Source organism: Paenibacillus sp. UASWS1643, from assembly GCF_008693195.1.
Taxonomy (GTDB): domain Bacteria; phylum Bacillota; class Bacilli; order Paenibacillales; family Paenibacillaceae; genus Paenibacillus; species Paenibacillus amylolyticus_B.
The window spans coordinates 115,343-346,028 of record NZ_VXKZ01000115.1 but is presented as its reverse complement, the minus strand read 5'-3'; the positions used below and the strand labels follow the sequence as shown (position 1 = coordinate 346,028).

Sequence of the window (230,686 nt, the reverse complement as noted above, 5' to 3'; positions counted from 1 at the left end):
GAATTCTGATGAGGCTTCCAACAAAGTATATAAGACCAATGAAGAATTTGTTCATATGTTTTATCCTGATTGTAAATCAGTAAAAGATGTTATGGAGGAAACGTTTGGGAAGGATCATATCTTACATGCCAAAGGCTGCAATATTTTCAAGGCAATAGATGGAGGTATCGAATCCGTAAAAGCAGCGGTAGAACAGGCGGACGTTGTAATTGCAGTATTAGGCGGGAAAGAAAGCATGATCGACCCTGAAGCCACTTGTGGTGAAAACAAAGATAACATCAACATCGGTCTTGAAAAGCCTCAACTGGAGATGATGGAGGAAGTTTTCAAACTGAATAAACCTGTTATTTCAGTTATCGTTGACGGCCGACCTTTAGCTACACCATTTGTAAGTGAACACAGCAAAGCTGTCTTGTATTCATGGCTTCCAGCACAGTCTGGCGCGAACGCGATTGTGAATATTCTTACAGGAAAGAAGAATCCTAGCGGAAAGTTACCTGTAACCATCGTGAAAGAGAGCGGTCAAATTCCTATGTATAACAGCCGATTGCCACTCTATGCTGATATTGATGAATTTGCTGAATACATTAGAACCATCCAAAATGAACCGTTATATCCGTTTGGACATGGACTAAGCTATTCACATTATAAATATTCAGACTTAGTGCATGACGTTACGGTTCAAACGGACGGAGAATTGAATCTAGAATTTAAGCTCAACAATACGGGACAAGTTGCCGGTGATGAAGTAGTACAGGTATATATCCGGGATCGAGTGAGTAGTGTCGCAAGACCTGTGAAGCAACTAGTCGGATTTGCACGAGTGACCTTGGATGTGAACGAAATAAAGAATATTGCTTTCAAAGTAGACATGAAACAACTGGCTTTTCATGACTTAAATATGGATCAAGTTGTTGAACCGGGGAAAATGGAGGTATTCATAGGTGCTTCATCCCAAGATATTCGATTAAAAGGTGCCTTTGAGATCATGGGGGAAAAACTTCTTGTTGAACGGAAGGTATTCTCATCCAAGGTAATGATCATATAATAATACCGGTCATCGTATAGAAGCAGGATACGATCCGTTAAATGAGATTCGTTAGAGACGATCAGGGAATAACCTGATCGTCTTTTTGACGATTAGAATCGTTAACTAAACTTGAGTTTTTCTTTTTACTTAACACGCAAGCACCGTTTGTTTATTTGTAAAAATTATTACATATTATGTATTTTATTGTTAGATATCTTTTGGACTTGGCAATTAGTCATTATGTTTTTAGACGTAGTCGGCAAAGTGCAACTCTGAAGTCGGCAAAGCGGTAGTGGAAAAGTTATTAAACTAATAAAATTAATCTAATGCAACTTATCATTTAATTAATGGAAAGAGCACTTAACTAACACAATCGGCTTTATGTCAGAACTAATTTAAAAAAGGTAGATGGTTATAATGAACGTTGGTACATGGATTTTTTATTTGAATCACCAGAATCAAAATTTAAAATACAATTTTTAATTGAGAAAAGACAAGACTACACATTATCTGTAGTTATGGAGCCGATTTCTCTTCCTGTGGAGACCACCACACTTAATGTAGATGGAAACGTTATGAGTGCTAAAGGTTTTTCTCCTCTTGTGCCCAGTGAACCCATTGAATTCGAACTAACATTTGAGAAGGAAGAATTCCACGGCCGAATTAATTTTCCGTATCAGGAGACCATTTTAGTTCGTGGTGCCAGGGGGGCAGGTCCTTCACTCATGGATGATCTAATTGCTGAGCTGGACCATACAAAAAGCAAAACGTACATCAACGGGATGATGAAGAAATTTTCCAATGCGTAGAAACCTTGCTTAGTACGATGTCCATAACAGAAAAAATTGGTCAGATGAGCCAATGTTTAGCCTCAATTATTCCCTTGGTTCAGATGTTGAATCAGAACCAACAGAAAAATTAATAGCTGAAGGTCGCGTAGGATCAGTTCTAGGAGCATTAGGCTGTAACAGAGTATTTGAACTTCAAAAAATAGCAGTACGCAATCTCCTCATGGAATTTCATTATTTTTTAATTTTGATGTAATGCACGGATTTCAAACTATCTTCCCTGCTACGAACGCCTGGTCATGCAGTTGGAATATTGCTGCGATTAAAGATGCCTGTGAAATTGCTGCGAAAGAAGCTAGTGATGTTGGTATAAATTACAATCATGGACCGAATTCCCTGTGCATTTGTTTATATTGGATCAAGTTCTCGCGATGTAAAACAAAAACAAACAACCTTCCAACTGCTGTCATCTGAGTATTAAACATTAGTACTTATTCATAGAGGGGTGCACGGAAGAAGTGTCTGAGGCTGTTATATACGTACACCCTGGAGTGAATCTTGCCTAGTTCAGGAGTAAGAACATTTAAATAAATTGACAACCCGAGGGGCTGAGAATATTGGAACGCGAGCTATCGAATAAACAGTTAATCGGTGAGGCCACTGGACAATTCTCTTTAAGTATTGTTACAAGTTTAATGTCTTTATTAATGTTCTTCTATACGGATATTGTTGGTGTTTCAGCAGGGCTGGTAGGAACAATTCTCTTATTGACCAAAATTATTGACTCGGGAGCCGATATCGGTATGGGATATATCGTTGACCGAACTCGTTCTAAACATGGACAAGCCCGGCCTTGGTTATTACGTATGATCATTCCCATGTTTTTACTCACTCTATTGATGTTCACCGTGCCTGATATTAGTTATGCTGGGAAAATGGTTTATATTGTAGTTAGTAACTTACTATTTTATATTTTTCTGATCACCCCAACAAGCATTCCATATGCAAGTCTAATGGCGTTGACGACAAGAAACACACAGGATCGTTCATTAATGGGATTGTATAGATCTTCGTTCAGTTTTATTGCTGGTGGAATAGTTACAGTAGGTTTTATTCCATTAGTCAACATGTTAGGTGGTGGACAACAAGAGTGGATATTGTTGGCTGGTAGCTTAGCTTTGATCGCAGCGATTGGTTTAATCATTGCATTTAGATCAACAAAAGAAAAATATAATACTGAAGAGTTAAAAGAAGTGGGCGAACTTAAAAAAACATTACCTCTTAGAACGGGAATTAAGCTATTATTTTCAAACCGCTATTGGTTAGTAGCATTTCTGGTAGGATTCCTCTTAAATGTTACGTTCGCAATGTCTAGTGCATCCGGATTGTACTATGCGAAGTACATTTGGGGGAATGTGAATTTAGTAGGGATATTAGGAGGGATAACACTTCTTTTAACAATAATAGTATTTATTATATCCATGCCACTTATTAAAAGATGGGGACAGCGAAATACAGCAATCGTTGGTTTGTGTGTAGGAGTTATGGGTGGTTTAATCCGTATTATTGATCCGTACAGTATCTTGGTTGGTATCATTGGATCTGCATTACAAGCATTTGCTACGATTCCTCTTTTAGTAGTTATGCTACCACTTATCACGAATACGATTGAATATGGGGAATGGAAACACGGTCAGCGAATTGTTGGGCTAACAAACAGTGTGAATTCAGTAGGCAACAAGTTAGGTGCTGCTTTGGGAACTGCAGTAATTGGATGGCTTCTGGCATTTGGACATTTTCAAGAAGGAGCTTCTTTACAAACTGAATCAGCTAATTTTATGATTATAGTTATGAGTATATATTTACCGATGGTAGTACATGCTCTAATGGCAATATTACTGTGTTTTTATTCTTTGGAGAAGCAGTATACCCGTATTCTGGATGATTTATCTAAAAGGGATAACTTATTATAATAGTCTATCTATCAGTTCAAACAAATTATTATTCAGAACTCAAAGAGTGAACAGCAGATTGCCGAAAGAAACTCCTAGATACGTACAGTTTTCCATTTGAAGCAGCAATACATGAATCAAACTTGATGGGTGTCATGAGTAGTTACGGCATCTTAAATGACCAGGCAGTATCTACGTCAAAATGGTTACTGACAGATATCCTAATAAATAAATTGGGTTTCAATGGATTGGTTGTTGCGGATTATGGTAGCGTTAGCCATGCCAATCATGATATCGGGTAGCACAAGACCCGAAGGAGACAGCTATCTTGGCACAGCATTCTATCACTGAATAAGAATATAAAGATAGCTTTAATTGGACCTTCTTCAGACAATATAATTAATTTCTTTGGCGGTTATTCTTCCGTTGGCTCGGCCAGTACAAAATGTAGTGATTTTGATAAATCTGAAGATGACAATTTTGTTAAGATGGCTTATGCAGGTGCCATAACCGAACATAAAGAATCATTTAAAGCTTTAAGCATTGAGCGAACAAAAAGTCATTATCATGAATTTAGTCAAACAGAACCTGAGTTCACACACCTCATCCAGTAAAGTGTATGAAAATACAGAGGAATTTGTTGAACTATTCTATTCCCAGGGTAAATCGGTGAGAGCGGTTTTGGAGGGTCAATTCGGAAAAGATTAAGTTGCACATCCTTTGTATACAGTAACTTAGAATTGAATAGCTAAGTTATGCCAAATGAAAAATTAAGAGTAAGTTTCAAAATAAAAAATGAAGGATCATGTTTCGGAGATGAAGTTGTACAAATCTATATTAGAGACTGTGTAAGTAGTGTCGTAAGACCCGTTAAGCAACTTGTAGGATTTGCTAGGGTTAGCTTGGAGGCTCAGGCGTCAAAAGAAGTTACTATTGAGATAGACATGAGACAACTTGCATTCCATGATCTGAACATGGATCAGGTAGTGGAACCAGCGAGAATGAAATTGTTTGTAGGTGCATCCTCAGAAGGTATCCGATTAAAGGATAGCTTCACTATTGAAGGCGAAAAACTGATTGTAGAGCGTAAAGTGTTTTCAGCTTTAACATCAATAAGTTAAAGGAACGTCTGTAGTGGTAGACTAGCAAAGAATCCAATCGTCATTTAATAATCGCCGATTTACAGATGAATCAAACTGTGAATTGGCGATTTTATTAGCAACTGTTAGCACGAAAAAATGGATACTTGATGCATGAATAGATAACACACAGATATATAGGTCGTCAAATGAATACCAAGAAGTCGTTTTTAGAGCAGTTTACAGTTTTAATTCGTATTATTGTATATGTACTCACTCGAAATTAAGTTAATAGTCCAAGATTCTTTTAAAGGTACTCCATTTTCCAAATAGAATACTGGAAGGATGTGAGTATGAACAGTCGTAATTTTAGATATTTCAACTAATTTGGAGGCTGATAAACTTATGATTAAGAATTCCTTTAATTCTGATTGGACAGTAGGACCGAGAACGACATACTTTTCAGAGCTTATCAGTAATCAATCCGCTTCGAAGTATGTAACTCTTCCACATGATGCAATGTTGGAGAATGTACGATCAGAAAATGGGAGTAGCAATATTGCTTGTTATCCAGACGGGGAATATGAATATAAAAAAAGTTTCTTTGTTCCTGCCGAATATCAGCACAAGCGGGTAACAATCGAATTTGAAGGCGTGTATAACCAGGCTATGGTATACATAAATGGCGATTTTGCCTGCCAGCGTCCGTTCGGATATAGTCAATTTTATGTGAAGGCAGACCGATTTCTTAAGTATGGAGCAGACAATGAAATAAAGGTTGTCGCCATGACAAATAAAGATTCTAGGTGGTACTCGGGCGCAGGTATATATCGAAATACCAAACTGATTGTCGGAAATTTAGTTCATATAGCGCTAGATAGTTTGAATATTGATACTCCATATATCCATAATGATCGTGCAGTTATATGTGTTGAGGCAACGATTGAAAATGAAAGTTTAAGTACGGTGACAGCGAAAGTGTTAACTGAGATCTTTGACAATAACGGAAATCTTGTAGCTTCTGACTTATCACCAGTTACAACCTTTGCTGGTGAATCGGGTAAACTTCGACAGCGCATGCTTGTGAGGGAACCAAAACTATGGAATGTGAATGAACCTAATTTATATACTTGTAAATTAACAGTTACAATTGATGAGGATTTAATAGATGAAGACACATCTACCTTTGGAATTCGTTCTCTTACACTGGATTCTGAACAAGGATTGTGTATTAACGGAGAACAAGTAAAACTTCGTGGTGCTTGTATTCATCACGATAATGGTGTAATAGGAGCCGCAACCATAGATAGAGCTGAAGAACGACGCGTTGAAATTTTGAAAAATGCGGGATTTAATGCACTGCGAAGTGCTCATCACCCGATGAGTAAAGCTCTACTGGACGCATGTGATCGACTAGGCATACTTGTAATGGACGAAAGCTTTGATATGTGGACTACAACTAAATCCGAGCATGATTATGCGCTGCATTTCCCTGTTTGGTGGGAGAAGGACATTGAAGCGATGGTAAACAAGGATTATAACCATCCATGTGTCATTATGTATTCAATTGGAAATGAGATTCCTGAAACAGGTAGCCCGTTCGGTTCTATGTGGGGACGCAAGTTGTCAGAAAAAATACGTTCTTTGGATTCTACACGTTTCGTAACCAATTCAATAAATTTTATGCTTGCAGTAATGAGTGATCTCGCCGCGCACAAAGATGAGGATCAGCATGACAGCGCTGAATCTTCGGGCATTAATACGATGATGAATGACTTAGGAGATGTTATGGCGAAAATCGTGACCAGTGATGCATGTACCATGAAAACTGCTGAGTCTTTCGCCAACGTAGATATTGCTGGCTACAATTATGGAGAAGCAAGATACCTGATGGATAAAAAGTTATTTCCCAACAGAATTATAGTTGGGAGTGAGACTTTTGCAGGGAAAATTGATCAATACTGGAAAATGGTGAAGGAGAACTCTCATCTAATAGGTGACTTTACTTGGACTGGATGGGATTACTTAGGGGAAGCAGGAGTAGGAAGAGTACACTATGATTGGGATGGTCCACTTATGGAAATCCAAAGCAAGTATCCCTGGGTTACTGCCTGGGTCGGTGATATTGATATTACTGGGGAAAGAAGACCGATATCATACTATCGTGAAATCGTGTTTGGTCTACGCAAACAGCCTTATATTGCGGTCCAGCGTCCGGAGCATTATTCCCGAAATGCAACATTATCAAGTTGGGGATGGAGTGATTCTATTTCCAGTTGGTCGTGGAATGGATACGAAGGGCAACCAATTAAAGTGGAGTTGTATTCTGATGCAGAAGTTGTCGAGTTACTGATTAATGGTAAGTCGGTAGGCAAGGCCTCAATAGGTGAATCGAATCGATTCAAAGCCGAGTTTGATACGATTTATGAGCCTGGAGAAGCCACGGTTGTAGCGTATAACGGGGGGCAAGAAACCGGAAGAATGACGCTTCATTCTGCCAGCGGTGCTGTTGTATTGAATTCCGAAGTCGACCGTGCGGAGATTACAGCGGCCGATAATGATCTCGCTTTTATAAAGATAAGTTTGATTGACGAACTTGGAAATTTATATAATACAGCTGACCGTAAAGTTTCAGTTAAGGTAGAGGGTCCTGGTGTGCTTCAGGGTTTAGGAAGTGCCAAGCCTGATACTGAGGAACCATTCTTTAACAATGAGCACACTACCTTTGATGGCAAAGCTTTAGCTGTTGTGCGTCCAACTGGTAAAGGTACTATCACCGTGAAGGTTAATGCAGACGGCTGTGACACTCAAATTGTAACTATCCTTTCGAGTTAATTTAAAAAAGAATCTTGTGAGGGAAATGAGATGATAGGATTTGGAAACGTTCTGAGTGAAATGAGAGAGCTGTTATTGGTAATTCCGAAGAAGTAGTATAGGCATGCTGGCCGATCCCTATTTTCTTGGATCGGCCATAGTGTGTTATAGATGAAATTATGTATAAATTATCTTGCTTTACAAAAATCATAAAAAGGAATGATATTCTTGTCTAAAGAAAAAAATAGAATTAAAGAGTACGTATCCAAAATGACAATTGAAGAGAAAGCAGCACTCACCTCTGGCTTAGACACTTGGTATACGAAAGGTGTTCAGCGTCTCGGTATACCCAAACTTCACTTAGCCGATGGACCTCATGGATTAAGAATTGAACCTAAAAAGAGTGATGATCATAACATATTCAACTCAAAACCTACGGTTTGTTTTCCTTCAGGCTGCCTTCTCGCTTCCAGTTTTGATACTGAAGTCACTCGTTTGGTAGGTGAAGCACTAGGTGAAGAATGCCTGGCTGAAGATGTGGATATCATACTTGGGCCTTCGCTAAATACCAAAAGATCTCCATTGTGTGGTAGGAATTTTGAATATATGTCTGAAGATCCATTACTGGCAGGAGAACTGGGTGCAGCCTATGTTAACGGGGTGCAAAGTAAGGGAGTGGGAACGAGTGTAAAACACTTTTTTGCCAACTCACAAGAACATCGCCGAGTTACATCATCATCGAATGCTGATGAACGAACTTTAAGAGAGTTATATTTAACTAACTTTGAAATCGTAATCAAAAAGTCTCAGCCTTGGACAGTTATGACTGCATATAACAAAGTTAATGGAACCTTTGCGACAGAAAATAGCAAGTATGTAGAAAATGTATTGTATAAAGAGTGGGGATTTGAAGGTTTTGTAGTCTCAGATTGGGGTGCTGTTCATGATCGAATTGAAGCGGCAAAAGGAGGAACTGCACTTACGATGCCGTCTGATTCCACTAATGATAATAAACTAGTTGAGGCAGTCAAGTCTGGTGAACTTGAGGAACAACAGCTTGATAAACTTTGCGGGCGGATTTTAGAGATTACGTATCGTGCACAAAAAGGAAAAGTAACCAAAAAACACAACTATGAAGTTGCGTTTAAATGTGCACAAGATGCAGCCGAACAGTCGATTATCCTTTTGAAAAATGAAGGTATATTACCTCTTTCGCCAAAAAGTAAGGTTGCATTTGTTGGTAAATATGCCGAGGTTCCTCGTTATTAAGGAGGAGGTTCCTCACACATCAAATCATACAAAATCATTTCGGCACTCGACGCTGTTAAAGAAATTACACAAGTAACTTATGCGCAAGGATATGAAGATAATGAAGAACGCACTAACGAGGCGCTCCATACAGAGGCAATCGAAGCCGCAAAAGCCGCAGATGTTGCAATCGTATTTGCTGGCCTCCCAGAGTCATTTGAATCAGAGGGTTATGACCGTAATCATATGAGAATGCCGAGAAGTCAGAACGCACTAATCGAGGCCGTTGCAGCAGTCAATCCCAATACCGTTGTTGTTTTACAGAACGGTTCTCCTGTAGAAATGCCTTGGGCTGATCAGGTTAAGGGAATCATGGAAACTTATCTTGGTGGAGATGCTATAGGTGCAGCTACTGTGAATATCCTATATGGCAAAGTGAATCCTTCGGGGAGACTGGCAGAAAGCTTTCCCAAAAAGGTGGAAGATAATCCGTCCTACCTGTTCTATATTGGAGAGAATGACAATGTAGAGTACCGAGAAGGCGTGTTTGTTGGTTATCGTTATTATGAAACTAAGAAGTGTGATGTACTTTTCCCGTTTGGCCACGGTCTTTCTTATACCCATTTTGATTATTCTAATCTTAGGCTCAGTCATACTACGTTGAATTCTGAAACAGAAACAATGTCTGTTGAAGTTGATGTAACTAACACGGGTGAAGTTGAAGGAAGAGAAGTTGTGCAGCTTTATGTAGCACCACACAAGGGAGTTATTTTACGCCCGATAAAAGAACTTAAAGGGTTTACTAAAGTTAACTTGAAACCTAATGAAACAAAAACCGTAACATTTGCTTTGGATAAGCGTTCGTTTGCTTACTGGAATCTTGAACTCAACGACTGGCATGTTGAAGACGGAAATTACGATATCGTAATAGGCAAAAATGTTCATGATGATGTACTCAAGCAAACTTTAAGCGTTCGTGGAATTACAATTTTCGTTGGCAAATTAACTGAATTGTCTACGATTGGAGATGTAATATTGAATCCAAAGGGTGCTGCTTACTGGGAAAAAATACAACCTCGTGTGATTGAAGGGGCGAAGCAGAAGGGATTTACAAGTGAAACAGATGTCGAAAACGAAAGCGACCATAGAACAGAAGTTATGTTCTCTTTACCAATAAACACTCTATGTTTTATTATACCTGACTATACTATTGATGAGTTAAATACCGCATTGGAAGAGATTAATAAGGATGATTGGCGAATTTATTAAGATGAACTTCCGTTCTGGCGGAAGGCTTATATCTTCCGTAAGCCCCTATCAAGGGGCTTTCGTCAGTTAGTTACAGAAGAGGAGACTATTATTGCTCTAAGCGATTCAAGAAACTGACATTTTAAAATTATGATCTGCTCTGTTGATTCAATTCCATTCTGAAAAACTCTCAATCCCCTCTGTATCAACATGTTTATGATGAAATTCCCCGAACACATTCAGCATGGTAATAAGTGTATTCACCTTGTTTCCATTGTTCGGAAAGAGGCATCGTGACATCACCTCGCCTAACAAAGGGAATTTTTTTATGGATACATCCAGGAAAAAACCTTCATCTGTACTCCTTAAAATTTCAATCAGAAGCTATGTTCTTTAAAGCTTCAGCTTGTGTTCAAATTCCTCTTAGTTAACTTGTGAATCTTTCTTATAAAGATTTTAGCATATGATCTGAAGAAAATCCTAAATTTAGAATAAGTTGCAACTGATTGTCAACTTCTTTAACGGATATAGAAAAATCTTGCGCAACCCATTCCATAACAACTCCCAGATAAGCGCTTCTTTGAAAAGCATAATAAAGATTAGAATTTATATGTTTCGAAGGATCTAACATAATTAATTCCTCGATCATCGTTTGAACATGTTTTGAATATTGATAATAGAACCGCATAGGTACATTTGGAGAAAAAATAAAGCGATAATAATAATCATGTAGTTGAACATGCATTAATAATTTTTCATACGAAGGCAATAAGCCCGTTCGTTCTATTTTTTTTTGATATGGGAACAAATCCTTTTCGACTTTCGTGATCAAATGCTCAGTGTAATCATTAAACAAATCATTTTTATCAACATAGTGGATATAGAAGGTGCTCCTGTTTACTTTTGCCAATTTACATATCTCCGAAACAGTCGATTGCTCAAATAAGGAATTTTTCAATAAAATTTCAATTGATAGGTATAAATTTTTCTTTGTTTTTAATATTCTTTTATCCATATAAATAACTCCTATTTATAAAATACGAAATAACAGACAACTACACACGATTTGTCGATTAGTTTTTGCATTACTTTATTATAATCGATGAGACAGTTGTCTATTAATTTTATCATAATATTGAGGGAGATGTTCAAATGAATAAAGTAGTGATTATTACTGGAGCGGCAACGGGTTTGGGGCGCTCGACAGCTTTAAAGTTAGCGGAGCAAGGATATAAATTATCTCTTGTTGATTTTAATGAGAATGATGGTAATCAAACTACGAACATGGTTAAAGAAAAAGGTGCTGAAGCAATTTTTGTGAAAGCAGATGTTTCTAATGAAAACGACGTCCAAAGTTATGTTACCAAAACTGTAGAAGCTTTTGGCAGAATTGATTTCTTTATTAATAATGCAGGCATTATGATTCCTTTCCGTTTAATTCATGAGTACTCTTCTGACGAGTATGATCGTTTGATGAATATCAACGTAAAAGGTGCATTCTTGGGAATTAAATATGTAATACCAGTAATGATTAAGAATGGAGGAGGAACAATCATAAATACAGTTTCCTCCAATTCATTTAAGCCAACGGCTTTCAACGGTATTTATGCTGCTTCAAAACATGCAATGGCAGGAATCACTAAATCAATTGGCCAAGACTATCAAAGTAAGTCAATCTTCGCTGTAGGCGTTGCTCCTAATAATATGCAAACTAATATTTCAGCAAACGCAGCTGTTACAATCAATGAAGATATCATTAAAGGAATCTCTGAAACAACAGGTCCAAATGTCTCAGCAACTCCCGAAGAAGTAGCGGAAGCAGTCATTTTTGCCATGACGAATGGGAAATTATTATCTGGTTCAATTGTAAATTGCGCTGGCGGTCAAATTTATAATTAAAGGTATTGAGAAGGAAAAGCAAACTGGTATATATGAAGTAGTTGTTGATTCCACGTAAATTTAACTTTAGGATGATTGTGGGCCGGTAAGTGGTACAAGCCACGATCGTGGCTTTATGGACAGGACTACATCGGTCAAGGCAGAAAACGACCTTTCTGTTCAGTTATAAATATGAACGAAGACATAACTCATTCACTAATAAACAGGAGTGAATGAGTTATGTCATTTGCATATCAAGTAACAGAGTTAGTAATCGTGTCGTTCCAAGTTAGGTTAGGAATTAGCGTATAAGTGGCAGCAGCATTCGGAACCGTAAAACTCCCGGACTCTGTAAGAGTTGCAATAGTGACACCGTCTTTTTTTGTAACCGACTACCGATACTTTAAGTGGGGTAGTGCGGGTTTGCGTAAAACTAACTCGACTGTCCAGTCAATCTTAACTTGATGTTGCCCGGGGCTTGGTGGACTTACTTCAAGCGTGAGAACATCGACTGCACCAGCACCGACCAGATTACCGTGTCGCTGTTTCGGTAGAAGTAGCAAAAAAGAGGATGGGCGAGAAGAGGCCTACATTTGATGGGCAACAACATCCTCCCATAGTTTTCACCGCCTTTCAATTGCTGACGGGATTGCTTAGTAGCAGTAGCTGATACACAATCAAAGATACGCCAAAGAGTGCTATTACTTCATTAATTTTCGAGTACCAACTAAATTTTCTTTGCCTTTTTACGCCGGACCAGGAAATGGCCTCTGCTAATGGATGTTCAGACTGCTTTTCACTTGATCCTATTAACGAAAGGAATTTTTCTAATTAATTCCTTCTTCAACTATTATATCTGTTAATTCAGGCTTACCATTAGTAACTTTACCTGTTTTGTCAACAACGACTGTATTGATATGGTGTGTTTGTTCAAGATGTTCTCCATAAATGAGTTTACTAATAAATGGCAGACTTATTTAGTGGTTTTGTTGTTTAAGATATCAGTGATTGTATAATTGTTTAAAATAGCTTTGAATTGCTCTTCAGCTTTAGTGACGATAAGTGAGATGAACATTTCTGTGCCTGTTTGGGGAACGGACCAGTAAGGTACTTCAGGTTCTTCACCCATTGCGGTATAGATGTCTTTAACGGTGATTTTATCGGGCGAGATTTGTAGAGAGTAGCCGCCATAACGTCCTCCTGTTGCTTGTACAATGCGAGTTTTGGTCAATTGAGCTAAAATTTTGCGCACAGAGGTTGCGTCCTCTCCTAGCGTTTCAGCAATCTGATTGCTTTTCACGATTGAATCCGATTGGGCTAGTATAACAATGGCTCGAACGGCTACATGAAACCATTTTGGTCCCAAATCTCCTGATTGAACTAATAGCTGCATAAATTCCTCCTTGAATATTATCAAAATATTATGTTGACAATTATACCATAAAATTGCTATCCTTTAATTGTGATTAATTAATCACAATTAAAGGATAGCAATTTAACAAAGGGGTGTTTGTTGAATGGCGAAAAGTAGTAAACATTTAGTGGATCCGGAATTAGTCTCGTTGTTGGATCTAACGTCCGAAGTGGAGTTAAATGAACAGTCTCTACCAGCGATTCGGGACGGATATATGGCGCAAATAGTTGGTAATGCAGGAGAAGTTAGGTATACAGAAAGATTTGTCGAAAACCCAAAAGACAAAAATGAAGTACGAATGCTTGTGTATGAGCCGGCAGACCGTTCCGAAAAAAAACCATTGTATTTTGACATTCACGGTGGCGGCATGGTGATGGGTACACCAGTTATGCAGGATCGAGCAAATGTAGAACTAATAAATGAACTAAATTGTGTCATTGTATCCGTAGATTATCGATTAGCACCCGAAACACCACACCCAGGGCCTATAGAGGATTGCTATATGGCATTAAAATGGGCATATGATCATGCAGATGAGCTTAATATTGATACAACTCGCATTATAGTGGGCGGCGCTAGTGCTGGTGGAGGTTTAGCGGCCTCACTAGCTATTTTAGCGCGTGATCGCGGGGAAGTCCCTATAATTTTTTCTGATTTAATACTCCCTATGTTAGACGATCGCACGTGCCTTAGTGAAGTGAATGAATATGCAGGTGAATTTGGCTGGACACGTCAAAACAACCGCTTTGGCTGGACGTCCCTACTCGGGCATGGGCCGGGTAAAGATGGCGTGTCTCCATATGCTGTACCAGCAAGAGTTGAGGATATGACTGGCTTACCGCCAACATTAATTGCAATTGGGGCACTGGATCTTTTTGTGGATGAATCGATTGATTATGCAACTAAATTGATTCGAGCAGGTATTCCAACAGAGTTACATGTATATCCAGGCCTATATCATGGTGGCGAAAAACCAGATGCACACGTTATTATGCAATTGAAGCAAGACCGTATTAGGGCTTTGAAAAGGGCGTTTTACGGCTGATAAATAGGGCTCGCTTATAGTTGATTTAATCAACTATAAGCGAGTTTTTTGAAGGTTGAATTCTGGGGATTCTTATGCCCCTGATGTGCCAGAGAAACAGACAGGCTTTCTAAAGGTAAAATGGCAGGTAAAGAGGTCGTTCAGCTTTATCTACGTGATGTGGAATCAACGGTCCCACGTCCACTTCAGGAACTGAAGGGATATGTGAAAGTTTCACTTCAGCTGGGGGAAGAGACGACCGAACATTATGAACTAGACAAAAGAGCATTTGCTTACTACGATGTTAAGCTGTAAGACTGGTACGTTGAGACAGGGGAATTCGACATTCAGGTCGTAGAATCATCTAGAAAGATTGAGTTTGTTGTAACTGTTGAGGTAGAATCGAGCTTATTCTTATAAAACGAATAACCAGACATTCTACTTTTGGGGAGTTGACGCAACATCCGTCGGAGCTGAAATTTTGGGAGCGCTGGGACAGTATGACTGGAATGAGGCTGGACTCGGCGAGGGAATGCAGGAAATGACTTTGGGTACCACACTGCATAATGCTGCACTAATGAGCAACGGCCAGTTCATATAAGAAACACCACAGAATATTCTTGCCGCCGTAAACAGTTGAACAACGAAGAATCTGAGTATGCCCGACGTTGGTGTCATTAAGCCCATTTATTTTATATTTGATCAAATTAAAGGGAAGGTCTAAAAATGACGGTTCCTTCATTTAGATTCTATGGTCGGCTCTACCAGCACTGATGTCTATCATATTAGTATCTACAGTGCCTGCCGAGGCATCGACTACTATAAAAACCATATATGCTTTAGCTACCGTAGCCTTTTGCGTCAGCCATTGTGTATACAGGCATTGCGATCACTTATGGAAGTTTGATGGCAATCCGAACCAGAAGTGTAGAGGAACGTGATAAAATGGGCCTTGCCCGTACCATCATTGGATATATTATAGGCATGATTATTTCTATCGCATTAATTCGGTGACTAATGTGCTTGGTGGTGATCAAGCCGCATGGATTATGGTTGCGTTGTGCTGGGGATCGTTTCCTTCATGGCATTGGTTCTGACATTCCTAGCTTCCAAAAAAACAATGTCAGTGTGAGTGTAGTTGAAAGTGACAACGTCCCTTTTTGGGAAAGTATCAAGCTCTTATTCATAAACAAATACTGGGTTATCATACTGTTTGCTCAATTATTGATCAACATGATGTATACGCTTTACGGCTCAACAGGAATCTATTACACAAAGTATATTCTTGGGATTGAAGATTTGATAGGAATCATGGGGGCAGTTGGATTGGTTCCCGTATTTTTAGGTTTCGTGATGGTAGGACCTATGATCAAAAAATTTGGACTTGCAAGAACAGCGCGGATTGGTATGATTTTCGGTATTGTTGCATCACTTATTCGTTGCTTTAAGCCATATAACTTTATCTTTATTACTCGGCGGCATCACAACACTGGCAACAATCCCAATGATGGTTGTTGGAGTGGTGTTAGTGAACAACACAGTGGAATACGGTGAATGGAAAGACTGGTAACGGTTAGTCGGGATGGTCAACAGCTCAAACATTTGTGTTATTCCTGATTAGGATGTTATGTAATCAGTTGCATGATGGGAATCATGTCACGTGAACGAGCTATAAAAAGTTGCAAAATAGAGGTTTTTGTGTTTCAGGAACAAAGTTCTTGCCTGAGCCTAGGATAAGAACAGATCCTACAAAGAATAACTATTTATAATAACATATACCCGTTTCATTAAGCTAACGGGCAGGATAGTTGCAATCATAGAGGAGACACGGGAGTTTCGTCGAATCAGTAACAGACCAATTCTGTGGCCATGGAGTGATTCGATGTATACTATCCGTGAACTGAAAACTAATGATCTATCTAGTATTTGTTCCTTTCCTCAAAACGAAGAGGAACTGATATTTTCATTCCCGAAAGTGGTGTTTCCTTTAACACCAGATCAAATTATTGAAACAATAACAAGCAGATTAAAGCCAACTGTCGTATTACATAATAATAATGTTATAGCCTTTGCATGTCTTTATGACGTTCAAGAAAATACATGCTCTCTTGGTAATGTAATTGTGTCATCGGAATATCGAGGGAAAGGAGTTGCTGTATTTCTTCTTCAAACTATATCTACAATCGCAAAAGAAGAATATAAAGTAGAAACGTTACAACTAGTTTGTCAGAACATTAATACACGTGGTTTGATTTTTTATAAAAAACAAGGTTTTAATCCAGTTGATCTATTCTGGAATCAGAGACAGTCAGGTGAATATGTAGTAGGAATTCGTATGCAAAAGTCACTTATCAGCATATGATTACTCAATAAATATGAATTCTAAGGTTTATTATTCAGTATTAGTCGTCTTCTGTAACATTATGCTTTAAGCTAACGGGAAACGTTAGCTCAATAAAACTAAGAAGGCATCAAAGGGATCAACTGCTGTTTACTAACAGGCTGACAATAGGGATCGTTGCAGAAATGCTAACGCTCCCTTTTTGTATGCTTTTACGAACGCTTTTAAAAAACAGACTAATTACTTCTGACAGGAAATAAGATAAAGGTCTTTCAAACGAAAGAATGAAAACTCCCAATCCATTTTAAGTAGAATACCTGGATTTTACAGGTTATTCCTTTTCGGTTGACAAGGAAGATAAATGGTGGTAAATTAGTTTCACAAGCTAATAGTTTCACAAGCTAATAGTTTCACGGTAAAATCATTTATGGAAAGGAGTTTTAATTTTGGATCGAAAACAGATGGAGCAATATATTGATGTGTATAGCCAATTTGTCCAATCCATAAACACGAGCATCGAGGCCATTCAGAAAAACATCTTTAAGGACAGTTTGGTTACCCCCGACCAATTTAATATTTTGAATGAAATCAATGTGAGGGGAATCTGCACGTCAAGTATGCTGGCTAAAGAAACTAACGTGAAAAAAAGTACGATTACAGCTACCATCAATCGCTTGGTTGAAAAAGGGGTGGTCAACCGGATTCCTGATGAACAAGATCGGCGTATCATCATCCTTCAGTTAACTGAAAAAGGGCAGCAAATTTTAATCGAGGGAAGAGCGAGGATATTTGATGCCTTAATGCCCTTAAGAAACAGCCTTACAATGGAAGAGTTTGAAAATCTAAACACGAGTTTATCTTCGATCGCTGCGCAATTAAAACAATTACAAAAAGGACTGAACCAAGATGAAGAATAAAGTAAGAGTTTATGCCGTATTAGCTGGGCTGGTTATTATCCTATTGACATGGAGCCAATCATTTTTCATCAACTACGTAATCCCGTTAGGGGTAGCCGCAATTGCCGTATCCTTAGTCAACGGATGGGTTATCAAGAAACATTCAGAAAAAAAAGTACAGCGTATGTTGATCGGGCTCACTACCTTGTTCCTCGTTGTAGAAATTTTGTGGATGCTCATTGACCACATTGTATTGTTTGTTATTGCACAAAGCACATTTGCGCTTATCGGATTAACGTTACTGGGGTTAGGCCTTGGCATCCAAGCGAACAAGAAGCGGAACTTTCCATCAGTAATCGCCGGAATCGGCAAGTGGGTTTTCCTATTAGGATTGCTCCTGATAACTTCCTCATTACTATTATTTACCGTTACGCCTAAACCAGTTACTTTATATTTGCAAAGTACTACTGGAGCAAAAAACACTTATCAAGCAGAGCCGTCTACAACCACAATTGTTGATGATAAATATCAATTAATAAGCAATATTCAATACGGAGAAAAGTATCCACGAAGTTTTTTATATATCATTACGCCATCTGGTCAATTTGACGAAAAACGTCCAACTTATTTTTATGTTCATGGTGGCGGTTTTATATTTGGAGACGCCATGGGAGGCGATCCTAACGCAGGTTCGGCTCAAAATTTAGCGTTGTACCAGTATGAAAAAATGATTGATCAAGGCTATAACGTCGTAACAATAAATTACGCCTATGCTCCTCAATATGTACACCCGACACCTATCAAGCAATTATCAGAAGCAGTGGAATTCATGCAAAAAAATGGAGCACAATACGGCATCAATATGCAGGATGTTGTCTTTGCAGGGGGGAGTGCAGGCGGGCATATCGCGGCAGAATTCACAACCATCCAAGCCAATCGGGGTTATGCAGAAGAAATTGGTATTGATCCGATTATCGAATTGGAGAATATTAAAGCTGTAGTGCTAGAATCAGCGCCGTTTGACGCAACTCGTGGTCATAAAACGGTAAAAGAGGATGTTGTCATTGACTATACCTTTGGTCAAAGTTTGGGTGCCTATTTCGATCTGCCAGTAGTCAGTGCTGATAAAGAAAAATTGGAACAGCTAAATTTAATTCCAAAAGCTACGAATAATTTCCCTCCAACTTTTATTAGTGACGGGAACACGGGTACATTTGCCGACCAGGCTGAAGACTATTACAACCGACTAAAAGAACTCGGCGTTAAAACCGATCTCTACATTCCTGATATTAAGGAAGGTGCAGAAGGTCATGGTTTTATGGTACAAAATATTGAGAGTAAAGCAGCAAAGACTTATCTGGATAGAAAATTCGATTTCTTAGAAAGCCTGGATTGAATTTGATCACCTTAAATACATTGAAATCAATTTCTTTTTAAAACTACTATCATAGAGGACGGAATGCTTATAAATCGCTCCGTCCTTTTCCAATTTAGTTTCTTTTCACTTCCCTAAATCGCTACAGCTAACTTAAAGACACCCTAACCATCCTGTTGAGACAGGATGGTTAGGGTGTCTAAATTCATATTCATTTACCTTTAGGGACACATTTCTCACTACTCAGCTTTTAACTGTATAACAAAAAGAAAGCGAACGGATTTTCCCTTCACTTTTACTTTCAGAGAAGGTGATGCTTTACTTACTTTGTTCAATGGGAACTACATTCTCAACTACAGCTTTTTCAGAACCTGATATCGTATTAGATTTTGTTCCCGTCTCGATTGTTAACCTCAGTATAACAAGGGCTACCAAAGTAATACCTCCAAAAGCATAAGCAACGTAACGCTTTAGCTTTGCATTACTTGGGAAGAACAAGAACACGGCAACAGCAATCATTGGAAACAAACTCCCTTCGTCAAAGTATTTATATTAATACAATTGTATACCTTTATGACGGTAGAGAACTATATTAGACTGACTATACCTCATTATCCTAACGGGCAGGTTAGTTCAATAACGATATGTTATAATATGGATAATTAAACCGCTTAAATTAAAAAAATCAGGAGTGATACTAGAATATGATAAGAGTAGATGTCGCATATGCATTGATTTATAACGAAGATACGGAAGAAATCCTGATGGTAAATAACAAAGGGGGCAGTTGGTCCCTTCCTGGTGGTGCAGTTGAAAAAGGAGAAACATTAGAACAGGCAGTAATTCGAGAGACTAAGGAAGAAACAGGACTAACCATTGAAGTTGAAAACATTGTAGCAATAAATGAGGCTTTTTTTAAGGAGAAGGGGCATCACGCTTTATTTATAACTTTTAAAGTGAGAATCATAGAAGGGGAAATTTCAATGCAAGATGAAGATGAAATTTCGGAAGTGAAATGGGTAGGTACACAAAGAGCTAATGAATTAATGCCTTATTTTACTACTGGTGTAGAAGAGTTACTTAAGTACTCATCAATTTATACTTTCCAAGGTTAAGTTAATCCTTTCCTCATTACCAACACATCAATAAGGAGTTGTTGGAATGTTAATAAACTGGTTTCTTATATCAATTTGCGGATTTATTATCTTCAGGTTATTTAATCTATACACAAAATCCTACTGGAGGAATGATTTGATAATAGCTGTAGCTCAAGGATTAGTTATTTCTTTAATCATGATTCTAATAGCAAATTAGTCATTAAACTAACGGGAAACGATAGCGTAACACAACTAAGAAAGCAGCTGATCAATGTGATCGGCTGCTTTTGTTCAACTAACGGGCAGGTTAGTTTAAAAATGGATGATTTCTCCAAATGACGTTAGAATGGTTATATGCCAATATTAGAGGGGGAAATCCATGCTTGATATTAAGCAAATTAAAGAGCTTATTCTCCATAGATATCCCAGAAGACTTGTTCCCGCATACTTTTTCCTTCAAAAGCCAAAAACCTTGATCAGTTGGACCCAGACTTTATATGTTGTGTTGTAAGAGTGGCTATACTATATTAATAAATATATAATGATATTTAAATCTTATCATTGTTATTATCGATAAATCTATTTACACATTCATATTAGACTGCGAGTGGTTTTGAATCGTAATAGCAACGTTGTAAAACTAACTTAATAACTGGTGGAGTTGGACGAATGAAAACAATTGCTGATATAGCTAAATTAGCAGGGGTGGCAAAAAGTACGGTTTCACGATATCTTAACGGAGGTTCTATTAGCGAATCAACTAACAGAAAAATTGAGCGGATAATAAATGAAACAGGATACGTACCTAATACGTTTGCCCAAAGCTTAAAAGCCAAGAAACCTAATATTATTGGAACGATAGTTCCTCGTTTGGACTCTTTCGCTTCTTCCCAGATCTTAATGGGGATTGACGAAAAATTGAGAGAATTGAATTATCAAATGTTGATTTCTAATACGAGTCAAGATTCAGAACGCGAGATGGAGAGCATTTATAGTTACTATAACCAAAAGGTGGCCGGAATCATATTGCTTGCAACGCAAATTTCGGATGCTCATTTGGCTGCTTTCAAAGAAATTAAACTTCCTGTGATCATTGTGGGTCAGCAACATGACGATGTTTACAGCTTGATTCACAACGATGAGGCTGCGGCTTATGACTTAGGAAAATACGTTTTGGAAAAAGGCCATCGAAAAATTGCTTACCTGGGCGTTAATGAGAAAGATATCGCTGTTGGAGTGAAGAGGAAAACAGGTTTTAAACGAGCGATAAAGGAAAAGGAGGATTGTGAAATTCGGTATTATGAAACAAGTTTTATTATCGAAGATGCTGTTAAAATTGCCGATGACATTATCGAGACTTTTGCGCCTTCTATTATAGTATGTGCTACTGACAACATTGCATTAGGGGCTTTAAAGGCTGCGCACTTAAAAGGGGTCAATGTTCCGTCAGATTTATCTATTACAGGGTTTGGGGGTTATGAAGTAACAGAAGTCATCTATCCGAGTCTTACTACCGTTAAGTTTAATTATAAAGATGCAGGGCGAATAGCAGCCGATAGCCTGACACAGTTGCTTACAGGTGGGGAAATCTCTTCGCTGATCTTATCCGAGTACAGTATCATTGAAAGGGAAAGCGTTGACAACAAATTTAGATGAGCATATAATACTCCCATGGAACCGGTTTCTTACAATAGGGATGGGGGAGCGGTTCTGAATGCAGTTGCATAAAGGCCGTTTCTTTTTTTATGAAATGGAACCGGTTCTGATGGAGGGGTGGTAAATGAGAAAGAGAAGAAAAGGAGAAAGAGAAGAAAAGGAGTCATAAAAAAGGTGAAACCTCCTTCAATATGTTCAGGCAAAATCCGAGTAAGTGGGGAACAGTTGCTGCATTAGATAGCCGTTAGCGAGCGATAGCTATATAACTCCTACAGCATGATTACACAAACGAAAGAGGGTTAAACTACATGGCATTGATTACAATGAATTATTTCTCGCTGGTCTTTCTAGACATGTAAAATTTAATGTGATTCTTCCTTTTGATGTTAACCTTTCCGGAGCACCGGAGCCTTATAAAACTTTATATTTTTTGCCAGGTTATAGTGCGAGTTCTACGGATATTTGTCATTCGATCACTCTTATGGGACAGTCGATGTATAAAGGGCTTGCGATCGTAATTCCGGATGGGGAAAATTCTTTTTATGTCGATCAGCCCCAAAGGAACGCTTATTACCCGAAATACATTGTCGAAGAATTAATGGAAGTAACCCGAAAATTGTTTCCCTTGTCCCTCAAAAGAGAGGATACCTTTATAGGAGGCCTTTCCATGGGGGGCTACGGAAGTCTGATGCTGGGGATGAAATATGGGGAAAAATTCAGTAGGATTATGGCCATGTCTCCGGCCGTCGATGTATACAAGTTGAGCGAAACGAATCTTTTCGAGAAGGATTTTCTTGATCATTTGTTTGAGAACGAAGAAAATTACATGAAGAATTACGATCCGACAATTTTGTTCGTTCAGGCTAAAAAATCTAATAGGGATATACCAGATTTATTCTTGTGCAGCGGAAGACAGGATGTCCTAGTGTATGAACAAGATGTACGTATTAGGGAGTACTTACACGAAGATAAAATCTCGCTCACTTACAAGGAAGACGATGGAGGTCACGATCCGATTTTCTGGAATAAGATGATCGGACATGGCGTCGATTTCTTACTCAAAGAGCAATAGGGAAGAAGATCGCTGTGCTTCTCTACGGTGTTTACCTAACTGAGTAAGGACGTTAAATATATCAAGAGTGAATATTGACATTAAAAATAGAGGATAATATAATAATTCCATGGAACCGGTTCTTTTTTTTCTCGAGAATCTTGATACTTTTTTTTGAAAGTTACGGAACCGGTTCCTATAGTGTGAGGGGAGATAGAGAAATGAGTCACAAAAAGCTTGCCGAAGACATTCTCCAATACGTTGGGGGAAAAGAAAATGTTTCAAACCTTACTCATTGTGCGACTCGGTTGAGGTTTAATTTGAAAGACAACAAAAAAGCCAATCAAGATGAATTGGAAAAGTTGGATATCTTAAAAGCCGTAGAAGCGGGGGGACAGTATCAGGTTATCGTTGGGCCTCACGTAGCAAGCGTATATAACGAAGTCGTAAAAATTGCCGACTTTGGAACGAATGCGGATACCGCTAACGAAAACCAGGAAAAGCCAAGCATGAAATCGCGCATATTCGATACGATATCCGGCAGCTTTACGCCTTTGATTCCGGTATTGTGCGGTTCGGGTCTGTTGAAAGCGCTTATAGCCATACTTACCGCAGTAGGCTGGCTTGCAACCGACAGCGGTACGTATGCGATCTTGTCGGCAGCTTCCAATGCAATCTTTTACTTCCTGCCGATTTTGCTCGGCATTACGGTAGGTTTAAAGCTTAAGGTTAACCCTTATATTGCTGCTACCATAGGCGCAGCTTTAATGGAACCCAACTTTACGGCGTTATTGCAAAGCGGAGGAAACAGTTCATTTGCCGGGATTCCCGTCATACCGATGAATTACTCGTCAACGGTGCTTCCTGTTTTTGCGGCTATTTGCATCTATTCGGTGTTAGAGAAATTCCTCAAAAAAATCATTCATGAGCAGCTGCACCTGATTTTTGTTCCGATGTTGGCTTTATTGGTGATGGTGCCTTTAACCGTAATCATTTTCGGACCATTCGGCGTATATGTCGGCGATCTGATTGCGAGCGGTACCATGCTCATTATGGATAAGAGTGCTATTTTGGCAGGGCTTGTACTCGGGGCCATCTGGGTGTTTGTCGTCATCTTGGGTCTGCATTGGGCATTCATTCCGATCTTTATCTCGAACATCACGGTCAACGGCAGCGACCAACTCTTGGGCATGCTGATCGTAACCATTTGGGTTGCTGGAGGACTCGCCCTAGGTGTCTTCTTGAAAACGAAGGATAAGAAGCTGAAAGCAATCGCATTGTCCTCGTTAATTCCCAATATCTTGTCGGGGATTTCGGAACCGGTTATTTACGGAATTATGATCCCGTATAGACGGGCTTTCATTATCGCCGCAGTCATGGGCGGAATTTCATCTGCTATTGGCGGAGCAATCGGAATCGGAGCCACTCAAGTGGCAGGCGGGGTCTTTACGATTCCTACATTCCTCCCCGTATGGTCTTATGTCATCTTAGTTTTAGGTTCCATTATTGTTACTGCGCTGGTTGTCCTCATGTTTGGATATGAAAGCAAAAAGGTAGGAAACACAGGGGACGACGTTTCTTCTGAAAAAGAAGCAAGTACGGAAATTCAACCAGTGACAAGCAGTACTGCGGTAAGTGAAGAGATCACCAGCCCATTGATCGGAACCGTCAAGCCGCTCAGCCAAGTCAACGATCCCGCCTTTTCATCGGGAGCTATGGGGCCTGGGATAGCCGTTGAACCTGCGGTGGGCACGGTATACTCTCCTGTAAACGGAATCGTTTCGCACGTCACAAAGACGTCCCATGCCATCATGATTACCTCGGAAAACGGAGCCGAACTTTTGATCCATGTCGGAATAGACACGGTCAAATTGAAAGGGCAATACTTCTCGGCACATGTTAAGCCGGGGGATGAAGTGAAGCGCCATGATGCACTTGTAAGTTTTGAGATCGAGAATATCAAAGCAGCGGGTTTTGAGGTCATTACTCCAGTCATTATTACCAATTCGGATTCATACAAAGAGATCCAAGAAAGCCGCAAAGAAAATGTCCAGACTCATGACGTCTTATTGAAGCTTTCGGTTTAGTATGCGGCTGTCAATTTCTACGAGGTTGGAGGTGAAGTTTTGAAAACCGAAAAAATTCAGTTGTTTGACGATAATGAGCACTCGAATTTATATACCTACATCTTGGACCCTCAAACTTCTTACATGGTGTATAAAAAAAGACCGGCGATCATTATATGCCCCGGCGGCGGATACTTGATGACGGCTACCAAAGAAGGGGAAGCGGTAGCCGCAAGATTTTTGTCAAAAGGATATCATACTTTTGTCCTTCGCTATAGCACGTATTTTAAAGAGCGAATGACGGATCTGAATGAGGTCCCTCCCATTAATGAACAGTCGCATTACCCCGGGCCGCTGATCGAGCTGATGGAATCGATCCGTCTCATCAAAGAACATGCGGAAGAATGGCACATTGATGCAGAGAACATTTTTGTACTGGGTTTTTCTGCAGGAGGCCATTTGGCGGCGTCCTTGGCGGTGAAGTGGGATGATAAAGACTTGTTGGATCGATTCCCCAAAGATGTATTCCCGTCCGTGTTCAAGCCAAAAGGAATTGTGCTGGGTTATCCGGCCTTGGATCTTGAAAGCGCAAGAGCAAACTTTCAGAACCATAAGAATCCGATGATACGGAGGCAAGGAGACTTTCTCTATGATGCCGTTTTCGGACATGACGCACCTTCGAAAGAGCAGCTCGATACCGTAAAGATCATCAATTATATTCGTGAAGATATGCCTTCCGTTTTTCTATGGCATACCTATGACGATGAAATCACAAGCCCAGAAGATTCGGTGGCATTGATTCACGAATTAATTCGGCACAGAATTAACTGCGAATTTCATTTGTTTGCAAAAGGAAAGCATGGCTTAGGACTCGGCGATGAAGTCTATGCGAACAGTAAAGATGATATCAATGAAGAAGTTTCAGCATGGGTAAACCTTGCAGACCAATGGTTGAAGCTGCAATGCAGGCAATGAAAGCATGAACAGGCACGTTAATGGAGCAATACACTATGATCTCCGATGGAATTGGTACCATCGGAGACCTTTATTTTATGCATGATTGAAGAAAGTTTAAGTGGAGTGATTCGCTAATTAAAGGAGCATTGAACATGGAATGGCAGATAGAAAATAAATATCGTCGATTAGAGGATGTAAGCCAGGAAGAAATGGATGCACTAGTATCCAAGGTCAATAGCTGCTCCTGGCGGCAAACCTATCATATACAACCGATTTCAGGTCTTCTGAATGATCCGAACGGTTTTTCTTTTTATAACGGAGAATATCATCTGTTTTATCAATGGCATCCACTCGGTCCTTTTCACGGACTCAAATACTGGTTTCATACGAAATCCAAAGATCTCGTCCACTGGGAAAATGTAGGGATCGGACTACGTCCGGATTCATATTTTGACAGCCACGGTGCGTACTCAGGCAGCTCCATTAAACATAACGGTCAATTATATTTGTTTTATACGGGTAACAGCCGCGATGAGCATTTGGTTCGGCATCCCTATCAATGTATAGCCATTATGAACGAGTATGGAGAAATTAAAAAGCTGGAACATCCGGTTATCGATAAAGTACCTGAAGGATATACGGAACATTACCGCGACCCCAAAGTATGGAAAGAAGGCGAAAGATTCTATGCGGTCATCGGTGCACAACGTACGGACGAAACGGGATGTTCCGTTCTATACAGTTCGCCCGATCTGCTCAACTGGAACTTCGAAGGCGAGATAAAAACGGGGTTACGTGAATTCGGATATATGTGGGAATGCCCGGACTATATTGAAATCGGCGAGCAGGGCCTATTCATATTTTCACCTCAAGGCATTGAACCCGAAGGAGAAGACCGTTATCGGAACATTTATCAATCCGGTTATGTACTGGGCGAGAAATTGAACTTGGACAATAAAGAATTAATGCACGGGGAGTTTGTCGAACTGGATAGGGGATTTGACTTTTATGCACCTCAAACGATGAAGGACGCCAAAGGAAGACGTCTTCTGGTAGGCTGGATGGGTCTACCCGACATCGATTATCCTTCGGATCAAAGTGGATGGTCGCACTGCTTGACGGTTCCCAGAGAACTGTCGATTGTCCATAACAAATTAGTGCAGAGACCTGTTCCGGAACTGCAGCTGCTCCGAAAGACGGAGAGCCAAGCAGCGGATACCGTCGTTGATGAAACAAAAGCTTTTGAAGGTTTTTCCGGTACGGTGTATGAATTGATCTGCGACTTCGAAAACGTCGATGCTTCGGAGTTCGGAATCGAATTTCGGGCGGGGGAAATGGAAAAAACCGTGATTAAATACGATACGATTCAACGAAAAGTCATATTGGATCGCAGTCGATCAGGGGAAAAGGTAGCGGAGGATTACGGGACAGAAAGAAAATGCGAGATGGATAGCGAGAACATCCAATTTCATTTATTCGTGGATTCTTCCTCAGTTGAAATTTTTGTGAATGACGGAGAGGAAGTCTTCACGTCCCGCATTTTCCCGGACATCAGCAGTAGGGAGATACGCTTTTTTGCAAAAGGCGGGCACGCTGGATTTAAGGCAGTAAAGTGGGACTACTAGAGAAGAGAATAACCAGAGAGCGAGTGTGAGTGGATGAAGAGCTTACTTGCCATTGGCGAAGTACTGATTGATTTTATTCCTTTGCAAAAAGGCATGGCATTGAAAGACGTTACTTCTTTTGAGCGTGTTCCCGGCGGTGCTCCAGCAAACGTGGCAGCCACTGTAGCGAAATTTGGCGGGAAAGGTTCACTGATTACCAAGGTGGGTGAAGATCCGTTTGGTGACTTTCTTCTGGAGCAGCTTGCGAATTCCGGCGTGCAAACAGATAAGATTGCAAGAACTAAAGCAGCCAATACGGGACTGGCGTTTGTATCGCTGAAGGAAGATGGAGAAAGGGATTTTTCGTTCTACCGTAATCCTTCCGCAGATTTACTGCTGAAAGATACCGAAATAGATGAAGAATGGTTCGGTCAAGGAGATATCTTGCATTTCTGTTCGGTAGACTTGGTACAGAGTCCAATGAAACAAGCGCATATCAAGGCTATTCGGACAGCCAAGGCTCATGGAGGAATCATCAGCTTTGACCCCAACGTTCGGCTGCCTCTCTGGGAGAGTCCGGAAGCATGCAGAAATACTATTCTGGATTTCATTCCCAAGTCCCAGATCGTAAAGATTTCCGATGAAGAGCTTGAGTTTATTACCGGAATAAGCGAGGAGAGAAAAGCCATAGAATCGCTCTTTGTCGGGGATGTCAAAGTTGTTGTTTTTACAAAAGGAGCTCAAGGGGCAGAGCTACACGTACAAAATAAAAAATTCACGTCAGTGGGATACTCTGTTCAAGTGGAAGATACAACAGGTGCAGGAGATGCGTTTATCGGAGGGTTCCTATACCAGCTGCTAAACAAGAACGCACGACGAGACAATTTGGAGGATATCGTAAACGAACACTACAATGAAATCCTTGCATTCGCCAATGCAAGCGGAGCATTAACCGCGACTGGAAAAGGGGCGATCTCTTCTATTCCGACCAAAGAACAAATCGATAAGCTCATAGAAAGCCGCCGAGGCGGAGAATCTTAACATGTAAGAGGGTGCTCTGTATGGACATTTATGATTATCGGGCGAAAAAGGATAGATTATTTGCTGAATATATACAATTAGAGAAAAGAAACGGAAAATCAGAAAAAACCTCTGTCCGAACATCGGTTGGTTATATCGATGCCTACATTTACCGACCTGCCAATCACCAAAACAAAGAACTGCCGATGTTCATTAATTTGCACGGTGGAGGATTTGTACTTGGGTATTGCGAACAGGACGGAAAGTACTGTCAACTGCTCGCAGATATTGCGAATTGTGCCGTAGTCAATGTGGATTATTGTTTGGCACCTGAGAATAAATTTCCTGCTGCCATCGAATCGACTTATGAGGTTATCCAACATTTAAAAGATAATGCAGCAAGATACGGGCTAAATCCAGAAAAAATAATTATAGGTGGCCATAGTGCAGGAGGGAACATTAGCGCAGCCTTGGTTTTGCTGTCGATTAAGAAGCGGGTGAATCTGTTCTCGGGGCTGATTCTGAATTATGCATTATTGGATTTATCAAAAAGAGAAAAGAAAATAATTGATCCCACTAAAGCCATGTCAAGCGATCGATTTAAACAATACATGGAATGGTATATCGCGGATGAGAAGGATAGGGTCAATGAATTGGCTTCCCCATTGCTTGCAAAAGACGTATCTGCATTTCCGCCGACATTGATCCTATCCGCTTACTTTGATTCTTTTCGAGAAGAGGAAGAAGAGTTCGCCGATAATTTGAGACGCTCTAACATTCCTGTTGATTATTATTGTTTCGAAGACTGCAGCCACGGATTTACTCATGATATTTTTACGGAATATAACGCCAAAATGGCAAATAGAGCCTGGGATACTATGGGGATGTTTTTAAGCCATAGATTCAATGAACAAGACTCTGAATAAAGGAGACTGGACATGAAACTAATCGTAAACGCCGATGATTTTGCTTTAACGATGGGGGTTACTCAAGGGATCATCAAGGGGATGAAAGAAGGCTTGATTACTGATACGTCCGTATTGGTTAACGCCAAATCCTTTGACGAGTCCATTCAGTTGGCAAAGGAAAATGGAATTACTTCCATGGGTGTACACTTAACGCTAACTTTTTCAAAACCGCTGTTACCCAGATCCGAAGTGAAAAGTATTGTAGATGATCATGGCGATTTTTTTAGAAAGCCGCATTTAATTCCTAAAACATATAACAAAAACGAAGTCTACTGTGAGCTCAAAGCCCAAATCGAAAAGTTTCTCTCGACTGGTATGGAACTGAACCATTTAGACACCCATCATGGCTTTAGTGCCTTGGATGCAACAATGATTGAAGTTGTTACAGGTCTTGCAAAAGAATATAACGTACCTTTGCGAAGGGATGATCTTTTATCAGATGATCGTGAATTAAAAGAGCTGTTTTTGTCTTCGGTTGCCGGGACGGATTTGACGACCCATTTATACGTGTTGTCCGGCGACAAGAAGGAACAGCGGATCGTTTCCATACTTGCAGCTCATAAGGACACACCAGATACGGTCGAAATTGCTTGTCATCCGGGCTTGGTAGACGAAGACCTGCTGCGTATCTCCTCCTTGACTTATGAACGGGAAGAAGACCTCAAAGCCTTTGTGAGTGAACAAGTTATGGCTTACGTGAAGGATCACCATATCGAGCTGATCCGTTACGGCGAACTGAAATAAATTTGAATTCCGGAAAGGAGAGGCAGTATGAAGGTAGCTTTTTGCAAAGAAAGAATCAACCCGTCACTCCCTTGTCATATGGAAGGATACGCCGATCGAATATCCAAGGAACAACATGACGATCTTGAACTTCATTCTCTATTGATCGAGAGTAACAAAATGATTCTATTTCATGTTCTTGACGTGATTCTTATCGAAAAAAAATTGAGTGACCGAATAAAAGCAACCCTGTCCGGCAGATTCTCGATTCCGGAAGACCAGATTATTATAGAGGCTACTCATACACATTCCGGACCGAAGGTCTCGTCTATTATTTATCCTGAGATTGCACCGTCAGAAGAATACCTACAATCCATAATCAGTGCGGTCGTAGAAAATACGGAGTACTGTCTAAAAAATATAACAGAAGCAAAAGCCTTTTACGGGACGTGTGAAGTAAACGAATTTTACGGGAATCGAAACGGTGTTTCCTTGCCCTTTAACAATAAGGCATATACGTTGCAATTTAGGGACCTGTGCGATAATCCCTTGGTGAGTTTTATTAATCTATCCTGTCATCCAACGGTTCTTTCTCCCGAGGAGCATCGGATTTCGAGTGACTTTATCGGTGTTTTAAGAGATGAATATAAAAGACAGACCGGAATTCCGGCAATCGTGGTTAATGGCGAATGCGGAGATGTGAGTACCCGGTTCACCAGGCAGGGACAAGATTTCAACGAAGTAGAACGAGTGGGTAAAGGGATTGCCGCATCTTTAGTGAAAACAAAAGACTTCACGGAAATTTTATTCAAAAACCTGTCGGCATCGAGTTACACCCTAGAAGTCGATTACGAGCAGTACGAAGGGTTTCCAATAGAGAAGGATGCGCTTATCCGTTTAAATGCAGACAAACCTACAGCCTACGTATACGAGACGGATGGCTTCCGGTTTGTAACTATTCCAGGGGAACTTGTGTACAACTTGGGGCTATTACTTCGGTCCAAAGACAACAAGCCCATGTTCATCAACGCATATGTCAACGAATTTAATGGGTATGCGGTTGATCGCGAACAATACGGAAAATTTTACGAGACCAGTATGTCTAATTATCCTGTTGGAAAGGCAGATGAAATGGTAGAAGGAATACGATCGTTATACCGTTGAGTAGGTAGAATATCAATGCAGCAGCTTGTGCTCAAGGTGTACTGCTGTGTGGCAAAGTCGCGTATACGTGAATAGCTGAGTTGGGACACGGATCTTCTCGAGTCCCTTCTTGCTTGGTTAATGTTAGTTCAACAGATGATTTGAAAAGCAAAGCAGAGCAACACTTTAAAGAACAAGAGATTCAAAAGTCGTTTCTTGATTCTCTAATTTCAACAGTATGTGATAAGACAGAGATAATCACTGGAAATAGTGAGCTGAATAATAATTCCTTTATTGAAATGAATGAGGTTTTTAAAGAGATAGCAGCAGCGGTACTTGCTCAAAGTAATTCAACACAAGATATATATGGATCTGTAAAATGGATATTAGCATGGAAGAGATGAACATTGTAATAAAAAAATTAAAAAAGGAATCGAATAACACAAGAGATCTCTCTGAATTGGGACAAAAACAGATATTAGAACTAACATCTACAATTGAAGAATTCAGGATTGATATTCAGGAAATGATAAAGGATATTGCTGGGTTAATTGATGAATTAAAACAGACCCATAAATTTAGTGATACTATTAAAGAGATTGCCAACACAACCAACTTGTTAGCTTTAAATGCAAGTATTGAAGCAGCACGTGCTGGCGAAGCTGGAAGGGGGTTTTCTGTTGTTGCAGTTGAAATACGAAAATTAGCAGAGTTGTCCACTTTATCTACTGAAAAGATCTCGGAACAATTGAGTTTATTTTCTGAAAAGTCAGAGAAAACAAGAACAAAAATGGAGCTGATTGCACATAGAATGTCAGAAAGCTATAAAATGACTGAGCAGACTTCTAATATATTTGAAGAAATCAATATAGCGATCATTAACTTAAATAATCTTACTCTAAGCAATGATAGAATAGGATCCAAAATCACACATGATATCAAAACAATAAAAATTTCAACACATGAACTAGTATCCATTAGTGAAGAGACAGGTGCTTCAATTGAATAAATTACGGCAACACTTGAAAATTGAGTGAATTATAATGATGGAATTTTACTTAGTTTAAAACATATTGAAAAGATCTTAATAGATAGAGATATTGACACTAAAATTGGATGATTTAATACAACATTAAGGTGTATCATCTATTCAGACTGTAAAATAATTGTTGTCTTCTTGAAACCCTATATATTCTTATAGGGTTTCTTTTTTTACCTTGAGGAGATTATTGTCGCTTAATGATGACCGAGTTCGCAAACAAAGCTGAAAAAGTACGGTTCAACGAAAAGCATGGCAAGCTTCAAGAAGGAATATGAGATACTAAAGAGCATTAATCACCCCCATATCACGGGGGATATGAAATCAATGAAGCATATTACATTATTGAAAATACTAAATTTTTTTTGGGAGAATACGTTCTAAATAATGAACTCTCAGATTCAGGCCTGGCATGCTTGCATGATCATGAGGATCAGATCATTCATCGGGATTTAAAACCGTCATATGCCCAGATTGGATATTTCTGGAACTACGTTTACCACAAGCACACTCCCCGTTATGTATTGGAATGTTATGCCAATATGAAGGGTTTTTTGCTCCGAATTCTACGTATCAGGATCGAGGATATGCGGAGTTTGGTAAAGACCGTACCAGAGTCAGGAACTCCTCAGGTAGCGTGTATGGCCTTTTAAATCCCGAAACTGCAATTACGAAATCATCCAATGCTTTTATGATTGACATGATCGGGGAACCGTTATGGAACAAGTATAATGTTGAAGGAATTAAAGTATGGGACAGGTATATGAAAGAATTTGGTTTGGGCGTTGATACTGGAATTGACTTACCAAAAGAATTTAGAGGGAGAATTGAATATAACCAGGAAAACCAATCTGCACTCACAGGCTTAGCATTTGCTTCATTTGGACAACAAGGAAAATATACAACGATGCAGCTTGCACAATATACCGTGATGTTAGCTAATAAAGGAGCACGTCTAGAACCACACCTGGTCAAAGAAATACGTGACCCGGAATGCAATATAGTTAAAAAAGTTAAACCGAAAATACTGAATACAGCAAAGTATGATGACAGATACTGGCGTACCATTCAACGTGGAATGTCTACGAGTGTAGATGCCGCGTTCAGTGGATTTCCTTATGATTTCGCAAGAAAGACAGGCACCTCTCAACAAACCATTTATATCAATGGTCAGTCAATTAATGTGAGAACGGGGTGTTCATCGCCTTTGCACCTCGTGAGAATCCAAAACTTGCAGTAGCCGTGGTTGTACCTGAAGGAGGATACGGATCAAGTAGCGCAGCTCCTATTGTTCGTGAAATTTTTGATGCCTACGAAAAGGAATATGGACTGGATACCAATCTTCAGTAATAAGACCCTCTGGGTCAAAGTGAAGGCTGAACAAAGATCAACTGTTTCGTGTACGGAGAATCAAAGGTAAAGCAAGAGGGGGGGCTATTAATAGATGTGGAAAGCCGTGTACAATGGATTTGCAGAAATTGTTGACTAAAACTTCAGCAAAATGCATCAGAACAACCAAGACATAGTGAAGTATAGTTGTTGATTGTTACTTAGAAAGCAATGTAAAATTCCATTATTATGGCAGAGCGTCATTTGCACATGAATATATATTGTGTTATCCTTCGGGTAAAGAATTGTGATCACTCTCCATAGCAGTGTTCAGGAAGAGGTTACGATTGAAGAGTTTGCTACTTTAGATGAAGAAGATTAAAAACTGCTTACCACATTAAATCATCTCTTTGGGGGATTAAAATGAGTAAAACTAATGAAGAGTTTATTAAACAAATGCGAGTTGATGACCTCTCGAAAGTGAAACTCATGGCTCCTTCGGTTGATGGTGGTCCTGATCGCGAAGTAACCGTTGTTTACCAGCGAAAGGCAAACTATGGCTTGCCGTCATTCCTCAAAGTTAAATAAAACGATTTTAATAAAAAGCCAGCGTTTAAATGTTGGCTTTTATCTTCATATGTGAAGATAAACTGAATTTTCTTAGAATAGAAGCGGATACCATGAGCAACCGGAATAAAGAGAAGCTCTGATCATCATTCAAGCAACCAATGATATGGCGAACTGGATGCATCCTCAAAATCAAAAATAATAAAATACACTGTTCGCTCACGCAGAATTGGATCGACAGCGGCAGCGTTAAGATATCATACTATCAATGGTCTTAAATAGACTTTGAAACTTTAATGTTTGTGAGAAGAAAGTTTGCCGTTCATTTGAAATGATGCGAATAAAAACTCCGGGCACGGTATAATGAATAAAAATGAGACCGTTTCTCGTTTAAATGATAAGCTCCCCATATTGTAGACAGGTGAAATAATAAAATCCTGTTACTATATGGGGAGCATTTTTATGCAACAAAAGAAGTTTACGGCACTTGAAAAATTGAATATTTTGCAAGAAATCGAAGGTGGCGAACTTGGTTTAAAAGCTGTGGCTCAAAAATACGGATTATCCAAAACATCTGTAGTCGGCCTCAGTCCCAATGAATTCAGGACCAAGGCCGCTTAACCATCTTTTATTTTTTGTATTGTCTACTTGACGGGGTGCAGTTCAAAATAAGAGGGGCGGATTTTTAATTGTGACCAATCAGAAGATCAGCTAACAATTAAAGTTTTAAAGAGAATTCTTCTACTAATGCCCTAAATTCTTTTAAATGTTCTTCCCCTAAAATTTTACTCGGAGTGTGTTTTGAATAGTCAATATGATTTAGAAATTGCATACTATTATACTTTCCTACTTCTTCAGCTTTAAGAGTGGTTGTAAGTATAACTTGCACATTTAGCTTCGAAAAAATATCTAAGACTAGTAACTCTTTTTCTGTTGATAAATCTTCAGCACGGAAAGAATCTACAATAACAGGAAGATTGTATTTTAATACTTTAGCAAAAGAATATAGTTTTACGAGATGATATATTGTAGCCTCACTACCTGAAAATATTTGATTGCTTTTCGTGAAAATAGATTCAAATTCAAGGTTTCCAGAGGGATCAATATTAGAATAAGTATCATTCATAAGTCCTGTAATATTCATTATCAAATCCTGCTGTTTTTGTACAAGATTTTTTGATACATTAGCATTCTGAAGTAAGTCAGCTTCAATTTTTTTTATTTCTCCATCTATGATATTTATACGAACTTCTGCATCATCTGCTGAAAACATTTCATTTTTAAACGCGACTAACAATTCTAGGCTAACCTCATCCTGCTCAAGTATTTTATTCATTTCTTCTTGACGTTTATTTATTTCAAATGTGAAATTTTCTATGTCCTCGCTATATGCTTTAATTTTTTCCGAAATCGATTCAAGAATTTGCTGGCGTATTTCAAGTGTAGAAACATCAAAACTATAGGTGTCTTTATCAGCACTCTTAAAATTAATATGTGTTGAATTACAGTCCATACACTTTAGCTCTCCAGATTGTATGGTTCTGTTTAGGGATTGTAACTCTTTTATAGTCATCTCACATTTACTTTTTCTTGATAAAGCTGCATTTCTCAATTTCCTTAGTTCTAATATTTGATCTTTGATTTTCTCAACCTTTTCTATCTTTGACCTAAAATTCAACTTGTCATTAACGCTACTTAAGTAACTTGCAACTGGATTATTTGACTTCAAAATCTTGTGTTGATTTAATAAGTTTTTTCTTTCGACTTTTAAGTTTTTTATTTTTTCCTTTGCTTGATCATCATCTTCTAAAATTCTAGTACTAGTACTTATATTGGTAAATGAATATAACATATTAAAAAAATCTGTTTTATTATAGTAGTTTTTATTGGCGATATTAGAGGTATCCTTTTTGTCTTGTCCTACAAAATTTAATTGATAAAACAATTCGGGATCGACGATTCTTTCTAATCCATTTTTTATAATTGTAGGGAGCATAAAGACATTTTTTGTCCAGTACCTTTTTAATTCAGAAATACTATCGAACATCATTATTTTTTGGTTATTCCTTAAAATAAATGAGTTAGACTTTCTACAAAGAGAGTATTGTTTATCTTCTACAGAGAAGACAACTATATGATAGTAATTCATATAATTAAAGGTTGAAGGGAAAGCAGGGGTATTTCCTAAACAAAACAAAAGACTTTGAATTAATATAGTTTTACCGCGATTATTATCATCACTTGAAATAATATTCAAGTAATTAGATAAATTGTTTTCAACATATGCTTCTTCAGAATTTCCTACCGCTACCTTTTGAATTATCATTACTGCACGCCATCCTTTACTATAGATATAAAATATTTTAGCGAAATAGCATCAAAATCACTTTGGTCAACCCATAGTGGATTTAGTTTTTTAAAAATCAAATTTATATCATCAAGAGGATTCGAAACAATTAATGAATAAATATTTTCAAATAAGGTCCAAAATTCTCCTGCTCGGTTTTTGTTAAAAAGAGCCCTTGATAAAGCCAGTTGGCAATCCTCTAAAATAATCTTCCATTTTTCTGGTGGAGCTTTATGTAGAGTTGTTGAGAATGAAAGTGGCACACCTTTATCAAACGGGTTTCTGTTAATTATTCTTCCTAAAACTAATATTTTTATTTCATTACTCGTCATATGATGATAGTAATCAAGGGCTTCAGAGCTTGTCTCAATAGTTATATTTTCAACAACACCTATATTTTTTTTACTTGACTGGTTATCTCTAATTTCATTAAAAATTGCCACAAGAGTTTGTTCGTCAGGAATTATTCCCGAATGAATTTTAAGTATCGATTTAACGTATTCACTCGGTTCTTTATCATCAACAATGAACTGAACCTTGTCTAAAAATCCTTCAATTTCTTCATCCGTTATAGACTCATAATCAATATATGTCTTATCTTTAGATTCTTCCCATAAACCCTCTTTTAGTTTTTTTACAGCTTCAGGTTTCACATTGCTAATATCAAAAATATTAAGGGCTTTATCAATTCGGACTGTATTTGATACACCCCCGAGAAAAAGAAGGTAGTAACCAAATTCTATTTCGCTCCGATAATTTTTAAATAATGTGACTAGTTCTTTACCAATCGCTTTTGGAGAAGAGTTTTTTGCTCCTTTGGATTGCATATCCCATAGCTTATTTCCCATTCTATCCATACCGGTTAAATCATTAAAAAAATCTACAACAAAAAAATAAATATCATTACTATCAGTTCTAAAATTCATTAGATAAAGTAAAGCTTTTGTTTCATATTCAGCACCTGAAGGCCGTAGTCTTTCCGAAGACGTCACTTTATACGCCATAAGACAGTTAACTCCTTTCTGACTAAATTGTAGAGACTGGGTACCCTGTAACTTTATCATGATTCTCTAATTATATAGTAACAATATAATTCTTAATTGCATAATAATAGTTTAATACAAGTGAAGTTATAACAAAATTTAGAAGTTTTGAATGAACTTTTAACGTTCAAGCAAGTTTAATGTCAGGACTCATTTAGCTTGATAAAATAATGCTAGGTGAAAGGCAACAACAATTGCTTAGTTGAATTGAATTCTACAAGTTAAAATGAATAATTTAGTACGCTTGAAAACCTTGGATTGGATTTTCTGCTCAATATTGGGGGGATCATAGCGGAATTACCGTTGGCATATTAAACCATATGAAATGAGAGGAAGTACGAGAAACATAGATACTGATAGACACATTTATCCATATATTGTGACCAACTTAAGATACTGACTACTCTTTACTTTGAATAAAATATAAAAAAACAGTCAATACCACTCACTAATCTACTGAGGCAAAGGAGAATAGATTAGTGAGCATAGAAAAAATCATTCATTTTGTTCAATTATCAAACTATGAGCAAATGCATATTTCAGGTGCAAAAGTACAATTGCTGAGACAAGCCATTGGTGAATATCAATCATCCCTTGGACTTCAGAGACTTGAGTGGACAGAACAAAATGTTGTTGGCAAATTTATTGCAACTAAGGAGTACGATCTGAAAAATCAGCAATTGTTCGACTTATTTGATAACCATGGTGTTCTATCTAAGGTAGTCCGAATTAAATTAAACAAACTAAATGAGTCAGAGAAATTATTACTTCAAGAATTCTGTACAGCTAGCAACCAATACTTAAGATTTTCTCCGATCAGAGCTGATAGTGCCCACAGAGAAGAGGAACTCTGTGCGTATAGAAAGAACATCACAAACAACAACATATACTGGCTTTTAGATCAATGGAAGTATCATAAAAGAATTTACTCTAGCTTCGTTGAACAGTGGGAATCCTTACGTAATCTCGCATTTAAGGAGATGTTACGAATGGACCAGCACAAAGTAACCTTACCTATAGGGAGGCTAAGTTTAGTAATTCCAAATCCATACATTGATGCTGATGCTGCATATAGGCTAGGAGGGAAGAATCTGATACAACGGATTGGAAAGATTGATATGGAGCAAGTAAAATTATATGCAGCTAGAGGATTCTTTTCATTATCACAAGTGTATGAGCTTCTAAATGTACAGAACATCCAAACGAAATATTTGCTTTTAACATTGACGAGTGAGCGTAATATGATGGAGGGGCTAGTACAGCAGAACAATCGATACTCCTGGATAAACTTAAAAAGTGAAGCATCGTGGGAAGTATAGTTAAAACAAAAAAGCTGATGCCTCTGACATCGGCTTTTTTTGTTTTAACTATCGAAAAATTCAGATAAGAGCAGGTTAACCTTTTTTAAATCGGAAGATTTCATAGGCCAAAGCTTCTCATTGATTTCGTTTAGCAATTTCTCTTTATCATTTTTGCCGGTCTTAACATACTTGCTGTAAAAAAAGAGTTCTTGAACATTGACTTGAAGAGCATCCGCAATTTTCTGAAGATTTAACAAGGTAATATTTTTCTCAGCACGTTCAACGCCCCCGATATAGGAGAAGTGAAAACCAGCCATTTCGCCTAATTCTTCCTGTGAATATCCTTGTTTTTTTCGTAATTCGCGGACACGTTGTCCTACTAATCTTAAAACAGGTTCGTTCATTGCCACACCTCTAATTCAGTCTAAACAATGGGAAACCTTCGATACATTAATGTATATAGATTATTTGATTAAAATGATAAGTTTATATATCAATTTATCTGGACATAAATGATAAAGGAGGTGGAGAGGATGATAAGTCACTTAAGAGCAGATATTGGAATTGCTACCGTAACAGCTCAAGGAATTATATTTAATGGCAGATTATACACGAACAGTGCAGTGATTAAGAAGAAATGGTTTGTGCTAGCGAGAGAGGAAGGAGAGTGGAAGATACCCGTAGTGTACTTACACAACTATTATGAAGCCATAATTATTATATCTATAAAACACCAGGAGGTAAGTCTGGCCACATGTGTTAATGTTAGAGATTTGAATTTGAAAGAAGTAGAACACTATCATAAGAAAATAAATCAGTTAAAGGAACTGAAGAAAAACACAACTGAACAGATCAACTAGGAGCTATTATTTGAAAAACCAAAAGAGCCTCATCTGGCTTAGATAAGGCCACTAATGATGGTCATTTGATCATACTAGACAAAATTAAATACTTCTCCACTGCTTCAATATTTCGTTGAGCCAATTGCTGCTTTGTGTTTCTCACACTATTTTTTTCAGCATACTGTAGACCAAAAGAATGGGTAAGCTGCCTAGTGGTCACTTCAGTGGCACCGAATTTTGAAGCATACTTTTTAACAAAAACTTGAATAGTCCTTTTAGAAATTCGTTTCCCGTGTACTTCACCATTGCTCTTAGCTAAAAAGAATGCTTCTTCCTCATTTTGAGGATTATAAAATTTCGTTCTCGTATTCATGTATTCAATAAGGTATTGTTTAGCTTTTTCTCCAAACATAACTTTATGTCTCATTCTGACTTTGGCTTGTTGTCTCGTGATTAGGATATAGTTATCGATCAGATTTAAATCATTTATGTCCATATTAACTAAATCACTTACAATTAAGCCGGATTCCAAAAGTAATGTAATAATACTCACATCTCTGGCTCGATTTTGAATATAGAACCACTGAGCTTGGGGATTATTCTGCTCAGAAACTCCTTCCTGAACGAATTGAACAAATTGATAGATTTCATTAAATCTTAAAACTTTGTTTTGCATTTGACGAGCGACTTCCATTGGACCTTTGGGCCTCTCCATTGTAAATGTAGCAAACCAATTACGACGTAAAACTGGAACCCCCTTGATCTCAAACTTGAGATGTATGAAGCTAAATAATGAACGTAATGCGTTAAACTTACGCACCATAGAGCTATATTGCAAATTTCTTGACTCATATAGATGGTCAACAAATTGTTCCACATGCTCACGTTTAATATCATTAAACAACTCCAATTCCAGCTCACTTTCAGACGCAACGTATGGCCAAAGCTTTGGTCTAATCCAACTAAAGAATATACGAAAATCCCTTGAGTATTCTAATAAACTTGAAGGCGAGACGTTCTCATCTAGCTTCTGCTCAATAAAGTTAGTAACTACCTGAGGCAGCTCATTTGCTATGTCTGATAGTTTTTCTAAATCACGATATTCTTGTACCTTCATTACCTGAAACACATCCTTTATTCTTTTTCAGGCTGTGTTCCCATTTCACTCTTTATTTATACATTTATGATTTATTTCTTCCTTCATACGATAGATTATTAAATAAAGATTCCAGAGGAATTTCTAGAATATGAAGTAGCAAATATAAGTTATATGCACTAATCATATGCCTACCTCGCTCAATGTTGGCTAGGGAAGAGCGGGCAAGGGGGTAACTCTGACAAATCTCTTCTTGTGTTTGCTTTTTCGACTTCCGAAGGTCTCGTAGACATTCTCCTAGCCATTTATAGAACTCTTCTTCTGACATTAGAACCCCTCCATCTATAATTCTATTGCTTCTTAGTATGTTCATAGATAGAGACTAGTTATACATAGAAAGTATAAAAAATCGTTTTTTTGTTCATAACTTAAACAAATTATGAAAGGGATGCTCTTTGTGGAGAAAAATCAAAACATCAAGTATACTTCTCTCAAGATTTCACGAAGTAAGAAGTATGGAAATAATTACTGGACTTCGCGAGGAAAGAAAGTAGGAAAACGCAATATTGAATTATACAGCGATTTGGAGTTTGATCACTGGCTTATGGTGGAGACAGATCCCGAGGTTATCACGTATTGTGAGCAACCTTTGAAAATATCATATGTTTTAAAGGGGCAATTACGTACAAGTATATTCGATATGTGGACTTTGAATCAGGATGGTAAGGAAACCTTTGTGGAAGTCAAGTATGAGAAGGAACTCACATCAAATCACCCTAAATACGATCGAACCAAACGTCAGATTGAGGCACAACAAGAATGGTGCAGATTAAATCACAAAGCCTATGAAGTTCGTACTGAGAAAACCATTAGAAGGGGACGGCATTCAATAGAGAATAGGAAATCCATTGTCACAGCAATTCTAAATAGTGAAAAGCCCGCTTGTATCTCAGATGTATTGGCTTGTATAACGGTGTGTAACAAGAAGATTCAAGAAATCATCAAAGAGATATCTTGTTTTCCAACAGAAGATGTAAATTTGGCACTCAAGTGGTTATATTACACGGGCAATCTTTCAGTAGACATTGAAAACCAAATTTGGGGAAGCCAAATGGAGGTATGTAAAAATGAGTAGAGCACGTATCTATGAAAAAAGTGGATTAGAGCAGGAACAAATTAATCCTGTACATTGGCCCAGTGTAGATGAAAGTTCAATTAAGGAGCCGATGCGTACGAATTACATTCAGCGTAAAAAAGCTGTTTATATGTACTTTAGTAGAGATAGATTAGAAAAAATCCAAGAAGTGACTGGAGTTTCTCCTCGAAACTTGAGAAGGTTAGTTCAACGATGCATGCAGTATGATCGAGATGGTGTCGTTTTAGGGTTTCGAGGATTGATTCCACAGAAAAACGTGAAACTATATCAACTTGACGTATTTAATAAAAAACAGAATAACGATCGAAAAACAGGTGAATTTAATCGATTTCTTGACATTCATCCTGATATTAGGGAACTAATCGAAGACTTATATCTGGGAAGAAAGAATCGATCCTTGGAACCAGTAATGAAAGTAAAACACGTCCACAAACGATTTATAGAGGAATGTCGGTTAAAAGGAGTAACTTATTCAGATTATCCCCTTAATACAGAATGGATGGGATATAAAGCAGTACAACGTTACCTTAAGCAATTAGCTCTACAGAATTTCAGGAAATCCGTCGCTCGGCATGGCAATGATGCAATGCAAAAAGCAAGACATGTGGGAGAGGAAACACAAAACCACATTTCAAAGTTATTCCCATTCCAAGAAGTTCAGTTTGATGCTCATCGTATTGATGGTTTTTTTGCAGTAGATTTGACTACACCGGATGGAGATCTGGTAACTAAGCTCTTGGAGCGTTTTTGGATTCTAACAATTATTGACGTGGCCACTCGTAACATCTTGGGATACTCCATAAGTTTAAGTAAAGAATATAGCGCCAGTGATGTCATGCACTGCGTTCGTAATTCAGTTATGCCACATAAGCAGCTAGAGCTGACAATCCTTGGTTTATCGTATCATTCCGTTGGTGGATTCCCATCAGAAAAGTTTCCTGAACTAACCTGGGCAGTTTGGGATGTGATCTGTTTAGATAATGCTAAATCACATTATGCCAACATGGTAAAAGATCGACTGGACAACTTAATTGGTTGTTTTATGAATTTAGGGCCTGTAGCACTCCCAATGAGAAGGGGGATCATTGAAAGATTCTTCAAAACACTGGAGGAAAACGGATTTCATCGTCTACCAAATACTACTGGTAGCGGGCCGAATGATCCACGAAGAAACAATCCTGAGGAAAAGGCTCTTCGCCTAAACATTACCTATGATCATTTAAAGCAACTAATTGATGTACTGATTTCCAACTATAATGGTACTCCTCATGGTGGAATTTATCACCAAACACCTCTCGAACTTTTGGAAAAAAGAATGACGACAACTGGATTAATGCCAAGACGTCTTGAAGAAGCCAAACGATCGGAGTTGCTTTTTATGCAGACTACTCAAAAACGAACTGTAAGAGGCTCTTTAAAATCCGGTAAGAAGCCGTACATTCAATTTGAGGGCGTTGAGTATCGAAGTGAAAGGCTTGCTAACTCAGCTTACTTGTTAAACACAGAACTTGTGCTGCATGTTAATGTGGACGACCTTCGCACGTTAAAGGCTTTTCTTCCAGATGGAAGCGAATTTGGTTATTTAACAGCAGCTGGCCGATGGTCACTTACAGCTCATTCTCTACAAACTAGAAAAGCTATTAACTCTCTAGTTCAGAGAAAACTACTCCACTACACAACTTGGGATGATCCTATTTTCATATACACTGATTATCTCATGCGCACAAAAAAATCTAGAAATATGACAAATAAAATAACTCAAGTCCATGAAGTTAGCAAGTATGAGCCTTCAAATTTACCATTAGAACAAACTCAATTGTTAGAAGAATCTCATCGACACAGTAAGTTATTAGATAACGCACGAGAAGAGCAACTCAAAAGAGAGAAAATAAATGAAATGGATGTATACGATCAACTATTAAAACAATTCAAAACAAAATCCTTGTAATGGAGGAGTTATATTCATATGAATAAACCTATGGTACGCATTGGAACACATCCGATTGAAGTTGGCCACTATTTGCTGCCAACTAAAGAAGTTCTTCGATTAATGGAAAGTCTAAAAAAAATTGTTATGAATCGCTTACCTGGGATGATTGTCTATGGACGACCCAGAATAGGAAAAACATATGCTATAAAATACGCAATTGAAAATTTCCCGACATACATGGAAGCTCCATTACCGATTTTGATTGCTAATAGCAATTCCTATAAGGTTCCTAGCGAAGAAAAGTTTTTTGTTGACATGTTGCAAGACTTTAAATTTCCTTTTATAAAAAGGAGAAATCCATCTGATTTGCGGAACCAAATTGTCAATTTGTTAATGGAAAAAGCTGAAAAGTCCCGCTTAAGAAGAATTATACTAATCATGGACGAAGCGCACCGGCTAACAGAGTATCATTATAACTGGTTAATGGATATCTACAATCAGTTGGATCGTGAGAAGATAAGTATGTCTGTTATATCTGTTGGGCAGGATGAACTTTTGGGAAGAAGAACATTCTTTCTCGAACAAAAAAAGTCACAGATTATTGGTCGTTTTATGACTCATGAACATCGTTTTTTTGGTCTTACTTCAGTGGAGGAAATGAAGCGTGTTCTTCGATGTTATGATGCGCCAGACATATCTTGCTATCCTGAAAATAGTGGATGGAGCTACACTCGTTACTTTTTTCCCGAGGGATTTCAAAAGGGCTATCGACTTGAAATGGATGCTGATACAATTTATCAACATTTCATGTCACTTCGAAGGGAACATGGAGTATCCTCGGATTTAGAAATTCCAATGGAGTATTTTGCTTTTGCAATTGAAAATGCGTTAAAGATATTTGGAGCTCATGGCGAACAGTCAGAATGGATTACATCACAACAATGGTTGGATGCAATTAAGCTTTCTGGTTACATTGAATCTGAGATCTATATGGCTTTAGCACATAGAGGAGCTAACTGAAATGAGTGTCATTTGGAGAAAAGAATGGCTTTTTGAATTTGAGTCACCCTGGTCTGTATTTGAGAAATTAACTCTAGTTAACTTAGCTGATCGAAACGAATTACTTCGTTATTTTGGAAATGACAAAATACAAAACGTAAAGCATAACGTTGGGGATAAAAAGAGAGAGCTTATGGAATTAAGAAGTTTCAATGAAGAATTGCTTCATCAAACTTTTAAAATCAACCTAAAAGAACACAACAATCATATTATTCAATCGCTGATTAAGCCTTTTCATGGTTTATATCGTTCCTGGGAGCATTGGTTCTACAAAGATCTTCATTGGTGTGAATACTGTTTGAGCGGGGGATATCATTCTTGGTTTCACCAATTCAAACTATTTGATGAATGTGTGTTTCATGAGTGTAGATTGATTAACTCGTGCCCTAAATGTAGAGCAAAAATACCATTCTTATTAACTAATAAACAATTGGATCATGCATTTATGTGTAAATGTGGACATTTTCTCGCTTACTTGCATTCTTCCAGTTGGAATGAATGGAGAGGACCGGAACATTTAGACCAAACTATACTCCGATGGCTTCAAAACTCGGATGATAATAAAATTCAGTTCAAATGGATCATTCATGCACAGCACTGCAACTTAAAATCGTTAATTAAAGCTTCTCCAGAGGAAACTCTTGAATATGACGATTCTGATCCTATTCAGCAGAATCAATATTTTTCCAGCCCATTCCAAAATGAATTATTGCGTGTTTGTTCCGCTGCATACCAGAGAGTAGAAGAAGAACTACTAACAACTGTATTGGAGGAACATAGACATTGTATTTCTCAACTAATGGAACTCAAAAAAGCAGATGAATTAGCTGAATTCCCCACTATATGTCCATATGCATATGCTTATGTATTTTGGAAAAAATCTCTGTTGAACAAAGAATATTTTTACTGTGACACTATGTGTAGAACAGTAGATAATGATTCTTTCTATAGAGGACCATTCATCATAAGAGATCACTTAGAATACTTTGCAGACCAAATCGTTAGTCATCAAATGAGAAGTGAGGGGGGGATTAATCAAAACGCATTATTCTGGGTATTAAAAAAGATAGTAGCTCAATTTAGTGCAAACTTTTTTATTGATTGGTTGAGAGTCGCAGGAGAAAGAAGTGTAGAAGCAAGTGTACCTCAATGGAACGAAATTGAACAAATAAGAGATAACAGTTTCCCAAACATAGCAATAAAATATATTAAATGTGGAAATTCTTCATCAAGCTCAATTGAGTTTTATCATCTAGATGAAATTCAATCGGGATCTAAATGGAAATGTCCGCATCAGGATAGGCATAACAAAGACGCGATTCAATCCATGAAATCTTTTACACCTCAGAAAATCGCAATACTCGTTATGAGTAACCCTAATGAAGAGAACTTAAAGCTACAAAAGTCAGTTGATAAATATGTGAAAAGATTAAGTTTTTAAAACCCGTTAATTTTCAAATGATGAAAATTAACGGGTTTTTTTCTTTGAAGTAAAGCGCTAATCGCTAATAAAATGAAGGAAAGAACAACGTCAATCGTCAATGGGTACAAGTTCTTGTCCTTTAACGGTACAAGTTCTTGTCCTCAGACAAGAATGACATCATAAAGTTGCCTACCAAGTACCTTGAGCCAGCTCCTGACATATGTACAAAATACGAGTTTTGTGAAACAGTACTAATGATTTAAAAGCTGCACAGTGATTTTAACCGTTTTAACCCTGTACAGCCAATTCTTATAAGCATTCGTTTAATCCCAGACTACTTCTGTTCCTGCAATAAAATCATGAATTGCTCGTCGATCTTCACGCATACCGACCATAAAAGCACTCACAATAACTCCGATACCCAAAGTTAATACGTACACAAGTCCAGCCACAACAACTCGCATCAGCATCGTACCAATTTTTGGCGGTTCGTGTGTATCGTATTGGCGTATTCGAATTCCACATATACGTTTTCCTATGGTTCGACCATACCAGTAAACTGGTAATAAAATTGAGTATAACGCACTAAGTAGTTTGGCAATCGGCTCATCCGCATCAAAGTTACCCGTAAGCACACCTGCAATAATCACTAACGGAATTGAAATAATAAGACTATCCAATATACTTGCTCCTAATCTAATCCAAAAACCTGCTTTATACAAAATGCTTTCCTCCAAACTACAATTTTAAACTAAACGGCTAAATTACTTCACGAACTCCCTTCATAAAATATTTAACTTTATGTACACAACTCAGATAGTATAACAGAAAATTTTACCTATTTACGAGATAACTTCTATTTCTTTTCACTTGCACCCTTTGTGAATTTTATAACAAACTATCGAATTATCTTAAGTGTTGTTCATGTTTACATACATACTCTACTTGATCCCTTTTTATTTATATGGCTTCTGCCTCAATCATCAACACCATAATAATTATGTAAACCAAGAAAGCTACTCAACATTTGTTAAGTAGCTTTCTGTTCGTTCTGCATCAGCCCTCTTCGCCAAATCTTATTCTCCACAAGGGCATAAACTAAACCGGCGATGGCAAATATCCATATCGATGTCATTCGGTTCAGATGGTATCCATTCACGAAATATGGATTGTACAAGAGATCAAAAACCCACAGCCCGCCCCATCCAAACCCAATCATATAGATGAAAGTTCTCATCATAGGAAAGCATACATATTTCCGCAGCAGCCATGAGATCGGGATAAGAATAACAACATAAAGAGCGACTAAATAGTGACCGAATCCCAGGATAAACGACAAAATATATATCAAGCCCCCTAGATTACGCAAGCCGTAATACTCTGTCGTTGTAATATGGTACCCTTCAATCCTCTCAAGAACGATGAGTGCTGTAAAGAAGATCCCGATAAATATCAGTCCTAATACCATGTAACGTTGAATCGCGTTCACCAACATCAGATCACCCCAATGTCTAAACGCAGCCAGAACCGTTCAAGTTACATGATTTCGAACAAATTACACAATTACACATAGGCGTTATTAGGTTCTGTTAAATGTTAAAGTTAATCCATCGTAAATTGCTCTAATCCAACGACTACTTCTGACCTTCCAGAATCATCGTACCCAGGCGGTCCATAAGCTCCATTCTCCCCATCGCTGTGTACGAATAATTGTAATTATCGACATTAGAGATTTTATAGATCTTTTCATTCTTCACTGCATTCATGTTATTCCACACCTTGCTGTCTACCATCTTATTCTCGCTATTCTCCATCAATAGCAGACGATCCGGATTAACGGTAGCCAGAGCCTCCAGTGCGATCTGTTTACCGCCCCAGCCCTCTGGTTCAGGGATCCCCTCTGTGCGCTTCAGGCCCCATTCACCGTATAACATCTCAGCTGCCCCTTTATTGGAATAGATGACCAGGTTGTTTGGATATGTCTCAATTACGGCAAAGGATTCACCATGTACAGCCGCCTCCAGCTTTTGTTTCCACTCTGCAGATTTCGCATCATACTTGGCCAGATATTCGTCTTTCTTGCTTTCTTCTCCAAACGTATCTGCCAAGAATGTCAGGCGTTCTCTCCAATCATAGTAGGAGTATGGCAATGCAATTGTAGGTGCAATTTTAGATAAAGTTTCATATTGATCCGTGTTAAAATCCTTTCCCAGAATAATCAGGTCCGGATTGGCACCCGCTATAGCTTCAATACTTAACGGGAAACCATACCAGCCCAGATTATTAACAGTATCTGCACTCAGCTGATCCTTAATGGTTGGTGTGATTTCCTCCGGGTTACCGTAATCCGCGCTCATCGTGGCCACAGGTGTTTTCCCAATGATCAACAGTTCTTCTGTAGAGCCGGATAGATCAACAATGCGCTCTGGATTCAAAGGGATCGTAATCTCTTCTCCATTTGGGTTGGTAATCAATTTGCTCGTTGCTTGTGCAGTTCCCTCTGAGGAGCTGGCCACTTCACTGGTGGTCTGGGTCGTTCCACAGGCCGCCAAGGTGAGCATACAACATAGTGCAATCCATACAGGAATTCGTTTTAACATCGTTGTCATTCTCCTTTTATGTCAGTTCATTAGCTACATTAGGCTTATTTGCTTCAGTTACTTTGTCTATCTCATCGAACTCATTATCCGTTCAATTTTACCTGCCAGCCTACTGCATCCTGTTGTAATTGCCACAACCGAGCGTAGATGCCTGAGTGATCTAACAAATGCGCATGAGTTCCTTGCTCTACGAGCTGACCTTGGTCCAGTACAAGGATCTGATCGGCATTCTGAATGGTCTTTAAACGGTGTGCAATCAAAATAACCGTCTTGTCCGCGACTAACTCATTAATCGCTTGCTGCACGGCGGCTTCGTTCTCCGGATCAAGTGAAGCTGTGGCTTCGTCGAGCAATACGATCGATGCATTTTTCAACAAGGCACGTGCAATGGAAATCCGTTGCTTCTCCCCACCAGATAACGTCGATCCACCCTCGCCAACCAGCGTATCGTACCCTTGAGGCAGACCGGAGATAAATTCATGACAACAAGCTCTGCGTGCTGCTTCCTCAATCTCGAATTGCGAAGCGTCTTTCTTTCCTACACGAATGTTGTTGCCAATTGTATCCTGGAACAGATATACGTCTTGGAAGACCACAGAGATATCCTGCAATAGCTTCTCCGGGTCCATCTGATCAACGGGTCTGCCACCAATGCGAATCGTTCCTTGCTGTACATCCCAGAAGCGGGCAATGAGACGTGTGACGGTACTTTTACCACTACCGGATGGCCCAACCAGGGCAGTAATGGTATGCGGCTCAATCGTAAACGACAAGTCTTTCAACACCGGCTGCTGGTCATCATATCCAAAGGTCACCTGGTCAAATGAAATCGCCTGATTGGGCTGTACATTTCCCGTTCCTGCCATCGGGGCTTCCTGCTGCACATCCATAATGCGTCTAGCACTAAACGCAGAATACCGCATCTCCCCATAACTCATCAGTACAACCGTTAACGGTTCGAATACCTTCGTACCTACCAGCAAAAATAACAGAAATACCGGTAAGGACAACTCACCACCTGCAAGCAAATAACTGCCCACCAGAATCATCCATGTCATTCCTGATCTTGCGAGCAACATCGCGCCCATGATCATCGGTCCCATGATACCTTCCAACCGAATGGAAGCGGATTTCAATTCATCAAAAGAACGACGCAGCCGTTCAAAACGTTTGCCCCCCATATTGTGAGCCTTAATCTCACGAATACCGCTCAGGTATTCCTGCAGCCGGCTGGCGGCTTCGTTTTTGGCTCGAACATGGTTCTCACTCAGTCGTGCCTGAATCGAATCCGTAAGCCATAACAGAGCCACACCTAAGGGAACCGCAATAAACATAGCTACGGCCATTCTCCACTCCACCAACAGAAGTCCACCAAAAGCAAGGACAGGAAGCACAATTGCACTGATTAGCTGCGACAGATTGTGAGAGATCGTATGCTCGACCTGACCATAATCACTCAAGATCAGATTTGTCAGATCCCCGGGATCACGTTTTCCGAAAAATCCTAGCGACAGATGGCGAATATGTTCGGCCAACTTCAACCTTCCTGAGGCCGCGAGGCTGTATGCTGCCCGATAGGTCTTATCATAGAGTGAGGCGTAAGCCGCATACTCCACCAGAATCCAGACAAACAAGATGCAGCATACAATCCACATTCGGTTGATATCCAGTCCTTTGTCCGGATCAGCGAAAGACTTATAGATCGTATTGAATATGTCCACAAGCAGCGCTGCAGGAACAATCTTGGCAATCCCGTCCAGAATCGCTGCAATAACCGAAGGAAACAGACTACGCGGGTTACCGCCAGATATATTGTATAAATAATTCTTCATCGTCCTGCACCTCCAAGCTTCCAGGAAGCCGCACTGATATGGGCTTGCCACATGTGCTCATATACTCCGCCTAATGCACGCAATTGATCATGTGTCCCACGCTCGGCAATCGTTCCCTTGCGGATCACGAGTATTTGCTCGGCTGCACGAATCGTTGTTAGACGATGAGCAATAATCAGCACCGTTTTGCCTTGAACCAATTGGGTTAGACCTTGCTGGATCTTGTACTCATTCTCTGCATCCGCGTAGGCCGTCGCTTCATCCAGGACCAGAATGGGAGCATTTTTAAGCAGTGCCCGTGCAATCGCAATTCGCTGTGCTTCGCCGCCGGACAGGTACGTGCCGCCTTCTCCGATTTTGGTGTCATATCCAGCATCCAGTTTCTCGATAAACTCATGACAGCAAGCAGTTTGAGCCGCAGCTATAACGTCCTGTCGTGAAGCTGATGTATTGCCCATCCGAATATTTTCTTCGATCGTATCGTAGAACAGATGAACATCCTGAAATACAAAGGACACGGTATCCATCAGCTTCTCCGTACCCATCTCCTGAATCGGAATCCCACCAATCGTAATCTCACCTTCCTGCACATCCCAGAAACGAAGCAATAGATTCGCAATGGTTGACTTCCCCCCACCAGAAGGTCCGACAAGTGCGGTCATCTCTCCTGCTTTGGCTACAAAATCAATCTGTTCAAGTACGGGTTTATATGCTTCGCTCTCCTTGCGTTCATAAGCAAAAGATACCTGCCGAAAGGCAACCTCATATGTATCCGGAACTTTGGGAAACACAGGTTCTTGTACAACCGGCTCAGCAAATACCGATTCAATCCGTTTCTGTCCTTCCACAATCTCTCGCATCCCACTACCCAGATACATTAACTTCAATAACGGTGCAGATAGACTCGGTGTAATGATCAGAAACAGTATAAACGTGATCGCAAACGACTGATTCCCCGCATTTCCACTCGACAGCAGAATACCCACTGGAACAATGAAGGTAAATAACGAGATCATGATTACAAAAAATAGCCCGTAGGATGTTTTACATAAATCTGTAATTTTCAACGAAATTTCCCGATAACGCGTTACCGCCTGTTTAAACGTCAGAAACGAATCAGCTGTAATGCCAAATACTTTCACCGCAGGCATACCTCTCACATACTCGACACCTGTTGCATTCATCTCTTCAATAGCAAACTGAAAATCACGATAAGCCTGACGGCCTTTTTCGCTGCGGAAGAGACGACTTTGGAGCCAGAACCCGATTCCAATCGGAACCAAAAGCGTCAGCGCCATGCGATAATCAAGCCAGAACAAGTAACCCAGAAGCATTAACGGAATAACGATCGCACTCACCAGATCCGGCAACTGATGGGCGATAAATTTCTCGATTTTCTCCACACTGACTTCGATGATCTTCTTCAGCTCACCGGTTGCCGTCCGGGTATGATAGCCCATGGGTACTTTGGCAACATGTTCCGCAAGTCTTACTCTGAGCTGGTACAAAATGTTGAACGCAGCGATGTGTGAGCACATCCCTCCGATATAGAGCGCAACAAGCCCTGCAATCAGGGCTATGAATGCGACGATCCCCCAATAGATCAACAGATCTTTGTCCATGGCAGATGGTTGGCCGGCATGCGTAAGCAGTTCCTCGACGATCTTATACACTCCGACAAAAGGAACAATCTGCAACAGACTCGACAGGGTCGAGAAGATACTTGCTGTAATCAGCAGACCTTTGCGCTCCTTCGTTATTTGCATTAGTCCGGACACTTCAGATCTGTTGTTCATCTTATCCCTCCTGATATTAATAATCATTCTCAATATAGTGCAGTGCTTTATACGCACATTAATATCTCATAGAACCCTGAATGATCACTACCTCTTCACGGAGCAATAATACCTCTTCACGGAGCAATAATACCTCTTCACGGATTATTGTTATCTCACAGCTTCTTATAAGCCCTATTGGACATATGACCTCGTCGCTTAACTTGAGAATGAATGGTGAAGTATTTACATTCTCGCCAAGCAAAAGAAGTGTTGTTGGAGAAAGTTTTCGTTTTTTTCTTGTATAGACAAATATGACTTCTTCGATCTGTAACTCCCGTAATATTTTCCATTTAGTATGGATAAATATGTGAAGGAGTTACTTACATCATTAAACTGTCGCCTATACTGATGTAAGGAAGCCTATGCTTGGACAAAATGAAAGAGAATAGTCTTCACCAACGATTACAACTCTTTGGAAAATCGCAATGGGCTTAAAAGTCCCTTTATCTTTATTATTGGAAGAGTTACCCTACCCGTAACGTTGAAATATTCTATATCGAATTTGATCCTGGATGTCACTATCCATCTGAAAGGCACCTTGATGGTGTGGAAGAATATGTTTTTGTGGTAAGGTATGTTAGAAATGGTAGTCAACAAAAAAATGTACTAAAAGAAAGTCAAGCACTCCGCTTTCGTGCTAATGTTTTTCATTCCTATAATAATCTCTATCAAGAACCATGTATCATTTACAACAGATTTTTTTAAACAATATGGTATGGATTCTCAAATTATCGAATTTGAAGTATCTAGTGCAACCGTGGATTTGGCTGCATCTGCATGAGGTTGTAAGCCAGAGAGAATCGCAAAAACACTTTCTTTTATAGTGAATAGACAAGCTGTTATAGTAGTTGCTGCCGGGGATGCAAAAGTGGATAACAAAAAATTCAAAGAATAGCAATAGTGCTATTGAACTTACAATAAAACAATTAGAAAAATACTCTAGTTATTCAGAGTGGATTGATGTATGTAAAGGATGGAATGATTGATTTATAGTAGTTCTATATGGGGTAGCGCCAACATTTTGACTGTTTTATACGCTAAGTATTAGCGGACATTTGCTTAAAGCAGGAAAAATCCGTGTCTTCGTGCCTCAACGTCCTTAGCGTATATTTTCGTTAAAATGTTGGCTGTACCCTCAATCAACCATGAAAAGCTTTCCAGAACGAACCTTCTGTATTAATGATATCCTTGATCTGGACAAAAGGAATCGTAAACGTTGGAAATCCTGCTGCATAGGGAGCGATGTCATATGGATTGAAGTAGAGATGCAGAGCATCCGCTGTGACAAAAAACGGCTGATCCGCACTAATCCCCGTATAGGTGTCCGGAAACACATACGAGTATTGAGGATCATTTTTGATCTGATCCCCCACAATCTGGCTTAACACTTTTACGTAGTCACTATTTGGTTTAAATAAATCCTTCAGCTCATACAACTGACCATTCGTCAGATTAATGATCGCATAGATCATCGTAGGCATACCATGCGCTGCACCCGCCGGGTAGTTATAACCTGTGAGTTGCAGTTGCAGCAATTGCTGCTGATAAAACGTAATATCAAAATCACCTGTATACGTATAATCCAGTTGCTGATCCGCAGGGATCGGTTTAACCTGGGAGAGTTGCTTCAACTTGGCATTCAGCGCAAGCTGCTCCGCTTGGTTCGTTAATCCCTCCACCTGCGGATAATATACGAGGTAGTCCCTGTTTGGTTTGTACTTCTCTTCGCGTACACGGTACGGCGGATGAAGCGGAACGATTGTATTTTGCTGCCAGATGATCTGTCCAGCTCGGTTCACATAAGATAAGCGCTGGTCTACATTTGCCTTAATCAGATCTGGTGCCACAACCTCCAGCGTACCCGAACCTTCTACATGCGGATACCCAGCAGCAGGTCTTCCACTCAGATCCAGCAGATAGGTCTGTCTTCCATCCGATGCGGAAGCAAGGCCGTTTTTTGTAATTGCCTACTTCGCGATATACGAACTCCGTAAGCCTTCTACCGTTAGTATCAGCAATCGCGTATACAGAGCCAATATAAGGCTCCTCTGGATTAATTGCTTGCCCCAACGCATAACGATGTTCGCCTAATTCACGGATGTCATTATACGCGGGTTGAATGATAAACGATCCTTGCGTATTTATAACACCGTAGATCGATTTGTAGTCCTCTGCTGTATTAACAATCGCTTGCCCGCCGCTAAAAGGAAATGCCGATGAAAACTTGGGCTGAATGCGAATATTACCCCGTTCGTCGATGTACCCATATTTGCCCGAGGTTTCTTTTTGAAAAGCAAGCAGTCCATCCCCCAGTGGTCCCACATAGGCATATGGATACGTTGCGAGCCGATGTCCATTGCGATTAATGAGTGCATATTCATTGTCCTTAATCTGCACAACTGCTTTGCCATCTTGAAAATCATTCGCCGAAGCGAACTGTGCAGGTATCACCTCATTGCCCGACGCATCCAAATAACCATACCGACTCACCGAACCATCTGCCTGACCAGGGTTTGAATCGTAAAATAAAGCTCGACCGTCGTTCATATTCGAGATATACGGGTACGCCCGTTTGGTCAGGACTGTACCTTGTTCATTAATCATCTTAAATCCTTGAGAATCAATGGTTATCGCCCGTTCTTCGTAAAAGGAATTGATGGAATCGTATACAGGTTGAACGACATACTGCCCCTGAAGGTTAATCACACCGGCTCGACCATCCTTCACAACCACAGCCAACCCATTGGGCTGAAACTCTTGCGCGTCATTCAATACCGGCTCAAGCCGAATGTGGCCTTGTGCATCCATATACCCCCAACGCGTCCCAGTCGTAGTTCGAACGGAGATTGGATATAACCACGTCGTTACCCGGGCATGGCTTATAGGGACCATCGCCTGCTTAATTTTCTTTTCGAGCTCTTGTAGCACTTCTCTGGAAGGATAAGCTTCCGGGAAACTGAGTGCCTTCTGAACGGAAGCGAGTGCTGCCGGATACTGGCCGGCATGGTACTGAGCATCCGCAAGGTAATACCAGTAAAAGATATAATCAGGATATTGCTGGGTTAGTTGCTCGTAATATTGCACCACTTTTGGATAATAGGTTGCATATACATCCGGTGCAGGAACCCATTTCCCATTCTGCCATCGGATAATCTCCACACGATAGGCTTCACCTGTGTCATGTATCCAGAGTGCAATCTCCACTTTCCCATCTCGACCATGTGGACCAGGCATATCTATAATCTCTGCATAGCTATAGTATAGATCGTCAGGCGCCAGATCTTTGAGCCCTGATTCCGTCCACTCATATACGGCAAGCTTAGACCAAATAGAACCAATCCGCCAACCGATAATGAGATTGTTCCTTGCCGTTGAAGTTACAGGGGCTGCAGTCATTAAAGTCACCCCATACCCCAATCCCTTAATTAGTGCCATCTTGATCCAATGTCCTTGAACAAATTTCAGAATGAGCAAATACAGCTCACCATTCAACTGATAGACTGCAGCAATCTCCGGCATACCGTCACCGGTAAGATCTGCCGCATAAATCGCTGGATGTTGAACAGGTTTATCAATAGTGACGACCGTTGCACCAGCCGGAATATGTTGATTCACAATTTGCGTTAACAGCGGTTCGCTCATGGACATATCAGTTTCCTCCCTTATGACCGCATTCGCCTAATGGTATGCTTCATAAATCGGGATATGACATGTAATTCATTTTATATAAGTTGAACTAAAGAATACTCACACTTACCACTCTGATGACAGAACAACCTTCTAATTGCACTTATCCCCCGATTCTTTGATTCACTTTTCATATTATCTATCTTGCAAAGTTACTTTCTCTCCATTGAGTAGCAGGTAGCTCACATCGTTCACCGGAATGGTCTTAGGGGATATCCACTTGATGAGATCCTGATCCAGCTGGAGGAAACCGGATTTGCCAGTCAACTTGGTACCATCCTTCAGGTGAACTTCAATACTCAAATTCTCCATGTGAATCTTGCTCAGTGCCTCACCTGTAAGTGTGACGCCAACTGCGGAAAGGGTTACATTCGCCTGTGAGGCTCCATTTGCATCAAGCTGGACGTTTCCTGTTTTACTCAAACCATTTTGACTCAAGTTAAAGGTCGTTTTCCAATTCCCTTGAACAACTTCACTAATACTCGTAAAACTGCCTTGAAGTCTCAACTTATCTAAATCGTCAACAGCAGACAGATCATACACAAACTCCTCATAATCTCCTCCATACCCGACCCCATCTTTCATATAATGTCCATAGCTAACGGAATATTCAGGTATATCGAGCTTTCGACCTTGCTCATCCGTGAAGTAGAAATATCCATGATTATACTCGCCTATCTCATTATTCGGATTAATCTGAATGTGTAACTTGCCCTCCACAAAACCCATATTGGAAATATGCATCCAATCAATACCGGAAACGGGGACATTCGTTACATCCTGATGCAGTACCGGAATTGGATCGGTTTCCAATTGAATATCGGTTTTACCTCCCAAGCCACTTATACGATCTCGCTCCAGGATTTCATAACTATTGTTTTGCTTTTCTTGTAGCAACTTCTCCCAGTCCACTTGTACGTTGTAACCATCTTGTCGAGATGTACCTGACATCAGCGTATTAATCTGAACGGTAATTCGATTTTTGCTGACTTTTCCTTGAATGAGGAATCGAACAATAGCCGTTTTATTAGCTTCATCATAATGACTAATTTGAGCGTTGTTTGCATTACCTCCGGTGACCCTGTAATCATATACATCCAGCGTCTTGTCAATACGTTGACCCGTCAGATCTGACAAAGAAACATAGATTTCCGTTGTATCTACGTCCCTGACAGCACCTATAACCTCCATTCGAATCCCTTGATCTTCACTCACCTGATGAACAGGCTGAAGAATGCCAATCCGATCTGCACCTAGAAAATGAAGAATAGAAGGCAGGTCAATGATGCCCACCGTTGCAGCTGCACCTGTAACAAGACATAACGATAAGGCAGCGGTTACAGGAATATAGATGGCTTTGCGATACCTTTTTCTTTTATTCATGGACTTCTTGGTCTGTGCGGATGGAGCGGATGGATATAATACAGGTGGATAAAATGATGAATCTGGTCTCGTAATGGTCGGTGGTTCATTCATCGCCAATTTATCATAGAACAACTTTTTAATATTAAAGAGGTTCTGCTCAGTGAATTCTTTCCCGGATTTTCGCATTTGATCGCCTCCTTTATTTCCTGTTCATCCACCATGTCCTCAATCGTTGCCTGGAGCGATAAAGCTTGTTATGGACTTGCCTAACGTGTAGGGACAATGCTTCCGATATCTCATGGGGTCTCTGTCCTTCGTATAACCGACGTTTCATAATCTCCCGTTCCGGTTCTGGAAAAGAGTCAATCATTTGATTAAGTTCCATATTCGTCTCTTTACTGATCATCTGAACCAACAAATCATCCGTTTGCACCGAATGAATCTCCTCTTCATATGTAAGCTCAGTTCTTCGATTAAGTTTCCGGTAGCGATCAATCGCTTTATGTTTTGTGATTGTTGCAAGGTAATTTTTCAAGCTACTTCGCCCAGATTGGAATGCATCCGGATTCTGCCAAAAAGCAAAAAATGTATCTGCTACGCATTCTTCAATTTCTTCTGCCGATGCATGATGTAGGATGGAATGAGCAATCTTCCATAACAAACCTGCGTAGTGGTCCATCACCCATTCCATGGCTTCAGGATCCCGATTCACTACTGCCTTCCGTATTTGTTCTTCTTCCACGATTATGTATCCCTCCCTTCCATGCTCATATCACGAATGCTCGTGTTGATCCGTGCTTCCTACCTATATTCGTTTGGCAAATGACTTTTACTTACTCCACGATAAAAAAGATTTGCAGTGACCTAGAGGCCTTCTGCAAATCTTCTATATTCTATACTATATCTTATTTATTACATCATATCGCTTCATGTGCCTTCGCTTGGAATACTAACCAGTATTACACCTCTTCTTGCACACTCAATTGCACATATTGCGTGAGACGACAATACTGAAATAACAGCAACTCTTCATTACCTTGTCCAAGAGCCACGCTACGCCCTTCCTTGATGAGGTGATTCAACAACTCATGCAGGAAACTCATCTGCAACCGCGAGGATTCCGCTGCGAGCTGCTCAAGCACCTCGATATCCCGGATCGCAAACTGGGATAACCCGCGCAGCAGCAACTCTTCTGACCAGCCGTTAATTCTCTGCATGAACTGATTATATTCTTCCAAGTCTGCCCATCCTCCCATTACCGATATCCAGTTTCAGACTGAGCACCGTTTGACCCTTCAGGAAACTGATCGGGCTAATCCGTTTGGGTTCCACACGCGCAAAGACATAGAAGTGTTCAAGCGATTGGGAACCATATCCTGACTCCAGTCTTTGGATCATCGCCTGCCAGTCAGATGAATACGGGAGAGTGAGTGCCAGTCTTTCCCCTTCGGTATTCTCAACCGTCAGGACAAGCTCCTGCGTTTGTTTGATAAAGCTATGGTCCACAATTCGAGCCACTTTGATCACAGCCAATCGTTCTTTGGGAGTAGCAAACAAGTCGAACGATCGCGATTCCTCTTGAAGTACAGAGTTTACATCTTGCATGGTTTTGCCCATATTCAACGTTTCCACACTCGTTCGTGGCAAAATAGCAAGTTTGGCACCTTCCCCGGAAGATATCCGGCGTTCTTCATTCACTTTAACTGAATGGAATTGAACTTCTTCACCCACAAACTGGCGAAAGGTCAGATTAGGCAGCCATGGTGTGAATGCACCATAATGCTCTGTATATGAGAACTGCTGATCATCATAATATACAGCACGTACATCGCTATAGGTGTAGATTTCCTCATCATCGAAGCAATAGAAATAATAGGTGATTCCACGGAAACCGGATCGTGTTTCCCACGCATCAGCTCCCAGTCCATACAGGTGAAGTGAAGGCACCGTAAAGTATTTACTTCGAAAACTGCCAATGAGCTGACTCTGCTGAATGACAGACACCTTTTCTTCTTCAAGAACCCGAAGTGCAAGATACAGCTTACTTATCCGATCCAACATGGATTGCATGGAGAAACGTATATGTCTGTTAAAAAACAACTGTAGTTCCCCTTGAATCCCTCGCAAACTGCGTTCTATGTCAGGCAGGTTGCCACTATGAGCTGCAATTGCCAAAGTCTCCAGTTGTGCCATATGGGACTGAGGAAGGCGGGCCAGTCCCGTCTTCAACAATCCTGCCATCATAACCCGACATTCCTGCACTGTCTGCAAAGAGAACTTGGCTTCGTACACCCGTCCACTTAATGCATCCGTATCATCCAGTCCTTTTAGGTTCCGATATCGTAGCAAAGCTTCAAGCTTGGCCATTTTCCCTGCTGTCTGCTGCACCTTACATAGTGCTTTTGCAAGGTTCGGTTCCTCCGTAAAAGACACCTCGATATTCTGGGTGGTCAGATGAACCGTAAGAAGTGAATCTTCAATGATCTTAATTTCCTCTGGGTACCTCAGTCGGAAAACAACTTCCTCAATCATGGAAGAACTATACGATTTAATTAACACAGTAAGGTCAGACTCCGTCATCCAGCGGAAGCGAGACTCGATCTCATGTGATACCGTATGCGGAATTTCGCTTGGATCGTCCACGTTTAATACTAAGTTTGAAACTGCGTCTGTTACGGATACGTCTTTTGGTACGTCCAACGGATCATTATCCGATATCCCTGAACCCTTATCCAGCGCATGCTTCTCGTCTGCATTCATTGAATCCTCTAACAAATGTTCCCGTTGATCATATAGTATGGCAATCAGCACATGCTTGCAGATATGCTCTGACGGACAGGAACAATTCCAATGATCCAGCGTATCCTCAAGCGTACAGCGTGTCCCATCACTTAACTCGCAGCTCACAGATGATGCATTCCATGTGTACGTTACACTTACACCATTGTCCAACTCTTTCAAAGACCTTTTGTACAACCCCTTGTTGGCATACCGAATCAAATAATCCTCCGTACACAGCTTCGAAAAACTTCGGAATTTCTCTTTGAATCCACTCACGTCATCAACGCCCCGTTGCTCTCAGAATATCGTAGATCGTTTCACTGAATACGCGACCTGGAACGTTGCCTAGAGCAATGGGTTTGTTGTCACCATAGTAATAATATTGCTTGTTATTCGGTTTGAAGAAATGTAGGGATTCCAGGGTAATGTCATCCAATCCCTCGTAATACGTGATGCTCGTACCGCTGAATTGCAATTCTGCAACAAGATCTCCGTACACTTTATAAAATTCATGATACCAGCCGCCGTCCTGAGCCGGTCCTTTGATCCAACCGTATTTCTCCAGTGCTTTGGGGAAAGCCGTTGGTGAGAAATCAGACTCGGGCAGATGATCGTATTCATTCTTCATTATATCCTCATCTTCCGGCTGGTGAATCTCACGATTCAATTGCTCGAATGGCTGCTTGATCTCGTAATCCTCCAACTGCGTTGTCCAACCTTCAAGCGTCGCCTGATCCAGCTCCAACGGGTGTATAAGTCCCACTTGTGCACCTGAAGGCAGATCAACCTCGTCTTCATCCACGGAATTGAAGGTGCCGTCCTCCATATAACGGAAGGTGCTGATTAGTGCGCCATCCTCATATGTTCCCCAGATCAGACCAACAGCAAATTTTTGCATGATTACATTTTGTACAAACAGTGCTTTCCACTCATCGGCAGACCACAGACGTTGCTTGGACAATGACTCTTCCAGACGCTGCGCCTGAATGTTAACCATGGATTTGAGATCTTTTTTCAGCTGTGTGAAACGTGCCTTGGACTGGGCTGCCAATTCAGGATCATCTTTCTGTGCAGGAGCAGGCAGACTCTTCACGGATTTGCCCGTATCTTCATTTAAGACAACGACTTGTAAGTCTCCATTGACCTTAACAAGGAAGGAACGCTCTCCGTAACTCAGCTGCATGGTTCCTTTTTCATCAAAACCAAGTGTAGTGACCAGCCGATCCTCCAGTTGTTCCGAGGTAAGTCCCATATTATCGGCTGCAAGCTGCAATGCTTCTTCTGCTGCACCTTTCACCTGACGGTTCTTCACGCCACGTTTGATTTTATCAATCGCCATAAGAGCGGATGGATCTTTCAGATAAGCGAGCACTTTTACAGCGTCTGCTGCAATCGCGCCACGACTGTTTTCTGTCCATTCCTTAATTTGCGGAGCCAGAATATTCACAATGTGAATATCGCCAAAGAGTGCTGAAACATACATCACCCACTTTTCTTTCGCGGGGGCACCTTCTTGAATCCAGACCTGAAGCAATTCACTTGCAAAACGAGCGAGCGATGCCTCACTTACGTAATCCCGTAATTCATTTAATCTTTCATTGGGTCCAGACGTGTGATCCAGCGATTGCACCAAAACATAAAGCTTAATTCGGTCATCTAACGGCTGATTGTCCTCTGTTCGCATCAGGGAAGGGAGGTCTTTCAGGGACAACCAGCTTAATCTGGACAGCTTTTTGTTATCTGCCTGATCAGCAAGCGCAGCATGAGCATACTCCGGGCTCAGATCTGCGGTATCCAGCAGAATTTGAATCAGGTTCTTCCAATCCTCTGCCTTCTCTTTCTTCAAAAGCTCACCGTACAGCTCCTTGCTGTTTTCCAGACTGCGGATTGCGGTCAGAGCCATCTCTTTGATTCCCACTTTTTTCTCCGAGAGGTATACGAGCGTATACAAGTCCTGATCAGGAATTCGGTTGAATTCCGCTAACGCCACGCCGTTGGCCTTTTTGGAAGAATCCTGCAATCCGGCACGAATCGCTTCGGCCAATATTTTCTTCGATAACTCATCACGCTGTTCAAAGGTAATCTCCAGAATTAAAATGCGTGTATCTGTTGGCAGTTTCTTGTACTGTGTCAGTGCATAGTCCAGATTCTGCTGAATGATTCGGCGGTATTCCTCATGCGGCATGGATCTATATCTGTAGTCGGTCATTCCATTGAGTGAGATCAGGCTGGTTAGCAATTTCTCACGTTGCACCTCAGGATCTTGCCCATAACGTTGAAGCAGCTGCTCTCCACTAAACGCGTATGAATTGTACATGTCCGAGATAATATCCAGTGTCCAATCGGGATGAGTGGTCAGGATTGCGAACCTGCGCATCGCCTCCGAGTCCAAGGGCAGAAAACTAATACTAATGAGGTTGTGAACACGCTTCTTATCCCGATTCAGTTGATTAAACAACGCGCGACTATTCGGGTCCTCCCAATATTCCTCAAGGGTGTTTTCCCCACTTAAGTATCTTGCAATCGCAAGTCCTTGACGCCCCCCATCCAATGGATGCCGAAGAGCGTTGAATACCGCTTGCTCCAAGGACCCCTCCGCATTGGGCAGCTCCAAACCCTGATCCTCCATGAATTTCTGAATGCAGAGTTTGAGGAATGGCGGTTTCATAATCTCGTATGCTCGAATCGCTTGTTCAGGACGATTTGCGATCGCAGATTGTAGCATGTTCCAAGATACCGTGTACGAATTAAGCTCGTCCCGCAACATTTCAACCAACTGATAAGGCTCATCCAGAGGTACAAGTCCAGCAAGCAGATCATTTGGACTTTTTGCTCTAGGGTCCATACTCAGCAAGTAACGGCGAACTTCAAGTGGATAAATCTCATGTAATTGATGTATTGTGTGAAGCAAAACATGCCCAATCTCACTATTTGTATCAAGGAACCGTTGTTTACCTCCACTAATGTTAATCAGGTACAACAAGGCACTGCTCACCAGTACCATCGTTTGATGGAATACAGCATGTGAACATTGCTCTTTTGGAGAGAAAGACGTATTGGGATATAGCTCCGTTATGAGCTGATTACGCTTTTGCTTGAGGAATTCATCCTTCAATTCTTGGGAAGATCCGTTATGCTTTCCTTGAATATTACTGACCACTACAGGTTCAATCAACGTATGTAGCTCGCCCCGCAACTTATCTGCATCATTAGCCATTACATGTTGAAACAACACTGGTAACGATTGAACAGAAGATTGAACCTCTGCAAGATGAGAAGCCATGTCACTGAGTCTTGAATATAGTTGCAGCAGCATTAGTGCATTAATTACATCCCGGTAATCCCCTTGACTGTCCGCTTTTTTGGAATCAAAAAGCCACTGGGCACGCTTTAATTTACTCTTTAATTCAGTCAGAATTTGGTTCTCGCCTGCAAACTGTTTGATCTTCTCCAACCGGGACAACAATCCATCCATGCGATCAGCGCTTTTGCTCTTCCCGCTCAATCCGTAGGCTTCGGAGTCATTTCCCATACAGACAGTAAAGGCATCCGTTCTCCATGAATTTCTTTTGGAATAATTGGATTCCAGATATATCACAATAGCCCCGGCACGGTAAAAGATATCTCCATCGTCTTTTTTAGCGAGCTTCATGAGCAGATCAATCGTTTGATACACATAATGACTCGAATTTCCCATCATATCCGGGAACATGTCTGTCGTTCCCAAGACGTAATCGATAATTTCGGAGCTGCGATCTGTTTTCAATGAATACTCGTTTGAACAAGTTACTGCGAATTTCTCCACCAAAGTTTCAACTGCGCGGTCTGCGGTAAGCATTACACACTCCTCCTTGAATTTAAGTGATGATCTCGCCGATCCAATCCGCGAGTTCGTTAGGCGTAATTGCTGCTACATGAGCCCCCATATTGGTTAATGTCTGGGCGGCATGTTTGTTATAGACTGAATCCCCGTTAAAATCGAGCGCGGTGAGAACCAGCAATTTGCATCCTGCATCGATGATATCTTTACAGGCTTTGTACATTTGCGCGATCGGGTACCCTTCCTCCAGATCACTGACCAGAATAAAGATGGTTTTGCCTGGATTATCGATTAACGTCTCGCCATAACGCAACGCTTTCGTAATATGTGTCCCCCCGCCGAGCTGTACATTCATGAGCACGTCTACGGGGTCTTCCAGTCTGTCGCTCAGATCAACAACCTGCGTATCAAATATGAATAATTGGGTGCGCAACGCATTCAAACGGTAGAAGATACTGGCCATCACCGAACTGTAGATGACTGAATCCAGCATACTGCCACTCTCGTCCACACCAATGATGATGTTCCACTTGTTATGGGGCTGAATATTTCCGTCGAAATAGAGGCGATCAATCACAAATCTGCGCTTGTTTTTATCGTAATTCTTCAAATTCTTGGTGATAGTTCGCTTGAAATTCAGATTGCGCAAGGATCGTACTGAACTGGAGGTATAGCGACTGCGCTTGCCCATGATACTGGCTCGGGTCTGAGATTCCAGCTTGCTGCGTAGCTCTTCAACCACGGTTCGAACGATCTCCTTGGCGCTTTTTAACACCTCACCTTTCATCCGTCCTTTGAACTGCATAATGTTCTTGAGCAGATTCATGTTGGGTTCAAGGGATTCAAGCAGCTTTTTGTCTGTTAACAATTCTGTCAGCCCATAACGATCAAGCGCCTGTTTCTCCAATATTTCTACCGTTGGTTTGGGGAATAGATCCCTGACCTTGTGCAGCCATTTCGGTACAGTCAGGTTAGACGCACCGCGTCCTCCCTCTTTTCGGTAACCTTGTTCTTCACCGTATTCACGATTGTACAGATACCCCAGAATCTCATCGATTTCCGTATATTGAAATTCAGCCGAAGTATATTGGTCTGTATTACTCAACCCTTCTTCAGCGGATTCACCGAGAATCAGACGCCATCGATTCAAGGTTTCAGCAGAATGTTGACCCCCTCGGTTGCTTCCATCCGGATTGGAACTTTCATTGATTTCTCTGGTTTCGTCCGTTCTCCGATTCGCTTCATTCATATTAGCTTCCATGCGGCAAACTCCTTTCGAAGCGCTTCGTCCCATGCTTTGGACTGGATCAGCATCTGCTCATCCACCGCAGGCCTCAACATCTCCTCTGGTTCAACCTGATGCAGACTCGCCACCCGTTCAGCAATCAAGCCCGTCTCCATTGGTGTAAAGTAGGTGAATGCCAGCCGCAATTCCGGTACCATACTGATGAAATCGTCGTATGACAGCTGTTCAATCATATAATTCAACTCAGATAAGAGCTGATCCTCATATAAAAAAGCGTCACGTGCTACAGTGAATACTCCCTGTAAAAAAAGTGCCGTCTGACGGGTCTGATCCGGTGTACCATGAATATATCCACGTGCACGATCAACAATCTCTTCCCTGGGCCTGTCACCGAGCCCTGAGGAGATAGCCACGCACACACCCTCCAGCTGAGCCGGAAGCTGGTGATCAGACAGAAGCTTATTCAGATGTATTCGGAATGTCTCATCCTGAAAATACCCCTCTGATGACTCCGCGAGCATGGCTAGCAGCTTCAATCCCTGAATAATGGCTTCATGTTCATCCGGATTGGCTCTGGAGAGCTGTAGCAGCTTGTCTACGGCATTCCTGTAAGCCTCGGATACCAGCTCAGGGAGTTGTTGCCCGTCAGATAATCCCAGTAGCCTGCGGTGCTGATGAATTCGGTTCAAGACATGCAGACTGTTACATAAGGATAGAAAATTCCCGTCGGTTCTCAGCGCCGAGCGAACCTGTTCATAGAGTTTCATCGCTGTATCCTGAAGTCCCATGAGCAACGCTTGAAGCATGAGTCGGGCAAGTTCACCGCTATGATGATCCGGTATTTCCTGCATCTGTTCTTCCATTTTGCGTGTGGCTGCTCCAGCAAGTGTCCCGCCATAGAGGGAGTTCTCTATCAATCTGGCTTCAATGCGGGATGAGTACATATAAACCCAGGTTTCGCGAACAAGATTCATATCACGCTCTGCGATCCAGTCCGGCCCCGATTGCCGTTTCGCGAATTCCGGAACCAGATAGGTGATGCATTGAATCAATTGGCTTATCTGACGATGCTCCGGTTTTGCATACAGATCCAGCACTTTCTTGTGTTGACCTGTTGTGCGAATCTGCAGTTTGTACTCTGTACAACGCATCTTGAAGTCCTCCACGATGGGAATACTAAATGGATTGGGAGCCACGCTTCCAATGACGTCTCCTGTCAATAACTGCTGCAGCTCTTGCAGCGGTTTATCGGTCGCCAAGGTAAGCTCCCCCTTCACAAAGGAAGAGAGTGCTGCATCCATTAACTCATAGACGCCGCCTTCCTTTTTACCCCGAAGCCCGGCAAGCCCCTGAATCATACTGTATGCCTCAATTGCATCACTGGTTGATACATGCTCGTGTCCGTCCCGTAATTGGCGCATCAGCCGGGATAACAAGTCCAGAGCCGTTAGATTATACGGTGTACTCTTTTTGCGAAGCAGCTGGTTCCAGATCTGATCGTAATAATTTACATAAGGCATGCCGCTCGCATATCCATTGAGCCGATCCGCTTCAGCAAAGGTATAGACCATCGGGTACATTTGTTGGTGAACCGTATCTGGATCAACCGCACTTTGTTGAGAAGTAATTGGTTTACCTTGCCCATCCGAACGTTGGTCTGCATGCTGTTTATCCATTTCTGGCTGTTCCAATTCAGATTCATGTTTCTCTGACATCAACAGTCCATACGTATGAAATCCACCAGTAATGACAAGCACACGGTCATGCTCCTGCACCGCTTGTTTAATATTTTGTTTCATATGCGCTTCTCTTGTCAGATCACCTGAAGACTGTAATCGTTCCGTGGAATAACACATTCGGGATAAAGTACAATACGTGAATACATCCTGCACGAATGCCTCAGTAGATTTCTCCAGGCCACCAATCTCAAACACCTTTTCCCACAATTCATCAAAACTGCGACAGTTTGTTTTTTGGCATAATCGGTTAATAAAATCAGACCCCGCAAGCAAGGTTTCATCCTGAATGGATATCTCCTTTTGCTCTGTCTGGCCGGATTTGGATGCGCGAGTGGAGAAATGTTGATAGTCCAGGTCAATAAACTTCGCCTGAATATCCAGCCGTTTTGCTTCTTTCAAAGCCACATATTCAGGCGAATACCGAAGCATCGGATAATAGCAGGCTTCTCTCTCCAATTCACTTTCATAGGTATAGTACAGACTGACAGGAGGTATCGTTGCCTCATCACTCAGAACCGAAATTAATGGATTACCACTCTCCGGTCCTTCGATCAGAATAATATCCGGCTTGTACTCCCCAATTAATCGTAACAAGTGATATGAACATGCAGGGCTATGGTGTCGTATTGGATAATAGACCGTATGATTACTCAGGTTATATACTTGGGACTCGAACAGGGATTGTAACTGATCAACATCAGGGTCCAGTGCTGCTGTTAACCGATCCATTTTCTCTCCTCATAATAGTCCTTCCACATTCCCTCTTCTCTGGAACGCTCTTTTACGACCTTGGAGAAGTAGGTTTTAAGAATGGACAGATCCTTGTCGTTTTCCTTTGCAATGGTTCCCAGCATGTTCTGTACCAACCGATCCAGTGCAATAGCTTTATCTTCATAATAATAGGAAGTCATCGCACTCTGGACATAGACAGACACTGCTTCCGCCGTACTCATGGATGCTTGCGGGGTGTCAAGCTTGTAGCCTTCCCGTGTCATGCCGGTGCGCAGTTCCATAAATGTTGTAGCCAGCAATTCAACCACGTCCGGGTTAATGTCAATATCAATTCCACTATGTAATAACAGGCTTCGTGCCTGGGACTCAATGATTTTGGCTTCCATCTTTACGTTATAAATGGGCTTGATTGTTTCAAAATTGAACCGACGTTTTAATGCACCACTCATTTCGTTAACACCTTTATCCCGAATATTGGCTGTAGCAATGACGTTAAATCCCGGTTGGGCAAACAGTACACCACCATCCAGTTCAGGAATGCTCATGACCTTGTCACTGAGAATACTAATCAGACTATCCTGCGCTTCGGCGGGACAACGTGTAATCTCTTCAAAACGGGTAAGAATGCCTTTCTTCATTCCGTTATATAACGGTGATGGCACAAGTGCCGCTTCCGAAGGGCCTTTATCAAGCAACATGGCGTAATTCCAGGAATACTTGATCATATCTTCCGTCGTGCCTGCCGTACCCTGAATCGTATTCAGACTGGTTCCGGAGATTGCTGCGGTCAGCAGTTCGCTAAGCATGGTCTTGGCTGTCCCGGGTTCTCCCACGAGCATTAATCCTCGATTGCCTGCCAGAGTAACCACTGCACGTTCAATTAACACGTCATTGCCATAGAATTTGCGGGTAATCGGGATCTCTTCTCCATTCAATAATGCAGGCTTATCCCTGCCTATAATAAAATCGCGCACATAGGCGGGAGATAACAGCCAGTTCGGGGGGCGTTTCCCCTGATCTTCCTCTCGCAGCGCGCGTAATTCAACCTCGTATAATGTCTCGGCGGGTGGCTTAAGCATCTCCATCGTCAAGGTGTCTCCTCTCACTTAAACAGATCGTATGTTCTTATTCCTATCATTTTATCACAGCACTCCAGCAACTACCCGGTAAAACGATAAAAATGGTTGAAACGTCCTTCTTATCAGCACTCTTCCTAAGTCCATGGACATAGCCTCTAGCGCAAATATGCAGGTGAAATATCCATACAACCGTGCCAACACACTGGTTTCGGATCCGAATCAGCATGCTTATTACCCATGTAAACGCATTGTAGGCCATATGACCTCAGGATTCATTACACTTTCGATAATGTGTTTCAACCAAATGAAGCTGAATATCACAAAGAAAACACAGGCCATCAGCAGCCCGTGTCTTCTTATATGTTCAAATTTCATCCAACCTCTATGAATTTTAATCGAAACTAACCAATCTCTCAGAAGTCTCTACTTACAATCTACGTCCGCATGACGCGGAATACAGCTCGTACCACTCATAACGGGTAAGCTCAATATTCGTTGCATCACGACAGGCCAGAATTCGTTCTGGTCGAATCGAACCAATGACAGGTTGTATCCCTGCTGGATGCTTCATTAACCAAGCCAGTACAATAGACTCCGGTGTCACCCCACGCTCCTTGGCCATTCGATCAACCAGTTGAACCGTATGCTCAATCTCCGCGCGCTGTCCCTCAACTACCCTGCCAGTAAATCGCCCCTGAGCAAGGGGACCCCAAGCTTGCAGTTGAATATGCTCTGCCTGACAATATTCCATCGTGCCATAGGGAAACACGTTGTCTCTGGCTTGGGGCCGATTAACCGTCACACCGGCTTCTACGAATCCGATTTTATCCAGACTCATCTCCAACTGATTCACAATCAGAGGTACTTTACTATGAAGCTGAAGAAGGCGAATCTGTTCAGACCCCATATTGGACACACCAAAATGGCGTACTTTACCGGAATGATGCAGATCAGCCAGTGCTTCTCCAATCTCTTGTGGATGGGCTAGTGGATCAGGACGGTGTAACAGCAAAATGTCCAGATAATCGATCCCGAGCCGTTCCAGGATACCGTCCACACTCGCCAGAATATGTGCACCTGAGGTGTCATAACGCTGCGGTCCTTCATCATCACCTACAAGACGTATACCACACTTCGACTGTATAATGATCTGTTCTCGCAAGCCAGGAGTTTCGGATAAAACTCGCCCCAATACATGCTCCGCTTTACCACGTGTATATATATCCGCCAGATCAAAGTGATTAATACCTATTTCGATAGCCGCTTCGACCGCTCGATGACCCTCCACGACAAGATCTGAAGTAATGGGAAGCCCGTCCCATTCGCCCCCAAAACGCATACAGCCAAGAACCATTCGACTTGCCGGAATCCGGTGTTGATGCAAAGGAAGTTGTGTGTAAGACATGTCAGCGTTCACCTCGTTTTCATTTTTACCAAGCATAATAACCAATTCTATCTACCATGTCTTCTTCCATCTTCCTCTATTTTCCTGCTCAATCATCCACTTGGACCAAAAACAAGGTTTCAAAAGCTTATGTATTGAATATATAGAGGGTGCAGGTATTATCTAGGAATATGAGAGGAGATTTTGCATTTGAAACCGAATGAACCGAACGAATCCTCAAGGCCAGCGTTTTTTACCAAAGAATTCACGCATAACCCTTACCCGGTATATGAAAAGTTAAGAAAAGAAGAGCCCGTTTTCCGAGTCATGTTTCCTCAAGGAGAATTCGGCTGGATAATTACTCGATACGAGGATGCAGTCCAGATTTTGAAAGATCCTCGCTTCAGCAAAGATATAGTCCGACGTTATGGCGCTGAAAATCAAAGCATTTTCTCGAATAATATGTTGTTCTCCGATCCGCCAGATCATAAACGTCTTCGCGGTCTGGTGCAGAAAGCGTTCACGCCCAAACTGGTCGCAAACATGCGAAGCCATATTCAGGACATTGCTGATGATCTGCTGGACAACCTCCCGTCACAGGAAAAAATGAATCTGATCGATGACTTTGCCTTCCCGCTGCCCATCATTGTTATTAGTGAAATTCTGGGGGTCCCTGCCCAGGATCGTGATCAATTCCGCATATGGTCCAATACGGTAATTGACGCTTCCACAGCCGAGAGCGCTGAGCTGTTTGAGCAGCATTCCAAGGAGTTTACGGATTACCTTACGGCCTGGTTCGCAAAAGTACGTCAAGACCCGGGCACAGATCTGATCAGCCAGCTCGTCATTGCAGAAGAATCCGGGCAGCAGTTAACTGAACAAGAACTGCTTGGCGTGGTCTCTTTATTAATCATTGCCGGTCATGAAACAACCGTTAATCTCATCGGCAACGGCATTCTCGCCCTGCTGGAGCATCCGGAGCAACGCGAACTTCTTATCAAGCAACCCGAGCTTATTCACAATGCCATTGAAGAGATGCTGCGTTATAACGGACCGGTGGAGTTCAGCACATCCCGGTGGGCTCTGGAAGATATTGAATTCCGTGGACAGCATATTGCTCAAGGTGAACTTGTCATCGTTGCGCTTGATTCCGCCAACCGGGACGAACAGCAGTTTAAGGATGCTGATATCTTCGACATTACCCGCGAGAAAAGTTCACACCTGGCTTTTGGCAAAGGCATTCATCTTTGCCTCGGAGCCCCGCTTGCTCGTCTGGAAGGTGAGATTGCAGTCAGCACACTTCTGAATCGTTTTCCAAATATACAGCTTCAGGCAGATGTGAATGAACTGGAATGGAGACCTGGCATGATTGTTCGTGGTGTCAAGGAAATCCCGGTTCAACTTAAATAATGGCCAAATATGAACAAATGAGAGCGAGGCACATGACATCATGGAAATGAGCACCTTGGTATGGATCGTTCTGTCGCTTCTGATCCTAGTATTATTGGTCCGAGTTACCAGCCTGCAACGCCAATTGAATGAATTGAAAAAAGATGTGGAGCGTCTGGAGAATGGTTCCACCGCAATCGCCAGCCCACGCTCCGACTTCAATTACACCTTGTCGCCGAAGGAAGCATCTCCTTCACACACAAGCCCACCGGGTCAAACTGATCTGGATTTGGAGCTGCTTGCACTTATACAACAAGGGAAAAAAATTATGGCGATCAAACGACTGCGTGAAGCCAGAGGTCTTTCGTTGAAGGAAGCCAAAGACTATGTTGATTCCCTGGATCGGTAATATACAACTCACATAACTCTCGGGGGAAGTTACTCCAGACTTTCGGCTGTTAACACAGACGCAGTAGAAATTATGGAATCTTCGTCCGAGAGTTTACTTTTCAAACGACATATGCTACTGTATTTCTATATTACTAGAAATAAGAAATAAAGACGAAAGGACGGATCATTATGCAATCAAACTCGAATGAGATTGAACAAGTGGTCAAAATTCATAAAGCACTGGGCGAGCAAACACGGTACAAAATCATTCAGATCTTATCGGGCGAAAGCAACCTGTGTCCTGCCGATCTGGAGAGCCGCCTTGTTACGGTTGCCCTATCGACTCTGTCTCATCATCTGAAACAGCTGTCCGATTGCGGCCTGCTTACATCGCAGAAGAAAGGTACTTATATCTACTACAGCCTGAACACGGAGACCGCACAAAAGTTTGTTCCCTATCTACTAAATAAATAAAAAAAATTTGAGTTGTATTTCTATATAATTAGAAATATTGAAACAACGCACGATATTTATTAGTAGAACTAGGTCACTTAAGTTTACGCTTATACCATTATTCATTATCTAGGTTGTAACATCACCGTTCGTAGATCGGTTGCATTCAGAGCATTCATGTCTTGTTCTATCGTCTTTATTTCTATATTTCTAAAAATATAATAATTATAATCAGAAAGAGGTTATGTTTCCATGTCTTCTACGCTCAAAATCTATGTTCTTGCCTTGGTCAGTTTCCTTGTAGGAACGTCCGAATATGTCATTGCCGGCATTTTGGATCGCATTGCAGATACCATGAATATCTCTTTAATCGCTGCCGGACAGCTCATTACGATTTTTTCACTCGTATATGCGCTAGGTACACCTGTCATTATTGCACTGACTTCGCGCTGGGACCGTCGCAAGCTGTTGCTATACTTCCTCGGTCTATTCGTTGCGGCTAATGTTCTTGCCTATCTGTTGCCGGGTTATGGACTGTTCGTCACAGCACGCGTGTTGATGGCTTTGGGCGCGGGCGTTGTTGTTGTCACGGCATTAACGGTCGCTTCCCAAATAGCGGCTGAGGGCAAACAAGCTAGTGCAATCGCCACAGTAATCACTGGATTTACGGCTTCCCTGATTGTTGGTGTTCCGCTCGGAAGGCTCGTTGCTACATCTTGGGATTGGAAACTCGTTTTTGCCGGCATAGCCGTTCTTGGAGTCCTCGCCATGCTGGTAATTGCGGCCGCCATTCCGCCTTCCAAAGCAGAAGCCCCTGTTCCACTGAAGAAACAACTGTCTTTGCTCAAACAGCCACGAATTGTACTGGCACTGCTGGTGACCTTTTTCTGGTTAGGTGGTTATTCCATTGCCTACACGTACATTTCACCTTATCTTGTATCCGTTTCAGGAATGAGCGAAGCACTACTCAGTTCAGCTTTACTCGCATTTGGCATAGCTAGTCTGATCGGTTCAAAAGTTGGAGGATTCAGTGCTGACCGATTGGGTGTCAAACGAACGCTGATCGCAGGCATGACATTGCATATCGTGAGTCTGGTCCTGTTGAATATAACAGCAAGCTCTCATCTCGCTGTCTTCCTTGTTCTGATTTTGTGGTCTTTTGCCGCGTGGTCCTCAGGTCCAACTCAGCAATATAACCTGGTCACCATGGCTCCGGAATCCTCTGGCATTATGCTAAGCCTGAACAGTTCGGTGATGCAACTGGCGATGGCTGCCGGCGCAGGTATTGGTGGAATCGCGGTCAGCAGCGTTTCATTGTCATCCATCACCTGGATTGGCGCTGTCGGGGTTGCTGTTGCCGTCATGATCGTTATAGGCTCGTATCGTTCAGCATCTGCTAAAAGTACACAAACCAATGCGTCACACAACGTTGCCTGATATAGATTTGCAGTGCCATTCGTAGTATAAAAGAGAAATTAAAAAGAGAGGTCACTGTACGCATACAAGGACCTCTCTTTAAACATTTTAACGACTATTCTATTGCCGATAAACTTAACTCTTATTGGGCTGTAACTGCACCATCGATCGGATATACTGCACCATTAATATATGGCGCTTCATCTCCCAGAAGGAAGGAAACGAGGTTCGCGATCTCTTCCGGTCTGCCTAGACGTCCAGAAGGAATGCTGTCAACAGTTGCTTTGAACACCTCAGGGTTGTCTTTACCGAACTGAATGACCATCGGCGTCTCAATTGTACCTGGAGCAATCGCATTTACACGAATGTTGTCCTTGCCATATTCAATTGCAGCAGTACGCGTCAAGCCAACCACGCCATGTTTGGTTGCTGCGTAAGGTGCAACTGCAGGTACACCAACAATACCGGCTGTAGAGGCCGTGTTCAGAATGGAACCTCCACCTGTTTTGAGCATTTCAGTAATTACATACTTCAACCCGTAGAATACACTTCTCAGGTTAATATCAATGATCTGGTCAAACTGTTCAATCGTATGTTCAATCAGTTTGATCCCAGGACCTGCAATACCTGCATTATTAAAGAACATGTCGATTCGTCCGAACTCTTCGACTGCTTTTTTTACATAATTCTCAACTTCAGGTGCTTTACTCACATCTGCTTGTACAAAAATTGCTTTACTTCCCAGCTTCTCAATCTGCTTAACCGTTTCAAGACCTGTCTCTTCGACAAGATCCACAACGACAATGGATGCACCCTTCTCAGCCAGCTTTAGTGCTGCTGCTTGGCCCAATCCACTTCCTGCTCCAGTAATAATGGCTACTTTTCCTGCGTGACTCATGTTGATCTCCTCCATGTGTGTGTGTCATCTTGTGAATGGATCGATGAATACGATATGAAACGTACTTACATGCAATGATGCAATATGTAGGTCAAAAATGGCATAAAACCTTCTTGACTTTACCTATTCTAATAGACTTTCGACATAAAAACAAATCATATAATATGCATTCATACTATATTCCCTGTCACATTTTCAGCATTTATATTGAAGGAGCACACAACTATAACGTCTTGTTGCATGCTCCTCTTTTACATATACAACACTTTTCAAGTCGGTATCTCTACAACTTCAAACGGTGCATATCCGCTTATCAAAACACTTTAACGCAGCAAATTCGTTTTTGCCAATTCAATAATTTCGTCACCGCGTCCGTTAAGCACGGCTTTCATCATCCATAAGGTGAATCCTTCCGCCTGTTTGATATCAATCTTCGGAGGTAAGGACAATTCCTGACGATTCACCACCACGTCAATCAACACAGGACCATCATGCTGAAGCGCACGCTGCACAGCTCCTTCCAGTTCATCCGGATCCTCAACCCGAATGCCTTCCATGCCCATGGCTTGAGCAACCATCGCAAAGTTGGGATTGACAAGCTCTGTGCCCGATTCCAGGAATCCGGCAGCTTTCATCTCCAGCTCAACAAAACCGAGTGCTCCATTATTAAACACCACAACTTTGATCGGCAAATTATGCTGTTTCAGTGTCAACAGATCACCCATCAGCATCGTAATACCACCATCACCCGACAAAGAGATGACTTGTCTGCCCGGATCAGCGACCTGAGCGCCAATTGCCTGTGGCAAAGCGTTTGCCATCGTACCATGACTGAATGAACCGAGCAGCCTGCGGTTGCGGCTCATCTCGATATAACGGGCCGCCCATACTGTCGGAGTACCGACATCACAGGTGAAGATGGCATTTTCAGCTGCGGCATCACTAATAACCTTGGTCAGGTACTGCGGATGGATGGGCTTTTTACCCGGTTTTCCAACGGCCAGCTCGTCCAGATCGTTGCGTACTTTCACATAACGATCCATACTTTTACGCAGATGTTTGTCACTGTGTTCTTCTGTTAGATAAGGAAGCAAAGTTTCAATGGTCGCTTTTACGTCCCCACATACGCCGTAATCCAGCTTCGTGCGCCGACCCAGATGGGAAGATTGAATGTCGACCTGAAGGACTTTCGCATCTTCGGGATAGAATTGACGATATGGGAAATCCGTTCCCAGCATTAATAGTACATCACAGTCCATCATGGCATGATAACCGGATGAATATCCAATTAGACCCGTAAGACCTACGGAATAGGGGTTGTCATACTCCAAATATTCCTTGCCTCGTAGCGCAATAACCATCGGGGATTTCAAGCGATCACAGAGCTGCATAAGGGGTTCCCGAGCGCCGGCGCAGCCTGCACCGCACAATAACGTAATTTTTTTGCCTTGATTCAGATACTCCGCCAGTTTCACGAGTTCCGACTCAGAAGGATGTACCACGGGATTGGTCGCATGATACACGTGCTCAGGCACAGGCAGATTCGCTGCTTCAAGTCCTGCTACATCCCCCGGCAATACAACGACGGACACACCTGAACGTGCAACTGCTGTCTGAATGGCCATCGTCAGAGAACGCGGCATCTGTTTTGCTGTTGTAATGACTTCACAATAATCGCTACATTCCTGGAACAGATACTCCGGATGGGTCGCCTGAAAATATTCACTGCCAATCTCGTCACTTGGGATATGTGCAGCGATAGCGAGTACAGGAACACGATTGCGGTGACAGTCGTACAGACCATTAATCAGATGCATATTACCAGGACCACTGCTACCTGCACAGACAGCGATACTTCCACTGACCTGAGCGTCCGCCCCAGCAGCAAATGCAGCTACTTCTTCATGACGTACATGAATCCATTCGATCTTGCCCGAACGACGAATGGAGTCGAGTACCGCATTCAAGGAGTCTCCAACAATGCCATATATGCGTTTGATGCCAGCGTTCAATAAGGATTCAACCAGAACGTCCGCGACTGTTTTTTTCATAAGTGATGGGTCTCCTTTAATTGCTCATTTTGATTATGTTTCCACTCTGTTAATATACCTATTCTTATACCCCAATCTTTCGAAAACCGAACCAACTCATATGTATGTCTATATATATGAAACAAAAACCTGCCCCTTGAACCGTTATTTCATTGTTAGCAAAATGCAAAAAAATCCGCTTGTCGAATGACAAACGGATTACGGTTAAACTAGGTTTATTGTTATTTCATGTGAATTCCCAAATCCAAATCAGACACTAGATAGCAGGCATCACATTGCCGCCACTTACCGGGATATAGGCACCCGTGATAAATGAGGACAGATCCGAAGCGAGAAAAGCTACCGCATTGGCGATCTCCTGATCCTCACCCCTGCGCTTCAGCGGCACAGTACGCGTATATGCCTCATCATGTCCAGGCTCACTGGAACGATCACGTTCACTAATTGTCCATCCAGGTGCAACCTGGTTCACGGTAATCTGATACTCGCCAACTTCCTTGGCCAGCACGCGATATACGCCATCCATTCCACGTTTACCAGCGGTGTAGGCCGATTGGTGAGCGAAGTTTTGCATCGCACATTCGGTATTAATGCCAATGAACCGCCCGGCTCTGATATCTTGCATATGTGGAATGAAAGCTTTGGCCAGATACACACTCTGCATGACACAGGATTCAAACTGGCTCAAGTAATCTTCAGGAGACTGTTCCAACACCGTTGTCCATTCATATTGAATGACTGCATTGGCAACGACGATATCCACACCGCCGAGGACAGGCTGAATTTCATCACGCATCCGAAATGCCGTATCCTGCTTGGTAATATCCCCCTGTACAATTACAGCCTTACGACCAAGTGCTTCAATCTCACCTTGAAGCTCCCGAGCCTTGGTATCATTATTTATGTAATGTAGAGCCAGATTGGCGCCACAGGCTGCCAATGTGCGGGCGATTACTCTACCCAGTTGTCCGGTTGCGCCTGTAACCATAGCCGTTTTTCCTGAAAGATCCAATTGCATAACAGCGAAAACCTCCTTGAATTCATTTGGTCGAAAACGATTTTGGAAATATGTTATTTTTGTTCATTAATTACGCATTATTCAGAGATATATACAGCATTGTTCAATGCTGTATATGGTTGTATATGGTAATTCAACTTTTTTCCTCTATGTGGAGACTATTAATTATGATGTTGAATAAGATCAATTTCCTGGAAGCGACTGACTTCCTTTTCCCAACGCTCTTCTACATATTGACGGTGAACCGGGTGATTGTTGTATGCATCATACGCAGCCTGATCTGCAAAGACCATCGAGAAGCTGTAGTCAAATTCATTCTTCTCACTTACCTGTCTCAGAACCTGAAACTGCTCTACCCCAGGAATGACAGCCAGTGCATCCGAACTTTCCTTCAAAAAGGCTTCGGCCTCCGGTGTATCTTTACCCGCGTAAAGTGTAAACGTTACCATATGTGTGATGCTGCTCATCTCTATTTCCTCCTCCAATATGTTCGTACTCGTTTCCTAGTGTACATCCGAATGTGTTGTAAGCGCAATAATTGGTTGAATTAATTTTTAATGTACACAAAAAAACCTCAGGACAAATCCCGAGGTTTTTTGTAATGTATGGACAAACTTATTTGTTGATGTTGTATTTACGGTTAAATTTATCAACACGACCACCGATATCCACGTTTCTTTGTTTACCAGTGAAGAACGGGTGGGATGCGGAACTAGTGTCCACACGGATTACTGGGTAAGAGTTACCGTCTTCCCATTCCATAGTTTCGTTAGAGAACTTCGTGGAAGAACTCAGGAATTTGAAATCAGCACTTGCATCGTAAAAAATTACGAGTTGTGTCTTTGGATGGATGTCAACTTTTGGCATAATCTATTTACACTCCTTTAATATGGGTACTTCTTTAGAATCAAACTAAATTTTATTATACTCTTTTTTTGGACAAAGTACCAGCAGGATTTGAGGAATAGCTAAAAAAATTATGATATCTGTGATTTTACACCTAATCAGGTGTCAAGCCGTCCCTTTCTCCAGTACATTCAACATGTACTCCAAAGCCTCCAGTTCATCCCTGCCTCTTGTCTGTAATCTGACAACACTACCATATCGAATGGGTAGTAACGCCATTCCAAGCAGGCTTTTGACATCTACACGATGCTCATGCTCAGACTCCATATACGACAAAATAATATCCGAGGAAAAACGTGACGCTTGAGAAGATACCGACATCAGATCATCCCGATGAAAATCAGCGTGTATCATAAATTCATGTACTCTCACAACCTTCAGTTCCTTTCGCTAAGTACTTATTCACCAATATGGTGTGTATCCATTTATATATTAAAATCTTCATGAATTATACCATGTTATGGGAGCTTGACCCATACTTTTTTGCAAAAAAAAACAAAAAAGAGTCCTGAACTGCAGGACTCTTTTCCAGGCTGTTCTTACATACCGTTCGGATATACCATGACCTTCAGACTGCCGCTTTTATTGTGTAATGCGCGCTCCATCGCTTGCTGTGTCTCTTCGAGTGAATAACGATCTGTAATCAGGGACATCACGTCATGCTGGCCGGAGCTCAGGAACTCAATTCCTACTGGATACGTATTGGCATAACGGAATATGCCATAGATATCAACTTCATTGTCTGCGATAAAGGGAACATTGAGTGCGATCTCGTCCTGTGCAGGCAGGCCCACAATCGCAAGTTTGCCTCCACGTCGAAGTGAATACAGAGCAGATTGTAGCGCCTTTGGATTCCCCGCTGTTTCCCATGCGGTATCCACACCCACACCACCTGTTAACCCGCGAATCACAGCCAGCGCATCTTCATTCCGCACATTAATGGCATGCGTGGCACCCATGCGGCGAGCCGCTTCTAGCCTAACTTCTTCCAGATCAGTTACAATGATCTTCTCTACACCGAAAGATTTGGCAGCAGCCACGGCCATGAGTCCAACCGGACCCATGCCCATAATCGCCAGGGTTGTACCCGGAGCAAGCTTGCTACGGCGTGCAGCGTGAATCCCAACGGAGAATGGCTCGTTCATTGCTGCTTCTTCATAGGACAGATGATCAGGAATCGGGAATACCATATCTTCACGCATCACCATGTATTGTACAAATGCGCCATCCACGGGAGGGGTCGCCAGAAATTGTACATCCGGACACAGGTTATAGCGACCTTCCTTGCATGCCGTGCAACGTCCGCAGGTCACTCCAGGCTCAATAGCAACCCGATCCCCTGTTTTCAAACGTGATACGTCCGAGCCCACAGCAGCAATGATCCCCGCACACTCATGACCCAGAATGATCGGTTTTTCCACGACAAATCTGCCTATGCGCCCATGTTCGAAATAGTGCACATCCGAGCCACACACCCCGACAGCCATCACCTGGATTAACACCTCATCTGCTGCGGGCTGCGGAACGGGTTGTTCCTCAATAATAATGTGTCCTGGCTCTGTCATGACAGCGGCCTTCATGTTCTCGGGCAGTTGATGTTGTCCCATACGCATCTCCTCCTCAGGTATGTTCATGCTGTCTATTGTACATCAAAGAAAACAAGGTATCTTCTGTCTTCACATCACCAATTAATAGATTGTTCGACCTTGTTCATCCGCTATGCCGCTCTTGCGATAGAAATACGTATTGATCATGTCCCGCCATTCCTTCGCATGTTCTGCCTGGTTATCCTGTAATGAAGCAACTTTACTGAAAATAACTGGGTCGATATGGCCCTCCAGCTGTCTCCATGTCTCGGCTAATGCCTCTGCCTGTGCAACACCTTCAAAGTGTGTATCATAAATATGCTGAATGACCGTTTTACCGGAATGCAGAACATGGGTGTATGGCACGTGATGGAATAATAAGATTAGCTCATCTGGACAGGTGTCCAAGGACTCATAGCGATCCGCATTCTCAGGGTGATACTGTGAGGTGTATCCTGTGCCGCTCTTCACGGTTCGATCTACACCAATGCCATGACAATCGGCAAAGTGATACGTTCCCCATTTGGAATACTCGTATCCATCTACATTCGGTCCATAATGATGTTCGGGATTAACCATCCAACCCACACCGAGAGGCGCCGTATAATTCTCATAGATATCTAGTGAAGTCAAAAGCATATCCGTAACCTTCCGCACGACTTCGTCTTCATGTCCAAATGTGAGTCTCACCCACTCATCGGCAATCTCTTCTGCCGACAGCTCCGGATTCCACGCAAGTCTCCCGTATCCATACAGATTCGCCTGCGCGAGTGGGTGTCCTGTCCAACAGGCATCAGCACCAATGTTGGAGACTGCCGCGAAGCCGCTGTGAGGTCGTTTATACAGAGAACCATCCGCGATTCTCTTGATCTCTGAACCTTTGCCTTTGGCGTAGGTGTCAAAGTCCAATACTTCTTTCCACTGGGGAACCAGATAACAGAGATGACGCTGTTGTCCGGTATACTCCTGTGTGATCTGAAATTCAATTACCTGATTCGTATGTTCCATGGCTCCGAACAGCGGGGATACCGCCTCCCTCACCTGAAAGTCCATCGGCCCGTTCTTGATCTGCAAAATGACATTTTCGGCAAAACGCCCATCCAGCGGCGTAAAGTGGTCATATGCTGCACGTGCACGGTCAGTGGAACGATCCCGCCAGTCCTGCTTGCAGTTATAGACGAAGCAACGCCAGATCACCAATCCACCGAATGGCCGAAGGGCTTCAGCCAGCATGTTTGCACCATCAGCATGATCACGGTTATACGTGAACGGTCCCGGCCGATTCTCGGAGTCTGCCTTGATCAGGTAACCGCCAAAATCCGGAATGGCTGCGTACACCTTGGCCGTTTGCATGTTCCACCATTCCCGTACCTGCGCATCCAGCGGATCTGCTGTACGTAACCCACCAATCTCGATTGGACTCGCGTAGTTGGCGCTCAGGAACAATCGAATACCATACGCTCTGAATTCAGCAGCAACCTTCGCCACATCGCTAAGATAACGTTCCGTCAGAAACAGGCTCTCACGGCGATGTACATTGACATTATTGATCGATATGGCATTGATGCCTGTCGAAGCGAGTAAACGTGCGTAGTCCCTGATGCGGTCCAAGTCCAGTGTGAATTCCCCGTTATCATAGAAAATGGAGTCTCCTGCGTATCCACGTTCAATGCTGCCGTCCACGTTATCCCACTGGTTAATCATCCGTAGCGCATTGGTAGGCTGCTCTGTAATGAAGCTCCATTTACTCACAGCGCCATCCGCCTCACTTGCACCACCTTGATCCATTGTCAGTTCCCGAAGCAGATGGAATGCACCATACAATAATCCTTGGGGAGTCTCTGAACCAATGACCAGCACACCCTCGCTTTCACGAATGATGTACCCTTCTCCTTGAACAGCAGAACGCTCTGTCTCACTGAACGACGCAGCCACCGAATCGCTCCCTGTCCAAGTACCGATTCGTATGGCGGGATCGGAATCGTGATTGTGCCGCTCACTTTGCTGAGCATCAGACAGCTGACTGACTGTCGGTTTCACGCCATACAGCTTCTCCAGTCCCCGTGAAAGTTCGGTCAGTGCTGTTGTGATTACTCCATGCTTCTCTTCCGCCAGTATCAGCTTGCTCCACGCAGGAGCCTTCTTACGGGCAATTCCATTCGCTTTTGGCAATTCGGAGTGATACCCCAGCCATGCATCATACTGTGGACCTGACAAAGCAGATTGAACGATAGATTGGTTCATTGTACCGCCTCCTTGGTAGCATAGATCTGTGCAAGGTGATTCCCTTTTCCTTCGAGTAGCCATAGAATCGACGTCACACCACGCGGATAGTACTTGCTGCCAACCGCTACACCAGACAGGATCTGATCACTCCAGCACCAGTACGATTCCTCCGGATGCAACAGCCAGTTGACATGAGCCGCGTCTGCTGCCTTGCCTGTCTCATTCCATTCCACATCCAGCAGCTCTCTAGCGATGAACTGGGACAGATAGATTTTGCTCAGCCACGAGTTATTGCTTGTTGAGGACAGTTTCCAGCCTCCATCTTCGAACAGGCATGTTCCTGGTACAAGAACCGTCTTCAGATGAGTTTGGAGTGCTTTCAGATAAGGTCCAAAACGACCATTGACATCCAATGCTGCTTCACAGCCTGTAAAGTAAGGGAATACCAGACCTTCAATCGCCGGAATGATTCGAGAATCATTATTTTCTGCAATAACAGCTGGGATGTAGCCGCCATCCGTCAACTGTGCAGCAATACTGGCAGCGCAGCGATCCGCTTGAAGCCCTGCTTGATGGGACAGATCCGCCAACTTCTCCGTTGCGAACAGCTTCTCCAATGCAACATAGACCGCCCAACATTTACCCGCCAGATAGATATTATTGCGAGACTGACCCAGTGACACATCCAGGCTGTCGTAGGTTGTAATTTCCGCTCCACCTTGGGTACGGCTGCTATCTAGGCCCATCAGACCGTTACGCTGCTCCGCGATAGGATGGTCACGATTAAGCATACTTTCGAAGCAATTTTGGATAACAGGCAGCATGTTTTTCACAAATGCTTGATCCTGTGTCTGTTCAATGTATACTGTCGCGCAGCAGAGCCAGTTCACCAGTTCCTCGTGGCTCATCTGTGAAAAGCAGTCGTCAATGCCAACCAGTTCATATGCCGAGTGTCCAGGGCGTGAGAACACGTTGGCAACACCCATATCATGGGTAAAGGTAATTCCGCCCGGATGTAACTTTTCTTCCCCCGGGAAACGAACCTGATCGGTATAACTGTATCGTTTGACAAACCACTCCAGCTCATTACGCACCGTCCATGGATTCAAGGCAAGCTCGAAGTACAACTGATCGGCCGTCAGATCAAGTGTGTTCATCATCCGATACTCCCCTTCGTTCACCACCCAGAGTGGCTCGCCATCGGCATCCAGGAATTGAGTACTGGCATAATAACTGTGAATGGAATGAGCAAGCATGAATGATTGATCTTCGGTCAAAGCAACCGTTCCAAGGCGCTGTTCAACCTCTCCACAGGATGCGGTCAACTCACTGAAGCGTTGTAGTGCATACTCTCCTGCTGCCTGAATATCGGAGAAGTAGCGCGTATACCAATACGTTGTGTCCAATCCGGTTGTCACAATGCCCCCGCGATAGAAACTTACTGCAAATTGATACGTACGTTTCTCTCCAGCCGGTACCTCCATCAGTAGTGCAGCGGTTGAGCCAAGTCCAAATGCCAGATTATCCCCATGTTTCTCCTGCAAGAGCTTCTCCAGCGTGAATCCGCGTGCTGGCCACAGTCCGTCATCTGCCGACATAATCGCTGTAAGTCGACCTTGTCCCACACCTGTGATGGAGCCACCTTCCGGTCCCCCAATCAGACGCATCGCAGAGTACGGATCATTGCCCTGATAGCCAAAGTAGGCTTTGCGGGGTTGTTGACCTTCCGTATTGTCAATCGTCATCTCAACCAATACGGCAGGTACGAGTGCATCCATTAATTCTTCACGATCCCCATTCGTTGGATCAGGTACTGGACGTACAGGCGAGTAGATACGGAACGTCAGATCTCCAGCAGTCCACGTATCCGTACCTGAGGTGAATTCACGGGTAATCTCTTCATCGCGAAAAGCCGTAATAAGAGGTTGTGGAACTTGGGTCGCTATTGTCGACGCCGGGTCCCCATTCTCCAACTTCTCTACATCATAGCGGCTGCTCTCATCCTCGGAAGCTTCATAAAAAGGAAGCGCCTGATAATTGTCGCCATCGCGAGATTGTAATCCAATATATACATTCTGGTCAGCCGGCTTGCCGAGTTCAAGACCCAGCCCGCCTTTGGCTCCTTTGTAACCCAGTGTAAAACTCGCAAAAGCACCAATCGGTGCGTGATGTGCATTATAAAAGATGGATTTCGATGTGCTCACGAATCATAACCCCTCTCAAAATGGTTTGCATACGTTTTCATTAGCCCCATCCTAACACGTGGTTCCACCTCAGACCATGATCAAATCAATCGGATATTTACCCAAATCAAGCTGATAGACTATAATGGATTAAAGCGGTTACAAAAAATCATTCCATTTGATATAAGCGCATGTTCAAAATCTTATTTTTTGAACAACCTCTAAATAAAGGGGGATCTTCCATGTCTTCAACGTATTTGCCTCCTACTTTGGGAGAAAGTGTCCATGAAGTTTTTTATCCAGATGTGCAAACAACGGTCAATCTGTTCGCCATTCATTTACGAAGAGTTGGTACGGACTGGGATTATCCGGCGCATGAGCACCCTCAATATGAACTGAATTATGTTACCGAAGGCGAGCAAAGGATGATGGTGAACGGTACCCTATATATTCAAAAGGCTGGCGAACTGCTCCTGATTCCACCGGGAAGCATTCATTCCAGTCAGAGCCATAACGGCAAGGGATTCACGTATTTTTGTATGCACTTTGATATTGATGATCAGTTGTTCCTATCGTTGTTGGCACGCATCAAGCAAATACGATTCAGCGCGGATAGTGCGGTTACACAGCAGATTGAGCCGGTTTTACACAAATTGATGTCATCTGCGGATGATGAAACTGCAAATACGATGGTGCAGCGTATGCAGTTGCAATCTGCGGTATTTGAACTATTTGGCCATCTGTGGGAGGCGGTCTCGCAAGAGGCAGCACAATGGTTTACCGACGGACATGAAAAGATCGAACTAGCCCACCAGATTCGCAATCGACTGCAGGGCCTGATGAGTCAGCAATTCAAACAGGGACACGAATCGAGTGGTCACTATGGCATTGATGATATTGCAGCCGAGCTGGGTATCAGTTCTTCTCACTGTAATCGCGTGTTCAAGCAGGTATTTGGTCAGTCTCCCCGTGCTGTATTGTCCCAGTTGGTTTTGCATGAAGCGAAGCTACTTCTGGGCAATCCGAAGCTATCCGTTCAAAATATTGCCGTCATGCTTGGTTACAAGGATATTGCCCATTTCAGTCGTCAATTCAAGCGCTGGTCCGGCATGTCACCATCCCGTTACCGACAGGAAAAGCCTGCTCTGGAATAAGGTCCAGTAGCAGGCTTTCGTCTTTCTTATTTATTTCAACAAACGTTTAATCAGCTTCAGCTTGTTATCATACGGGGGATACAGAATCGGCAGATTCAGTTTGGTGCTTTTTTTCAGTACACTTTTGAGATGGGAGAACGTTTCGAAGCTGTAATTTCCATGATATGAACCAACACCGGAATGACCAACACCGCCAAATGGCAAACGCGGATTGGCAACATGTGTAATGGTATCGTTAATGCAGCCGCCTCCAAAAGAAACTTCACGCAGCACCTTGTCCTGAATCTGTGTGTCGGAAGTAAACAGATACAAGGCGAGTGGTTTCGGCCGCTTTACGATCTCTACAATGGCCTCATCTACGTTACGGTAGCTAATGATAGGCAGAATCGGTCCAAAGATTTCATCTTCCATCGTAGCTGCATCCCAAGATTCAGCATCAATTAATGTAGGTTCAATGAAACGGTCTTCCTCATCCGATGCGCCACCATATATCACTTTGGCCTGATCCCGTTCAATCAACGTCGTCAGACGTTTAAAATGACCCTTGTTCACGATTCGTCCATAGTCCTTGTTGTGCTGGATATCCGATCCAAAGAAGGACACGATCGCTGCTTTCATCTCTGTAATTAACGGTTCCTTCACGCGCTCATGCACGAGCAAATAATCGGGTGCGATACAGGTCTGTCCTGTATTGAGCAGTTTGCCCCATATAATGCGTTGCGCAGCTACTTTGATATCCGCCTGTTCATCAACGATGACCGGACTCTTGCCTCCCAGTTCTAACGTAACGGGAACGAGATTTTTGGCAGCTGCCTCCATCACAATCTTGCCTACCGGTACACTGCCTGTAAAAAAAATATAGTCAAATGGCGCATTAATCAGCGCTGTCGTTGTGTCTTTGGCACCTTCAAGCACTTGTACGTATGCCGGTTCGAACACACTCGCAATCATTTCACGTACAACCGCGGACACTGCCGGTGTATTCTCTGACGCTTTGAGCACGGCTGTGTTACCTGCTGCAATCGCCCCTACCAATGGTTCGATTAAGAGTTGAAATGGATAATTGAATGGTCCAATGATCAGAACAGACCCATAGGGTTCAGGTATAATAACACTTTTGGACCCCAAGAGTGCCATTTGCGTTTTCACTTTAACGGGTTTCACCCATTTTTTCACTTTACGAATGGTGTGTGTAATGCTGTCCATCATAAATCCAATCTCGGTCGTGTAGGATTCGAACTCGCTTTTGCCCAAATCCTGATAGAGAGCTTCTGTCAGTCTGAATTCGTACTTTTGAATGGCCTGCTTCAGTTGGGTCAGACGGGCAATTCGAGCTTCTGCTGATCGTGTGGCCCCGGAATGAAAGAATTGTCGTTGCTGATCCAAAATTAGTTCAACTTCCTGACTGGTTACTTCCTGCATAGTCGTTGTCATATATACATACTCCTCTGTTTAGTTTTGATTAAGAGTTTAAAATTACGAACCTATTATGTACATGCAAAAGCATGTTACAGCACTATTCCTCTACAGGCACTCTTCTTCCAAAGCAGCTACCAGTTCCTTCAGCAGTTCCACCGATGCATTCAATGAAGCCGAATAATATCGCTGTGTGCCCTTTTGTTCCACGGATATAAGCCCCTTCTCTAACAAAAGCTTGAGATGATGAGATATGGCTGGCCGGGATAGACTGGATTGCTCAGTAATTTCATTCACGGTCATTCTGCCCTTCTCGGTGAGTGTCAGCAAAATGGCTTGACGGTGATTGTCACTTAACACCTGAAATAACGGGATACAGGTTTGAAAAACGCTGATTGCTTTTTGTCCCATGGTTTCACCTCTATACGATTTCTGTATATTTCTTTATCAATATTCCAACGTGTAATTTCTCCGTTATTTGCGTCTGTTGGTTTAAACATTCGAACCTTATAAACTGAATTGTACTCTGCATTTCCTTGAACTGCAAGTGAATCATCAACTAAATTTAGTATAATGCCGATAAAGCGCTTCCATACTACCATACAAGTATGGTAGTATGTCAATGAAGGAGTTGAAGTTGTGGAATATACCCCGAAGTTATCATCCAAAGCCGGTTTGTTACCTGTTGCGAGCAGCATGTCTTCCATGAATAAGCAATCTTATTCAACGCGAGATGTCGTTTACTTCACGCTGAAACAACTCATTTTAAGTCTGAAAATGCCTCCGGGAACAGCTATTTCTGAGAAGGAAATTTCGCTGGAGTTTCAGGTCAGCCGGACTCCTGTTCGAGAGAGTTTTGTAAGGCTTGCTCAGGAAGGTCTGCTGGAAGTGTACCCACAGCGTGGCACATACGTCTCTCTGATTCAGGTCGATCTCGTTGAGGAAGCACGGTTCATGCGTGAACAGCTCGAACGAGCCGTAATCAGACTCGCCTGCGAGAACTTTCCGAACGAACAGATGGTAGCTCTTGAACAGAACCTTGCGTGGCAGCAGGAATGCAGGATCAAACCGGATGATGAACGAATGTTTCAATTGGATGAGGAATTCCATAGCACTCTTTTTGCAGGCTGCAATAAAAGCAACATCTGGACTGTTATCCAGCAGATGAATGTACATTTGAATCGAAGTCGCATGTTACGCCTGTCCTCGGACCACCAGTGGGATCATTTAATTGAACAACACCTGTCGATGGTCAAGGCCATTCAACAGCATGATGCCGACACAGCAGAGCGACTGATGCAGGAACACTTGCATTTAACTGTTACCGATTTGGCTGTCCTGCAGGATACATATCCTTCCTATTTTCAATGACTGCATTTTTCTTACTACTATTCATGATGAGGTGAACGTGATGAGAATGGTTTTTCGCTGGTTCGGCGAAGGCAATGATACGGTAACGCTGGATCATATCCGGCAGATTCCGGGTGTTGAAGGTATTGTGTGGGCACTGCACGATGTTCCTGCTGGCGAGGAATGGCCAATGGACAAGATACTCGCTGTCAAAACGGCAGCGGATAAGGCCGGGTTACATCTGGATGTCGTTGAGAGTGTGAACATCCACGAAGATATCAAGTTGGGTCTGCCATCAAGGGATAAATACATTGCGAACTATATTAAAACGATGGAGAAACTGGCTCAGGTGGGTGTGAAGGTCATCTGTTACAACTTCATGCCGATCTTCGACTGGCTTCGCACGGATATGCACAAGGAAATGGAGGATGGTTCAACTGCCCTCTTCTATGAGCACAGTAAACTCGCAGATATAGAACCTCTAGAACTCGTTCGACGTATTACGGAAAACTCCGCACTCACCATGCCAGGTTGGGAACCGGAACGATTGCAGTATTTAACAGGTCTGTTCGAAGCCTACAAGGATGTAACCGAGGATCATATGTGGGAGCACGCACGTTATTTCCTGCAAGAGATTATTCCTACAGCCGAACGGCTGGGGATTCGAATGGCCATCCATCCAGATGACCCGCCTTGGCCAATCTTTGGATTGCCGAAGATTATTATAAGTCAGGAGAATGTTCGGAAATATTTGAATCTTTATGATAGCCCTTACAACAGCGTGACACTATGCAGTGGCTCTTTGGGAGCAAATGCGGATAATGACATTATCGGCATGATACACGAGTTCAAGGATCGGATTCCATTTGCCCACATTCGTAATGTCAAAATCTACGAAAACGGCGACTTTATCGAAACTTCACATCGCAGTCAGGATGGTAGTGTTGATATTGCGGGGGTTGTTGAGGCTTATCACGATATCGGTTATGAAGGTTATGCAAGACCCGACCACGGTCGTCATCTCTGGGGAGAACAGTGCCGACCTGGCTATGGACTCTATGACCGGGCTTTGGGAATCATGTATCTCTGGGGCGTCTGGGATTCCCTGCAAAGGAGGGCAAAAGCATGAGTGAACACCAATATGAACGCTCAACTCGTCTCGAAGGCAGAACAGTTGTAATCACCGGAGGTGCTGGGGTATTATGCCGCTCCATGGCGGAAGAACTCGCTCGACATGGTGCAAACGTAGCCATTCTGAACCGTACCGTGTCCAAGGGACAAGAAGTTGTAGCTACAATTGAAGCTGCGGGTGGCAGAGCGATTGCTGTTGCCTGTGACGTAACCCAGGCTGAGAGCGTGCAAGCGGCGGCAGATGCTGTGCTGGAGCAACTTGGACCCTGTGATATTCTTATTAATGGCGCCGGTGGCAATAACGCCAGTGCCAACACCACGAATGAAATTTTCAGATTGGAAGATCTGGCGCAGAGTGATGTCACTACGTTTTTCGATGTATCTGTAGAGGGATTTCGTCAGGTGATGGATCTGAATTTTGTCGGTTCTCTCATCCCCACTCAGATCTTTGCAAAACATATGATAGAGCGCGATGTTCCTGCCACTGTCATCAACATTTCTTCCATGAGCGCTCCATCGCCCATGACGAAAGTTCCAGCGTATAGTGCTGCGAAGGCCGCAATTAACAACTTCACGCAGTGGCTTGCCGTTCATCTGGCCGAATCCGGTATTCGTGTCAATGCTATCGCACCCGGGTTTTTCCTGACCGAGCAGAACCGTAATCTATTACTGCAACCAGACGGCTCACCTACGGAGCGTTCCAGTAAAATTATTGCACATACACCCATGCGTCGCTTTGGCAAACCGGAAGACCTGCTTGGCACATTGATGTGGCTTGCGGATGAAAGACAGTCAGGCTTCGTGACGGGTACAGTCATTCCGGTAGATGGTGGATTTATGGCGTATTCCGGTGTTTAACGATTAACGTGTACATGAATCAGTTCATCATACTATAGAGAATTTATAGAGACCGAAGCCTGGGATACATACCCAGGTTTCGGTTTTTTGCTTTCAAGCATAAGATCATCCAGTGTAGGAAAAGCTTGTTATAGAGCATTGGAGAAGTAGAAGTAGAGGAAGGTGATACATATATGATGGAAGAAACATGGGTTGTTGCAGTAAGGTCTATTATTGCCTTCCTGACCCTGATCATCTACACAAGGGTGCTGGGCAAACAGCAGATGGGTAACTTGACGTATTTTGATTACATTAACGGCATCACAATCGGTTCCATTGCGGGTACGTTTGCAACCGATCTTTCTTCCAAGGCGTGGATTCATTTTGTGGCATTGACCATTTTCACAATCATTACAATCATCTTTCAGTACATTACACTGAAGAATCGCACCATCTCTAAACTAATGGACTCTGACCCCACATTGATCATCCAGAACGGTAAAATTCTCGAACAGAACCTGAGTAAAATGCGAGTCAAATTTGATGAATTGACCATGATGCTGCGGCAAAAGGATGTATTTGATATTACAACGCTGGATTATGCGATTCTGGAACCGGACGGCAGCCTATCTGTTGTTTTAAAACCTGAGAATCAACCCGTAACCGCGAAAGACATGCATATGCACCCGCCCAAGAGCAAGCTGATGACCGAGATTATCATTGATGGCCTGCTGATTAAGCAAAATTTGGAGGAAAGAAACAAAGATATCAACTGGCTCAGCGAGCAGCTGAAAAAGCAAAAGATCACGATACAGGATATTGCTTTTGCGGCCATATTGCCCAATGACAAATTGTATGTTGATCTGTTCAAGGATAAAATCACCGAAAAAATCGATATGGGCGATTATGAGGGGCCTTTCTAAACTCTTTATATCAAGGAGGCGGTTGAATGAAAACGCGTTTCTGGCTGCTATATGTGCTTCCGATCTTCCTCATTCTTGTGTTCGTTGCAATTATGGCTAGCGGATCCTTTCTCAAAAAGCCCTTTGGCACCGATGATCGCTTGCTTGAATCTATACAAACATTAGAGAAACAGGTTGAGGGTAAAAAATGGACTGAAGCCAAGTCTCAAGTCGATTACGCAATGCAGGCCTGGGAAAAAATCGTCGACCGCATTCAGTTCAGTGTGGAGCGTGAAACAATATATGATATTCTGGGCACCCTGGCTCGGATCAAGGGCGGCATTGCGGCAGAGGATGATAAGGCGATTATGGAAGAGATTTATTACTTTTATGTGTTATGGGATAATCTTGGAGATTAGGTTCAATTCTTTAATATCAGATGTAAGTCCAAAAACAAAAGGCACTATCCTTTTATGAAGAAAGGAAGTGCCTTCTTTGCTTTTATATAACTTATATCCGTTACGCTCTTCGTAATCCCCGAGACCGTGTCGATCGCGAAGTGCCTTCTTTGCGGAAAAAGAGACCGAGTGCTCCCTTGGCACACCACAGTGCAAACAAAGCGAACAACGTGCCCCAGAACAGCGCCGGAAGGAATGTCTGCTGAGCGAGATTCGCTGCATCCCCTGCCCGTGAAGGTTGAGTCCAGGACATCAGTCCAACGTATACAGCACTAACAACCGACTCTTCCAGCGTAAGAAACGCCAGTAACAGATAATAGAACTTCACGATCTTGGCGCCAAAAATCATAATGACAACGTTCAGTACGATGAACCCGGTCAGCCATAACATGCCGAACTCCCCTCTTACATATAACAGGAGTGACACCAGAGCGACAGCCGTCATAATACCGAGTCCCCACATGTGCAAGCCTTTGCGGTATAAGTAAAACAACAGCCAGGCGAACAGTGATGCACTGATATATCCCGCCAGAGAAACCAGGATCGATCTGCCTGGCGTCAGCATGGAAGAGTAAGTTACACCACTATGATCAGCGTATAATTCAATGCGCAGCACTTTACCGGACAATACTAGTGTCATTAGTGCATGACCGAATTCGTGAATCATCGTATCCAGGTTACGGAACAAGGACGAAAATGGGATGAATCGTGTAAGAAAGACGGAGCCTAGTAGAAAAAGTATCGTTTTGACCCACTTATTCAATCGTGCCATACCTCCTTTACCTTCAAATAAACAAGCCTATCCTTTATACTACGCTTTTTTCACTCGATTCGTTTCGGCTTCCAAACTGTAGGGCACAGTGCTCCATCCACCAGCAGAAGCTCCGATTGTGTCCAATGAAAAAAGAAGACAGATCATAGCGGCCCTTTTCGGCCTCTAGCGTAACGAGCAGTCGATTCCGCATCCGACGGAGAGCATAATGTACGAATTGATCTGCAACCTCACTTTGTATCAGGGTAACATAAGCATAAAGGGAATGATCGACAGGTTCATCAAGCGGACTCACCCCTGCACAAGAAAATTCCGTCCTCACGCCCGCACTCTGAAGTATGGACAATGCCTTCACGAGTTCGGCATCAACTTCAACACCGTTCCAAATCTCTATTTTCTTCGCGGATACTGTATGTTTGTCACGTTCCGTCCAGTGCATGAGCTCCAGCTTCCGCCGTCTCCACAGATGGGCAGGCTGTTCACTTAACAGCACTTCATGTTCCTCATTTAAATTCATGCAATGCGTCCTCCTGTTCTCCTCGATCCGGTCACCTTATTCAACAAAGAGAGAGCACATCCCTGTGCTCTCTGCTTTGCAAAAAGGCAAAGGAATGGCGATCCATTCCTCAGCATGTTGTATTATTGTACCTTTTTCGGTGAGAGGCATCAAATCGATCTTTTATTATTCGTTCAGCGCCAGTTTCAGAGCCTCCAAATTTTGTCTCATCACGCTGATGTAGTCCATTCCCGCCGCTAACTCTTCCTCGGTAAGTCCCTCAATCGGGTTCAATACAGCCGTTTTGGCTCCCACTTCACTCGCGATCGTCTCAGACACTTTGGATGAAACCAGTGTTTCGAAGAAAATGGTCTTCACCTGATGTTCTTTTGCAAAATCAATGACAGATGCCATCTGCGCTGCTGAAGGTTCTTGCTCAGGAGATAACCCTGCGATGGGCACCTGTTGCAATCCATATTCTTTGGCAAGGTAGCCAAATGCAGCGTGTTGTGTGATGAAATCCTTGCGTTTGCTATCCGTCACAGCCGCCTTGAAGTCCTGATCCAGTGACTCCAGTTGAGCAATGTAAGCATCTGCATTCTGCTTGAACTGTTCAGCGTGTTCCGGGGAAGCCTGCGCCAGTCCTGCTTCAATATTGCGCACTTCTTTTACAGCCAATGCAGGTGACAGCCATACGTGGGGATCAAGTCCACCGTGATCGTGATCATGTCCTTCTTCTGCCTCGGCGTCATGATCGTGGTCGTGTTCTTCAGCAGTTGCTTCATCTGCATGATCGTGGTCGTGTTCTTCTGTAGTCGCTTCATTCGCATGGTCATGATCGTGGTCATGTTCTGTTGCCTCTGAATCTTCATGATTGTGATCATGCTCTCCACCTTCAAGCAGGTTGATGCCCTTGCTTGCTTCCACCTGAATGAGCGAAGCGTTGCTTAGACTTCCGGTGACCTGATCCATCCATGATTCCATACCCGCACCGTTGTATACAAGCACATCCGCTTTTTCAATGCTGGCAATATCTTGTGGTGTGGGCTCCCAATCATGAGGCTCCATTCCTGCTGGAACGAGGGTATGCACCTCTGCCAGATCACCTGCCACATTTTTGGTGAACTCGTACATCGGGTAGAAGCTGACCTGCACGTTTAATTTTGAGGTTTCCGTCTCGACTGGAACGGAAGTGCCTGTCGAAGCTGTATTTGCATCAGAAGCGGATTTTTGTCCGCAGCCTGCGACGATAAGTGTAAGACTAAACAACAATCCGAGCGTAGCTTTTTTACTGAATTTCATGTGGTGTATTCCTCCTAGAATGGTTGACCAGAATGACGTGCTGTGATTTCGTTTGTTTACGGTGACGCTTGCGGTTATATCGTGCAATCAGCTTTTGCGCTGATATTCCAGTCAATAGGATGACCAACAGGATGAGTGCAATTGTTCCTCCCGGTGGTGTATTTAGATGGTAAGATGTTGTGAGCCCGCTAAAAATACCGATTAATCCTGTAATTACCGCGACAATAATCGCTGCTGTAAAACTGCGAGACACTCTCAGTGCCAAGGCAGCAGGTAATACAATGAGAGCAGACACCAGCAACACACCGACAATCGGCATCGCTGAAGCTACAGTCATTCCTGTCAGAATGGCAAATGCAAACGATAAGCCTCTCACCTGAACGCCTCCAATGGAAGCTGTCTCTTCATCAAACGTAAAGCTATACAACGGTCTCCGGAGCAGGATGAAAAAAAGTAAACCTATGACACATACTCCTGCCATCATCCACAATTGTATATCGCTAACCGCGACAATAGATCCAAATAAGTATGAGCTGAAGGTCTTGGACAAATTGGTTTTGAGACTCATTAATACCACAGCAAGAGCCAGCCCCGAAGTCATGATGATCGCCACAGGTACCTCGCTGTAGGTTCGGTAACTTCGCCGCAGTTGTTCAACCAGTAATGCACCGATAATTGCAATAGCGAATCCGCAGATCACCGGGTTAAGATTCATGACCGAACCGAGCGCAACCCCTGCGAGTGAGACATGGGATAACGTGTCTGCCATAAGGACCTGCCGCCTGAGCATCAGATAAACCCCGAGAATTGGAGCGATGACTCCAATCAGTCCACCTGCCCAGAAGGCACGTTGCATGAATTCGTACTCAAACACTGCCATTCCTCACTTTCTTGCCGCTCCAGGGTAATGGTGCGGTCCAATCGATCTCCCATTTCTTCCAGCCCGTGAGTAACCATAATAATCGTTAATCCATGAACATCCGCATAATGGCGCATCAGATTGTAAAATCCTTCACGGCTGTGGCGGTCCATTCCCGTTGTTGGCTCATCCAGTACCAGAACCTGCGGTTGCCCAGCCATAGCTCTTGCAATACAGATCCTTTGCTTCTGTCCACCAGACAGCTCACCGACTCGTGTATTCCGATATTCCCACATGCCAACTTCACGCAGACTGCGTTCAACGATGGCATCCTGCTCCAATGTAAATCTGCGGAATAGTCCCAGCCTGGTGTAACATCCTGACCGAACAAGTTCAATCACCGTACTGGGAAATCCACTATTAAACGATGCCACCTGCTGGGGCACATACCCAATATTCGAGTTGTTCCCACGTTTCAACTGCGGATTCATATGTATCGTGCCGCTCCAGGGCTTCAATAGCCCCAGCAGCAGCTTTAACAGGGTTGTTTTGGCAGAACCATTGGGGCCAGTAATGCCTATGAACTCTCCCACATGGATATCCAGCGACAGTTGATCAATGACCGGCTCTTTGCCATATCCAAATACAACATCACGCATGGAGGATAGTATCATGCCTTTCCCTCTTTTCGTAATTATTGCGATTTAAAAAAACAAAAAAATTTTATCTGGTTTCCCGGTGGATCGTCATTTTCTTCAAACGTGGGGAATACTTCTTCATCTCAAGTCTCTCTGGATGGTTACGTTTGTTCTTGGTTGTTGTGTAGTTGCGATCTCCGCACTCGGTGCAGGCTAAAGTTACAATGACTCTCATGTTTTTTGCCTCCTCTTATTTAATCGTAATCATTACTATTTAATGATATTAGCCTATGCTTTTTCGTTTGTCAACTCCACGCTGGAAAAGGATCTTTCAGTTCACGCCAGTTCATCCCCATTTCCTCCTCCGTAAGAAGAGTCTCATCCAATGTACGTTCAATCTCTACCCGATCCATATCAATGCCGATAAATACTAATTTGGTTACCCGGTCACCCCACTCATCATCCCAGTCTGGTATGCTTGGCAGCGTGTCGCCAAAATGAAGTTGCCTTTCCTCCTCACTCATCGCACCTACCCATATTCCTGCTGGCGCAAGCTGCTTCGATGTGCCTGCATGACTGAAAGAGATCGCCATATGGTTCCTTGTTGCCAGCCACATCAGGCCTTTGGATCGCACGATATTATCTGGCCATTTCACAATCCAACGCAGCAATCGTTCCGGGTGGAATGGACGTTTACGATGATAGACAAATGAATGAATTCCATATTCTTCAGTCTCCGGGGTATGTTCTTCTTTCATTAATTCGCGGATCCAACCCGCGGACTGGCTTGCTTTTTCAAAATCAAAACGTCCCGTATTCATTATCTCTCTCGGATCAATCTGCCCATGTGTTGTTCGAATGAGCTTGGCCTCCGGTTGCATAGCATGTAGTGCCTTCTCAAGCTTCGAAAGTTCTTTCTCCGATACCAAATCACATTTGTTCAGAATCAGCACATCACAGAATTCCACCTGATCCGTCAGCAGATGAACGATTCCGCGAACATCGTCTTCCCCCGCTTGCTGTCCGCGGTCCTTCAATGTTTCTTTGGAATAAAAATCACGCCAGAACTGGGCAGCATCAACAACCGTAACCATAGTGTCCAGACGAGTGAATTTCGTCAAATCAATGCCAAGTTCCTCGTCGATATACGTAAACGTCTGCGCGACAGGTACCGGTTCACCAATCCCAGTGGATTCGATCAATATGTAGTCAAAAGAACCATCAAGCGCCAGCCGCTCAACTTCTTTCAGCAGATCCTCCCGTAAGGTGCAGCAGATGCAACCATTGGACATCTCTACCAGTTTCTCATCAATACGTGATAATCCTCCACCATCTCGTATTAAACCTGCATCGATGTTAACCTCACTGAGATCATTAACGATAACAGCAACCCGCATCCCCTCGCGGTTATGAAGCACATGATTGAGAAGTGTCGTTTTGCCTGCACCCAAATATCCACTAAGTACGGTTACTGGAACCCGCTGTTGAACCTGTTGATCTGACATTTCTGCTTCCTCCACTCTGTTTAAGTTGTAACCTTATTCGTAATTATTACTATTAAGGATGATCAATCCGAACTATACCGCAGTTTTCTTTAGGTTGTCAACTCTACTATGATGAAGAATCTTGATTAATCGTAAAAATGTTGATTAGAACATAGGAATGATGTATGTTGCCGCACGTACAAGCATATATTTTAGCAAAGTCCTGGTTATGGAGGTCTGTTTCATGAAAATGGCAGCCAATTTGAAGCTCCTGTCCTTGCTAATTCCTTGTGCATTTCTTGTTCCCGTGTTGATCACAATGGCTCCAGACCTGAAAGAAGCATGGAACAGTGAAGCTTTGCAAAATATGAAAACCGTATTCATAGGTATCTTTCTTGAAGCCGCACCTTTTCTGCTCATGGGTGTGTTATTGTCCTCGCTCATGCAGTGGTTTGTATCCGAAGAAATGGTCCGCAAACTCACGCCCAAGAATCCGATCGGCGGTGTGCTGGTCGCAGGGTTGCTCGGTATTATTTTTCCCATCTGCGAATGTGGCATGATCCCTGTAGTGAGAAGGTTGATGCACAAAGGCATGCCAGCCTATATCGCAGTGACGTTCATCTTGAGTGGTCCCGTAGTCAATCCCATCGTATTTACCGCAACCTTGCTCGCCTTTCCCTCCCATCCTGAGATTACCATTGCCCGCATGGGACTGGCCTTTGCCGTAGCAGCTTCCATAGGCATGCTTGTGTATGTGTTTGTTCGTCGAAATCCCCTTCGGTTGCCAAAAGTCGCAGTGACAGAGGTCAAGACACATCCTGGGTTTAAAATGGCGCAACCTCACGCGCACGCAAATGCACAGGATCATAAACATGTAAAAAACTGGCGCAGCTTCTTCATTCACGCCGGAGACGAATTCGTCGATATGAGCAAATATCTGGTGATCGGTGCCCTGATTACAGCCTGCATCCAGACATTCATTAGCCGCAGCGATCTCATCTCACTTGGCAATGGTCCTGTTGCCTCCTATGTGTTCATGATGGGATTTGCATATGTATTGTCTCTCTGCTCCACGTCTGATGCGTTTGTGGCTTCTGCGTTCTCACATACGTTTGCACTTGGGCCGCTGGTATCCTTCCTTGTGCTTGGTCCAATGCTGGATTTCAAAAGCACCCTGATGCTGCTCTCGACCTTCCGTACCCGGTTTGTTATTGGTCTAAGTCTAGCCATTATCACGCTCGTCTTCGCCGGCTCGTGGTTGATTAATCTGCTGGTCTAAAGGTTGAGCAACATACTTCATGACCTAAATGATTAATCTCATAAACTTTCATCCTGACGATTAATAGAAATGAGGTGATGTTATGAACCACACTATCTATACGATGACCAAACCTCCTGTTCCAAGGTCACACGTCATCCAATGGCACAACTTGATCCGTGCGGTCTGGATCGGCGGTCTTGCGGTATACATTATACATTTGAATTCAAGTGACTCGCTTCATTATTATTTGGCTCCTACCATGCAAAAACTGCTATTATGCTGCCCTGTTCCCTTAATGTTTATTGCAGTTATCATGGCCTGGCATGGACTGTTCAGTAGTAACGAAGTTCATTGCGATTGTGAACATCCACCTCCTTCCGGTTTCCTACGCAGCTCGTTGGTATATGGTCTGATTGCTATCCCCTTGTTGCTGGGGTTTCTGTTACCTGATCGGGCGCTCGGCAGTTCCATGGCCAGTCAGAAAGGAATGTCTCTCACCTATGCCCCTCCCGAGATTCGTCGAAAAGAGCCTTTACCTGATCCAGCAACGCAATTGAATGTACAAGATCACACACAAAAACCAACGACCGTTCAGCCTGCATCGGCTACCAAAGTACAATTCATTCCCCCAGACGAGTATAGCCGCGAATTCGCTGAACTGGCGGAGAAGTTGTATGCAGAACAGGTCATCCGAGTCTATCCCGAGATCTTCTCTGAAACCCTCGGCACGATTGATATGTTCCAGCGACAATTTGCAGGCAAAGATATCTCCTTAACCGGATTCGTTTATCGGGACAAAAGCATGGATCATGAATCACATTTTGCGCTGGGACGATTTCTCGTCATGTGTTGCCCCGCGGACGCAGCTCCCTTTGGCGTGATGATCCACATCCCAGAAGCGGATAGCTTCCCTACAGACAGCTGGGTGCAAATCGATGGCAGCATCGGTTCAGCACAGGTGAACGGTAAGGATACGATTGAGATTCGGGCAACAAAGGTGACACCTGTAGCTGAGCCATCCACGCCTTACATTTATACAAACGCAGATTCGGTGATGGCGTATGAGCAAATAAAGAGCCCGTAGTTGCTCGCAATAACTAACAGCGTACTTTCAACGACAAAAAGCCCCAAAGCTATGGATTACATCGCTTTGGGGCTTTCATGTACAGCCAGGATGAGATTACATCTCGTCTGCTCTGATTGTATTATTCCGTTACGATATCATGAACCAATACAGGAGCATCAGCATGATCCGCAATTGTAATGTTTTCTTTAATCTTCGCAATGACGTCTGTTACGTCTTCACGATTGGCATGGATCGTTACGAGGGACTCACCAGCTTTGACTGGGTCACCGACTTTTTTGTTCAGCATCAGACCAACAGCGAGATCGATCTCAGACTCTTTTGTTGCACGGCCTGCGCCGAGCAGCATTGCTGCAGTTCCGATTTCGTCAGCGACGATTCCGGCAACGTAGCCGTCTTTGTCTGCTGGAACTTCAACCAGATATTGTGCTTGTGGCAAACGATCTGGATGATCCACAACCGAAGCGTCTCCGCCTTGGTTTGCCAAGAAATCTTTGAATTTCTCCAGTGCTTTACCGTTCTGAATCACTTCTTTCAATTTCTCCTCAGCGTGCTCCAAGGAATCTGCCTTGCCAGCAAGGAATACCATCTGACGTCCAAGTGCCAGACACAGTTCTTCCAGATCTTTTGGACCTTTACCTTGCAGTGTGAGGATGGCTTCTTTCACTTCAAGCGCGTTACCAATCGCCAGACCCAGTGGTTGGGACATATCGGAGATAACAGCCATCGTTTTACGGCCAACATTGTTACCGATACTTACCATGGCATGTGCCAATTCTTTAGCATCTTCCGTTGTTTTCATGAATGCACCAGCACCCGTTTTAACATCCAATACGATTGCATCAGCACCTGCTGCAATTTTCTTACTCATGATGGAGCTGGCGATCAATGGAATGGAGTTAACGGTAGCTGTTACGTCACGCAGTGCATAGAGCTTTTTGTCTGCAGGCGTAAGGTTACCACTTTGTCCAATAACTGCAACCTTATGTTCGTTTACGAGACGAATGAATTCTTCTTTTTCAAGCTCTACGTGGAAACCAGCAACGGATTCCAGCTTGTCTGTTGTACCACCCGTGTGACCAAGTCCACGTCCGGACATTTTGGCAACAGGAACATCCAGCGCAGCAACAAGCGGAGCGAGTACCAGTGTTGTTGTATCGCCCACTCCTCCTGTGGAGTGCTTATCTACTTTGATGCCTTCGATAGCTGAAAGGTCGATCGTTTCACCTGAATTCACCATCGACATCGTCAGGTCGGCACGTTCCTTGTCTGTCATATCTTTGAAAAATACTGCCATCGCCCAAGCGCTGACTTGATAGTCCGGGATCTCTCCTTGCGTGTATCCTTGAACAACAAAATCAATCTCAGCTGTTGTCAGTTCTTTTCCGTCGCGTTTCTTGGCAATAATGTCTACCATTCTCATGATGATCTCTCCTTGTGTGTGAAATTGATTGTATAGAACACTTTGTAGTTAGACCGTTCCGGCCCCGGATCGTTCTTTTGATCGCTGTTGTCTCCAAGTTTTTTTTGATCCATTTGCAATGGAGAAAACTCGGAGACAAAGGCGAGCGCTAACGCTTCTTCAGAATCGATTCCGTGTCCTTCACTCCGTGCTTAAACAAAAGTTTCGATTAAAATCAAATGATTGTTGAAGTAAAATGCAACAACATCTGTTGTTATCTTATAGAACACTCTGTAGTTTGACCGTTCCGGCCCCGGATCGTTCTTACGATCGCTGTTGTCTCCAAGTTTTTTTGATCCATTTTACAATGGGAAAACTCGGAGACAAAGGCGAGCGCTAACGCTTCTTCAGAATCGATTCCGTGTCCTTCACTCCGTGCTTAAAACAAAAGTTTCGATTAAAATCAAATGATTGTTGAAGTAAAATGCAACAACATCTGTTGTCATCTTATACAATACTCTGTAGTTAGAACGTTCCGGCCCCGGATCGTTCCTGTGATCGCTTTGCTTCTTCAGAATCGATTCCGTGTCCTTCACTCCGTGCTTAAACAAAAGTTTCGATCCACATCAATTGAATATAAAATGCAACAATTACAGTGTGATTGCTGTATCCAAAGCAACTACCATCATGTCGTTGAACGTTTTTTGACGCTCTTCGGCAGATGTTTCTTCGCCTGTCAGCAAGTGGTCACTTACCGTCAGGATGGTCAGTGCGTTAACACCAAACTTGGCAGCGATAGTGTACAATGCTGTTGTCTCCATCTCTACGCCGAGTACGCCATGTTTCATCAACTTCTCGGTTACGGAACGGTCATCGCGGTAGAAAGAATCGGAGCTGAACACGTTACCGACGTGAATTTTCATGCCTTTAGCTGTTGCACGGTCATATGCTTCTTTCAGCAGGGAAAACGTAGCGATTGGTGAGAAGTCATAACCACCGAATACGTGTTTGTTCATGCTGGAATCTGTACATGCTGCTTGTGCAAGGATAACGTCACGTACACGTACATGCTCCTGCATACCGCCACAAGTTCCTACACGAATCAGGTTTTTTACGCCATATTCGCTGATCAATTCGTTAGCATAGATTGCAAAGGACGGAATTCCCATCCCTGAACCTTGCACCGAAATCCGGTGTCCTTGATATGTACCTGTGTAACCGAGCATTCCACGAACTTCGTTGTAACATACAACATCTTCAAGGTACGTATCTGCGATATATTTCGCGCGCAAAGGGTCTCCTGGCAATAGGATCGTTTCTGCGATATCCCCGGGTTTTGCTCCAATATGTGTACTCATGAATGAATCTCCTCCAGTTATAAATATTTCTATTATTATGGCATGACCGGAGTAGCCCAAGCTACTCCGACCTCCCCTATCCAGTTTTTGAAAAACTTATTTCAAATCCTTCAGGAAGCTGGTACCATATTCCGGCATTTTCACTCCAAAGTTCTCTGCTACGGTTGCACCAAGGTCTGCAAACGTGCTGCGCAGGTCAAGCTTTTTGCCCTCGCTGAAGCGTGGAGAATAGGCAAGCAGTGGTACATATTCACGTGTATGGTCAGTACCACGGTATGTTGGATCGTTACCATGGTCAGCTGTGATCAGCAGCAGATCATCGTTGGTCATTTTGGCAAAAATCTCTGGCAGCCGTGCATCATAGTCTTCAAGTGCCTGAGCATATCCTTGCGGATCACGACGGTGACCGTACAGGGCATCAAAATCAACCAGATTCAGGAAGCTGAGTCCAGTGAACTCTTCATCCATCGTTTCAGACAACTTGTCCATGCCATCCATGTTAGAAACGGTACGAACAGCCTTGGTTACACCTTCGCCATCATAGATATCTGCGATTTTACCCAAAGCAATCACATCAAATCCGCTATCTTGCAGTTCATTCATAACAGTACGACCAAACGGTTTAAGCGCATAGTCATGACGATTCGCAGTACGTTTCCAGTTACCCGCTTCACCTACAAATGGACGTGCAATAATGCGGCCGAGCATATACGGATCTTCAAGTGTAATCTCACGGCAGAACTCACAGATCTCATACAGTTCTTTCAGTGGAACAACATCCTCATGTGCTGCGATTTGCAGAACCGAATCCGCGGATGTATAGACGATGAGCGCGCCAGTTTCAACATGCTCTGCACCCAGCTCATCCAGAATTTCCGTGCCGCTGGCCGGTTTGTTACCAATTACTTTGCGGCCCGTTTTCTCTTCAATACGCTGAATCAACTCATCGGGAAAACCATTCTCGAACACACGGAAAGGTGTATCAATGTAAAGACCCATCAGCTCCCAGTGACCTGTCATTGTGTCTTTGCCTCTGGATGCTTCCTGCATCTTGGTGTAATACGCTTTAGGTGCATCCGCTACAGGGACACCCTCTATTTCTTTGATGTTGGACAGTCCGAGACTGGCCATGTGAGGCATTTTCAGACCTCCGCGTTCACGTGCAATGTGACCGAAGGTATCTACATCAAAATCATCAAATTCTGCTGCATCCGGCGCTTCGCCGATCCCTACAGAATCCATAACGATCAGATGTACTCTTTTGAATGTTGACATAACATAAGCACTCCTTCCAATAATCCGGTTTACAAGAAAAGTCCGGCGATGATCGCTGACAATACACTGACGAGCGATGCACCGTAAAGCAGTTTCAGACCGAAGCGGGCCACCACATTACCTTGTTTCTCATGAAGTCCCTTCACAGCACCGGCAATGATTCCGATGGAGGAGAAGTTGGCGAACGATACGAGGAAGACGGATACGATCCCTGTTGTTCTGGCAGACAATAAGGTCTCCTTCGCCAGAGCAAGCATGGCAACAAATTCGTTGGATACCATTTTGGTTGCCATAATACTTCCCGCCTGAATCGCTTCTTTCCAAGGAACACCCATAATAAAGGCTAATGGTGCAAACACATAACCAAGCAGCTCCTGGAACGAAATGCCAAGCACCGCGCTGAAAATTCCGTTAACAAGTGCAATCAAGGCAACAAATCCGATTAACATCGCAGCTACGATGATGGCAACTTTGAATCCATCCAGGATGTATTCGCCGAGCATTTCGAAGAAGGACTGTTTCTCCTCTTCCTGTACTTCCAATATATCTTCTTCCTCTGTAACCTCATAAGGATTCACAATGGAAGCAATGATAAAACCGCCAAACAGGTTTAGCACAAGTGCCGTAACCACATATTTCGGATCAATCATGGACATATAGGCACCGACAATCGACATCGATACCGTGGACATCGCCGAAGCACACAAGGTGTACAACCGATGTTTTGGCAACAACCCAATTTGTTTTTTCACAGAAATGAACACTTCAGATTGCCCCAATACAGCCGAAGCAACCGCGTTATATGATTCCAGTTTGCCCATTCCGTTGATTTTGCTTAATACCAGACCAATATATTTTATAACAAAAGGTAAGATTCGGATATACTGCAATATCCCAATGAGGGCAGAGATGACAACAATCGGCATCAATACGTTTAGGAAGAACGGAAATCCGCCATTAGCATCCGGAACACCAGTTAAACCACCGAATACAAATGAAATCCCTTCATTTGCATAGGCCAGCAAACTTTCAAATATGGTCGCAAATCCACCAATCAGCCATGTTCCTACCCCTGTATTCAGCAAGGCATAGGCCAGGATCACCTGCAAAACAATCATAACGACCAGCGGTCGGTATCGAATCTTCTTTTTACCGTTGCTTGCGATATAAGCCAATCCAAAAACAACGAGTAAACCAAGAAGGGCAATTAGAAATTTCATTTGATCTCTCCTTTGAAGGTAGTTAAGCCGGATGTGAAATTCAGCTCAAAGGGTGCTTAAGCATTCTTATCAGTAATCTTTCAGAAAACTTATGAAGCGCTTACAATAAGTTCCGTTAATTTAAATATAAGTGTAAATTGTGTTCTCTGTACCTGAGACGAAGCCTCAAGTACAGAGAACATAACATTACTTTTGTTTGATAAGCTTGTGCTTGTTCAACCTTTTGCTTAATAAGAAGATGTAGACTGACCACCCTGCATAATCTTCACGCCAGAACTAGCACCGATACGAGTTGCACCCGCTTCGATCATTTTCTGCATATCTTCCAGGCTACGTACGCCACCGGAAGCTTTAACGCCAACGTCAGGACCTACAGTACGACGCATCAAAGCGATATCTTCTGGCGTTGCTCCACCTGTGGAGAAACCTGTAGAAGTTTTAACAAAATCAGCTCCAGCTCGCACAGCTGCCTGACAAGCACGTACTTTCTCTTCATCCGTCAACAGACAAGTTTCAATAATAACTTTCACCAAAGCTTTACCCGCAGCTGCTTCAACAACAGCACGAATATCTTGTTCAACGAAATCATCTTTGCCATCTTTCAAAGCACTGATGTTGATGACCATATCGACTTCAGTTGCACCTTTAGCAATCGCATCTTGCGTTTCGAAAGCTTTTGTCTCCGATGTAGATGCTCCCAAAGGGAACCCAATAACGGTGCAGATATCTACGCCAGTACCCTGCAACTGATCAGCAGCATAAGCAACCCAGCCGGGGTTAACACATACGGAAGCAAACTGATATTGCTTTGCTTCTTCAGTTAACTTGGCCATTTCACTTTGCGTTGCGTCCGCACGAAGCAACGTATGGTCGATCATTTTAGCTAATTGTGGTGTAGTCAATTGAATCTCTCCCTTATCTGAACTAGTTATTTTCTATACCCTTACACTAACATGAACATATGTAAAAATCAACTTGAACTTTTGTTCACAGTTACACTTGTATTTCTTCTCCGTTATATTTTCTTCCTAAAAAAGCAAAACATCCGCCCCTTTTGCGTGGCAGATGTTGTCATCCATATCCATTTGAAATTAAAATCGAAGTAATGCCTGCGCTGTGTACTGGTCCGTGACCAGAATATTTGCGTAATGACCTTTGAGCGCGGCGTGAATGGCTTCAATTTTGCGTTGTCCCCCGGCAACAAGAATTGATTTTTCCTTATTTCTCAACTCGGCCAGATCAATTCCAACGGTTCTGCTGTTAATCTCTTCACTGATCAACTGACCTTCCGCGTCGAAAAAGCGTGAACAAATGTCACCTGCACCGGAGTTCATCAGCAATTGTTGCTCTTCTTCATTGAAGTAACCGAGCCTGAACAATAATGCATCTTCTTTCACAGTACCCACGGTAAACAAAGCAATGTTGGCCTGTCTGCCAAGTTCCACGATTCTGCCGATATGTCGATCCGCTTCTACCATGTTTTTTACTTCAATGTTGTCGAAAATAACAGGCAGTGGCAAATACCTTGGTACCGTATGGAATGCCTCAGCGAACAAATGAACAATCTCAGCGGCGTACGTATTGACATGGGAGTGGCTTACGCCCCCCTTCAATTGCACGACTTCGACACCTTTAACCTGCTTGGGACGAAGCTGGCGCGCTACAGCATGCATGGTTGTTCCCCAAGTCACCCCAATGATATCTGCATCCTGAACCGTCTCTTGAAGGTAGTCTGCTGCTCGTTTGCTGATATGCTTCTGTATTTCCTCATCACTCTTCAATGGGGCAAAACACACAAGTGCCGTATCCAGATCATATTTCGACTTAAGTTCTCCGGCAATGATATCGATATCCTCCAGCGGGTCCATAATTTCAATCCGGACGTATCCGCGATCTTTGGCGTACTGAAGTAACCTTGATACGGTTGGACGCGACACGCCCAACCTTGCGGCAATATCCTGTTGGCTATAATCGGACTGATAATACAATTTCGCTGCTTCAATGCTTAATCGTTGCTTCTCCAGGTCCATTCCCATGTGCGCTCATCTCACTCATCCTATTGTCTTTGGAAAATAAATACTCGTCCTGTATATTATACATGGATTGAGTATCTGGTCACTATATAGCATCCAATTTAGTATCATGATCAATCCATTCATATCCCTTTCTGACGTATAAAACAAGGTAAACGATGCATACTACTGCGGTCGCTTCATCATTGCCAATCGCTTCACCCCATTAATCGCACAGAGAGGAAGAACTACATGTCTACCTTATTGTATATTACTGCCCATCCTCATGATCATGAAACCTCCTTCAGCATGGCTACGGGCAAAGCATTTATTGATGCGTATCGTGAAAGTCACCCTTCCGATGAGGTTGTTCACCTCGATCTGTATCGTTCGGATATCCCCCATATCGATGCGGATGTCTTCAGTGGTTGGGGCAAACTGCAATCGGGCAGTGACCTAACTTCCGAAGAGCAGGCCAAAGTAAGCCGTTTGAATGAACTGTCGGATCAATTTGCCACAGCAGATAAATATGTTTTTGTAACCCCGATGTGGAACTTCTCGTTTCCTCCCATTCTGAAGGCTTATGTGGACTCGATCTGCGTAGCTGGCAAAACATTTCGTTATACCGAACAAGGTCCTGTTGGACTGTTGTCTGACAAAAAAGCGTTGCATATTCAGGCTCGCGGTGGTATTTATTCCGAAGGCCCAGCGGCTCAGATGGAATCCGGTCATCGTTACTTAAGCATTATCATGTCATTCCTCGGTGTGCCGAAGCTTGACGGCATTTTTGTTGAGGGGCACAATCAATATAAAGACCGTGCAGATGAGATTAAGCAACAAGCTATAGAGCAAGCACGCACTTTCGCAAAACAGTTTTAAAGAGAGGTAGCTTCATCCCATCTTCTCGGTACTGAAAACCGACCTTTTTGAACACTCACTTAAAGTGTAGTAAACAATTAAAACAAAAATAAAACCCGCGTGCGTCCCAGGGATACCCCCAGGAAACACGCGGGTTTTCAATGTATAATCAACCTAGAGCTTATTGATGTCCAGCGCTGGCACGGCTCATGGTTTCCAGTTTACGTGTAATCGCATGACGGTCTACTTTCAATCCCCAGATCATTTCAATAATCTGCTCTTTCTCCTCAGGACTGTCGGCATGCTTCAGTTGCATTAACAGATCATGCATTTGTTCATTAATGCCTTCAAATTGAATCCATAAATCCTGTCTTACCTCTTTGGAATCCAGATGATGATTCGCATCGACTTCTTCCTTCAATGCTTGCAGAATAGCATCTTTCCATTCGTCATCACCTAGCTGTTTCGCAATGTTCAGGAGATCCAGATAATCGTCAACAAGAAGTGAGTTCAATTCAGCATGTGTTTTCATCGTTTATTGCATCCCCTTTTCGTCTATTTACCAAGTATTATACTCGGTATTTCAGGATATGCAATAGCTGTCGGAAAAAGTTGATTTATGTAGCCTGTCCCTTCAACCTGTGAACAAGCAAATTACACAAGACAAAACCGATCAAAACATACACACCGATCAAACCTACAATGCCTATCCATCCAAGATGACTGTAAAGCAGTCCACCTCCTGTTCCACTTACGCTTGAACCAAGATAGTAGAAAAATAAATACAACGCATTGGCCTGGGATTTGTGCTGATTGGCCACGAGTCCAACCCAGCTGCTTGCGATGGAATGACCGCCAAAGAAACCAAAGGCAAACAGGGCGAGTCCGATAATTTTGACCCAAAGCACTGGATGAACGGTACAGACTGCACCAGCCAGAATAATTCCCAGCGCGATTCCAAGCACATGTGACCTGCCGTACCGATCTGCCAGTCTGCCCATCCAGGTGCTGCTGACCGTGCCCATCAGATATACCACAAAAAGACTTCCAACGATAGACTGGCTAAGATGATAGGGTTCACCCGTTAATTCAAAACCGATATAGTTGAACAGGGTCACGAATCCCCCCATCAGGAGAAAACCGAGTCCATACAGGCATAACAGCCTTGGATTGCGACATTGTGACCACAAAAGAGGTATTGGATTTTTGAATCCAGTTGCAGCTTTGACAAAATGACGGGATGGCGGGATGACAAGCCAAAAAATAACGGCTGCGCACAGTCCAAGAATACCAATGAAACCCACAGCAGCCCGCCAACTGAACCAATCTGTCACCACACCGCTGATGAAACGCCCAGCCATGCCTCCTATCGAATTGCCGCTGATATATAGGCCCATGGCATAACCAAGACTCCTAGGTTCAATTTCTTCTGACAGATATGTCATGGCTATCGCTGGCAACCCTGCGAGTGCCACCCCTTGAAGAATACGAAGCAGAAGAAGCTCCGTATATCCTGGACTGAATGCGCTCAGCAAAGCAATGACAGAAGATATCACCAGGGCCGCTGTCATAATAAAGCGTCGGCCCACAGAATCAGATAAGGACCCGATGAACAGCATCGTCAGTGCCATAGCGATCGTTGTTACCGATAACGTAAGACTGGCGTGTGCCGGCGTAATGGAGAATGCGTCGCTAATCTCAGGCATCAGGGGCTGGAGGCTGTAGAGCAAAGCAAACGTGACAAAACCTCCGGCGAACAGTGCAAGGCTAATGTTACGAAACGTCTTAGTTCCCTGCTGAATCATGGATGTTCCAACTTTCTCAGTAAGAAAGCTTCTTGGATCGACTGTGGCCTGATCGCCGGTCAGTGAAGCCTTCCATTTATCGTTATTTAGTGAATAGTTTCCGCTCCATATGGGTCAGAAACTCATAACCATCTGGCGTTACGACTATTGTATCCTCGATTTGGAATCCACCAGCACCTAACTCGTAATATGGTACCTCAACACATAACACCATACCGGGCTCCAGTATCCGCTGGTCACCCGGGGAGAGGGTTATATCGTCGTACAGTTCCAACCCGATGGCATGTCCGACATGCTGACGTCGGTAATGTGGAATCCCTTCACGCTGTACGCGAGATACTGCCGCATGGAATACTTCCGACGCCTTGACGCCAGGGCGCACGGTTTCAAGTGCCGTCTCCCATCCATTTTTGACTGCATCAAAATGCTTTTTCATCCAGGCGGTAGGCTCCCCTGCAACAACCGTGCGGCCCGTATCTCCCCAGTATCCTTCTAGCTGTAGGCAGAGGTCGAAACGGACCTGATCTCCAACCTCAATCGTATGAAAATAATCTTCGATGAGTGGCAATGCACTGCGTGGCCCTGCCCCTACCGCTGTCATTGCCGGAGTTCCACCTGCTCGCATCACAGCCAGACGATAATGATCGGCAAGTTGCTTCTCATGAATACCTGCGGCAATCAGGTCAATTAGTTCCTGCTCAATACGTTCATTTAATTGGGCAGCCTGACGCAGTTGCTCGATTTCAAAAGGTGTCTTGACCAGACGGATTTCTCGGAACAACTTATAAGCGGGAATTACCGGTCTGTCAGGAACCTCCTCCTTGATTCTCGTCAGAATATCGGGAGCGATCCGCATCTCATCGATTCCAATCGGCTGATCTTCGATCTCAAGCTGTTTTAATGCTGCCTTGAGTGCTTCAACAGGACTTGGATGAATAACCGTCGTTTGCAGGAGAGAATAGAACAAATCAATGTCGTTAGTGGAAGGTTTGCCTTCAATTGAACCTTCCACGAAGAAATCACTGTAGGCAAATATATCTACCCCCGTGATACCAAACTGGGCCACAACGCCTAACCGATTCGTTGGAATGACGATACACGGCTTAGCAGATCTGTCGGCAGGCAGAACCGCATAAATCTGCATCGTCCAGTTGCTTGCACGCAGCTGGGACCCGATGACATAGTGAATGTTCTCCGGAGTAGTTGCAATCAGGGCACTTAGTCCCTGCGCTTTCATCACTTCTTCCGCCCGATCCCGATTCAGACCTGAGCTATGGGATAGATGCTGTGAATTATTCATTTTGATCCAGACCTCCTTTTGTTTTCCTGCGACCAAACAAACTTTCAAGTCCTGGTACAGAGCGCAGCACTAGTTTAATCGTCATAAACAGAGCCAGCGCAAAAGCGATCAGAACGACAGACACAACAGCAATTGTTGGGTCCTGCCATTTCTCCATATACAGGAATAGCTGTATTGGCAACGTGTAGCTATCCTGACGGAGCAGCAGCAGTGCAGCCTCTACCTGATCAAAAGTGAAGACAAAAGCGATTGACCCTGACAGAAGCAGGGATAGTCGGAGCTGTGGAAGTGTAATCGTGAAAAAAATACGCATCGGTCCTGCACCAAGGTCCGCGGCAGCTTCCCGATGAGCCGGGTGCAGATTGGCTAACGCACTGCCCACAATAGTGAGCACGAATGGAAGCACAATGACCGCTTCACCCAAAATAAGTGCAAACAGTCCGCCTGCAATATGCATTTTTGAGAATAAAATCAGGTAGGCGATACCCAGCGTAATTTTCGGCATAACCATCGGAGATACAAAAAATGCCCGTAAGATACCCGAGCCCAGGAAAGGGTATTGCACGATCGCTAACGCAGCAAGCGTACCTGTAATCAAAGCCAGCAGAACCGCCCCTGTAGAAGCAATAAGGCTGTTCTTGAATGCATCGAGAAATTGGGTCTGCTCACTCAGATTGGCATACCATTTCAAGGTTAGACCTTCTGGCGGAAATTTGCTGGCTGAACCTGAGCCTACAGATGTCAACATAATCATCAGCAGTGGCAGCAGCAAATAAATCGCTACGGCGCCCACAAAGATGTAGAGTAACAGTTTGGTGCTCCTGTTCGACTTAACCATACGCCTGACCTCCCTTACGGGAACGACGGAACATCAACGTTTCTGCTCCTTTATTCACAAGTAACGAGACAACAATGGAAGACACAAGTAAGAACAGGCTAGCAACCGCAGCCATCGGCCAGTTCGTGTCCAAAGTTCGCTGGTATATAAACACCGGAAGTGTCATGACTCTTCCCCCACCGATCAGTTGAGGTGTGGTGAACGCGGTGAGGCATAACGTGAACACAATCTGTACCCCGCTTGCTATACCTCTTGCCGATAAAGGCAGGGTAATGGTCAGGAATGTTCTCCAGCTGCCCGCCCCCAGATCCTGAGCAGCTGCCTTTAGGGAAGCGTCACTTTGGGACAACACATTCAGAATCGGGAAGACCATAAATGGCAGGAAAATATGGACAAGGGCCACGACAACACCTGTCTCGTTGTATATCATGCTGAATCCTTCCTCGGTTAGCCCTAGACGGATGAACAGCCAGTTCATGAAACCCTGTTTGGACAGCAACAGCTGCCATCCATAAGAACGTACAACCGCGCTGACCAGTAGCGGTAGGAACGTGAGCAGCAGCAACATTTGCTTCATGCCAGGTTTCTTTAGACCCGCTATGCAATAGGCCAGCGGATATGCAAGCAGAAGACTCCATAGCGTAACCTTTAAGGCAATGCGAAACGTTGTCCCAATCAGCTTCCAATAATAAGGGTCGGACAGAAAAGCACGATAAGCTCCTAAATCCCAGCCCCGAATAAGCTTTCCATTCTCATACATATCAAAGCTATATCTGCCAAAGATCAGCAATCCGCCCAGATACACGATGCCCATCAGAGCAAGTGCAGGCAATAGAAGCAGCAACCGGGTTACCCATGTGCGGTTTCCAAAGGAATACAGATTCACGATCCGTTCCGCGATCCGGTTCATATTCTTGCCCCCTGTACACGGTCATCAATGGGTTCGGATAACAAGAGTGCGTCCTCTGGTTCAAAGCCAATTTGTATTGGCTCACCTGGACTATAACGTGAAGCTCCCCGCTGATGCAGCACACTGGCCTGAACTAGAAAACCTTCAGCAATCTGCACACTGTATCGAGTATTTGCTCCGCCATAGACCGCTTCAATCACGTGTCCATCCAGCTTGTTCAGGCAATGAGTTGCATCTTCTCCAAGTCGAATATACTCATTGCGGATCGATAAGGAATGTCGTGCTCCCACTTTCGGTACAGCATTGCCACCACTGACTTTCACCAGCAATGAATTGCCGAAACATTCTACCCGAATTCCATTGACATCATGTCCTAACACTTCTGTCTCTAAGAGGTTGGTATCTCCAATGAACTTGGCTACGAAACTATCGGCCGGTCTTTCATAGATTTCATCAGGGGTTGCATATTGCAGCAGCTTTCCGGCGCGCATGACCCCAATCCGGTCAGACATGTTCATGGCTTCGCTCTGATCATGCGTTACAAAGATAAACGTTCCGCCGAACTCACGCTGGATGCGTTTCAGTTCACGCTGCATATCTAGACGCAGCTGCATGTCCAATGCCGAGAGAGGTTCATCAAGCAGCAGCACTTCGGGCCTGTTGATCAGTGCGCGAGCAATGGCGACGCGTTGGGCCTGCCCCCCGGACAGCTCGGATACAGCACGCCTGCCATAGTCTCCGAGTTGGACCAGATCAAGCATTTCACCTACCTGCCGTTGGATATCGGCTTTTGGTAACTTCTTCACCTTTAGTCCATAGGCAATGTTGTTGAATACATCCATATGAGGGAACAGCGCAAGCTGCTGAAAAATCATATTGCTATTGCGTCCATAAGCCGGGATGCCGGTAACATCCCGGCCTCCCAGCATAATGGTGCCCTGATCCGGCTGCTCAAGTCCGCCAAGCATGCGTAGCAGTGTTGTTTTGCCACAGCCACTCGGACCAAGCAAGGAAACGAATTCTCCCTTTTTCACTTGAAGTGTTACTTGATCAACGGCGGCTCGTTCACCATAAGTCTTCGTGACTTTCCTTGTTTCAATGGATATGGTCTCTTGTCCGCTGCTCATCTCTGATTCCCTCCCATCCATTCCGGGTTCAGAACAGAACCCGGAATCGTTGTGTACCTGGCAACAATCCTTTTATTGAAGCTTTGTTTTCACGAGTCGGTCCCATAGTTCCTTCCAGGAAGAGCTGTTCTGTGCAAGCACATCCCAGTCTGGATTAATGCCGTTACTTTGTGTTTCGACGGAGAAGGAAGGATCATCCTTGTACTTGTCCGGAACTGCAGCTGTCGTACTGGTTACCGGCGTACCCGTTGCTTCCGCGTATTGTGACAATGCCTCTGCGCTCAGCAATTCGTTAATAATTTCATTTGCAACACGTGCCTGCTCCGGTGTTGAGCCTTTCACTACCTGAAGTGTGTACGGGAAGGAGATGGCACCTTCGCTCGGATATGCTACGGCCAGTGGAGAACCGCCATCAATCCATGTCTGTGCAACCTGTGCACTGAATGGGGCAATGAGCGCATCACCTGACTCCAGCAGTGCCTTCAGCTGATCATTGGATGAAACCAATGTGCCAATCTGGTCACTGCGATCTGCCCAGAACTGGAAGGCTGGCTCGGGATTTTCATAGGTTGCGCCAATCTCTTGACCTTTTGCAGCAATAAGTGGGGAGATATAGGAATAGAACATGTAGTCCCAGAGCGCAGTTTTTCCTTTGAACTCCTCGTTGTCCCACAGATCGTTCCAGCTGGTAGGGGGTGTTTTCACCAGGTCTTTGTTATATACCAAGGCGAAACTAGAAACGCCCCAGACCACACCTTTATTGTCTGGCTTGTGGAAGGACTCCGGAATATCCTTGATATTGGTCACGATGCTGGTATCCAGTGGCTCCCACATGTCATCATTCAATCCTTTTGCCGTTGCATCTGCATTGAAGTAACCGAAGTTAACCACCGGATTGTTGGCATCAGCCTGCTTGCCTGCGACCATCTTTGGGTACATTACCGAATTGGAGGATTCCTCAAAGGTGACTTCAACGTTGGGATGTTCTTTCACATACTCGGCAACCACTTCTTTCGGAACGATATCCTGATTGGAGCCAGCCCAGATAAACATCGTCAGCTTAACTTTGTCTCCGCTTGCTCCTGAAGAGTCGGTCTCTCCGGCAGTATTACTTGAGCTGCCTGCCCCGCCGCAGGCGGAAAGCACCAATGTACCGGCCAGTGTTAGAGAGGCGAGGCTGAGAAAGCGTTTTTTGTTGGATTTGAACATGCAAATTCCCCCATCCATGTAGTTGGTTTTACCGATATGACAGAACTAGATAGTCTCCATACACTTGATCAATGCAACCCTATTTGCTGGCGTAACCCTTCCATAATATCGGATATCTCCCGTGGATCTACAGATAGGGAATCCCTATATTTCTCCTCTACAATGCCCATGGTCTGACGCTTCAGGTAGTCTCTTAGTGCAAGCGGAGCATTCAGCAAGGCCTGATTCAGCGTTACCTGGATCTCATCGCTCCATATGTCTTCAAATTGCTCCCGCGCCTTGCCATAGGCGAATTCCTCCTGCTGCCGTGGTCGCTTGGCTCGCATTTGTTCGGTATCGCTCTCGTTCAGCTCCAGGCCGTCAATCACAACACCGTATAACTCAAGGGCTTTCTCCGGGGATACTAGCCCCCTTCTTACATCCTCCAGAACTAGGCGTGGGTCACGTTCAAGTGGATCACCATATCCGCCTCCGCCTTGCGACAAGAACGTAACCGTTTCTCCAGGTTGAAGCAACAGCTCATCAATTCTTCCCAGATGATCCTCACTTGCACGTCCAGCATTAAGAATCGCTTCTCCATGTGAACCTACGCCGCCACCGAGCCTACCCCAAGGCTGAAACTCCATACGTTCCATGTTTCTGGCCGTCATCACCGTATCCGGTGTTAGAATTCTGACACATAAATCAATCCCGCTTCCACCGCGGAAGGTTCCTGCACCTGCTGAGTCGGCACGAAGACCATAATGTTCAATCAACACAGGCATCTCGGATTCCACCGTTTCCGCAGGAATATTCCGAAGATGACCGACCGCAAAATCCATGCCGTCAATCCCGTCTTTCATCGGCCTAGCTCCCGAACCTCCGCAGATCGGCTGAATTACGCCCACCTTTTTCCTGCCATCGGATGCATCTGTCATCGCCATCATGACGATGCAGGCTTGTCCAGCTCCTGCCGCGGGAACCATACTGCCCTGAGCTTTCCCCAGAGCTCCCGTGATAACGTCCATCAGCCGGATAAAGGTCGCAGCACGTGCCCCAACTGCTGCCATCGGCTCCGGGTTAAGTACGGAAGCAGGCGGCGCGTAATTTCGCACCATGCGAATCATGCCCGAATTCCAAGGAATCGTCGGATCGAGTGTACGGAAATAACGAATAAGTGCGGGCACCAGCATGTAATGCCCCTGTTGGTTGTGGGTAGGAATGTTGAATGAAGCCCTGACCTGAGGATCGGTGCCGCTAAAGTCCAGATGAATGTCACTACCTGCAATCGTCATTTTGCAGCGCAACCGGATAGGATAACCCCCTGGTCCTTTCTCCAGATAGTCCCAGAAGTCATAGGAACCGTCCGGGATATCCTGCACAATAGCACGTGCCTTCAGCTCGGCGTATTCCAGCAATTGTTCGATGCCCTGCTGGATTTTTCCCACGCCATAACGTGCAATGAGTTCCTCAAGCCGCTGTTCTCCCCGATTCAATGCCGCCATAAGCGCTTTAAGATCACCGAGATTTTGCTCCGGAATTCGGCTGTTGTCCAGAAACATGCGCAGGATCTGCTCGTTCAGAACACCAGCTTCATACAGCTTGACTGGTGCGATTCGAATGCCTTCCATATGAATATCGTAGGCGCTGGGAGACACACTCCCCGGTACCTTGCCACCCACATCAGAAGAATGAACAAAGCACATGCCGTATGCGATAATTCTCCCTTCGTGAAAATAAGGCTTGATGAGATGAATGTCTGGAAGGTGTGTGACCATGCCTTTAGTGGAATAAGGATCATTACATATGACGAGATCCCCTTCTTTCCAGTCTTCTATGCTGTTAATGGTCGCAGCAGCAGGGATGCCCAGGGACAGATTATAACCCGTCTCCAGCGGTGACCCGAACGTTTCCCCGGATGGAGATAAGAGGTAGGTTCCAAAATCGCCCGTTTCTTTGACAAAAGCGGTGAATCCTGTGCGCAGAACAACATTCGCCATTTCTTCCACGGCAGCTTGAATCCGGTTGTTAAAAATCTCAAGAAAGACTTTGTCGCCGATCATGCTTCCACCTCCCCAATCACGTTCCCGTGGACATCCCGGTATACCTTATATCCAGGCGGGATAAAGATCGTTGTATCATATTCCTCCACAATAATGGGCCCGGAGATGGGAGCATCCACCGATGGAATCTGTCCCCTTTTCAGTACCTTGGCTGTGTGCTGTACCTGGTCAAAAGTGATGATCCTTTCTTCCGCTGCACTCTCATCGAATGGCAAATCTGACGGATCTACCGTGTTATGGGTAGGTAAAACACCAACAATGGTTGCTCTGAGACTTACGAACATAACCTCTGCCTCTGGCTGACTGATGCCAAACACGTTTTGGTAAGACATATGGAATTTAATCCCTGCCTTTTTGGGATCTTCAATTTCTTCCAATGTCAGCGTGACCTCGAGATCAAAGGCCTGTCCCTCATATCGCATATCCGCACTGTATAGGCAATAAATATTGTCCAGCTTGACACCACGGGCTTCCTCATCGACCCAGCTACGTCCCTGGTTTTCCAATTCAGCAAAAAGAGAGCTTAATTCACCAGACTCCAGAGTCTGAGTACTTTTGTGTAACGTATGAACGAAATCATTGCGAAGATTGGCGACCGTGCAGCCCATGGCACACAGTGTTCCCGGAGATGGCGGGATCAGCACTCTGCCGATACCTACCTCGCGTGCCATCAGAAAAGCATGCATCGGGCCTGCTCCACCGTATGCGAGCAACGTAAAATCGCGGGGGTCAACGCCCTTGCGAGCCATGAGGGGAGAAAACTGGGCATACATATTGGCGGTTGCCACATCAAGAATGGCTTGCGCAGTCTGTTCGGCATTCAGTCCAAGCTTCTCTCCCAGATTGCCCAGAGTACGCTCTGCAAGTTCGGGATACAGACGCATTTGTCCGCCAAGGAAACGGTCAGCATGCAGGATACCGAGCTGTAGATAGGCATCTGTGGTTGTCGGCTCTTCTCCCCCGCGCCGATAACATGCCGGACCGGGGTTGGCTCCCGCGCTGCGTGGCCCCACCTTGAGTACGCCTACGGAATCAAGCCAGGCAATTGAACCACCACCAGCTCCTATAGCCGTTACATCAACAGCGGGAATGATGACAGGAAAATCTCCAACTTTGTTCTCAGAAGAATAGCTCGGTTCTTTGTCAATGAGGGCAACGTCAACGCTTGTCCCACCCATGTCAAATGTGATGACCTGATGAATGCCAGCTCGTTCAGCAATATGGGTCGCGGCGATTACACCGGAAGCAGGCCCGGACAGAAGCGTACGTACCGGCTCATTTGCCGCTCTGGCAGCCGTCATAATTCCACCGTTGGACATGGTGGACAGCAAGTTGGCTTTGAGGCCGTACGCCTGAATCCCTTCTTGCAGACGCAGGAAGTAAGACCCCATCCGGTCACCTACATAAGCGTTCATTGCCGTTGCGAGTGTTCGTTCGAACTCACGCTGCTGTGGCCAGATGGCGCTGCTTCGGCAGATGAACAGTTGCGGATAACGCTCCCTGATCAGATCTTCCGCAAGCTGTTCATGAGCAGGATTCACATAAGCATGCAAAAAACTAATTGCCAAAGCTGTAACACCATCCTCGACCAGCTCATGTACCGCTTGCAACAGCTGTTCTTGATTCAGTGGCTGGAGTATCCCACCACTTGCAATCACACGTTCATCAACTTCCTTAACGCGATGTCTCGGTACTAACGCATCTGTCTTGTCACCGTACAGATTGGTTGTATCCTCAAGTCGCAACCGCCGGATCTCAAGAATATCGCGGAATCCTTTAGTGACCAGAAGGCCTGTAACAGCACCACTTCGTTCAATTAACGTGTTGACGCCAAGTGTTGTTCCATGCACAAATAGATCAATCTCACGAATGTTCACGCCATTCGCCTTGAGTTGATCAAGTACGTTAAAAATTGCCTGTTCTGGAGCTGCTGCAATCGATGGCGTCTTTAGCGCCGCAATCACCCTGCCGTTATGGTCCATCACCAGCGCATCCGTGAAAGTACCTCCGATATCTATGCCTAAACGATAGATTGTGTCCACAAGCTCCTCAACTCCTTTATCACCGGGTCTCGTTCAAAGTGTTTTATTGGTTTTGCATGGTGAAATAACGTTTGACGTCATCGATCATTTGGTTGATATGATTCACCATTGCCGCTTCAGCCTGTTCAGGAGATCCCGCTACTATAGCATCCAGAATCTGCTGATGATCCACAACTAATTCACTTCCTACTCTCCGGCGAATATACGCGGTTTCCAGAAAATCGCGGCTTCTCTCCCATACCAGTTCAACCGCATGCAGAAGAATTTGGTTTTGAGCAGCATAAGCCAGCAATCTGTGAAACTCCCGGTCCTCCTCGTATGGTATAATATTCTTGGAAAGCAATTCATGCTGGTTCACAATCGATGCTTGCAACAGTAATATGTATTCTTTCGATGCACGCTGTGCTGCCAGAGAAGCAATCTCCCGCTCAAGTGCCCTTCTGGCAACGAGAACATCCACTAGGGCCTTTTCCCCAGAATGATTCAGCATCTGAATTAACTGTGAATTCACGCTTTTTTGCTGCAACTCTCTTTCTAATATCTTTATTCGATCCAGACCCTGTTCGGTCAAAGTCCTTCCCTTGCGCCCTTCCAGAACTGTAAAACCTTCAACATCCATCTCCATAAGTCTTCTTCCGATGGTTGCCTGACTCAGACCATACGTTTTGCCCAAAGTATGAACCAACGTACTGGCCCCGATGGGAGCGCTGGCGTCTCGAAGCTGCTTCAGCAGTTCGTATTCCAGCTCCATTTCGTTTAGCTCAGGACCCACTGCATTCACCCCCTCTTAAATACTTAATTGTTATTTATTGTGCTTTTAGTAGTTACTCATTGATGATTAACGATAGTATAACTTCAAGCCCTCTCAGTTTCAACAAATCTCATCAAATTAGTACGAATTATTCACTTCTGCTTTATTACTACGCTTTCTAATTCAACAGTAAAAAAGAGCATTTCACATCCTGTATTCCAACGTTTAGCTGGAGGATGCAAACTGCCCTTAAGGTAGTAATATTTTGAATCATGAACACACTCACGAATGAACAAATAAGGTCTCAGGACTTGAGTTGTTGCAGCAACTGCACACGGTATGCTTCACTTTCAAGGGATTGGATTTCCTTGTATTCTTCGGCAGTAAGCACTTTAGGTTCCCCGGCTGCCTTGGCAATCATATACACCTTCGCACTTTCTTCCACCACCTGAGTGCGGTAATAGGCTTCGCGGAGGTTTTTACCGGTCGTAACCAATCCGTGATTGACGAGAATGAGTGCCGTATGTTCTTCTACCTTTGCTGAGACTGCATCGGCAAGTTGTTTCGTCGTTGGCAGAACATATGGAACAAATCCGATATCACCTACCAAAGCGGACTGATCAGGGAACAAATGAGGCAATTCATCAAAAACGAGACTAAGTGCGATCGTATATGCCGGATGCGTATGCACAATGGCTTGGATATCAGGATTCACACGATAGCTGTAAAGATGCATCAATACTTCGGAAGAAGGGCGTGTTGTTCCCGCACGAGTCTCTCCTGTCTCGATATCAATGGCGATCCATTCGTCAGGCTCCAGATCCTCAAGTGCATAACCACTCGGAGACAACAACATCGTTCCCCCAGAGCGAGCGCTCAGATTCCCACCGGGTCCTACCACCAACCCTTGGGCAACTGCTCTGCGGGCATATTTCGTCAACTCTTCCCTTACTTGCTGTTCAGACATGTTTTCTCCACTCCTCATAATTTTCTTTTTAGCATTTTGTGTCAATGCTCATTGCATTAAATCTGTTCATTACCTTTTGATTTGATTCAGACTTTGGTAGTTTTCATAAGCTTCCTGCCACAGCTCTGTATCCTCAGGCTCATAGGTCTCGGGGGAAAAGGAAGCAGCCATGACCTCCCGTACCTCGGCCAAGCTACTCACTTCTCCATGCGCAAGGAATTGCAGCATGCAATTCCCGGCTGAAGTCGCCTCTGCCGGGCCTGCCACCACCGGGACACCGGCTGCATTGGCTGTAAACTGGCATAATAGGCGATTGTGTACACCACCACCAACCATATGAATGACACGAGGTCTTGTACCTGTAATCAACTGCAGTTCATCCAGCGTCTGTCTGAATTCCAGTGCAAGACTTTCCAGAATGCAGCGTACAATCGCTCCAGTCGTTTCGGGCACTGTCTGTCTGGTGAGACTGCATTGTTGCCGTATTCGTTCAGCCATATTCCCTGGCGCCAAATACACGCCATCTCCCGGCGATACATAACTTTGATGCGGCGTTGCCAAGGTAGCCAATTGAATCAGTTCTTCATGTGTAAAAAGTTGATTCTCCCGCTCCCATTGCCGTTTGCATTCCTGTAGCAGCCACAAGCCTGAACGATTTTTCAGGGTGCGTACTTTTCCACTTACCGTCCCTTCATTGGTGAATCCGAGTGTACGACTTCGGTCATCCAATACAGGTGTATCACGCTCCACCCCCATCAGAGACCAGGTGCCACAACTGATAAAAGCGAAATCCGAATCATTCGCAGGGATTGCTGCCAAAGCAGATGCCGTATCATGTGAGCCCACAGAGACTACCTGTATCGGTCCAGTCCGTAACTCGGCGCACAACTCATTTGTTAAATCACCCAGCACGGTACCCGGTTGAACGAGTTTTGGAAATAATGTTTCCGGTATACCAAGACGCCCAATCAGGTGTTCATGCCAACGCGCCTCTCCTGCATGCAACAGCCCGCTGGTACTTGCAATCGTATACTCACAAGCCTGCTGACCGGATAGATAATAGTGAAACAAATCCGGCATAAATAACATGCGCACATCCGGGCGCAAACCTTCGGCCTGCTCTCGTACACTGCCTAGCAGTTGAAATACTGTATTGATCTGCTGCGGCAAAACGCCGGACATGGCATACAATTCTTCTTCTTTCACCATGTGCAGAACTTCTTCCATCCACTGTGCGTTGCGTGCTTCCCGATAGTGACGTGGGTTCGAGCACAACCTTCCCGCACCATCCACCAGTCCATAGTCCACTCCCCACGTATCCACAGCTATAGAACGGACCGATGGAGAGATGCCTTGCGTCCCTTTCACAATGCCTTGTTTTAATTCATGAAAAAGTCGCAAGAAATCCCAATACAATCCGCCCCCCAGTTGCACGGGTTCATTGTTGAATCGATGAACTTCTTGTAACGAGAGTCTGCTTCCATCAAAAGAACCCCGGACTACGCGTCCACTCCCAGCGCCGTAATCGGCAGCAAGCACATGTGCTGCTTGATCGCCCATTCTTTCAAGCCTCCTTAACTCTAAGCGATAAGCCGTATTCGAGTTCTGAACACAGCTTTCAAGAGAACGCCATGTTACCTCAACTCACAAGGAACATGGCGTTTGACAGGAATGGAACTTTATTTTAACGATACAACGGGCCAAATACACTGCAAGCACGGTAGTCTGCGCTCTCCGGCTCACTTGTGCCGAACAATCCCCATGCACGCGGACGGAAAATTTCCGTTTCAGGTACATTATGCATATTTACCGGAATGCGAAGCATGGAAGCGAGTGTAATCAGATCAGCACCGATATGTCCATACGAGATGGAGCCATGGTTGGCGCCCCATTGATTCATAACCTCGTATACGGAAGTAAACGCTCCCGATCCGGTTAGAACAGGTGCAAACCAGGTGGACGGCCAGGTTGGATCTGTCCGCTGATCCAGCGTATCATGCACATCTTCAGGCAGATCGACCGTGTAACCCTGAGCGATTTGCAACACTGGTCCCAGTCCTTTAACCAGATTCAGACGTGTCATCGTTACAGGCATGCCACCTTTGGTCAGGAAATCCGCTGAATAGCCGCCCCCGCGGAAATATTCTACGGATGCCGGTCTCCAGGATGTTGCTTTTAGGCAGTCCTGTACTTCCTCATCTGTAATTTCCCAGAATGGCTTGAGTACAGGCTTACCATCTCTGGACTGTTGCCCAGTGCCATCCAAAGCTGCGGAACCGGAGTTAATCAGATGCAGGATGCCATCCTTCGCGTTTCCTTCCAACTGGTGCCCCGTCACACGCTGTACTGAATCTGGACTCCAATACGTACGCACATCAGCAAAGATCTGTGCCGTATGTGTCAGCAGCGAACCGAATAACATCGATACCCCGTTCAGGCTGTCATTCTCCGTTGCAACCAGATAAGGCGCACGTTTGCCATTCCAGTCAAAGGAAGAGTTTAATATCGACTCCAGAAAATCTCCGTTAGGTGAATGATCTGTCCACTGCCGTTGTCCCTGGAAGCCGGATACAATCGCGTGGTGGCCCATCGATTCCTCTGTGAAACCAAGCTCAGCCAATCTTGGATTGCCCGCCATCAAGTCACGCACAATTTGGGTCATTTTCACAACGGTCTCCCATTCGTACTCTTTGCGTTTGCGATCCGTTTGCAGATGGGCAGCGTTGTTGTCCGGACCTTCGTTACAATTCTCCTTCACCCAGGCCAGTGCGAGCTTATACTCTTCAGGATCGTAGATTTCTTCTTCAATACGACGAGTGAGCTCGCTCATATCCACATATTCGTTCCTCATGCCCAGATACTCTTGGAAAAATGAATCGTTCACAATCGAACCTGCAATCCCCATGGATACCGATCCAATGGACAGATACGCTTGCCCTTTCAAGGTAGCGGCTGCCAGACCCGCACGGCTGAACCGGAGTAATTTCTCACGCACGTCATCGGGAATTGTTGTATCCCCGCCGTCCTGAACATCCTCTCCATAGATCCCAAAGGCCGGAATCCCCTTCTGTGCATGGGCAGAGAGAACTGCCGCCAGATATACAGCACCCGGACGTTCAGTTCCGTTAAAACCCCAGATAGCTGTTGGAGTGGATGGTGACATATCCATCGTTTCCGTACCATAACACCAGCATGGTGTCACGGTGATCGTTACGCCCACATTGGAACGACTGAACAGTTCAGATGCTGCGGCCGCTTCGGCCACTCCGCCAATACAAGTCTCGGCCACAACACATTCCACCGCGGACCCGTCAGGATAACGCAGTTCGGCTGCAAGCAGTTCCGCAACAGATGTCGCCATCCGCATCGTTTGCTCTTCCAGTGACTCCCGAACACCCTTGCGTCTTCCATCAATCGTGGGACGAATACCAATCTTGGGGAAAGCCTGCTTATAACGATAATCCTGATGTGTCATACTGGAATGTCCTCCTTCAATTCGTTTCATAGAATTTGGGTTGAATTGAGAAACCTTCTGTCTGATCCATATGCATTGATTGGAATGAGATAATGACGGAAATACAACCGATACCCGAGTGGCACACAAGAGCTGCATACACAGATTATCAAGAGTACTACTTGAGTGTTGAATGCGTTTACATATATTAAAAAATAACAATAAACCACTTCATTAATTAGCTATGTATGTAGTTCCTCTATTCAAGAAAATGGAACGTGCATGAGCGAATTCAACGAAATGGTTTATGTAGTAAAAACGTTCAGAACCCTTTAGGGTTATCGGTAACCCTAACATAGCATGAGCCTATCTTGCTGTCAATTGGCATTATCCTATAGAATGGTAAGACTGACTATGTTGCGGAAAGGTTAGATTCTAATGATTACCATTTACGATATTGCCAAAAAAGCCAACGTCTCCGCCATGACGGTCTCCAAGGTCATTAATCATACAGGCCGCATAAGTTCCGCGACACGCGAACGTGTGCAACAGGTGATCGACGAACTGGGTTACATCCCGAACTCCAATGCACGCAGTCTTGTGCTTCAACGAACTCAGATGCTCTCCCTTCTTATTACGGATATTACCAACCCATTTTATACAACACTGGCCCGTGGTGCTGAAGATGCAGCCCATCTTCGTGGGTACCGTCTTTTATTCGGCAATAGTGACGAGGATTACCATAAGGAAAAGGATTACGTGGATGCGATTCTTTCTACTCGCGTGGATGGGGTGCTCTTTGCCCCAGCAGGAGATCGTTCTCTCACTCATCTGAAACAGCTGCAGGAACGTCACATTCCGTTTGTCTTTCTGGACCGCACCGTACCTGGCATTACGTCAGATATCATTGCCGGAGATAGCCTGGAAGGCGCGATTGAGCTGATCCGATATCTGGTGCAATTGGGGCACCGGCGCATTGCACTGGTCAATGGTTCTTCGGAGGTTTCTACCGCCAGACTGCGGGAGGAAGGTTATATAGCGGGTTTACGTGAGGCCGGAGCTGATATTGATCCCGAGCTTGTGCTTCGAACCGGGTACCGGGATTTCAGTGATGTAGAGGGACTGAATCGACTACTCTCTCAACCGGATCAACCAACAGCCATTTTTGCCGCCAACAACATGCTGGCGATTGGGGTCATTCGGCTTTTGCGCAAAAGAGGACTGCGTGTACCAGAAGACATTTCTGTTGTGTGTTTCGACGATTTGGATCTGGCTTCTGCTTTTGATCCTTTTCTAACTGTAGCTGCACAGCCAGCATATGACTTTGGATTTCAGGGCGTACATATGCTGATTGACCGGATTGAAGGCAAGGCTCCTTCCGAAGCCCAAACCATTATTCTACCGTCAGAACTGCGTATACGGGCCTCTGCCTCCGCCCCACGTGAGCCAAAATAGAGTTAAGCGCGTGAGTTGACAAAATAATATCGTGTAAATGATTAGTCCCACTTATCTAGATTAGATTCAATTCAGATTTTAAAAATGTACAACATGAACAGGGTGCACCGGAGATTACGCTCTGGTTGCACCCTGTTTGATGTTCATACGTTAGAATGACCCAATTCGTCTGAACCGGTTGGTTCGTCAGGTTCATTCAGTTTCATTTTGGTTCCATCCGAGCCGATATTCTACCGCTCCGACTGTAATGCAAGAGCGACCTCACGAACGAGTCCCGGGAACCAGTCCATCAAAGGTTCGAACGTATATCCCGCTTGTTCAGCCTTGGTCGTCTCCATCGTCCATGATTGCTCAATTCCGAAGGGTGACATGTCCTCTTTCACCGTTTCCGTGAGGATCTGGGACTGCATGCCCGTGACCGTCTCGATCAGATGTATCATGGCTGACAGCGTAATCGTACCCTTGGAAGCTGCATTCACCGGACCGGTAATGGACGAGTGTCCAAGCCAAGCAAGAAATCTTGCCGCTTCGGTGGAATTGATAAATCCAATCTCCGCATCCGGATTTGGCATGCCGATCGGTTTTCCTTTTTGCACATGTTCAATATGAAAATGAAGTCTTCTCGTATAATCATCAATCCCGAGTACAATGGGAATGCGCATCGCCACAACCGGGAAATCCGCTTCCTGGAAAAATACAGCCTCCGCAAGCCGTTTGCCTTCTCCATACGAAAAATCCGCCGCACTCCCATACTGTAATGGATATGTATACGGGTCAAAATCCGTTTCCTTAAATCCAGGTCTGGGATCACCGTACACCGAGAGTGTGGATGTCAGAACGTATCTTTTGGTGCGGCCTGCAAAAGCTTCACATGCCGCTTTCGCCGCATCCGGGGAATAACAGATATTGTCGTACACGACATCCCACATGTCTGTCTGCGCAACCTCTGCCAGAGATTCCGGGTCTTCACGATCCATCTTGATTCGGTTTACTTCGGGTCCGAAGTCAACATCCGTTTTACCACGAGTGGCGACTGTGATCTGAGACTTCCCTTCCCACAGCAAGTGATCCACCAAACGTTTACCAAAAAAACGTGTACCCCCAAGTATAAGTACTTTATTCATCCCAAAAACCTCCTACCTTGTTCGATTATGTTTAACAATTTGAAGCATGCTGTGAGCATTCCGTTGAAACTCATATGAAGTTGGTTCTTCGGATACCGTGTACCCAAGCTCTTCAAGTATTAATTTTAATTCATCCATGTGTTTGTAACGTTGGCCAGACAGATCCACTGTTGGAAAAATGCGAACCTCTCGTTTGGTCACACGCAGCAGCTCCATTACGGTGGCAACATGAAAATCAACATCCAATCGATCCGCATACGTAAACAGGAAATGGGCGGATAACGTCAGATCGAATTGTTCATCCGCAAAGGGTAGATCCGGGAGCACAGACGCCACATAACGGTCAGGAAACATTCTCATATCTGCGATGCAATCTGTGATGGCACGAGTTCGTTCTTCCTTTAACCCCTGGATTGATCCAAATTGATCCCACACATATATGCTTTGCACCGGTTCCATCTGTTTCATCGTATGCTCAATGTCCTGAAATCCCTTTACTTCAAGCTCGTCGATCTCATATTCGTAGGCAATATCCACGGCCATGGGGTCTGCACCCAACTTGCGCGCCTGGCTACTGAACGAACATGCTCCGCCGGGACAATCCAGAATCGACTTGCCAGTAATCTCCTCTACCGTTAAGTTGAACATCTTCATATATTCCTCGAAGGTTCTTCCTATGAAAACAATCTGTGACAGTTCCAAACCACCAGAATCATTGACACGGTTGTCTTCTCTGCTGTTCTTCTGATCATCTCTAATGTTGCTCTGCTCATCTCTGCTCATCTCGTCTCAGCTACCTTTCCTGTTTTTGAATCAATCGTTAGGGAACACAAGCCCAATCTGCTTCCGAATCTGATCCATGACCTGCATCGTAACATAAGAACGTTCATACGTGTTCATGTCAGACTCCTTTTTGCCTTCCTGAACCAGATTCACGAACTCCTCCACTTCATAATACATCGCCGGATGGTTTTGTTCGACTGTGAGCTGCTCCACTGTACCGTCATTGTAACGTATCTCTGCATGTTCCGGTGAGCCAATCTTGTCAATGATGATGCTGCCCAGCTCCCCCATAATTTCGCTTGGCACATGAGAGTTGGAGATTTTGGAGTATGTAACAACCGCATCCATCCCATCATAATCCAGCAGCACACTGCCTTGTCCATCCACGCCAGATTCCAGCATCATCGCTTGGGATTGAACCCGGTTAGGTGCACCGAACAACGTAATCAATGGGTAGAGACAATACACACCGAGATCCATTAACGCCCCATTAGCGAGTTCAGGCTTGAACGCGTTCAGGACAATCCCCTCTTTGTACTTGTCATAACGCGAAGAATACTGAGAGTATCCTGCTACATATTTGCGGACAGGACCGATTTTATGCAGGCTCTTCTGCACCATTTTGAACTGGGGAACAAGGGTCGATTTCATCGCTTCCATGAGCAGAACCTCGTGTTCTCGTGCTGTATCGATTATGCTCCGAACTTCGGCGCTATTTGCAGCCAGAGGTTTCTCGCACAATACATGTTTACCGTTTCTCAGAAAAAGCTCAGCCTGCTCTGCATGAACCGTATTCGGTGTTGCAATGTAGACTGCATCAATCACATCACTTGCCGCCAACTCTTCCAGATCGGTGAAACGGTGTTCAACATCATATTTATCTGCAAATGCGTTAGCCTTATCTTCAGTTCTTGAATACACGGCGGTTAATTTGAAACCTTCAACCTGTGCTGCGGCTTCAAGAAGCCTTTCTGTAATCCAGTTGGTACCCACTACTCCAAAACGAACCATGCTTACCTACCTCTTTCATCTATAAATTTCATTTGAGATATAAACCACTTCCATCCTATATATTGTAGCTCATATTTCGTTCAGATTGAAGGAAGGTACTTTATCCCAGATATTGATATCTTGCTTTTTAAGTTGAAACTTCGTCAATCCCTTGGAATCAGGGGTATAATTAGAGATGAGGTGATCACCATGGAAAGTCCAGATCAAGATCGCATACTGCCCGAATCTATAGATGAAAAATACTGGCATGCCATCATCAACAACGATAATTCTTATGATGGAACGTTCTTTTACGGTGTGCAAACAACGGGCATTTTCTGCCGACCTTCCTGTAAGTCCAGAGCACCCAAAGCTGAAAATGTGCTGATATTTCAACATGTTGAAGAAGCATTGGCACGAAAGTTCAGACCCTGCAAACGTTGTAAACCAACAGGCGAGCGTGTACCTGATCAGGAGTGGATATACGGGATCACTAATTACATCGAACATCATTACGCCGAACCTCTAACCTTGGATGTCCTTGCCACAGTAAGTCATGGCAGTCCTTATCACCTGCATCGTGTGTTCAAGCGGATTACAGGCCGCACACCGGTTCAATATATTCAGGATAAACGAATTACCGAAGCCCGGAAGTTGCTTGAACATACCGGACTTACCGTCACCGATATTGGCCGCCATGTCGGTATACCTAACTCAGCTTATTTCATCACTGTATTTCGCAAACACACAGGTCTCACACCTGCACACTACCGCGAAAGGCATGAGAACTTATGAAGACAAATCTTACTTACAAAGTACCCAAAACGTTACTCAATAAGGGGACAGGGTTCCTTAATGGATATACACATACGCTGAATCCTTACACAGGCTGCGCCTTCGGTTGTTCCTATTGTTATGTCAGACAGATGCCTGTCTCCTTATTTCGCAAAGAAGATTGGGGGAGCTGGGTGGATGTGAAACAGGAGGCTTCTCGAGTGTTCGCCAAAGAATTGCAGCGTGCCTTACAGAAAGGGAAGGTCACTCTGTTCATGTCCTCCAGTACCGACCCGTATCAACCCGCCGAATACAAGGAGTGTATCACGCGTTCATTGCTTGAAACGATGGTAAAGCATCCGCCCGATTTTGTATTGGTCCAAACCCGCAGTCCACTCGTTACCCGGGATATAGATCTGCTACAGCAGTTAGGTGACCGGGTCCGGGTCAGCATGACGGTGGAGACGGATCTGGACGATATGCGCAAGCATTTCAGTCCTTCCGCTCCCCCAATTGCAGGCCGAATACGTGCACTGGAACAGTTGCGGGATGCCGGAATACCGACACAGGTTGCGATTGCTCCCGTATTACCCAGCAGTGAACAGTTTGCAGCAATCTTGAGACCTCTGGTTCAGCGTGTATGCATTGACGATTATTTCATGGGCGATGGCAGTGAGGGCAAGCGCACCCGTCGCCTCGGTATGGAGTCGCTCTATCAAGAAGTGGGGATGGAGCACTGGTATCATCCAGATGCGTATCAGACTGTTGTTCAGCGGATGAAAAACGTTTTTGCCGAGGATGAGATTTGGATTAGTCAGGCGGGATTTGAGCCCTAAATGGCTATATAAGTTGAATTAAAGAATATTTACACTGGACACTCCAATGACCGAACAACCTTCCGATCGCTGTTATCTCCAGTTTTTTTGATTTAATTAAAAATAGCCCCTTTCCTTGTTTGAAGGAAAAGGGGCTAATCATTATGACATAAGCCTTAATGGCTATCTTATTTATCCAATGTATACAATGGCAGATCCACCGGCAATGCAGCCGGGCGCTGACACGAGCTTTTCATCTGGTAAAACGTCTGCTCATCTGATGAATCATGGAATGCCCACATGGCCTCAAGTACGTGGTATGCCAGTTCCCCGCTCGCACGGTGTGCACGTCCACTTTGGGCTGCATAGGCCATATCTGCCACACCGATGCCGCGTGTATTTTCCTGATATCCTGGGAGAAGCGGAACTTCCGTCCATTCATGTTCACCTAGCAAGCGGTAACGAACGGGACCGCCGAAGGTGTTGGGGTCAGGTACCTGCAATGTACCGTGTGTGCCATATATCTCAATCGGTGGCAATGCACTTCCGCCAAATACGTCAAAACTTGTAATCAGTGTGCCAATGGCTCCCTGTTCAAACTGTAACAGACCGGTAACGTGTGTTGGAATTTCAACGGGAACCGTTTGGCCTCTCTTTTTCTCACTCGTAATCGTGCGTTCTTCCATGGCTTTACCTGTCATGCCCGCAATGGACTTGATCGGCCCCATCAGTTGAACCAATGCCGTGAGGTAGTACGGACCCATGTCGAACATTGGCCCACCGCCTGACGCGTAATAAAACTCCGGATCTGGGTGCCAATGCTCATGACCACGGCTCATCATAAATGCGGTCGCCGCCACTGGCTTGCCGATCACTCCTTCCTCCACCAATTGAAGTGAAGTCTGGATGCCTGATCCAAAGAACGTCTCTGGTGCGCAGCCTACGAGCAGTCCTTTACGCTTCGCTGTTTCGAGTACAGCCTGACCTTCCTCACGGGTAACTGCGAGCGGTTTCTCCACATAGACATGCTTGCCTGATTCGAGTGCCCGCAAGCATACATCCGCATGAACGGAAGGAATCGTCAGGTTGATGATCAGCTCAATCTCGGGATCAGCCAAAATTTCGTCGACGCTGTATACGTTAGGCACGTTATAGGCTGCTGCCTGCTCCTCGGCACGTTTCCGGTCGAGATCCGCAACAGCAACAAGTTCCAGCACCTCGAATCGGTGACAGTTTTCCATATAAATACCGCTGATTTTACCGCAGCCAATAATGCCTACTTTCATTGTTTTCATACCTGGGGCTCCCTTCGCCGTGGATCAGAAATGGTTTATCCATTGAGGATGAATGGTTAACACTGAAGTTACGTTTGCAATCAAACTACAATCTCATTAGTTCTGGTTGTCCGCCATACCTGTGTACACTTCGGTTGATGCACTTACTCGACTCTTGGCAAGCTCTTTGCCTGCTGCTGTCCATTTGAATCCGCTGCGCATCATTTCAGTCACGGGTTTCATGTCAACAATGTCTGCATGGTGTCCCAGTGAGTTGTAGAATACCCGTCCTGCGCCCCAGCGTTTCGTCCAGACAACAGGCATATCCACCGGTCCATTCGCCGCATGCGGACCAGTCACCACTGGGAAACGAGTTGTTGCCAGCACTTCCACTGCCGGGTCTACGTGCAGGTAGTACTGTTCACTTTTCACCTGAAAATCTTCAATATGATCCAATAACGGGCTAGAGCCACGCTTCATGTTAACCATATACTCCACACCATCGTTACCTGGATGAGCAACCCATTGTCCACCCGTCATAAACTGCCAGTCTACGTTATTTCGGAAGGCATCACACATCCCGCCATGAAGACCAGCCAAGCCCACACCGCTCTGAACAGCCGCTGATACGTTATTGACCAATTCCTGCTCAATCTGTCCCATCGTCCACAATGGCACGATCAGATCCAGACCCATCAGCTTCTCTGCATCCGCATAAGACTCCAACGTATTCGAGACTTCAACCTCAAACTGCTCTTCCTTCAAAATACGTTCAAAAATCGCTGCTACCTGCTCCGGTTCATGTCCATCCCAGCCGCCCCATACAATCAGTGCTTTACTCATCGTTTATTCACTCGCTTTCGCCTAGTTTTGTGTGTTCTATCCTATTTCTGACGTCACTGTCTTACTTGCTCACATCTCTTCAAGCGTCACCCAGCGCCGTTCTGTTACCGAACGTTCTACCGCTTCCAGTACAGCCTGACAAGCGACCCCATCGTGGAAACTCGGTGATGGTTGGCGTCCTTCAGAGATTGCTGTTACTAGCTCCAGCATTTCATGGGTGAACGTGTGCTCGAATCCAATCGTATGTCCGGCAGGCCACCAGGCTTCAGCATATTTATGTGCCGGATCGGTTGCCAGTACACGGCGGAATCCCTGTACGTCCTCTTCATCCTTTGTAAAATACACTTCCAGTTCATTCATCCGTTCAAAATCAAATCGTACACTGCCGAGACTGCCGTTAATCTCAAACGAGTTTGTACTCCGATGCCCCGCTGCAAAACGTGTAGCCTCGAAGCTGCCCAGCGCCCCTCCTGCGAATCGTGCCAGGAACAACGTAGCGTCGTCGACGGTCACTTCTCCTTTCGGTGCATCCGCATTCGAACTGCCCTTTGCACTCAGCCCGGTCATCTCTGCTGCAAGTGGTCTTTCTTTGATGAATGTTTCGCTCATGCCGATGACTTCCTGGAATTCACCAACAAGGAAACGAGCCAGATCGATTAAGTGCGCGCCCAGATCCCCATGGGAACCAGAGCCAGCCACTTCTTTTTGCAAACGCCATACCAGCGGGAACGAAGGGTCCATGATCCAGTCCTGCAAGAAAAAAGCACGGAAATGATAGATCTTACCCAGTCGTCCGCTCTCCACCAGATCCTTCGCTAATTGCACCGCTGGTGAGAAACGGTAGTTGAACCCGACCATATGTGCGACTCCAGCATCCTCTGCTGCCTGAAGCATCTCACGCGAATCCGCAAGTGACAGGGCCAATGGTTTTTCACAAAACAGATGTTTGCCCTGACGAGCTGCTTCCAACGCAATTTCCTTATGGGCATCACTTGGCGCGTTAATATCAATCAGATCGATATCATCCCGCTTCACCAGTTCGCGCCAATCCGTTACACTTTCGGACCAGCCGAACTGATTTGCTGCCTCCTGCACTCCCTGCTCGTTACGTCCACAGATCACAGACATCTCAGGCTGCAGCGGAGCAGACGGGAAAAACATCGGCAGACTGCGATAGGCATTACTGTGGGCCTTCCCCATAAACTTGTATCCAACCATTCCGACACGAAGACGATTTGACATGGTCATTTCCTCCTTTGGAATAATAAAAAGTCTTTCAATATGTGTACCAATAAACTATTAACGGATAGACGAAGCACGGATGATCAGTTCGGTAGGCAACAACGCTCTCGCTGATTCGGTTACCGCTACAACAGAGTTATTCGCTTGATGTGTGTCACCCACAGACCCATGCATAAGCTTCGATGCTGCAAGTTCACCCATTTCAAAAAATGGAACCCTTACGCTGCTCAGCGGCGGAACCGCCATCTCGGCGGCATCGGAGTCGTCATAACCCACAAATGCCGGGAAATCCGCAGGCCCTATTCCCCGCTCACGCAAACCATGCATGACCCCAATGGCCATCCGGTCATTGGCCGCAAATACAGCATCAATCTCATGTAGGCGATCTGCTACAATCGCTGCCGCCTCAATGCCACTTCGTCTACTATAATTCCCCTCAAGCAATAGACTCGGGTCCAGCTCCATACCTGCTTCTTGCAGGCCAAGACGGACACCTTTCATTCGCTCCTGGCTGTTGGAGTAGCTGTCCGGACCATTGAGAAAAGCGACTTTGCGATATCCCTGATCCGTAAGATGACGTATGGCAAGCCTGCTTCCTTCCACATGATCCGCATCCACTTCCGTGAATGATTGGCCCTCAAAATGCTGATTCATGACACAGAATGGGTGTCCTTCCTGGTGAAGCTGCTGCATGGCCGCCAGTTCTTCATGATCGTCTCTGGCACCTAGGATAATGCAAGCGTCCACTTTCTGACGCCGGAACAGATCCGTATAATTCATTACTTCACCAGGTGTCCGGAACATAACCAACAGGTCCATGTTATTGTCTCTGGCTTTGCTTCCAATCCCACTCAGCATTTCCGAGAAAAAATACGCCGAGAACAGATGCGCCTTCGGAACATAAGGTAATACCACGCCAAGGTTCCCGCTTTTACTTCTGGCAAAACTGCGAGCAAGAGCGCTGGGCACATAGCCTAACTGTTCGGAAGCTTCAAGAACCTTGCGGCGTGTCTCTTCTTTAATAGGACCTACCCCATTAAGCACCCGGGAGACCGTTGCCTCGGAAACACCCGCAAGATCAGCCACTTCTTTACGAGATGCCATGAATTTCAACCCTTTCTAGCTCATCATTAAATCATATAATGGTTAAAAATAAATATTTATGTACGCGCGTACATTTTCTCATGCCATGTAACCGTTGTCAATGCTTTTAACACAAAAAATAATGAGGGCTGTGGATTAATCCAAGCCCTCATTATTATCTTACCAGAGATGGTACTTTCAATGATTCAAGCACCTGTAATCTTAGGGGTTCAAGTTACTTATCAACCTCAATACAACGATTTCAGTTGATCCTATTTGTTCAATTATGGAGAGTCCAGCTCACAACGTGGTTGTAACGCCATGATCAACGGAGGATTGACTAAACTCAGCCTGCTCCATCGTTTTCACAAGATTCGGAATGCGGTCCGATGGTTCTGGCGTGGATTGGAGCTGTCTTACTTTGTGCAGCACTTCTTTGTTAGGTAAGAAGTGTTGGGAACGAATAAACCGAATTGTTTTGGTTTTGGCACGCATGACAATCGAATCCGTCTCGGCGCGATCATCCGCAAGATACCGTACCCCTCCCAAGATCTCACCTGGCGTCACACCCGTTGCGGCAAAAATGACGTCCTCTGTACCGATCATATCCTGCATCGTTAACACTTTGTATGGATTATCAATCCCCATCTGCAGACAACGCTGGAATTCGTCGGCGTTGGCAGGCATCAAGCGGCCTTGAATCTCGCCCCCAAGGCAAGATAACGCTGCGGCTGCCAACACACCTTCTGGCGCTCCTCCAGATCCGACATACAGATCAATGCCTGCCTCCGGGAAGGCGGGTGCCATTGCACCCGCAACATCACCGTCACTGAGGAACTTAATTCTCACGCCAACCTTGCGTAGCGTCTTGATTGTGCTCTCATGTCGTACGCGATCCAGAATCATCACAGTAAGGTCCGAGATGTTTTTGTTCAATGCGGCAGCGGCTTTCTCCAATGTGACTTCTACCGGGTCTTCAATGCTGACCTTGCCTACAAGCGCAGGCCCTACCGCAAGTTTCTCCATATACATGTCCGGCGCGTGGAGCAGGTTACCTTTTCCCGCCACTGCAATAACCGATAGAGCGTTGTTTAGTCCTTTGGCTACGATTTCTGTACCTTCGAGCGGGTCTACAGCCACGTCAACCTCAGGCCCCTCAGCGTTGCCCACTTCCTCGCCGATGTACAACATGGGGGCTTCATCCATTTCTCCTTCACCGATTACCACCGTGCCGCGAATGGACACGGAATCGAACATGGCGCGCATGGCCAAAGTAGCCGCTTCATCTGCACTGTTCTTGTCGCCTCGTCCCATCCAGGGTGCTGAAGCTAACGCAGCCAATTCTGTTACTCTGACAATTTCCAACGCCAGTTCGCGTTCCATTTTTCCCACTTCCTTTCCAATTTCCAAAAGCATAACGTGAAAGCGGTACTAAATCCATCGCAAATCCATATGAAATTGATCTGTAATCGGCGTAGCAGCGCCTTCTAAACGATTTATCCCTTATTTATCCAATTAATATTTTGATTGATTCTGCTCCTTTTTCGGCTGGTTTTAAGAGTACAATCCACCTGATTCCTCACTTGAATTATTAATTTCATTTTCCATTTAACAAACAAAAAACCAAATGCTTCAATAGAGTGAATTACACGCACGTTTCATCCGCAAAAATTTCTTTTAACATGAGGTATGTACAACTTATATTCTGATTATTAAGACTTAACCTTATCTAACAGACTACAAACGAAAACGATTTTCGGCTGACTGTCCAAACGTCGAAATAAACTAATAAACTGTAATGATTGTCCTTGAGGTCAATCGGCTCCCTTAACGATTTTTGAGCTAAATTCTACTGCCATTATGTATTAATCAGGACTTGAACTTTTGCTAAAGCCATAGATGCAGCTTATGAAGGTCATTGAAAATAATAAGTTTACATAATATTAGTTATGTAATTTCTCTCGTCAATTTCTTCATTTTTATGATTCAACGGTTCTGGCAAAACATAAAAAGCCCGAAAGAATTCTGCTCAATAGCATTTTTCTCCCAAGCTTTTCCCTCGATGATCCAGTTACAGTAGCGTTTTGGTCATTATCAAATCAATTTGTTCCTCATCACCCATGTAAAAAGCATGAGCTCCTGTCTGTACAAACCCCATCTTTTCATAAAAGGCGATAGCATTTTCATTTTTCTCCCACACACCCAACCAAATATTCGTTTTGTGATGTTCTTTTGCCATCTCTATGGCTTTATGGAGCAGCACTTTACCAAGACCATGTTTTTGGAACTCTTTTTTGATGTACACCCGCTCGATCTCGAGGGATTCCAAGCCCATCTTCTCAGACTGCGCATCATTGATATTCACCTTCATGTACCCAGCAACTTGATTGTTGACATAAATAAAAAGAAATTGCGAATCCGCCATGGACAGTTCCGTTTCCAATTGCTCCCGATTAAACGCCTTTTCCAGATAAGCTTTCATATTTTCGGGTGAATTTTGCGCTTTAAACGTTTCATTAAACGTCTCATAACTAATCTCCTGCAGTTCACATACATGTTCAATGGTACATCTCTCTATACGAATCGTCATCTATATTCTCATTCCTTTAACAAGTTAATCGTTTGTTGCAAATGCACTAAAAAAGGGTTACATTGAATTTAGCTCAATTTTGTTGTATTTGCAACATAATATCAAAAAAGAGGTTGAATGAATTTGAAATATGTACTTTTTGTCGCAGGTATTCTCATCTTAACACTTGGCATTTCCCTTACCATCCAATCTGAATTGGGTACCTCACCGTTTGATGCACTTCTGGTAGGGCTGTCACATCATTTAGGGTTAAGCGTAGGAAGCTGGGAGGTCATCATTGCTTTCCTATTAATTGGATGTAATTCGCTTTTGAAGCAGCAAAAACCCGAGTTTTTGGGTCTCGTCACCGCATTCATTACTGGTGTCGGGATTGATATCTGGCTTTATGTATCTGATTCCTTGATCACACCCGGAGTTTGGTACAGCAAATTAATGACTTTTGTCATTGGTTTAGTGATCATAAGTATCGGCACGGCAATTTATTTACAGACCAATTTTGCACCCATTCCGATTGACCGCTTAACATTAATCTTGCATGAAATCACTCGAACTCCCTTATTTGTATCGAGAACATTCATTTACCTTGTATTTTTAATTCTGGCGTTTCTGCTCAGTGGACCGATCGGGCTTGGAACGTTGATAACCGTATGTTGTGCAGGTGTACTTCTTCAGTTCATTATGGGCCATACGAAAAAGATAATAGATCGCATATTAACAGACATGGATACATCGTCACATACTAGAAGTGATAAAGAACATTCCGTCTAATCGGTGTACACCTTCTACACCATAAAAAGGCTGAATCAGAGGTTAAACCCCTGATCCAGCCCATTAAACTTGCTACCTACCTTTACGGCTCAATTCCCCATACCAACTGACCGTTCACATACCCGGTGACCTTATCATGGTTTGCGAACTGACTATCGGTTGCCTTGAACGAGTAATCATTAGTCTGTGTGTAATTCGTCCAATTGTTTTTGGAAAAGCGTGCTTGAACCTCTGCGCTCTGGCCCGCATTCAGTGATCCCGCTGCACTTGTAAAGCCCACTTCAAGATAATGATCCGCTCCGGCAACTGGAGTCGCCAGTTTAACGAATTGGCTCGTTACATTTGCACTGCCCATACTGGCCCAGTCGGACCAGAAACTCTGAGCTTCCTCCCCGTCAATTGTATAGTAATACCTGAGTTTTACATCACTTAACGGAATAGCCGAATTGCCTGAGTTGACCAATTTGAATTTGGGTGAAATTCCGTTGGTGGATGCACTTGTATTGCCGTTAAAAGCTTGAATCGTCAAATCCCCTGCTGGCACAGTAACGGTGCTATCTACGACGTTCACCGTTAGCACAGCGTCATTTCCTCCATTGAAGTGAAAGCTCAATATGTTCTGGCCCAGCGGAAGCGTGGCAAGATAGGATTTGTTCAGAACAACAGCAGAGCTGGATGCTGTATAATTCTGACCCGCTACAAGCGTAGCATTCCCCTTCATGATGCTTGTGAGCTGACGGCCGTTTAAGGTGAGAGATACGGAAATATCCTGTGCGGGATTTGTCGCTTTATCAAATGTTGCATTCACAGGAGAAATCACAGCATTTGTACCCGGTGTTGAATCCACAATTTTGACTTTTAACACAGGGTCCTGGCCTTGATTAAAATCCAGAACAATCGAATGCTCACCAACTGGCAGGGTTGCCAGATAAGCTTTTTTCAGCAGCAATGTGCTTCCGTTCAAGGTATAGTCTGTCGTTGCGGTCAACGCATTGTTGCCTGCCCGGAGAGCAGTTAGCGTATTGCCGTTTGCATTCACGGTTACGGTTTTATCGCTTTGATTGGGTGTGTATTTGTCAAATTCAACGTTTCCAGGTGTGATGGATGCACTGGGGTTGGGATTGTTAACCTTTAGATTTGGCAGCTCATCCAACGTAATCACATAATCACTTTGATAAAGCGTTTTCAATGTTGCCGGGTAATTAAAAGCAGAACTCATCAGATGCTCGCCATACCAAGGACAGAAGTACAGCCATCCTGATTTCTCCTCGGTCAGATTTTTCACGCTTGGAATCGTGTCGTTCTCCGTCATGGCTACCATTTTCGTACCGTTTGTCAACTCAACAAGCTTATAGAAAATCGAGGTAATTGCATCCTCATTCGGTACGCCGGACAAACCGTCATAACGGTTGTAGATCGTATTGTATTTATCATATCCGACAAGATCTACCTGATCATCGCCCGGATACCAGGCAGGAGAAGTGCTGTATACGTAGCTGTTGTAGGTCCAGATCAGATTGTGCAAGCCATAGGTCTCGGTCAATTCGGTATAAAGCAGATCCCATAGCTCTTTGTACACTTCTGCGCCTGCCGAAGCCCACCAGAACCATGCACCTTCCCCGTTCAGCCCGCCGTTGCCTTCTGCTTCATGATACGGACGGAAAAGCACTGGCACATCGTTATCTTGCAAAATCAGCAATTGTTCGGCCAGATCCTCGATGGTCATCATCACGTATTGATACTCTTTCGTACCGGGAATTACCGCATTTGCTGTATTAAAATTCGTTTCGGTTGGCTTGTACGTAGCTTCTTTCCAATCCACAAAGTCCCCAAGCTCATACGTATTGAAATTACGAGGCACATTGATATGCCAGGAAACTGTTGCAATACCTTCACGGTTATTCACCCAATCAATCATGCGATCGGTTGTGCCGTCCTCCCAACCATACAACGGATTATAGTTCATCAAATCAAAGCCACGGATAGCCGGATACTTTCCGGTCAAATCATGAATCCACTCGAATTCAAGCTCTGTATCTCCGTCATTCCCTCCTCCGTAGATCTCTTGCTGACCAGAAATAATGTTATTTCCGTATACCTCCGTTAAATAATTCATCAAAATTTGAGTTTCCGGGGTAGCTTCAGGATCAGTGAGAACTGGCTGCACATTCAGGGGATCCAGATCAGCATGATCCACTGTAAAAGTATCAAAATACGCGAAGCCCCAGCCAGCCTTCAGCTCAATCGTGTTGGCACCCTGATTCAGCTTGTGAAAGCCAAAATCGAAGTCTGACCATGTTGTCGTGTAAGGCAGCATGTACGCACCTTTCGTAACACCATTCACGATTAAATTTTGTGACCTGCCATCTGCACTGAGCTCCTGCATATATCGTGTGGAGATTGCGTACATGCCGGTTTCCGGGACAGTAACTGTGAAGGTTAATGTGCCAGAGTTCTGCATCCAGACAAATCCGGCCCCTGAGAATCCGGGCTTGGGTTGTCCATAGATTGAAGTAACCACTTGAAGATCCGGGGTGAGCTGCGCATTTTCGCTTTCGATGGTGAACAATGGTGTGTCTGCATGAACGGGCGCTGTCATTAATCCAAGCAGCAGGACCAATGCCAGCATCATTGCGGTTGCCTTTTTGAGCAAATTTTTCATCAATTCCATCTTCCTTCCCAAGTGAAATATGATAATGAAATGTCAATGAACCCATTCATGATGGCGCTTTCATTTTAACCATAGCACGCACACCAATATTTGTAAATATATGGTGAATCAGAATGTTTAAAATTCTTTTGTACCAGTACTTTGAACAACATTACTCCATCGTCTCACCAATACTGATGACAATTCGAAAACGATTCATTATCTAACCAGCTTCGGGCCTAAACTTCATCTTCCGTTAGATGAATGTACTTGGCAGAAAACCTATAAAAACAAAAAAAAGCATTCCTGGATCAGATGCTTTTTCAAAGAACGTTTCTTCAATTGCCCTTGCTTATATCTACGTCCTGCGTCCCGGCTCAACTAACGGTTTCCTCGGCAGACGTTTCCTTTACCACACAGCGTTCCCCTGCCTTGCGTACCGCCCGAATAATGCCACCGTAGCCGGTACAACGACACAGATTCCCGCACAATCCCTTTTCAATCTGTTCTTGAGAAGGCTCAGGATGTGCATCCAGTAATGCCTTGGTTGAGATCACCATGCCCGGAGTGCAGTAGCCGCACTGGAAGCCACCTTCCTCCACAAAAGCCTGTTGAATCGGATGCAGAGTGCCTTTCTCATCCCCTTGCAGACCTTCAATCGTCATAATGTCACTTCCCTCACATTGATAAGCCATGACAAGACAGGAGTTCACGGGCTCTCCATCCATCAGAACCATACATGCGCCGCATCGACCGACTTCGCAGGATACTTTGGTACCAGTTAGTTGCAAATGAGTCCGTAGCACATCGACAAGTCGGGTCGTTTGCGCGATCTCCAGATGTTTCTGTTCGCCGTTCACAACGGCTGTCCAGTGACTCTCAAGTGGTTTACTCATGACGGGCTCACTCCTTCCTGCAAGGGTACATTTAAAGGTCTGACCAGTTGTTCCCTCGGTACAGGAAGACGGTTAACCCATACGCCTGTTGCCTGATGAATTGCAGCTGTTATGGCTGGCGCAAGCGCAACGGAGCCAATCTCACCGATCCCCCTAGGGCCAAACGCATCACCTTCTGGTAAGTCTTCAATAGCCTCAACCTCCAGGTTGGTATGAATATCCTGAATGGTTGGGATCAGATACGTGTCGAGGTTAGTGGTTACATAACGGCTGTCCTGCATGACCGCATCCTCGGTCAACGTGAATCCAAGCGCCATGACACTCCCGCCTTCAATCTGTCCGATATAGCCCATAGGGTTGATAACTGGACCTGCCGCAACAACATGGCGCGTATCCAGCAGCTTGGTTTCTCCGGTCAATGTATTTACTTCCACCTCTGCCGCAACCGCCGCATACGTATACAAATAATGCCCGCCTACCACGTTGTCTGGCGTAGTTGGGTAATCAAACTTTGTATCGAAAATCCATTCATCGGCTTCGCCCTGCGTTGCGAGTTCAGCATACGAAACCACAAAGCCTGATGAAACACTCTCTTTCACCAGGTGTTGAGATAAACCTAAATAACTTTCAGCAGTTTGATCACTTTCATTCCCTATAGCAGACGTTTGTTTTACGCCTTCCAGGGCCAATGTTACTTCCTTCTCACTCTTTCCTGTCCCTTGCACATCTGTTTCTACTTCTGAAGTTTCGGCAGGAAGCTGGCCTTTGCGCCATATTCCCCCAGGCCCTGTCACCAGTTCATCTGCCGGAACGCCGGACATTTCAGACGCGACATCGAGAACACGGGAACGAAATGGAGTCTGCAAGCGTTGAAGAGCCATCCATGCCATCGTTGTTGAACGTGAAGCTGTGCTTGATCCGCTGTGTGGCACACGATCCGTATCTCCAATGATGATACTGAGATCCGATGTACTGCATTGGAATAGATCACATAACATAATTTCCAGCGTTGCAACGAGCCCCTGACCAAATTCCTCGTAGCTGAACGCCACCTCAATCTTGCCTTCGTTATTCAGGGACAGACGGCCTCCTGCAGGATCTGGAATGCCATAACCCAGCCCTGCACCGTGCATGGCGATGGCCGCTCCGACACCTCGTTTGATCCACGGCGGCAGAGTAGGATCTGCGGGGGGACTCTGATGTTTTTGCCACAGTTCGGAGCGATCCAATGCCTCCCATACTTGGAACAGTCCGTCCGTGACAAGAATGCGTTGATTCAGTGGTCCAGGATCATTTTTTTCCCTCATATTACGCCTGCGGAACTCCCAAGGGTCCATGTTCAAGATTGCTGCAAGCCGATCCATCTGGCCTTCCATGGCAAAAATCGCCTGGTTCCCGCCAAATCCACGAAACTCACCTGACAGCCCGTTATTCGTATACACAGACACACCTTCCACATCCACGTTTGGAATGGCGTATGGTCCAAGGCAATGCTCGGTACAGAAGTTCAGCACCGGTGCGCCAAGTGTGGCGTAGGCTCCCGTATCCGCTGTAATGCGGACACGATGCGCCTGGATGATGCCTTCTCGACTCATGCCAGTTTGCATTTCAATCTTCATTGGGTGGCGTTTCAGCCCTGCACGTACGGATTCTTTACGAGAATTATGCATTTTCACAGGACGTCCGCATTTCAAGGCCATTAGTGCACCATAAGGCTGTACATTTAGTTCATCTTTTCCGCCAAATGAACCACCAATCGGTGAAGACACCACCCGAATGTCTTCTTCAGGACAGCCAATAATGCGCGCAAGCTGCATCCGGTCTTTATAACCATGTTGCGTTGCCGCGTATACATTCAGCCTTCCCTCTTCATCCGGGACAAACAGGCCACCTTCTGTCTCCATGTAAGCATGCATCTGACGAGGCGTATAATACGTCTCTGTTACGATATGATCACAAGTCGCAAAAGCTTGCTCGGCATCTCCACGTTTGATTTCCGTCCGATGCAGCACATTACCTGGTCCATGCTCATGCAGCTCTGGTGCGTCTGGAGCCAAGGCAGCGTCTGTACTATTCAGAGGTGTGAGTTCCTCATACACTACACGGATCGCATCCAGTGCAAGCGACGCACGTTCCGGGGAGTCCGCAGCAACCGCTGCAATGGCGTCACCGACATAACGTACAATATCCTCGCAAAACACAGGCTGATCCGGGGTCGCTATGCCAAAACGATTCAGACCAGGCACATCTTTGGAGGTCAAAACCGCATAGACACCTTCCAACGCCTCAGCTTCCGAAGTATCTACAGACATTATGCGAGCATAAGGATATTCGCTTCGCAATACTCTGCCATGAATCATATCAGGTAGCGTCATATCCGTAAGATATTGAAGCTGGCCTGTTACTTTGGGTGCCCCATCTGGCCTCAGGTGCCAACGTTTCCCGCTCTGTTTCCGATTCAGCAGCATAATCCCTCTCCCCCTTTATTTGCTCCCATTTATCTATTTGTGAAGTACCTGCCATAGCCCGGCGCCCAGCATGTTGCCTGCGGTCTGCTTACGATAATGTTCCGTTGCAAATGCATCGCCATACGTCGTAAATTCATCAGCCACAGCAGTTGCGAGAGTCGCCGCTTGCATGACAGAAGCTTCGCTACCAAGAAGCTGTTGTTCCGACTCTAGAAGTCGCATCGCCATGCCTGAGCCTCCACCAGCCGCAATCGCAATCTTGGTCCAGCGGTTATCCAAATCAATCTCACCGTATAACGCAACAGTCACCAGCGAAGCACTGAACGTCTCCCGTCGACCCAGCTTGCGGTAAAAGGAAACTTCTCGTGCTGCAGGTCTGTGCTCACCGGCCACATCGAACATAGATGACGGTCTCATCGGAATATGAATGGAAATCAACACATCACCTGGATTCCGACTTCCATCCCATCCACCTCGAAGCCAGGATGACACTTTGCGGATCTCAATTCCATTGTCAGTCAACCAATACAGCTCCGCATCATACACAAGCAAAGCAGGCAACGTATCTCCTACTCCGGATACAATATTCCCACCAATGGTTGCCACATTTCGAATGGAAGGAGCCGCAATTGCATTCACCGCTTCTTGCAGGATAGGCAGTTGATGCAATAAGGCATCTGAAGCACATTCCTTTAATCGGGTCATTGCGCCAATGACGATCTCATCTCCACGAGTAGATATACCACTCATTTCAGGAATACGAGCCAGGCTAATCATGTGTTCAGGCGCGGGAACCAAGCCGCCCTCCCACTGGGTTCGCAGCAATGTTCCGCCTGCCGTGAAACAACAAATTCCCTTCAGTCTACTTCTTAACGTTTGCAGTTCTTGCAGATTCTCAGGCTGCCATACCGATGGCAATGCTCCAGAACCGTATGCCGGTGTTACCATCGCCGCATCCCCTTTCTCTCTCTTCCATGGGCAGGACATTCAACCGTCTGATCCAGATAATTCTTCAAATCATATGAGAGTTCAGCAGCAACGTCAATTACCTTCACATCGTTTTGGATAAATGTATAAAACCTGTGTTCCATTTGTGCTTGATGCATTATGATCTATCAAAAGCTAACATGAAGTTTCTTTCACCACACGTGAAAAGAAGACAAACAGGCCAACCAGACTGCCTGGCTGACCTGTTCATGTAATTAAAATATACATAGTCATTAATCTTCTCCTGTTATATAGTCTGTCTGCTGCGATTCATAAACATAACTCAGAATACGTTCCAATTCCGGTTCTGTATCCGCATCCCAGAAACTAGTCTCAGACAGAGGTACATGTACACCTGAATAGTTAGCGCTGCGCATAATCTTGCGTGCCCCCTCATCTCCATGCAAAGACAACAGAGGACCGAACATATGGGAGCGAAAAGCAACGGGCGGTTTGCCACCCTCTCCGTCGGTAGCTGCTACATAGTCACTCAGCTTGTGGGTAGCCAGTGCTGTGGTCACTAGATTGATATCCTGTGCTTGTAATAAAGGCTGATCCCCCAAAAGCATGAGAATGCCCTCCGGTTTGTACTCCATGGCCGACAATACGCCAGAATGAAGAGAGTTGGCCATACCGCAAACATAGTCAGCACAGGCTACAATTCGAAGTCTCGCTGTGGGATGGTAGGCATACGTGGCAGAATCAATCCATTTTACAGGCAGCCATGCCAACGAATCCTCCGGTTTGACCACACAGATCACTTGATCCAGCTCCGAATTCAGCGCAGCTTCCAGTGACCAAGCAGCCAGTGACCTCCCGTCTGGCATGACAACCGAGAGTTTATCCCGACCAAGGCGACAACTCTTACCTGCTGCCAGAACGATGCCCGTCATTCGCATGTGCAACGCTTCCCTTCTGCCCTACCTCGGAACTCAAGTAAGAGACCTTATGTTTACATGCGATCAATTCCGCTGCAATGCTGATGGCAATCTGTTCGGGACCGTCTGCTCCGATGCTCAAACCAACGGGAGAATGCACATTTTTCAACGGTTTTAAACCATCCAGCAGACGGGCTGTTCGTGTTTTGGAACCCATGATCCCAAGATACGCATACTCACAGTCCACTAACATCTCCAACAGTTCACGTTCGCGGGGGAAATTGTGACTCATCAATATCAAATAATCCCCTTTGGTTACCTTTAACAGAGGCATGATCTCACATGGGAAACCCAATACTAGTTCAGCTTCAGGGAACCTTTCCGAGGTGCATAAGGACTCTCGCCAATCGGCTACCACTACACGGAATCCTGCGGACCGGGCGAGTCTGGCAACAGGAATAACATCATTCCCGGCTCCGATGATAATCAGGCGAGGTTTAGGCGTGTACAGCGAAGTGAGTTGTTGCGGAAGGTCCCAGGGATTCGTTGAAACCGTGTTGTTTGTCGCTATTTTAGCATCAACATCAGAGATATGTTGTGAATCACCGGATAGATCGGAAGAGTGAGATCCGTTTGACGTAGCAGGTATCATTTCAGACACAAGCGTAAGGCGAGGTATATCGGGAGAATGTTGTGTTGATGCCGTATGTTCATGCTTGATATTACCACTGCTGTGTTGTACATCAACCTGCAATGAAGCTGGATTATTGTTCGTCAAGCGATCATGAGATGGGACGAGCGAAGGACGCAAGATTGGCTGGCGCCGGGTACCCGTTGGTTCAATCCGTCTCCAGCCATATTGAACCCTTGTGTAATTATCTTGGAACGTACGGGTTAACGCTGTGAAAACACTCTTGCATCTTCTGCAACGTATATCGGAGTTCACCACACACAGGTTCAAGCAACACAACAACGAGTCCGCCGCAGCCAATCGTCTCACCCCAGGACAGATCATCCTCGGGACGCATGTCGTATTCCGCGAATTCCATCTGCTTCGTATCCAGCACATGGCTCACCCGGGCCTGAAGATCACTCTCCAGACATCCCGGACTGATACTGCCATACATTTTGCCATCCTCGGTCAACAGCATAGAGACTCCCTGCTTACGGTAAGCATGACCCTCTACCTTGATCGCTGTTGCGAGCACACAGCGCGTTTCACGGGCTGTAATTGCACACAGATCATGCATTTCCATATCGGTCTCCATCCTTTCTGGAATCGCATAAACTGCCTTCGATCAGATGCGTTTCATCAATCTTGCAATGCTCTTATCCGACTCACGCAGCACAATACCACGATCAATTGTCTGAATCTTGCGATTCTTGAGTACAATGCTGCCATCGATAATAACGGTATCCACACAGCTACGTGTTGCAGAATAGACTACGCGAGAATAGACATCTGTCTCATATGAAGGGTAGGTGTGGAAATCATCCAGATCCAGCAGCAGCATATCTGCCTTTTTGCCCACTTCGAGACTGCCGATTTCCTTCGACAAGCCAAGCACCTCTGCACCACCCATGGTAGCCATGCGTAATACAGTCCGGGCATCCATCACTGTAGGGCCATGAGGAATCTTCTGCATCAGCGCTGTGAGGCGCATCTCCTGAAACATATCCAGATTGTTGTTACACGCCGCACCATCAGCCCCGATCCCAACCGCGATCTGACGATTCAGCAGATCCGGAATATCTGCTACTCCGGAGGAAAGCTTCATATTCGATCCAGGACAGTGAGTGACTTTGACACCGCGCTTGCGGATGATCTCCTTCTCTTCCTCACTCAGCCATACACAGTGGGCCAGCACCAATCTTGGGGTCGCCAGACCGATATGATCGAGGTATACGATGTTACGCATTCCGCGTTCGTGTTCTACCAGTTCGATCTCTCCGCGATTCTCGGAGGCATGGGTGTGGACTTTGACATGATATTTATTGGACAGATCACGTACCTCTACCAGCAACTCCTCGGTACACGATACAACGAAGCGTGGACAGAAAGCATATTGAATGCGACCTCCGCCAAACCCGTTCCATTTCTCCAACAGATCCACACTCTGTTGCAGCGAAGTTGCTGTATCCTCACGCAGAGGTTCCGGAACCTCGTCCCCATGATCCATCATCACTTTGCCCGAAATGATCCGGATACCGCTCTGTGCCATCGCCTGAAACGCAGAGTCCGTGTGATGTACCGTCTCCATATCCAGAATGGTCGTGGTTCCGCTGGAGATCAATTCGCCCAATCCGAGCATTGCTGAATAATACACGGACTCCTCATCATGCGCTGCTTCCAGCGGCCAGATACGTTGACGGAGCCAATCCATCAGTTCCAGATCGTCCGCACGTCCACGGAACAAGGTCTGACACAGATGAATATGCGTCTGGATGAAACCTGGCAACAGCACTTTGCCACGAGCATCAATGATTTGGTCAGCTTGCACGTCGATGTGCGTTGCAATCTCCTTGATTTTGTTATCCTCGATCAACAGATCTCCAATGAACACTTCTTCCTCTGCATTCATCGTCACAAGCTGTGCGCCTTTCAGCAGGATCGTCCCCATGCCAATCTCCCCTATCTGTGTCTGTCTATATCGTTCAACTCATACATACTTACACTTGCACTCCGATGACAAATTAACCTTCCGATCGCTGTCTGTTACCACCCAATAGCCATACCATCGCCTCTAGGGTCTGCTGCGCCACTAATCATGCCGTTCTCACGAATGACAATACCTTGCGACTGTCCCATAATACCATCCCATGGCGCTCTGGCTTCAACGTTATGTCCCCACTGGGCAAGGGTTGCACATACGTCATCATGATATCGGTTCTCCACACGCATCGTATCACCTTCTTCGCCCCAGGTACGTCCGTACACCCAACGCGGCAGGCTGATCGCTTCCTGAATGTTGAGCCCGTAATCAAGCACTCCGGTGAGCACCGATAATTGTGTCTGCGGCTGGCCTTCTCCTCCCTGTGTACCCACGAGCATATAAGGTTTGCCATCTCGTGTAACAAGGCCCGGCATGAGGGTATGGAATGAGCGTTTGTTCGGTTCCAGTACGTTGGCATCTCTCGGATCTAGGGAGAAAAACGACCCCCGATTCTGCATGATAACCCCCGTATCCCCTGGGACATACGCTGCACCGAAGTCAAAATACAGGCTTTGAATGAACGAAACGGCATTGCCTTCGCTATCAACAACTGCTGCATACGCCGTGTCCTGACCTATCGTTTTGGACAAAAAAGGCTGTGCCACAGGTGGAGCAGCCTGAATCTCATTCCACAATTGGTCTCCGTAACTCTTGGATAACAAGTGATCCAGCGGAATGTCCCTGAAATCCGGGTCTGTCAGATAACGGTCACGATCCCGAAACGCCTTTTTCACCACTTCCGCCATCAGATGATAGAATTCCGGTGAGGTACGTGCTACAGAGGACAGATCCGTATGCTCCAGCATATTTAACATCATCAGCATCGAGAATCCCTGCGAGTTGGGCGGTATCTGATAAACTTCATAGCCACGATACCCCGTACTGACCGGTTTCACCCACTCTCCACGATGCCCTGCAAAGTCCGCTGGTGCAAGCATGCCCCCATCCTCACGAATAGCCGAAGTCAGACGATCCGCAAGCTCACCTGTATAAAAAGTATCTCGTCCTCCCGTCTGAATCAGACGAATGGATGCAGCAAGATCAGGCTGAATCAGCAGTTCACCTTCCTGCAAAAGTGTACCCAAAGGCGCAAATACCGCTCGCAGCGGTGTATGCCCCATAATGAAATCTTCATCCCTTTCCATCCACAGTCGGAGATTCCGGGATACAGGGCATCCTTTTTCTGCATACTGCGCAGCAGGTTCAAGCAGTTGCTCCCACGGTAACTTACCGTACCGGGACCAAACTTCCCACCAGGCATCGACCATTCCCGGAACCGTGATAGCACTAAGTACACCGCGCTGAGGAATAGCACTCATACCCATCGCTTTGAACGTTTCCGCATGAATGCCTGCGGCTGAGCGGCCACTTCCGTTATAGGCGGTAATCTCACCACTGGCTCCGTCATGAATCAGGAAGAAGGCATCCCCGCCAAGTCCGGTCATATGCGGATATACCACGCCCAGTGCTGCACTGACCGCAACAGCAGCGTCATAAGCATTCCCGCCCTGCTGGAGGATGGAGCTTCCCACTGCACTCGCCAGATAATGAGGAGTAGTAACCATGACCTCTCTGGAGATTGGCATCTGATTTAACATAAAGCGCCCTCCTTCCCTACATACACATCCAATGCCGCCTGCACTGCTTCACCGGCAGGTAATACGTGACGATGACGGAGAAGAACTGCTTCCAGCGCTCCCAGCACATGAAGTACATTCTTGCGCTGGCAGCTGAATCCCATTGTACCGATCCGCCAGATTTGCCCTTTCAACGGGCCAAATGAACTGGCAATCTCAATGCTGAAATCGTTCAGCAACATGCTGCGCACTGACTCACCATCAATCCCTTCCGGAATAGTAATACAGGTGACCACCGGAAGTTTACTGGACCTATCCCCGTACAGTTGCAGTCCCATTCCCTGTATTCCAGCGACCAACGCACGTTCATTCACCAGATGTCTCTGGAACCTGGCCTCCAATCCTTCTTGCAGCAGAATACGTAATCCTTCGTGAAGACCGTAGAGCATGGAGGTGGCTTCTGTATGGTGGTTCAGCCTGGCCGAACTCCAGTAATCCTGCAATTGGCTCAGGTCAAAATAATTGCTGGCAATCGTGCGGCCTTCTGCCCGTGCACTGGTTGCATCTCGCAGTCCGCGTTCAACGGTTTTGCGGCTCATCAGTTTCTGTTCCACACGACTGTTGTACGTGAGAGGTGCCATCCCTGAAGGAACGGACAGGCATTTCTGTGTACCACCCATTACCGCATCCAGATGCCAGGCATCCGTCTCCACCGGCGTCCCGCCAATGGTAGCCACAGCATCCACAACGAGTAAAATATCAAGGTCGCGACAGGCTTTGCCAATCTCGGCAAGGGGCTGCATCTGACCGGTGGAAGTCTCACCGTGAACCATCGCAACCAGACTCGGTTTATGGGCATGAATCGCCTTGATCACTTCTTCCGGATCAAATACCGTTCCCCATTCCGTTTCAAAAAAAACAACCTCGGCACCACAGCGTTCCGAGATTTCAACCAGCAGATGTCCGAATCGTCCGTAGATCGGGACGAGAACTTTGTCACCGGGCTGAATCAGACTGACCAACACAGCTTCAATGCCTGAACGCGATGTGCCATCGACTGGATAACACCACTCGTTATCTGTCATATATAATTCTCGCAGCATTGCCATTGTCTCGTTCATCAAAGATGTGAACTCCGGGTCAAACTGCCCCAGGATCGGAAAGGATAATGCTCTAAGTACGCGTGGATCAACCTCAACGGGGCCCGGGGTCATAATGGTCCGCAAGGACGGAGATAACTCTTTATAGCTGGACATCTTCATTCAACTCCCGTAACCGTATTTATAGAGTAGCCGGACCAGAACCCGAAAACCGTGCATCAGATCTGCCTCAGCTGTATATTCAAGTGGATTATGACTGATACCGTCCTGACTCGGCACAAAAATCATGGCTGTTGGACAAGCCGGCTGAAAAATCTGCGAATCATGTCCCGCACCGCTTGGCATTAGCCAATAGGACAACTGCTCCTGCTCACAGGTATCTTGAATGTCCGAGATCATCTCTGCATTCATAGGAATGGGCGTCACCGACAGATGTTCTTCCCAGTCCAGTCCGAGCTGCTGCTCGGCTGCAATCCGACTAAAAGCCTGGAGCATATCCTGCCAGCAACGATCAATACTTTCCTGCCGGATATGGCGGATATCCAGTGAAAACACCGCCCGTGCTGCAACCACATTCCCAACACCCGGATCGGCTGTGATTCGCCCAACCGTGGCTACCAGCGGTTCTCCTGCTTCCAATGCGACATTCCTTACTGCAGTAATCATCTCGGCTGCTCCAGCAAGTGCATCCTTGCGCCAGGACATCGGCGTCGTCCCCGCGTGATTTGCTTCCCCGCTTACCGTAATACTGAACCGCTTCTGACCTACAATGTCGGATACAACTCCAATCGAATGTCCAAGACGTTCCAGAACCTGACCTTGCTCAATGTGAAGCTCAATAAAGGCACCGTAATTTTTCGCGGCAGGTCTATATGCACTATCAGTTCCAAAACCCGCATCCCGGATCGCTTGTGCAAATGTAACGCCGTCTTGATCCTTCAAATGCTCTACATCTTCCAGAGACGTTATTCCTGTTATACTCCGTGAGCCCCAATACGCAAAAGGAAAGCGACTTCCCTCTTCTTCGCATAACGAAACCACTTGAAGTGTGCGCTTCGGTGCTCCAAAATGCTTCTGCAAATACTCCAAAGCAAGGACACCCGCCACAACACCGTAAGCACCATCATATTTGCCACCGTGCACCACAGTATCCATATGTGATCCGGTCACAATCGGTAATTCTTCAGCACCAGTCGCTGATCCCTTACCCTCGCCCTCCAGTGTGCCATACAGATTACCGGACTGGTCGAACTCGGGAGACAGCCCTTTTTCCTGCATTTTGGCAGCAAGGGCACCTTGTGCTTCACACCAAGCCGAGTCATACAACAGTCGTGTGACGCCGCCCTGTGCATCCGCACCATATGTCGACAGCCAGTCAAGCATGGCTTGCAGCTCCACCTGTTCCACATTTGGCAAAGGAAGCGGTGCGTTATTGGTACCGGATGACCGGTATACTCCAGACTCCGTCATGGCGTCTCCTCCGTTCCCGCTTCAATGGGACTAGAAGAATAAGCCGCAATGTGTTGCCCGATAGGAACAGGAGATAACCCGGATTCCGAGTTGTAGACGCGCTGCCCACGACAGAATACGTCTGCAATCTGACAGTTAAATGTACGTCCCACATAGGGGCTCTGTTTATGCGTATAGAGCAGATCCTCTGTGTCCAGGGTTGTGCAGTTCTCCCAGTCAATCAGGACCAGATCGGCATCCTTGCCAATCGCAATCTCTCCTTTGTTCTCCAGACCAAGCCTTCTGGCAGGTTGCAGGGAAAGCACTCTTCCGAGCAACGGGAGGTCGATATTACGCTGAAGATGTCCGTCCTCCAGCATAATTAATAATGTGCTTTGTGCCCCGGATATACCGCCCCAGATTTCAAAGAAGTTATCCGATTGTTTCATGGATGGCGGACATGGAGAATGGTCTGAGGCAATAACATCAATCAATCCCGAAGTCAGTGCATCCCATAACTGCTCCTGTTCGGAAGAGCTGCGAAGCGGTGGAGCACATTTTGCTACAGCACCCAATCGAACCACATCCTGATCGGTCAGCGTCAGATAATGAGGACATGTCTCTGAAGTTACGTCTTGCCCACGCCGTTTGGCTGCTGCAATCAGATCCAGCGCTTCCCGGGTGCTAATATGCACAAAATGCAGCGCACACCCGGTCTGTTCGCCGTATTTCAACGCTCGGGCAACCGCGACGACTTCAGCTTCCACAGGACGAGACCGGATATAATCCATCGGTTCCGTCTTACCCTCTGCGATGCTTCTCGCACCGAGTTCGGCAACGATGCCTTCGTCCTCTGCGTGAAGTGCCAGCACACGGTTTAATTTGGCAATTTCATGCATCCCGTCCAATAGCGTATGGTCATCAGCTCTGGCAAAGATATCTTCCCCTTCTCCACCCGGCTCAGACATAAACGCCTTGAATCCGGCAGCACCCAGCCGTGACAGTGGAGCAAGTTCCTCACGGTTGCCGGGAACCAAACCTCCCCAGAACACATAATCAACATAGGATTGGTCTGCGGCTGCTTTCTTTTTCATCTCCCATGCTTCCGGCCTTGTGGTTGGAGGTACGCCGTTAAGCGGCATATCGACGTAGGTCGTGATTCCCCCAGCGGCAAGAGATGCCGATCCAGACCTAAATCCCTCCCAACTGGCGAGTCCAGGTTCATTGAAGTGTACATGAATGTCCACGACACCCGGCATCACTGTAAGGCCCTCAGCTTCTATGACCCAAGTCGCTTCGCCAGCGGTCAGCCGTGTGGATATATCTGTTATTTTTTCACCAGTAATGCCAATATCCAGTTGTTCTACCCGATCTCTCAGCACCACCCGGGCCCCCCGGATGATGGTATTAAATATTGTCATGTGGATGACCCTCCCCCTGAATCAGAACCGGATGTGTGCATATTCAGCTTCCCCGGTATGTACTGTAACCTCCTGGAGCAATCAATAACGGTATATGGTAATGGCTTGAGGCATCAGATACAGCAAAACGAATCGGAACAATCGTCCATAATGCCTGCCCCAACTCCTCCAACGAACGTTGTGCGTAATAACTCTCGACATGGAATTGAAGCTCATATATGGCTGGCTCCAACTTGCCTCCATCCAGCAGCGGTGCATCCAAACGCCCATCCGCATTGGTCACCGACTCTGCCACTTTTGTCTTGCTTTCCTGTTCTCCATCCCTCTTCAGGGTATACAGCTCGATCCGAACACCCGTAGCAGGCACGCCTTTGGATGTATCCAGCACATGTGTTGTAATTCGTCCACCAGATATCGACATCAGACGTCACCTTCTTTCCCGGAGTCATGGCCGTCTGTTCCTAGATCATCCCTTGTCATCGAGAAACCCTGGAATCCATATGGTGGCCTCGGCTCGGTAAATACTTTGCCTTCTCCCTCTTTCACTTCCTCCAGCACTGTCTCCCATGTCCGATTGTTGGATTCAAATGAAACCTCACTCAGTTGCTCAAATCGACTTAACAACCTTCGTCCCATCTGGTAGATCAGATGTTGAATGGAAGCGGATCGACACTCATGAAATACCGCAGCAGCCAAATCTCTGACCTGTTCCGCCGCTACATACCGTCCACGCTGATCGTCCATGCCATCTCTCGGATCTTCATAACGCCAATTGATGTTCAGGAAAATAAATAACGGTCGATCCCATGTCTCTGGAAGAGTGGTATATTCGTCCTGCATAAATCCGGCAAATTCACTGCCTTTGACCTTGATCAGTCTGAGATCGGCTACTCCACTGAAATGGTTGCTGAGTTCAATCGAGTCTCCTGATCGTTCTGCTTCCACGGCAGCTGTCGCACGATCATTCTGCGAATAACGAAATACGAGCGCACTCGGTCGATAACTCCCTTCTAATCCAATGGGTATATCTTCAAACGGAATCTGGTCCGCTGTCATCTGAACCTTGCTCATCTGCGGATACGTCTCCAGAAAACGCCGACTTACCAACGCAAGGAATCCTTCCACCGTCGCCCCTGTGTAATCCGCTGCATGTTTGAGAATGAAATTTTTCATCGAATCGGTTGCGACCACCAGCGAATTGTCCCCTTCTGCAAAAGAAGGCAAGAATTCATCACCCTGCACAGCGACCTTAATGTTTAATCCAAACAGAATATTGCTGCGCCCCATAAAAGGAGATTCCGGAATGGACTGTATACCGGTCAACGGTTTGGCGTAGGAACGGTACATCCACACATCCCCTTTGCCGTAATACATAGTCCGCTGCTGCACTGCGGCTGGCTTGCTCACGAACTCATGTTCATGACCGATCTGTGCGAGCCACTGCTCCAAACGAATGCCCGCTATCTTGAATACTTCCTTTAATGCAGTTTCGAATTCTTCTTCCCTGCCTCGTCGATGACGTTGCCTCATGGATTCGAGGATGGAGCTTGCGGTATGGCCTTTTACGGCCAATATGAAAGGAAAGCCAAATTGGCTTGTATATGCTTTGTTTAGTTGTTGAAGTTCGTTATATTGTTCTTTTGAGAGTGAATCAAGCCCTGCACCAGCTTGCTCCTGAACGGAGTTGCTGCTCATGCTGATTCGGGCTCCAAGATCCGGGTGATTACGAAGCAACTGCAACTTCACCTGGTCATCCGATGCCTGAACCGCGTTTTTCATTACTTTCATCATCTGTTCAAATGAATCAAAAGGTCGTAAAAGCCCGGCACGCTCAGCCACCCATGGTGATTCCTCAAATAAGCCGCCAAACGTATGCACAAACTGTGTGATAGACCAGTTGTTAACAAGTTTAATTAAGTCGCTCATGTTAGAACCTCCGGTCTGTTGTGGATTATTGTTTTTCATTCTAAGTGCCGTTCAATGTCGCGACAACAATATTTACGCAATTTTGTAATATAACATAACATCAGAGTTGTGATTTGTTTGTTGTGCACGGGAAGATCAGCTTTTGTGGTCCTTAAACATGAATAAACCGCACCCCATCAAGGGAATGCGGTTCTTGGGGATCTAACCAGGCATTGTCTTGTTGCACAATGTGCGGTCTAGAGTTGGACATTGTGCGGTCTTGCAGCTGCTTTGTCCCGCACAAACTTGCGGAAGGTAAATACCAGCTTTAATTTAAGCAGATCATTCGTTTTCTTAAAGTCCATTTGTAGCATGCTGCCGACTTTCTCCATCCGATAAGTGACTGTGTTGCGATGCACAAACAGCTGCTTGGCAGCTTCATTGATCAGCCCATCATTCTCGATAAAGGACTCCAATGTATTCATCAATACCTGATTGGGATCACCATCCCTGGCAAGTAGTGGTTCGAGTACTTTATTGCAGTAGTTCTCCATGATGTTATCCGGTACGTGTTGGAACACATAGGCAAATTCGAGCATTTCAAATTGCAACGCACGGTCTTTCATGCCGAACCGACGAGCCAGTTGTCGAGTATCCAGACACTCCTGGTATGCTTCACGGAGCGATTTAGGTTCATGTTTCATCTTGCTGATCCAGAAACGCGGAGCTGGTGCCCCTTTCGCTTCTTGTGCTGCCAGTACATCACCGAAACGGCTCAAGAGAAAACTTGACAGCTCCTCTCCATAATCTCGCCCTGTTGGGCAGGTGTAGATGGACAGAATGCCATCCTCAATCTGAAAATGCTGTGAGGCCGTGAATTGCATCAGCGGATTGTACTGCAATTCGCGATGAATCTGTTTAAGCAGCTTCCCCTCGGCAAACAGAGTCGGCTCAAGCGTAATCAGTACGCACTGATAGGTTCCCTGGAATAAATGTATACCTTTGTTTTCACTCAAAGTGGTCAATTCCTGGATGGTCATTTTGTTATCCAGATACTGTGAAAGCAGTGTACGCATCTCATCTTGTACAGTCGGATTAATATGCTCGCGATAAGTCATATCCATATAAAATGCCAGTACATCGGCAGCCTGCTGAAACAGCTCTTCCTCCGCACGAAGGGATAAAGCTGAATCGGTAAACACAAGCAACGATCCGTATTCTTCATCATTTTGCTTGATGGGTACACGGTGACAACTTCCCTGATTCCATTTCACTCGGTGCATGACGGATTTCCAAGGCCAGCCCTGTGTTACAGCATCTCCCGCAATGCCTTCACTACCATAAAGCACATGCCCACGAGAACCAATGACGGCAAGCGGATAGTTCAGCACCGTGGCAAGTTCGGCAAACACATTCCGATGTGGCTGCTGTTGCAGTGCAAACTGCATTAATTTCTTTTGCTTCTGCACAACCTCATGCAGCAATCGGTTACTGCGTTCATGTTCAGCCTTGAACAAGGCATTCATCTGGTCCGAGAAAGTGAATTGAAAGGGGAGCTCAAGCAACGGTAAACGAAGCCGATCAGCTTCCTCGACAATACCTTGGGGAATGGACTGCCAGAAACGTCCCAGTTTGATACCGAGTCCTGCACAGCCGCGTTCATTCAAACGTCGCATCAAACGTAGTGCATCCGTCTCACTGTCTTTCATAATAAAAGCGGTGGTGAACAACATTTCTCCGGATTTGATCCAATCCGCGATATCAGGAGCGTCCATGACATTAACGGATTTCATCATCCGTGAAGTCCCTTCTCCACCCGCAACCAGTTTGGCCTCGGACAATGGGTATACCTGTAAAGCCTCTTTAACCGTAAGTTGCATGGACACTACCTCCCATATATATAACACATAATCGTGTTATTTTCGTTTCCACAGAATTTATTCTGGATTACATTCCTAATTAAATCTATATTCATCCATTTAATTCTGTTTGTTGTTAAGTATTATAACATCATTCTTTCCGATAAAGCTTACACGACAAAAAAATAAAACCTATGACCTAATTACAGCGCACTTCCCTGTAATGGGCATAGGTTTTATTAAAATTATTATGATCCACATAAGTTGAAGTAATCCATTTACACGATAACGGAGAGGGCAGAAAAAACCTGAAAAAGCGAAGCGTTCGCCTTTATCCCCGGATTTTCCCCTTTAAAAAAGGGAATCGAAAAAATCTGGGGATAACAGCGATTGGAGGGTTGTTCTGTCATCGTAGTGTCAGTGTAAATAACTTTTAGTTCAACTACGATCAGATTTCCATGGTTTCGTGATTCATCCATAATTTCATACGGGATAATACGTCTTTGATATTCAGTGGTTTGCTGAGATAGTCCGAAGCACCTGCTGCAATACATTTCTCCCGATCCTCTTTCATGGCCTTGGCTGTCAGCGCAATAATCGGAAGCTGAGTCAGACCAAGTCGTTCACGGATCTGGCGAGTTGTCTCATAACCATCCAGTTCCGGCATCATAATATCCATCATGATGATATCAGGCTTGACTCCTCCACGCTCCAACAATTCCAGACACTCGTACCCGTTCTGCGCTGAAATGACATTCATACCGTATTGCTCAAGAGCGTTAGCCAGCGCATATACATTTCGTATATCATCATCAACGACAAGTACTTGGCGTCCGCTGAGCAACGCTTCTTCCAGAGGTGTCAATAAAACATCCGATTGTTCGGAAGTTATTGAAGGAAGCTTATTGACCTCAGGTGTGGTGGTAGCCACCTCATTCAGGAACAACCGCGATGCATTCATAGTCTCAGGTTCATCTCTTCGCAGTGGCAGGAACAGCGTGAACACACTGCCATGTCCTTCACGACTTGTTGCCGAGATTGAACCACCCAGCAAAGTCGCAAGCGATTGAGAGATCGACAGCCCAAGTCCCGTTCCGCCATATTTACGTGCCGTAGCCCCATCCGCCTGTTTGAATGCATCAAAGATCTGTAGAAGTTTGTTTTCCGCAATGCCAATCCCTGTATCACTGACGGAGAAAGCAATCACGTCGGTCTCTTGGTCTTTCAATTCAGGATGAGCCAGACTCATTTTGGAGATGGTTAAGGCAACTTCACCCTCACTCGTGAACTTGAATGCGTTCGAGAGCAGATTTCGGAGAATCTGGTGCAATCTCATCTCATCCGTCACGATGGTTTCCGGTAAAGGACTTTGGAGCTGAATCCGGAAATCTATTTTTTTCTGTTCCGCTGTTTTCAGGAAATACTGGTTCATGACTTCAGGCAGACTACCCAGATAGACATCATCAAAATCCACTTCCATCTGCCCGGCCTCCACCTTCGATAGGTCAAGAATATCATTGATCAGATTCAGTAGGTCTTTTCCTGATTTGTGAATGACTGAAGCATAGTTCTGCTCTTCACTATTCAAGTGTTGATTTTTATTTTCAGACAATATCTCAGACAAAATCAACATGCTGTTAAGCGGTGTCCGCAATTCATGGGACATGTTCGCCAAGAATTCGGATTTGTACCCCGAGCTTGTTCGTAACTGATCTGCCACAACTGCAAGTTCATCGGCTGATGTCTCAGCAGCGCTCTTCTGTATTTCCAAGCGTTCATTAAGCATATGAAGTTCTTCGGTCTGCATTTGCAGTTCCTCCGTCTGAGACAGCATTTCTTCGGTCTGAGACTGAAGTTTCTCCGATTGTGCCTGTAACTCTTCATTCAGAACTTGTGACTCATCATATAACTGCTGTAATTCCATGCGAGTGACAGTCGAGTGTAAAGAAACACCAAAAATGTCCGTCAGTTCTTGCATCAGCCTCATATCATTCTCTTGCAATGGCTTCATTGAAGCAAGCTCAATGACCGCAATCGTTCTGCCTTCGAAGAGGACCGGTACTACGGTAAGTGATGTGGCAGATGTATATCCGAGACCCGAAGAGATTCGAATATAGTTCTGTGGCAAATCATTCATGCGCAAGACTCGCTTCTCCACAGCACTTTGACCTACCAGCCCCTCACCCGGGGCCAGCGACACTTTACCGAGCGAACGTTCTTTCTCTCCATCCGCAGCATATGCAGCCACGCGTAGCAGTCGATTGTCTTTCCAGTAATATAAGACGCTATAGGGAACTTCAAACAACATGGCAAGCTCGCTCAGGAACAAGCGTGACAATCCCTCCAGATTGGTCGGGTTCTGTAAGAGTGTCGCAATGCCTGTGATCTGGTCCTTGACCCGATTCTGTTCCTGTACTTCATCCAGTAATTTGTTGGTTTCGTGACCCAGGTCCCCCACTTCATCATGTGTCCGCACCTGAATTCGCTGCTTCAGGTTTCCACCTTTGGAGATATCACTGATCGTCTGCATAACATCTCGCAACGTTTTGACGATATTTCCTGATATCACAATCGCAGCTGCAATGGATAACGCTGCAATAATCCCCCACAGCGTATACATAATCGTCAACAGCGTGGAGCTGCGTCTGGCAAGTTCAGTAACCCTCGCCTCGGTCAGCGCGATCTCTGTGTTACGGAAGGTTGTAAGTTGAGAGCGCAGTAGATCCATTTCAGTTTTACCCGGATCAGATTGAAAGAATGCAACAACTTTGGCTTGGTCCCCTTGCTTTTTCAACTCCACCAACGGCTCCCCAGCAATCTCGATCCAGCGCGTAATATGAGCTTTGATGCTTTGCAGACTCTGCTGCTGCGAAGGATTGTCACTAATGAGAGCATTCAACTGATCATAGTTGGAACTCCACTGGGATAGGCCTTGGGAATAAGGCTCCAAGTAACTCTCATTGCCTGTAATCATGAATCCACGCTGTCCTGTCTCCATGTTTAAGACATTTTTTTCAATCGCGTTGGTCAGATTATGTACCTCCAGATCATGATGAGAGATAAAATCATTTTCCTTCTGTAACACATTAATTTGGGCCGTAAGCACTAGCAGAACAACTCCAAATAAAAGCACAACCACAAGATAGCCCAATAGAATTTTGGAGCGTATCGTAAATCTTCTCGTTTTTGACAACGCGGAAACCTCCAAATATATACGAATCCCATTCAATTATATTAAAACTGGTGCATATGTAGTTTATATGGATACGTATAGTCTGACAAGCTTTAAGTTCATCGGTAAGCATAAGAAAAACGACCTGCTTATGCAGGTCGTCCTCTTCATTGATCCATACTGCTCATTTTGACTGAATTTAGGCCTTTGGAGCGATCATTTTGGCTGGATCGACATATTGATCAAATTGCTCTTCGGTAAGCAGGCCCGTTTGTAACGTCGCCTGTTTCAAAGACAAACCTTCTTTATGCGCAAGTTTCGCAATTTTGGCTGCATTTTCATAACCAATATGCGGGTTGAGCGCAGTAACCAGCATGAGCGAATTGTTCAGATTATGTTCAATCTGATCCAGGTTAGGCTCAATGCCTACGGCACACTTGTCATTAAACGCAATAATGGAGTCCGCCAGCAGTTGCACGGATTGCAAGAAGTTATAGATGATAACCGGTTTGAATACATTCAGTTCAAAATTACCCTGACTTGCCGCGAAACCAATCGCTGCATCATTACCCATGACCTGCGTAACCACCATTGTAATGGCCTCACTCTGAGTTGGGTTGACTTTACCTGGCATAATGGAGCTGCCTGGCTCATTCTCAGGAATACGGATCTCGCCCAATCCACTACGAGGACCACTGGCCAACCAGCGGACATCATTGGCAATTTTCATCAAATCAGCTGCAAGCGCTTTAACTGCACCGTGCGCATATACAACTTCATCATGACTTGTAAGGGCGTGGAATTTGTTTGGTGCAGATACAAAATCTTTCCCCGTATGTTTGCCAATCTCCTTGGCAGTGAAGTCCCCAAAGTCCGGATGAGCATTGATGCCCGTTCCGACAGCTGTACCGCCGATCGCAAGCTCCTTCAGGTACTGTACACTTTCACGGATCATACGCTCACTCTTGCCCAGCATGGCTTCCCAACCACTGATCTCCTGGCCAAGCGTAATTGGTGTTGCATCCTGAAGGTGGGTACGTCCAATCTTGATAATATCCTTGAATGCCTCCGACTTGTCTGCAAAAGTGGCTTTTAATACCGCAATTGCCGGCAAGAGTTGATCCTCAACAGCCAGAACACCTGCAACATGCAGAGCCGTTGGGAATGTATCGTTGGAGCTCTGGGACATATTCACGTCATCATTCGGATGCAGACGCTCTTCCTTGCCCTTTTGCTCAAGCAGTTGGTTCCCCAGATTCGCAATCACTTCGTTCACGTTCATATTGGATTGTGTTCCGCTACCAGTCTGCCACACTACCAATGGGAAATGGTCATCAATCCGGCCTGCAATAATCTCGTCTGCTGCATAAGCAATAGCATCGGACTTAGCCGCAGATAATTTACCTAATTTATGGTTACTGGCCGCAGCACTTTTTTTCAAAATGGCAAGTGCTCGGATAACTTCCATCGGCATATGTTCACTGCCAATCGGGAAGTTCTCCTTGCTGCGCTGCGTCTGAGCTCCCCACAGCCTGTCGGCTGGTACTTTCATTTCGCCTAACGTATCTCTCTCAATGCGGTATTCCACTTGCTTGTCCTCCTCCAAAAAGATGGTTTGGGTCTCTACAAAGCTTGTGTATCTCGTCATATTATACATGATTTACGAGCAGGTTTTCACCTTTTCGACAAAATTGTAAGCGTAGCGCAAAATGAACTTGATTTATTTTTGTGACGCAATTGGATACAATCGGCTGCTCTGTTCGAATAGTTCACCTGGTTTCAGACCGACCAATCCGATTTCTTCTGCCGGAATGCCTTTAACATTAGGAGCGTTAACCAGGTTCATCTGTGGTTCAGGACAGAAGAATTCGCCACCCATGTTATTGTTCCAGATCATCCAGTGTTTGTACGAAGTACCCACATCGTATACCAGTTTGTCTCCAGTACGGTGATCCGTAAGTTCCATATAGTTACGTCCATTCTGCGGCTCCGCAGTGTAATGATTATCCATGGCAGCAAAGAACGGACTAACCCCGTCTTTTTTCAATTGTTCTTCCTCAGGTGTAAGCGGTTGAAATTGTCCTGTTGGCAGAGAACGCTCATTCAATTCACGACGTTGTCCAATCGTAACTTTGGCCGTGTAATCCGAGGCCTGACTGTCCGGTGCAAAAGGTACAGCAATCGCCGTGTGGAATGCAAACAAATTCGGCATATATTCAGTCCCGTTGTTGCGGACGATCAATTGTTGCTGAAGTCCTTGGCTACTCAAAGAGTAACGGAGCGTCACTGTGAACGTAAACGGCAGGTACTGATGGAATGTATGCCCTTCTTTCACGTCCTGGCTAAGCAACACATAACTCTCCAGCTGATCCGATCCGTATCCCTCAACCTTCCACTCGGCATCATGCAAAAATCCATGCAAATGGTTACCTGTAGCCGGTTCGTTCACAGGCAACTGATAAACTTTACCATTCCAGGGGAAACGTCCATCCTCATAACGGTTTGGTGGAGAAAGAATCGGAATTCCATAGACCGCAGGTGCAGCCATAAATTCATCCATCTGATCCTGATTCGGCTCTCTCAAATAACGGAAACCCTTTTCTGTATCACGGAAAGCAACGAGGTTGGCACCCACGCTTGGAATAACTGCCGCTTCAAACTGATTAAAACGAAGCCAAACGGCCGGGATCCCTCCAAATTGTTCTTCAAATGCTGCATTTTGCTGTGTCATCGTTATATGTACCTCCTGCATACTAAGGTTATATTATACGGCTCGACTATATCATGCCCGAGCGCAAAATACCAATCTATGATAGAGAACAAATTCATAATAGAAAGACAAAAAGACAGGAAAAAGACAGCTGCAATACGTTACGGCTGTCTCTGCTGTCTTTCATATGATGGTTCAATTAATCCACATATTTGCCGTGATCCGGCATAGCGCTCTCTTCAAAGTCCAGATCAAGCCGCTTCAAGGATTCACTCAGCATATCTCCGCTCAAGGCATGCCCATGCCCGGTAATCGCAAGTTTCGGCTCCAGATGCCTTATATGCTGTACAGATTGATGAGCAGCCTGCCAATCGGTTGTAAAATAGGAAGGCGGGCCATGCAACTGTTTGTCCTGAAGCAACACACTCCACAGCGACTCCTGCTTCACTGTGATGATCGCGTCTCCCGCAATTAACAAACGGTCTGCTTCCCGAAACAGCGACACATGTCCAGGCGTATGACCTGGCGTGTGAACCCACTCCCATCCTGATAGACCTGGAACGGAATGATCTTTGGGTAAACTGAATATCCGATCATCCAGATTGATTGCCTCATTAGGATAAGCGAATGACAACCTGGACATTAAACCTCCACCTACAGAAGGATCCGCTGGCGGGTAATCTTTTAACCCCGTTAAATACGGAATTTCAAGCGGATGAGCATACACTGGCACACCCCAGAATTGTTCCAGCTCAATAACGGTTCCAACATGGTCGAAGTGACCATGCGTCAATATGATCGCAGATGGCGGACCTTGAAATCGTTCTGTTGCAACCTGAACAATATGATCTGTGAACCTCGCCATTCCGGTGTCCACGAGGACCCAGTTCCTGCTTCCTGGCTCTCCGATGAACACGACATTAACGAATAGTGTACGTAGACTGAGAATATCGGGCGCGACTTCTTCAAGTCCCGTCAACCCTTCTGTAATCAGATTGTCAGATGCCATTCACGGTTACCTCCCATTAGGCGGATTGTCTCTCTGGTTCCATTCATCTCGTAGACTTCCCTTTTCTGGATCATCTATTCAACATTTCCAATAAAATAGACGGTATACACCCTGTTTCGGGCATACACCGTCTAGTATAGTCATCGACACAACACAATAGAACAAGAACATCTCGGCTAGTTAAGCCGGAAATGCCTCCAAAGCAGCATCGAGCAATTGATTGTACAGATCGTCATCATTTTCAAGCAACTCGTCCATACGCAGTAACTCTTCTTCATCACCGGATTGCTCCGTGAAATGCAAGCTATAGTCCCAATCTTTTCCGTTCTTGCTCATGAAGGTAATCTCATATACTGACTTTTCGCCTTCTGTGCGGTAAACGGTATTTCCCACGTATCCTTTTTCACCTTCACGGCGCATTTCAGCACTTATAATTTCAATATTCACAATCATTCTCTCCTTTAATCTTTCATCTACAGTCGGTCTCCAACATTTCTGGTAAACCTAGTTTGGTAATTATTATTGGTTAATTGTACAATATATAACGTAGCAACGTATACCTTATTCAATGAAGGAACCATTCTGAGTCCTTACATAGTTGTAATGAGGATTATAATACGTGTTTGAACAACATCTATATTAGCCAACAAGCTACGATATTATTATCACATTGGAGGAAAAAATAGCATGAATACTTTTGAAACGAATCTGCAGCAATATGCTGAACTGGCTGTACAAGTCGGTGTCAATGTCCATCCTGGACAGACACTCGTGGTTAACGCTCCAATCTCGGCAGCACATTTTGTACGACTCATTGTCAAAGCAGCTTACGGTAAAGGTGCGAAATTGGTCAAAGTAAACTGGAGCGATGAAACCGTTACACGTCTTCATTACGATCTTGCACCTGATGAAGCCTTCTCCATTGAACCGAAATGGTTTGCAGCTGAAATGACTGAACTCGTTGAAGAAGGTGCCGCCATTCTGCACGTCATCGCTGAAAATCCGGATCTGCTGAACGGTGTAGCTCAGGAACGGATTGTTACCAGCCAAAAAGTGCGCGGCAAAGCGCTCGAAAAATATCGTTCTTATCAGATGGCTGACAAATTCAGCTGGTCTATCGTGGCCGTTCCTTCTCCGGAATGGGCAGCTAAAGTGTTCCCGGATCTTCCAGAAGCACAGCAAGTGGATCGCCTGTGGGACGTCATTTTCAAAACAGTACGGATTGGTGAGCAGGATGCTGTTGCCGAATGGAAAACCCATTTGCAAAACCTCGATTCCCGCGCTGATCTGTTGAACAACAAAAAATACAAGAAGCTTCACTATACAGCTCCAGGCACAGACTTGACCATTGAACTTCCAGAAGGCCATATCTGGGTATCCGGTGGAAGTGTGAATGAGCAAGGACATGTCTTTATTGCCAATATGCCTACCGAAGAAGTATTCACAGCTCCGCTGAAAACGGGTGTTAACGGTACAGTGCGCAGCACGAAACCACTGAGCTACGGCGGCAACCTGATTGACGGATTCTCCCTTACATTTGAGAACGGTCGAATCGTAGATTACACCGCTGAACAAGGACTGGATGCACTCAAAAACCTGATCGAGATGGATGAAGGTGCACACTATCTGGGTGAAGTAGCCCTCGTTCCACATCAGTCACCAATTTCCGATACGAATATTTTGTTCTACAATACTTTGTTTGATGAAAATGCCTCCAACCATTTGGCGATTGGTAATGCCTATGCCTTCTGTCTGGAAGGTGGTAAAACGATGTCCAAAGAAGAGTTGATCGAACGTGGCATGAACTCCAGTCTCACTCATGTAGACTTCATGATTGGATCCGGAGAAATGAACATCCACGGTGTGACCTCCGAAGGTGCGGAAGAGCCGATCTTCCTGCAAGGAAACTGGGCATTTTAATCCCGTTTGATGTGATTTAGGAGAGAGGAGATTACTCCTCTCTTTTCCTGCGTTAACAGGTCAAAAATTCAACAATTGGAGGGAACTCATATGTTAAGTTTTGAACAAAAACTGGATCGCTACGCTGAACTTGCTGTAAAAGTAGGTGCTAATGTACAACCAGGGCAAGTATTTGTTATTAGTGCGATGATTGATACCGCTGAATTCGTACGTTTGCTGGTACGCAAGGGATATGAAGCTGGCGCCAAGCAGGTGATTGTAAAATACGGAGATGAAACCGTCAATCGATTGCGGTTTGAGATGGCCCCTGAGGAATCCTTCCAAGAGCCGCCGAAATGGCATGCAGCGGAGCTTGAAGAACTGGCGGCCAATAATGCAGCCTTTCTAACCGTATTGTCATCCAGTCCAGACCTGATGAAAGGTATTGACCCGGAGCGGATTTCCAGCCATCAGCGTACATTTGGTCAGGCGATGGCCAAGTACCGTCAGTATCAACAGGCGGATAAAATGAGCTGGACGGGTGTGGCTTGTCCTTCCCCCGATTGGGCAGCCAAAGTATTCCCGGATCTCCCGGCGGCCGAGCAGGTTAGCCAGCTGTGGGAAGCCATTTTTGCTGCAGTGAGAGCCGATCTGGAGGACCCTGTAGCGGCTTGGGAACAGCATATCGAACGACTGGAGACCAAAGCCGTTGCCCTGAACAACAAGAAGTATCAAGCATTGCATTTCCTCTCACCGGGGACGGATCTTACTGTCGAGCTTCCAGAAGGTCATATCTGGGCGCAGGCAGGTAGCGTGAATGAGCAAGGCACCCCTTTTGTCGCCAATATTCCAACAGAGGAAGTATTCACTGCTCCAGCCAAACATGGCGTTAATGGCAAAGTGTCCAGCACCAAACCACTCAGCTATGGCGGCAGTATCATTGATCGTTTTTCACTCACATTTGAGAACGGACGTATCATTGATTTTCATGCCGAAGAAGGTCAGGATACACTGGAAAGACTCATTTCCATGGATGAAGGATCACATTATCTCGGCGAAGTCGCTTTGGTTCCCTTCCATTCACCGATCTCTGAGAGTGGTATCCTGTATTACACTACATTGTATGATGAGAATGCATCGTGCCATCTTGCGATTGGCAGTTCCTATGCATTTAATATCGAAGGGGGCAAAACGATGTCTCCTGAAGAGCTTGCAGCCCGTGGCATGAACACCAGCATCACCCATGTGGACTTCATGATGGGCTCTCCCGAGACGGACATTTACGGTATCACGGCAAACGGCGAACGTGAAGCCATCTTCCTTAAGGGAGACTGGGCATTCTAACTGATTACGGAGAGTTATCTCCTGTACTGTATTTCACTGAATAGTCGAAAAGGCTGTCTTGCAACCATGTATTCATGGTTGGCGAGACGGCCTTTTATTAATTTTCAGCAAACTTTCCCGCATGTTATACACACTTCCCTCATCTGGTTTTTCCCAGACCAACCTCCCATTGTATCGTTTCCATATTATGTTGTAAAATGTAATGATACCAATGTTTGTGGATTGTTCACCAGAAAGGAGAACATCATGGCCAATCGGCTCCAGTTATTACTAGCCTCAGATTTCCATAATTTAGGCTCTGCACTTCAAGAAGAAGTGTATTATGAATATTATAATATGGTACATGGTCTTATTGTTTATATCATCAAGGAGCGTGCTGCAGCAGAAGATATTATTCAGGAAGCTTTTATCAAAATCATTAAAAACAAACCCATCTTCGAAGACGAGGTCAAACTGAAAGCCTGGCTCAAGGTTGTCACACGTAACACTGCTATTAATTATCTGAGAAAAAATAAAAATAACCGTAACCAATTGGATACGGATAGTGTTTTTATAGATATGGAGACGATGAATCAGACGGCAGCTTCCGTGGAAAGCATGGTAGAAACGCAGATGATGGAAGAGTCCATTGAATATTATCTCGGACAGCTCAAACCGGAATATCGTGTTCTTGTTGAGTTACGGTGGAAAAAAGGCCTCTCCTACCGAGAGATGGCCGAACTGCTGGATACCTCCGAAGACATTGTGAAGCAACGTTTGTTCAGAGCCCGTGGCAGTATCAAGAAGAAATTACATAAGGAATGGGGTGGAAGCATTGAGCAAAGGCAAGTCCGATAAAAACGTGGAGCGATTCGATTCAGAGCTGGAAGACGAATATTTCGACGCTGCGTTTGACCTGGCTTTTGATGAAGCTTTCCATCAGGCCGTCTCTGCCCCTTCCGCCTCCCATACCGAATCCATGCAACAATCCTGGCAGAAGGTACACAGGGAAATTAACAGAATCGGTTTACGTAAAAAAAGAATACGTACCTTGCGACTTTCAGTTGTCGTAGCTGCTTCCGTGACCATCGGAGCCGTTATTTTCAGCCTGCCGTCCGGTACGCAAGCGGTATCCCCTTTTGTGCAATCCATCAAGGATTGGGGTAATGGCATGAAATCCATTATCATCGAGGATCGCACGACCCATCTGGGGGCTGATCCGTCAACAGCCAAAACGCCTCCACCACCGGAAACCAGCTTGGACGACATTCTTAAAGCACAAGAAGAAGAAGCTCTTAATACACCTTCGTATGAGTTATCGAGCCACCTGCTTCGTCCAGTACTTGTTACGGAAGAGATCGCACGCGAAGGGTTCATGGGTGACTTTCTGTTATCCAAGGCCATTCCCGAGCGATTCAACAAGGTCAAATTCGAACTCGTGCTCGATACGGAAAACCCTGTGAATCCAGACGATTTTTATGAGTCCACACAAATGAGAGTTCAATATACCAGTGAAGGCAAGAGCATAGAGGATGAGATTATCCAGTTTGATTATGTCTATGTCATGCCTGGGGAGAAAATTGAAGGGGCCATGCTTCGTGATATGAGCACCGTAAAGCTGGCGGATGGCTCGGAAGCACTGATGTATATCGGCCCACCCTATAACTCCTTTCAGTGGATGATGGGTTCCAACAATATGAGTCTGTTTGGCACCCTTTCGGAAGAAGAAATGACTGCTATTGCCAACGATTTTCAAGAGCAGAAGTTTCCCGGCAGCACCCGTCGATAAGATCAAAATAACACGGTGCCAGAGACATGTTTGCTTGTTTCCGTGGTACTTCCATCATACGCTGTATGAATACTGGTAACGCGATAATAATATCCTGGCATAACGGTCCAATCCGATGAGGCCTTGAGTAAGTTTGTATTCGTTGCATTGTTGGAACTGGCTTTGAAAGTTACCCATGCTGTTCCTGTCCAGCGCTCAAGTCGATAATCTACGGAAAGTGTCTTCATTGCTGTATATGTCGTGGTCTTGGTATTGACGATAGCCGATAGTCCACCCCCAGGAATGACTGCACCGACCGCTTGATAGATATGTCCAAGTTCTCGATTGTTAGCAAACGAATGGATAGATGGTTCCGGCGGCGGTGGGGGTGTAAGGGCACCAGAGGACACGTTGATCAACGGGCTTGCAACGGCTGGTTCGGACGTAGGTATAGCCAGGATTGTTGGCACCATTAACAAGGCAACAAGGGTTATTTTTAGCATAGATGCTGCACTCTTCGTTTTCATTTTCCGCATATTGATCCATCCTCCGCTTCCATACTTGATTTTGTGTAAGGGTATAAACGGACGAATCGGGTGACAGGTTTCAAAAAAAATTAGACGCTCCGATGTTTCTGTCGGCAGCGTCTTTTGTATTTTTTATACATTTCCAACATAGTGAAACCTAAATTATTCCATCCCGTATGTATTCAGTAATGTATGCACAAAACCAAATTAACCAACATGAGTTGCAAATGCAAATGAGGTGTATCCCTTGAGTAAACTTCAATCCAAATCCAGAAGGCATCGTCAAAGTTCCAATCCGAATGAACTTCACATCGAAGTTTCCGGCTCGTTCAAACGTTGGCTTGTTATCTTGGTGATTACGCTTACTGCGGGGACCCTAATATATTTATTGGCTACAGCTCGGGAAAGCTGGATAAGCATGGGGATTGACCGCTATGTATTGCCCTTTATGATCTGGGGACTTGTACTGTCCCCCTTCCTTGCTTTTCTTTTCCTCAGGCAGAGCGGCCGAACCCTTTCCCATGTCAAATTTTTACGAGTTTTCGGGATTGCTTTCTGCCTTCTGCCTCTGGCTCTTCTGTTTTACGTGTTACCTGCAACACTCGGCATGGTGAATGATCACTTAACCCAGTATAAACAAAATCCGGTGTTATCCACCACTAAGGTGGGGGACTACAATTCCTACGAGGTTACTTTCGTTGACATGTACGATATCATCACGATAAAGACACCGACGACAACCAAATCCACTCGAAAAAAGCTGAATATCCAGCATGATCTCGCTCCTGGAGAGAATGTTTATGTTACTTATAAGCGAATTTATATCAAAAATAGCTTGGTCACAGAGAACCGTTACGCTGATGTTGTCGTTCATGCACCCAAAGAATCATAAGCATGCAAAGAAGCTGTACGATGACCATTACGTCACCATACAGCTTCATATGTTACAATTTCGATCTGGCTACGCGCCTTCTTCTTCAACCAACAGTTCCAGCTTAATCACATTCACTCGGGAAATCCGCTTATGCTCTGTCTCTTGAATGACAAATACATAACCTCCATACTCAACCGATTGACCGACCTCAGGTGGAATGGCATCTACTCTGGAGTATAACCAACCCCCGATGGTATCGTAATCGGCACGATCCATCTCCAGTCCAAATCGTTCGCTGACTTCTTCAATCAGCATCAATCCATCAATGGAATATTCCATCTCATCCACTTGCTCAATGGCAGGACGCTCCTGGTCGAATTCATCCTGAATCTCGCCTACGATCTCTTCCATGATATCTTCAAGTGTGACAAGCCCGGAGGTTCCTCCGTATTCATCAATCAGTATAGCAATCTGTGTCTTGCTACGCTGCATACGCTTGAGCAGATCACTGATCAGCGTGGTATCTGGCACAGCCAGGATGGGCCGGATTACGGAAATAGTATCCGTGAGTTGGGATCGCATCAGATCCTTAATGTGAATAAAGCCGATAATATGATCCTTGTCTCCGTTATATACCGGATACCTTGTTCGCATACTTTCACTGGCAATCTCCAGATTTTCCAGCATGGACTCATTGGCATTCAGACAGATCATCTCCGTCCGCGGAATCATAATTTCACGGGCGGTTGTATCCGTAAAATCAAATATATTATCAACAAGTGCTAATTCAGTGTTATCAATTAAACCGCTCTTATTGCTTTCTTTCATCAGAATACGTATTTCATCTTCGCTATGTGCCGAGTCAATCTCCGAAGCTGGTGCCATTCGGAAAAGTCTCAACAAGCCGTTAGCCATACCGTTCAGTGCCCATATGAATGGATACATTAACTTGTAGAAGAACGTTAGCAAAGCCGCAGACCACAAAGTGATCGTCTCAGACTTTCGAATCGCCATCGTTTTGGGAGCAAGTTCTCCCAGTACAATGTGCAAGATCGTAATAATCACAAATGCAATGGCAATAGAGATTCCATGAACGTAGACTGGTCCCAGTCCAAATGCGGTAAACACGGGCTCTAACAGATGTGCAATTGCCGGTTCTCCCAGCCACCCGAGTCCCAGTGAAGCCAAAGTTATACCTAGTTGGCAAGCTGACAGATATGCATCCAGATTACGTACGATATTGGAAGCATAGATGGCATTTTTGTTGCCTGTTTCAACCAAAGCCTCAATCCGACTTCCATGAACCTTCACCATCGCGAATTCCGCCGACACAAAGAAACCATTCATTAATACAAGTAAACCAATTAATACTAAATTTAAAATACTCGGTAAGGGGTCACTCAAATTTTCATCCTATTCGCCGTCATTCTTCGGCAAATAGGTCCACCTCCTTCGAAAATGTAGGATATTAGCCATTCTGCCGTTCATATGCAATTTCAACTTCCCAATGCTTCCACCTCCACCTTGTTCTGTCGAATAACAAAGATATGCTTCTTTTATTATATAATTCTACACTACACAGTCAATCCGTGTCCTATGACAACGAAATGGCACAAACGCCTTTTTTCTTTAACAAAAGTCTCGATTACGCTGTTTTATTTACATTTCAGAAACATTGGTTTAAGGAAACCAAAGAGAGCATCCTCGCTCATGCTTCCGCATGACTGGATACTCTCTTTTTGCAATACTTTTAATTTCTTAAATTCTATCCGCTAATTACGATGTCGACTCAATCTCCACTACGGTTTCCGAAGCGGGGTTCCAGCGCCACTTGGATTGTTTCCCACTTGGGTTATGCAATCCACCGATCCAGAATTCATCCTGCTTCAGCAGTGCCCAATCGACTTCTCCATTCAACACCTTAATTCCGAGTTCCGTTAGTGACAGGACTCCGTCACGGAATTCTTCATCATGCTGCTTGAAATTAGGGAAAGTGGTTGCACCGCTCATCTGAAGAAGGGCATGAGGTCCTTCTGTCATCCGCTTTAGATGTGCCCAGTATTCAAGATCACCCATCCCGAGAATATGCAGCTTGTCCCCTACCTCGCGAAATAATGGATACGGACGCTCCACACCTGCTCTAATGGTCTCTAGTGTTGTCTGCTCAATGAGCCCCAGACCGTTCGATACAGATGGCAGACGGGACAAATGTGCCTTAAAGGCAGCTTTCGAAAAGGGTAGCGCAGAAGTGTCTGCCTGCAAGTAATCCAGATGTTGCCGGAAATCATTAGACGTATAGGCCTCCCAGAACTGTGCACCTGCTTGTAGCTCGTCTGTGCCAATCACATGCCAGCTTCCGGACAAGCTTCCGATCTGTGTCGAGGTGAGTTGACCCAGTCCCCTAAAGTGCTCGATCTCTGGATACGAGTCAATGCAGAGCAGATTCAGTTTTGTATTCTGAAGCGCTTGTCCTTTGAAATAATGCAATAGGTAAGATAACATCGTCTGATCATAGAGATCGTATTCGAACCATAAGACAATTTCCTTGTATTGTTGAAACGAATGCAACTTGCGTTCAAGCTCCTCAATCTTCAAGTATTCCGCCTGTGGAATGCCCAACTGCTGCTCTAACACGGATGCCCGATTCTGCCGATCCTTCGTATCTCCCATCTCTTTGGCTACCGGGCCGAACGTATACAACTCTCTCCATACCAGGATGTCTCCCTGAATCCCACTCTCTCTTAAACGATTGGCAGCGTGATCCCCATTCATAATGTGTAACAACCCTTTTCCCCATTCATACAATTCACTGAATACAGTGACCAGATCCCTTACAGGCATAGAGCGCTTGAGTTTGGATCGGGCATCGAACAGTCTTTTCTTTAATGCAGGTACCTTGACCCCGAGGAAATCCGATATTTCCTTGAGCGAGTATCCTTCCAAATAAAACAGTTCAACAGCAATTCGCATCGATGATGGCAGCATTGCAATAGAATCACGCAGCGTACGATGCATTTCGTTTTGCATCGCTTGTTCTTCTGGATTATGCGCCTGATCCTCTTCCTGGAATACATGCTCCAGCTCCTGAACGGGAATCGTGGTATGCTGCTTGCGCCTTAGCCAGTGATAACACTGCCTCTCCACGATCACCTTGAACCATCCAGGAAAAGCCTCCGGGGCCTCCAGCTTGGACAGATTGCCAAAGGCTTCAGTAAACGCCTCCTGTACGACATCTTCAGCCCAAAATGTATCTCCTAAACGATTGTAGGCAACAGCAAGAGCCATCCCGCGATATTGGGATACCAGTTGTTCGTATGCTTGAGGTTCGCCTTTCATTGCTGCTTCAATCCATGACTTCAATGCTATGGACTCCTTTCATATAGACATGCTGCTTGTTCCATTCATATATAAGTGCCATGTTATCGCCAAAAGGTTACGTATGACTCTAACCCTATAGTAACCTTCGTATATATGTTTATGTAAAAAGCTGTCCTGTCTGCGGATTACCTCCACATTCAGGACAGCGAAGTAAATCATTATGTGTTAAACATGTCAATTATCATTCAAAATGATGCGGGCCAATGATTATCTGCTTGGAGCTTGCGGGTAATTGCCTACCACTCCTGGATATTGATACAACAACGGCTCATCAAATGTAGCATAGTCAAAGTTGACCATCAACAGCATGATCCGTCTTCCAGTCTTCGGATCGCTGATAATAATATGGTCACGGCCCGCTGCTTCAATAATACCTTGGAATATGCGAGCATTCCATTCTTTGTTACCTTCGTATGTCATGTAGAATGTACCGAATTTACCAAGGTTCAAACGTAGAATATTCTCAATGTACGATTGCTCAAACTGTGGAGCCGTTGTCGTAACTACAGCACCCGTAGGTGTCATTGGACTTCCGCTGGATACGAGTGGCGGTACACTAGTCGAGCTAGGGGATACCATCCCTGGTGTTGGCGACATGGAAGGCATTCCGTTACCGATTTTGTATGACGTACCTTGAACCTGAGAATTGGCTTGTTGACCCAACACAGAATTCGCTTGCTGACCCAATGTTTGAGTCATAGGTTGATACGGTTGATTAATCATAGTGATTCCTCCCCAAATTTAATAGACTTCCGGACAATCGTCGCCTGTCGGACTGAAGAAACAATGTGCTTTGAAACGTCCTGTATTTTGCTGGTCATACCACGTATCCGGACATTCACCCACAGGTCGGAAAAACCATAGTGCATTGCTCGCTGGCCAGATACGCTCTCCATTAATCACACGTTGTGCCAGACGAATCTCGGATTGTCTCGCCCGTTGGTAGAAGTAACCCTTCTGTGTTGACTCGAAGCCCCCGGGGTTCTGAAATACCATGCGGTTGATGTCACGAATATCTCTAAAGTCCAGACAATCCACCAACACCCGGTTCACACCTACATTACCTACAAGCAGCATGCCTTGTTCGCCGTCACCTTCAGCCTCCGCCCTCAGCAGTCTAGCGAGCAGCTTGACGTCTTCTGAGTTGGCTTTAATAACAGCCATAGTCTGTTTCCTCCTTTGTTTCAGCTGTTCATCACCGTACATCGTATTGTGCAGGAGCCCATTCGGTGACACGATTCCATCTTTTTTCCATAAAAAAAGCCCGGAACCTCACCCAAGGTGAAGTTCCGAAGCAAGTTATTTCTTATAATACTCACCTGTTCAAGGCTTGGCTTCAATCCAATAATCATAGGCATGTACAATATTGCCCTGGTATGCCTGATGTTCGGCCAGCAGATCCGGAAGCTTGGCAAGCTGAAGTTCCATCTCCGCTGCCCCTTTCTCATAAAAAGAAATATGAGGACCTTCGTGGTTCTGCTTCATTTCTACCGAAATCATCAACCTTTTTCCCAGACGATCTGCAATCTCCATCTCCTGACTCACAACAGCAGCAATGCCATTGGACCCTTCGGCCTGATTACGGAATGCCATCATCGACACATGATCAAGTGTATCAATCATGAACTCTGTCACAGACATGTCTTTTCCCGGCAACGGGAAGGTATCCAGCCATACAGCAAGGTCTGCACTTGTTTCGAGATCACTGTCCTTCTTCGTTTCTTCCTGGAAAAATGTAATGTTGGCAGCCCATTCGGTCAGAAGGGTGTCCCGACTATTCTCCCACTCCGGCAAGGTGTAAGGCTCAATATCCAGATGGATGCCTTCAAATCGTTCATCCGGCTCGGATTCCGCATTATAGTTTTTCACATAATCAATCAAGCGCTTAATGCGTGGACGGTTCTCCTTCTTGCCCCAGATGGGGTGTCCACCCATCGCATGGATCTCGATGCCCTGTGCTTTTGCCCGTTTCACAAAACTGCGGTAACTGGAATAGGGTTGATCCAGATCTAACCGCACATACAACCAGTTAATATTCTGCTCTCTAGCAAACGCTAGTATGTGATCTCCCCCGTCATTCGTCACCTGAGAGGCCTCCCAGATATACGTTCCCCGAATCTCAGGCTGATTGGATGGAAACTCCGGTAATGGCAGTTCTGACGGCTCCAGTTGTCCCCAGTATACGATGTCATGTACAGCAGAACCTGCGTAGGAACTATGCTTGCTGAATGCGGAGGCAACTTCTTCAATAACGCTTTCCAGTTGTGCTGAACCTTTGCCGGCAAACGTCGTAAACTCCTCGCCAGGCATTGGCTTGGTGTTCAACCCAACCGTAACGCTCACATTGCTAGTATCGGCCCAGTTCATTTCCTGTTCAATTAAGCGTATAATACCATTGTTCCCTTGCGCGTTATCACGGTAAGCGAGTAAAGTGACATGCTCCACTCGTTCAATGAACCAACGTGACAATGGTTCGTTATCTGCATCCTCAGAAACTCTATTTCCTGTGACGGTATAGGAATCCAGCCAAAATGGCAGGTCAATATTCACTGCAATTGCGCCATCCTGTCCCACTTGCTCAAATAACAGATTCATATTGGCTACCCAGGATTGTACCATTGGCTTGGCATCTTCTTTCCAGGCTGGTAACACATAGGGCTTGATATCCAGATGTATGGCATCAAATTGCTCGTTGGTCTCAGCAGCTTGATTGTAATCACTTACCCACGACGCTAATCTTAGTATGGGGCCTTCACGGCCACTGAGAGCCCAAGATGGATCGCCTCCCAGTGCTTCAACCGCAATACCCGCACGGCTTGCTTTGGCTATAAACGTCTGGTATACCTCCTTGGACAGTGACATGTCTACATTCACGTACAGCCTGTTTATCTTATGTTTAGCTGCATTGGCCAACAGCTCATCTCCGTTGCTAATAGACTGTGCCTGCCATACCCAGGCCGCCCGTATATCTGCGCCGTCAGCTTCAGCAGGTGACTCATTCCCTATCATTATCATCCCTCCGATCAGCAGTAACAGCCAAAATACCTTCCGGGATTGTTTCCCGAACATATACTCCCTCCATTCTTCTACTGTTGTAAAATCACATTTATTATAGCAACCGAGTTATTAAAAACAAATAAGCCCAAGTGCTTAACTTGGGCTTATTACTCTTAAGTTGGGACAGCTTAGGGCCGCCCGGCTCAATCCCGGTTCTAGTCCTCATATATCATTTTTCGGGTCATGCCTCCATCAATAACGAGGTTGGTCCCTGTGACAAAGGTATTGCTTGGATCAGACAAATATAGACAAGCACGGGAGATATCCGAAGGAACACCCACACGACCGGATGGATGCTGTTCATGATCCTCCTTTTTCAATTTCTCCACGTCACCTGTCTCAATCCATCCCGGACTGATACAATTGACCCGAATTTGGTCCTTGCCCAGTGAGACCGCCAGCGCATGTGTCAGAGCTACAATCGCCCCTTTGGATGCGGCATAAGCTTCGGTATCCGGCTCAGACATCAGCGCACGGGTAGAAGCCATGTTGATAATGGCACCACCGTGTTCATTGCTTTTCATATGTTTCGCTGCTTCCCGACTTGCCAAAAAGCAACTTCTCACATTGGTATTGAGTACATCGTCCCATTCTTCCAGCGTCAGCTCATAGGGTGACTTCCACTTGGCGAGTCCTGCATTATTCACAAGTACATCTATTTGTTTGAATTCATCCACGGTCGTACGAAAAAGGTCCGTAATATCCTGCTCGCTCCGAACATCACATTGAACAAAGATGGCTTCTCCGCCTTCATTACGAATGGAAGCTGCGGCTGCCGCCCCCTCTGCTTCCTTATTGTCAGCAAGTACAACTCTGGCTCCGGCGAGCGCATAGGCTTCAGCCACACTCCGTCCGATTCCCTGAGCAGCACCAGTTACAACAACGACCTGATCTGTAAATGACATATTCATTGCCTCCTCTATATAATGATCCTATGATCCTAATCTCATTATGCCTCTTCTTATATAAATACACGTCAGGGCCAATAAGAAACGCTTGTCCAGTAAATAATCAAAAAAAGCTTACGCCATCTTGGCGCAAGCTGCTCGGTTTAACCACGTAGGCGTTCGGAATACACGCGATTATATCGCTCGAAGCCCACATAACGCGTTCCTTTGAATGAGAGCCGTCCTTCGTCCCCCTCAGCGCACAAACCATACTCCTCGCCATTCACTTTGAATTCGAGCCGATCTCCACTCTCTACTTCAAAGGTGACGTAGTATAACGTCCGTGCTGTACTGCCTGGTTCAGATTGCGACTGACTCATCTTCATCCGTCTGCTGGTGATTCGTGAAGGCACGGTCAACAGCGGCTCCGAGTTGTTGCGTCCCCACCTCCATACCTCTTTTCCCATCGACAGAAGGACTATACCTATAATCAGAACAAATACAACCGGAAAGACGGTTCCAAACAAATCAAACATCCAGGATGATTCAATGCCCATGTCTCTCCCTCCGTTCACACAACTTAGGACAGCCGGAGTCTTGACCCGTCTCCAGTAATGTATATGCGGACGGACACGGAACTTGTTAACCCGATTAAATATTTGAGCAATTAATTCTGCACTGGATGTACAACAATATATGAGTTTTGACAAAAAGGTAACCACGAACTCCATAACGTGTTGAGTTCACTTATGCTGATTTTTCGATTGTAATATTCTTCATCACAATTCGTCTTGTGATCTAAGGATTCTGCCAAATAAAAATGCGTTTCATCATAACCGACGACGGGAACAAAATGCAAATAACGTTGTTTGGGATGTACTCTAATAAATAAAATAACAGGTACCCCTTGGCTGATCTGCTTCTTCAACGTATTCACATTTCCACGTAAGTACATTGCCCGATATCCTAGCTTCTTGAAAAAAACAACGACCGCTTTGGGATATACCGTTCCATCCAGTAATTTGCGAGGATAGGTCTCATAGAGCTTTGTTCCATTAGCCTCCAAACCGAAATGTCTCAACACAAACGCACTGGAAAATGCAGCGCATTCATAATTCTTTTGCATATCCAGTCGATTGGAAGATTGAATGTAATATGTACTTGGCACATTGACGGTGTTCATGCGATCTTTCTTGGGAAAACTGAAATAGATAGAGCTCACCCAGAGGATAGTCAACCAAAGTAATACATTGAGAAACAATCCGTGCCCTCCTTCGCTTCAGTAGGATATCTTTTAGGTGTTCATTCAACTCACCAGTTATTTAGAACCCATTCCTGGATATGCTCAGCTACCATTTTTATTGTCATTTCAGTGGTATCCAAGTTCAGCATGGCTGGATTGAAAGCAGTTTCCGAATTCTGGAGTAACCAGCTGGCAAAATTTTTGTGGTCTTCAATCAAGTTCTCGTCCCACCCACGAGCTTTTAAACGCGTCTCGCGAGTAACATCGTCACAATGCAAATTTATGTATAAAATTCGATCAAATCGATCTATATAATCGGAGGATGCAATGTTTTCCGGCACCATTGTTCCACATAAAACGGTCCCTCGTCCACTTAGCGATATGCTATACGCAATCCTCAACCAATTCTCTTTGGCAATCTGCCAATCCACGTTATCGATGATATCCATATCAAATACGTCAAACTCGGGAAGTTGCTTGCGAACAAGCGAAGAGATCGTTGTTTTTCCTGTCCCACTTGCGCCTGTCACTATAAATAGCGGTAATTTTCTCATACATAGCTCCTTTAGATACATCCATTTTGATTAATTACGTTCTCCATTGGTCTGCTTTCAAGCCATAAACATATGCACTTTCATCGTTTTCTTGCTTTAATTACAAAGGTTACAGGTAACATCTTCGCTCTTTTAAGGAGACTATCGCTATGATCATGTGATTGTATGATATCCTCATCGGATTCCTCGATCATGTGTTCAATGACAAATCCCGCTTTCGCCAACGCATTGATATAGGTTGATATTTGACGATCGGCTAAAGTTAATTCACCCTGAACAAAATCAGGAGATACCGCATACCACGATTCATCAGAATATGGTTTATTAAAAACAAATCTATCGCTTTCTTCAACGACACATCTATGAATTGGATGCGACCAGCTGAAAATAAAAATGCCATCTTTCTTTAAATAAGACGCGATTCGGCTGAAAGTACCTTGAAGATCAGTGGTCCAACCTATGGCGTAAATCGAATACACCGCGTCAAAATAATTAGTAGGAATACCACATTCCTCTTCCATGGGTGAACATATCAATGTTGCCGAAATGCCATATGTCCTCAAGTGTTGTTGTGTCTTCTCTATCTGTTTCTGGGATATATCCATACCCCATAGCTCACCAGCTTGGTGGTCTCCATGATACTGCAGTGATTGACCATCACCACAGCCTACCTCTAACATCTTTAATCCTGAGACATCACCAAAAAGTTGGTGTTTTTCTTCGGAGATAAATGCTCCATAATGTGGAAGCACGATCGGTTTCAAAAAGTCATTCCCTTTTGTATTCCAATATAAGCTGTTTGTTTCATAAACATAGTGCTTGTTCATCTGATAGCCTCCTCGACCAGCTCGAACGCCCTACATTTCTTACTGCAAGCACTTTAGATTTGGATGGATTGGTTAATAGTGAGTAAACCACATCGACTCGTTTCATTGATTGAACTTCCTTTCTGGAAACATTAAATATTATTCTTATCGCTGAACTCAATGCAAAAAGGTTGCATCTCAGGGTTCAAGCAATACTCTATTCTTTCTCTGAAATTTTTCCATTCGACTTTTAAAATCGCTTCTTCAATTGGAAAGAAACCAGAGTCTAAACTCTCAGATGATGTCGTTAATTCCCCACCTATCGGTCTTGCTAGAAATAATGTGTTACATATTGAATTTTCGATATTCTGAAATATTCCACAAAACTTGACGATTTCAATGTCGATGCCAGATTCTTCTTTGGTTTCTCTGATTGCAGCCTGACTTAGAGATTCTCCTTCTTCTACTTGACCACCTGGCATTTCCCATCCTCTTCGCGGTCCTCTAATAAGTAATAATTCATTTTTTTCGTTTATTACGATTGCAGCGGCAGATAAGATATGTTTTGGAGGGCTCATTTATTCGACTCCTTCTAGAGAGATTAATATACTTTGGAAGAACATGATTTATATCCAGACTAAAAGAAGTTATATATCCCATCTTCAAAATAATTGTACTCTTCATCCGTGACTCTTAACTTTCCATACCCCTTATAAAATATTTCTTTATCTCTTTCATTATCAAACGCATTAGGTTTTGGTCGAATGGCTAATGCTACATCATATCTTGGATCGCCATAAGCTGCTCCTGCCCAGTCAATAACTCCAACAATATTGCAATCATTAACTAGCACATTATCTATAGTAAAATCTCCATGAATGAAAGTGTTATCTATTGGTTTTGGCCTTGCTTCTTTCAACTGTTGAAGTCGTTCTGCAGACCCGTCTACAGCAAAATGATTTAGATTATATTCTGCTTTGTTAAGCACTGTATCTACCCAGGGACTGTCATTGTTCAATAATTCAATGGGACAAGAGCATTCATGTATTTTCTTTAAACAAAGCCCAAAGTTAAAAATCGTTTTTTCTTTACTTTGGAGGTCAGGCATCTTGGAGAGAAATTCTCTTAAACTTATTCCATCAATATAATCCATCAGAAGCCATCTCGATGTGTCCTCCGTATGAAATGAATATACCTTTGGAACAGGGAGTCCCGTATGGTAAAGGTATTGGAGCACCTTATATTCATCGGATAACCATTCATTATAAAGATCGTTTTCTGTCTTCTTGATGATGTACTTTTGATCAAACGTATCCAGTATAGCCACAGTAGAAGTATGACCCTGCTTAGGAAAAGTGATTTTCTGGACTTCCCCTATATATTCTTTTATTTCAATTGGGAGATCTTGAATGTTCATAGTTTTATCCTTTCTACAATCTCATGCTCTTTCTGATCATGTTCTCGTCGATAATTCCGCTCTAAAAGTACAAATCCCATCCCATAATAAAAGCAGCAAATAGGAAAGCCGACATGCCAGACATGATGTATACCGCCTTTTGCTTGTTACTGTAACTTCTCTTCAGCAGTTTGTAGAACATCAAGACAAGGTACGCCACAGCTAGAATTACATAAAGCAGGTTTAAAATGAGATGTATGCGTAACGAAGAATAAGGGGCAAAGCCTAAGGCGCGCATGAACAATAGGATCGTATTTAAAATGAATGCCAGACTGGCAATATTAATGGCAATATGATATTTATCAAATCCTGTGCCGGGTCTTTCCCAGTTTTTTAATTTGTATTTGGATAACCGAATAAAATAGCCAATTATCGCTCTCAAGCTGAGCAGGATGGCTATTACAAGAGCAATAAAAGATGCTTTGATCAAGTTTATCGTTAAATTGGACATGGGCAAAAAGTCATTATAAGAAATAGAGGCCTTCTCAATAGTCCCGTTACGCTCAACAACATTTGCAAAGTTACTAAGGTCAAATGTGGTATACTTCTGCAGGCTTAACATCGAATATGCCTTCGTAAAACCGGAAACGACCCGTCGCGCAGGCAGATAATATCCTCCACTTTCAGATGCAACCGAAATTGTACTGAAACTACTTCCAAACACCTTCTGGACAAGACCAACGTTATAAGCCATTTCATTTGACTGGTTTGTCATGACCACTAACCCAAAATTAGACTCCGGGTCAAAAACAAATTTACTTGAAAATCCCGCCGTACTTCCAGCGTGTTCCAGTGCAGGCACCCAGTACTCTACTTCAAAGAAACCATGCGCAATTCGAGGAGTAGAAGTTCCATCATAATATAGACTGGTTGACAGCATCTCGTCTAACGTATCCTTGTTCGCGAATATTAAATTGCTACGATCCACAGGCATCAAGGCTGCGAGAAATTTAGCTGCATCCTCTGCTGTGCCAATGGCCCCCGCCGCAGGGTATAAGCTTATGTATGCTCTGTTCTTAGGAATTAGTTTCAGATTCGTAGTGTAACCCTGAATCTCATTTCTTCGTTTCAAGACGTTTAGATTATCGTATTGTGATGGGTGAATCGATGTGTCTTTCATGTTCAGTGGTTTAAATATATGTTCGTTGACATATTTGTAAAAGGGTTGTCCGCTTTGCACTTCAACGATGTAAGCAGCCATAGCCGTACCATAGTTTGAATAAGCAACAAGACTCCCAGGTTTATCGATCTTCCTTGGTTCAAATTCTTGTAATGCTTCGCCTAATTCCACAATATCACTCTCAGATGAGTACCATAAATCGATCAATCTATCCTCCCATCCTGCGTTATGATGCATAAGGTTCATTAGGGTAATGGGAGCATCGTATTCAAGCTTCTTTAGAAATCCTTCCGGCAAATAGTCCTGAATATCGGTATCCAAATCAAGCTTTCCCTGTTCTACAAGCTGCATAACACTCGTCCAGACCAATAGTTTAGAAGTTGAACCCCATTCAAATACAGTAGAGGTGTCTGCCTTTCTCTGTTGCTCAAGATCTGCGTATCCATAGGCCTTATTCACAATGGTCTCACCGTTCTTGATAGCTACAACCGAAACGGCAGCGGTATTCTTCTGATTCATGGCCACATATGAATCAATCGTTTCCTCTAGCGAAGAAAACGTAATTCTGGAGGGTGTTGTCTCCTCTTGCTCTACCTCAGCACGCACAGATACCGCACATGTCATTATGATGAATACAAGTACAAAAACACAAGTAATTACTTTATTAACATAGTAATATCTTTGATTAATCTTCATTGGCTACTCCCCTTATCGTTCTTAATATAGTTTTCGTGCCTTTATCACAAAGGTTACAGGGAGCATCTTTGCTTTATTGGCAAAATCATCGTTTTGCAGTTGCCCTAATTCTTCATCAGATTCCTCAAACAATTGCTCAATGACAAATCCAGCTTTGGCCAACGCATTCACATAGGTTGATAGTTTACGATTCAATAATGCTAACTTACTTTCGCAAAGAGTTACCGAATACTAAGATACATCAACCTAACATTTAAAGAAAACAAGTCTATCCTCTTCTATAGCAACACATTTGTGGATAGGGCGAGACCAACTAAAGATAATCCCCCTCCTTTCTTGGAACCAATAAATCAATTCCACATTTTGAGAAAATTACCTTAATTATTTCTATAATAACCCATGCTGCAATATTTGCGAAGTTCATTTAAAAGCGCATACATTTCACTCCAAATCAAAAAGAACCCTCCCACAGGAGCGTTCTCCGTGAATCATAGGCTTAGTATATATCAGATCCATTTTACTATACTTTTCGCTCACATACGTTTGTAGTTGTACAAGCTGATTTATTGCTTCCCATCTGAGTTTTAATTATAGAATGTATCATTTATACATTACAAAAAATCATATTATGCTTCCTCCCTGCCCTGGGCAGCGGGAGGAAGCATCGAGCAGTTAGAGAGAGGTGTCCTATAAACAATATGTGGTTACTTATTAATCCAGCACCAAATATATTTTAAAAATATAAAAATCCCTGCTAACTTTTATTGTCAGTAGGGTTCTTATCCATTTTTTAGCCTCCACAGCTTAGGTTCCTTCACTTCTCAGGATCTGTAATCCTTGCACCAACAGGAATGTCTAGATCAATCAGTGCCTCCAATATTTTTTTTCAAATCTTTATCTCCTGCATGATTAAAAAATACTTGGTAAAAGGAAACAGCCTCCTTCACGATCGTTGAACATTCCCATACATTCATAAGTAATAAAATAAATACCGATGGTATAAGGAACTGTTTTTTGGAGAAATTAACTTCATTACACATACAGGAGGGAAATTTAATGAAGAAACAAATAACAACTTTTGTTGTATCCCTTTGTTTATTGGGAGCATTGGTTGTTCCTGCATCTGCTCATGGTGTAAATGAAGCAACCCAAGATGGACGAAGTATTAACACCTATCAAAACAACAGTTCTAATTATCAATCAAACAGTGTAAGGGCAAATGCAACGGATAACGATAATGGCATGGACTGGGGATGGCTGGGCCTACTTGGATTACTTGGTTTAGCGGGAATGCGTAAAAGAGTATCCGATCATTCCAATCGATAGCAGAAATATTATTGTCGCTAGAAAAATCAGGTATCAATAGAGGGAGAAGTTTATCTCCCTCTATATTTGATTTAACTATAAAAATGCTAAAATTTCCCGGAACGCTTTGTTGTTGACCTTGGGTGCAGTAACTTGCTATGGACTACCGATGTCTGGTGAATTACTAACAAAAAGCATGAGAAAACTGGTTAATGAATTTGACCAAATTACCGTACCGGATTATGGGAAATATGTAAACTAATTTTTCTCTTCGAGCATAGTGTTTGGACTGCAGTATTATTCTGTTGTCCAAAACACTTGAGGACCAAGTTCTTGAAACAACAAAGGGCATTCCAGATTTATACGGTTAAGACCCTTATTAGAGATTTGGGAGTAGGTACCGGAGCTAAGACTAGCTCCGTGTTGTTGTGTGTGTTGCATCTGACCATCTATTTAATGATCAAGTTTAAGTTTATCCATTACACCTACTAATTATTCTTGGACGCACAGCCTTGTGGCCATGGACATCTTAACACAAAACAAAAAAAAGGCACTACCAGCGTTCTGCCAGCAGTGCCTCTCTAATATTCCCATTTAAATGATTCGTGAGAATCATTCCAACCCGCTTCTACTAACGCAGCAACACCTATGCTCAAACCATTTCATTAGTCACTGCGGTCTCTGAATATTGGCAAAACGTTGATATATCAGCTTTTTTTGATTAGTTTCGATTACTATGCGTACATCAAGTCCATAAACCCGCGAGTTACATCTCCACCTTCAGCTGGTTCGGGTTGGTCTGCCTGTGCGTGTTCTGCCATGCAAGCCTTCACTGCATCCTCTGTTGTACAACGATTGGCATCGTCACATGTGTAGCATAATTGAAGCATGTATCTGGTTAATTCATCCGCCTGCGTGAATTGAGTTTGACCGTTGGTTCTCATCTTCATCACTCCTTCTCTTGTTGAGTTAAATATATCACCTTCTAGTGGATTTATTTGTGATTTATTTCACAAACTAAACAAAAAAAGAAAAGGAACCCTTAGGCTCCTCTTCTTTCTCCTATCTATTCACATCGATAACACTCTACGTTTATAGTACTTTCCAATGTACACCGCCATCTACCGTTTGCAATAACAACGATCTTTTGGCATCTGTATTTTCAACCAATATCCAGCCAAGCTTGGGGTTAACCATCTGAATCTTCACAATCTCCGGATAGTCTTCGAGAATTTTCTCCAGTACACTGCTTGCAGGAAGAGCGCTCCACGTTTTGCCCGCATCCTTGGTGTGATAGGTTATGCCCTTTTGCATCGCCCAACCTTCCGATGCGTTTAGAAATACCGGTGAAAGGTTACGATTCGGACCCGTTTGTTTGTTTAAAGTGAAATTGGACAGCTTCCAGCTCTTCCCGCCATCGGTGGTAAAGAATCCATTAAATGTCGTGCTCTCCCCTTGAGAACAGGACATTGACATCCAGGCTGATTGCGCTTCACGTCCAAAAAATTGTGGTGAACTAACACTGAAATTACCACACCCGTTGAATTTGTTTCGATCAAAGAAGGATTGTCCAGTATTCCAGTTCTCTCCGCCGTCTGATGTTACATACAACTTCGGTGTGCCGAACTCCAGCGCTGTTAAGAAACCATGCTTTGGATCCGAGAAAGTCATCCCTGTGGTATATCCACGTTTGGAAATCTCTTCTGCTTCCTGTTTGCCATCTTCATCACTGGATGACATCCGATTCCAGGTAATTCCACCGTCCTCGGTGAAGTAAAGTTTCTTGTCCTGTTTACCAATAGCGGTATCGACCGTGGTGAGAATCCATCCTTTTTCAGGAGATACAAATGAGATCGCAGTCACTTTATCCGTCTTGGACAGAGAGGACAGGCTCCAAGTTACGCCCCCATTATTAGTGCGAAGCACCATGGTATCTGTTCCACCCATACCTTCGCGAACAATCCAACCATGTGCACGATCTACAAAATAAATGCTTTGTCCATATTTAGGGTTAGCCGGAAACTGAACATTTTCCGAAGGTGAGATATTGATCCAGGTCTTTCCCTGATCCTGAGTGTAGTACAGGCGCAGCGCATTCCGCGTTACACCCCACGCCAATCCTCCGTTGTCATTGAGCAACTGAAAATCGGTTAATCGTGTCTGTATCTGGTACTTGGCCATATCTGCAGATTCTGTACTGTTTACAGGGGGGACAACAGTTAATGTCTGCCCTGTATTCCCGGCGTCCTCTTGCTGCTGTGGAGGTTCTGCTACCGGAGGTTGATCTGAGTCGGTGCATGCAGCGAGTAAGGCTGCTATACCTATAGACAGCAATGCTGTCTGCGCGATTTTGATCCATTGCAAACGCAAGTGGGTTCCACCTCTCTCATCCAATATACAGGCGCGCATGCCTGTCCTATGGCGTTTTATTTACGATTCATCAGAATCCACTGCTCCTATTCTACCACAAACCTTATGTAAAAGGCTCATTGCCCACTCATGGTTGGCCCGCTCCCTTTTTCAAGCTGATGCTATGGGCTATATGCCACACATTTATTACCATTAATTCCATCCTAAACTGTTTTTCGACGGAATAATTGGTAAAAAGACATGAAATGTGAACTATTTTATAGACAACACTCGCTTTATATTCACTAATCCCTTAATATGGATGGGAGTATAACCCAAAAAGGAGAGGATATGAACATGACAAATAGTGCAGCTCTGAAACCAAGTCGTGTCGTGATTGTAGGCATGGGTGCGGTGGGAACAACAACGGGATACACGCTAATGTTGAGACAGCGTTCATCCGAGTTGGTATTTGTGGATGTGAATCATGATAAAGCAACCGGCGAAATGCTGGATATGAACCACGGTCTTCCATTTACGGGAGGCGTGAAAGTATGGGCTGGCGATTATTCCGACTGCAAAGATGCAGATATCATTATTATTACAGCGGGTGCTTCCCAGAAACCGGGCGAAACCCGGATTGATCTGCTGAAGAAAAATGCAAGCATTTTCAAAGATATTATTGAGCGCATTACTGAAGTGAATTCTCATGGTATTTTACTGATTGCAACCAATCCTGTAGATATTTTGTCCTATACTTCGTGGAAACAAAGCGGATGGCCTGCTTCCCGTGTCATCGGTTCAGGTACATTGCTCGATAGCGCACGTTTCCGTTACCTGATTGGTAAGAATAAAGGGATCGACCCGCGTAGTATTCACGCACACATTATTGGTGAGCATGGAGATTCCGAAGTACCGGTATGGAGCCTGGCTAACGTTGCAGGAACAGATCTGGAATTGGATGAAGAAACACAACAGGATATTTTCGACCGCACCAAAAATGCAGCGTATGAGATTATTAATGCCAAAGGAGCGACTTCCTATGCAATCGCCCTTGCTCTGGACCGCATTGTAGCTGCAATTCTCGGCAACGAAGGCTCCGTTCTGAACGTATCCACTTACCTTGAAGACTACAATGGTGTATCGGATGTTTATCTGGGTGTTCCATGTGTTGTCGATCGCAACGGTGTGCGCGAGATTCTGCCTCTACCGCTGAATGAATCCGAGAAAGTGGCTTTCCAGGCATCTGCTAACAAATTAAAAGAACAGATCGCTGGATTGGAATAATCCTGCCACAAAACACGCAACCATTCATGGTGTGAACGATTTAGCATGTTAAATGTTGTGAATTGAGATATCCGTGCTAGCCAATAGGACCATTTTTTCTTCCAGAGAGAAGAAGCGAATGGTTCTTTGGTTTGGCTTCTATTTATATGCCTATTTAGTTATCAAATAATAAGTTTACATAATATTAATTATGTTCAAATCTCCACCATCAAATTAATAACAAAAAAGCCTGTCACTTGGACAGACTCCTTTTCGGATTAAATATTAGCTTTTCACTTCTAATATGACGGAAGTTTAACGTCCAGCAGAGCCATAGCCTCTTCTTTCTCCCTACTGGTGACATGTGTATACACGGTTGTTGTTTGAATCGACGCGTGACCAAGCAGCTCCTGCACGGTACGTAGATCGGCTCCACGCCGTAACATCATGGTCGCGAAGGAGTGACGCAGCTTATGACTGGAGTAGTTTTGACGTTGATTAGCTGGTGATTCCTGCTGGAAGCGTTCAAAGGTTTCCGTAGATATGAGCTGGATGCTGCGAATCGACAGCCTCTTCCCTTTCTGCGAGACAAATAAAGCTTCCTCTTTTGGCCGCCAAGGATCGAGACGCTCAGCCATCGCTTGAGATAATACTTTGGCCACGGTCTCTGGTACAGGAAGCGAGCGCCATTTACGACCTTTACCAAATACATCCAATGTACGCCGCTCCGCATTATAATCTTTGCAATCCAACGCATGCACTTCTCCGACCCGTAACCCCATATATCCCATCAGTAGAAAAACAGCCAGATTACGTGTGCGATACTTGCCTTCTACCGACTCCAGGAAACGTGTCAGCCCACTTTCATCAAGGAAAACGGGCGCACGGTTTTTCTCGGTTTTGGATTTTTTGATCCCAAACGCCGGATTATTGGTTAACAATTCGAGTTCAATGAGGGACTTGTAAAAACAGTTCACCGCCGCATGTTTGCGATTTCTCGTGGCATCACTAACCCCACGCTCCCGCGCACGGGACAGAAAAGACAATACATGCAGCTTTTTGACCTGCTCCAGTGACTTTCCTTGAATGGAGACCAGGAATTCCACCACGTCACCCGTGTATGATTTTACCGTATGGCCTGTATATCCGGCGTCCTTCATCCATATGTGAAAAGCTTCTAGCTCGTCCGCATATTGCTCCTGAATCTCCTCGGTCATCATCTGTCTACGTCACCTCGATTCGGTTAAAATTGACTAAGATTATTTACACGGGCACTGCGATGACACAACAACCTTCCTAAGTTGAACAGTGCTCTACGCTTCATCCACAATGACAATGTCAATCAGCGGAATGATCACTTCAGGTTCTCCCTGGCTACGGGTAAGTACAAACGATGGCAATGGATTCTCGTGCAGCCCATTCACGGATTCACAGATCTGAGTATATAAATCCATGTGCAAAGTCTCGCCTTCACCCGCTACATCAATGACAGGCCAATCGTTCTGAACGCAGGCAGGCCAGTAAGCCAGCTCATTCGCAGGTACGATACTTAATTGTTGAATGGACGGATCAATACGGTAGATCCCTTGCCGTTCAGGTTCATCGCCCAACTTGTCCACGGCAAGTATTCGGGCAGACTGCTCATCTGGTGCAGAATAGAGTGAATAACACCACGGAGTCACGCCCCAGGCGATCGCCATCAGCCCCTCTTCCAGCAAAGTATCCGACAGGTTTCCTTCTGCAAATTGTTCGATCAGATTATGGTTACCCGGTCCCATCAGTTCCTCTACACGTTCAGCGAGTCGAGGCAGGTCAGCGAGGATAAATCCTCCTCTGCCGTAGGAGTCAAATACATGATGGTTTCTGCTCCACACAGTTTGAGATGGCGAACTCAACGACGCTTCTTCTGCCGGGAAAAGCGATATAAATGCGGTAATCACCTGCGCATACTTAACCATTGCAATCTGCTCAGGTTCGAGTGCACCTTCAGCAATACGTGGTGTTTTCATATGCAGGGAGATTCGAAGTTCGTATTCCCCTGCTGTAAATGCTGACCAACCAAAATCAACAGAATGTTCAACACCTTCAATAGAAGCAATGGAGATCGAGCTATCCGGTTTCAGGTGAACAGCATACTGCACGTATGCTAACTCCTGACCGTAGATGATATTGGCATCCTGACGATTGACGGGCGAATCCAACTGTTGTGCAATGACAGATACTTTACGTCCATCCTTCAGAAGGCGCTGCGGATCAATATCCAACTGTAAGGTTTGTGAATCCTCTAATTGTGAAACAATTAACTGCGCCTCTGCAAGTACGGATGAGTCAGCTAGTGCAAATCCAAAAGCTGCATTTTGATGATGTGAATTCGTATGTAATGGTGTGTTCATGATACATCCCCTCTCTTATGTCTGATGGCATGTCACATCCCCAAATATATTTCATATTTGGCTCAGCCGCAACCCCGCCCCCGTGATTAAGTTGGTTACGTCCCTTAATTACTTACCCATATATGAAGAAAATTCCAACCTTCCCCTGCTGTGATCACCCTTTATCTTTCTATATAAAAAAATTCCCCATCCCGCTTCGCCTAAGCGATACGAAATGAGGAAAATTGAAGATGTTCTCGGGTAAAGACGTTCTCAACTAATCTATTTATCCTTCGCTCTGAAAACACTGGAGATCCGGCGTGCCGGATTCAGATGACTATAATGGCGTCCATACGCAAAGTAGATAATCAATCCGATGATCAACCAAGCAAAAAACGTAATCCATGTCAGCGCTGCAAGGCGTGTCATCAAGTATACACAACCCAAGGCACTCAGAATCGGAATCAGTGGCACAAGTGGAACGCGAAATCCGCGTTTGAGATCGGGGTTATTTTTACGCAACTCAATAATGCCGAGACTTACAACTGCAAAAGCAAACAATGTTCCGATGTTCGTAAGCTCCGCTAAATGTCCCAACGAGATGAACCCGGAGAACAAAGCCACGATAATGCCCGCAACCCATGTCCCTACAGCTGGTGTCTGACTTTTACCACTAACCTTGGAGAAGACAGGTGACAGTAGTCCGTCACGAGACATGGAATAGAGCAAACGTGTCTGACCATACATCATGACCAGCAATACCGTCGTAATCCCCGCAATCGCTCCAAGAGATACAATCCAGGATAATCCCTTTAATTGTACAAATTCAAATGCAAACGCAACCGGATCACTTACATTCAACATGTTATACGGCACGATCCCTGTGAGAATCAATGATACAACAATGTAGAGAACGGTACAGATCGCTAGTGACGCAATAATTCCAATCGGCAAATCCCGTTGAGGCCGCTTGACCTCTTCTGCAGCTGTGGAGACCGCATCAAATCCGATATAAGCAAAGAATACGGTAGCTGCTCCCGCAGTTACGCCTGAGATACCAAAGGGCAAGAATGGCTGCCAGTTGGTTGGCTCTACATAGAAGACACCCACACCAATAAAGATCAACACCACAATAATTTTAATCGCTACCATGATGCCGTTCGCACGAGCCGCCTCCTTCACCCCTCGGGTTAGCAGGAAGGTGATAATTAACGTAATGACCGCAGCCGTGATGTCAAAATAGGTTCCTTTTTCCGGGCTGAACGCACTCGTAAGCGCATGGGGTAACTCCAATCCGAATCCGGACAATAACGTCTGGAAATATCCAGACCACCCACTGGCTACCGCCGCACTCGCGAATCCATACTCCAATATCAGATCCCAACCCAGAACCCAGGCAATCACTTCGCCAAAAGCCGTATAACTATACGTGTACGCACTACCCGATGCCGGTATGCTTGAGGCAAATTCAGAGTAACACAATGCAGCGAAGGCACATATGATACCTGCCAGCAAGAATGACAGTACAAGGCCCGGGCCAGCATACGTTGCGGCAGCTACACCGGTCAGCACAAAAATCCCGGTACCAATAATAGCTCCTACGCCAAGTGTTGTTAAGTCCAACGGACCGAGCGCCCGTTTCAACGCACTGCTGTTATCACCCTCCGAGGCAATTGGTTTTTTACGAAATAATGAAGATCGTTGTTCGTTCTCACGCATAGTCATGTTCCTCTCGTCATGAATCTTGAATGTGCTATGGATGCAGCAGAGATTAAATGGTTTCCCATCTGTTCTATGAAAAAGTCATTTGTTCTATCTTATCGATCACCTATAAAAACCTATCGAATTCTACACGTTATCGCGTTGCTTGGTTAAATTTATTTTTAGAGATCACCACTTATTTTGTTCTTTTTCCCCGAAAATTATCATGATCTGTTGCACGTGGATGAATATGAAAATGGATTTAAAACAAAACTGCGTATAATTTATATTATGCGCAGTTTTTACGAGCCTAATTTTCTGCGGGAAACATCTTTAATACCTTGTTATCTGAAGTTACGAAAATGAAAGCTCTTTTCGTCTTTTTCCGCTGTCCCTTCCTCCGTTATCCTGTCTAATTCGACGATATGAAGGCATGTAAAAGAGCCACATAACATTATGCGGCCCTTCATTTCAGTTTTTTATGAAAACCGATTCACGAAAAAGCAATTCTCTCTGCATCCGACATCCGGTATTGGGATAACAAATATTCTTTGCTCTGCATCGCTGCATGACGAATGGCGTCCAAATCAACATGCAACAGCTTACCCTCTCGCTTCACGAGTCTACCTGCTACAAAAACCGTATCCACATTGGATGGATTGGCAAATTGTACGACAGCGCCGATTGGATCATGGACGGGGAACAGATTCAGATCAGTAGTACGAATCATGATCAGATCTGCTTCCTTTCCTGGGGTCAGCGTTCCAACCTTCTGCTCCAAACCTAATGCTTGGGCACCAGCTGAAGTTGCAAATCTCAGTACTTGGCTGGACTGCAAGTTTAATTCACCTGGCATCTCACCCTGCTGCAGAAGTTCTTCGTTGGCTCTGGATCGTTCAGCCTGAAGTGCAAACTTCATCTGCGAGAACATATCTCCGCCTGTGGACGTCACCACATCTACACCAAGTGTAGGGGTTCCACCATGTTCAAGAAAATAGCCAGTGGCCGGGTATCCATGCCCCATCATCATTTCAACCTCAGGTGTGACCGACAAGGAAGCACCGCTATCCGCCAGCATTTTATATTCATCCATGCCCATGGTGTTACCATGAACGATATTCACCCGTGGACTTAACAGTCCCGCTTCGTACATGTGACTAATTGAGCGATCTACCGATCCCAGCTGCCAAATCCGGCGTGCATGGAACAGATGACATCCAGTTCTTGGGCCAGCTCGATCTCTTTTACGGTTGTATCCCAATGACTGAACTCTGGACCACGAATGGCAAGCCCATAAGTAAGCAATTGATCCCGTGATGAAAAATAACGTTCTTTGACTCTTCGCACATCATTTGAATATGTCAGTTGACTATCCCGGTTCCAGTAGTTCGTCTCACCAGGCACTCCGTGAGCAAATACTGCCCGAATCCCCGCATCCTGAAGACCACGAATCAGTTCATCCGTATGGTCAGGGGAATATGGCATACTCCAATCCAACACTGTCGTAACACCTGCATTAAGCGCTTCCAAGGAACCGAGCAGGTTAGCAATATAACTATCCTGTGGGCGGAGCTTACTTCCCATCGCACCATAATAGAGATTCTGCAAATAAACAGGCAATGACCAATTGGTTCCCGCTGTTTTGACCAGTGATTCCCACATATGTCGATGTGTATCCACCAGCCCAGGCATAATAATCATGGATGAAGCATCGATGACCTCCACATCCAAAATATCCAGGTCGGGCTGGACCGCCGTGATCAGTGAATCCTGGATCAGGACGTCCGCCCTTTTATACTGTCCAATTCGAGCATCCATCGACAACACGCAGCCATTTTTCAACAGATAACTTGTCCGCACAAGACACATCTCCCATCTTATTGGTTTGAAAGACGAACATATCCTGCATACGAATCCGAACGGCTTCTGACTGTTTTTTCGCTAGTATATATACATTATATAGTTAATGTTAATATTTATCAATTTTGGGTTTTTCGTTTCGCTCTAAATCTTCTGACTTTCATCAAGTTCCCGCACATCTTATCATCACAGTACTTCTGTGTTCTGCTTCGGGTATCATCATAGAACATCCAGCGACAATCCGAATTATCACAGATCCGAATCCTTCCCCCTTCTCCCTCCACCAGAGTCAAAGCAAAATCAGCAGCTACCTCAGCCATAACCTGTTGCCAGTGAGCTTCTACAGCTATTAGTTGGAGTTTCAATCCCTGATCAATTATAGTCAATGTTCTTCTCACATGTCCTGCTTCCATAACACCATTCAACCATTGTTTTTCTTTATCCGTTAATGATGCTCCAGAAGACAAGCGGGCTCCAAGGGCCAACAAATCATTCCTGAAATTTCTCATCGATAACTCATCTTCTGGAGATGCAGGTACAGAAGCCTGGAGTTGCCATCGATCCAAAAATTCTTGCTGCCAGTTCGCCTTACCGAGCCTGTCCTCCGATCGATCTCCCCCACGCCAATCATGATAATCGCTGTTTACAAAATCGGTCCAAAGTCTGTCCATGTCTACCCCCGTTTAGTGTAACTACCTTAATTTAATAAAGATGGTTACACTCTGTCTTTGATGTGTTATATTAAGTGTAACCTCATTAATCAGTTTTAGCTAGTTACATCACAAATCACCATGATACTCAAGGAGGAAACGACAATGACAAAAACAACAGCATTAGATGTGTTACTGATTCAAAAGGATGATACATGGGATCAATGCAATTGGATTGTACCTTTGTCGAAGTCTTTGGAAGGTCTTACAGCAGAGCAAGCAGCCTGGATTCCACCCTCAGGAGGATTAAGCATCTGGCAGTTGGTTAACCATATGTATTATTACAATCATCGCTTATTATGTCGCATGCAAGGTAAAGAACCTAACCTTCCTGCTGTAGACTCCAATGAATACACGTTTGGCAATCCTGGAGATGCAACGGATGAAGCCGGATGGAATACACTGATGAAGAGTACAACTCGATTAGCCCAACAGTTGCGAGATCAATTGGCTGCACTCGAAGAGTCAGACCTTGAAGCTGCTTATATGGACTCCGAAGAGAAATGGGCACACGAACTTGCCCGCTGGATACTTCATGATGCGTATCACGCAGGTCAGATCGTGCTTCTTCGCAGACAACAAGGAAGCTGGAAAATCGTTTTCTAAAAAAATGCTTGAACTGCTAGCGCTTACAGGAATAAGATGAAATTATTAATGTTACAGCTTGTTCAACACACTATATAATTGAATAGGATCTTCGGGGTAGGGTGCAATTCCCAACCGGCGGTGATGTTCTTCGGAACCAGCCCGCGACTCGCTATTTGTTCTTAACAAAGGACATTTAGCGACTGACTTGGTGTGAATCCAAGGCCGACGGTACAGTCCGGATGAGAGAAGATCAACACATTGACATGCCGTTCACGGGAAGGCCTCTTTCCTGACGCATGTCCTTGGATGAGCCCCCGTTTATTTGGTATATACCAAAACGGGGGCTTTTGTCGATTTTGCCAACTGAAGATTCCGTGTTCTGACGAAGGAGTCCTGAATATGGAAAAGACATCAGCAGCATCACCTGTTTACCGCAAGGAACGAAGTAATACCGGATTCTGGCTTGTAGTTCTCGGCGCCGCCTTATGGGGTGTCGACCCACTCTTCCGCATTATTTTGCTAAACACGATGACATCCACGCAGATTGTACTGGTGGAACATATCATCGTCAGTCTTATTGCCATTCCCGTGCTGTGGAAATTCCGGTCTGACCTGAAGAACCTGCGTGCTCGCCACTGGATTGCCGTGATTTTTATCTCATGGGGAGGATCAGCACTCGCAACGGTATTGTTCACCATGGCGCTTACACATAACGATCCGAATACGGTGCTTTTATTGCAAAAAATGCAACCGCTCTTCGCTATCGTGCTGGCTAAACTGTTATTGAAAGAAACGTTACCACGGCGCTTCGGTGGATTGTTCTTCATTGCTTTAGCAGGAACCTACCTGCTTACATTTGGCTTCACATTGCCATTAGGTAACTGGGACAACTGGATTCATGCTGGAAGCTTGTTATCCCTTGGGGCTGCTGCCTTATGGGGAGGTTCAACCGTTATGGGCCGATTGATGCTGGGGCAGGCGCGTTATGAAACGGTCACCTCCCTGCGCTTTGTCGTTGCTCTCCCGCTCCTGATCTTTATGACGTGGAACGAAGGTGCAGCATGGACGTTTCCATCCGGAACGGGTGAACAGACTGCTGTTATCCTCAATATTCTCGGTCAGGCATTGTTACCAGGTTTGCTAAGTCTTCTGTTGTATTACAAAGGTCTGTCGTCAACCAAAGCCTCTGTTGCAACACTCGCGGAACTTAGCTTCCCGATGGCGGGTGTGTTGGTGAACTGGATTGCTTTCCGTACACTGATTACATGGGAACAGCTGCTTGGTTTTATCCTGATCTGGGTAGCCCTTTTCGCCATTTCCAAACAGCAGGAACGCTCATCAACTGCGGCCGATGCGGCACCGAAGCTGCGTACAGAGTAAGTGGATATATCCGAGGTTCTCATATAAACAAATAGTCAAATATAAAAATAAAACCATTGCACATCAAATTAGATGAGCAGTGGTTTTTTTATTTCCATTACTCGATATTACTCGATCTGCCCCTCTTTCCCTCCTCTCATACCGAATATCAAAATCATCGCGCTAAGTCTCTTCTATGTTTTGTCTTTTATCCAATCCGGTGGTACGATGACATATGGAATAAACAGATGAATTATATTCAGAGAGGAACGATCATAATGTCTTCATTCTCATATACTTCCTACGACGCCGTAGGTTTGGCTGAACTGATCCGATCCCGGGAAGTATCCCCGGTTGAAATGCTGGAAGCGGCGTTTGCACGCCTTGAAGAAGTGAATCCGCAACTTAATGCGGTTATTCGTACATATGAAAATCGCGCATGGGAGGAAGCCAGTTTGGTTCGCCCTGGAGAACAACCTTTTGCCGGTGTGCCCCTGCTCTTGAAAGATATCTCGCAATCCTTGGAAGGTGAATTTCTGACTTCAGGCTCTCGTCTGTTCAGTGAGCATCGGGCATTACGCAATTCCAATTTTGTCACTCGACTCCGTGATGCAGGCTTTATCTTCATAGGACATACCAATACGCCTGAATTTGGTTTGAAAAATATTACCGAGCCCCGTCTTCATGGTCCAACTCGCAATCCATGGAATATCAATCACTCCCCAGGTGGGTCAAGTGGCGGCGCTGCCGCGGCAGTAGCTTCAGGGATTGTCCCACTTGCCGGAGCCAGTGACGGAGGCGGCTCGATTCGTATCCCGGCTTCCTTTAGCGGGTTGTTTGGATTAAAGCCAACCCGCGGGCGCACTCCTGTCGGACCCGGAGTTGGTCGTCAATGGCAAGGCGCATCCATTGATTTTGCCCTATCCCGCTCGGTTCGGGACAGTGCCGCCCTGCTTGATACTTTACAAGTCATACAGCCTGAAGCTGCATTTCATGCACCACTCTTTCCAGGCAGTTACTTGGCAGATATGAGCTATCCACATCAACGCAAATTGAAAATCGCATACACAACGGATTCGCCTGTAGGTACACCCGTCAGTGCAGAAGCCAAAGAGTCTGTATTCAAGCTCGTTCGCTGGTTGGAAGACCAAGGTCATCATGTTGAAGAAAAGCTGAGTCCGGTTAACGGAGTCCGGTTGATGGAGAACTACTATATGATGAACAGTGGAGAAATGGCGGCAATGATCTCTTCCATGGAACGCTCCATGGGCCGGGCTCTGACCTCCGATGATATGGAGATTGAATCCTGGGTTCTGGCTGAAGCTGGAAAAAAGGTGTCCGCCGCGGAATTTGTACATAGCTTAGCTGAATGGGATGTAGCTGCAGCTCAGATGTCTACCTTGTTTGAGCGTTATGACTTCTACGTCACACCCGTTAATGCTTTTCCTGCGCCTAAGATTGGAGAATTAACACCTCATGATGAACAGATCCGTAATCTGATGCGAATTAGTGAGTTGGACAAGACCCAGCAACAACAACTCATCTATGAAATGTTTGAGCCAAGTCTTACGTATACACCTTTCACCCAGCTTGCGAATCTGACCGGCCAGCCTGCGATAAGTGTACCTCTGCATCTCACACCTGAAGGTTTGCCAATGGGTGTTCAAGTGATGGCAACCAAGGGACGCGAAGATTGGTTATTACATCTGGCCGGACAGCTTGAAAAGTCAAATCTATGGATCGGGATGAATGGTAACCCACTTTTTCCAGTCTAAAAATATATGTTGCACTCCCACCAGCAGGCCTGCTCTGCTGGTTTTTCCTTTTTAAAATACAAGATAAATAGTTTAAATTCGTTTATGTTTACATAATAATTATGATGTTAATTTATATAGCATCCTCCATTCCATGTTCAGTGCATAATTTTATAGAATACAGGTGATCATAAGTTGGTGGTAAATTAACCTACTGGAGGGAAATCAAATCATGGGTATTCTAAGTGGCAACCCCAAGAACGAGCCGATGCATTATGGTGAAATCTTTAGTGTATGGCAATGTTCCACAATAGCCAAAGGCGCTGTATCTTGCTATCAAGCTTATATGAGTCATGCAGGAGATAAAGATTTAAAGAAAATCCTGGAAGATCTGCTGGACCAAGCCAAACTGGAAATTAAAGAATGTGATACACTATTGACTGAAAATGGTATTGCCCCTGCACCACTACTGCCGGAAAGACCACATGTAGAGTTTGAAGATATCCCGGCTGGCGCAAGATTCACAGACCCCGAGATTGCTGCAAAAATAACAGCTGATACATCCATGGGTCTGGTTGCTGCAAGCCAAACGATTGGGCAATCGATCAGAGAAGATATTGGCGCCCTATTTGCTAAATATCATGCGACCAAAACAGCTCTAGGCCTTCGAATTCTTCAAATGAACAAAGAAAAAGGTTGGCTTATTCCCCCACCGCTTCAAGTTAAAAGACCGGATTCAGAATAGAGTTCAGAAGACGTCTAACAATATGTTGTAGTGAATTGAAGAGACAAAGCAGAAGAAGCCCCCAATCTTCTGCTTTGTTTTTTTGTTATTTTACTGTTTACTTTCCAATGATCAGGTTAATAAAATTTTGAATTCATTCAGAAATTTATAACATCTTTATTGGAGGGAATCATATGTTTCGACATCAGAAAGAGTTACAATTTGAAGTTAAAGTAGATCGTCCCGATCCCATGCTTGCACGTCAGGTTCAAGAAGTGTTGGGAGGACAATTTGGCGAAATGACCGTCATGATGCAGTACCTTTTTCAGGGATTCAATTGCCGAGGTGAAGAGAAATATAAAGATATGCTCATGGATATTGGCACCGAAGAAATTGGACATGTCGAGATGCTCTGCTCATTAATCAGCCAGTTGCTGGATGGTGCTACTCCTCAGGCACAGCAACAAGCCGCAGAAGATCCTGTAACAGCTGCAATTATGGGCGGTATCAATCCGCAACATCTGCTCGTCAGTGGTCTGGGTGGCTTACCAACCAACTCAAACGGTGTTCCGTGGAATGGTTCGTATATCGTGGCAAGCGGTAACTTGCTTGCAGACATGCGTTCTAATTTGCATGCCGAGAGTCAGGGTCGCCTTCAGGTAGCAAGACTGTACCATATGACAACAGATGAAGGCGTACGGGCTACTTTCCGTAAAATGTTAGCACGTGACCGTTATCACCAGTATCAATGGATGGCAGCTATTCAGGAACTGGAGGAAAAAAACGGAGTCGTTGTTCCAGCTTCTTTCCCTCCAGAAGCCGAGCAAGAATCACAGCCGCAAGCCTATGAATTCTGGAATCTCTCCGAGGGAACTGAATCCGCCGAAGGTTTATGGGCTGCAGGAAGTGCACCTGATGGAAGCGGAGACTATGTATATATCTCCAACCCTGTTCCAAAGGGACAGATACATGAGCCCGTTATCCCTGCCACAGAACTTCACCATGACCTGGATATGAAAACAACAGACAAATAAAGTTTAAATTTCTATTTTTTTAAAACATTTTGAATTAATCCTGTTTATACGCTTTATAGCAGGGTACTAACATAATAGAATAATCAATTCTTGGAGGTGCTTAATAATGGCAACTAAGGAACTTGCATTACATGAGAAACTCGAAGTACATGAACTGCTAACCCTCAAAACTTCGTGTGCCACCAAAGCCGTAACGATGCTGGAACTCGTAAAAGACGACACACTAAAATCCTTAATCGAAGAAGATTTGAATAACTCTTCCAAAGCTATTGAAGATTTAAAATCCCTATTAAAATAAGGAGGTTGCTCTTATGACTACAACCAAAACGAAAGAAATGCTCGTTAAAGCCGTTGCTCCCATGGATGATTTGGCCATTGCCACCGATATGCTCCTCTCCGCTAAGTCAGCGGTACGTACCTATGCAATAGCTCTTACCGAAACTGCAACCCCCCGAGTTCGGAAAGTCCTTAAGGCTCAATTGGATACTTCAATCGAAACCCACCAAAAGATCGCAGACTATATGATCAAAAATGAGATGTATCATCCCTATAGTATAGAAGAACAAGTTGAACACGATTTGCAGAAGTCAGACATGGCGTTAAAATTGTTGGATGATAATTAATGATTAATGCTTAAAAACGACTCAGTTTACGACTGAGTCGTTTTTTGATACCAGAGCATATTGCACTCATATTTCCCACTAGTTTTTTTCGTTTTTCTGCATACCTTTCTTTCTCAATAGGATGACAACCAACAGTAACACGGGTAAAAAAATCTGAAATACAGGAGAACTATAATTCAACGTGAATCCTCGCCCTATTTCAATATGTTCTGTAAATGTCGGTGATAAAAAAGACAACCCATATAGAATAAGCGCTACTGGAAACACCCATTTCCTATAGTTAGCTCCAGTTATTCTTTCGAGTCCAATCACGGCTCCATGGAAAAATGCAGCCATTTTAATACCCAATCCGAGGAATAGGAGTAAAGTGAACAAGGCATCCATCCGTTCAAACACTTCAGTCAAATTGATTAATTGTACTGTCTCCAAAAGCGGGAGTGTACTATAGGCAGCAATCTGAGAACCCAAGACAAAAATGACAAGTTGATTGATAAATGTTAAAGCGAGAGCCGTTAGGATATAGGCGATGATCACCGCTCTATTAAGATTCCTGCCTTTCCGAGCATAGGGATAAAAGACCAGGAATAAGACAACCTGCCCAAATGGAAAGGATACGATCTCCGGAAAAGCCGCTTGAAGAATCGGCTTCCACCCATTCTCCAACACAGGCAAGGCCAGATCGGAGTGAAAAAGACCTGTCGTTGGGATTAAGAGGCTGATTAATGTATAGCCTAGTGCCATGAGTGGAAACAGAATCATACACATGAGAAATAGTACACGATATCCATATCGTACGGTGTTGGATACAACGATAATGGTAATCAGGCTGATGATCCACATTGACGTTCTATTTAGCAAAGTTAATTCTGTGACTTCACTGAGGTCACGCAAATTCCGTGAAGCCTCATAAGCGAAATAACCTACGAATGAAAGGCTTACGATTGTCCCTAGTACTTTTCCCATATAACGGCGACACAGAAGAAACAAATCCAATTCAGGTTCCTGATGATGAATAGCCAGATGAAGGAGTAGTAACACCAAGCCACCAGCAGCCCCGGCGAGCATGGCTAACCATGCATCCTGTTTGGCATCTCCACCTATCAGAAACAAGGTTGTACTGCCAACTTCAAATAAGGAAAGACAAACAGCCAATTCGGATACGCGAAGCTCCCTAGCCAATTTCATGATTGAACCTCTCCTTGGTGTTAGTCTTTCTGTTCGCCAAGCAACTTGCTGAAAGAATCTTGAAGCAGACCTACTCGTTTCAAAGTTACGTTTACGTTTATGTTAATATCCATCTGTGCCAATTCACTAGACCAGTTGTCTTTTAGAACTTTCCACTCTTTGGGATGTCTTTGATGTATTTTGTTCGCGATCCCCAACATATCGACATGAAGCCGCTGGTTCCCTCTCCATCCGTCCAATATCTGTGCTTGAATGACTTGTTCAGCCTGTCGCTGCATTTCATGAATGGTATGTGTTCTAACGATATCCTCACCGGATGTGCTCTCATCCAGTTCAGCGTCGACCTTTGCATCTACCTGAACAGCATAATGAAGCCCCTTTTTCACAGGAACGACCTTAACTTTTGCTTTGCGCACAAGAAAAGAGTTTACCTCCCCCTTTGCACCTTTATAGGTCAAGTTGGTCCAGTTCACCCTGTCTGTTAGCCAGACGATACCCATACTTTCTTTTTGGTTCAGAACTCCGATCTTTTTGTCTTTGAGAAATACACTTAACCCTTGAAGTCTTAGATTCCCGGGTATTGATGTCTCCTTAAAAATATCAATTGAACTTTGTTTGTTATCGCCCAGTGTATCTGTTGTAACACCAGGAATCCCGGCAGATCCACTGTCTGAAGTGATCTTCAGACCAACCTCATGTATGTTCATCACGGGATAGTACGACCCTTTTTCATTATTACGTTCCAAAATCTCGGATAAAGCACGGCCAGGCTGTTTCTCGGGAGGAATCAATTTTTCGAGATATTCTCTTGCCTGACCATCTGCAATAATAAGCTTGGCAGATTCCCTGGAACCAATATTTCGATAATAGTGATCCATGATCTCAGCAATCCCATATCTCGCCGCTTCTTCCCCGATCAGGACGACATTGGTATGAGCAAAATATAATCTTTTGGGATTTTCGATACTGCTTTGGGCAACGGCCTCTCGAATCGTTCTACCTTCTGACGAAAAGGTGTTCACAGGCGCTTGAGATCCACTAGACGAGGACCCAATTGAACTGCTCGCTGGCGGTACAATAATCTGATAGGTAATGATCCACTTTCCGTTTTTTCGGTCAAACCCTGTTGCCGTTGTGATGCCCAGATCATTTAATTCTGTGCGATTTCCACAACCAGCAGTAATCAGTCCAACCATGAGAAAGATTAATATGGACTGCAAACGAATCATATAAATCGCTCCTTATTCGTTCTCAGCTTCATTAATACGGTCTACAATGTTATCCGATCCTGACGGGTATTGATGAGGGGCTTGTCTCGTCTTATTCGCATTCGACTTTTCATCAGGTCTAGTCTTCATAGCCCACCAGGGTACTCTCAACCACAGATCCTTCATATTTGACTTGAAAAACGGACTGTATGGCATCAGGTAGTCAACACCAAATGACTTCAGCGATACCAGGTGTGCAAGTAATGGCACTGCTCCGGCCAATATGCCATATAATCCTAGCGTACCTGCCAGTAACATAAACGGAAAACGCAATAGCCTTACTGCTGTGGCCATACTGAAATAGGGTATAGCAAAATTCGCTATTGCTGTAAAAGAAACCACAATGACCATCGCGCCTGAGACCAATCCTGCCTCTACTGCAGCTTGACCGATGACCAATGCACCAACAATAGAGATTGCAGGTCCAATGGCTCGCGGCATTCGCACTCCAGCTTCACGAATGACCTCGAACGTAATTTCCATAAGCATAGCTTCAAGTAATGCCGGGAAAGGGACCCCTTCCCGTTGTGCAGCCAGGGTGACCAATAACGTGGTCGGTATCATCTCCTGCTGGAATGTGGTTAGTGCGATGAAAGTCGAAGGCAGCAACAAAGATACGAGGAAACAGATTAACCGTATAATCCGCAGAAAGGTAGAGATATCATAACGCTGATAATAATCTTCGGGCGTTTGAAAGAAATTAAAAAAAGTCACAGGTGCAATCAACGCAAATGGAGTACCATCTACCATAATGGCTACTTGACCATCCAATAGACTGCCTGCAACAGTATCTGGGCGCTCCGTATTGATCATGGTCGGAAAAGGCGTAAGCGGTGCATCCTGAATAAATTCTTCTATGTAACCACTTTCAAGTATACTATCTGTGTTGATAGCATTTAAACGTGTGGTAACTTCTTCAATGACTTGTGGCTTGGCAATACCCTGGATGTAAGCCAGTGCAACTACTGTCTGAGTGTACTCTCCAATGGTATGCATCTGGAATTTTAAATCAGGAGTTCGTATTTTTCGTCGAACAAGAGTAATGTTGGTTGTTAGTTCTTCTGTAAATCCTTCCTTGGGTCCTCTGACCACCGTTTGGGACGTGGGTTCCTCTACAGATCTTCTGGCTCCTCCGGCGATCGACACTGCAAGAACATTCTTTACACCATCAATAAGTATAACGACGTGGCCTGTTAATAAAGCTTCATAGATAAGTTGCGGCGAATCTATATTTCGGATATTTCCGGAGGGTAAGATTCCTTTCACTAACACATCTCCAGGTTGATCTTCCGGAAGGGGATTCGTATTCACCCATTGAATGATATTGTCCATAAGTTCAACCAACAGCGTAGAATCTGTCAACCCTTCCATGTAACATACAGCGAGGGCAGTGCCCTTTCCCTCTAACATAGGGAACTCACGAACTACAAAATCAGGACTATACTCAAATGCCTTGATAATACTGTTAAGTTTCTCTTCTAGCGAAATATCCAGACTTTGTGAATGTTGTGTTCGTTTATTGAATGTTTCTCCTTTCTTTTGTGATGTAAATACCTCCTTTATCCAACGCATAAGCATACAATCACCCCCTCTTTTCCGAGTAATATGGATCAATCGTGCACAAAGTATACATTGCCCTCAATAATCATGTCCTTCAAAAGCACATTGAAGAATATGCTGTTACAGTGTGGGAAGGAGGACAATCTTATTTATATACTGTTTGGATATGTTATCCTGGGTCTATCACTTTCAGCCCCTATTGGTCCCATTAATGCTGCGCAATTGGACAAGGGTATTCGAGGTGGGTTCAAGCCTGCCTGGTTTGTTGGACTAGGAGCCATCGCAGCTGATATTATTTATATGTTGCTGGTGTATTTCGGCATTGTGCATCTTCTTGAACTTCCATTTGTAAGGGTATTCCTCTGGATGTTTGGTTGTTTTGTACTGATCTATACAGGTGTGGAGAGTATTAAAAATACAGGAAACCTTGCCCCTTCTCAAATGAGAGGAGATGATTCGGAGCTTGCCAAGTCATTTCTTCAAGGATTCCTGATGTCTCTGTTTAACCCTCTTTCCATCATGTTCTGGTTAGGCATTTACGGCTCTGTTCTGGCGGAGGCTGTAAATGATTCTCCTATGGATCAATTGTTGATTTATAGTGGAGCTATCATCTTTGGCGTACTTCTATGGGATCTATTCATGGCCACTGCCGTGAGTTTTTTCCGCAAATACCTTACTTCCACTGTGCTAAAAGGAATTGCTCTCATTTCAGGACTGTCTTTAGTCGGTTTTGGCTGTTACTTTGGATATAAAGCCATACAATTTCTCTTCTTTATTTGAGTTTGTTTTTTTTGCGTAGCCGAATACCCGTGATGTGATAACTGCTTATACCCGTAGAACGCTGCTCATTTTCTTCAATTTCATCCTTCTCGTCATTTGATAATGTATTGGTCGCAGGCTTTTTCTTGCGAATCTGTTGTACAATGACGTCACTAATGGCAATGAGTGAGACAAGCAATAAGCTAATATAGAACCCTGGTCTGCTGAGTGCATGAAAAAGCGTTCCTGTGACTGCAGTAGCGATCAACAATAGGCCAATCCAGCGTTTGATCACATCGAACTTGCCTGATTTCAACAGTTTACCGGAGGATAACAAAATAAACGACCAGTTGTACAGAAGCATCAGACCAGCTGCAGTTGTGATGTATTCATATACTTTGCCTGGGAGTAAGAGAGACATGATGATCGTACCAACTAACCCACAACCAATGAGGGACAAGGCAAATAACGGATACTTCGTTTTCCACTTTCGAGAAAATAACTGCGGGGCGTCTCCCTCCTGAGCGAGGGTAATAATCATAGACGTCACCGCATAGAGCGAAGCAGTCATCGTTGAAAATCCGGCTACAATGAGCACCCCGTTGAACAAATGTGGGACAAAAGCAAGGTGATCACTACTGAGTGCCAGTACAAATGGACTCTCCTTGGGATTGAATGCATTCAAGGGAACCATAATTAAAGCGAGTCCAATGGATACAACATAAACGGTGGATAACGCAATAAGCATGACTTTTCCTGCCTTTGGGGCATCTTCCGGTTTTTGAAGCCGATATGACATAATGCCAAGCACTTCAATACCTCCATAAGCATAGAACGCAAAAAGAAACGCAGACCACAATCCGATGCCACCCTTTGGAAAAATCGCTGCCATATCCAGCGGTACTTTGTGTTCATACTTGGTTCCCCCAATCCATCCTGCGAGAAGAGCAATGGCAAGCACCAAAAACATGATGATCGCTGCAATTTTAATGATAGCCAGTACATTTTCAACCCGATCAAATCCCTTGTTACCGAAGAATACAATACAAAGACCTACAATTCCAAACCCTGCAGCAAAGATCCAGAGCGGAACAGCCGGAAACCAAAACCTGGAGAAAATGGACAATGCAGTTAGCTGACTCCCCATAATGAGCAACTCCGAAAACCAATAGAACCATCCGCTCGCAAAGCCTGCCCAACTTCCAAAGGCTTTCTTAGCGTAGGAACGAAAAGATCCTTGTTCCGGATGGTCCGCTGTCATTCTCGCGAGCGCGTCAAAAACTACATATGTACCTAAAGCGGCCAAGATATAGGCCAGCAGCACAGCTGGACCACCAATCGATATCGCAAGGCTGGAACCCAGGAAATACCCTGTACCAATTGTTCCTGCCACACCTAGCAGACTCAATTGCCACCATTTCAGTTTCTTTTCTTCTGTAGCGTTAGTCGATGCTTCACTCATGTTGTCATTCCTTTTCTGTATCATTTTAGGTCACTAAAGGTAGCCTTCCCAATCCACAGCGAATCATGTTCATCAAATAATCCTCATTTGAATGGAACAGGATAGATTGAATATTTCTCAGAACCGTATTACATAATACACAGGTAGATCAAAACACACAGGAGGGTTTTACACATGAATCAGTTCTCTCAATCACAGCAAATTACGCAGTTGGCTCAACAACTCACACAACAAACACAACAGGCTTCGATGCAATACCAACAATTACTTAGACAAGAACAAAGCAACGCTCAACAACTGGAGCAATTGGCACAACGCGAGCAACAAGCTGCACATATGATCCAGACCGCACTACAAGGACATCAAACCGCCATCCAGCAATTACAACAAATCTCCAATCTTGCACAACAACTTGCACACTCATCTTCACAACATGTATCTTACCTGGAGCAGCCATATAACACTCCTAATATCTCAACTAATGGTCAATCTTATGGCACGTATTCGAATCAACAACGCCCGCAGTAACATCTTCATGAAACACATAAAGGAACCCAGCATTGGGTTCCTTTTTTTGTGTGTTCATTGTAAAAAAGAGACTGCAGTTGTCTCTTTATAGGTTCTACCTTAAGTTTCAAATCTGGTCCTATACTATAGGAGGCTTGTTCATACTCTAGGCATTAAGATCATGTATTCCTGGGCTATGCTCATTTGGAAGTTCAGGCATATAAGGAAGCGGATATCCTTGTGGAGGATCGATCACTTGCAGTTCGCCACCATTACGACTTGGTGATTGACCACTGAAAATCTCAGCGATGCGTGTATTGTCTAAACGGAAATTAAACTGCGCATTGTGGAAGCCCATATCTACGTATTTCCGACATTCGGGATATTTATTAATATCATAGTTGGGAATCGGGAATATTTTGCCCCAATTCACACCCAGGGTCTCCAGTGCTTTGGCAAATGCATTTTGATGCGCATTATCACGAACAATCAGGAAACCCAGCGTTTCACGAAATGCTTTGTTGGTACTCATTTCATATATTCTTGATTTTTGCAACACACCCGTTGACTCCAATACAATATTATCAAGTAAGTTGCTTATCAGATTCCCATGATCGTACACATAATTCCCAAGCCATGGATTACCTGCAGCATCAACAGGCAATGAGCTCTGAGCCCCCATGATGTAATGATGAGGGTTGGCATGTTTAATCGCTTCATCCAATGGAGCACCGTCGATCCCTGCATCTCCCGCGCCCTCTGCACCGGCCCCCGTTAATAACTGATTAATGGTTTGTTGCACCAGTTCAATATGGCTTAATTCCTCAAGAAATACACCACGGATCAGATCTCTATACTGCGTGGCGTTGCCCCGAAAATTACTGCTTTGAAAGAAAAATTGCATCATCGTCCGCATTTCACCAAATTGCCCGCCAAGCGTCTCTTGTAATACTTTTGCTGCCGCGGGATCAGGCTTATCTGGTACGATCATATTGATTAGATCTTCACGATAAAAAAACATGGTTGTCCTCCATTCTGAATTAACATGCTATTCTAGTTTTAACGTTCTTCCTGTTATTATGTAATCGCTTGGCTGTCAAACCTTGGTTAGAACTATTTCTGCTTATCTCCTTAACAAAAATAAGTTGGACTGTCACCATTTTTTCCTTGGGTTATATCCTATAGGTAAAAGGAGGACTGTTCATGTCGTTGTTGTTTTCATCTTCTGAGATTGAGAATGAGGAGATCCCTCTCGAAACCTGGAAAAGAGATGCTTACCGTTTATTCTCTTTCAAAATGAGTGACCGGGAGGCTCGATTCCCCTGTATTCCGGCTACACAGGCCTTTGCCCTGGGTCACCTCCGATACGGCTTTGTTTCTAATTTCGGAGACGAGTCTGCAGAACGTAATGTATCAGACATACTCAAGGAATATGGAGAATGCTCTCGTTCATTCGGAGAATATTCTTCATTGATTTTATTTTTTGAAAAGGAAAAAGAGATACGGGATGTATTGGCCTATGAAAAAGCCTTCTGGGATTTATTAAGCCAGATTAGACACTTGGATAACAAACCTTGGCCAAAAGATATTCCAGAAGACCCGGAGCATCCCATGTGGGAGTTTTGTTACAATGACGAAAGGTATTTTGTCTATTGCGGGACGCCCGCCCATATGTCACGACAAAGTCGCAACTTTCCTTATTTCATGTTAGCTCTAACACCGCGCTGGGTGCTCGATATATGGAACGCGCAACCTCTCAAAGCTGCAGCGATTGCTCCGAGAATCCGCGCACGCTTGGCTGCCTACGACACCATACCAGCGCATCCTGAATTAAAGCAATACGGATCACAAGGCAATCTGGAGTATAAACAATATTTTTTGCGCGATGACGATACCGCTCCTTCCAACTGCCCGTTTCTTCGATCCCTTCAGCAGGACAAAGTAAAGAAATAGCTTAAATCGATTCTAAAAATACTCTCCTCCGAATAAACTCTATACCACCCATTTATAGGAGGAGAGCCCTGTGCTCCATACTCGCTACAACTACATAAGCAACGGACAAGCCCTATCGAAATAAGAATTCATTACAGACAGAAAGGAAATGACTATGGAAATCTATATTAAGTTCGTCCTGATTGGTCTCGCTATTGCCATGCCAGTGGGAGCAATTACGGTAGAGATGACCAAGCAGGGATTGAGAAATGGGTTTATCCATGGCTGGGCCGTGGGTCTTGGAGGCATGACAATTGATGCTGGTTTGATCCTGGCTATGTACTTCGGGTTTGCTTCCATTTTATCTCTACCTTATGTACAAATTCCACTATGGCTTGCGGGAGCTGGATTTCTGGCCTTTCTGGGATACGATTCGATCCGGAACTCAGATCTGGATATGGCAACATCAGATCATACGAACGGAAAAATCAAAAAATCGTTCTGGAGGACATACCGCAATGGCTTATTGGTAGCTGTCTCCCCTGGTAATCTTATTTTTTGGATATCTGTTTTTGGTGTTGTATTGTCTGATTCATACCAATCTACCGGTAAGCTGAGTTTTATCATTGCAGCATTTGGCGTACTGTGTGGAATCCTCATTCATGATCTGGGTCTGCTCTCCATTGTATCTGTGACACGAAAAGTAATGAGCAAAAAAATGATACAAGCGGTCTCTGCCATGGCTGGAGTTCTTTTGCTGTGTTTTTCGTTCTACTTTTTATATAAATTTGTATTGGCCCTGTGGCTTCTATTGCAGTAGATTTTTCCGAGAAATTAAGGTTGTCCCTTCTGAAAAAGGGACAACCTTTTCTTTGATTCCTTGATTCCTTATCTATATGCTGCTGCAGGTACTTTCCTGGAATATCTATTTTTTTGTAATCAGAAATCATTTGACTTTCACCGTGAAGGATGACAGTTCATTTATTCGCGGGGCGTGCTGAATTGTATCTAAAAGATAGGTAGTAACAGCGGTGTGCGTTCCTTTCTATTGTGAATTTTTCATATGTTGAAATATTATATTGATGACGAACTAGCTTTTAGTGCAAACACAGTTATCGTTTATCTTTGTCTCAAAATTAAAGTAGTATGCTTAAGATGATTTGGACATTTTACATAATAGTTAGAATGTTTAGTTATTGTGAATTTTTCATATGTTGAAAATATAATGTTTATGACAAAAAGAAAGCTGCCTATGGGCAGCTTCGCAAAATTAAAATCCATTGGGCAAATGCAAAGAATCAGGTCCGGCCTGTCCAATCTGCTCCGGCGATTTCTTTCCATCGTGCTCTAATCTCATCATATAATTCCTGTGGTAGTGGCCCTTTAGCCACAAGGTCGGCATTTTGCTGCCAGCGATTGGGCTTGGCTGTTCCTACAATAGCCGTATCTACGCCTTCAGTACTTAGCGTAAATCGCAGTGCAGTTTCTACCGCTGCCTGGGCATCTTCACCCAGAAAACCATAGTCAAGTTCATTTAAGCGCTTCCAGTATATAAATGGATAAGCCTCTTCCGAAAGTGTTTCATATGCCCAGGCCGCATTGGCAATAGGTCTTTTAGCGATTACTCCCATGTTTCTTTTTCTTGCCTCAGGCAAAGTCAGTTCAATCGCTTCCTGATCTGCGATATTTAGTGACGTCTCCAGACTGTCAAATACTCCGGTCTGAATCGCATATAGCGCATCCGTTGTATCCCCACTGTATCCGATAAACCTGGTCTTTCCTGCTTCCTTGGCACGTTGCAGTACTTCGATTACTGCTCCTTGTCGAAGTACTTCTTCAGAACAGCTATGCAAATGGATAACATCCACATAGTCCGTTTTCAGCCTTTTCAGACTGCGGTCAATCGTTTGCTCCAGTACTTTGGCATCCCAATCCGGACCTTCGATCCCGGCAGCATGTCCACATTTGGTGAACAAATAGTAGTCATCACGCCGATGTGACAGCACCTCACCGATTAGTTCCTCGCTGTCACCGTAACATTCAGCCGTGTCAATCACGTTTAATCCAGCATCGAGGGCACTATTCAACAATGTCGCTACATCCGTTTTGGATACATCTTTGCCTATTTCCGCTCCGCCAAATCCAAGTGTACTTACGTTCATGCCAGTATTACCGTACTTGCGCGTTTCCATGGTTATCTTCCTCCAAGTTCAGTGAATTGGGTACAGATAAATAGAAATACAGTTAACTTCCCATATGTTATTACCCATGCGTTGGTTATGCCACCCACTTTTCCAGATTGCTATCAACTCTACTCATCTAGAATCCGTAGATCGACATCCCACCGTCAACCAACAACGTTTGACCCGTTATATATCCCGCTGCATCTGATGCCAGGAACACAACCGGCCCTACCACTTCTTCCAGTTCTCCCACTCGCTGTAGCGGTGTACGGTTCACAATTTCCTGCAAATACTGGGGATCATCTAGCAGCTTTTCAGTCAAAGGTGTTCGGAAATACCATGGCCCTACTGAATTGACACGGATTCCATACTTTCCCCATTCCAGTGCGAGCACTTTGGTCATATGAATTAACGCAGCTTTGGTCGCACCATATACAACCCCTGTCCGCAAAGCCGTGTGGCCGCCTACCGAAGAGATGTTAATGATCTTCCCAGTCCCACGTTCTTTCATATGCTGACCCGCTAATTGCGAAGCAAAGAAAGCCGATTTTAAGTTTGTCTGCATGATGGTCTCCCACTGCTCGTCCGTGACTTCAAGTGCTGGAGTCCGTATGTTCATACCTGCGTTATTCACCAAAATGTCCAGACTGCCCATCTCCGAGATTGCCTCTCGAAACGTCTCTTCCAGTTGTTCTCTTGATGTCACATCCGCAGTTAGAGCGAGCGCTTTACGCCCTGTCTGTTCATAGATGTAGGCGGCTGTCTCCTCAATTTCTTTCATTGTTCGGGATACAAGTACAACGTCACTGCCTGACTGGGCAAGTCCAATCGCAATTGCTTTTCCGATCCCTCTCCCCGCGCCTGTCACCAGTGCTGTCTGTCCATCAAGATTGAATGTGGGTACGTTCATATTACTCACTCCTTTATCAGATTCTATATTTCAGCATTCAAGCAGAATGCTTCTATATGTAGGTAAACCCCGATGGGAATCAGGTTACAAAATACTGGCTTGGATTACCCAGTTCCGGATGGAACTTCTCTCGAAAGCGGCCTCCGGTATAATCCCCTATAATTTTTCGCCAGAACGCCTGAGCAATGACATTGTTACGAACCTGGGTCACTTTCCATCTTCCTGGAAAACGTTTGAACAGCTCATAGGCTGCCCGAGTACCCACTCCACTGCGCCGATATTTTTGCATCACAAAAAACTCAGTCAGATAGTAGTCATTATCCTTACTTCCAGGCTCCAATTTCTCCACCAGAGCAAACCCTGCAGGTGCCCCGTCACTTGTAATCAAAAAAGGAAACTTGCGGTCCTTTTCTGCCCAGAATGCCTCCAGACCCGGATATTCCGGAAAAATGCCGTTACTGTCTACATCAATATTCAGATATTTGGTAAAATCATATAGATAAAATTGCATTAAATGCCGAATCACCTGACTGCGTTCCCGGGGAACCAGTTCTATTTTCATATTCATCCGGTTCACCTCCTCTGCTTTACGTATACTAATTACTTTAAAGGTTTACGCGCCGAAGGGCAAGGAAGCATCCCCTACTTACTGCCTGCTTTAGTGAACAAGCTGTGAGCATGTAAATTATGGTACACTAGAGCATAGAATACTATTAAATTGAATATTCATTTTATATGTTTTTCACATGGAGGTGTCGAACTTGACCAACGTGCAAAAAGAGATTGATCGACGCAAGCTGGATGACAAACTACCTTCCATGCCTTGGTTCGTTCAGCAATTCATGGACTACAAGCTGCCTGACCTGTCCCCCTCTACCCTGCTCGAATATCTGAGAGATTACGAAGCTTTCTTCGGATGGTTGCGAGCAGAAGGGCTGTCCCAAGCAAGCTCTAATAAAGAAGTAACGTTGACTGAACTGGAAGTCCTACGCATGGATTCAGTTACCGCCTATCGGTTATTTCTCACAACCAAACGGGAAGGAACCAATTCCAGAATTACCGTCTCTCGCAAACTCTCTTCCCTCCGCTCCCTTTTTCATTACCTGAGCCAGATTGCGGAAGATGAAGACTTTTATCCTTTGCTGAAGCGGAATATTATGGCCAAAATCGAGATCAAGCGTACCCATAAACCCAAGGACACCGCTGCCAAACTCAAAGGTAAAATTCTGGAGGAAGAGGAACTGCTGGAATTTATCGGCTATATCCTTGAAGGTTACGCTGTTGATATGGAAAAGAACAAACAGGCACTGTATTCCCATGAGCTCAACAAAGAACGGGACGCCTGCATTGCCAGCCTGATCCTCAATTCAGGTTTACGGGTGTCGGAGGTCGTGAACCTGAACGTCGATGATCTCGATCTGAACAACAAACTCCTGTATGTTTATCGCAAAGGTAACAATGATGAGACGTACAAAACACCCGTTTATTTCAGGGAACAGGCCAAGGATGAACTCGCGACTTATATGAACCTGCGGCAATCACGTTACCGTACGCCCAAACGGGAGAAAGGTCTGTTCATTGCTTTGCGTAACGGAGATGCAGAAGGAAGTCGAATGACCAAAAGAGCGATCCAGGCCATGATCATGAAATACGCCAAGCGCTTTGGGAAACCATACTTGACTGTGCACAAATTACGTCATTCATTCGCAACGGACTATTATTTGCAAAATGATATTTACAAAACGAAGGAGCAGCTCGGTCACGCTTCTACGGAAACGACCGAGATCTATGCTCACCTTACCGACAAAACGATGTCCGAAGCCATTGAACGCCGTACTGACGACGGGATGTAACATCCCAAACATAATAAAAGCAGCAAACCGCATCAAGGATTCTGTTCCGAGAAAGGTCTGCTGCTTTTTTTATTTTTTTGCATCATTCAAGGAGAAAAGCACATGTAGAAACAATTTAGTTTACATAATAAATGTTACGTTTTATCCAAAGACGATTAATCACGCTCTCTGTACATTCAATCATATCCAGCGATTATAATTTCCCACTTCTTGACGTTTCTACGATTCGACTTCACCATTCTGCCTACACTCGCTCTCAACCATCGCTAACAACGCTTTGGCTATATCCTCCGTTTCATGAACCGAGTAACATGTTATATTTCTGCTAAAAGTGCTCCGCTCTATAAACTGCTCTGGAGGTAGCCATGAGATCATCCCCAATACCCCTTCAAGTTGATCAACCAAGGTCAGATCTTTCTCTTCTCGAACCATCACGAATTTGGGATAAGAAGCATCCTTGAATCCTTCAATGACAATCCAATCATAACCGGACAGATAGCTCAGCATATCCTCCAGCTTGGTTGCCTGTCGCTCCATAATCGCAGTACGTTTCTCGGATATGACAACCACCGCCGAGGCTCCCGACTCCCCAAATTGATACGAATCCGTTCCTTCTTGATCCATCTCAAAATGATCATGTCCATCATGCTTTATCGCTGCTACTTTAAGTCCCATGGAAGAAAAGTGCCCGATCAGCGCGGCTGTCAGGGTTGTCTTGCCCGTGTTTTTGTATCCGACAATCTGTATGATATGTGGCTTTGTATCACTCATAGTAGTCATCTACCACTACCTCACATGACCTGAGGGCAGTTTGAGAATACGTACCTGCTCACCCGCAGGAATACCTTTTTTTTCAGGTGGGATAACTATCAGACAATCACTATCCTTAATGGTGATCATCACACTGGATTCATCTACACGGGCTGCGGCTGGTATCGCGTATACCATCCCATTGCGAATCTCAGTACGCCCACGTACAAATCGTTTGAAATTGTTTACTTTGGTGTACCCATCTTCCAATATGGCAGTCCATTCTTCCAGATAAGGATGAGCATCGGCTTGCATGGAACGAATGGTAGGATGAACAAATAGACCAAAGCCCACAAAACAAGCACCCGGATTACCCGAAAGCGCAAACAGCAATTTGTCTTTATATACAGCAGCTGTGGTTACACTGCCTGGTCGCATTGTCACTTTGTTAAACAACATCTCCACATGTTCTTCCAGCACAAGTTCGCCCATAATATCATAATCCCCGACGGATACACCGCCTGTAGTCACCACGATATCATTGTCTTGAATGGCTTCTTCCAGTTTGGCCCTTGCCGTATTCACATCGTCTGCAATGGAACCATACATCACCGGCTCTCCTCCCGCTTCAACGACCAGAGAACGCAGCATGTAGCTGTTGCTGTTTCGAATCCGGCCCGGTTGCAGGGGCTCATCTACATCAAGCAATTCCGTGCCAGTTGCGAATATCGCCACCTTTGGACGTTGAAATACGGGAACCTCTGCTATGCCAAAAGTAGCTAACACGGACTGCTCTCCTGCCCTGATGATCGTTCCTGCTTCGAGCAGTTGCTGTCCCTCTTGGACTTCCAGCCCGATTGGGGTGATGTTAGCACCCGATAATATGTGCCGTTTCAATGCAATCCACTGTGCTCCGTCCTCTACCTTGCTCTCGGTCATCTCCATCATGACTACCGCATCCGCACCTTCCGGAACCTGTGCACCGGTCATGATGCGAGCCGTCGTACCTGAAACAATGGTGTGGTCCGAGGTGTAGCCGCAAGGAATTTCATCAATTACTCGAAACCAAACTTGATGATCACTTGATGCATCTATGGTATCTGTACTTATAATCGCGAATCCATCCATACCCGATCTCCGAAAGAATGGATACGGATGAGGTGCCTGAATCGTCTCTGCAAGTGTGCGGCCATGAGCAGATTCAAGGTGAACTTTCTCTATGGAGCCTACAGTAACTCTTGCAGCTATTTTGGCTTGGGCATCCGGTACCTGTACAGCTGTACGATTGAATTTGGCAGTTGTCATATCATGTGAATGTGAGTTCATTTTCAAAAGTATTCTTACCTCCCAGAGACATATCATCTTTTAAGAAAGTGTAGCCCGAATGCTCTAAGATAACAAGTACATTACTTATTGAATCCTGTGACAAATCATATTTCTTATAGGTGTAACATTCCTTGAACTATATTCAACATGAAAGGCATTTTGTCTGCCCATAATATAATTAACTAAGGGAGGCGATGATCATAAGTAATCGATGTGAATTATGCGGAAGAGAACCTGTAAACACGACCATTCATCATCTGACACCGAAAGAAATGGGAGGAACATCTCTGCCAACAGCCAACCTGTGTATCCCCTGTCACAAACAGATTCATTCGCTATACACGAATCGCGACATTGTAACCCTTGGTCTCACGGATCTGCAATCCTTGAGACAGGATGAACGAATGATTCCATTTATCCGATGGATTCGCAAACAGCCTGCTACAACGATTCCCCGTGTACGCAAATCCAATCATGTTCGCAAATCGTAAACCAAAAAGAACAGCTCCAAGGTCATGTGCCGGCGAGGTGAATCCGCCTTCCCTTTTCACTGTTCTTAAATGAATTATGCGATTGGCAGCCATCCTTATGATTAGATGTTTATTATCTTCGCCTCTTAATTCGGCCGCCGCCCACTCTGGTTTTTGGTTTTTTGTAGGATTTCTTAGGTGAATCAAACAACCCACCACTGCTCTTGTTGCGATCAATGGTTCCCTTGCTCTGATCTTTGTTGCGGTTGAATAATCCTCCGCCAGATCCCACGCTTGAATCTTTATCGCTTCCGCGCCTTGTAATCGTACCTTTCCGATCAACAGTAATAGGTGGAGCAAGCTTCTTGTCATTACTTGTTGGTGCACGATAAGATCCTGCACTCGGTTTATACGTATCTTTATTGGTATATCCTCGATATTTGCCATAACCTCGCCCGCCAAAAGAATCGAACAGATTACCAATTAATGTAGCGGTGAGGTACCCTTGTAAAAAAGATGAATCGTAGTTCTGCCGAACATATTCCTTGGAGTCCACCTCAACCAAGGTATCCTCCGGCTTGTTCGGGTCTTGTTGCAGATGATAATACTCGTCCTGATACACGAGGAACATACGCTCTGTGTTCTCTGCCGAGATCTGATCCGTTTGCCTTTGGTCAGACAATTCCTGAGCCACTTCCGGAACGGTACGGTCTGAAGCCCGGTACACATAGGACGTTGAGTTACCACTGCCGTTAACCGATTCAAGCGGATATGTGTCCTGAACAGAAGGTGCTCCGCACGCGGACAACAGAGACATCACAAGGCTGAGGACCAGCATTAATTTTAATCCATGTGCCAAGCGTTTTTTCATTGGGAACCTCTCCTAGCTCGAACGAATTACTTTGATATCCGCAGGAAGAATGGACTCACCCTCATACAGTGTAAATCTTCTGTCTTGCCACTCCACCCGAAGAAGCATATTATCATCCGACTGATACTGCCATACCAATTGTTCTCCAGCCTGGCCATATGGAGTTCTACCTGCCGTTGATACCATGCCTCCATACTCTTCCTCCAGATGAAATGCGCGTCCATCCAGGTCCAGCAATGTGGGCACCTCATCAGGTGCATCAAGCCTGCCATCAATTGGTGTATATAGGGCGTAACGTGTGAGTTCCCGTTCTTCGATATGCAAATATCGAAATGCGGTACCATCCTGCAGCGTGAGCACAACTGCATTTCGAGCGCGATTTTGTACCCGACCAACGACTTCATAAGTGACCAGAGAAACCTCACAGATATCACCAGGTGCAAGCTGAAGCATCGTTTTCTCTGCCTGCGGTGGTTCAGGTTTTGTTAGTATTCCTTTAATTCGTTTCCATACACTCATGAGAATTACTCCTGTTCCTTATCTTATAAACAAGCGGCAATAATCAGTGCGCCCACGATATGTAAAGCGCCAGAGAACAACCCGTATCCTGTCTTCCCTTGCTGAATTCCCGTATCCAGATCCAGATTGGCCCATTTGCGAATCATAAAGTGTACAACACTCTCCAGAATCAACAAAATGATAAAGGATACAACGGAGACCAACAATGCTTCTCCAAGATGACCAGCCGTAGAAATGGACGTAGCGAGTACATACCCTTGTGCAAATAATTTCATAACCATCCGTGTAGTAACGGCCATATTGCCAGCCTTAACTTCAGCAAAATCCTTATATTTCGTGAACAGTGAATCTACATACATCAGGACAAACAGCAAAACCGAACCAGATCCGGTCCAGACCAGCATCGCCAAAATATTCAAATCCATTTACACAGCCCCCACATATCAACATGAACCGCATTTAAAAGCGAAGGAGAAATACTCTTCTCCTCCGCTGGTTAACCCTGCTGACAACCAAGGTATTAGTTCTTATTATCGTACTGTTTCATCAATGCTGCGAGTTCGTCTTCAACAGCCTGATCTTTACCCAACTTCTCGAACTCTTCATCCAAAGACTTGCCTTTGGAAGACATTTCGTTACTTGCTTCTGCCTGTGCTTCCATCTGCATCATTTTCTCTTCCATGCGCTTCATACCGGCACTTGCAGTATCGGAGCCAAACCCATTCAACGCTTTGTTGATTTCCGTTTGGGCTTTTGCTGCATTGTAGCGGGCTACCAGTGTTTCCCGTTTGTTCTTCATTTGAGTCAGTTGTTTACGCATCTCGTCCAGCTTGCCACGCAGGTTATCTGCTGAAGCCTTGTTTTGATCATAACTGGTTTTGTACTCAGTCATCTTCTCTTCGGCTGCTTTTTTTTCTTCCAAAGCCCTGCGGGCCAGATCCAAGTTTTGAGCACGTGCCGCCGTATGCGCCTGCTCTTCACGTTTTTTCACTAAAGCTTCCTGCTCTTCGAATAACTGCTTGAATTTCTTCTCAATGGCGATCTGTTGCGCTACTGCTTTCTCCGCATCTTCCAGGTCCTCTTGCATGTCACGGATATATTGGTCCGTCATCTTGATTGGGTCTTCTGCCTTGTCAATAATGGCGTTAATGTTAGACATGGTTAGATCACGTAAACGTTTGAAAATGGACATTATGTTATTCCTCCTAGTCGATATTACATCGTATATAAACATACATACGTAACAATCTACAACTCGTTTCAATTTTAGCAAATAAAATAAAATTGAAACATGCGATTGTTTAGGAAGATCACATTTCCTTGTTGAGATGATCCTCCATTAGCCTCTCTGCAGTCTGCACGATTTCATCGATCTGCATCCGTGTAATGGAATCAAAATGAATACCCATAATTACCGTAACGGTTACTTTCAGCTGCAGGGCAGCCTTTCGGGCAAGCCGCTCACACAACTCTTGTTCCTTATGCCCCGGAATATGTACCGTCGTCCCGCTGACGCGCTCATGATCCACGTAGAACGTGGCTACGGCACCAATATGCGCCTTTCCTCCGGTAACGAGAAAAACCTTATCCTCTCCTGCTTCAATCACCTGTAAACGTATGGATTTCAAATCATATGTACTCATATCCTATCCACCTATCCTTTTCTATATGTTTTATATGGAGGAATTATGGCTGTCATAAGCTAAATCCGCAATGAAACTTCTCACACTACGCATATTTTATGAGACCCCCGGGCATACCAAGGAGAACGTCATTTTGGAAAAGGAGGCCGTTATTATGCGTGTACGCCTCATTATGCTGATGATTATCGTTATTTTTCTCGGGGGATATCATGCTCCAGTTTCATCACGGGATGTTTCAAGCCCGTCAAGTGAATCAGTATCAGGTTCGGATTCTGCGGAAGAAGAACAACTGACATTGGGACAGTTACGTCAAAAATATGCCGATACGTTCAAAACGAATGGTCCTTCAACCAAGAAGGTTGCACTCACTTTTGATGATGTACCTGATCCACGGTTTACTCCACAAGTGCTGGATGTATTGAAGAAATACAATGTCAGAGCTACATTCTTCATCGTGGGTAGTCGTGCTGAGAAACATCCGGATCTGGTGAAACGCATCGTTAAGGAAGGGCATATGGTTGGTAATCACAGCTACAATCATCCTGAATTCAGTAAGCTGTCGATGAATGCCTTTCGCAAACAAATTTTACATACCGGAGATATTATTCGACGTTTGGCGGGATATACACCCAAGATGATTCGGCCACCTTATGGAGACATTAATGAAGAACAGCTGAGATGGGCTGCCAAACAACACTATAGCATTGTGAACTGGAACGTAGACTCCCTGGACTGGAAAGGCCTATCAAAGGAACAGGTGAAAGATAACATCCTGTCTGCCGTAAAACCCGGCTCCATCGTTCTGCAACATGCTGGAGGCGGTGTAGGATCAAACCTGAACGGCACGATTGAGGCTTTGCCTGAAATCATTGAGGAATTGCGAAAGCGCGGATATGAACTCGTCACCTTGGACGAAATGCTGGGATTACCGAAGGCGAAAGAATAGAATAACCGTGTTAGGAAATCATGAAAATATTAAAAGGGTGCTGTTCAATCGCAAGTTAGCGACTGGCAGACACCCTGTTTGAATTCGTTAGATGTAATTTACTTTCTACTTAAGAATATACAGCTCGATATCCTGGAAACCAAATGTGCTTACGGACTGTTTGCTACCCGGGATAAAGATATCAATCCGATGACCCTTGATTGCACCGCCCACATCACGCGCTGTGGCTACAAAAGCCTGCTTTGGCAATCCTGGATGGCTGTGACCAGTTACCAGTACTTTGGTTCCGAGTGGAATTACACTTGGATCAACTGCAATCGTACCCAGTTCAAGGTCATTTCCGAAATAATCGACTGCACCCCAGCCTCCATTTTCAGACGGATCTGCAGAGTAAGCCGTTGCTTTTACGTTCACAGCTTTGCTGTAATCGAATGTTTTACCCCAGGCCTGAACCACTTTGTTATCTGCATTAACGTCCAAGCTTGCTGTGGTAACCGTTTTGGCATGGGTCTTGCTCTCCGTCGCCGCGGCAGCTACATTGTTTGCCTTACCGGGAATCGTAATTTTCAAACCACCATAAATGTTGTAAGGTGAAATGTCGTTGTTTGCTTTAACCAACGTGTTCATTGCTACTCCATATTGTTTTGATAAGGTGTAGAAGGTATCCCCTTCTTTGGCCACATGAACTGAATCGGCGTGAGCCGGAACGGCTTGAATTAGCATTGCTATTGTCAATAATGCTACTGCTGTTTTGGCTATACGTTTCTTGTTAATCATGGTCTTCCTCCCTCATTGTGCCTGCGAAGTTAGTTGTCGGATTCGGATGAGGAGCCCACCCTATAGGTTCTTCATTACATTGGAATCGTTATGTACCCCTAATTCACCCCAAGCAGTGTGCTGTAGATCTCCCCCCTGCACAATCTGCATCGTTACATCCCCCGCACTCCCTGTCCGGAAGTTTCGGCAGAGTTCAATATATCACAACTTTGTAACCTGAACTTGTAGTAATTCTTACCAAATGGTTTTTAGCATGTCATCAACTGTAAGAATACTGGATAATTCAGAAAATTTAGGCGAACCGACTTCTTTATATTTGGTAACAGAAAAGTTACATTTCGAATCTTTAAGTGATTAATGCGCATAAAAAATAGCGTTACCGACTCGAAGTCAGTAACGCTATTTGATCACTTCGTTTAGAGTACTTTCGCAAGAAAATCACGTGTACGTGAATTTTTCGGTGCTCCAAACACCTCATCTGGTGTTCCCTCTTCTACAATAACCCCGCCGTCCATGAACAGGATCCGGTCTCCTACTTCACGTGCAAAACCCATCTCATGCGTTACAATGACCATCGTCATCCCGCCTTCTGCAAGACGTTTCATGACATCCAGCACTTCACCGACCATCTCGGGGTCCAGTGCCGAAGTAGGCTCGTCAAACAGCATCACATGCGGCTGCATGGCCAATGCTCTTGCAATGGCGATCCGCTGCTTCTGTCCACCGGACAGCTGATTCGGGAATGTATCTTTTTTATCGTACAAGCCCACGGTGTTAAGCAAATCAGCAGCAATTTTTTCCGCTTCCTGAGTGGATTGTTTCTTCACTTTAATCGGAGCAATCGTGATGTTTTGCTGTACCGTTTTGTGTGGGAACAGGTTGAAATGCTGGAACACCATGCCCATTTTTTCCCGAGTTGCATTAATGTTGTGCTTCGGATCAGTGATTGACACGCCTTCAAAATCAATCTCACCCGAGGTAGGCTGTTCCAACAGGTTCAGACAACGCAAGAATGTACTTTTACCTGAACCGGAAGGGCCGATGACTACGACGACCTCACCTTTGCCAATCGTCACGTTAATGCCCTTAAGCACATCGTTATTACCATAAGATTTGTGTAATTGTCTAACGTCTATCACTTGCACTCAACTTCCTTTCCAGTCGTCCCAGCAGCTTGGACAAAATGAACGTCATTACAAAGTAGATGGCTGCTGCAATCAAAAATGGACTCAATCCTTGGTACGTAATGTTTTTGACTACACTTGCCTGATACATAATATCCACCATACCGATAACAGAGATAATGGAGGATTCTTTAATGATAGTTATGAATTCATTACCGATCGCTGGTAATACGGCTTTGAAGGCTTGTGGCAATATGATATAACGCATCGCGGCGCCTCTTCCCATACCTAATGAACGCGCTGCCTCCAACTGACCACGATCCACACCTTGGATGCCCGCACGGAAAATCTCCGCCAGATAGGCACCACTATTGATTGAAAGTGTAATGATACCTGCCTGAAGTGCAGTGAAGTTAATGCCAAAGCTCAGGGAAAAACCATAGTAAATAATCATCAATTGTACCAGCATCGGTGTGCCACGGATCACTTCAACGTAAGCAGTACCGATCCAGCGCAAGATTGCAGCGTCATGCAAACGGAACAAACAGATGATCAATCCAATAATTACCCCGAAGATAACCCCAAGTGCAGACAACAGAAGTGTGTATCCTACACCTGTAGCATAGAAACTTTTATATTCCCAGAATACTTGGAAAATATTTTGTGATTTGTTCGCTTTATCCGCCATCAAGAGGCTGGCGTCCGTCACCATCTGATTGATTTTATCTTCACTTTTCAATCGCTCCAGTGTTCCATTTACTGCAGCTAGCAGCTCGGTATTACCTTTGCGAATCCCGATTGCCGCTTCTGCTTGCTCTTCGTCCGGAACAGCAGCAGCAAGTCCAATGATATCGTCCAGATAACCTGCAGCAACGGTATCTTCAACGATTGCCGCGTCAATGCGTTTTGTTTGCAGTTGAAGCACGATATCCGAGATTTTATCAAGCGCAGTAAGCTTCGCTCCTGGAATACCTTGTCCGATTGTTTCCTGAATGGAGCCTTTCTGAACGCCAATTTTCGCATTTTCAAGTTCTGCCATGGTTGGATATTTGTCTTTATCCACATTGCGAACCATAATCACTTGTTTTGATTTATAATAGGTGTCGGAAAAATCGATACTTTTCTTCCGCTCATCCGTCGGCGTCATACCTGAAATTACCAGATCAACACGCCCGCTCTGCAATGAAGGCAGAAGACCGTCGAAGCCCATATCCTCAATCACAAGTTCAGCGCCAAGATCTTTGGCAATCTCTTTGGCGATCTCAATATCAAAACCGACGATTTCATCTTTGCCATTAATCACTTTATGGAATTCATAGGGTGCAAAATCGGCACTTGTACCGAGTACCAGCTTTTTACTGCTTGAATTATCTGTAGTTCCACTTGCAAGTGCCACAGGAACGGCAGTTGTCAGCAGAACGACAAGGGTCAACAGCATCATGGTATAACGACTTATTAATTTCAACCTCGTTCTCTCCCCTTACAATACTTTGTATGCTTCTCATGTTGATGACTGAGTCATTATAAAGTACAATGCATGATTATGCAATGCATTTTGACATTACAAATCTTGACTTGTTTCTGAAAAATTGAAGCAAACATGATATAATCAATGAATTATTTTCATTTTTGCATAAGGAGTTTACTAATGACAGCTAACAAATCACAAATTCTGACGGTTATTGATCAATATGCTTCCCGTTTTAAAGCCATTTCATCATATATCGGTGCCAACCCCGAACTGGGAAATGAAGAGTATCTCGCTTCTGCCCGTTTGAAAGAAGAACTGGTCTACCACGGTTTCACTGTAGAAGCTCCAATCCTTGGACTGGAGACAGCCTTTATCGGAACCTATTCAGCCGCCAAACCCGGCCCTACCATTGCATTATTGTGTGAATATGACGCCTTGCCGGAGATTGGTCACGCTTGTGGACACCATCTGATCTGCATGATGAGTCTTGGAGCTGCTGTTGGGCTGAAATCCATTCTGGATGAAGTAGGTGGAACGATTAAAGTGTTTGGCACACCCGCTGAAGAGACACGTGGTGCCAAAGTTCCGATGGCAGAAGCAGGTTTGTTCGATGACTGTGATGTCGCTCTCATGGCGCATCCATATTATGCCTACGAAAAGTCAGGCAGCTCGCTGGCTATTGATGCAGTACAATTTGAATTCCATGGCCGATCTTCACATGCTGCTGCAAGTCCACACGAAGGTATTAATGCTCTTGATGCCGTCATTCAAACGTTCAACGGAATCAATGCATTCAGGCAACAAGTGAAAAGCACCGTTCGCATTCATGGTGTGATCAACAACGGAGGTCAGGCAGCTAATATCATTCCTGACTATGCTTCTGCGCAATTTTATGTACGGGCAGCAACTCGCAAAGAACTGAATATCCTCACAGAACGTGTGATTCAGATCGCTGAAGGTTCTGCTCTCCAGACAGGATGCAAGCTGGTGACATCCAACTATGAAACGTCCTATGACGAGATGGTTACCAATGAAGCATTCTCAGCTGCGTTTAGTCAAAATCTGATGGAACTTGGTATCCCGCAAGAAGAGATTGTGAGTGGTAATGATCACGGCTCTATGGACATCGGTAACGTTTCCCTGAAATGTCCTGCAATCCATCCCTACATTCGTGTTGTGGATGAGGTTCATACCTTGCACTCTATAGCCTTTCGTGACCTTGCACTTCAGGAGCGCGCGCTGGATGGCATGATTCTGGGAGCAAAGGCACTTGCTACAACAGCCTATGACGTACTGAGCCAGCCAGAGCTGCTTCAAACCATCCGCACGGAGTTTGAGCAAGCTATTCGCTAAAATTCACTTTCAACATGTTATATAGGGGTGCCCTGAACAATCTTGAATTCCAAGCTGTTCAGGGCACCCTTTTCTATATTAGCTGTAAGTATATTCAGCACGAAGCTGGAAATGCTGTGAAAGAAACCTTTGAAAACGATGAAAATAATACATTTTATTACAGTAAATATGATTCATTTGCTGGCTAACTTGGTTAATTATAACTATAAGTGCGTGTTCAAAAGACCGGTTTTCATAACTTATCCTATATTCAGGAGGTGCTGTCATGCTGCTCGAAGCCATGTATCATGTTCCTCGTGACAAGTGGGCTTATGCCTATAATTCGTCTACCATACATCTGCGCGTACGAACCAAACGAAATGATGTGCAATACGTGACTGCACTGACCGGAGATAAGTACGATTGGAATGGAACGTACAAGGAAATTCAATTGGAGAAGGCTGCTTCTGATAACATGTTTGATTATTGGGAGGCTGCCGTCAAGCCACAATTCAAACGTCTCACCTATATATTTCGGATAACTGCCGGTTCAGAAGATGTTTTTCTTGCGGATAATGGAATTCATTATGAAACCCCCTATCCAACTGGAGGATATTATGAATTCTCGTATATACATGAAATTGATGTGTTTAAGGTGCCCGAGTGGGCCAAAGAAGCTGTTTTTTATCAGATCATGACGGAACGGTTTGCTAATGGAGATCCTAAGCTGAATCCAAAAGAAACTCATGACTGGGGTGGCAAACCTCAGCTGGACAATTATTTTGGTGGAGATCTGCAAGGTGTGCTGGATCATCTGTATGACTTAACTGAACTTGGCGTGAACGCCATTTACTTTACCCCGTTATTCCAGGCCAATTCTTACCACAAATACGACACGATTGATTATAAAAAAGTCGACCCTCATTTCGGTGATAATGCCCTGCTCAAACAATTGACAGAAGAATGTCATCGGCTGGGTATACGTGTCATGCTTGATGCGGTGTTTAACCACTGCAGCGAAGACTTCCCTCCTTTTCAAGACGTGCTCCAGAATGGAAAAAACTCTAAGTATGCCGATTGGTTCCACATCAATGAATATCCGGTTCAGATCAAGGATGGTATACCAACCTACGATACATTTGGGTTCTATGGAAATATGCCCAAATTCAATACAGCCAACCCTGAGGTTAAGGCATATCTACTCGATGTAGCTGAGTACTGGATCAAGGAAATCAAGCTGGATGGCTGGCGTCTGGATGTAGCAAATGAAGTGGACAACCATTTCTGGCGTGATTTTCGCAAGGTTGTTAAATCAGCGAATCCTGAAGCCTATATTGTTGGTGAAGTATGGAGCGACTCCTTGACCTGGCTTATGGGAGATCAATTCGACTCCGTCATGAATTATCCATTTGCCGACAAAGTGCTTCAGTTCTTCTGTGGTTCAATGGATGGTTATCATTTTGCCAACGAGATGGGTTCACTAATTATGCGCTATCCGCAACAAACCAACGAAGTGATCTTTAATATGCTGTGCAGCCACGATACCCCTCGACTGCTCACCCGGTTAGGAGAAGACAAACGCCGTTTAAAATTATCGGTTGTATTTCTGTTCACTTATATCGGTACACCTTGTATTTTCTACGGCGATGAGGTGGGAATTAGTGGTGATGCTGACCCGGATTGTCGAAAATGTATGGAATGGGACCCCGCCAAGCAAGACAGAGAATTGTATGATTTCTATCGTCTGATGATCGATTTACGCAAAAGCAATGAAGCCCTGCGCAAAGGACGCTTCCGATTCCTCAAGGCTGATCACAATGATCCCTGTATCGTGTACGAGCGCGTGGATGACAACCTTCACTTTACCGTATGGATGAACAATACACCTCAAGATCGAACGCTTTCTCATCCCATGGAAACGAAAGACTGGAAGGATGCATTAACTGAAGAACCTGTGTTTCCAACCGATGGAATGATGAATATTAAGCTTGACCCCTATGGGTACCGCATTTTGTACAGGCAGCTTGATCCGGCAACCATCCAACACTACTGAGGTTTAAATTCTGAGAGTCTTATAATAAAAGAAAAACACTTTCACCGTCTCAGATGATGACTTTCATTCTGAGCTTTTGGAAGTGTTTTGTTTTATTGATTAAAAAAAGCCACAGCAGGAATGCTGTGGCTCATTCAGGATTGCATCAGTTTACTGGATCAAGTGTGATCCGACGATAAATGTCCATATATTCCTCCGCTGAGACATTCCAGCTGTATTCTCCGCCCATTGCATTTTTCACGATTTTCTTCCAGTGTTCTGGCTGTTTGTAGATCTCCTCAGCACGCCGAATGGTATTCATCATGTCATGTGCGTTAAAGCTTGTGAATGAGAAGCCATTCCCTTCTCCAGTAAACTCATTGTATGCCTGCACAGTGTCGTTCAGACCGCCTGTTTCCCTTACGAGAGGCACACTACCGTACCGCAGAGCCAAAAGCTGACTAATACCACATGGTTCGAACCTCGATGGCATCAGGAAGATATCACTGCCTGCATAGAAACGTCGGGATAACCCATCATTAAACGTGATCTGGGCAGACATTTTGAGCGGATAACGATTAGCAGCTTCACGGAACCAGTGTTCATACATAGGCTCTCCTGTTCCCAGTACCGCGAATTGAATATCATCATAGTACAGCAATTCATCAAGGATACGGCAGACCAGATCAAGCCCCTTAGAGTCGACGAGCCTTGTCACCATCACCATAAGTGGTACATCAGGACGAACGGGAAGTCCAAGTTCCTTTTGCAGTTCAATTTTGTTCTCCGTTTTCTTGGACAGACTGGTTCTGTATTTCACTGGAATTTTGTTGTCCGTTGCCGGGTTGTAACTCTTGGTATCAATCCCGTTCACAATCCCGCTGAAACGATCTCCAAGTGAACTGAGCAGTCCGTCCAGGCCATATCCATAATAAGACGTTTGCACTTCCTGTGCGTATGTTGGGCTTACGGTTGTCACATGGTCAGCATACACAATTCCTGCTTTCAAAAAATTGACGTTACCGTAATATTCGGCTCCATCCACGGTGAAATATCGATCGTCCAGCTCCAGGATTTCACTGAATAACTCATGCGGGAATACCCCTTGGTACAACAAGTTATGTATGGTGAATACCGTACGAATACCACTGTAGAATGAATCGTGTCTGTAATGGGCTTCAAGCACCAAAGGGATCATTC

Annotated in this window: 204 protein-coding genes, 7 pseudogenes and 2 riboswitches (2 of these 213 cut by a window edge); of the genes and pseudogenes, 80 read left to right on the top strand and 131 right to left on the bottom strand. The window is 44.5% G+C overall.

What is annotated here, in order from left to right:
* The 10 genes and pseudogenes from FE296_RS26200 to FE296_RS33855 all read left to right on the top strand — a co-directional run.
* A protein-coding gene (locus FE296_RS26200; RefSeq protein WP_150366869.1) for a glycoside hydrolase family 3 N-terminal domain-containing protein crosses the window boundary here: on the top strand, positions 1-1,048 show its end. Its footprint begins 1,421 nt before the window's first position; the window shows 1,048 of its 2,469 coding nt (coding positions 1,422-2,469); the start codon falls outside the window, past its left edge; the stop codon is at positions 1,046-1,048.
* Positions 1,049-1,461: 413 nt separating this feature from the next.
* Positions 1,462-1,839, top strand: coding sequence for a hypothetical protein (locus FE296_RS26195; RefSeq protein WP_150366867.1), 378 nt, complete (start codon positions 1,462-1,464; stop codon positions 1,837-1,839).
* Positions 1,840-2,034: 195 nt separating this feature from the next.
* A pseudogene (locus FE296_RS26190) lies at positions 2,035-2,292 on the top strand (hypothetical protein); the annotation flags it as partial.
* A gap of 143 nt (positions 2,293-2,435) precedes the next feature.
* Positions 2,436-3,791 carry an MFS transporter gene (locus FE296_RS26185; RefSeq protein WP_150366866.1) on the top strand — a complete coding sequence of 452 codons (1,356 nt, stop codon included), beginning with the start codon at positions 2,436-2,438 and terminating at the stop codon, positions 3,789-3,791.
* Between the two features lie 74 nt (positions 3,792-3,865).
* Positions 3,866-4,072, top strand: a pseudogene (locus FE296_RS34105) (glycoside hydrolase family 3 N-terminal domain-containing protein); the annotation flags it as partial.
* A gap of 453 nt (positions 4,073-4,525) precedes the next feature.
* The gene (locus FE296_RS26175; protein ID WP_150366864.1) at positions 4,526-4,891 is read left to right on the top strand and encodes a fibronectin type III-like domain-contianing protein; all 366 of its coding nucleotides are present in this window, start codon (positions 4,526-4,528) and stop codon (positions 4,889-4,891) included.
* A 363-nt stretch (positions 4,892-5,254) separates the two neighbouring features.
* The gene (locus FE296_RS26170; protein ID WP_150366863.1) at positions 5,255-7,684 is read left to right on the top strand and encodes a glycoside hydrolase family 2 TIM barrel-domain containing protein; all 2,430 of its coding nucleotides are present in this window, start codon (positions 5,255-5,257) and stop codon (positions 7,682-7,684) included.
* A gap of 207 nt (positions 7,685-7,891) precedes the next feature.
* A complete protein-coding gene (locus FE296_RS26165) occupies positions 7,892-8,932 on the top strand; it encodes a glycoside hydrolase family 3 protein (RefSeq protein WP_190945559.1) in 1,041 nt (346 codons plus the stop codon).
* Between the two features lie 12 nt (positions 8,933-8,944).
* Positions 8,945-9,457 (top strand): annotated as a pseudogene (locus FE296_RS33860) (glycoside hydrolase family 3 protein); the annotation flags it as partial.
* 135 nt (positions 9,458-9,592) lie between these two features.
* Positions 9,593-10,180 (top strand): fibronectin type III-like domain-contianing protein, encoded by a 588-nt coding sequence (locus tag FE296_RS33855; RefSeq protein WP_263364299.1) that lies wholly within the window; start codon positions 9,593-9,595, stop codon positions 10,178-10,180.
* Positions 10,181-10,604: 424 nt separating this feature from the next.
* On the opposite strand, the gene FE296_RS26155 is transcribed toward FE296_RS33855, so the two are convergent.
* Positions 10,605-11,174, bottom strand: a complete 570-nt coding sequence (locus tag FE296_RS26155; RefSeq protein ID WP_150366857.1) for a TetR/AcrR family transcriptional regulator — start codon at positions 11,172-11,174, stop codon at positions 10,605-10,607.
* A 137-nt stretch (positions 11,175-11,311) separates the two neighbouring features.
* Here FE296_RS26155 and FE296_RS26150 point away from each other — a divergent pair, with 137 nt between their 5' ends.
* On the top strand, positions 11,312-12,058 hold the full coding sequence (locus FE296_RS26150; RefSeq protein WP_150366856.1) for an SDR family NAD(P)-dependent oxidoreductase: 747 nt from the start codon (positions 11,312-11,314) through the stop codon (positions 12,056-12,058).
* A 952-nt stretch (positions 12,059-13,010) separates the two neighbouring features.
* On the opposite strand, the gene FE296_RS26140 is transcribed toward FE296_RS26150, so the two are convergent.
* The gene (locus FE296_RS26140; RefSeq protein WP_150366855.1) at positions 13,011-13,430 is read right to left on the bottom strand and encodes an Rrf2 family transcriptional regulator; all 420 of its coding nucleotides are present in this window, start codon (positions 13,428-13,430) and stop codon (positions 13,011-13,013) included.
* Between the two features lie 124 nt (positions 13,431-13,554).
* Between FE296_RS26140 and FE296_RS26135 the strand changes: the two genes are divergently transcribed.
* From FE296_RS26135 to FE296_RS26110, 6 genes are all read left to right on the top strand, one after another.
* Positions 13,555-14,496, top strand: a complete 942-nt coding sequence (locus FE296_RS26135) for an alpha/beta hydrolase (RefSeq protein WP_150366853.1) — start codon at positions 13,555-13,557, stop codon at positions 14,494-14,496.
* Between the two features lie 120 nt (positions 14,497-14,616).
* Positions 14,617-14,790, top strand: coding sequence for a fibronectin type III-like domain-contianing protein (locus tag FE296_RS26130; protein WP_150366851.1), 174 nt, complete (start codon positions 14,617-14,619; stop codon positions 14,788-14,790).
* 711 nt (positions 14,791-15,501) lie between these two features.
* The gene (locus FE296_RS26125) at positions 15,502-16,029 is read left to right on the top strand and encodes an MFS transporter (RefSeq protein ID WP_223869126.1); all 528 of its coding nucleotides are present in this window, start codon (positions 15,502-15,504) and stop codon (positions 16,027-16,029) included.
* Between the two features lie 328 nt (positions 16,030-16,357).
* A complete protein-coding gene (locus FE296_RS26120; RefSeq protein ID WP_150366848.1) occupies positions 16,358-16,837 on the top strand; it encodes a GNAT family N-acetyltransferase in 480 nt (159 codons plus the stop codon).
* A gap of 425 nt (positions 16,838-17,262) precedes the next feature.
* Positions 17,263-17,733, top strand: a complete 471-nt coding sequence (locus tag FE296_RS26115) for a MarR family winged helix-turn-helix transcriptional regulator (RefSeq protein ID WP_150366846.1) — start codon at positions 17,263-17,265, stop codon at positions 17,731-17,733.
* Entirely contained in the window at positions 17,723-19,108 is a 1,386-nt protein-coding gene (locus FE296_RS26110) for an alpha/beta hydrolase (protein ID WP_150366845.1), read from the top strand. The genes FE296_RS26115 and FE296_RS26110 overlap by 11 nt, the downstream gene beginning before the upstream one ends.
* 297 nt (positions 19,109-19,405) lie before the next feature.
* Here FE296_RS26110 and FE296_RS26105 read toward each other — a convergent pair whose 3' ends face one another.
* Positions 19,406-19,606, bottom strand: a complete 201-nt coding sequence (locus tag FE296_RS26105; RefSeq protein ID WP_150366844.1) for a hypothetical protein — start codon at positions 19,604-19,606, stop codon at positions 19,406-19,408.
* 185 nt (positions 19,607-19,791) lie between these two features.
* On the opposite strand from FE296_RS26105, the gene FE296_RS26100 reads away from it, so the two are divergent.
* The 15 genes and pseudogenes from FE296_RS26100 (at position 19,792) to FE296_RS33015 (ending at position 34,928) form a co-directional block, all read left to right on the top strand.
* A complete protein-coding gene (locus FE296_RS26100) occupies positions 19,792-20,202 on the top strand; it encodes an NUDIX hydrolase (RefSeq protein WP_150366842.1) in 411 nt (136 codons plus the stop codon).
* Between the two features lie 651 nt (positions 20,203-20,853).
* Positions 20,854-21,840 carry a LacI family DNA-binding transcriptional regulator gene (locus FE296_RS26095; RefSeq protein WP_150366840.1) on the top strand — a complete coding sequence of 329 codons (987 nt, stop codon included), beginning with the start codon at positions 20,854-20,856 and terminating at the stop codon, positions 21,838-21,840.
* A gap of 313 nt (positions 21,841-22,153) precedes the next feature.
* Positions 22,154-22,912, top strand: coding sequence for an alpha/beta hydrolase (locus FE296_RS26090; RefSeq protein ID WP_150366838.1), 759 nt, complete (start codon positions 22,154-22,156; stop codon positions 22,910-22,912).
* A 200-nt stretch (positions 22,913-23,112) separates the two neighbouring features.
* Positions 23,113-24,978, top strand: coding sequence for a beta-glucoside-specific PTS transporter subunit IIABC (locus FE296_RS26085; RefSeq protein ID WP_150366836.1), 1,866 nt, complete (start codon positions 23,113-23,115; stop codon positions 24,976-24,978).
* Between the two features lie 39 nt (positions 24,979-25,017).
* Complete coding sequence (locus tag FE296_RS26080) at positions 25,018-25,932, top strand: alpha/beta hydrolase (RefSeq protein ID WP_150366834.1); 915 nt, start codon at positions 25,018-25,020, stop codon at positions 25,930-25,932.
* 134 nt (positions 25,933-26,066) lie between these two features.
* Positions 26,067-27,539 (top strand): glycoside hydrolase family 32 protein, encoded by a 1,473-nt coding sequence (locus FE296_RS26075; protein WP_150366832.1) that lies wholly within the window; start codon positions 26,067-26,069, stop codon positions 27,537-27,539.
* Between the two features lie 33 nt (positions 27,540-27,572).
* On the top strand, positions 27,573-28,559 hold the full coding sequence (locus tag FE296_RS26070; protein ID WP_150366830.1) for a carbohydrate kinase family protein: 987 nt from the start codon (positions 27,573-27,575) through the stop codon (positions 28,557-28,559).
* A gap of 20 nt (positions 28,560-28,579) precedes the next feature.
* Positions 28,580-29,464 carry an alpha/beta hydrolase gene (locus FE296_RS26065; protein ID WP_150366829.1) on the top strand — a complete coding sequence of 295 codons (885 nt, stop codon included), beginning with the start codon at positions 28,580-28,582 and terminating at the stop codon, positions 29,462-29,464.
* Between the two features lie 12 nt (positions 29,465-29,476).
* Positions 29,477-30,250 carry a ChbG/HpnK family deacetylase gene (locus tag FE296_RS26060; RefSeq protein ID WP_150366828.1) on the top strand — a complete coding sequence of 258 codons (774 nt, stop codon included), beginning with the start codon at positions 29,477-29,479 and terminating at the stop codon, positions 30,248-30,250.
* A 27-nt stretch (positions 30,251-30,277) separates the two neighbouring features.
* The gene (locus tag FE296_RS26055) at positions 30,278-31,393 is read left to right on the top strand and encodes a hypothetical protein (protein ID WP_150366827.1); all 1,116 of its coding nucleotides are present in this window, start codon (positions 30,278-30,280) and stop codon (positions 31,391-31,393) included.
* Between the two features lie 113 nt (positions 31,394-31,506).
* On the top strand, positions 31,507-31,776 hold the full coding sequence (locus tag FE296_RS26050; RefSeq protein ID WP_150366826.1) for a hypothetical protein: 270 nt from the start codon (positions 31,507-31,509) through the stop codon (positions 31,774-31,776).
* Positions 31,752-32,381, top strand: a complete 630-nt coding sequence (locus FE296_RS26045) for a methyl-accepting chemotaxis protein (protein WP_150366824.1) — start codon at positions 31,752-31,754, stop codon at positions 32,379-32,381. Before FE296_RS26050 ends, FE296_RS26045 begins: the two co-directional genes overlap by 25 nt.
* 574 nt (positions 32,382-32,955) lie before the next feature.
* A pseudogene (locus FE296_RS26040) lies at positions 32,956-33,761 on the top strand (penicillin-binding transpeptidase domain-containing protein); the annotation flags it as partial.
* Positions 33,762-34,163: 402 nt separating this feature from the next.
* A complete protein-coding gene (locus tag FE296_RS33020; protein ID WP_190945553.1) occupies positions 34,164-34,328 on the top strand; it encodes a hypothetical protein in 165 nt (54 codons plus the stop codon).
* A gap of 441 nt (positions 34,329-34,769) precedes the next feature.
* Positions 34,770-34,928, top strand: a complete 159-nt coding sequence (locus FE296_RS33015) for a hypothetical protein (protein WP_190945551.1) — start codon at positions 34,770-34,772, stop codon at positions 34,926-34,928.
* Between the two features lie 97 nt (positions 34,929-35,025).
* Here the strand turns inward: FE296_RS33015 and FE296_RS26035 are convergent, their stop codons facing one another.
* The gene (locus tag FE296_RS26035; RefSeq protein ID WP_150366822.1) at positions 35,026-36,633 is read right to left on the bottom strand and encodes a coiled-coil domain-containing protein; all 1,608 of its coding nucleotides are present in this window, start codon (positions 36,631-36,633) and stop codon (positions 35,026-35,028) included.
* Entirely contained in the window at positions 36,633-37,658 is a 1,026-nt protein-coding gene (locus tag FE296_RS26030; RefSeq protein ID WP_150366821.1) for a hypothetical protein, read from the bottom strand. Before FE296_RS26030 ends, FE296_RS26035 begins: the two co-directional genes overlap by 1 nt.
* 518 nt (positions 37,659-38,176) lie before the next feature.
* On the opposite strand from FE296_RS26030, the gene FE296_RS26025 reads away from it, so the two are divergent.
* Positions 38,177-39,016: a hypothetical protein gene (locus FE296_RS26025; RefSeq protein ID WP_150366820.1), complete on the top strand. Its 840-nt coding sequence runs from the start codon at positions 38,177-38,179 to the stop codon at positions 39,014-39,016.
* A 44-nt stretch (positions 39,017-39,060) separates the two neighbouring features.
* On the opposite strand, the gene FE296_RS26020 is transcribed toward FE296_RS26025, so the two are convergent.
* A complete protein-coding gene (locus FE296_RS26020; protein ID WP_150366819.1) occupies positions 39,061-39,402 on the bottom strand; it encodes a helix-turn-helix domain-containing protein in 342 nt (113 codons plus the stop codon).
* Between the two features lie 129 nt (positions 39,403-39,531).
* Here FE296_RS26020 and FE296_RS26015 point away from each other — a divergent pair, with 129 nt between their 5' ends.
* Complete coding sequence (locus tag FE296_RS26015) at positions 39,532-39,858, top strand: hypothetical protein (RefSeq protein ID WP_150366818.1); 327 nt, start codon at positions 39,532-39,534, stop codon at positions 39,856-39,858.
* A gap of 61 nt (positions 39,859-39,919) precedes the next feature.
* On the opposite strand, the gene FE296_RS26010 is transcribed toward FE296_RS26015, so the two are convergent.
* Both FE296_RS26010 and FE296_RS34100 read right to left on the bottom strand, forming a co-directional pair.
* Entirely contained in the window at positions 39,920-40,957 is a 1,038-nt protein-coding gene (locus tag FE296_RS26010; RefSeq protein WP_150366817.1) for a tyrosine-type recombinase/integrase, read from the bottom strand.
* 64 nt (positions 40,958-41,021) lie between these two features.
* Complete coding sequence (locus FE296_RS34100) at positions 41,022-41,264, bottom strand: helix-turn-helix domain-containing protein (RefSeq protein WP_190945549.1); 243 nt, start codon at positions 41,262-41,264, stop codon at positions 41,022-41,024.
* Positions 41,265-41,393: 129 nt separating this feature from the next.
* On the opposite strand from FE296_RS34100, the gene FE296_RS26000 reads away from it, so the two are divergent.
* From FE296_RS26000 to FE296_RS25985, 4 genes are read left to right on the top strand one after another with little or no spacing between them, the layout of a single operon-like run.
* Positions 41,394-42,071 carry a TnsA endonuclease N-terminal domain-containing protein gene (locus FE296_RS26000; RefSeq protein ID WP_190945547.1) on the top strand — a complete coding sequence of 226 codons (678 nt, stop codon included), beginning with the start codon at positions 41,394-41,396 and terminating at the stop codon, positions 42,069-42,071.
* Positions 42,064-44,040, top strand: a complete 1,977-nt coding sequence (locus FE296_RS25995) for a hypothetical protein (RefSeq protein WP_150366812.1) — start codon at positions 42,064-42,066, stop codon at positions 44,038-44,040. The genes FE296_RS26000 and FE296_RS25995 overlap by 8 nt, the downstream gene beginning before the upstream one ends.
* Positions 44,041-44,058: 18 nt before the next feature.
* Positions 44,059-45,042 carry an AAA family ATPase gene (locus tag FE296_RS25990; protein WP_150366810.1) on the top strand — a complete coding sequence of 328 codons (984 nt, stop codon included), beginning with the start codon at positions 44,059-44,061 and terminating at the stop codon, positions 45,040-45,042.
* A gap of 1 nt (position 45,043) precedes the next feature.
* Positions 45,044-46,522: a hypothetical protein gene (locus FE296_RS25985; RefSeq protein WP_150366809.1), complete on the top strand. Its 1,479-nt coding sequence runs from the start codon at positions 45,044-45,046 to the stop codon at positions 46,520-46,522.
* Between the two features lie 305 nt (positions 46,523-46,827).
* Here FE296_RS25985 and FE296_RS25980 read toward each other — a convergent pair whose 3' ends face one another.
* The 5 genes from FE296_RS25980 to FE296_RS25960 form a co-directional block, all read right to left on the bottom strand.
* On the bottom strand, positions 46,828-47,226 hold the full coding sequence (locus tag FE296_RS25980; protein ID WP_124115109.1) for an RDD family protein: 399 nt from the start codon (positions 47,224-47,226) through the stop codon (positions 46,828-46,830).
* A gap of 308 nt (positions 47,227-47,534) precedes the next feature.
* Entirely contained in the window at positions 47,535-47,972 is a 438-nt protein-coding gene (locus tag FE296_RS25975; protein ID WP_190945545.1) for a hypothetical protein, read from the bottom strand.
* Positions 47,973-48,138: 166 nt separating this feature from the next.
* Complete coding sequence (locus FE296_RS25970) at positions 48,139-49,104, bottom strand: ABC transporter substrate-binding protein (protein ID WP_223869032.1); 966 nt, start codon at positions 49,102-49,104, stop codon at positions 48,139-48,141.
* A gap of 83 nt (positions 49,105-49,187) precedes the next feature.
* Complete coding sequence (locus FE296_RS25965) at positions 49,188-50,936, bottom strand: ABC transporter ATP-binding protein (RefSeq protein WP_150366806.1); 1,749 nt, start codon at positions 50,934-50,936, stop codon at positions 49,188-49,190.
* Positions 50,933-52,732, bottom strand: a complete 1,800-nt coding sequence (locus FE296_RS25960; RefSeq protein WP_150366804.1) for an ABC transporter ATP-binding protein — start codon at positions 52,730-52,732, stop codon at positions 50,933-50,935. Before FE296_RS25960 ends, FE296_RS25965 begins: the two co-directional genes overlap by 4 nt.
* 757 nt (positions 52,733-53,489) lie before the next feature.
* Here FE296_RS25960 and FE296_RS33550 point away from each other — a divergent pair.
* Positions 53,490-53,760, top strand: a pseudogene (locus FE296_RS33550) (YbaK/EbsC family protein).
* A 153-nt stretch (positions 53,761-53,913) separates the two neighbouring features.
* Here the strand turns inward: FE296_RS33550 and FE296_RS33970 are convergent.
* From FE296_RS33970 to FE296_RS25900, 11 genes are all read right to left on the bottom strand, one after another.
* Positions 53,914-54,621 (bottom strand): RsiV family protein, encoded by a 708-nt coding sequence (locus FE296_RS33970; protein WP_317889430.1) that lies wholly within the window; start codon positions 54,619-54,621, stop codon positions 53,914-53,916.
* The gene (locus tag FE296_RS25945) at positions 54,602-56,422 is read right to left on the bottom strand and encodes a WG repeat-containing protein (RefSeq protein ID WP_317889429.1); all 1,821 of its coding nucleotides are present in this window, start codon (positions 56,420-56,422) and stop codon (positions 54,602-54,604) included. Before FE296_RS25945 ends, FE296_RS33970 begins: the two co-directional genes overlap by 20 nt.
* A gap of 174 nt (positions 56,423-56,596) precedes the next feature.
* Entirely contained in the window at positions 56,597-58,012 is a 1,416-nt protein-coding gene (locus tag FE296_RS25940) for a DUF4179 domain-containing protein (RefSeq protein WP_150366803.1), read from the bottom strand.
* A 13-nt stretch (positions 58,013-58,025) separates the two neighbouring features.
* Positions 58,026-58,568, bottom strand: a complete 543-nt coding sequence (locus tag FE296_RS25935; RefSeq protein WP_150366802.1) for a sigma-70 family RNA polymerase sigma factor — start codon at positions 58,566-58,568, stop codon at positions 58,026-58,028.
* Positions 58,569-58,785: 217 nt separating this feature from the next.
* Positions 58,786-59,064, bottom strand: coding sequence for a hypothetical protein (locus tag FE296_RS25930; RefSeq protein WP_150366801.1), 279 nt, complete (start codon positions 59,062-59,064; stop codon positions 58,786-58,788).
* The gene (locus FE296_RS25925) at positions 59,051-60,883 is read right to left on the bottom strand and encodes a hypothetical protein (protein ID WP_150366800.1); all 1,833 of its coding nucleotides are present in this window, start codon (positions 60,881-60,883) and stop codon (positions 59,051-59,053) included. The genes FE296_RS25930 and FE296_RS25925 overlap by 14 nt, the downstream gene beginning before the upstream one ends.
* Before the next feature lie 4 nt (positions 60,884-60,887).
* A complete protein-coding gene (locus FE296_RS25920; RefSeq protein WP_150366799.1) occupies positions 60,888-64,445 on the bottom strand; it encodes a DUF4132 domain-containing protein in 3,558 nt (1,185 codons plus the stop codon).
* Positions 64,446-64,464: 19 nt separating this feature from the next.
* Entirely contained in the window at positions 64,465-65,688 is a 1,224-nt protein-coding gene (locus FE296_RS25915) for a VWA domain-containing protein (RefSeq protein WP_223869031.1), read from the bottom strand.
* Positions 65,673-68,141 carry a DUF5682 family protein gene (locus tag FE296_RS25910; protein ID WP_150366798.1) on the bottom strand — a complete coding sequence of 823 codons (2,469 nt, stop codon included), beginning with the start codon at positions 68,139-68,141 and terminating at the stop codon, positions 65,673-65,675. The genes FE296_RS25915 and FE296_RS25910 overlap by 16 nt, the downstream gene beginning before the upstream one ends.
* Positions 68,129-69,229 carry an ATP-binding protein gene (locus FE296_RS25905; RefSeq protein ID WP_150366797.1) on the bottom strand — a complete coding sequence of 367 codons (1,101 nt, stop codon included), beginning with the start codon at positions 69,227-69,229 and terminating at the stop codon, positions 68,129-68,131. The genes FE296_RS25910 and FE296_RS25905 overlap by 13 nt, the downstream gene beginning before the upstream one ends.
* Before the next feature lie 421 nt (positions 69,230-69,650).
* The gene (locus FE296_RS25900) at positions 69,651-70,628 is read right to left on the bottom strand and encodes an aldo/keto reductase (RefSeq protein WP_124115121.1); all 978 of its coding nucleotides are present in this window, start codon (positions 70,626-70,628) and stop codon (positions 69,651-69,653) included.
* A 189-nt stretch (positions 70,629-70,817) separates the two neighbouring features.
* On the opposite strand from FE296_RS25900, the gene FE296_RS25895 reads away from it, so the two are divergent.
* The 4 genes from FE296_RS25895 (at position 70,818) to FE296_RS25880 (ending at position 74,276) form a co-directional block, all read left to right on the top strand.
* Positions 70,818-72,017, top strand: coding sequence for a cytochrome P450 family protein (locus FE296_RS25895; protein ID WP_150366795.1), 1,200 nt, complete (start codon positions 70,818-70,820; stop codon positions 72,015-72,017).
* 46 nt (positions 72,018-72,063) lie between these two features.
* Positions 72,064-72,405: a ribosomal protein L7/L12 gene (locus FE296_RS25890; protein ID WP_150367676.1), complete on the top strand. Its 342-nt coding sequence runs from the start codon at positions 72,064-72,066 to the stop codon at positions 72,403-72,405.
* Between the two features lie 170 nt (positions 72,406-72,575).
* Positions 72,576-72,860: an ArsR/SmtB family transcription factor gene (locus FE296_RS25885; RefSeq protein WP_036613842.1), complete on the top strand. Its 285-nt coding sequence runs from the start codon at positions 72,576-72,578 to the stop codon at positions 72,858-72,860.
* Positions 72,861-73,091: 231 nt separating this feature from the next.
* Complete coding sequence (locus FE296_RS25880) at positions 73,092-74,276, top strand: MFS transporter (protein ID WP_150366794.1); 1,185 nt, start codon at positions 73,092-73,094, stop codon at positions 74,274-74,276.
* Between the two features lie 121 nt (positions 74,277-74,397).
* Here the strand turns inward: FE296_RS25880 and FE296_RS25875 are convergent, their stop codons facing one another.
* The 9 genes from FE296_RS25875 to FE296_RS25835 all read right to left on the bottom strand — a co-directional run bounded on the left by FE296_RS25875 (position 74,398) and on the right by FE296_RS25835 (position 85,144).
* Positions 74,398-75,153, bottom strand: a complete 756-nt coding sequence (locus FE296_RS25875) for an SDR family NAD(P)-dependent oxidoreductase (RefSeq protein ID WP_124115125.1) — start codon at positions 75,151-75,153, stop codon at positions 74,398-74,400.
* 323 nt (positions 75,154-75,476) lie between these two features.
* A complete protein-coding gene (gene poxB, locus FE296_RS25870) occupies positions 75,477-77,204 on the bottom strand; it encodes a ubiquinone-dependent pyruvate dehydrogenase (RefSeq protein ID WP_150366793.1) in 1,728 nt (575 codons plus the stop codon).
* Positions 77,205-77,460: 256 nt separating this feature from the next.
* Positions 77,461-78,222, bottom strand: a complete 762-nt coding sequence (locus FE296_RS25865) for an SDR family NAD(P)-dependent oxidoreductase (protein ID WP_150366792.1) — start codon at positions 78,220-78,222, stop codon at positions 77,461-77,463.
* Positions 78,223-78,383: 161 nt separating this feature from the next.
* The gene (locus FE296_RS25860) at positions 78,384-78,689 is read right to left on the bottom strand and encodes a Dabb family protein (protein WP_076215373.1); all 306 of its coding nucleotides are present in this window, start codon (positions 78,687-78,689) and stop codon (positions 78,384-78,386) included.
* Between the two features lie 148 nt (positions 78,690-78,837).
* The gene (locus tag FE296_RS25855) at positions 78,838-79,089 is read right to left on the bottom strand and encodes a type B 50S ribosomal protein L31 (protein WP_062834756.1); all 252 of its coding nucleotides are present in this window, start codon (positions 79,087-79,089) and stop codon (positions 78,838-78,840) included.
* A 144-nt stretch (positions 79,090-79,233) separates the two neighbouring features.
* Positions 79,234-79,500 (bottom strand): HPr family phosphocarrier protein, encoded by a 267-nt coding sequence (locus FE296_RS25850; protein WP_026081056.1) that lies wholly within the window; start codon positions 79,498-79,500, stop codon positions 79,234-79,236.
* Positions 79,501-79,667: 167 nt separating this feature from the next.
* Entirely contained in the window at positions 79,668-80,741 is a 1,074-nt protein-coding gene (locus FE296_RS25845) for an NAD(P)-dependent alcohol dehydrogenase (protein ID WP_317889439.1), read from the bottom strand.
* 75 nt (positions 80,742-80,816) lie between these two features.
* Positions 80,817-82,958 carry an alpha-glucuronidase family glycosyl hydrolase gene (locus FE296_RS25840; protein WP_150366790.1) on the bottom strand — a complete coding sequence of 714 codons (2,142 nt, stop codon included), beginning with the start codon at positions 82,956-82,958 and terminating at the stop codon, positions 80,817-80,819.
* On the bottom strand, positions 82,955-85,144 hold the full coding sequence (locus FE296_RS25835; protein ID WP_150366789.1) for a glycoside hydrolase family 52 protein: 2,190 nt from the start codon (positions 85,142-85,144) through the stop codon (positions 82,955-82,957). The genes FE296_RS25840 and FE296_RS25835 overlap by 4 nt, the downstream gene beginning before the upstream one ends.
* Positions 85,145-85,365: 221 nt before the next feature.
* Here FE296_RS25835 and FE296_RS25830 point away from each other — a divergent pair, with 221 nt between their 5' ends.
* Positions 85,366-86,277 carry an AraC family transcriptional regulator gene (locus FE296_RS25830; protein WP_150366788.1) on the top strand — a complete coding sequence of 304 codons (912 nt, stop codon included), beginning with the start codon at positions 85,366-85,368 and terminating at the stop codon, positions 86,275-86,277.
* A 30-nt stretch (positions 86,278-86,307) separates the two neighbouring features.
* Here the strand turns inward: FE296_RS25830 and FE296_RS25825 are convergent, their stop codons facing one another.
* Entirely contained in the window at positions 86,308-87,711 is a 1,404-nt protein-coding gene (locus FE296_RS25825) for an aldehyde dehydrogenase (RefSeq protein WP_150366787.1), read from the bottom strand.
* Between the two features lie 90 nt (positions 87,712-87,801).
* Entirely contained in the window at positions 87,802-88,104 is a 303-nt protein-coding gene (locus tag FE296_RS25820) for an ArsR/SmtB family transcription factor (protein ID WP_076331658.1), read from the bottom strand.
* Positions 88,105-88,389: 285 nt separating this feature from the next.
* Here FE296_RS25820 and FE296_RS25815 point away from each other — a divergent pair, with 285 nt between their 5' ends.
* The 5 genes from FE296_RS25815 to FE296_RS25795 all read left to right on the top strand — a co-directional run bounded on the left by FE296_RS25815 (position 88,390) and on the right by FE296_RS25795 (position 92,332).
* Entirely contained in the window at positions 88,390-89,064 is a 675-nt protein-coding gene (locus FE296_RS25815; protein ID WP_150367675.1) for a GntR family transcriptional regulator, read from the top strand.
* Positions 89,065-89,104: 40 nt separating this feature from the next.
* Positions 89,105-90,172 carry a mannonate dehydratase gene (gene uxuA / locus FE296_RS25810; RefSeq protein ID WP_150366786.1) on the top strand — a complete coding sequence of 356 codons (1,068 nt, stop codon included), beginning with the start codon at positions 89,105-89,107 and terminating at the stop codon, positions 90,170-90,172.
* Positions 90,169-91,032, top strand: coding sequence for an SDR family oxidoreductase (locus FE296_RS25805; RefSeq protein ID WP_150366785.1), 864 nt, complete (start codon positions 90,169-90,171; stop codon positions 91,030-91,032). Before uxuA ends, FE296_RS25805 begins: the two co-directional genes overlap by 4 nt.
* Positions 91,033-91,205: 173 nt before the next feature.
* Positions 91,206-91,934, top strand: a complete 729-nt coding sequence (locus tag FE296_RS25800; RefSeq protein WP_083684362.1) for a DUF421 domain-containing protein — start codon at positions 91,206-91,208, stop codon at positions 91,932-91,934.
* Between the two features lie 26 nt (positions 91,935-91,960).
* On the top strand, positions 91,961-92,332 hold the full coding sequence (locus FE296_RS25795) for a DUF4363 family protein (RefSeq protein WP_124115138.1): 372 nt from the start codon (positions 91,961-91,963) through the stop codon (positions 92,330-92,332).
* A 100-nt stretch (positions 92,333-92,432) separates the two neighbouring features.
* On the opposite strand, the gene FE296_RS25790 is transcribed toward FE296_RS25795, so the two are convergent.
* From FE296_RS25790 to FE296_RS25760, 7 genes are all read right to left on the bottom strand, one after another.
* Positions 92,433-93,134, bottom strand: coding sequence for a M50 family metallopeptidase (locus FE296_RS25790; RefSeq protein ID WP_124115139.1), 702 nt, complete (start codon positions 93,132-93,134; stop codon positions 92,433-92,435).
* A 43-nt stretch (positions 93,135-93,177) separates the two neighbouring features.
* Positions 93,178-93,660, bottom strand: a complete 483-nt coding sequence (locus FE296_RS25785; protein WP_091019451.1) for a hypothetical protein — start codon at positions 93,658-93,660, stop codon at positions 93,178-93,180.
* Positions 93,661-93,825: 165 nt separating this feature from the next.
* Positions 93,826-94,941, bottom strand: coding sequence for a metal ABC transporter solute-binding protein, Zn/Mn family (locus FE296_RS25780; protein ID WP_150366784.1), 1,116 nt, complete (start codon positions 94,939-94,941; stop codon positions 93,826-93,828).
* Complete coding sequence (locus tag FE296_RS25775) at positions 94,928-95,821, bottom strand: metal ABC transporter permease (protein ID WP_091019455.1); 894 nt, start codon at positions 95,819-95,821, stop codon at positions 94,928-94,930. The genes FE296_RS25780 and FE296_RS25775 overlap by 14 nt, the downstream gene beginning before the upstream one ends.
* Positions 95,767-96,474: a metal ABC transporter ATP-binding protein gene (locus FE296_RS25770; RefSeq protein ID WP_150366783.1), complete on the bottom strand. Its 708-nt coding sequence runs from the start codon at positions 96,472-96,474 to the stop codon at positions 95,767-95,769. Before FE296_RS25770 ends, FE296_RS25775 begins: the two co-directional genes overlap by 55 nt.
* A gap of 49 nt (positions 96,475-96,523) precedes the next feature.
* A complete protein-coding gene (rpmG, locus tag FE296_RS25765) occupies positions 96,524-96,673 on the bottom strand; it encodes a 50S ribosomal protein L33 (protein ID WP_036613813.1) in 150 nt (49 codons plus the stop codon).
* Between the two features lie 70 nt (positions 96,674-96,743).
* Positions 96,744-97,943 carry a GTP-binding protein gene (locus tag FE296_RS25760; protein WP_150366782.1) on the bottom strand — a complete coding sequence of 400 codons (1,200 nt, stop codon included), beginning with the start codon at positions 97,941-97,943 and terminating at the stop codon, positions 96,744-96,746.
* Positions 97,944-98,166: 223 nt separating this feature from the next.
* On the opposite strand from FE296_RS25760, the gene FE296_RS25755 reads away from it, so the two are divergent.
* Both FE296_RS25755 and FE296_RS25750 read left to right on the top strand, forming a co-directional pair.
* Positions 98,167-99,201, top strand: a complete 1,035-nt coding sequence (locus FE296_RS25755; protein ID WP_124115146.1) for a permease — start codon at positions 98,167-98,169, stop codon at positions 99,199-99,201.
* Between the two features lie 82 nt (positions 99,202-99,283).
* A complete protein-coding gene (locus FE296_RS25750) occupies positions 99,284-100,267 on the top strand; it encodes a TIGR03943 family putative permease subunit (protein ID WP_150366781.1) in 984 nt (327 codons plus the stop codon).
* A gap of 121 nt (positions 100,268-100,388) precedes the next feature.
* On the opposite strand, the gene FE296_RS25745 is transcribed toward FE296_RS25750, so the two are convergent.
* The 6 genes from FE296_RS25745 to deoR form a co-directional block, all read right to left on the bottom strand.
* Positions 100,389-101,690 carry a pyrimidine-nucleoside phosphorylase gene (locus FE296_RS25745; RefSeq protein ID WP_150366780.1) on the bottom strand — a complete coding sequence of 434 codons (1,302 nt, stop codon included), beginning with the start codon at positions 101,688-101,690 and terminating at the stop codon, positions 100,389-100,391.
* Between the two features lie 629 nt (positions 101,691-102,319).
* The gene (gene deoD / locus FE296_RS25740) at positions 102,320-103,027 is read right to left on the bottom strand and encodes a purine-nucleoside phosphorylase (protein ID WP_017688193.1); all 708 of its coding nucleotides are present in this window, start codon (positions 103,025-103,027) and stop codon (positions 102,320-102,322) included.
* A 96-nt stretch (positions 103,028-103,123) separates the two neighbouring features.
* Positions 103,124-104,302, bottom strand: a complete 1,179-nt coding sequence (gene deoB, locus FE296_RS25735) for a phosphopentomutase (RefSeq protein ID WP_047843308.1) — start codon at positions 104,300-104,302, stop codon at positions 103,124-103,126.
* Between the two features lie 29 nt (positions 104,303-104,331).
* On the bottom strand, positions 104,332-105,522 hold the full coding sequence (locus FE296_RS25730; protein WP_124115151.1) for a NupC/NupG family nucleoside CNT transporter: 1,191 nt from the start codon (positions 105,520-105,522) through the stop codon (positions 104,332-104,334).
* A 227-nt stretch (positions 105,523-105,749) separates the two neighbouring features.
* Entirely contained in the window at positions 105,750-106,400 is a 651-nt protein-coding gene (gene deoC, locus FE296_RS25725; protein WP_124115581.1) for a deoxyribose-phosphate aldolase, read from the bottom strand.
* A gap of 213 nt (positions 106,401-106,613) precedes the next feature.
* A complete protein-coding gene (gene deoR, locus FE296_RS25720) occupies positions 106,614-107,552 on the bottom strand; it encodes a DNA-binding transcriptional repressor DeoR (RefSeq protein ID WP_062836066.1) in 939 nt (312 codons plus the stop codon).
* 234 nt (positions 107,553-107,786) lie between these two features.
* Here deoR and FE296_RS25715 point away from each other — a divergent pair, with 234 nt between their 5' ends.
* Positions 107,787-108,413, top strand: coding sequence for an FMN-dependent NADH-azoreductase (locus FE296_RS25715; protein WP_150366779.1), 627 nt, complete (start codon positions 107,787-107,789; stop codon positions 108,411-108,413).
* Positions 108,414-108,573: 160 nt separating this feature from the next.
* On the opposite strand, the gene FE296_RS25710 is transcribed toward FE296_RS25715, so the two are convergent.
* From FE296_RS25710 to FE296_RS25650, 13 genes are all read right to left on the bottom strand, one after another.
* Positions 108,574-108,924 (bottom strand): hypothetical protein, encoded by a 351-nt coding sequence (locus FE296_RS25710; RefSeq protein ID WP_036613800.1) that lies wholly within the window; start codon positions 108,922-108,924, stop codon positions 108,574-108,576.
* A gap of 85 nt (positions 108,925-109,009) precedes the next feature.
* Positions 109,010-110,197 carry an MFS transporter gene (locus FE296_RS25705; RefSeq protein ID WP_150366778.1) on the bottom strand — a complete coding sequence of 396 codons (1,188 nt, stop codon included), beginning with the start codon at positions 110,195-110,197 and terminating at the stop codon, positions 109,010-109,012.
* An 82-nt stretch (positions 110,198-110,279) separates the two neighbouring features.
* A complete protein-coding gene (locus tag FE296_RS25700; RefSeq protein ID WP_150366777.1) occupies positions 110,280-111,497 on the bottom strand; it encodes a M24 family metallopeptidase in 1,218 nt (405 codons plus the stop codon).
* Positions 111,490-112,335 carry an ABC transporter permease gene (locus FE296_RS25695; protein ID WP_150366776.1) on the bottom strand — a complete coding sequence of 282 codons (846 nt, stop codon included), beginning with the start codon at positions 112,333-112,335 and terminating at the stop codon, positions 111,490-111,492. The genes FE296_RS25700 and FE296_RS25695 overlap by 8 nt, the downstream gene beginning before the upstream one ends.
* A complete protein-coding gene (locus tag FE296_RS25690; protein WP_150366775.1) occupies positions 112,328-113,245 on the bottom strand; it encodes an ABC transporter permease in 918 nt (305 codons plus the stop codon). Before FE296_RS25690 ends, FE296_RS25695 begins: the two co-directional genes overlap by 8 nt.
* Positions 113,242-114,372, bottom strand: a complete 1,131-nt coding sequence (locus tag FE296_RS25685) for an ABC transporter ATP-binding protein (RefSeq protein WP_124115158.1) — start codon at positions 114,370-114,372, stop codon at positions 113,242-113,244. Before FE296_RS25685 ends, FE296_RS25690 begins: the two co-directional genes overlap by 4 nt.
* A gap of 72 nt (positions 114,373-114,444) precedes the next feature.
* The gene (locus FE296_RS25680) at positions 114,445-115,581 is read right to left on the bottom strand and encodes an ABC transporter substrate-binding protein (RefSeq protein ID WP_150366774.1); all 1,137 of its coding nucleotides are present in this window, start codon (positions 115,579-115,581) and stop codon (positions 114,445-114,447) included.
* A gap of 68 nt (positions 115,582-115,649) precedes the next feature.
* The gene (locus FE296_RS25675) at positions 115,650-117,623 is read right to left on the bottom strand and encodes a hydantoinase B/oxoprolinase family protein (protein WP_124115160.1); all 1,974 of its coding nucleotides are present in this window, start codon (positions 117,621-117,623) and stop codon (positions 115,650-115,652) included.
* Positions 117,620-119,665, bottom strand: a complete 2,046-nt coding sequence (locus FE296_RS25670; RefSeq protein WP_150366773.1) for a hydantoinase/oxoprolinase family protein — start codon at positions 119,663-119,665, stop codon at positions 117,620-117,622. Before FE296_RS25670 ends, FE296_RS25675 begins: the two co-directional genes overlap by 4 nt.
* Positions 119,666-119,708: 43 nt before the next feature.
* Positions 119,709-120,437, bottom strand: a complete 729-nt coding sequence (locus FE296_RS25665; protein WP_223869030.1) for an FCD domain-containing protein — start codon at positions 120,435-120,437, stop codon at positions 119,709-119,711.
* 283 nt (positions 120,438-120,720) lie between these two features.
* The gene (locus tag FE296_RS25660) at positions 120,721-121,383 is read right to left on the bottom strand and encodes a class II aldolase/adducin family protein (RefSeq protein WP_124115162.1); all 663 of its coding nucleotides are present in this window, start codon (positions 121,381-121,383) and stop codon (positions 120,721-120,723) included.
* A gap of 69 nt (positions 121,384-121,452) precedes the next feature.
* Positions 121,453-122,943, bottom strand: coding sequence for a rhamnulokinase (locus tag FE296_RS25655; RefSeq protein WP_150366772.1), 1,491 nt, complete (start codon positions 122,941-122,943; stop codon positions 121,453-121,455).
* Between the two features lie 124 nt (positions 122,944-123,067).
* A complete protein-coding gene (locus tag FE296_RS25650) occupies positions 123,068-124,858 on the bottom strand; it encodes an L-fucose isomerase (RefSeq protein ID WP_150366771.1) in 1,791 nt (596 codons plus the stop codon).
* A 417-nt stretch (positions 124,859-125,275) separates the two neighbouring features.
* Between FE296_RS25650 and FE296_RS25645 the strand changes: the two genes are divergently transcribed.
* The gene (locus tag FE296_RS25645) at positions 125,276-126,292 is read left to right on the top strand and encodes a LacI family DNA-binding transcriptional regulator (protein ID WP_124115165.1); all 1,017 of its coding nucleotides are present in this window, start codon (positions 125,276-125,278) and stop codon (positions 126,290-126,292) included.
* Between the two features lie 230 nt (positions 126,293-126,522).
* Here the strand turns inward: FE296_RS25645 and FE296_RS25640 are convergent, their stop codons facing one another.
* The 3 genes from FE296_RS25640 to FE296_RS25630 are packed head-to-tail and all read right to left on the bottom strand — an operon-like array spanning position 126,523 to position 129,210.
* Complete coding sequence (locus tag FE296_RS25640) at positions 126,523-127,416, bottom strand: NAD-dependent epimerase/dehydratase family protein (protein ID WP_150366770.1); 894 nt, start codon at positions 127,414-127,416, stop codon at positions 126,523-126,525.
* Between the two features lie 12 nt (positions 127,417-127,428).
* A complete protein-coding gene (locus tag FE296_RS25635; RefSeq protein ID WP_124115167.1) occupies positions 127,429-128,199 on the bottom strand; it encodes a class I SAM-dependent methyltransferase in 771 nt (256 codons plus the stop codon).
* A gap of 30 nt (positions 128,200-128,229) precedes the next feature.
* Positions 128,230-129,210 (bottom strand): Gfo/Idh/MocA family protein, encoded by a 981-nt coding sequence (locus FE296_RS25630; protein ID WP_124115168.1) that lies wholly within the window; start codon positions 129,208-129,210, stop codon positions 128,230-128,232.
* Positions 129,211-129,399: 189 nt separating this feature from the next.
* On the opposite strand from FE296_RS25630, the gene FE296_RS25625 reads away from it, so the two are divergent.
* Both FE296_RS25625 and FE296_RS25620 read left to right on the top strand, forming a co-directional pair.
* Entirely contained in the window at positions 129,400-129,984 is a 585-nt protein-coding gene (locus FE296_RS25625) for a bifunctional transcriptional activator/DNA repair enzyme AdaA (protein ID WP_150366769.1), read from the top strand.
* Complete coding sequence (locus FE296_RS25620; protein ID WP_150366768.1) at positions 129,981-130,799, top strand: SPL family radical SAM protein; 819 nt, start codon at positions 129,981-129,983, stop codon at positions 130,797-130,799. The genes FE296_RS25625 and FE296_RS25620 overlap by 4 nt, the downstream gene beginning before the upstream one ends.
* A 167-nt stretch (positions 130,800-130,966) precedes the next feature.
* Here FE296_RS25620 and FE296_RS25615 read toward each other — a convergent pair whose 3' ends face one another.
* The 6 genes from FE296_RS25615 to paiA all read right to left on the bottom strand — a co-directional run bounded on the left by FE296_RS25615 (position 130,967) and on the right by paiA (position 137,810).
* Positions 130,967-132,073: a Gfo/Idh/MocA family protein gene (locus tag FE296_RS25615; RefSeq protein ID WP_124115171.1), complete on the bottom strand. Its 1,107-nt coding sequence runs from the start codon at positions 132,071-132,073 to the stop codon at positions 130,967-130,969.
* 96 nt (positions 132,074-132,169) lie between these two features.
* A complete protein-coding gene (locus FE296_RS25610) occupies positions 132,170-132,895 on the bottom strand; it encodes a ThuA domain-containing protein (RefSeq protein WP_076250357.1) in 726 nt (241 codons plus the stop codon).
* Between the two features lie 69 nt (positions 132,896-132,964).
* Positions 132,965-134,137: a Gfo/Idh/MocA family protein gene (locus FE296_RS25605; RefSeq protein ID WP_036613779.1), complete on the bottom strand. Its 1,173-nt coding sequence runs from the start codon at positions 134,135-134,137 to the stop codon at positions 132,965-132,967.
* A gap of 57 nt (positions 134,138-134,194) precedes the next feature.
* Positions 134,195-135,241 (bottom strand): LacI family DNA-binding transcriptional regulator, encoded by a 1,047-nt coding sequence (locus FE296_RS25600; RefSeq protein WP_190945543.1) that lies wholly within the window; start codon positions 135,239-135,241, stop codon positions 134,195-134,197.
* Positions 135,242-135,520: 279 nt separating this feature from the next.
* Positions 135,521-136,603 (bottom strand): class II fructose-bisphosphatase, encoded by a 1,083-nt coding sequence (gene glpX, locus FE296_RS25595; RefSeq protein WP_124115173.1) that lies wholly within the window; start codon positions 136,601-136,603, stop codon positions 135,521-135,523.
* 688 nt (positions 136,604-137,291) lie between these two features.
* Positions 137,292-137,810, bottom strand: coding sequence for a spermidine/spermine N(1)-acetyltransferase (gene paiA, locus FE296_RS25590; RefSeq protein WP_150366766.1), 519 nt, complete (start codon positions 137,808-137,810; stop codon positions 137,292-137,294).
* A 123-nt stretch (positions 137,811-137,933) separates the two neighbouring features.
* Here paiA and FE296_RS25585 point away from each other — a divergent pair, with 123 nt between their 5' ends.
* Complete coding sequence (locus FE296_RS25585) at positions 137,934-138,578, top strand: YczE/YyaS/YitT family protein (protein ID WP_124115175.1); 645 nt, start codon at positions 137,934-137,936, stop codon at positions 138,576-138,578.
* 82 nt (positions 138,579-138,660) lie between these two features.
* Here FE296_RS25585 and FE296_RS25580 read toward each other — a convergent pair whose 3' ends face one another.
* The 20 genes from FE296_RS25580 to FE296_RS25485 form a co-directional block, all read right to left on the bottom strand.
* The gene (locus FE296_RS25580) at positions 138,661-141,240 is read right to left on the bottom strand and encodes a glycosyl hydrolase (protein WP_150366765.1); all 2,580 of its coding nucleotides are present in this window, start codon (positions 141,238-141,240) and stop codon (positions 138,661-138,663) included.
* A 365-nt stretch (positions 141,241-141,605) separates the two neighbouring features.
* The gene (locus tag FE296_RS25575; protein WP_150366764.1) at positions 141,606-142,124 is read right to left on the bottom strand and encodes a (2Fe-2S)-binding protein; all 519 of its coding nucleotides are present in this window, start codon (positions 142,122-142,124) and stop codon (positions 141,606-141,608) included.
* Positions 142,121-144,592 carry a molybdopterin cofactor-binding domain-containing protein gene (locus FE296_RS25570; RefSeq protein WP_150366763.1) on the bottom strand — a complete coding sequence of 824 codons (2,472 nt, stop codon included), beginning with the start codon at positions 144,590-144,592 and terminating at the stop codon, positions 142,121-142,123. The genes FE296_RS25575 and FE296_RS25570 overlap by 4 nt, the downstream gene beginning before the upstream one ends.
* Positions 144,593-144,625: 33 nt before the next feature.
* On the bottom strand, positions 144,626-145,540 hold the full coding sequence (locus FE296_RS25565; protein WP_190945541.1) for an FAD binding domain-containing protein: 915 nt from the start codon (positions 145,538-145,540) through the stop codon (positions 144,626-144,628).
* A gap of 272 nt (positions 145,541-145,812) precedes the next feature.
* Positions 145,813-146,478, bottom strand: coding sequence for a nucleotidyltransferase family protein (locus FE296_RS25560; RefSeq protein WP_150366761.1), 666 nt, complete (start codon positions 146,476-146,478; stop codon positions 145,813-145,815).
* Complete coding sequence (locus FE296_RS25555) at positions 146,444-147,403, bottom strand: XdhC family protein (protein ID WP_190945539.1); 960 nt, start codon at positions 147,401-147,403, stop codon at positions 146,444-146,446. The genes FE296_RS25560 and FE296_RS25555 overlap by 35 nt, the downstream gene beginning before the upstream one ends.
* The gene (locus FE296_RS25550; protein ID WP_150366759.1) at positions 147,333-147,713 is read right to left on the bottom strand and encodes an XdhC family protein; all 381 of its coding nucleotides are present in this window, start codon (positions 147,711-147,713) and stop codon (positions 147,333-147,335) included. Before FE296_RS25550 ends, FE296_RS25555 begins: the two co-directional genes overlap by 71 nt.
* Positions 147,714-147,755: 42 nt before the next feature.
* Positions 147,756-149,078, bottom strand: coding sequence for a 5'-deoxyadenosine deaminase (locus FE296_RS25545; RefSeq protein WP_124115182.1), 1,323 nt, complete (start codon positions 149,076-149,078; stop codon positions 147,756-147,758).
* Positions 149,079-149,173: 95 nt separating this feature from the next.
* The gene (ggt, locus tag FE296_RS25540; RefSeq protein WP_124115183.1) at positions 149,174-150,769 is read right to left on the bottom strand and encodes a gamma-glutamyltransferase; all 1,596 of its coding nucleotides are present in this window, start codon (positions 150,767-150,769) and stop codon (positions 149,174-149,176) included.
* On the bottom strand, positions 150,763-152,004 hold the full coding sequence (locus FE296_RS25535) for a pyridoxal-phosphate-dependent aminotransferase family protein (RefSeq protein WP_150366758.1): 1,242 nt from the start codon (positions 152,002-152,004) through the stop codon (positions 150,763-150,765). Before FE296_RS25535 ends, ggt begins: the two co-directional genes overlap by 7 nt.
* A gap of 6 nt (positions 152,005-152,010) precedes the next feature.
* A complete protein-coding gene (locus FE296_RS25530; protein WP_150366757.1) occupies positions 152,011-153,318 on the bottom strand; it encodes a M20 family metallo-hydrolase in 1,308 nt (435 codons plus the stop codon).
* Positions 153,315-154,718 (bottom strand): allantoinase AllB, encoded by a 1,404-nt coding sequence (allB, locus tag FE296_RS25525; RefSeq protein WP_150366756.1) that lies wholly within the window; start codon positions 154,716-154,718, stop codon positions 153,315-153,317. Before allB ends, FE296_RS25530 begins: the two co-directional genes overlap by 4 nt.
* A 43-nt stretch (positions 154,719-154,761) precedes the next feature.
* Positions 154,762-155,139, bottom strand: coding sequence for a hydroxyisourate hydrolase (gene uraH, locus FE296_RS25520; protein ID WP_150366755.1), 378 nt, complete (start codon positions 155,137-155,139; stop codon positions 154,762-154,764).
* Positions 155,139-156,644: a factor-independent urate hydroxylase gene (gene pucL / locus FE296_RS25515; protein ID WP_124115188.1), complete on the bottom strand. Its 1,506-nt coding sequence runs from the start codon at positions 156,642-156,644 to the stop codon at positions 155,139-155,141. The genes uraH and pucL overlap by 1 nt, the downstream gene beginning before the upstream one ends.
* 236 nt (positions 156,645-156,880) lie before the next feature.
* The gene (locus FE296_RS25510; protein WP_150366754.1) at positions 156,881-158,503 is read right to left on the bottom strand and encodes a PucR family transcriptional regulator; all 1,623 of its coding nucleotides are present in this window, start codon (positions 158,501-158,503) and stop codon (positions 156,881-156,883) included.
* Between the two features lie 427 nt (positions 158,504-158,930).
* Positions 158,931-161,675: a CHASE3 domain-containing protein gene (locus FE296_RS25505; RefSeq protein ID WP_223869029.1), complete on the bottom strand. Its 2,745-nt coding sequence runs from the start codon at positions 161,673-161,675 to the stop codon at positions 158,931-158,933.
* 178 nt (positions 161,676-161,853) lie between these two features.
* The gene (gene fumC / locus FE296_RS25500) at positions 161,854-163,242 is read right to left on the bottom strand and encodes a class II fumarate hydratase (RefSeq protein WP_074095411.1); all 1,389 of its coding nucleotides are present in this window, start codon (positions 163,240-163,242) and stop codon (positions 161,854-161,856) included.
* A gap of 132 nt (positions 163,243-163,374) precedes the next feature.
* Positions 163,375-164,385, bottom strand: a complete 1,011-nt coding sequence (locus FE296_RS25495; protein ID WP_150366753.1) for an aldose 1-epimerase — start codon at positions 164,383-164,385, stop codon at positions 163,375-163,377.
* Between the two features lie 178 nt (positions 164,386-164,563).
* Positions 164,564-165,373, bottom strand: coding sequence for an MBL fold metallo-hydrolase (locus FE296_RS25490; protein ID WP_150366752.1), 810 nt, complete (start codon positions 165,371-165,373; stop codon positions 164,564-164,566).
* 180 nt (positions 165,374-165,553) lie between these two features.
* On the bottom strand, positions 165,554-165,826 hold the full coding sequence (locus FE296_RS25485; RefSeq protein ID WP_047843332.1) for a hypothetical protein: 273 nt from the start codon (positions 165,824-165,826) through the stop codon (positions 165,554-165,556).
* Between the two features lie 234 nt (positions 165,827-166,060).
* Here FE296_RS25485 and FE296_RS25480 point away from each other — a divergent pair, with 234 nt between their 5' ends.
* The 4 genes from FE296_RS25480 to FE296_RS25465 all read left to right on the top strand — a co-directional run bounded on the left by FE296_RS25480 (position 166,061) and on the right by FE296_RS25465 (position 170,384).
* Positions 166,061-167,293 carry an aminopeptidase gene (locus FE296_RS25480; RefSeq protein WP_124115192.1) on the top strand — a complete coding sequence of 411 codons (1,233 nt, stop codon included), beginning with the start codon at positions 166,061-166,063 and terminating at the stop codon, positions 167,291-167,293.
* 90 nt (positions 167,294-167,383) lie between these two features.
* A complete protein-coding gene (locus FE296_RS25475) occupies positions 167,384-168,616 on the top strand; it encodes an aminopeptidase (protein WP_124115193.1) in 1,233 nt (410 codons plus the stop codon).
* Positions 168,617-168,862: 246 nt separating this feature from the next.
* Positions 168,863-169,453, top strand: a complete 591-nt coding sequence (locus FE296_RS25470; RefSeq protein WP_074095416.1) for an RNA polymerase sigma factor — start codon at positions 168,863-168,865, stop codon at positions 169,451-169,453.
* Positions 169,431-170,384, top strand: a complete 954-nt coding sequence (locus tag FE296_RS25465) for a hypothetical protein (RefSeq protein ID WP_150366751.1) — start codon at positions 169,431-169,433, stop codon at positions 170,382-170,384. The genes FE296_RS25470 and FE296_RS25465 overlap by 23 nt, the downstream gene beginning before the upstream one ends.
* A 2-nt stretch (positions 170,385-170,386) precedes the next feature.
* Here FE296_RS25465 and FE296_RS25460 read toward each other — a convergent pair whose 3' ends face one another.
* A complete protein-coding gene (locus tag FE296_RS25460) occupies positions 170,387-170,899 on the bottom strand; it encodes a hypothetical protein (protein WP_150366750.1) in 513 nt (170 codons plus the stop codon).
* 238 nt (positions 170,900-171,137) lie between these two features.
* On the opposite strand from FE296_RS25460, the gene FE296_RS25455 reads away from it, so the two are divergent.
* On the top strand, positions 171,138-171,782 hold the full coding sequence (locus FE296_RS25455; protein ID WP_150366749.1) for a hypothetical protein: 645 nt from the start codon (positions 171,138-171,140) through the stop codon (positions 171,780-171,782).
* A 69-nt stretch (positions 171,783-171,851) separates the two neighbouring features.
* Here FE296_RS25455 and FE296_RS25450 read toward each other — a convergent pair whose 3' ends face one another.
* From FE296_RS25450 to FE296_RS33965, 14 genes are all read right to left on the bottom strand, one after another.
* Positions 171,852-173,168 (bottom strand): hemolysin family protein, encoded by a 1,317-nt coding sequence (locus FE296_RS25450; protein ID WP_150366748.1) that lies wholly within the window; start codon positions 173,166-173,168, stop codon positions 171,852-171,854.
* Between the two features lie 372 nt (positions 173,169-173,540).
* A complete protein-coding gene (locus FE296_RS25445; RefSeq protein WP_150366747.1) occupies positions 173,541-175,124 on the bottom strand; it encodes a sigma-70 family RNA polymerase sigma factor in 1,584 nt (527 codons plus the stop codon).
* Between the two features lie 225 nt (positions 175,125-175,349).
* The gene (gene gerQ / locus FE296_RS25440; protein WP_373419893.1) at positions 175,350-175,808 is read right to left on the bottom strand and encodes a spore coat protein GerQ; all 459 of its coding nucleotides are present in this window, start codon (positions 175,806-175,808) and stop codon (positions 175,350-175,352) included.
* Between the two features lie 75 nt (positions 175,809-175,883).
* Positions 175,884-176,306: a cell wall hydrolase gene (locus FE296_RS25435; protein ID WP_150366746.1), complete on the bottom strand. Its 423-nt coding sequence runs from the start codon at positions 176,304-176,306 to the stop codon at positions 175,884-175,886.
* Between the two features lie 159 nt (positions 176,307-176,465).
* Positions 176,466-178,151 (bottom strand): hypothetical protein, encoded by a 1,686-nt coding sequence (locus tag FE296_RS25430; RefSeq protein WP_150366745.1) that lies wholly within the window; start codon positions 178,149-178,151, stop codon positions 176,466-176,468.
* 203 nt (positions 178,152-178,354) lie between these two features.
* Positions 178,355-179,104 carry an SDR family NAD(P)-dependent oxidoreductase gene (locus FE296_RS25425; RefSeq protein ID WP_150366744.1) on the bottom strand — a complete coding sequence of 250 codons (750 nt, stop codon included), beginning with the start codon at positions 179,102-179,104 and terminating at the stop codon, positions 178,355-178,357.
* 146 nt (positions 179,105-179,250) lie between these two features.
* Positions 179,251-179,643 carry a DUF2500 domain-containing protein gene (locus FE296_RS25420; RefSeq protein ID WP_017688132.1) on the bottom strand — a complete coding sequence of 131 codons (393 nt, stop codon included), beginning with the start codon at positions 179,641-179,643 and terminating at the stop codon, positions 179,251-179,253.
* Positions 179,644-179,753: 110 nt separating this feature from the next.
* The gene (locus FE296_RS25415) at positions 179,754-180,269 is read right to left on the bottom strand and encodes a C39 family peptidase (protein WP_223869028.1); all 516 of its coding nucleotides are present in this window, start codon (positions 180,267-180,269) and stop codon (positions 179,754-179,756) included.
* A 128-nt stretch (positions 180,270-180,397) separates the two neighbouring features.
* A complete protein-coding gene (locus FE296_RS25410) occupies positions 180,398-180,883 on the bottom strand; it encodes an AAA family ATPase (RefSeq protein WP_150366742.1) in 486 nt (161 codons plus the stop codon).
* Positions 180,884-180,963: 80 nt separating this feature from the next.
* Entirely contained in the window at positions 180,964-181,710 is a 747-nt protein-coding gene (locus FE296_RS25405; RefSeq protein WP_150366741.1) for a class I SAM-dependent methyltransferase, read from the bottom strand.
* A gap of 131 nt (positions 181,711-181,841) precedes the next feature.
* Positions 181,842-182,267, bottom strand: coding sequence for an NUDIX hydrolase (locus tag FE296_RS25400; RefSeq protein WP_150366740.1), 426 nt, complete (start codon positions 182,265-182,267; stop codon positions 181,842-181,844).
* 59 nt (positions 182,268-182,326) lie between these two features.
* Positions 182,327-183,106, bottom strand: a complete 780-nt coding sequence (locus tag FE296_RS25395) for a phosphotransferase (protein WP_150366739.1) — start codon at positions 183,104-183,106, stop codon at positions 182,327-182,329.
* A 61-nt stretch (positions 183,107-183,167) separates the two neighbouring features.
* Positions 183,168-184,961, bottom strand: a complete 1,794-nt coding sequence (locus FE296_RS25390) for a serine hydrolase domain-containing protein (protein ID WP_150366738.1) — start codon at positions 184,959-184,961, stop codon at positions 183,168-183,170.
* Between the two features lie 21 nt (positions 184,962-184,982).
* Positions 184,983-185,123: a hypothetical protein gene (locus FE296_RS33965; protein ID WP_190945537.1), complete on the bottom strand. Its 141-nt coding sequence runs from the start codon at positions 185,121-185,123 to the stop codon at positions 184,983-184,985.
* 894 nt (positions 185,124-186,017) lie between these two features.
* Here FE296_RS33965 and FE296_RS25380 point away from each other — a divergent pair.
* Together FE296_RS25380 and FE296_RS34095 are read left to right on the top strand one after the other, a co-directional pair.
* Positions 186,018-186,287, top strand: a complete 270-nt coding sequence (locus tag FE296_RS25380) for a WGxxGxxG family protein (protein ID WP_150366737.1) — start codon at positions 186,018-186,020, stop codon at positions 186,285-186,287.
* Positions 186,288-186,360: 73 nt separating this feature from the next.
* Positions 186,361-186,528 (top strand): annotated as a pseudogene (locus FE296_RS34095) (MBL fold metallo-hydrolase); the annotation flags it as partial.
* A 472-nt stretch (positions 186,529-187,000) separates the two neighbouring features.
* Here FE296_RS34095 and FE296_RS25370 read toward each other — a convergent pair.
* The gene (locus FE296_RS25370) at positions 187,001-187,210 is read right to left on the bottom strand and encodes a hypothetical protein (protein ID WP_124115211.1); all 210 of its coding nucleotides are present in this window, start codon (positions 187,208-187,210) and stop codon (positions 187,001-187,003) included.
* Between the two features lie 148 nt (positions 187,211-187,358).
* Positions 187,359-188,636 carry a WD40/YVTN/BNR-like repeat-containing protein gene (locus tag FE296_RS25365; protein WP_190945535.1) on the bottom strand — a complete coding sequence of 426 codons (1,278 nt, stop codon included), beginning with the start codon at positions 188,634-188,636 and terminating at the stop codon, positions 187,359-187,361.
* A 336-nt stretch (positions 188,637-188,972) separates the two neighbouring features.
* Between FE296_RS25365 and FE296_RS25360 the strand changes: the two genes are divergently transcribed.
* Positions 188,973-189,902: an L-lactate dehydrogenase gene (locus tag FE296_RS25360; protein ID WP_076217081.1), complete on the top strand. Its 930-nt coding sequence runs from the start codon at positions 188,973-188,975 to the stop codon at positions 189,900-189,902.
* Between the two features lie 278 nt (positions 189,903-190,180).
* Here FE296_RS25360 and FE296_RS25355 read toward each other — a convergent pair whose 3' ends face one another.
* From FE296_RS25355 to FE296_RS25335, 5 genes and pseudogenes are all read right to left on the bottom strand, one after another.
* Positions 190,181-191,101, bottom strand: coding sequence for a tyrosine-type recombinase/integrase (locus FE296_RS25355; protein ID WP_091029457.1), 921 nt, complete (start codon positions 191,099-191,101; stop codon positions 190,181-190,183).
* 93 nt (positions 191,102-191,194) lie between these two features.
* Positions 191,195-192,274, bottom strand: a complete 1,080-nt coding sequence (locus FE296_RS25350; RefSeq protein WP_150366735.1) for a hypothetical protein — start codon at positions 192,272-192,274, stop codon at positions 191,195-191,197.
* Between the two features lie 261 nt (positions 192,275-192,535).
* Entirely contained in the window at positions 192,536-193,972 is a 1,437-nt protein-coding gene (gene bcaP, locus FE296_RS25345; RefSeq protein WP_190945533.1) for a branched-chain amino acid transporter BcaP, read from the bottom strand.
* Positions 193,973-194,447: 475 nt separating this feature from the next.
* Positions 194,448-195,823: pseudogene (locus tag FE296_RS25340) on the bottom strand (amidohydrolase family protein).
* A 110-nt stretch (positions 195,824-195,933) separates the two neighbouring features.
* A complete protein-coding gene (locus FE296_RS25335; RefSeq protein ID WP_124115216.1) occupies positions 195,934-196,485 on the bottom strand; it encodes a CGNR zinc finger domain-containing protein in 552 nt (183 codons plus the stop codon).
* 144 nt (positions 196,486-196,629) lie between these two features.
* Between FE296_RS25335 and FE296_RS25330 the strand changes: the two genes are divergently transcribed.
* From FE296_RS25330 to FE296_RS25300, 7 genes are all read left to right on the top strand, one after another.
* The gene (locus FE296_RS25330) at positions 196,630-197,130 is read left to right on the top strand and encodes a DinB family protein (protein ID WP_150366734.1); all 501 of its coding nucleotides are present in this window, start codon (positions 196,630-196,632) and stop codon (positions 197,128-197,130) included.
* An 83-nt stretch (positions 197,131-197,213) separates the two neighbouring features.
* Positions 197,214-197,367, top strand: a riboswitch (FMN riboswitch).
* Positions 197,368-197,511: 144 nt separating this feature from the next.
* Complete coding sequence (locus FE296_RS25325; RefSeq protein ID WP_017688115.1) at positions 197,512-198,492, top strand: DMT family transporter; 981 nt, start codon at positions 197,512-197,514, stop codon at positions 198,490-198,492.
* 257 nt (positions 198,493-198,749) lie between these two features.
* Positions 198,750-200,246 carry an amidase gene (locus tag FE296_RS25320; protein ID WP_150366733.1) on the top strand — a complete coding sequence of 499 codons (1,497 nt, stop codon included), beginning with the start codon at positions 198,750-198,752 and terminating at the stop codon, positions 200,244-200,246.
* A gap of 211 nt (positions 200,247-200,457) precedes the next feature.
* Positions 200,458-200,970, top strand: coding sequence for a DUF3231 family protein (locus FE296_RS25315; protein ID WP_124115219.1), 513 nt, complete (start codon positions 200,458-200,460; stop codon positions 200,968-200,970).
* A gap of 173 nt (positions 200,971-201,143) precedes the next feature.
* Positions 201,144-201,983 (top strand): manganese catalase, encoded by an 840-nt coding sequence (locus tag FE296_RS25310; protein WP_150366732.1) that lies wholly within the window; start codon positions 201,144-201,146, stop codon positions 201,981-201,983.
* 106 nt (positions 201,984-202,089) lie between these two features.
* The gene (locus FE296_RS25305; protein WP_124115221.1) at positions 202,090-202,281 is read left to right on the top strand and encodes a spore coat protein; all 192 of its coding nucleotides are present in this window, start codon (positions 202,090-202,092) and stop codon (positions 202,279-202,281) included.
* A gap of 13 nt (positions 202,282-202,294) precedes the next feature.
* Positions 202,295-202,606: a spore coat protein gene (locus FE296_RS25300; protein ID WP_124115222.1), complete on the top strand. Its 312-nt coding sequence runs from the start codon at positions 202,295-202,297 to the stop codon at positions 202,604-202,606.
* Positions 202,607-202,684: 78 nt separating this feature from the next.
* Here the strand turns inward: FE296_RS25300 and FE296_RS25295 are convergent, their stop codons facing one another.
* Genes FE296_RS25295 through FE296_RS25285 form a run of 3 tightly spaced genes read right to left on the bottom strand, consistent with a single transcriptional unit; the run spans position 202,685 to position 206,637 of the window.
* Complete coding sequence (locus tag FE296_RS25295) at positions 202,685-203,791, bottom strand: GerAB/ArcD/ProY family transporter (RefSeq protein WP_150366731.1); 1,107 nt, start codon at positions 203,789-203,791, stop codon at positions 202,685-202,687.
* Positions 203,792-203,811: 20 nt separating this feature from the next.
* Positions 203,812-205,020 carry a Ger(x)C family spore germination protein gene (locus FE296_RS25290; protein ID WP_124115224.1) on the bottom strand — a complete coding sequence of 403 codons (1,209 nt, stop codon included), beginning with the start codon at positions 205,018-205,020 and terminating at the stop codon, positions 203,812-203,814.
* 12 nt (positions 205,021-205,032) lie between these two features.
* Entirely contained in the window at positions 205,033-206,637 is a 1,605-nt protein-coding gene (locus tag FE296_RS25285) for a spore germination protein (RefSeq protein WP_124115225.1), read from the bottom strand.
* Positions 206,638-206,766: 129 nt separating this feature from the next.
* On the opposite strand from FE296_RS25285, the gene FE296_RS25280 reads away from it, so the two are divergent.
* Positions 206,767-207,399 carry a LysE family transporter gene (locus tag FE296_RS25280; RefSeq protein WP_167483645.1) on the top strand — a complete coding sequence of 211 codons (633 nt, stop codon included), beginning with the start codon at positions 206,767-206,769 and terminating at the stop codon, positions 207,397-207,399.
* Here FE296_RS25280 and FE296_RS25275 read toward each other — a convergent pair.
* Entirely contained in the window at positions 207,392-208,840 is a 1,449-nt protein-coding gene (locus FE296_RS25275) for an amino acid permease (protein WP_150366730.1), read from the bottom strand. The two genes, FE296_RS25280 and FE296_RS25275, sit on opposite strands and share 8 nt — an antisense overlap.
* Before the next feature lie 174 nt (positions 208,841-209,014).
* Here FE296_RS25275 and FE296_RS25270 point away from each other — a divergent pair, with 174 nt between their 5' ends.
* Positions 209,015-209,368, top strand: coding sequence for an AMP-dependent synthetase and ligase (locus tag FE296_RS25270; protein WP_124115228.1), 354 nt, complete (start codon positions 209,015-209,017; stop codon positions 209,366-209,368).
* A gap of 145 nt (positions 209,369-209,513) precedes the next feature.
* Here FE296_RS25270 and FE296_RS25265 read toward each other — a convergent pair whose 3' ends face one another.
* A complete protein-coding gene (locus tag FE296_RS25265) occupies positions 209,514-210,368 on the bottom strand; it encodes a manganese catalase family protein (RefSeq protein ID WP_124115229.1) in 855 nt (284 codons plus the stop codon).
* A 182-nt stretch (positions 210,369-210,550) separates the two neighbouring features.
* Here FE296_RS25265 and FE296_RS25260 point away from each other — a divergent pair, with 182 nt between their 5' ends.
* Together FE296_RS25260 and FE296_RS25255 are read left to right on the top strand one after the other, a co-directional pair.
* A complete protein-coding gene (locus FE296_RS25260; RefSeq protein ID WP_150366729.1) occupies positions 210,551-211,300 on the top strand; it encodes a YqcI/YcgG family protein in 750 nt (249 codons plus the stop codon).
* Positions 211,301-211,454: 154 nt separating this feature from the next.
* On the top strand, positions 211,455-212,099 hold the full coding sequence (locus FE296_RS25255) for a LysE family translocator (protein WP_124115231.1): 645 nt from the start codon (positions 211,455-211,457) through the stop codon (positions 212,097-212,099).
* Positions 212,100-212,577: 478 nt separating this feature from the next.
* On the opposite strand, the gene FE296_RS25250 is transcribed toward FE296_RS25255, so the two are convergent.
* The 3 genes from FE296_RS25250 to FE296_RS25240 form a co-directional block, all read right to left on the bottom strand.
* Positions 212,578-213,471, bottom strand: a complete 894-nt coding sequence (locus tag FE296_RS25250; protein ID WP_150366728.1) for an aldo/keto reductase — start codon at positions 213,469-213,471, stop codon at positions 212,578-212,580.
* 127 nt (positions 213,472-213,598) lie between these two features.
* Complete coding sequence (locus FE296_RS25245; RefSeq protein WP_150366727.1) at positions 213,599-214,372, bottom strand: SDR family NAD(P)-dependent oxidoreductase; 774 nt, start codon at positions 214,370-214,372, stop codon at positions 213,599-213,601.
* 79 nt (positions 214,373-214,451) lie between these two features.
* On the bottom strand, positions 214,452-214,940 hold the full coding sequence (locus FE296_RS25240; protein ID WP_036613700.1) for a GNAT family N-acetyltransferase: 489 nt from the start codon (positions 214,938-214,940) through the stop codon (positions 214,452-214,454).
* Positions 214,941-215,133: 193 nt separating this feature from the next.
* On the opposite strand from FE296_RS25240, the gene xerS reads away from it, so the two are divergent.
* On the top strand, positions 215,134-216,225 hold the full coding sequence (gene xerS / locus FE296_RS25235) for a tyrosine recombinase XerS (RefSeq protein ID WP_223869027.1): 1,092 nt from the start codon (positions 215,134-215,136) through the stop codon (positions 216,223-216,225).
* A 219-nt stretch (positions 216,226-216,444) separates the two neighbouring features.
* On the opposite strand, the gene mobB is transcribed toward xerS, so the two are convergent.
* The gene (gene mobB / locus FE296_RS25230) at positions 216,445-217,005 is read right to left on the bottom strand and encodes a molybdopterin-guanine dinucleotide biosynthesis protein B (RefSeq protein ID WP_150366725.1); all 561 of its coding nucleotides are present in this window, start codon (positions 217,003-217,005) and stop codon (positions 216,445-216,447) included.
* A gap of 6 nt (positions 217,006-217,011) precedes the next feature.
* Positions 217,012-218,301 carry a molybdopterin molybdotransferase MoeA gene (locus FE296_RS25225; protein WP_150367672.1) on the bottom strand — a complete coding sequence of 430 codons (1,290 nt, stop codon included), beginning with the start codon at positions 218,299-218,301 and terminating at the stop codon, positions 217,012-217,014.
* A gap of 194 nt (positions 218,302-218,495) precedes the next feature.
* Here FE296_RS25225 and FE296_RS25220 point away from each other — a divergent pair, with 194 nt between their 5' ends.
* Positions 218,496-218,792: an HNH endonuclease gene (locus FE296_RS25220; RefSeq protein ID WP_124115237.1), complete on the top strand. Its 297-nt coding sequence runs from the start codon at positions 218,496-218,498 to the stop codon at positions 218,790-218,792.
* Between the two features lie 112 nt (positions 218,793-218,904).
* Here FE296_RS25220 and FE296_RS25215 read toward each other — a convergent pair whose 3' ends face one another.
* The 5 genes from FE296_RS25215 to lpdD all read right to left on the bottom strand — a co-directional run bounded on the left by FE296_RS25215 (position 218,905) and on the right by lpdD (position 221,804).
* Positions 218,905-219,642 (bottom strand): DUF4247 domain-containing protein, encoded by a 738-nt coding sequence (locus FE296_RS25215; protein WP_150366724.1) that lies wholly within the window; start codon positions 219,640-219,642, stop codon positions 218,905-218,907.
* 12 nt (positions 219,643-219,654) lie between these two features.
* A complete protein-coding gene (locus tag FE296_RS25210; RefSeq protein WP_076210134.1) occupies positions 219,655-220,161 on the bottom strand; it encodes a DUF4178 domain-containing protein in 507 nt (168 codons plus the stop codon).
* A gap of 23 nt (positions 220,162-220,184) precedes the next feature.
* On the bottom strand, positions 220,185-220,586 hold the full coding sequence (locus FE296_RS25205; RefSeq protein ID WP_036613690.1) for a DUF350 domain-containing protein: 402 nt from the start codon (positions 220,584-220,586) through the stop codon (positions 220,185-220,187).
* 95 nt (positions 220,587-220,681) lie between these two features.
* Positions 220,682-221,353 (bottom strand): PspA/IM30 family protein, encoded by a 672-nt coding sequence (locus tag FE296_RS25200; RefSeq protein ID WP_124115240.1) that lies wholly within the window; start codon positions 221,351-221,353, stop codon positions 220,682-220,684.
* A gap of 118 nt (positions 221,354-221,471) precedes the next feature.
* Positions 221,472-221,804 carry a prenylated flavin chaperone LpdD gene (lpdD, locus tag FE296_RS25195; protein WP_150366723.1) on the bottom strand — a complete coding sequence of 111 codons (333 nt, stop codon included), beginning with the start codon at positions 221,802-221,804 and terminating at the stop codon, positions 221,472-221,474.
* A gap of 154 nt (positions 221,805-221,958) precedes the next feature.
* Here lpdD and FE296_RS25190 point away from each other — a divergent pair, with 154 nt between their 5' ends.
* The gene (locus FE296_RS25190) at positions 221,959-222,750 is read left to right on the top strand and encodes a polysaccharide deacetylase family protein (RefSeq protein WP_150366722.1); all 792 of its coding nucleotides are present in this window, start codon (positions 221,959-221,961) and stop codon (positions 222,748-222,750) included.
* A gap of 105 nt (positions 222,751-222,855) precedes the next feature.
* Here the strand turns inward: FE296_RS25190 and FE296_RS25185 are convergent, their stop codons facing one another.
* The 3 genes from FE296_RS25185 to FE296_RS25175 form a co-directional block, all read right to left on the bottom strand.
* Positions 222,856-223,527: a 3D domain-containing protein gene (locus FE296_RS25185; protein ID WP_150366721.1), complete on the bottom strand. Its 672-nt coding sequence runs from the start codon at positions 223,525-223,527 to the stop codon at positions 222,856-222,858.
* 2 nt (positions 223,528-223,529) lie between these two features.
* A riboswitch (cyclic di-AMP (ydaO/yuaA leader) is annotated at positions 223,530-223,726 on the bottom strand.
* Positions 223,727-223,943: 217 nt separating this feature from the next.
* Positions 223,944-224,666: an amino acid ABC transporter ATP-binding protein gene (locus FE296_RS25180; protein WP_017688094.1), complete on the bottom strand. Its 723-nt coding sequence runs from the start codon at positions 224,664-224,666 to the stop codon at positions 223,944-223,946.
* Positions 224,653-226,089 (bottom strand): ABC transporter substrate-binding protein/permease, encoded by a 1,437-nt coding sequence (locus FE296_RS25175; protein WP_411860614.1) that lies wholly within the window; start codon positions 226,087-226,089, stop codon positions 224,653-224,655. The genes FE296_RS25180 and FE296_RS25175 overlap by 14 nt, the downstream gene beginning before the upstream one ends.
* 210 nt (positions 226,090-226,299) lie before the next feature.
* Between FE296_RS25175 and FE296_RS25170 the strand changes: the two genes are divergently transcribed.
* Entirely contained in the window at positions 226,300-227,475 is a 1,176-nt protein-coding gene (locus FE296_RS25170) for a M20 family metallopeptidase (protein ID WP_150366720.1), read from the top strand.
* 265 nt (positions 227,476-227,740) lie between these two features.
* The gene (locus FE296_RS25165; protein ID WP_124115245.1) at positions 227,741-229,507 is read left to right on the top strand and encodes an alpha-glycosidase; all 1,767 of its coding nucleotides are present in this window, start codon (positions 227,741-227,743) and stop codon (positions 229,505-229,507) included.
* 145 nt (positions 229,508-229,652) lie between these two features.
* Here FE296_RS25165 and glgA read toward each other — a convergent pair whose 3' ends face one another.
* Positions 229,653-230,686, bottom strand: partial view of a glycogen synthase GlgA gene (gene glgA / locus FE296_RS25160; protein ID WP_124115246.1) — the 3' portion only. The gene runs 409 nt beyond the window's last position; the window shows 1,034 of its 1,443 coding nt (coding positions 410-1,443); its start codon lies beyond the right edge, outside the window; its stop codon occupies positions 229,653-229,655.

Coding starts and splice junctions, on each gene's coding strand:
- FE296_RS26110 (WP_150366845.1), top strand. CDS start 17,723: ATGAAGAATAAAGTAAGAGTTTATGCCGTATTAGCTGGGCTGGTTATT.
- FE296_RS25965 (WP_150366806.1), bottom strand. CDS start 50,936: ATGAAGAATTATTTATACAATATATCTGGCGGTAACCCGCGTAGTCTG.
- FE296_RS25730 (WP_124115151.1), bottom strand. CDS start 105,522: ATGAAATTTCTAATTGCCCTTCTTGGTTTACTCGTTGTTTTTGGATTG.
- FE296_RS25485 (WP_047843332.1), bottom strand. CDS start 165,826: ATGATTGTGAATATTGAAATTATAAGTGCTGAAATGCGCCGTGAAGGT.
- FE296_RS25695 (WP_150366776.1), bottom strand. CDS start 112,335: ATGGTTAAGTCGAACAGGAGCACCAAACTGTTACTCTACATCTTTGTG.
- FE296_RS26060 (WP_150366828.1), top strand. CDS start 29,477: ATGAAACTAATCGTAAACGCCGATGATTTTGCTTTAACGATGGGGGTT.
- FE296_RS25415 (WP_223869028.1), bottom strand. CDS start 180,269: ATGAACACCGTCAATGTGCCAAGTACATATTACATTCAATCTTCCAAT.
- FE296_RS25490 (WP_150366752.1), bottom strand. CDS start 165,373: ATGGCATCTGACAATCTGATTACAGAAGGGTTGACGGGACTTGAAGAA.
- FE296_RS26075 (WP_150366832.1), top strand. CDS start 26,067: ATGGAATGGCAGATAGAAAATAAATATCGTCGATTAGAGGATGTAAGC.
- FE296_RS26105 (WP_150366844.1), bottom strand. CDS start 19,606: ATGATTGCTGTTGCCGTGTTCTTGTTCTTCCCAAGTAATGCAAAGCTA.
- FE296_RS25660 (WP_124115162.1), bottom strand. CDS start 121,383: ATGTCTGAACAGCAAGTAAGGGAAGAGTTGACGAAATATGCCCGCAGA.
- FE296_RS25575 (WP_150366764.1), bottom strand. CDS start 142,124: ATGAGTAAACCACTTGAGAGTCACTGGACAGCCGTTGTGAACGGCGAA.
- FE296_RS25620 (WP_150366768.1), top strand. CDS start 129,981: ATGAAGACAAATCTTACTTACAAAGTACCCAAAACGTTACTCAATAAG.
- FE296_RS25780 (WP_150366784.1), bottom strand. CDS start 94,941: ATGAAATTCAGTAAAAAAGCTACGCTCGGATTGTTGTTTAGTCTTACA.
- FE296_RS26035 (WP_150366822.1), bottom strand. CDS start 36,633: ATGATAATTCAAAAGGTAGCGGTAGGAAATTCTGAAGAAGCATATGTT.
- FE296_RS25265 (WP_124115229.1), bottom strand. CDS start 210,368: ATGTTTTTTTATCGTGAAGATCTAATCAATATGATCGTACCAGATAAG.
- FE296_RS25295 (WP_150366731.1), bottom strand. CDS start 203,791: ATGAAATTGGCTAGGGAGCTTCGCGTATCCGAATTGGCTGTTTGTCTT.
- FE296_RS25860 (WP_076215373.1), bottom strand. CDS start 78,689: ATGAGCAGCATCACACATATGGTAACGTTTACACTTTACGCGGGTAAA.
- FE296_RS25820 (WP_076331658.1), bottom strand. CDS start 88,104: ATGGGACAAAAAGCAATCAGCGTTTTTCAAACCTGTATCCCGTTATTT.
- FE296_RS26020 (WP_150366819.1), bottom strand. CDS start 39,402: ATGAACGAACCTGTTTTAAGATTAGTAGGACAACGTGTCCGCGAATTA.
- FE296_RS25645 (WP_124115165.1), top strand. CDS start 125,276: ATGATTACCATTTACGATATTGCCAAAAAAGCCAACGTCTCCGCCATG.
- FE296_RS25650 (WP_150366771.1), bottom strand. CDS start 124,858: ATGACACATCAGGATTATCGTTATAAGCAGGCTTTCCCCAAGATTGGT.
- FE296_RS25205 (WP_036613690.1), bottom strand. CDS start 220,586: ATGGATTTGAATATTTTGGCGATGCTGGTCTGGACCGGATCTGGTTCG.
- FE296_RS25475 (WP_124115193.1), top strand. CDS start 167,384: ATGTTAAGTTTTGAACAAAAACTGGATCGCTACGCTGAACTTGCTGTA.
- FE296_RS25885 (WP_036613842.1), top strand. CDS start 72,576: ATGCAATCAAACTCGAATGAGATTGAACAAGTGGTCAAAATTCATAAA.
- FE296_RS25865 (WP_150366792.1), bottom strand. CDS start 78,222: ATGCAATTGGATCTTTCAGGAAAAACGGCTATGGTTACAGGCGCAACC.
- FE296_RS25875 (WP_124115125.1), bottom strand. CDS start 75,153: ATGAGTCACGCAGGAAAAGTAGCCATTATTACTGGAGCAGGAAGTGGA.
- FE296_RS25985 (WP_150366809.1), top strand. CDS start 45,044: ATGAGTGTCATTTGGAGAAAAGAATGGCTTTTTGAATTTGAGTCACCC.
- FE296_RS25920 (WP_150366799.1), bottom strand. CDS start 64,445: ATGCTTACCGCAGACCGCGCAGTTGAAACTTTGGTGGAGAAATTCGCA.
- allB (WP_150366756.1), bottom strand. CDS start 154,718: ATGACAATATTTAATACCATCATCCGGGGGGCCCGGGTGGTGCTGAGA.
- FE296_RS25880 (WP_150366794.1), top strand. CDS start 73,092: ATGTCTTCTACGCTCAAAATCTATGTTCTTGCCTTGGTCAGTTTCCTT.
- FE296_RS26130 (WP_150366851.1), top strand. CDS start 14,617: ATGGCAGGTAAAGAGGTCGTTCAGCTTTATCTACGTGATGTGGAATCA.
- FE296_RS26175 (WP_150366864.1), top strand. CDS start 4,526: ATGCCAAATGAAAAATTAAGAGTAAGTTTCAAAATAAAAAATGAAGGA.
- FE296_RS33855 (WP_263364299.1), top strand. CDS start 9,593: ATGTCTGTTGAAGTTGATGTAACTAACACGGGTGAAGTTGAAGGAAGA.
- FE296_RS33015 (WP_190945551.1), top strand. CDS start 34,770: ATGCAACAAAAGAAGTTTACGGCACTTGAAAAATTGAATATTTTGCAA.
- FE296_RS25580 (WP_150366765.1), bottom strand. CDS start 141,240: ATGAAAAATTTGCTCAAAAAGGCAACCGCAATGATGCTGGCATTGGTC.
- FE296_RS25350 (WP_150366735.1), bottom strand. CDS start 192,274: ATGAACACACCATTACATACGAATTCACATCATCAAAATGCAGCTTTT.
- FE296_RS25255 (WP_124115231.1), top strand. CDS start 211,455: ATGGAAATCTATATTAAGTTCGTCCTGATTGGTCTCGCTATTGCCATG.
- FE296_RS25655 (WP_150366772.1), bottom strand. CDS start 122,943: ATGGGCGATCAAGCAGCACATGTGCTTGCTGCCGATTACGGCGCTGGG.
- FE296_RS25640 (WP_150366770.1), bottom strand. CDS start 127,416: ATGAATAAAGTACTTATACTTGGGGGTACACGTTTTTTTGGTAAACGT.
- FE296_RS25425 (WP_150366744.1), bottom strand. CDS start 179,104: ATGTCATTTACAGATCAGGTCGTTGTTGTAACTGGTGCTGCTCAGGGA.
- FE296_RS25260 (WP_150366729.1), top strand. CDS start 210,551: ATGTCGTTGTTGTTTTCATCTTCTGAGATTGAGAATGAGGAGATCCCT.
- FE296_RS25380 (WP_150366737.1), top strand. CDS start 186,018: ATGAAGAAACAAATAACAACTTTTGTTGTATCCCTTTGTTTATTGGGA.
- FE296_RS25605 (WP_036613779.1), bottom strand. CDS start 134,137: ATGTCAAATCGTCTTCGTGTCGGAATGGTTGGATACAAGTTTATGGGG.
- FE296_RS25975 (WP_190945545.1), bottom strand. CDS start 47,972: ATGGTATTAGGACTGATATTTATCGGGATCTTCTTTACAGCACTCATC.
- FE296_RS25550 (WP_150366759.1), bottom strand. CDS start 147,713: ATGGAAATGCATGATCTGTGTGCAATTACAGCCCGTGAAACGCGCTGT.
- FE296_RS25175 (WP_411860614.1), bottom strand. CDS start 226,089: ATGCTGTTGACCCTTGTCGTTCTGCTGACAACTGCCGTTCCTGTGGCA.
- FE296_RS25165 (WP_124115245.1), top strand. CDS start 227,741: ATGCTGCTCGAAGCCATGTATCATGTTCCTCGTGACAAGTGGGCTTAT.
- FE296_RS26070 (WP_150366830.1), top strand. CDS start 27,573: ATGAAGAGCTTACTTGCCATTGGCGAAGTACTGATTGATTTTATTCCT.
- deoC (WP_124115581.1), bottom strand. CDS start 106,400: ATGATCGACCATACGTTGCTTCGTGCGGACGCAACGCAAAGTGAAATG.
- FE296_RS25225 (WP_150367672.1), bottom strand. CDS start 218,301: ATGAACTCACATTCACATGATATGACAACTGCCAAATTCAATCGTACA.
- FE296_RS25630 (WP_124115168.1), bottom strand. CDS start 129,210: ATGGTTCGTTTTGGAGTAGTGGGTACCAACTGGATTACAGAAAGGCTT.
- mobB (WP_150366725.1), bottom strand. CDS start 217,005: ATGACTACTATGAGTGATACAAAGCCACATATCATACAGATTGTCGGA.
- FE296_RS26170 (WP_150366863.1), top strand. CDS start 5,255: ATGATTAAGAATTCCTTTAATTCTGATTGGACAGTAGGACCGAGAACG.
- FE296_RS25320 (WP_150366733.1), top strand. CDS start 198,750: ATGTCTTCATTCTCATATACTTCCTACGACGCCGTAGGTTTGGCTGAA.
- FE296_RS25300 (WP_124115222.1), top strand. CDS start 202,295: ATGACTACAACCAAAACGAAAGAAATGCTCGTTAAAGCCGTTGCTCCC.
- FE296_RS25560 (WP_150366761.1), bottom strand. CDS start 146,478: ATGCGAATGACGGGCATCGTTCTGGCAGCAGGTAAGAGTTGTCGCCTT.
- FE296_RS25750 (WP_150366781.1), top strand. CDS start 99,284: ATGAACCACACTATCTATACGATGACCAAACCTCCTGTTCCAAGGTCA.
- rpmG (WP_036613813.1), bottom strand. CDS start 96,673: ATGAGAGTCATTGTAACTTTAGCCTGCACCGAGTGCGGAGATCGCAAC.
- FE296_RS25755 (WP_124115146.1), top strand. CDS start 98,167: ATGAAAATGGCAGCCAATTTGAAGCTCCTGTCCTTGCTAATTCCTTGT.
- FE296_RS25355 (WP_091029457.1), bottom strand. CDS start 191,101: ATGATGACCGAGGAGATTCAGGAGCAATATGCGGACGAGCTAGAAGCT.
- FE296_RS26100 (WP_150366842.1), top strand. CDS start 19,792: ATGATAAGAGTAGATGTCGCATATGCATTGATTTATAACGAAGATACG.
- FE296_RS25940 (WP_150366803.1), bottom strand. CDS start 58,012: ATGCGAAAATCCGGGAAAGAATTCACTGAGCAGAACCTCTTTAATATT.
- FE296_RS25700 (WP_150366777.1), bottom strand. CDS start 111,497: ATGAATAATTCACAGCATCTATCCCATAGCTCAGGTCTGAATCGGGAT.
- FE296_RS25410 (WP_150366742.1), bottom strand. CDS start 180,883: ATGAGAAAATTACCGCTATTTATAGTGACAGGCGCAAGTGGGACAGGA.
- FE296_RS25600 (WP_190945543.1), bottom strand. CDS start 135,241: ATGGCATCTCGTAAAGAAGTGGCTGATCTTGCGGGTGTTTCCGAGGCA.
- FE296_RS25690 (WP_150366775.1), bottom strand. CDS start 113,245: ATGAACCGGATCGCGGAACGGATCGTGAATCTGTATTCCTTTGGAAAC.
- FE296_RS25400 (WP_150366740.1), bottom strand. CDS start 182,267: ATGAGCCCTCCAAAACATATCTTATCTGCCGCTGCAATCGTAATAAAC.
- FE296_RS25945 (WP_317889429.1), bottom strand. CDS start 56,422: ATGTCCATGAGCGAACCGCTGTTAACGCAAATTGTGAATCAACATATT.
- FE296_RS25635 (WP_124115167.1), bottom strand. CDS start 128,199: ATGAGCAGAGATGAGCAGAGCAACATTAGAGATGATCAGAAGAACAGC.
- FE296_RS25250 (WP_150366728.1), bottom strand. CDS start 213,471: ATGGAAACGCGCAAGTACGGTAATACTGGCATGAACGTAAGTACACTT.
- FE296_RS26120 (WP_150366848.1), top strand. CDS start 16,358: ATGTATACTATCCGTGAACTGAAAACTAATGATCTATCTAGTATTTGT.
- paiA (WP_150366766.1), bottom strand. CDS start 137,810: ATGACGATTCGTATAGAGAGATGTACCATTGAACATGTATGTGAACTG.
- FE296_RS25915 (WP_223869031.1), bottom strand. CDS start 65,688: ATGGAAGCTAATATGAATGAAGCGAATCGGAGAACGGACGAAACCAGA.
- FE296_RS25290 (WP_124115224.1), bottom strand. CDS start 205,020: ATGATTCGTTTGCAGTCCATATTAATCTTTCTCATGGTTGGACTGATT.
- uxuA (WP_150366786.1), top strand. CDS start 89,105: ATGAGAATGGTTTTTCGCTGGTTCGGCGAAGGCAATGATACGGTAACG.
- FE296_RS25905 (WP_150366797.1), bottom strand. CDS start 69,229: ATGGAGATGCTTAAGCCACCCGCCGAGACATTATACGAGGTTGAATTA.
- FE296_RS25470 (WP_074095416.1), top strand. CDS start 168,863: ATGGCCAATCGGCTCCAGTTATTACTAGCCTCAGATTTCCATAATTTA.
- FE296_RS25845 (WP_317889439.1), bottom strand. CDS start 80,741: ATGCGTATGGGACAACATCAACTGCCCGAGAACATGAAGGCCGCTGTC.
- FE296_RS25510 (WP_150366754.1), bottom strand. CDS start 158,503: ATGCAACTTACGGTTAAAGAGGCTTTACAGGTATACCCATTGTCCGAG.
- FE296_RS25795 (WP_124115138.1), top strand. CDS start 91,961: ATGAAAACGCGTTTCTGGCTGCTATATGTGCTTCCGATCTTCCTCATT.
- FE296_RS25495 (WP_150366753.1), bottom strand. CDS start 164,385: ATGACACAGCAAAATGCAGCATTTGAAGAACAATTTGGAGGGATCCCG.
- FE296_RS25910 (WP_150366798.1), bottom strand. CDS start 68,141: ATGGATCGGTTAACAGCAGCACTGGACCCTGATGTTGATCAGTTACAA.
- FE296_RS25210 (WP_076210134.1), bottom strand. CDS start 220,161: ATGAGTGTATGGAAACGAATTAAAGGAATACTAACAAAACCTGAACCA.
- FE296_RS25480 (WP_124115192.1), top strand. CDS start 166,061: ATGAATACTTTTGAAACGAATCTGCAGCAATATGCTGAACTGGCTGTA.
- FE296_RS26010 (WP_150366817.1), bottom strand. CDS start 40,957: ATGAAGGTACAAGAATATCGTGATTTAGAAAAACTATCAGACATAGCA.
- FE296_RS25430 (WP_150366745.1), bottom strand. CDS start 178,151: ATGATAGGGAATGAGTCACCTGCTGAAGCTGACGGCGCAGATATACGG.
- FE296_RS25840 (WP_150366790.1), bottom strand. CDS start 82,958: ATGAACCAATCTATCGTTCAATCTGCTTTGTCAGGTCCACAGTATGAT.
- FE296_RS25215 (WP_150366724.1), bottom strand. CDS start 219,642: ATGAAAAAACGCTTGGCACATGGATTAAAATTAATGCTGGTCCTCAGC.
- FE296_RS25570 (WP_150366763.1), bottom strand. CDS start 144,592: ATGCTGCTGAATCGGAAACAGAGCGGGAAACGTTGGCACCTGAGGCCA.
- FE296_RS26030 (WP_150366821.1), bottom strand. CDS start 37,658: ATGGCGTATAAAGTGACGTCTTCGGAAAGACTACGGCCTTCAGGTGCT.
- FE296_RS25460 (WP_150366750.1), bottom strand. CDS start 170,899: ATGCGGAAAATGAAAACGAAGAGTGCAGCATCTATGCTAAAAATAACC.
- FE296_RS25330 (WP_150366734.1), top strand. CDS start 196,630: ATGACAAAAACAACAGCATTAGATGTGTTACTGATTCAAAAGGATGAT.
- FE296_RS26015 (WP_150366818.1), top strand. CDS start 39,532: ATGATAAGTCACTTAAGAGCAGATATTGGAATTGCTACCGTAACAGCT.
- deoB (WP_047843308.1), bottom strand. CDS start 104,302: ATGTCAACATTCAAAAGAGTACATCTGATCGTTATGGATTCTGTAGGG.
- FE296_RS25170 (WP_150366720.1), top strand. CDS start 226,300: ATGACAGCTAACAAATCACAAATTCTGACGGTTATTGATCAATATGCT.
- poxB (WP_150366793.1), bottom strand. CDS start 77,204: ATGAAAAAAACAGTCGCGGACGTTCTGGTTGAATCCTTATTGAACGCT.
- FE296_RS25545 (WP_124115182.1), bottom strand. CDS start 149,078: ATGGGGACGATCCTGCTGAAAGGCGCACAGCTTGTGACGATGAATGCA.
- FE296_RS25785 (WP_091019451.1), bottom strand. CDS start 93,660: ATGAATTTAAATGAGGAACATGAAGTGCTGTTAAGTGAACAGCCTGCC.
- FE296_RS25830 (WP_150366788.1), top strand. CDS start 85,366: ATGTCTTCAACGTATTTGCCTCCTACTTTGGGAGAAAGTGTCCATGAA.
- FE296_RS25745 (WP_150366780.1), bottom strand. CDS start 101,690: ATGAGAATGGTAGACATTATTGCCAAGAAACGCGACGGAAAAGAACTG.
- FE296_RS26195 (WP_150366867.1), top strand. CDS start 1,462: ATGGATTTTTTATTTGAATCACCAGAATCAAAATTTAAAATACAATTT.
- FE296_RS25775 (WP_091019455.1), bottom strand. CDS start 95,821: ATGGCAGTGTTTGAGTACGAATTCATGCAACGTGCCTTCTGGGCAGGT.
- FE296_RS25435 (WP_150366746.1), bottom strand. CDS start 176,306: ATGGCTGTTATTAAAGCCAACTCAGAAGACGTCAAGCTGCTCGCTAGA.
- FE296_RS25710 (WP_036613800.1), bottom strand. CDS start 108,924: ATGAAAACACATGCTGAATTGAACTCACTTCTTGTTGACGATTATCTG.
- FE296_RS25675 (WP_124115160.1), bottom strand. CDS start 117,623: ATGATCGGCGACAAAGTCTTTCTTGAGATTTTTAACAACCGGATTCAA.
- FE296_RS25420 (WP_017688132.1), bottom strand. CDS start 179,643: ATGGGCATTGAATCATCCTGGATGTTTGATTTGTTTGGAACCGTCTTT.
- FE296_RS25805 (WP_150366785.1), top strand. CDS start 90,169: ATGAGTGAACACCAATATGAACGCTCAACTCGTCTCGAAGGCAGAACA.
- FE296_RS26065 (WP_150366829.1), top strand. CDS start 28,580: ATGGACATTTATGATTATCGGGCGAAAAAGGATAGATTATTTGCTGAA.
- FE296_RS25825 (WP_150366787.1), bottom strand. CDS start 87,711: ATGACAACGACTATGCAGGAAGTAACCAGTCAGGAAGTTGAACTAATT.
- FE296_RS25960 (WP_150366804.1), bottom strand. CDS start 52,732: ATGAACAACAGATCTGAAGTGTCCGGACTAATGCAAATAACGAAGGAG.
- FE296_RS25315 (WP_124115219.1), top strand. CDS start 200,458: ATGGGTATTCTAAGTGGCAACCCCAAGAACGAGCCGATGCATTATGGT.
- FE296_RS25220 (WP_124115237.1), top strand. CDS start 218,496: ATGATCATAAGTAATCGATGTGAATTATGCGGAAGAGAACCTGTAAAC.
- FE296_RS25395 (WP_150366739.1), bottom strand. CDS start 183,106: ATGAACATTCAAGATCTCCCAATTGAAATAAAAGAATATATAGGGGAA.
- FE296_RS33020 (WP_190945553.1), top strand. CDS start 34,164: ATGAGTAAAACTAATGAAGAGTTTATTAAACAAATGCGAGTTGATGAC.
- pucL (WP_124115188.1), bottom strand. CDS start 156,644: ATGAGCGACTTAATTAAACTTGTTAACAACTGGTCTATCACACAGTTT.
- FE296_RS26055 (WP_150366827.1), top strand. CDS start 30,278: ATGAAGGTAGCTTTTTGCAAAGAAAGAATCAACCCGTCACTCCCTTGT.
- FE296_RS26045 (WP_150366824.1), top strand. CDS start 31,752: ATGGATATTAGCATGGAAGAGATGAACATTGTAATAAAAAAATTAAAA.
- FE296_RS26150 (WP_150366856.1), top strand. CDS start 11,312: ATGAATAAAGTAGTGATTATTACTGGAGCGGCAACGGGTTTGGGGCGC.
- deoD (WP_017688193.1), bottom strand. CDS start 103,027: ATGAGTACACATATTGGAGCAAAACCCGGGGATATCGCAGAAACGATC.
- FE296_RS25705 (WP_150366778.1), bottom strand. CDS start 110,197: ATGATTCAGCAGGGAACTAAGACGTTTCGTAACATTAGCCTTGCACTG.
- FE296_RS25370 (WP_124115211.1), bottom strand. CDS start 187,210: ATGAGAACCAACGGTCAAACTCAATTCACGCAGGCGGATGAATTAACC.
- FE296_RS25285 (WP_124115225.1), bottom strand. CDS start 206,637: ATGCTTATGCGTTGGATAAAGGAGGTATTTACATCACAAAAGAAAGGA.
- FE296_RS25245 (WP_150366727.1), bottom strand. CDS start 214,372: ATGAACGTACCCACATTCAATCTTGATGGACAGACAGCACTGGTGACA.
- FE296_RS25900 (WP_124115121.1), bottom strand. CDS start 70,628: ATGTCTTACACACAACTTCCTTTGCATCAACACCGGATTCCGGCAAGT.
- FE296_RS25305 (WP_124115221.1), top strand. CDS start 202,090: ATGGCAACTAAGGAACTTGCATTACATGAGAAACTCGAAGTACATGAA.
- deoR (WP_062836066.1), bottom strand. CDS start 107,552: ATGGACCTGGAGAAGCAACGATTAAGCATTGAAGCAGCGAAATTGTAT.
- FE296_RS25995 (WP_150366812.1), top strand. CDS start 42,064: ATGAGTAGAGCACGTATCTATGAAAAAAGTGGATTAGAGCAGGAACAA.
- FE296_RS25855 (WP_062834756.1), bottom strand. CDS start 79,089: ATGCCAAAAGTTGACATCCATCCAAAGACACAACTCGTAATTTTTTAC.
- lpdD (WP_150366723.1), bottom strand. CDS start 221,804: ATGAGTACATATGATTTGAAATCCATACGTTTACAGGTGATTGAAGCA.
- FE296_RS25565 (WP_190945541.1), bottom strand. CDS start 145,540: ATGGTAACACCGGCATACGGTTCTGGAGCATTGCCATCGGTATGGCAG.
- FE296_RS25890 (WP_150367676.1), top strand. CDS start 72,064: ATGAGCACCTTGGTATGGATCGTTCTGTCGCTTCTGATCCTAGTATTA.
- FE296_RS25680 (WP_150366774.1), bottom strand. CDS start 115,581: ATGTTCAAATCCAACAAAAAACGCTTTCTCAGCCTCGCCTCTCTAACA.
- FE296_RS26095 (WP_150366840.1), top strand. CDS start 20,854: ATGAAAACAATTGCTGATATAGCTAAATTAGCAGGGGTGGCAAAAAGT.
- FE296_RS25615 (WP_124115171.1), bottom strand. CDS start 132,073: ATGAAAACAATGAAAGTAGGCATTATTGGCTGCGGTAAAATCAGCGGT.
- FE296_RS26140 (WP_150366855.1), bottom strand. CDS start 13,430: ATGCAGCTATTAGTTCAATCAGGAGATTTGGGACCAAAATGGTTTCAT.
- FE296_RS25360 (WP_076217081.1), top strand. CDS start 188,973: ATGACAAATAGTGCAGCTCTGAAACCAAGTCGTGTCGTGATTGTAGGC.
- glpX (WP_124115173.1), bottom strand. CDS start 136,603: ATGGAACGCGAACTGGCGTTGGAAATTGTCAGAGTAACAGAATTGGCT.
- FE296_RS25715 (WP_150366779.1), top strand. CDS start 107,787: ATGTCTACCTTATTGTATATTACTGCCCATCCTCATGATCATGAAACC.
- FE296_RS25185 (WP_150366721.1), bottom strand. CDS start 223,527: ATGATTAACAAGAAACGTATAGCCAAAACAGCAGTAGCATTATTGACA.
- bcaP (WP_190945533.1), bottom strand. CDS start 193,972: ATGCGTGAGAACGAACAACGATCTTCATTATTTCGTAAAAAACCAATT.
- FE296_RS34100 (WP_190945549.1), bottom strand. CDS start 41,264: ATGTCAGAAGAAGAGTTCTATAAATGGCTAGGAGAATGTCTACGAGAC.
- FE296_RS25610 (WP_076250357.1), bottom strand. CDS start 132,895: ATGAGTAAAGCACTGATTGTATGGGGCGGCTGGGATGGACATGAACCG.
- FE296_RS25760 (WP_150366782.1), bottom strand. CDS start 97,943: ATGTCAGATCAACAGGTTCAACAGCGGGTTCCAGTAACCGTACTTAGT.
- ggt (WP_124115183.1), bottom strand. CDS start 150,769: ATGTTAAATCAGATGCCAATCTCCAGAGAGGTCATGGTTACTACTCCT.
- FE296_RS25325 (WP_017688115.1), top strand. CDS start 197,512: ATGGAAAAGACATCAGCAGCATCACCTGTTTACCGCAAGGAACGAAGT.
- FE296_RS25770 (WP_150366783.1), bottom strand. CDS start 96,474: ATGATACTATCCTCCATGCGTGATGTTGTATTTGGATATGGCAAAGAG.
- FE296_RS25310 (WP_150366732.1), top strand. CDS start 201,144: ATGTTTCGACATCAGAAAGAGTTACAATTTGAAGTTAAAGTAGATCGT.
- FE296_RS25275 (WP_150366730.1), bottom strand. CDS start 208,840: ATGAGTGAAGCATCGACTAACGCTACAGAAGAAAAGAAACTGAAATGG.
- uraH (WP_150366755.1), bottom strand. CDS start 155,139: ATGTCGATATCTGGTGGACGAATTACAACACATGTGCTGGATACATCC.
- FE296_RS25190 (WP_150366722.1), top strand. CDS start 221,959: ATGCGTGTACGCCTCATTATGCTGATGATTATCGTTATTTTTCTCGGG.
- FE296_RS25270 (WP_124115228.1), top strand. CDS start 209,015: ATGAATCAGTTCTCTCAATCACAGCAAATTACGCAGTTGGCTCAACAA.
- FE296_RS25335 (WP_124115216.1), bottom strand. CDS start 196,485: ATGGACAGACTTTGGACCGATTTTGTAAACAGCGATTATCATGATTGG.
- FE296_RS25240 (WP_036613700.1), bottom strand. CDS start 214,940: ATGAATATGAAAATAGAACTGGTTCCCCGGGAACGCAGTCAGGTGATT.
- FE296_RS26085 (WP_150366836.1), top strand. CDS start 23,113: ATGAGTCACAAAAAGCTTGCCGAAGACATTCTCCAATACGTTGGGGGA.
- FE296_RS25970 (WP_223869032.1), bottom strand. CDS start 49,104: ATGTTAAAACGAATTCCTGTATGGATTGCACTATGTTGTATGCTCACC.
- FE296_RS25815 (WP_150367675.1), top strand. CDS start 88,390: ATGTCTTCCATGAATAAGCAATCTTATTCAACGCGAGATGTCGTTTAC.
- FE296_RS25390 (WP_150366738.1), bottom strand. CDS start 184,961: ATGAAGATTAATCAAAGATATTACTATGTTAATAAAGTAATTACTTGT.
- FE296_RS25200 (WP_124115240.1), bottom strand. CDS start 221,353: ATGTCCATTTTCAAACGTTTACGTGATCTAACCATGTCTAACATTAAC.
- FE296_RS25685 (WP_124115158.1), bottom strand. CDS start 114,372: ATGAGCAGCGGACAAGAGACCATATCCATTGAAACAAGGAAAGTCACG.
- FE296_RS26135 (WP_150366853.1), top strand. CDS start 13,555: ATGGCGAAAAGTAGTAAACATTTAGTGGATCCGGAATTAGTCTCGTTG.
- FE296_RS25405 (WP_150366741.1), bottom strand. CDS start 181,710: ATGAACAAGCACTATGTTTATGAAACAAACAGCTTATATTGGAATACA.
- FE296_RS25530 (WP_150366757.1), bottom strand. CDS start 153,318: ATGACGGAGTCTGGAGTATACCGGTCATCCGGTACCAATAACGCACCG.
- FE296_RS25625 (WP_150366769.1), top strand. CDS start 129,400: ATGGAAAGTCCAGATCAAGATCGCATACTGCCCGAATCTATAGATGAA.
- FE296_RS26155 (WP_150366857.1), bottom strand. CDS start 11,174: ATGGATAAAAGAATATTAAAAACAAAGAAAAATTTATACCTATCAATT.
- FE296_RS25990 (WP_150366810.1), top strand. CDS start 44,059: ATGAATAAACCTATGGTACGCATTGGAACACATCCGATTGAAGTTGGC.
- FE296_RS25535 (WP_150366758.1), bottom strand. CDS start 152,004: ATGTCCAGCTATAAAGAGTTATCTCCGTCCTTGCGGACCATTATGACC.
- FE296_RS25800 (WP_083684362.1), top strand. CDS start 91,206: ATGATGGAAGAAACATGGGTTGTTGCAGTAAGGTCTATTATTGCCTTC.